The organism is Bradyrhizobium sp. BLXBL-01, from assembly GCF_051853025.1.
Classification (GTDB): domain Bacteria; phylum Pseudomonadota; class Alphaproteobacteria; order Rhizobiales; family Xanthobacteraceae; genus Bradyrhizobium.
In genome coordinates this window covers 678,359-905,022 of sequence record NZ_CP182471.1, presented here as the reverse complement: position 1 = coordinate 905,022, position 226,664 = coordinate 678,359, and the positions used below count along the sequence as shown (strand labels likewise).

208 protein-coding genes, 2 tRNA genes, 1 other RNA gene and 2 pseudogenes (2 of these 213 running past the window's edge) are annotated in these 226,664 nt (G+C 65.1%); 112 read left to right on the top strand and 101 right to left on the bottom strand.

The window, feature by feature from the left end; all coding sequences use genetic code 11:
- A protein-coding gene (locus tag ACNJYA_RS04245) for a winged helix-turn-helix domain-containing protein (protein ID WP_439365522.1) crosses the window boundary here: on the bottom strand, positions 1–255 show its 5' end (the start). Its footprint begins 1,341 nt before the window's first position; 255 of the gene's 1,596 nt are visible here — the first part of the coding sequence; its start codon is at positions 253–255; its stop codon lies beyond the left edge, outside the window.
- Between the two features lie 130 nt (positions 256–385).
- Between ACNJYA_RS04245 and ACNJYA_RS04240 the strand changes: the two genes are divergently transcribed.
- From ACNJYA_RS04240 to ACNJYA_RS04220, 5 genes are all read left to right on the top strand, one after another.
- The gene (locus tag ACNJYA_RS04240; RefSeq protein WP_212259568.1) at positions 386–1,585 is read left to right on the top strand and encodes an ABC transporter substrate-binding protein; all 1,200 of its coding nucleotides are present in this window, start codon (positions 386–388) and stop codon (positions 1,583–1,585) included.
- A complete protein-coding gene (locus tag ACNJYA_RS04235) occupies positions 1,582–2,820 on the top strand; it encodes an FAD-dependent monooxygenase (protein ID WP_439365520.1) in 1,239 nt (412 codons plus the stop codon). Before ACNJYA_RS04240 ends, ACNJYA_RS04235 begins: the two co-directional genes overlap by 4 nt.
- A 170-nt stretch (positions 2,821–2,990) precedes the next feature.
- Positions 2,991–3,947, top strand: a complete 957-nt coding sequence (locus tag ACNJYA_RS04230) for a dienelactone hydrolase family protein (protein WP_439365519.1) — start codon at positions 2,991–2,993, stop codon at positions 3,945–3,947.
- Between the two features lie 235 nt (positions 3,948–4,182).
- Positions 4,183–5,046, top strand: a complete 864-nt coding sequence (locus tag ACNJYA_RS04225; RefSeq protein WP_439365518.1) for a L,D-transpeptidase — start codon at positions 4,183–4,185, stop codon at positions 5,044–5,046.
- Between the two features lie 110 nt (positions 5,047–5,156).
- Positions 5,157–6,179: an LLM class flavin-dependent oxidoreductase gene (locus ACNJYA_RS04220; RefSeq protein ID WP_439402085.1), complete on the top strand. Its 1,023-nt coding sequence runs from the start codon at positions 5,157–5,159 to the stop codon at positions 6,177–6,179.
- A gap of 223 nt (positions 6,180–6,402) precedes the next feature.
- Here the strand turns inward: ACNJYA_RS04220 and ACNJYA_RS04215 are convergent, their stop codons facing one another.
- Positions 6,403–7,722: an aminotransferase class V-fold PLP-dependent enzyme gene (locus tag ACNJYA_RS04215; RefSeq protein WP_439365516.1), complete on the bottom strand. Its 1,320-nt coding sequence runs from the start codon at positions 7,720–7,722 to the stop codon at positions 6,403–6,405.
- Positions 7,723–7,914: 192 nt separating this feature from the next.
- Positions 7,915–9,168, bottom strand: a complete 1,254-nt coding sequence (locus ACNJYA_RS04210) for a diguanylate cyclase (protein WP_439365515.1) — start codon at positions 9,166–9,168, stop codon at positions 7,915–7,917.
- 357 nt (positions 9,169–9,525) lie between these two features.
- On the opposite strand from ACNJYA_RS04210, the gene ACNJYA_RS04205 reads away from it, so the two are divergent.
- Complete coding sequence (locus tag ACNJYA_RS04205; RefSeq protein ID WP_260381859.1) at positions 9,526–10,029, top strand: hypothetical protein; 504 nt, start codon at positions 9,526–9,528, stop codon at positions 10,027–10,029.
- 37 nt (positions 10,030–10,066) lie between these two features.
- Here ACNJYA_RS04205 and ACNJYA_RS04200 read toward each other — a convergent pair whose 3' ends face one another.
- Positions 10,067–10,444 (bottom strand): hypothetical protein, encoded by a 378-nt coding sequence (locus ACNJYA_RS04200; protein WP_439365514.1) that lies wholly within the window; start codon positions 10,442–10,444, stop codon positions 10,067–10,069.
- Positions 10,445–10,470: 26 nt separating this feature from the next.
- Here ACNJYA_RS04200 and ACNJYA_RS04195 point away from each other — a divergent pair, with 26 nt between their 5' ends.
- Entirely contained in the window at positions 10,471–10,899 is a 429-nt protein-coding gene (locus ACNJYA_RS04195) for a hypothetical protein (RefSeq protein WP_212259576.1), read from the top strand.
- Between the two features lie 310 nt (positions 10,900–11,209).
- Here ACNJYA_RS04195 and ACNJYA_RS04190 read toward each other — a convergent pair whose 3' ends face one another.
- The 7 genes from ACNJYA_RS04190 to ACNJYA_RS04160 form a co-directional block, all read right to left on the bottom strand.
- Entirely contained in the window at positions 11,210–11,668 is a 459-nt protein-coding gene (locus ACNJYA_RS04190; protein ID WP_172786733.1) for a hypothetical protein, read from the bottom strand.
- Between the two features lie 10 nt (positions 11,669–11,678).
- On the bottom strand, positions 11,679–11,897 hold the full coding sequence (locus ACNJYA_RS04185; protein WP_439365513.1) for a hypothetical protein: 219 nt from the start codon (positions 11,895–11,897) through the stop codon (positions 11,679–11,681).
- Between the two features lie 113 nt (positions 11,898–12,010).
- Positions 12,011–13,570, bottom strand: coding sequence for a hypothetical protein (locus ACNJYA_RS04180; protein ID WP_439365512.1), 1,560 nt, complete (start codon positions 13,568–13,570; stop codon positions 12,011–12,013).
- A gap of 57 nt (positions 13,571–13,627) precedes the next feature.
- Positions 13,628–14,791, bottom strand: coding sequence for a glycoside hydrolase family 5 protein (locus tag ACNJYA_RS04175; protein WP_439365511.1), 1,164 nt, complete (start codon positions 14,789–14,791; stop codon positions 13,628–13,630).
- A 2-nt stretch (positions 14,792–14,793) separates the two neighbouring features.
- Positions 14,794–16,938, bottom strand: coding sequence for a GumC family protein (locus ACNJYA_RS04170; RefSeq protein ID WP_439365510.1), 2,145 nt, complete (start codon positions 16,936–16,938; stop codon positions 14,794–14,796).
- Between the two features lie 167 nt (positions 16,939–17,105).
- Entirely contained in the window at positions 17,106–18,716 is a 1,611-nt protein-coding gene (locus ACNJYA_RS04165; protein ID WP_439402084.1) for a gamma-glutamyltransferase family protein, read from the bottom strand.
- A gap of 20 nt (positions 18,717–18,736) precedes the next feature.
- Entirely contained in the window at positions 18,737–20,047 is a 1,311-nt protein-coding gene (locus tag ACNJYA_RS04160) for an aspartate aminotransferase family protein (protein ID WP_439365508.1), read from the bottom strand.
- Positions 20,048–20,145: 98 nt separating this feature from the next.
- On the opposite strand from ACNJYA_RS04160, the gene ACNJYA_RS04155 reads away from it, so the two are divergent.
- The gene (locus ACNJYA_RS04155; RefSeq protein WP_212259613.1) at positions 20,146–21,009 is read left to right on the top strand and encodes a LysR family transcriptional regulator; all 864 of its coding nucleotides are present in this window, start codon (positions 20,146–20,148) and stop codon (positions 21,007–21,009) included.
- Between the two features lie 30 nt (positions 21,010–21,039).
- On the opposite strand, the gene ACNJYA_RS04150 is transcribed toward ACNJYA_RS04155, so the two are convergent.
- Positions 21,040–22,083: a zinc-binding dehydrogenase gene (locus ACNJYA_RS04150; RefSeq protein ID WP_172786726.1), complete on the bottom strand. Its 1,044-nt coding sequence runs from the start codon at positions 22,081–22,083 to the stop codon at positions 21,040–21,042.
- Positions 22,084–22,098: 15 nt separating this feature from the next.
- Positions 22,099–22,764: a class I SAM-dependent methyltransferase gene (locus ACNJYA_RS04145; protein WP_212259583.1), complete on the bottom strand. Its 666-nt coding sequence runs from the start codon at positions 22,762–22,764 to the stop codon at positions 22,099–22,101.
- A gap of 276 nt (positions 22,765–23,040) precedes the next feature.
- On the opposite strand from ACNJYA_RS04145, the gene ACNJYA_RS04140 reads away from it, so the two are divergent.
- Positions 23,041–23,367 carry a hypothetical protein gene (locus ACNJYA_RS04140; protein ID WP_172786724.1) on the top strand — a complete coding sequence of 109 codons (327 nt, stop codon included), beginning with the start codon at positions 23,041–23,043 and terminating at the stop codon, positions 23,365–23,367.
- A 33-nt stretch (positions 23,368–23,400) separates the two neighbouring features.
- On the opposite strand, the gene ACNJYA_RS04135 is transcribed toward ACNJYA_RS04140, so the two are convergent.
- Positions 23,401–24,300: a hypothetical protein gene (locus tag ACNJYA_RS04135; RefSeq protein WP_439365507.1), complete on the bottom strand. Its 900-nt coding sequence runs from the start codon at positions 24,298–24,300 to the stop codon at positions 23,401–23,403.
- A gap of 302 nt (positions 24,301–24,602) precedes the next feature.
- Between ACNJYA_RS04135 and ACNJYA_RS04130 the strand changes: the two are divergent.
- The 3 genes and pseudogenes from ACNJYA_RS04130 to ACNJYA_RS04120 all read left to right on the top strand — a co-directional run bounded on the left by ACNJYA_RS04130 (position 24,603) and on the right by ACNJYA_RS04120 (position 30,402).
- A pseudogene (locus tag ACNJYA_RS04130) lies at positions 24,603–29,425 on the top strand (NAD-glutamate dehydrogenase).
- 37 nt (positions 29,426–29,462) lie between these two features.
- Positions 29,463–29,783, top strand: a complete 321-nt coding sequence (locus ACNJYA_RS04125; RefSeq protein WP_172786721.1) for a hypothetical protein — start codon at positions 29,463–29,465, stop codon at positions 29,781–29,783.
- A gap of 283 nt (positions 29,784–30,066) precedes the next feature.
- Positions 30,067–30,402, top strand: coding sequence for a hypothetical protein (locus ACNJYA_RS04120; RefSeq protein WP_172786720.1), 336 nt, complete (start codon positions 30,067–30,069; stop codon positions 30,400–30,402).
- Between the two features lie 36 nt (positions 30,403–30,438).
- Here the strand turns inward: ACNJYA_RS04120 and queD are convergent, their stop codons facing one another.
- The 3 genes from queD to ACNJYA_RS04105 form a co-directional block, all read right to left on the bottom strand.
- Positions 30,439–30,795, bottom strand: coding sequence for a 6-carboxytetrahydropterin synthase QueD (gene queD, locus ACNJYA_RS04115; protein ID WP_211407620.1), 357 nt, complete (start codon positions 30,793–30,795; stop codon positions 30,439–30,441).
- Positions 30,796–30,877: 82 nt separating this feature from the next.
- Positions 30,878–30,954: transfer RNA gene (locus ACNJYA_RS04110), tRNA-Arg, on the bottom strand.
- Positions 30,955–31,222: 268 nt separating this feature from the next.
- On the bottom strand, positions 31,223–32,722 hold the full coding sequence (locus ACNJYA_RS04105) for a sensor histidine kinase (protein ID WP_172786718.1): 1,500 nt from the start codon (positions 32,720–32,722) through the stop codon (positions 31,223–31,225).
- 349 nt (positions 32,723–33,071) lie between these two features.
- Between ACNJYA_RS04105 and rpmH the strand changes: the two genes are divergently transcribed.
- The 11 genes from rpmH (at position 33,072) to dapE (ending at position 42,617) form a co-directional block, all read left to right on the top strand.
- Entirely contained in the window at positions 33,072–33,206 is a 135-nt protein-coding gene (gene rpmH / locus ACNJYA_RS04100; protein WP_008542748.1) for a 50S ribosomal protein L34, read from the top strand.
- A gap of 27 nt (positions 33,207–33,233) precedes the next feature.
- Complete coding sequence (rnpA, locus tag ACNJYA_RS04095) at positions 33,234–33,620, top strand: ribonuclease P protein component (protein ID WP_172786717.1); 387 nt, start codon at positions 33,234–33,236, stop codon at positions 33,618–33,620.
- A 16-nt stretch (positions 33,621–33,636) separates the two neighbouring features.
- Entirely contained in the window at positions 33,637–35,508 is a 1,872-nt protein-coding gene (yidC, locus tag ACNJYA_RS04090) for a membrane protein insertase YidC (protein ID WP_172786716.1), read from the top strand.
- A 140-nt stretch (positions 35,509–35,648) separates the two neighbouring features.
- Complete coding sequence (gene yihA / locus ACNJYA_RS04085; protein WP_212259587.1) at positions 35,649–36,302, top strand: ribosome biogenesis GTP-binding protein YihA/YsxC; 654 nt, start codon at positions 35,649–35,651, stop codon at positions 36,300–36,302.
- Positions 36,302–36,667 carry a DUF423 domain-containing protein gene (locus tag ACNJYA_RS04080; protein ID WP_212259588.1) on the top strand — a complete coding sequence of 122 codons (366 nt, stop codon included), beginning with the start codon at positions 36,302–36,304 and terminating at the stop codon, positions 36,665–36,667. The genes yihA and ACNJYA_RS04080 overlap by 1 nt, the downstream gene beginning before the upstream one ends.
- A 195-nt stretch (positions 36,668–36,862) precedes the next feature.
- The gene (argB, locus tag ACNJYA_RS04075) at positions 36,863–37,750 is read left to right on the top strand and encodes an acetylglutamate kinase (RefSeq protein ID WP_130363552.1); all 888 of its coding nucleotides are present in this window, start codon (positions 36,863–36,865) and stop codon (positions 37,748–37,750) included.
- A gap of 29 nt (positions 37,751–37,779) precedes the next feature.
- The gene (locus ACNJYA_RS04070) at positions 37,780–38,895 is read left to right on the top strand and encodes a DUF1036 domain-containing protein (RefSeq protein WP_433996084.1); all 1,116 of its coding nucleotides are present in this window, start codon (positions 37,780–37,782) and stop codon (positions 38,893–38,895) included.
- 14 nt (positions 38,896–38,909) lie between these two features.
- Positions 38,910–39,602, top strand: a complete 693-nt coding sequence (locus tag ACNJYA_RS04065; protein WP_439365481.1) for a pyrimidine 5'-nucleotidase — start codon at positions 38,910–38,912, stop codon at positions 39,600–39,602.
- 234 nt (positions 39,603–39,836) lie between these two features.
- Positions 39,837–40,682: a 2,3,4,5-tetrahydropyridine-2,6-dicarboxylate N-succinyltransferase gene (dapD, locus tag ACNJYA_RS04060; RefSeq protein ID WP_439402083.1), complete on the top strand. Its 846-nt coding sequence runs from the start codon at positions 39,837–39,839 to the stop codon at positions 40,680–40,682.
- Between the two features lie 145 nt (positions 40,683–40,827).
- Positions 40,828–41,454 carry a DUF805 domain-containing protein gene (locus tag ACNJYA_RS04055; protein ID WP_439402082.1) on the top strand — a complete coding sequence of 209 codons (627 nt, stop codon included), beginning with the start codon at positions 40,828–40,830 and terminating at the stop codon, positions 41,452–41,454.
- Complete coding sequence (gene dapE / locus ACNJYA_RS04050; RefSeq protein ID WP_439402081.1) at positions 41,451–42,617, top strand: succinyl-diaminopimelate desuccinylase; 1,167 nt, start codon at positions 41,451–41,453, stop codon at positions 42,615–42,617. Before ACNJYA_RS04055 ends, dapE begins: the two co-directional genes overlap by 4 nt.
- Positions 42,618–42,776: 159 nt before the next feature.
- On the opposite strand, the gene truA is transcribed toward dapE, so the two are convergent.
- From truA to def, 3 genes are all read right to left on the bottom strand, one after another.
- Positions 42,777–43,514, bottom strand: a complete 738-nt coding sequence (gene truA / locus ACNJYA_RS04045) for a tRNA pseudouridine(38-40) synthase TruA (protein ID WP_439402080.1) — start codon at positions 43,512–43,514, stop codon at positions 42,777–42,779.
- A 119-nt stretch (positions 43,515–43,633) separates the two neighbouring features.
- Positions 43,634–44,557 (bottom strand): methionyl-tRNA formyltransferase, encoded by a 924-nt coding sequence (fmt, locus tag ACNJYA_RS04040; RefSeq protein WP_439402079.1) that lies wholly within the window; start codon positions 44,555–44,557, stop codon positions 43,634–43,636.
- Positions 44,558–44,569: 12 nt separating this feature from the next.
- Positions 44,570–45,097 (bottom strand): peptide deformylase, encoded by a 528-nt coding sequence (def, locus tag ACNJYA_RS04035; RefSeq protein WP_036041776.1) that lies wholly within the window; start codon positions 45,095–45,097, stop codon positions 44,570–44,572.
- A gap of 169 nt (positions 45,098–45,266) precedes the next feature.
- On the opposite strand from def, the gene ACNJYA_RS04030 reads away from it, so the two are divergent.
- From ACNJYA_RS04030 to ACNJYA_RS04020, 3 genes are all read left to right on the top strand, one after another.
- Entirely contained in the window at positions 45,267–46,466 is a 1,200-nt protein-coding gene (locus ACNJYA_RS04030; RefSeq protein ID WP_439402078.1) for a DNA recombination protein RmuC, read from the top strand.
- A 150-nt stretch (positions 46,467–46,616) separates the two neighbouring features.
- Positions 46,617–46,919 (top strand): GIY-YIG nuclease family protein, encoded by a 303-nt coding sequence (locus tag ACNJYA_RS04025; RefSeq protein ID WP_172786706.1) that lies wholly within the window; start codon positions 46,617–46,619, stop codon positions 46,917–46,919.
- A 182-nt stretch (positions 46,920–47,101) separates the two neighbouring features.
- On the top strand, positions 47,102–48,466 hold the full coding sequence (locus ACNJYA_RS04020; RefSeq protein WP_172786705.1) for an AmpG family muropeptide MFS transporter: 1,365 nt from the start codon (positions 47,102–47,104) through the stop codon (positions 48,464–48,466).
- A 124-nt stretch (positions 48,467–48,590) separates the two neighbouring features.
- On the opposite strand, the gene ACNJYA_RS04015 is transcribed toward ACNJYA_RS04020, so the two are convergent.
- The 5 genes from ACNJYA_RS04015 to ffs form a co-directional block, all read right to left on the bottom strand.
- The gene (locus ACNJYA_RS04015) at positions 48,591–49,025 is read right to left on the bottom strand and encodes a hypothetical protein (protein ID WP_172786704.1); all 435 of its coding nucleotides are present in this window, start codon (positions 49,023–49,025) and stop codon (positions 48,591–48,593) included.
- A gap of 29 nt (positions 49,026–49,054) precedes the next feature.
- The gene (recR, locus tag ACNJYA_RS04010; protein ID WP_025032504.1) at positions 49,055–49,657 is read right to left on the bottom strand and encodes a recombination mediator RecR; all 603 of its coding nucleotides are present in this window, start codon (positions 49,655–49,657) and stop codon (positions 49,055–49,057) included.
- 1 nt (position 49,658) lies between these two features.
- Positions 49,659–49,979, bottom strand: coding sequence for a YbaB/EbfC family nucleoid-associated protein (locus tag ACNJYA_RS04005; protein ID WP_172786703.1), 321 nt, complete (start codon positions 49,977–49,979; stop codon positions 49,659–49,661).
- 32 nt (positions 49,980–50,011) lie between these two features.
- Positions 50,012–51,850 (bottom strand): DNA polymerase III subunit gamma/tau, encoded by a 1,839-nt coding sequence (locus ACNJYA_RS04000; RefSeq protein WP_439402077.1) that lies wholly within the window; start codon positions 51,848–51,850, stop codon positions 50,012–50,014.
- A gap of 96 nt (positions 51,851–51,946) precedes the next feature.
- Positions 51,947–52,043, bottom strand: an RNA gene (gene ffs / locus ACNJYA_RS03995) — signal recognition particle sRNA small type.
- Between the two features lie 183 nt (positions 52,044–52,226).
- Between ffs and ACNJYA_RS03990 the strand changes: the two genes are divergently transcribed.
- From ACNJYA_RS03990 to ACNJYA_RS03950, 9 genes are all read left to right on the top strand, one after another.
- Positions 52,227–53,072, top strand: coding sequence for a transporter substrate-binding domain-containing protein (locus ACNJYA_RS03990; protein WP_212259598.1), 846 nt, complete (start codon positions 52,227–52,229; stop codon positions 53,070–53,072).
- Positions 53,073–53,259: 187 nt separating this feature from the next.
- Entirely contained in the window at positions 53,260–53,922 is a 663-nt protein-coding gene (locus tag ACNJYA_RS03985) for an amino acid ABC transporter permease (protein ID WP_212259599.1), read from the top strand.
- Positions 53,919–54,713, top strand: coding sequence for an amino acid ABC transporter ATP-binding protein (locus tag ACNJYA_RS03980; protein ID WP_260381836.1), 795 nt, complete (start codon positions 53,919–53,921; stop codon positions 54,711–54,713). The genes ACNJYA_RS03985 and ACNJYA_RS03980 overlap by 4 nt, the downstream gene beginning before the upstream one ends.
- A complete protein-coding gene (locus ACNJYA_RS03975; RefSeq protein ID WP_439402076.1) occupies positions 54,713–55,468 on the top strand; it encodes an SDR family NAD(P)-dependent oxidoreductase in 756 nt (251 codons plus the stop codon). Before ACNJYA_RS03980 ends, ACNJYA_RS03975 begins: the two co-directional genes overlap by 1 nt.
- Positions 55,465–56,592: a muconate cycloisomerase family protein gene (locus tag ACNJYA_RS03970; protein ID WP_439365470.1), complete on the top strand. Its 1,128-nt coding sequence runs from the start codon at positions 55,465–55,467 to the stop codon at positions 56,590–56,592. Before ACNJYA_RS03975 ends, ACNJYA_RS03970 begins: the two co-directional genes overlap by 4 nt.
- A gap of 256 nt (positions 56,593–56,848) precedes the next feature.
- On the top strand, positions 56,849–57,268 hold the full coding sequence (locus ACNJYA_RS03965) for an HIT domain-containing protein (RefSeq protein ID WP_439402075.1): 420 nt from the start codon (positions 56,849–56,851) through the stop codon (positions 57,266–57,268).
- A gap of 10 nt (positions 57,269–57,278) precedes the next feature.
- Positions 57,279–58,220 carry an NAD(+) diphosphatase gene (gene nudC / locus ACNJYA_RS03960; RefSeq protein WP_439365469.1) on the top strand — a complete coding sequence of 314 codons (942 nt, stop codon included), beginning with the start codon at positions 57,279–57,281 and terminating at the stop codon, positions 58,218–58,220.
- 11 nt (positions 58,221–58,231) lie between these two features.
- Positions 58,232–59,149, top strand: coding sequence for a PfkB family carbohydrate kinase (locus ACNJYA_RS03955; RefSeq protein ID WP_439365468.1), 918 nt, complete (start codon positions 58,232–58,234; stop codon positions 59,147–59,149).
- A 97-nt stretch (positions 59,150–59,246) separates the two neighbouring features.
- Positions 59,247–59,756 carry an Lrp/AsnC family transcriptional regulator gene (locus ACNJYA_RS03950; RefSeq protein ID WP_025032510.1) on the top strand — a complete coding sequence of 170 codons (510 nt, stop codon included), beginning with the start codon at positions 59,247–59,249 and terminating at the stop codon, positions 59,754–59,756.
- Between the two features lie 160 nt (positions 59,757–59,916).
- On the opposite strand, the gene ACNJYA_RS03945 is transcribed toward ACNJYA_RS03950, so the two are convergent.
- The 4 genes from ACNJYA_RS03945 to ACNJYA_RS03930 all read right to left on the bottom strand — a co-directional run bounded on the left by ACNJYA_RS03945 (position 59,917) and on the right by ACNJYA_RS03930 (position 66,171).
- Positions 59,917–61,416, bottom strand: a complete 1,500-nt coding sequence (locus ACNJYA_RS03945; protein WP_439365467.1) for a phosphomannomutase/phosphoglucomutase — start codon at positions 61,414–61,416, stop codon at positions 59,917–59,919.
- A gap of 194 nt (positions 61,417–61,610) precedes the next feature.
- A complete protein-coding gene (locus ACNJYA_RS03940; protein ID WP_439402074.1) occupies positions 61,611–62,123 on the bottom strand; it encodes a TIGR02281 family clan AA aspartic protease in 513 nt (170 codons plus the stop codon).
- A gap of 127 nt (positions 62,124–62,250) precedes the next feature.
- Positions 62,251–64,725: an ATP-dependent helicase HrpB gene (hrpB, locus tag ACNJYA_RS03935; protein WP_439365466.1), complete on the bottom strand. Its 2,475-nt coding sequence runs from the start codon at positions 64,723–64,725 to the stop codon at positions 62,251–62,253.
- A 129-nt stretch (positions 64,726–64,854) separates the two neighbouring features.
- Positions 64,855–66,171 carry a UDP-glucose dehydrogenase family protein gene (locus ACNJYA_RS03930; protein ID WP_439365465.1) on the bottom strand — a complete coding sequence of 439 codons (1,317 nt, stop codon included), beginning with the start codon at positions 66,169–66,171 and terminating at the stop codon, positions 64,855–64,857.
- Between the two features lie 193 nt (positions 66,172–66,364).
- On the opposite strand from ACNJYA_RS03930, the gene ACNJYA_RS03925 reads away from it, so the two are divergent.
- The 3 genes from ACNJYA_RS03925 to ACNJYA_RS03915 all read left to right on the top strand — a co-directional run bounded on the left by ACNJYA_RS03925 (position 66,365) and on the right by ACNJYA_RS03915 (position 71,571).
- Positions 66,365–67,432, top strand: a complete 1,068-nt coding sequence (locus tag ACNJYA_RS03925) for an acyltransferase family protein (RefSeq protein ID WP_439365464.1) — start codon at positions 66,365–66,367, stop codon at positions 67,430–67,432.
- 261 nt (positions 67,433–67,693) lie between these two features.
- Positions 67,694–70,786 carry a DNA polymerase I gene (gene polA, locus ACNJYA_RS03920; RefSeq protein ID WP_439365463.1) on the top strand — a complete coding sequence of 1,031 codons (3,093 nt, stop codon included), beginning with the start codon at positions 67,694–67,696 and terminating at the stop codon, positions 70,784–70,786.
- 149 nt (positions 70,787–70,935) lie between these two features.
- On the top strand, positions 70,936–71,571 hold the full coding sequence (locus tag ACNJYA_RS03915; RefSeq protein WP_439365462.1) for a LysE family translocator: 636 nt from the start codon (positions 70,936–70,938) through the stop codon (positions 71,569–71,571).
- A gap of 126 nt (positions 71,572–71,697) precedes the next feature.
- On the opposite strand, the gene ACNJYA_RS03910 is transcribed toward ACNJYA_RS03915, so the two are convergent.
- Positions 71,698–72,324 (bottom strand): glutathione S-transferase family protein, encoded by a 627-nt coding sequence (locus ACNJYA_RS03910; protein ID WP_439365461.1) that lies wholly within the window; start codon positions 72,322–72,324, stop codon positions 71,698–71,700.
- A 171-nt stretch (positions 72,325–72,495) separates the two neighbouring features.
- Between ACNJYA_RS03910 and pyrE the strand changes: the two genes are divergently transcribed.
- Both pyrE and ACNJYA_RS03900 read left to right on the top strand, forming a co-directional pair.
- A complete protein-coding gene (gene pyrE / locus ACNJYA_RS03905) occupies positions 72,496–73,059 on the top strand; it encodes an orotate phosphoribosyltransferase (protein ID WP_036014130.1) in 564 nt (187 codons plus the stop codon).
- Positions 73,060–73,304: 245 nt separating this feature from the next.
- Positions 73,305–74,081 carry a DUF2865 domain-containing protein gene (locus tag ACNJYA_RS03900; RefSeq protein ID WP_439365460.1) on the top strand — a complete coding sequence of 259 codons (777 nt, stop codon included), beginning with the start codon at positions 73,305–73,307 and terminating at the stop codon, positions 74,079–74,081.
- Positions 74,082–74,199: 118 nt separating this feature from the next.
- Here ACNJYA_RS03900 and ACNJYA_RS03895 read toward each other — a convergent pair whose 3' ends face one another.
- The 7 genes from ACNJYA_RS03895 to ACNJYA_RS03865 form a co-directional block, all read right to left on the bottom strand.
- Entirely contained in the window at positions 74,200–74,631 is a 432-nt protein-coding gene (locus tag ACNJYA_RS03895) for a hypothetical protein (protein WP_036041807.1), read from the bottom strand.
- 268 nt (positions 74,632–74,899) lie between these two features.
- A complete protein-coding gene (gene pdeM, locus ACNJYA_RS03890; RefSeq protein WP_172786682.1) occupies positions 74,900–75,571 on the bottom strand; it encodes a ligase-associated DNA damage response endonuclease PdeM in 672 nt (223 codons plus the stop codon).
- A gap of 42 nt (positions 75,572–75,613) precedes the next feature.
- Positions 75,614–78,199, bottom strand: a complete 2,586-nt coding sequence (locus tag ACNJYA_RS03885) for a ligase-associated DNA damage response DEXH box helicase (RefSeq protein WP_439365458.1) — start codon at positions 78,197–78,199, stop codon at positions 75,614–75,616.
- A 77-nt stretch (positions 78,200–78,276) separates the two neighbouring features.
- Positions 78,277–78,642 (bottom strand): nuclear transport factor 2 family protein, encoded by a 366-nt coding sequence (locus ACNJYA_RS03880; RefSeq protein WP_172786680.1) that lies wholly within the window; start codon positions 78,640–78,642, stop codon positions 78,277–78,279.
- Between the two features lie 113 nt (positions 78,643–78,755).
- Positions 78,756–79,106, bottom strand: coding sequence for a RidA family protein (locus ACNJYA_RS03875; RefSeq protein WP_439365457.1), 351 nt, complete (start codon positions 79,104–79,106; stop codon positions 78,756–78,758).
- Positions 79,107–79,222: 116 nt separating this feature from the next.
- Positions 79,223–80,128 carry an alpha/beta hydrolase family esterase gene (locus ACNJYA_RS03870; protein ID WP_439365456.1) on the bottom strand — a complete coding sequence of 302 codons (906 nt, stop codon included), beginning with the start codon at positions 80,126–80,128 and terminating at the stop codon, positions 79,223–79,225.
- Positions 80,129–80,143: 15 nt separating this feature from the next.
- Complete coding sequence (locus tag ACNJYA_RS03865; protein ID WP_439365455.1) at positions 80,144–81,802, bottom strand: FAD-binding dehydrogenase; 1,659 nt, start codon at positions 81,800–81,802, stop codon at positions 80,144–80,146.
- A gap of 265 nt (positions 81,803–82,067) precedes the next feature.
- Here ACNJYA_RS03865 and ACNJYA_RS03860 point away from each other — a divergent pair, with 265 nt between their 5' ends.
- From ACNJYA_RS03860 to ACNJYA_RS03830, 7 genes are all read left to right on the top strand, one after another.
- A complete protein-coding gene (locus tag ACNJYA_RS03860; protein ID WP_172786677.1) occupies positions 82,068–82,589 on the top strand; it encodes a hypothetical protein in 522 nt (173 codons plus the stop codon).
- A 215-nt stretch (positions 82,590–82,804) separates the two neighbouring features.
- Positions 82,805–82,930, top strand: coding sequence for a hypothetical protein (locus ACNJYA_RS03855; protein WP_257187543.1), 126 nt, complete (start codon positions 82,805–82,807; stop codon positions 82,928–82,930).
- Between the two features lie 24 nt (positions 82,931–82,954).
- Positions 82,955–83,545 carry an SCO family protein gene (locus tag ACNJYA_RS03850; protein ID WP_439365454.1) on the top strand — a complete coding sequence of 197 codons (591 nt, stop codon included), beginning with the start codon at positions 82,955–82,957 and terminating at the stop codon, positions 83,543–83,545.
- 89 nt (positions 83,546–83,634) lie between these two features.
- On the top strand, positions 83,635–84,582 hold the full coding sequence (locus ACNJYA_RS03845) for a transporter substrate-binding domain-containing protein (RefSeq protein WP_439402073.1): 948 nt from the start codon (positions 83,635–83,637) through the stop codon (positions 84,580–84,582).
- Positions 84,583–84,781: 199 nt separating this feature from the next.
- Positions 84,782–85,699, top strand: a complete 918-nt coding sequence (locus ACNJYA_RS03840; protein ID WP_172786673.1) for a sulfite exporter TauE/SafE family protein — start codon at positions 84,782–84,784, stop codon at positions 85,697–85,699.
- Complete coding sequence (locus ACNJYA_RS03835) at positions 85,696–86,466, top strand: TIGR02186 family protein (protein WP_439402072.1); 771 nt, start codon at positions 85,696–85,698, stop codon at positions 86,464–86,466. The genes ACNJYA_RS03840 and ACNJYA_RS03835 overlap by 4 nt, the downstream gene beginning before the upstream one ends.
- 287 nt (positions 86,467–86,753) lie before the next feature.
- Positions 86,754–87,314 (top strand): group I truncated hemoglobin, encoded by a 561-nt coding sequence (locus ACNJYA_RS03830; protein ID WP_260381814.1) that lies wholly within the window; start codon positions 86,754–86,756, stop codon positions 87,312–87,314.
- A gap of 153 nt (positions 87,315–87,467) precedes the next feature.
- Here ACNJYA_RS03830 and ACNJYA_RS03825 read toward each other — a convergent pair whose 3' ends face one another.
- Positions 87,468–88,379: a DMT family transporter gene (locus ACNJYA_RS03825; RefSeq protein ID WP_439402071.1), complete on the bottom strand. Its 912-nt coding sequence runs from the start codon at positions 88,377–88,379 to the stop codon at positions 87,468–87,470.
- 109 nt (positions 88,380–88,488) lie between these two features.
- Here ACNJYA_RS03825 and ACNJYA_RS03820 point away from each other — a divergent pair, with 109 nt between their 5' ends.
- Positions 88,489–89,352 carry a LysR family transcriptional regulator gene (locus ACNJYA_RS03820; protein WP_212259444.1) on the top strand — a complete coding sequence of 288 codons (864 nt, stop codon included), beginning with the start codon at positions 88,489–88,491 and terminating at the stop codon, positions 89,350–89,352.
- 17 nt (positions 89,353–89,369) lie between these two features.
- Here the strand turns inward: ACNJYA_RS03820 and ACNJYA_RS03815 are convergent, their stop codons facing one another.
- The gene (locus ACNJYA_RS03815) at positions 89,370–89,603 is read right to left on the bottom strand and encodes a hypothetical protein (RefSeq protein WP_172786668.1); all 234 of its coding nucleotides are present in this window, start codon (positions 89,601–89,603) and stop codon (positions 89,370–89,372) included.
- Between the two features lie 204 nt (positions 89,604–89,807).
- Here ACNJYA_RS03815 and ACNJYA_RS03810 point away from each other — a divergent pair, with 204 nt between their 5' ends.
- Complete coding sequence (locus tag ACNJYA_RS03810; protein WP_439402070.1) at positions 89,808–92,324, top strand: glycogen/starch/alpha-glucan phosphorylase; 2,517 nt, start codon at positions 89,808–89,810, stop codon at positions 92,322–92,324.
- Between the two features lie 196 nt (positions 92,325–92,520).
- A complete protein-coding gene (locus tag ACNJYA_RS03805; RefSeq protein WP_439402069.1) occupies positions 92,521–93,336 on the top strand; it encodes an acyl-CoA thioesterase in 816 nt (271 codons plus the stop codon).
- 198 nt (positions 93,337–93,534) lie between these two features.
- On the opposite strand, the gene ACNJYA_RS03800 is transcribed toward ACNJYA_RS03805, so the two are convergent.
- From ACNJYA_RS03800 to ACNJYA_RS03785, 4 genes and pseudogenes are all read right to left on the bottom strand, one after another.
- On the bottom strand, positions 93,535–95,151 hold the full coding sequence (locus ACNJYA_RS03800) for a phosphoenolpyruvate carboxykinase (protein WP_439402068.1): 1,617 nt from the start codon (positions 95,149–95,151) through the stop codon (positions 93,535–93,537).
- Positions 95,152–95,436: 285 nt separating this feature from the next.
- On the bottom strand, positions 95,437–96,240 hold the full coding sequence (locus ACNJYA_RS03795; protein ID WP_439403529.1) for a CHAT domain-containing protein: 804 nt from the start codon (positions 96,238–96,240) through the stop codon (positions 95,437–95,439).
- Between the two features lie 98 nt (positions 96,241–96,338).
- A pseudogene (locus ACNJYA_RS03790) lies at positions 96,339–98,030 on the bottom strand (tetratricopeptide repeat protein); the annotation flags it as partial.
- A 64-nt stretch (positions 98,031–98,094) separates the two neighbouring features.
- A complete protein-coding gene (locus ACNJYA_RS03785) occupies positions 98,095–98,844 on the bottom strand; it encodes a HugZ family protein (RefSeq protein ID WP_439402067.1) in 750 nt (249 codons plus the stop codon).
- A 242-nt stretch (positions 98,845–99,086) separates the two neighbouring features.
- Here ACNJYA_RS03785 and ACNJYA_RS03780 point away from each other — a divergent pair, with 242 nt between their 5' ends.
- The 5 genes from ACNJYA_RS03780 (at position 99,087) to ACNJYA_RS03760 (ending at position 103,067) form a co-directional block, all read left to right on the top strand.
- Positions 99,087–99,788 carry a response regulator transcription factor gene (locus ACNJYA_RS03780; RefSeq protein WP_008542552.1) on the top strand — a complete coding sequence of 234 codons (702 nt, stop codon included), beginning with the start codon at positions 99,087–99,089 and terminating at the stop codon, positions 99,786–99,788.
- Positions 99,789–99,900: 112 nt separating this feature from the next.
- A complete protein-coding gene (locus tag ACNJYA_RS03775; RefSeq protein ID WP_439402066.1) occupies positions 99,901–101,697 on the top strand; it encodes a stimulus-sensing domain-containing protein in 1,797 nt (598 codons plus the stop codon).
- Positions 101,694–102,218: an HPr kinase/phosphorylase gene (locus tag ACNJYA_RS03770; RefSeq protein ID WP_439365446.1), complete on the top strand. Its 525-nt coding sequence runs from the start codon at positions 101,694–101,696 to the stop codon at positions 102,216–102,218. Before ACNJYA_RS03775 ends, ACNJYA_RS03770 begins: the two co-directional genes overlap by 4 nt.
- A 133-nt stretch (positions 102,219–102,351) precedes the next feature.
- Positions 102,352–102,753, top strand: coding sequence for a PTS sugar transporter subunit IIA (locus tag ACNJYA_RS03765; RefSeq protein ID WP_007597752.1), 402 nt, complete (start codon positions 102,352–102,354; stop codon positions 102,751–102,753).
- Positions 102,750–103,067 (top strand): HPr family phosphocarrier protein, encoded by a 318-nt coding sequence (locus tag ACNJYA_RS03760; protein WP_036014186.1) that lies wholly within the window; start codon positions 102,750–102,752, stop codon positions 103,065–103,067. Before ACNJYA_RS03765 ends, ACNJYA_RS03760 begins: the two co-directional genes overlap by 4 nt.
- A gap of 124 nt (positions 103,068–103,191) precedes the next feature.
- Here ACNJYA_RS03760 and ACNJYA_RS03755 read toward each other — a convergent pair whose 3' ends face one another.
- Positions 103,192–104,817: a glycosyltransferase family 39 protein gene (locus tag ACNJYA_RS03755; RefSeq protein ID WP_439402065.1), complete on the bottom strand. Its 1,626-nt coding sequence runs from the start codon at positions 104,815–104,817 to the stop codon at positions 103,192–103,194.
- Positions 104,818–104,930: 113 nt separating this feature from the next.
- On the opposite strand from ACNJYA_RS03755, the gene lepA reads away from it, so the two are divergent.
- Positions 104,931–106,742, top strand: coding sequence for a translation elongation factor 4 (gene lepA, locus ACNJYA_RS03750; protein WP_439365444.1), 1,812 nt, complete (start codon positions 104,931–104,933; stop codon positions 106,740–106,742).
- 187 nt (positions 106,743–106,929) lie between these two features.
- A complete protein-coding gene (locus tag ACNJYA_RS03745) occupies positions 106,930–107,988 on the top strand; it encodes an ABC transporter substrate-binding protein (RefSeq protein ID WP_439365443.1) in 1,059 nt (352 codons plus the stop codon).
- Between the two features lie 229 nt (positions 107,989–108,217).
- On the opposite strand, the gene ACNJYA_RS03740 is transcribed toward ACNJYA_RS03745, so the two are convergent.
- From ACNJYA_RS03740 to ACNJYA_RS03730, 3 genes are all read right to left on the bottom strand, one after another.
- The gene (locus ACNJYA_RS03740; protein ID WP_439365442.1) at positions 108,218–108,634 is read right to left on the bottom strand and encodes an SRPBCC family protein; all 417 of its coding nucleotides are present in this window, start codon (positions 108,632–108,634) and stop codon (positions 108,218–108,220) included.
- A gap of 502 nt (positions 108,635–109,136) precedes the next feature.
- Positions 109,137–110,099, bottom strand: coding sequence for a tetratricopeptide repeat protein (locus ACNJYA_RS03735; RefSeq protein WP_439365441.1), 963 nt, complete (start codon positions 110,097–110,099; stop codon positions 109,137–109,139).
- Positions 110,100–110,132: 33 nt separating this feature from the next.
- Entirely contained in the window at positions 110,133–111,086 is a 954-nt protein-coding gene (locus ACNJYA_RS03730) for a tetratricopeptide repeat protein (protein ID WP_439365440.1), read from the bottom strand.
- Between the two features lie 265 nt (positions 111,087–111,351).
- Between ACNJYA_RS03730 and ACNJYA_RS03725 the strand changes: the two genes are divergently transcribed.
- Positions 111,352–112,320 carry an ABC transporter substrate-binding protein gene (locus tag ACNJYA_RS03725; RefSeq protein ID WP_439365439.1) on the top strand — a complete coding sequence of 323 codons (969 nt, stop codon included), beginning with the start codon at positions 111,352–111,354 and terminating at the stop codon, positions 112,318–112,320.
- A 20-nt stretch (positions 112,321–112,340) separates the two neighbouring features.
- Here the strand turns inward: ACNJYA_RS03725 and ACNJYA_RS03720 are convergent, their stop codons facing one another.
- On the bottom strand, positions 112,341–112,469 hold the full coding sequence (locus ACNJYA_RS03720) for a hypothetical protein (RefSeq protein ID WP_439365438.1): 129 nt from the start codon (positions 112,467–112,469) through the stop codon (positions 112,341–112,343).
- Entirely contained in the window at positions 112,466–113,719 is a 1,254-nt protein-coding gene (locus ACNJYA_RS03715) for a serine hydrolase domain-containing protein (RefSeq protein ID WP_439365437.1), read from the bottom strand. Before ACNJYA_RS03715 ends, ACNJYA_RS03720 begins: the two co-directional genes overlap by 4 nt.
- Positions 113,720–113,962: 243 nt before the next feature.
- Between ACNJYA_RS03715 and ACNJYA_RS03710 the strand changes: the two genes are divergently transcribed.
- On the top strand, positions 113,963–115,180 hold the full coding sequence (locus ACNJYA_RS03710) for an MFS transporter (protein ID WP_439365436.1): 1,218 nt from the start codon (positions 113,963–113,965) through the stop codon (positions 115,178–115,180).
- Between the two features lie 32 nt (positions 115,181–115,212).
- Positions 115,213–115,671, top strand: a complete 459-nt coding sequence (locus tag ACNJYA_RS03705) for a GNAT family N-acetyltransferase (RefSeq protein ID WP_439365435.1) — start codon at positions 115,213–115,215, stop codon at positions 115,669–115,671.
- A 151-nt stretch (positions 115,672–115,822) separates the two neighbouring features.
- Here the strand turns inward: ACNJYA_RS03705 and ACNJYA_RS03700 are convergent, their stop codons facing one another.
- Positions 115,823–117,988: an EAL domain-containing protein gene (locus tag ACNJYA_RS03700; protein WP_439402064.1), complete on the bottom strand. Its 2,166-nt coding sequence runs from the start codon at positions 117,986–117,988 to the stop codon at positions 115,823–115,825.
- Between the two features lie 451 nt (positions 117,989–118,439).
- On the opposite strand from ACNJYA_RS03700, the gene mepA reads away from it, so the two are divergent.
- The 4 genes from mepA (at position 118,440) to modC (ending at position 121,919) form a co-directional block, all read left to right on the top strand.
- Positions 118,440–119,384, top strand: coding sequence for a penicillin-insensitive murein endopeptidase (gene mepA, locus ACNJYA_RS03695; protein ID WP_439365432.1), 945 nt, complete (start codon positions 118,440–118,442; stop codon positions 119,382–119,384).
- Positions 119,385–119,731: 347 nt separating this feature from the next.
- Positions 119,732–120,517, top strand: coding sequence for a molybdate ABC transporter substrate-binding protein (modA, locus tag ACNJYA_RS03690; protein WP_439365430.1), 786 nt, complete (start codon positions 119,732–119,734; stop codon positions 120,515–120,517).
- Between the two features lie 41 nt (positions 120,518–120,558).
- Positions 120,559–121,254: a molybdate ABC transporter permease subunit gene (gene modB / locus ACNJYA_RS03685; protein ID WP_172786648.1), complete on the top strand. Its 696-nt coding sequence runs from the start codon at positions 120,559–120,561 to the stop codon at positions 121,252–121,254.
- Between the two features lie 2 nt (positions 121,255–121,256).
- Entirely contained in the window at positions 121,257–121,919 is a 663-nt protein-coding gene (gene modC, locus ACNJYA_RS03680) for a molybdenum ABC transporter ATP-binding protein (RefSeq protein ID WP_439365429.1), read from the top strand.
- Between the two features lie 236 nt (positions 121,920–122,155).
- On the opposite strand, the gene ACNJYA_RS03675 is transcribed toward modC, so the two are convergent.
- Positions 122,156–123,949 (bottom strand): potassium/proton antiporter, encoded by a 1,794-nt coding sequence (locus ACNJYA_RS03675; RefSeq protein WP_212259422.1) that lies wholly within the window; start codon positions 123,947–123,949, stop codon positions 122,156–122,158.
- A gap of 190 nt (positions 123,950–124,139) precedes the next feature.
- On the opposite strand from ACNJYA_RS03675, the gene ACNJYA_RS03670 reads away from it, so the two are divergent.
- Positions 124,140–125,456, top strand: a complete 1,317-nt coding sequence (locus ACNJYA_RS03670; protein ID WP_212259421.1) for a mechanosensitive ion channel family protein — start codon at positions 124,140–124,142, stop codon at positions 125,454–125,456.
- 120 nt (positions 125,457–125,576) lie between these two features.
- A complete protein-coding gene (map, locus tag ACNJYA_RS03665; RefSeq protein ID WP_025032534.1) occupies positions 125,577–126,395 on the top strand; it encodes a type I methionyl aminopeptidase in 819 nt (272 codons plus the stop codon).
- A gap of 616 nt (positions 126,396–127,011) precedes the next feature.
- On the opposite strand, the gene ACNJYA_RS03660 is transcribed toward map, so the two are convergent.
- Positions 127,012–128,199, bottom strand: a complete 1,188-nt coding sequence (locus ACNJYA_RS03660) for a hypothetical protein (protein ID WP_439402063.1) — start codon at positions 128,197–128,199, stop codon at positions 127,012–127,014.
- Between the two features lie 348 nt (positions 128,200–128,547).
- Between ACNJYA_RS03660 and radC the strand changes: the two genes are divergently transcribed.
- Both radC and ACNJYA_RS03650 read left to right on the top strand, forming a co-directional pair.
- A complete protein-coding gene (gene radC, locus ACNJYA_RS03655) occupies positions 128,548–129,261 on the top strand; it encodes a RadC family protein (protein ID WP_439365423.1) in 714 nt (237 codons plus the stop codon).
- Between the two features lie 28 nt (positions 129,262–129,289).
- Positions 129,290–130,078: a DUF4239 domain-containing protein gene (locus ACNJYA_RS03650; RefSeq protein ID WP_439365421.1), complete on the top strand. Its 789-nt coding sequence runs from the start codon at positions 129,290–129,292 to the stop codon at positions 130,076–130,078.
- 206 nt (positions 130,079–130,284) lie between these two features.
- On the opposite strand, the gene ACNJYA_RS03645 is transcribed toward ACNJYA_RS03650, so the two are convergent.
- Positions 130,285–130,989: a tetratricopeptide repeat protein gene (locus ACNJYA_RS03645; RefSeq protein WP_439365420.1), complete on the bottom strand. Its 705-nt coding sequence runs from the start codon at positions 130,987–130,989 to the stop codon at positions 130,285–130,287.
- A 96-nt stretch (positions 130,990–131,085) separates the two neighbouring features.
- The gene (locus ACNJYA_RS03640) at positions 131,086–131,460 is read right to left on the bottom strand and encodes a hypothetical protein (RefSeq protein WP_172786638.1); all 375 of its coding nucleotides are present in this window, start codon (positions 131,458–131,460) and stop codon (positions 131,086–131,088) included.
- A 252-nt stretch (positions 131,461–131,712) separates the two neighbouring features.
- Here ACNJYA_RS03640 and ACNJYA_RS03635 point away from each other — a divergent pair, with 252 nt between their 5' ends.
- Entirely contained in the window at positions 131,713–133,107 is a 1,395-nt protein-coding gene (locus ACNJYA_RS03635) for a peptidoglycan-binding protein (protein WP_439365418.1), read from the top strand.
- A gap of 222 nt (positions 133,108–133,329) precedes the next feature.
- On the opposite strand, the gene ACNJYA_RS03630 is transcribed toward ACNJYA_RS03635, so the two are convergent.
- From ACNJYA_RS03630 to ACNJYA_RS03610, 5 genes are all read right to left on the bottom strand, one after another.
- On the bottom strand, positions 133,330–134,022 hold the full coding sequence (locus ACNJYA_RS03630; RefSeq protein ID WP_439365417.1) for an AprI/Inh family metalloprotease inhibitor: 693 nt from the start codon (positions 134,020–134,022) through the stop codon (positions 133,330–133,332).
- The gene (locus tag ACNJYA_RS03625; RefSeq protein ID WP_439365415.1) at positions 134,022–135,011 is read right to left on the bottom strand and encodes a 2-hydroxyacid dehydrogenase; all 990 of its coding nucleotides are present in this window, start codon (positions 135,009–135,011) and stop codon (positions 134,022–134,024) included. Before ACNJYA_RS03625 ends, ACNJYA_RS03630 begins: the two co-directional genes overlap by 1 nt.
- The gene (locus ACNJYA_RS03620) at positions 135,011–135,829 is read right to left on the bottom strand and encodes an ABC transporter permease (RefSeq protein ID WP_439365414.1); all 819 of its coding nucleotides are present in this window, start codon (positions 135,827–135,829) and stop codon (positions 135,011–135,013) included. Before ACNJYA_RS03620 ends, ACNJYA_RS03625 begins: the two co-directional genes overlap by 1 nt.
- Positions 135,826–136,641 (bottom strand): ABC transporter ATP-binding protein, encoded by an 816-nt coding sequence (locus ACNJYA_RS03615; RefSeq protein WP_439365412.1) that lies wholly within the window; start codon positions 136,639–136,641, stop codon positions 135,826–135,828. The genes ACNJYA_RS03620 and ACNJYA_RS03615 overlap by 4 nt, the downstream gene beginning before the upstream one ends.
- A 206-nt stretch (positions 136,642–136,847) precedes the next feature.
- Entirely contained in the window at positions 136,848–137,870 is a 1,023-nt protein-coding gene (locus tag ACNJYA_RS03610; protein ID WP_439365410.1) for an ABC transporter substrate-binding protein, read from the bottom strand.
- Positions 137,871–138,023: 153 nt separating this feature from the next.
- On the opposite strand from ACNJYA_RS03610, the gene ACNJYA_RS03605 reads away from it, so the two are divergent.
- The 3 genes from ACNJYA_RS03605 to ACNJYA_RS03595 all read left to right on the top strand — a co-directional run bounded on the left by ACNJYA_RS03605 (position 138,024) and on the right by ACNJYA_RS03595 (position 141,603).
- Positions 138,024–138,830, top strand: coding sequence for a creatininase family protein (locus ACNJYA_RS03605; protein WP_439365409.1), 807 nt, complete (start codon positions 138,024–138,026; stop codon positions 138,828–138,830).
- A gap of 139 nt (positions 138,831–138,969) precedes the next feature.
- Positions 138,970–139,233 carry a hypothetical protein gene (locus ACNJYA_RS03600; protein WP_036045494.1) on the top strand — a complete coding sequence of 88 codons (264 nt, stop codon included), beginning with the start codon at positions 138,970–138,972 and terminating at the stop codon, positions 139,231–139,233.
- Between the two features lie 399 nt (positions 139,234–139,632).
- Positions 139,633–141,603 carry a carbohydrate porin gene (locus ACNJYA_RS03595; RefSeq protein ID WP_172786630.1) on the top strand — a complete coding sequence of 657 codons (1,971 nt, stop codon included), beginning with the start codon at positions 139,633–139,635 and terminating at the stop codon, positions 141,601–141,603.
- 8 nt (positions 141,604–141,611) lie between these two features.
- Here ACNJYA_RS03595 and ACNJYA_RS03590 read toward each other — a convergent pair whose 3' ends face one another.
- Together ACNJYA_RS03590 and ACNJYA_RS03585 are read right to left on the bottom strand one after the other, a co-directional pair.
- A complete protein-coding gene (locus tag ACNJYA_RS03590) occupies positions 141,612–142,343 on the bottom strand; it encodes a sulfite exporter TauE/SafE family protein (RefSeq protein ID WP_212259412.1) in 732 nt (243 codons plus the stop codon).
- 116 nt (positions 142,344–142,459) lie between these two features.
- Positions 142,460–144,535, bottom strand: a complete 2,076-nt coding sequence (locus tag ACNJYA_RS03585) for a methyl-accepting chemotaxis protein (protein WP_439365406.1) — start codon at positions 144,533–144,535, stop codon at positions 142,460–142,462.
- A 236-nt stretch (positions 144,536–144,771) separates the two neighbouring features.
- Between ACNJYA_RS03585 and ACNJYA_RS03580 the strand changes: the two genes are divergently transcribed.
- Positions 144,772–146,067 carry a hemolysin family protein gene (locus tag ACNJYA_RS03580; RefSeq protein WP_439365405.1) on the top strand — a complete coding sequence of 432 codons (1,296 nt, stop codon included), beginning with the start codon at positions 144,772–144,774 and terminating at the stop codon, positions 146,065–146,067.
- Positions 146,068–146,246: 179 nt separating this feature from the next.
- Here ACNJYA_RS03580 and ACNJYA_RS03575 read toward each other — a convergent pair whose 3' ends face one another.
- From ACNJYA_RS03575 to ACNJYA_RS03565, 3 genes are all read right to left on the bottom strand, one after another.
- Positions 146,247–146,486, bottom strand: coding sequence for a PilZ domain-containing protein (locus ACNJYA_RS03575; RefSeq protein WP_172786626.1), 240 nt, complete (start codon positions 146,484–146,486; stop codon positions 146,247–146,249).
- A gap of 97 nt (positions 146,487–146,583) precedes the next feature.
- Positions 146,584–148,209: an FMN-binding glutamate synthase family protein gene (locus ACNJYA_RS03570; RefSeq protein ID WP_246571920.1), complete on the bottom strand. Its 1,626-nt coding sequence runs from the start codon at positions 148,207–148,209 to the stop codon at positions 146,584–146,586.
- A gap of 375 nt (positions 148,210–148,584) precedes the next feature.
- A complete protein-coding gene (locus ACNJYA_RS03565; RefSeq protein WP_439365403.1) occupies positions 148,585–149,358 on the bottom strand; it encodes a ferredoxin--NADP reductase in 774 nt (257 codons plus the stop codon).
- Between the two features lie 373 nt (positions 149,359–149,731).
- Here ACNJYA_RS03565 and ACNJYA_RS03560 point away from each other — a divergent pair, with 373 nt between their 5' ends.
- The gene (locus ACNJYA_RS03560; protein ID WP_439365401.1) at positions 149,732–150,532 is read left to right on the top strand and encodes an ATP-grasp domain-containing protein; all 801 of its coding nucleotides are present in this window, start codon (positions 149,732–149,734) and stop codon (positions 150,530–150,532) included.
- A gap of 176 nt (positions 150,533–150,708) precedes the next feature.
- Here ACNJYA_RS03560 and ACNJYA_RS03555 read toward each other — a convergent pair whose 3' ends face one another.
- Entirely contained in the window at positions 150,709–151,650 is a 942-nt protein-coding gene (locus ACNJYA_RS03555; protein WP_212259407.1) for an amino acid ABC transporter substrate-binding protein, read from the bottom strand.
- A 9-nt stretch (positions 151,651–151,659) separates the two neighbouring features.
- Positions 151,660–152,958 (bottom strand): dicarboxylate/amino acid:cation symporter, encoded by a 1,299-nt coding sequence (locus tag ACNJYA_RS03550; protein WP_172786622.1) that lies wholly within the window; start codon positions 152,956–152,958, stop codon positions 151,660–151,662.
- A gap of 212 nt (positions 152,959–153,170) precedes the next feature.
- Here ACNJYA_RS03550 and ACNJYA_RS03545 point away from each other — a divergent pair, with 212 nt between their 5' ends.
- From ACNJYA_RS03545 to ACNJYA_RS03525, 5 genes are all read left to right on the top strand, one after another.
- Entirely contained in the window at positions 153,171–154,178 is a 1,008-nt protein-coding gene (locus ACNJYA_RS03545; RefSeq protein ID WP_212259406.1) for an NADP-dependent oxidoreductase, read from the top strand.
- A 148-nt stretch (positions 154,179–154,326) separates the two neighbouring features.
- Positions 154,327–155,145 carry a hypothetical protein gene (locus ACNJYA_RS03540; RefSeq protein WP_212259405.1) on the top strand — a complete coding sequence of 273 codons (819 nt, stop codon included), beginning with the start codon at positions 154,327–154,329 and terminating at the stop codon, positions 155,143–155,145.
- A gap of 113 nt (positions 155,146–155,258) precedes the next feature.
- Positions 155,259–155,474 (top strand): hypothetical protein, encoded by a 216-nt coding sequence (locus ACNJYA_RS03535; protein ID WP_172786619.1) that lies wholly within the window; start codon positions 155,259–155,261, stop codon positions 155,472–155,474.
- 188 nt (positions 155,475–155,662) lie between these two features.
- Positions 155,663–156,826, top strand: a complete 1,164-nt coding sequence (locus ACNJYA_RS03530; protein WP_212259404.1) for an FAD-dependent monooxygenase — start codon at positions 155,663–155,665, stop codon at positions 156,824–156,826.
- Complete coding sequence (locus ACNJYA_RS03525) at positions 156,823–158,436, top strand: benzoate-CoA ligase family protein (protein ID WP_439365400.1); 1,614 nt, start codon at positions 156,823–156,825, stop codon at positions 158,434–158,436. Before ACNJYA_RS03530 ends, ACNJYA_RS03525 begins: the two co-directional genes overlap by 4 nt.
- A 152-nt stretch (positions 158,437–158,588) precedes the next feature.
- Here the strand turns inward: ACNJYA_RS03525 and ACNJYA_RS03520 are convergent, their stop codons facing one another.
- Together ACNJYA_RS03520 and maiA are read right to left on the bottom strand one after the other, a co-directional pair.
- Positions 158,589–159,101, bottom strand: a complete 513-nt coding sequence (locus ACNJYA_RS03520; RefSeq protein WP_172786616.1) for a MarR family winged helix-turn-helix transcriptional regulator — start codon at positions 159,099–159,101, stop codon at positions 158,589–158,591.
- The gene (maiA, locus tag ACNJYA_RS03515) at positions 159,091–159,723 is read right to left on the bottom strand and encodes a maleylacetoacetate isomerase (RefSeq protein ID WP_439402062.1); all 633 of its coding nucleotides are present in this window, start codon (positions 159,721–159,723) and stop codon (positions 159,091–159,093) included. Before maiA ends, ACNJYA_RS03520 begins: the two co-directional genes overlap by 11 nt.
- Before the next feature lie 203 nt (positions 159,724–159,926).
- Between maiA and gtdA the strand changes: the two genes are divergently transcribed.
- On the top strand, positions 159,927–160,967 hold the full coding sequence (gtdA, locus tag ACNJYA_RS03510) for a gentisate 1,2-dioxygenase (protein WP_260381776.1): 1,041 nt from the start codon (positions 159,927–159,929) through the stop codon (positions 160,965–160,967).
- Positions 160,968–161,207: 240 nt separating this feature from the next.
- Here gtdA and ACNJYA_RS03505 read toward each other — a convergent pair whose 3' ends face one another.
- From ACNJYA_RS03505 to ACNJYA_RS03490, 4 genes are all read right to left on the bottom strand, one after another.
- A complete protein-coding gene (locus ACNJYA_RS03505; RefSeq protein WP_439402061.1) occupies positions 161,208–162,032 on the bottom strand; it encodes an ABC transporter permease in 825 nt (274 codons plus the stop codon).
- On the bottom strand, positions 162,025–162,798 hold the full coding sequence (locus tag ACNJYA_RS03500; RefSeq protein WP_172786612.1) for an ABC transporter ATP-binding protein: 774 nt from the start codon (positions 162,796–162,798) through the stop codon (positions 162,025–162,027). The genes ACNJYA_RS03505 and ACNJYA_RS03500 overlap by 8 nt, the downstream gene beginning before the upstream one ends.
- 286 nt (positions 162,799–163,084) lie before the next feature.
- Positions 163,085–164,089 carry an ABC transporter substrate-binding protein gene (locus ACNJYA_RS03495; RefSeq protein WP_439402060.1) on the bottom strand — a complete coding sequence of 335 codons (1,005 nt, stop codon included), beginning with the start codon at positions 164,087–164,089 and terminating at the stop codon, positions 163,085–163,087.
- A gap of 30 nt (positions 164,090–164,119) precedes the next feature.
- Positions 164,120–165,487 (bottom strand): FAD-dependent oxidoreductase, encoded by a 1,368-nt coding sequence (locus ACNJYA_RS03490; RefSeq protein WP_439402059.1) that lies wholly within the window; start codon positions 165,485–165,487, stop codon positions 164,120–164,122.
- A gap of 112 nt (positions 165,488–165,599) precedes the next feature.
- Here ACNJYA_RS03490 and ACNJYA_RS03485 point away from each other — a divergent pair, with 112 nt between their 5' ends.
- Positions 165,600–165,872 (top strand): hypothetical protein, encoded by a 273-nt coding sequence (locus ACNJYA_RS03485; protein ID WP_439402058.1) that lies wholly within the window; start codon positions 165,600–165,602, stop codon positions 165,870–165,872.
- A 3-nt stretch (positions 165,873–165,875) separates the two neighbouring features.
- Here the strand turns inward: ACNJYA_RS03485 and ACNJYA_RS03480 are convergent, their stop codons facing one another.
- A complete protein-coding gene (locus tag ACNJYA_RS03480; RefSeq protein WP_439402057.1) occupies positions 165,876–166,679 on the bottom strand; it encodes an enoyl-CoA hydratase-related protein in 804 nt (267 codons plus the stop codon).
- Positions 166,680–166,830: 151 nt separating this feature from the next.
- Between ACNJYA_RS03480 and ACNJYA_RS03475 the strand changes: the two genes are divergently transcribed.
- Positions 166,831–167,805: a ketopantoate reductase family protein gene (locus tag ACNJYA_RS03475; RefSeq protein ID WP_260381770.1), complete on the top strand. Its 975-nt coding sequence runs from the start codon at positions 166,831–166,833 to the stop codon at positions 167,803–167,805.
- A 3-nt stretch (positions 167,806–167,808) separates the two neighbouring features.
- Here the strand turns inward: ACNJYA_RS03475 and ACNJYA_RS03470 are convergent, their stop codons facing one another.
- Positions 167,809–168,486: an alpha/beta hydrolase family protein gene (locus ACNJYA_RS03470; protein WP_439402056.1), complete on the bottom strand. Its 678-nt coding sequence runs from the start codon at positions 168,484–168,486 to the stop codon at positions 167,809–167,811.
- Positions 168,487–168,612: 126 nt separating this feature from the next.
- Between ACNJYA_RS03470 and ACNJYA_RS03465 the strand changes: the two genes are divergently transcribed.
- A complete protein-coding gene (locus ACNJYA_RS03465) occupies positions 168,613–169,758 on the top strand; it encodes an acyl-CoA dehydrogenase family protein (RefSeq protein ID WP_260381767.1) in 1,146 nt (381 codons plus the stop codon).
- Between the two features lie 17 nt (positions 169,759–169,775).
- Here ACNJYA_RS03465 and ACNJYA_RS03460 read toward each other — a convergent pair whose 3' ends face one another.
- Positions 169,776–170,756 carry a helix-turn-helix domain-containing protein gene (locus ACNJYA_RS03460; RefSeq protein WP_439402055.1) on the bottom strand — a complete coding sequence of 327 codons (981 nt, stop codon included), beginning with the start codon at positions 170,754–170,756 and terminating at the stop codon, positions 169,776–169,778.
- A 157-nt stretch (positions 170,757–170,913) separates the two neighbouring features.
- Here ACNJYA_RS03460 and ACNJYA_RS03455 point away from each other — a divergent pair, with 157 nt between their 5' ends.
- Positions 170,914–171,639, top strand: coding sequence for an alpha/beta fold hydrolase (locus ACNJYA_RS03455; protein WP_439402054.1), 726 nt, complete (start codon positions 170,914–170,916; stop codon positions 171,637–171,639).
- 20 nt (positions 171,640–171,659) lie between these two features.
- Here ACNJYA_RS03455 and ACNJYA_RS03450 read toward each other — a convergent pair whose 3' ends face one another.
- Positions 171,660–172,544, bottom strand: a complete 885-nt coding sequence (locus ACNJYA_RS03450) for a LysR family transcriptional regulator (RefSeq protein WP_439402053.1) — start codon at positions 172,542–172,544, stop codon at positions 171,660–171,662.
- Between the two features lie 103 nt (positions 172,545–172,647).
- Between ACNJYA_RS03450 and ACNJYA_RS03445 the strand changes: the two genes are divergently transcribed.
- The 3 genes from ACNJYA_RS03445 to ACNJYA_RS03435 are packed head-to-tail and all read left to right on the top strand — an operon-like array spanning position 172,648 to position 174,144.
- A complete protein-coding gene (locus tag ACNJYA_RS03445; protein WP_439402052.1) occupies positions 172,648–173,076 on the top strand; it encodes a DoxX family protein in 429 nt (142 codons plus the stop codon).
- A gap of 20 nt (positions 173,077–173,096) precedes the next feature.
- On the top strand, positions 173,097–173,558 hold the full coding sequence (locus ACNJYA_RS03440) for a DsrE family protein (RefSeq protein ID WP_439402051.1): 462 nt from the start codon (positions 173,097–173,099) through the stop codon (positions 173,556–173,558).
- On the top strand, positions 173,551–174,144 hold the full coding sequence (locus ACNJYA_RS03435; protein ID WP_439402050.1) for a redoxin domain-containing protein: 594 nt from the start codon (positions 173,551–173,553) through the stop codon (positions 174,142–174,144). The genes ACNJYA_RS03440 and ACNJYA_RS03435 overlap by 8 nt, the downstream gene beginning before the upstream one ends.
- 6 nt (positions 174,145–174,150) lie before the next feature.
- Here the strand turns inward: ACNJYA_RS03435 and ACNJYA_RS03430 are convergent, their stop codons facing one another.
- From ACNJYA_RS03430 to ACNJYA_RS03420, 3 genes are all read right to left on the bottom strand, one after another.
- Positions 174,151–175,290, bottom strand: a complete 1,140-nt coding sequence (locus tag ACNJYA_RS03430; RefSeq protein ID WP_172786594.1) for an amidohydrolase/deacetylase family metallohydrolase — start codon at positions 175,288–175,290, stop codon at positions 174,151–174,153.
- Between the two features lie 165 nt (positions 175,291–175,455).
- Positions 175,456–176,538, bottom strand: a complete 1,083-nt coding sequence (locus ACNJYA_RS03425) for a DUF2252 family protein (protein ID WP_439402049.1) — start codon at positions 176,536–176,538, stop codon at positions 175,456–175,458.
- 202 nt (positions 176,539–176,740) lie between these two features.
- Positions 176,741–176,817 (bottom strand) — tRNA-Arg (locus tag ACNJYA_RS03420).
- A 143-nt stretch (positions 176,818–176,960) separates the two neighbouring features.
- On the opposite strand from ACNJYA_RS03420, the gene ACNJYA_RS03415 reads away from it, so the two are divergent.
- Together ACNJYA_RS03415 and ACNJYA_RS03410 are read left to right on the top strand one after the other, a co-directional pair.
- Positions 176,961–177,314: a VOC family protein gene (locus ACNJYA_RS03415; protein WP_439365384.1), complete on the top strand. Its 354-nt coding sequence runs from the start codon at positions 176,961–176,963 to the stop codon at positions 177,312–177,314.
- Between the two features lie 106 nt (positions 177,315–177,420).
- Positions 177,421–177,714 carry a GYD domain-containing protein gene (locus ACNJYA_RS03410; protein ID WP_172786591.1) on the top strand — a complete coding sequence of 98 codons (294 nt, stop codon included), beginning with the start codon at positions 177,421–177,423 and terminating at the stop codon, positions 177,712–177,714.
- A gap of 58 nt (positions 177,715–177,772) precedes the next feature.
- On the opposite strand, the gene ACNJYA_RS03405 is transcribed toward ACNJYA_RS03410, so the two are convergent.
- The 3 genes from ACNJYA_RS03405 to ACNJYA_RS03395 all read right to left on the bottom strand — a co-directional run bounded on the left by ACNJYA_RS03405 (position 177,773) and on the right by ACNJYA_RS03395 (position 179,892).
- Positions 177,773–178,729, bottom strand: a complete 957-nt coding sequence (locus ACNJYA_RS03405) for a tripartite tricarboxylate transporter substrate-binding protein (RefSeq protein WP_212258845.1) — start codon at positions 178,727–178,729, stop codon at positions 177,773–177,775.
- A 124-nt stretch (positions 178,730–178,853) separates the two neighbouring features.
- Positions 178,854–179,225, bottom strand: coding sequence for a cupin domain-containing protein (locus ACNJYA_RS03400; RefSeq protein WP_172786589.1), 372 nt, complete (start codon positions 179,223–179,225; stop codon positions 178,854–178,856).
- 28 nt (positions 179,226–179,253) lie between these two features.
- On the bottom strand, positions 179,254–179,892 hold the full coding sequence (locus tag ACNJYA_RS03395) for an RraA family protein (protein ID WP_172786588.1): 639 nt from the start codon (positions 179,890–179,892) through the stop codon (positions 179,254–179,256).
- Positions 179,893–180,186: 294 nt separating this feature from the next.
- On the opposite strand from ACNJYA_RS03395, the gene ACNJYA_RS03390 reads away from it, so the two are divergent.
- On the top strand, positions 180,187–180,810 hold the full coding sequence (locus tag ACNJYA_RS03390) for a hypothetical protein (protein ID WP_439402048.1): 624 nt from the start codon (positions 180,187–180,189) through the stop codon (positions 180,808–180,810).
- 243 nt (positions 180,811–181,053) lie between these two features.
- Here ACNJYA_RS03390 and ACNJYA_RS03385 read toward each other — a convergent pair whose 3' ends face one another.
- Positions 181,054–181,257, bottom strand: coding sequence for a hypothetical protein (locus ACNJYA_RS03385; RefSeq protein WP_439402047.1), 204 nt, complete (start codon positions 181,255–181,257; stop codon positions 181,054–181,056).
- A 16-nt stretch (positions 181,258–181,273) separates the two neighbouring features.
- Positions 181,274–182,281, bottom strand: a complete 1,008-nt coding sequence (locus ACNJYA_RS03380) for a 2-dehydropantoate 2-reductase (RefSeq protein ID WP_439402046.1) — start codon at positions 182,279–182,281, stop codon at positions 181,274–181,276.
- Between the two features lie 161 nt (positions 182,282–182,442).
- On the opposite strand from ACNJYA_RS03380, the gene ACNJYA_RS03375 reads away from it, so the two are divergent.
- Positions 182,443–183,012, top strand: coding sequence for a YidB family protein (locus tag ACNJYA_RS03375; RefSeq protein ID WP_172786584.1), 570 nt, complete (start codon positions 182,443–182,445; stop codon positions 183,010–183,012).
- A 42-nt stretch (positions 183,013–183,054) separates the two neighbouring features.
- Positions 183,055–183,327: a GlsB/YeaQ/YmgE family stress response membrane protein gene (locus ACNJYA_RS03370; RefSeq protein ID WP_172786583.1), complete on the top strand. Its 273-nt coding sequence runs from the start codon at positions 183,055–183,057 to the stop codon at positions 183,325–183,327.
- 128 nt (positions 183,328–183,455) lie between these two features.
- On the opposite strand, the gene ACNJYA_RS03365 is transcribed toward ACNJYA_RS03370, so the two are convergent.
- The gene (locus ACNJYA_RS03365) at positions 183,456–184,241 is read right to left on the bottom strand and encodes an SDR family NAD(P)-dependent oxidoreductase (protein WP_260381753.1); all 786 of its coding nucleotides are present in this window, start codon (positions 184,239–184,241) and stop codon (positions 183,456–183,458) included.
- 247 nt (positions 184,242–184,488) lie between these two features.
- On the opposite strand from ACNJYA_RS03365, the gene ACNJYA_RS03360 reads away from it, so the two are divergent.
- Genes ACNJYA_RS03360 through ACNJYA_RS03350 form a run of 3 tightly spaced genes read left to right on the top strand, consistent with a single transcriptional unit; the run spans position 184,489 to position 187,559 of the window.
- Positions 184,489–185,553: an acyl-CoA dehydrogenase family protein gene (locus tag ACNJYA_RS03360; protein WP_439402045.1), complete on the top strand. Its 1,065-nt coding sequence runs from the start codon at positions 184,489–184,491 to the stop codon at positions 185,551–185,553.
- 15 nt (positions 185,554–185,568) lie between these two features.
- Positions 185,569–186,729, top strand: coding sequence for an acyl-CoA dehydrogenase family protein (locus ACNJYA_RS03355; RefSeq protein ID WP_212258862.1), 1,161 nt, complete (start codon positions 185,569–185,571; stop codon positions 186,727–186,729).
- A gap of 17 nt (positions 186,730–186,746) precedes the next feature.
- The gene (locus ACNJYA_RS03350; protein WP_212258864.1) at positions 186,747–187,559 is read left to right on the top strand and encodes an enoyl-CoA hydratase/isomerase family protein; all 813 of its coding nucleotides are present in this window, start codon (positions 186,747–186,749) and stop codon (positions 187,557–187,559) included.
- Positions 187,560–187,671: 112 nt separating this feature from the next.
- Here ACNJYA_RS03350 and ACNJYA_RS03345 read toward each other — a convergent pair whose 3' ends face one another.
- The 3 genes from ACNJYA_RS03345 to ACNJYA_RS03335 form a co-directional block, all read right to left on the bottom strand.
- Positions 187,672–188,418, bottom strand: coding sequence for a hypothetical protein (locus ACNJYA_RS03345; RefSeq protein WP_439402044.1), 747 nt, complete (start codon positions 188,416–188,418; stop codon positions 187,672–187,674).
- Positions 188,419–188,420: 2 nt separating this feature from the next.
- On the bottom strand, positions 188,421–189,209 hold the full coding sequence (locus ACNJYA_RS03340) for an enoyl-CoA hydratase (RefSeq protein ID WP_439402043.1): 789 nt from the start codon (positions 189,207–189,209) through the stop codon (positions 188,421–188,423).
- A gap of 150 nt (positions 189,210–189,359) precedes the next feature.
- Complete coding sequence (locus ACNJYA_RS03335) at positions 189,360–190,565, bottom strand: ABC transporter substrate-binding protein (RefSeq protein WP_172786578.1); 1,206 nt, start codon at positions 190,563–190,565, stop codon at positions 189,360–189,362.
- 271 nt (positions 190,566–190,836) lie between these two features.
- Between ACNJYA_RS03335 and ACNJYA_RS03330 the strand changes: the two genes are divergently transcribed.
- A complete protein-coding gene (locus ACNJYA_RS03330; protein WP_439402042.1) occupies positions 190,837–191,688 on the top strand; it encodes a thermonuclease family protein in 852 nt (283 codons plus the stop codon).
- Positions 191,689–191,820: 132 nt separating this feature from the next.
- Positions 191,821–193,212 (top strand): M48 family metalloprotease, encoded by a 1,392-nt coding sequence (locus tag ACNJYA_RS03325; protein ID WP_246571735.1) that lies wholly within the window; start codon positions 191,821–191,823, stop codon positions 193,210–193,212.
- A 7-nt stretch (positions 193,213–193,219) separates the two neighbouring features.
- Here the strand turns inward: ACNJYA_RS03325 and ACNJYA_RS03320 are convergent, their stop codons facing one another.
- Both ACNJYA_RS03320 and ACNJYA_RS03315 read right to left on the bottom strand, forming a co-directional pair.
- A complete protein-coding gene (locus tag ACNJYA_RS03320) occupies positions 193,220–194,467 on the bottom strand; it encodes an MFS transporter (protein WP_439365373.1) in 1,248 nt (415 codons plus the stop codon).
- 142 nt (positions 194,468–194,609) lie between these two features.
- Entirely contained in the window at positions 194,610–195,857 is a 1,248-nt protein-coding gene (locus ACNJYA_RS03315) for an MFS transporter (protein WP_439402041.1), read from the bottom strand.
- Positions 195,858–196,063: 206 nt separating this feature from the next.
- On the opposite strand from ACNJYA_RS03315, the gene ACNJYA_RS03310 reads away from it, so the two are divergent.
- A complete protein-coding gene (locus tag ACNJYA_RS03310; RefSeq protein ID WP_439402040.1) occupies positions 196,064–198,133 on the top strand; it encodes a prolyl oligopeptidase family serine peptidase in 2,070 nt (689 codons plus the stop codon).
- A gap of 181 nt (positions 198,134–198,314) precedes the next feature.
- On the opposite strand, the gene ACNJYA_RS03305 is transcribed toward ACNJYA_RS03310, so the two are convergent.
- A complete protein-coding gene (locus ACNJYA_RS03305; RefSeq protein WP_212258879.1) occupies positions 198,315–198,986 on the bottom strand; it encodes a DUF938 domain-containing protein in 672 nt (223 codons plus the stop codon).
- Between the two features lie 230 nt (positions 198,987–199,216).
- On the opposite strand from ACNJYA_RS03305, the gene soxX reads away from it, so the two are divergent.
- The 10 genes from soxX to ACNJYA_RS03255 all read left to right on the top strand — a co-directional run bounded on the left by soxX (position 199,217) and on the right by ACNJYA_RS03255 (position 207,994).
- Positions 199,217–199,573, top strand: a complete 357-nt coding sequence (gene soxX, locus ACNJYA_RS03300) for a sulfur oxidation c-type cytochrome SoxX (protein WP_172786752.1) — start codon at positions 199,217–199,219, stop codon at positions 199,571–199,573.
- 26 nt (positions 199,574–199,599) lie between these two features.
- Positions 199,600–200,085: a thiosulfate oxidation carrier protein SoxY gene (gene soxY, locus ACNJYA_RS03295; protein ID WP_439402039.1), complete on the top strand. Its 486-nt coding sequence runs from the start codon at positions 199,600–199,602 to the stop codon at positions 200,083–200,085.
- Positions 200,086–200,100: 15 nt separating this feature from the next.
- Positions 200,101–200,412, top strand: coding sequence for a thiosulfate oxidation carrier complex protein SoxZ (gene soxZ / locus ACNJYA_RS03290; RefSeq protein WP_439402038.1), 312 nt, complete (start codon positions 200,101–200,103; stop codon positions 200,410–200,412).
- Positions 200,412–201,275 carry a sulfur oxidation c-type cytochrome SoxA gene (soxA, locus tag ACNJYA_RS03285; protein WP_172786569.1) on the top strand — a complete coding sequence of 288 codons (864 nt, stop codon included), beginning with the start codon at positions 200,412–200,414 and terminating at the stop codon, positions 201,273–201,275. Before soxZ ends, soxA begins: the two co-directional genes overlap by 1 nt.
- The gene (locus ACNJYA_RS03280; RefSeq protein ID WP_212258888.1) at positions 201,272–201,577 is read left to right on the top strand and encodes a hypothetical protein; all 306 of its coding nucleotides are present in this window, start codon (positions 201,272–201,274) and stop codon (positions 201,575–201,577) included. Before soxA ends, ACNJYA_RS03280 begins: the two co-directional genes overlap by 4 nt.
- A gap of 50 nt (positions 201,578–201,627) precedes the next feature.
- Positions 201,628–203,379 carry a thiosulfohydrolase SoxB gene (gene soxB, locus ACNJYA_RS03275; RefSeq protein ID WP_212258890.1) on the top strand — a complete coding sequence of 584 codons (1,752 nt, stop codon included), beginning with the start codon at positions 201,628–201,630 and terminating at the stop codon, positions 203,377–203,379.
- Positions 203,380–203,506: 127 nt separating this feature from the next.
- A complete protein-coding gene (locus ACNJYA_RS03270; RefSeq protein ID WP_439365368.1) occupies positions 203,507–204,544 on the top strand; it encodes an MBL fold metallo-hydrolase in 1,038 nt (345 codons plus the stop codon).
- 85 nt (positions 204,545–204,629) lie between these two features.
- Positions 204,630–204,830, top strand: coding sequence for a hypothetical protein (locus ACNJYA_RS03265; RefSeq protein ID WP_439402037.1), 201 nt, complete (start codon positions 204,630–204,632; stop codon positions 204,828–204,830).
- Between the two features lie 136 nt (positions 204,831–204,966).
- Positions 204,967–206,172 (top strand): MFS transporter, encoded by a 1,206-nt coding sequence (locus ACNJYA_RS03260; RefSeq protein ID WP_439402036.1) that lies wholly within the window; start codon positions 204,967–204,969, stop codon positions 206,170–206,172.
- A 103-nt stretch (positions 206,173–206,275) separates the two neighbouring features.
- Positions 206,276–207,994: an N-acyl-D-amino-acid deacylase family protein gene (locus ACNJYA_RS03255; RefSeq protein ID WP_212258893.1), complete on the top strand. Its 1,719-nt coding sequence runs from the start codon at positions 206,276–206,278 to the stop codon at positions 207,992–207,994.
- Between the two features lie 194 nt (positions 207,995–208,188).
- Here ACNJYA_RS03255 and ACNJYA_RS03250 read toward each other — a convergent pair whose 3' ends face one another.
- Positions 208,189–209,514: an MFS transporter gene (locus ACNJYA_RS03250; RefSeq protein WP_212258895.1), complete on the bottom strand. Its 1,326-nt coding sequence runs from the start codon at positions 209,512–209,514 to the stop codon at positions 208,189–208,191.
- A 161-nt stretch (positions 209,515–209,675) separates the two neighbouring features.
- On the opposite strand from ACNJYA_RS03250, the gene ACNJYA_RS03245 reads away from it, so the two are divergent.
- Genes ACNJYA_RS03245 through ACNJYA_RS03230 form a run of 4 tightly spaced genes read left to right on the top strand, consistent with a single transcriptional unit; the run spans position 209,676 to position 214,279 of the window.
- On the top strand, positions 209,676–210,329 hold the full coding sequence (locus ACNJYA_RS03245; RefSeq protein WP_212258897.1) for an ABC transporter ATP-binding protein: 654 nt from the start codon (positions 209,676–209,678) through the stop codon (positions 210,327–210,329).
- Entirely contained in the window at positions 210,326–212,788 is a 2,463-nt protein-coding gene (locus tag ACNJYA_RS03240; protein WP_439402035.1) for an FtsX-like permease family protein, read from the top strand. The genes ACNJYA_RS03245 and ACNJYA_RS03240 overlap by 4 nt, the downstream gene beginning before the upstream one ends.
- On the top strand, positions 212,778–213,860 hold the full coding sequence (locus ACNJYA_RS03235; RefSeq protein WP_439365362.1) for a lipocalin-like domain-containing protein: 1,083 nt from the start codon (positions 212,778–212,780) through the stop codon (positions 213,858–213,860). The genes ACNJYA_RS03240 and ACNJYA_RS03235 overlap by 11 nt, the downstream gene beginning before the upstream one ends.
- 29 nt (positions 213,861–213,889) lie before the next feature.
- Positions 213,890–214,279: an MAPEG family protein gene (locus ACNJYA_RS03230; protein WP_271505875.1), complete on the top strand. Its 390-nt coding sequence runs from the start codon at positions 213,890–213,892 to the stop codon at positions 214,277–214,279.
- Between the two features lie 62 nt (positions 214,280–214,341).
- Here ACNJYA_RS03230 and ACNJYA_RS03225 read toward each other — a convergent pair whose 3' ends face one another.
- The 9 genes from ACNJYA_RS03225 to cobS all read right to left on the bottom strand — a co-directional run.
- The gene (locus ACNJYA_RS03225; RefSeq protein ID WP_172786557.1) at positions 214,342–215,532 is read right to left on the bottom strand and encodes an ABC transporter substrate-binding protein; all 1,191 of its coding nucleotides are present in this window, start codon (positions 215,530–215,532) and stop codon (positions 214,342–214,344) included.
- A 279-nt stretch (positions 215,533–215,811) separates the two neighbouring features.
- Positions 215,812–218,979, bottom strand: coding sequence for an efflux RND transporter permease subunit (locus ACNJYA_RS03220; protein WP_439365361.1), 3,168 nt, complete (start codon positions 218,977–218,979; stop codon positions 215,812–215,814).
- On the bottom strand, positions 218,976–220,175 hold the full coding sequence (locus ACNJYA_RS03215; RefSeq protein ID WP_439365360.1) for an efflux RND transporter periplasmic adaptor subunit: 1,200 nt from the start codon (positions 220,173–220,175) through the stop codon (positions 218,976–218,978). The genes ACNJYA_RS03220 and ACNJYA_RS03215 overlap by 4 nt, the downstream gene beginning before the upstream one ends.
- Positions 220,176–220,459: 284 nt before the next feature.
- Positions 220,460–220,867 (bottom strand): hypothetical protein, encoded by a 408-nt coding sequence (locus ACNJYA_RS03210; RefSeq protein ID WP_172786554.1) that lies wholly within the window; start codon positions 220,865–220,867, stop codon positions 220,460–220,462.
- A gap of 202 nt (positions 220,868–221,069) precedes the next feature.
- Positions 221,070–222,182, bottom strand: coding sequence for an NADH:flavin oxidoreductase/NADH oxidase (locus tag ACNJYA_RS03205; protein WP_439402034.1), 1,113 nt, complete (start codon positions 222,180–222,182; stop codon positions 221,070–221,072).
- 233 nt (positions 222,183–222,415) lie between these two features.
- The gene (locus ACNJYA_RS03200; protein WP_439402033.1) at positions 222,416–223,489 is read right to left on the bottom strand and encodes an esterase-like activity of phytase family protein; all 1,074 of its coding nucleotides are present in this window, start codon (positions 223,487–223,489) and stop codon (positions 222,416–222,418) included.
- Positions 223,486–225,393, bottom strand: a complete 1,908-nt coding sequence (cobT, locus tag ACNJYA_RS03195; protein ID WP_439402032.1) for a cobaltochelatase subunit CobT — start codon at positions 225,391–225,393, stop codon at positions 223,486–223,488. The genes ACNJYA_RS03200 and cobT overlap by 4 nt, the downstream gene beginning before the upstream one ends.
- The gene (locus tag ACNJYA_RS03190) at positions 225,390–225,800 is read right to left on the bottom strand and encodes a GNAT family N-acetyltransferase (protein WP_212258908.1); all 411 of its coding nucleotides are present in this window, start codon (positions 225,798–225,800) and stop codon (positions 225,390–225,392) included. The genes cobT and ACNJYA_RS03190 overlap by 4 nt, the downstream gene beginning before the upstream one ends.
- Before the next feature lie 4 nt (positions 225,801–225,804).
- Positions 225,805–226,664, bottom strand: partial view of a cobaltochelatase subunit CobS gene (gene cobS / locus ACNJYA_RS03185; RefSeq protein WP_172786549.1) — the 3' portion only. The gene runs 139 nt beyond the window's last position; the window shows 860 of its 999 coding nt (coding positions 140–999); its start codon lies off the right edge, out of view; it ends in the stop codon at positions 225,805–225,807.

The window sequence follows — 226,664 nt, the reverse complement described above, 5'->3', positions numbered from 1 at the left end:
GTCGCCCAGGGCTCGCCGGATGTCGCCGATCGCCTGGATGAGGGAGTCCTCCGTGACCTCGCAATCCGACCAGACCTCATCCATGATCTCGTTCTTGCCGACTAGTTGCCCCGCCCGTGCCGCAAGCAGCCGCAGCACTGCCCAGGCGCGCGGACGCAGGGGGACGATGCCGCCCCACCTATCCCGCAATGTTTCATTCGCCAGGTCCACGACCCGGTCGCCCACGACAATGGAACGGTGCGACGACTTCAACAAGGACTGCTCGTGAAGCTTCTTTCGGAAAATTTCGGCAAAGTTTCGGGACGCAGGGACAATTGTACAGCATCATCTTACAGTCCGGGATAGCAAAACGTTATCGAAGCCGCCAAATCGAGGTGCGCCTCCCATGATCCGGCCCCTGATCCTTGCCACCCTCAGTTTCTCGATCGCCGGTCTTTCACCCATTGCCGGGGCGGACAAGAAATACGGTCCTGGCGTCACCGATACTGAGATCAAACTCGGCCAGACGGTTCCCTATAGCGGACCGATCTCGTCGCTGAGCCGCTTCGGCCGGATTGAAGCAGCCTATCTCAAAATGATCAACGCAACCGGCGGCATCAACGGCCGCAAGGTGACACTCGTTTCGCTCGATGATGCCTTCACGCCGGCCAAAACGGTGCAGCAGACACGCAAGCTGGTCGAGGACGACGACGTGCTTGCGATCGTTGGATCGATCGGCACACCGACCAACCTTGCGGTGGCGAAGTATCTCAACAGCAAGCAGATTCCGCAGATCCTGCTGCTCGCGAGCACGCCCAAGCTCGACGATCCCGAGAACCTGCCGTGGACGACCACATTCATGATGCCGCAGCCGGTCGAAACCAGGATCTACGCCGACTATCTGCTGAAGACCAAGCCTGATGCGAAAGTCGCCGTGATCTATCAGAACGACGATCTCGGGAAGGGAAATTTGGCCGGCCTTAAGGCCGCTCTGGGATCCCGCGCTTCTACGATGGTGGTCGCAGAGGTTGCCTACGACATCATGGAGCCGACAGTCGATTCACATATCGTCGCGCTCAAGGCCTCCGGTGCCGATACGTTGTTTCACGCCTCCAACGCGCGCTTTGCCGCTCAGGCCATCCGCAAGGCGCATGAACTGAACTGGAAGGTCCAGCATGTGCTTCTGTCCGGCGTCAGCAGCATTTCAGCTGTCCTGCGTCCTGCAGGTCTCGCAGCCGCGAAAGGGGCGGTCAGCGCGTTCTGGCTGAAGACATCTGAAGACCCGATGTGGGATGACGATGCCGGCATGCGCGATTTTCGAGCCTTTATGAAGGAGTGGGCGCCGAACGACGATATCGAGGAATCCATCTTCCCCTATGCAACCGCTCAGATCATGGTCGAGGTCCTGAAGAAGTGCGGCCACGACCTATCGCGGGAAAATCTCATCAAGCAGGCCACCGACATCCGGGAGCTCCAGCTGCCGACATTCCTGCCGGGTATAACCATAAACGTTACTCCATCGAGCCGGATCGGCTGGAGAAAGGCCAGGATGGCGCGTTTCGACGGTACCAGGTGGGTGCTGCTCGATGATGTCGCCGGCAATTGACGATTCATCGCTATGCGAAATCGAATGTTCGGCAAAAGTGGATTGAACGAATGGTCGAAAGACTGAACATCGCAATCGTCGGCGCGGGTGTCGGCGGATTATCTGCGGCGGTTGCGCTGAGCGCGCGGGGAATGACCGTGACTGTGTTTGAAGGCGCAGAGACGCCGCGAGAGGCCGGGGCCGGGCTATCCATCCCACCGAATGCACTCATCTTGCTCAGCCGCACGGCGCTTTGCGACGAGCTCGAGAAGATCACCACAAGGAGCCTGGGACTAACGCGACGGACGTCAATGGGGGAGCCTATCTCCCCAGGCTCTCCAACCGTCCTGAGCTACCAGGTTCACCGCGTCGAGTTTCTCGAGATGCTTCTTGGTGTCGTGAAGGGATCAGTTCGGTTCGGACATCGTTGTACGGCCGTCGAAGCTACGAAGAGCGGAGCGCGACTGACCTTTGCCAATGGCGCGGTCTACGATGCGGACGTGGTTATCGGTGCGGATGGCATCCATTCCGTGGTCCAGCGTCAGATCGGGCTGACGGCGCATCCGAAGAGTGAGGGCATCGTGGCCTATCGCGGCTTGGTGCAGTCGCAAAAGCTTTCATGGGGCGTAGAGCTGCGCGGCCTACACATGTGGATGGGCGATGGCCGCAGCTTCATCTGCTTTCCGGTGTCGCAGGGGCGGCTGATCAACATCGTCGCGTTCGTCCCGACCATGCATGACATGGAGGAGACATGGTCCGCGCCGGGAGATCTCAGGGCCCTCGCAGCCGAGTACGAGAGCTGGGATGCACCCGTCCGAGATTTAATTGCCGCGCTCGAAGATACGTTTCGCTGGGGCATCTATGATCGGCCGCCATTGCCGTATTGGTCGCGCGGACATGTGACGTTGCTCGGCGACGCCGCCCATCCGATGGTACCGCATTTTGGGCAGGGCGCCGCGCAAGCCATTGAGGATGCTTTCGCGCTTGCCGTCATCCTGGAGCATGCCAAACGCGACGAGATTCCGGCGCGCCTCGAGGCATATCAGGATCTCAGATGGGAGCGGACCAGCCGGGTGCAGGCCGCTTCACGGTTGGCCGGCCGGTTCTACCGATCTGTCGGCGATCCCGCACAGGCGCAAAGATTGCGGGCCTGGATGTCGGCGGCAGAATGGATCTTTCCGCACGACGCGGAGAAGGCTGCCCTGGCACTTCGAGCGAGAAGTCAGCTCGGAGGGCGATTTGTCGGGGCGTTCTGAACGTCCGCCTTTGGCCTTAGCTGTCTTTGTCGAAGGCCTGCCAATTGTCGGATGCGACCTAAACCGAACCGAACACCAGTGCGAGCCTCTCACGCAATTGCTTCAGTCAGCAAAGGATGTGTTGATAAGACGGTCCACCTTCTAGTTTCAAGACTTCGATGGAGCGCGCGATGAAGACAGGAATTGCTACAGCGTGGATTCTTGCAGCAACGGTCTTAACGGCCAACGCTCAAATGCCCCGAATAGAAGTCTATCCGATCACGTCTGTCACTCTCAAAGACCCAGAGCTTTTGGCTGGTCGAAGAGATGGGCAACCAGTCACTATTGCTGGTGAGTTGCGTATCCCAAGAACCAAAACTGAAAAGTTGCCTGCTGTGGTCCTGCTTCATGGCTCAGCCGGTATTGCGGCATGGATTGAGGATTGGTCGAAGGAGTTACACCAACTCGGCATAGCTTCATTTGTAGTCGACAGCTTCTCGGGACGCGGGATCGTGACGACAGTCAATGATCAAGCACAACTGGGCCGCCTCAACATGGTTGTCGACGCCTATCGGGCTCTCGACCTACTGGCCAAGCACCCGCGAATTGACCCGAGCCGCATCGCTGTTATGGGTTTCTCGCGAGGAGGACAGTCGGCACTCTACTCGGCCATGAATGTGCTGTACGAAACGTTCGGTCCGGCCAACAACTTGCGTTTTTCAGCACACATTGCCTTCTATCCGGACTGCACGACGACATATCTCAAAGACGGCGACCTGAGCGGCAAGCCCATACGCATCCTCATTGGCACGGAGGATAATTACAGTTCCATTGACGCTTGCCGGAGCTACGTGGACCGGCTGGCAAAAGCTGGCAAAGACGCCACGATGATTGAATATCAAGGCGCACAACACAACTTCGATATTCCGGTCTTTAAGACGCCTGTAGTGTCACGGGGCGCGATTACCGTGCGCCGGTGTCGCTTGGTGGAGGATAACGACCATACGATAATTAATCGTGAGACACAGAAGCCTTTCACCTATAGTGATGATTGCGTCGGTAAAGACCCGACCCTCGCTTACGACGAGGCTGCAACCAACCAAGCTCGTGCGTTCATTCGGGAGTTCTTAACGCAAACTCTTCAATGAGGATGGAACCCACGGAGAGAGTAGGTCGGCTCAGCGCCCTTCAGATTCTGACATCTTCACGATGAGAAGTGCGCGGCGTTCACTTTGCCATCTGGCTAAGCCGCGCTCCCGGCCTGTTGCGAACCGAACATTCGCCGTTAACCATCGCCGACGGTTCCAGCCCAAGCCAAATCGTTTCGAAGTTTCTTAAACCTTGCCGGGTACCTCTCCTGGGTATGACGACCTGGGAAGAGACATGAGCAAGCGGGCCAAACGCCGGAAGGTCGAGACGATCGCACTGCCGATGGCCGCGCGCGTTGGAATTGGCGCCATGGCCGTTGCCGCGTTGGGGTACGGCCTGCTGGCTCGCCCCGGAAGCGTGCAACCGGTGCGGAAGCCGTCCGCGCCGCAGGCGATGGCATCGTCAAGTCCGGTCTACGTGGCACCTCCGGCTCCTGCAGCAGCGCCCGCGCCGGCTGCGATTCCTTCTCCGGCGCCGCTGGTCGAGCCGCCCAAGGCCGACGCCGACGTTCCCGGCGCCTTGGTCCGGCAGGTGGTCGACTATTCCAGCCACCAGGCGCCGGGCACGGTGATCATCGATACCAAGAACACGTTCCTCTATCTCGTCCTGAACGACACGCAGGCGATGCGCTATGGCATCGGTGTGGGCCGCGAAGGTTTCGCGTGGTCCGGCGAGCAGACCGTGGCGCGCAAGGCAGAATGGCCGGATTGGCGCCCGCCTGCGGAGATGGTCTCGCGTCAGCCCTATCTGCCGCGGTTCATGGCCGGCGGCCCTGGCAATCCGCTCGGCGCCCGGGCGATGTATCTCGGCGAGACCGAATATCGCATTCACGGCACCAACAAGCCCGATACGATCGGCAAGCGAGTGTCGTCCGGCTGTATCCGGCTGACCAACGAGGACGTCAGCGACCTCTATGAGCGGGTGAAAGTCGGCGCGAAGGTGATCGTGCTTCCGACGAATGCGGCCCGTCGACCATCCCAGGGCGCGCCGCCCGACGCAGCATCCCGACCGCCGGACCCGGCATCGCCATCGAACCGGCCGTCGGCAACCAACGCGCAGATGCCGTCACCTGGACCGAAGATCGCCGAGGTGCAGTAGTTCGCGATCGCCGCGCTCTTGACCGGAGCTGGGTGGCCTGCGCTTGAGGAGTCACGGCTTCGTCAACACGCAGGGCACCCATCCGGCGCTACATGCGCTAGGGTGAAGCCATGAAAAAAATCGGATTCCTCTCCTTCGGGCACTGGACGCCCTCGCCGCAATCGCGGACGCGCTCGGCGGCGGATACGCTGGTGCAATCGATCGAGCTGGCGGTCGCGGCCGAACAGCTCGGGGCCGACGGCGCCTATTTCCGGGTCCACCATTTCGCGCGGCAGCTGGCCTCGCCGTTTCCGCTGCTTGCGGCGGTCGGCGCCAAGACCAGCCAAATCGAGATCGGCACGGCCGTGATCGACATGCGCTACGAGAACCCGCTCTACATGGTGGAGGACGCCGGCAGCGCCGATCTCATCGCCGGCGGGCGGCTGCAGCTCGGCATCAGCCGCGGCTCGCCCGAGCAGGTGATCGACGGCTGGCGCTATTTCGGCTATCGGCCGGCCGAAGGCCAGAGCGATGCCGACATGGGGCGGCGCCATGCCGAGGTCTTCCTCGACCTCCTGCGCGGCGAAGGTTTTGCCGAGCCCAACCCGCAGCCGATGTTTCCCAATCCGCCGGGGCTGCTGCGCCTGGAGCCGCATGCGCAGGGCTTGCGCGAGCGGATCTGGTGGGGCGCCGGCTCGAACGCCACCGCAATGTGGGCGGCGAAGCTCGGCATGAACCTGCAGAGCTCGACGCTGAAGAACGACGAGACCGGCGAGGCCTTTCACGTGCAGCAGGCGGCGCAGATCCGAGCCTACCGCGCGGCGTGGAAGGAAGCCGGCCACAACCGCGAGCCCCGCGTCTCCGTCAGCCGCAGCATCTTCGCGCTGATCGACGATCGCGACCGCGCCTATTTCGGCGGCGAGCGCGGCAGCGAGGACCAGATCGGCTTCATCGACCCGCACACCCGCGCGATCTTCGGCCGCAGTTATGCGGCCGAGCCGGACATGCTGATCGAACAGCTGCGGCAGGACGAGGCGATCACCGAAGCCGATACGCTGCTGCTGACGATCCCGAACCAGCTCGGCGTGGACTATTGCGCGCATGCGATCGAGGCGATTTTGACGCATGTGGCGCCGGCGCTGGGATGGCGGTGACTGCGGTCGGCGAGCCAGGCAGTCGCACATAACATCTTTGAGCGGCCTGAGCGCGCGCCTCGTCCTTCGAGACGACCGCTTTCAGCGGTCTCCTCAGGATGAGGCTAAGCAGCATCGGCGTCCATTGAAACTGTTGCCACGTACTCAGTCCTCATCCTGAGGAGCCCGCATCAGCGGGCGTCTCGAAGGATGGCCGAGAGAGATTGCCAATCGTCCGCCCGCCTCACCCCGTCTTCGTCCCCGTGATGACGGCCAGTGCCTCGACGAGGCGGTCGAGATCGGCCTCGTCGGTGAAGAGCGCCGGCGTCACACGGATGCACTGGCCTTTGGCGACGCCGGCGCGGCGCACCGTCATGATCCGGTAGCTGTCGCGAAGCTTCGCAACGATGGCCTCGTTGTCGGTCTTGCCGGTCTTGCCGGCGAGGCGGAAGGACGTGATCGCGCCATATGAGCCGACTTCATCCGGCGTCAGGATCTCGATGTCCTTGAAGCCACGGACGCGGCTCACCCAATAATCGCGCAAGTGGCGCAGGCGCGCCTGCTTGGCCGCCGGGCCGATCTCTTGATGCAGCGCCAGCGCCGTCGGCACGGTCAGCACCGTGGCGAAATTGACCGTGCCGGTATGCACCCGCGAGCGGATGTCGCTTTCCGGAAAATCCTCGTCACCCATGTCGCGATCGATGGCCGAAAGGCGGTCCTTCCTGATGTAGAGGAAGCCGACGCCGAGCGGCGCGCCGATCCATTTGTGCAGATTGAAGCCGACGAAATCGGTCTCGAGCTCGCTCACCCGGAAATCGAGCTGCCCCCAGGAATGGGCGGCATCGGCGATGGTGTCGATGCCCTTGGCCCTGGCCATGCGGGCGATCTCGGCGACCGGCATGACGAAGCCGGTACGATGGCTGACATGGGTCAGGAGCAGAAGCCGCGTCCTCGGGTTCGCCTCGATGGCGCGGGCATAGGCGTCGAGCACCGCCTGGCGGGTGGCGGGCTCCGGCACGTCGAACTTGACCACGTCGACGCCGCGGCGCGCCTTCAGCGCGTTCATCGCGTATTGCATCGAATCATAGTCGAGGTCGGCATAGAGCACGCCGTCGCCCGGCTTCAACCTGTTGTAGCCGCCGATGAGGAGCTGAAGCGCTTCGGTCGCGCCGCGTGTGAGCGCGATCTCCTCCGGGAGCGCGCCGACCGCCTCCGCCACCTTGGTGCGCACCGCCTCGAAATCCGTGCCCGCACGCAGCCGCGCGTAATAGGTGTTCTGATAATTGACCATGTCGGACTGGCGAATGAACTCGCGCCTGACGGGCTCGGCCATGATGCCCCAATAGCCGTTCTCGAAATTGACGATTTCAGGCGTGACGGCATAGAGCCCCTTCACGGCCGCCCAATAGGACTTGTCGGTTGCGACAGCGGCGGCTGGACCGGTCGGCTGCGGCGGCAGGCCCGCGGCGGCAAAGGCCGGCGCCGCAAGCGGCGCCATTGCCGCGGCCGCAAGGCCCTTGAGCATCGCGCGGCGGTCCGCCGCAATCGTCTTGATCAGTTGCATGTCAGCTCTCCCCAGAGCGTCTTCGGGCGAAGCGTCGGGCTCGCGTCAAGAAAACGCATCAACAACAATCCAGAGCTCGGTCCCGATGTCATCGGAACGGAGCCCTGGCGCGCCGGGAAAAGAGCAACGGACGATGCAGCTAAGATGACCGGAGCATGACAATGCGATGATCGCGCAAAGGAGATTGCAGGATCAGGCTGCCGCCCGCTTTGTTGCGGCTCGCGCGTGCGCCGCGGACGGAATCGGACGGTCTGCAGGCGCGTCGGGCACGAGCGGAACGAGCTCCTCCACCGCGCTCTCGACCCGATTGCGGCCGAGCGACTTCGCCGTGTAGAGCGCCTTGTCGGCGCGCTCGCACAGCGCCTCGATGCCGCCGGGCGCGCTGTCCGCATGTGCGAGGCCGACGCTGACCGTGGCTGCGATCACGACACCGTCGACGACGCGCGCGATCGCCGCGAAGCTCTCGCGGACGCGCTCGGCGGCCGCGATCGCCGCCTTCCTGTCGGGCCCGCTGACGATCGCGGCGAACTCCTCGCCGCCGAGCCGGCCCGCAACGCCGCCTCGCGGCAGATTGGCGGACAGCGTCTGTGCGAACAAGCGCAGCACCCGATCGCCCATCGCATGCCCATGGGTGTCGTTGATCGATTTGAACAAATCGAGATCGAACAGCAGGAACGCGATCGTCCCGTTTGCAGGTGCCTTCAGGCGCCGTTCGCCGAATTCCAGGAAGGCGCGGCGGTTGGCGAGACCGGTCAGCGCGTCCGTCATCGAGGCGCGCTTGTGCGCGAGCTCGCTCCGCTCCTTGGTGAGCGCAAGAAACAGATAGTTGATGGCGATGAAGAAGAGCACGGTGAACGTGCTCACGATCGCGAACCAGAACGATTGCAGCGCCTCGAAGCGCGTGACCGGCACCGCGGCGAGCGGATGCGCCACGTGGAGCGGAATACGCACGAGAAACAGGCCGCCGCCGAGCGCGGTCAGCACGATCAGCGGCCAGCGCGACAGCAGCGGCTCGGCGCGGCCGGTCCACAGCACGTAGGCGCAGCCGAGCGAATAAGAGCCCATGGCGACCGAGACGATGATCAAGCGCGCCGTGGCGGACTCGTACATTGCCGGGATCTGACAGGTCACAATCCACATCGCCGCGCCCGCGAGCAGGAGAAGCGGGCTCGTCCGCCGCCCCTCGAAGCTGCGCGCCCCCTCCAGCATCAGAGCGCAGGCCGTGAACAGGACGGCGTAGGCGAGATCGAGCGAACAGACGTCCGGGATCACGCCGCGCAGGCAGAGCAGGCCGAGCGCGGCTGCCATGACCAGCACGGCGCCGCCCCACCAGGCAAGAGCGCGAACCGCGCGATTTTGCAGCCACGCGAAAAGCGTCAGCGCGCCGAGCAGCACCATGACTGCCAGCAGCAGCACGTAGATCGTGGGGACATGGAGCAGCGGCATGATTCTCACCTGTCACCGGCGCTATACCAAGCCGCCGCTACGATTTGCTTGCGATGATTGGTAAACGTGGTCGTAACGGCCGAGGAATCAGGTCTTCGCGCAGGCCAGGGAGGCGGACGCGCCGAGCATTCCGCAATCCATTGAGTCTGACGCTCGCGGCGAACAGACAGACGACGACGTCCTCTCCAGGCAGATGAACGGCGGATGAATGAACGCGATGGCTTTGCGCGTCGCGGAACTGACTCAAGGCCGCATCAACACGTCAACGTGTCTGGCACAAGGAACGTTTGCGCGATTGCCAATTTATCCCGTGCCTGATTGGCGATTTGATTTTGGAAACCCTGGAGGAAAATGGACATGAGGATCCTGAAGCTCTCTGCGGCTGCGGCCGCGCTGCTGGCCGGCACGGCGCTCGCTGTTGCGCAATCGAGCTCGACGATCGGCACCGGCGGCTCATCGGCCGGCGGCGGCACCAGCTCTTCGACGGTGGGCACCGGTGGCTCTTCGGCTGGCGGCAGCGGGTCGGGCTCTGCATCGACGCTCGGCACCGGCGGCTCGTCCGCGGGCGGCGGCACCAGCTCTTCGACCGTTGGCACCGGTGGTTCGGCGGCCGGCAGTGGCTCGGGCAGCGGCTCGGCCTCGACGCTCGGCACCGGTGGCTCATCGGCCGGCGGCGGCAAGAGCTCGTCCAGCGTCGGCACCGGCGGTTCTGCGGCGGGCAGCGGCTCCACCGTTGGCCAGTCCGGCGCATCGAAATCGCCCGGCATGAGCGACGGCAAGTCCGGCAGCCACGCCAGCGACACGGGCCTCGAGAAGGGCAAGGGCCACAACAAGGACGAATGGAAGAAGGACAAGAACTAGTCCGACCCGGGGAGCGGCACGCGCCGCTCCCTTTCGTCTATGGAGGAGGAGCCGCAATGAACAAGGCAATCGTTGCGATCACGGTGCTCGCCCTGACGGCGAGCGCTGCATCGGCAGAGACCATGGAAAAGACCGGAAAGACGAGCTCTGGCGAGACCTGCAAGGTCAAAGTGGAGAAGCACGCAGACGGCAGCATCACCGCCGCCGGCGCATCGAGCTCGGGCACGACGGGCTCGACCGCATCGAGCGGTTCACTTTCGAGCTCGAGCTCGGCCGGCGGATCGTCGGTCCACGTGCAAGCGGGCGGCGGCCACGTCTCGAGCTCCTCGTCGACGGCGGGAGGACCTGGCTCCACCAGCGCCAGCACCATCACCGTCAACGGCTGCACGATCTCGACCTCGTCGCCTTGAGACAAGTTGCCATCGAACAGAGGATTGAAACATGAGAACACTCGTTACGACCTCGGCGGTCGCGCTTCTGCTTGCCGCCACTTCACCAGTGCTGGCGCAGACCAGCATCACCGGCGGCAGCGGCGGCTCGGCCGCAGCGGGCGGCACCTCCGCCTCCACCGTCGGCACCGGCGGCACGTCCACCTCGGCGACGGGCCGCACCGGCTCCTCGATCGCCGCCGGCGGAAGCGCGGCTGCCGCCAGCGGCAAGACGCAGACCGGCGTCAGCATGAACAAGGGCAACGGCCCGGTGCTCAACTCCAACGCCCGCGCCCAGGCTCATGACGGCGGCACGTTCAGCCGCTCGCACACCCGCACCAAGGTCAAGGCCGGCGAGCAAGTCGGCTCGACCACCAAGACGATGTCGCATACGCCGGGTTCGAAGCCGACCATGTCGACCACATCGACGACCGCGCGCTAGAGCGGAATGGCTTTAGGTCGAATCGATTGCCACTGGCTCGGTGCAACCTCTCCCGCTTGCGGGAGAGGTCGCGCCGGAGGCGCGGGTGAGGGTTTTCTCCTCTAGGGGATTGTCCCATTGCGGAAACACCCTCTCCCCAACCCTCTCCCGCAAGCGGGAGAGGGAGCGCACCTCCGTCTTTGCAGCGATCGAGCCTCACTTCATCGCGCGCTAGACGCAAATACGCGCGGCTCTATTCCTCACGACCTGCTGCCCGGCGTGCCCGGGCAGCTCTTTTTCGTCTTGTGACTCTTCCGTCTTGTGAGCTGGCTCAACCAGCACGCAGGCTGCGGCTGATGCGGGTCACGACGGCATCCCATCGCTGCTTCTGGGCGGCTGGATAATTGATCAGCACGCAGTGCACATAGCCCCGCGAGAAATTGCACCGGTCGTACCAAATCTTGTCGCGCTTGATGCTCGAGACCACGAAGAAGTTCGACGTGATCCGCTTGTAAATGATCCCTGTCGGCGGATTCTTCCGCGCCAGGAATTCGGCCGGCGACAGGCCTTGCTGGTTCTCGACGGCCTGAACGGTGAGGTCCGCACTGCCGTCGTGGCTGCGAAACTGCTGCCCATATCCATCGGGCTTCCCGGCCGGCTCGGTAAAGATCGAGGTGGGAATGTCGACCGAGGTTGCGGATTCCGGGATGCGGTACGCCCTCCAGCCGTTTGCCGAGGCAAATGATGATGTCGCACAAAGCGCGATGATTGCGGCAATCAGTGTCTTCATGTTCGCCTCGTCACTTGCGCGGGGCCAGCTGCAGCTCCATCAGGGCGATCCTTTGCAGGTCGGCAACGTTCCGCTCGCCTGCGCTGGCGGTGCGCAGGATGGATTCGGCGAGCGCGTTGACGTGCGAGGAATGCACGGGGTCCGGCAGGGTCGCAACGGCAGCTTCCAGCGCGGCCGTCATGATCTCGATCACCTCGGGAGAAAATTCGGCGTTGGAAAAATTCTTCATCGCGTGCTTCGGCCGCTTGTGCGGGTCCTGTTCAACGCCGGGAAAAAATGGAAGTTCCTGGATAACCGCGGTCCAGGCACCGGGGCGAGCAGAACCGTTGGCGCGCCGGCAGCCTACGTGACGGGCTGGAAGCCGGTGAGCCGAACGGGCTCGGCATCCTCGTTTGCAACTGTCTGCACCCTCACATGGCTGCCGATGACGAGGCCGGCGAGCGAGAGCATCAGGCCCAGCGCGAGCGGCGCGAACAGGGCCTCTTCCTGAAACAATCCGTTGAGTACAACGACCAGGACGCCGAAACCGGCAAGGCCCTGCGTCAGATATCCGGACGAGGCGTACAGGCGCCAGGCCTTGAGGGCCATCGCGAAATAGAAGGCCAGCGGCACGAAAGCCGCGATTCCCATCTGATACAAGAGAACGCCGATCGCGCTTTCGACCGCGCCGTCGATCGTGCCGGCGGCCTGCGCAGCGCTCCAGTCGATGGAAAAATAGCTCTCCGACAGATTGCCGCCGATGCCGAGGCCACGGCCGTAAGGTCTCTGCACGAATCCGTCGAGACCGCCCATCAAGCCGATGACGTGATAGTCGCCGATCTGCAGCCCGAGGCGAATCGCCAGGATCGCAAAGGCGATCATGCCGGCGAACCCCAGCAACAACGTCGCCACGGCACCGATGAGGCGAGTCCCGATCCAGCCCGCAGCCACGAAGACGACGGTGATGAGCGCTCCCTTCACGCTGCAAAAGACCAGCAGCGGCAGGGCTGCCAGGGCGAGCAGCGGGCGTCCGACCGAGAACAGGAACAGGGCGAGAAAGCCGATCCCGTAGGCGAAGCTGATCGGGTGCATGTTCGGACCGTTGATGCGCAGCATCTTCGACAGGCCGAAGCCTTCGAGCAAAGGCGTGTTCAGGAAGTCGAAGCTGAAACGATCCTTGAGCGTGACCGGCACGTTGCCGGTCTGCCGCATCTGGGCCTCCCAGACGCCGGAATGGGTCGCCTTGAGCTCGTCGAAGCCCCAGAACGTATGGCCGTTGGTGACGGCCAGCCAGACATCGCGCAAGACGAGCTCGACATAGCCGCACAGCATGAGGATGACCGCGAGCGCGACCAGGAACGGCGTGATGCGCACCTCAAAGGTTGCCGCGGTCAGGAGCGACAGCTGAAACAGAAACAGCGGCAGAACGATGTTGCGCAAATAGACCGCCGCCGGCTGTCCATCCTGGACGAACCCAATCGCGAAATAGAGCGAGACGACGGCGAGGGTGAAGACGCCCCAGCGCATGATCTGATTGATTTCCCTCGACTGACCCCTCCGGCCGAGCACGTAAAGCGCGAACGTCGCCAGCCACATCACGGAGCAGACCAGGAAATTGTAGCCCTTGATGAAGTCGAGATCGGACGGAAGCGGGACCAGCGGCGACAGCACGGAGACGAACAGGTTCTGGAAGAACAGGACGAAGATCGCGACGGCCGGCGCGGAGGTCGGGACCGCAACGACGATGGCGATGCCGATCAGGACCTCGACGGCGATGGCCAGAGCCGGATTGGCGAGGTGCAGAACCGGCGCAGAGCCGATCGTCGCGATGGCGACGCAGAAGGTCACGGCCAGCTCGCGCCAGGCCGGAGGCGACGGCGCGGCCTGCACGCTGTGGCCTTGCGGTGAGTACCCGGCGCTCATCAATGGTCCTTTGGCATCGCGCCGGGACACGATAGCCGCGCGAGGGGTAAGGATCCGTTAACGATCACCGCGCGCGGCGGGAGACCTTTCAAGCCGGCCGGGCGCGCCGAGCAGCGCCCGCATCACGTCGGGATCGGGCTTGCCGGTGGTGGCATCGACGAGACCAAAGCCTTGCGCCAGTTCCCAATGCGCCCAGCCCCAGCAATGCGCGCGGGCATAGGCGGTGACCTCCGCCAGCCAGCGCAACCGGCTCTGCCTGGGGGCGCCGGCTTTCAACACGCCGAACTCGTTGACGATGATCGGCCGCGAAAATTGCTGCTGCCATGCGAGCGCGGGCGCGAGCCAGCGATCGGCCCCCGGCTTGTCCTTGGCGGCGGCAATCGCGGTATCGAGCATGGCGAGCGCCTTGACCGCGCCCCTCGCCTGCAAATCCTGCCAAAGCGCCTGAACCTTGGGATCGCCCGCATTGATCGGGTAAGGCAGATCCATGATGTCGTGCAGCGGATCGCGCGCGTCCCAATGGCCCTGATGGGTGAACACCATCGGATCGTAGAAATGGATGGCGTAGACGACGTCAGGGTCGGCCAGCGGACGAAACCGCGGCAGCGAGTCCGCGCGCTGCCAGTTGACCGGACCAACGATGAGCGTGGTGGCGGGCAGCAACCCGCGAACGAAGGCGGCGAGCGCCTCGACCTCCTTTTGCCATCGCTCCGCTTCGATATCGGGCTCGTTGAGCAGCTCGGCGAAGATGCGATCGGCAGGATAGGATCGAATGACCTCTGCAAGCGCGCGCCAGGCCTCCTGCATCTCACCCATCGCCGCATCCGGATCATCCTTGTGCAGGCGATTGAAGCGCTCGCCCGGATGAAGGTCGACCGAGCTGGAATATCCGAGCGAGGTCAGCTGCTTCAACGCGCTGTCGAGCACGCGCAGGGTCGCCGCGCGCTCGTCCGTTGCGGCAAAGCGCGGCATCACGCGCTCCGCCGGCACCGGCAGGCGGACATGGCTCATGCCGGCCTTGCGCAGCTGCTGCAGCAGCGCGCGGCTCGGCGGCGCACCGTTGATCCAGCCGTCGGCGTTGAAGCCGCGCGAGAGCGCGGCAAGCCGCTCAGGCGAGACCGTCGACGGCAGGGGCACGCAATCCTCGGCGAACACCGGCCGGACGAGCGAGATCGACAACAGCATCGCCGCAGCCAGCAGACGGCGGCGCAAGGCTGTCATCGTCAAACCGCAAGGCCCAGAGCGCCACCGTCGGGCTGAGGCGCCATTGAACCGGCGGGCACGTGATTGACGACGAGGCCGGTTGGCACGGCCGCGTATCTCGACAGCGCCCCGGTCACCCTGCGCATCGCGGACGAACCAAGCTCGCCGGCGCGCGCCACCAGGACGATCAGGTCGGCGTGGGCGGCCAGGGCAATGGCGTCGGGCTGCAAGGCGAGATTGCCGGCGTGGACGACGATCAGGTCGAACTCCGAGCGGATATCGTCCTCGGGCCGCGCATCGGGCTTGCGCCCGGCACCGAGCAGCTCGTCGATCGACTGAAGTCCCGCCGTGGTCGAGCCGTCCTGCCATTCGGTCACCGGCGGCTGGGCGCCTGCAAATTCAGCCTGGAGGCGGATCAGCACGCTCATCATGCCCAGGTTCACGGCGGCGCGATTGAGGGAACGCGCCACGGTGTTGCCGCCGGCGCTCTTGCCGACCGACAAGACCAGCGCGACCTTGCAGCCGCGCACCGGAACGCGGTCGATGCGTTCGAGCAACGGCCGTAAGTGGGGGCCGAGATCGAGCTCGGCCGACGCGCTGACCGGTCTCTGCCAGACCGTGTTGATCCCGGCGCCTGGCGCCAGCTCGGGGATGCGCGCCCAGACAGGAAGGCGGGGCATCGCCTCGGCTGGGCGCGCAGCGGCGGCCGAAGGGGTAACTTGCGGGCCGGGCGCCTCCTCCGCTTCACGTGAGGCAGGGGCCTGAACGGATTCGGGCTTGTCGGCGGACAGGCTCGTCGTCACCGCAACGGCGGCGGTCGAGGTCAGCAGCGAGCCGATCGCCAGCGCCGCAAGCAGCAAGGCGAGCGGCGGACGCGTCGAGCGCAACGGCGGAATCGCAACCGAGGCGATCTTGGTTTGCGAGGCCTGCAGCTGACGCTGCTCGTTGGTGGTCTTGAACCGCGACAGGAACTGCTCGTAGATGTTGCGGTTGGCATCGGCGTCGCGCTGCAGCTCCTGCAGCTTCACCAGCGCCTGGCCGTCGACCAGCATCTTGGTCTCGACCGCCTTGAGCTGCTTTTCCAGCGCGTTCTGCTGCTCCAGCTGGGCCTCGTATTCGGACTTGGCCGTGTCGATGTTCTTCTTCCGCTCGATCTCGATCTGCCGGTTGATGTCCGCCAGCTGGCTGTAGGAGATCGCAAGGTCGGGATGGCGGTCGCCATAGACCGCCTTCTTCTGCGCGATCTGGTCGTTCAGGGCGGAGCGCTGCGCGCGCAGCATGCTGAGGAGATCCTGCTTCACCGGCCCTTCGACATTGGCCTTGACGTCGCGTTGCACCTGCTCGTAGCGCGCCTTGGCCTCCTCGGTGCGCGCGCGGGCGGCGGAGACCTGCTGGGTCAGGTCGGTCACCCGCAATTGCTGCGTGGTGGATTCCTTGCCGGCATTGACGATGTTGTGCTCGAGCCGGAAGGCGGCGACGGCGTCTTCCGAGGCGCGCAGGCGCTCGCTCAGCGTCTTCAGCCGGTCCTGGAGCCAGCCGGCCGCCTCGTCCGTCGCCTCGGTGCGGACGCGGCCCTGGCTGGCGACGAAGGCCTCGGCGATGGCATTGGCATAGTAAGCCGCGCGATCCGGCCGGTTCGAGGTGAAGGAAATCGCGATGACGTAGGTCAGCCCGCGCCGAGTGATCTCGAGCCGGTTGCGGAATTTCTCGAGCAGGCGCGTCATGTCGGTATAGCCGCCCGCGACGTCCTCATCGTCCGCGATCTTGAGTTGCTCGATCAAAGGACGGAGGAAGCCGTCGGACTTGGCGATCTCGATCTGGCTCTGCAGCGCCGCGGCATCCTGGCCGATGCCGGGCAGCACGTCCTGATCCGAGGTCACGCGCAGCTCGCGCGGATCGAGCACGACCAGCGCCGTCGCGGCATAGCGGACCGGAAGGATCATCAGAGCGACGACGCCGAGGGCGAACAGCGCCAGGGCCAGCGTCAGAATGCGCCGGCCATTCTCGCGCAGGAAGGACAGCGTGCCGGAGACGGTCAGCGATCCCTTGGTCAGGCCCGGCGCGGCGCCGTCAGGCTTCGCCTTCGCAGCCCGCGGCGCTTCCCACGAAGCCGCTTGCTCCGTCGGGGCGATGCTTCGCGGAGATGGCCGGCTACCGAACGCCATGGGTTGGACTCGAAATCAACTGACAGTCATAGCTCAGAGGCTTGCTACACCGTAAATATCCATGGTTAACCGGCGGTTACGGCTGGGCTGGCCTTGGGCGGTGAACGATTTGTTAACGAGACGCGGCCAGCCACGCGCTGTCTGCGCTCGCCGCGATGTGCGTCCGCTCACAAGCCGATGACATACCCGTCCCGCCTCGGATCGGCGGCACCCGTCATCACGCCGGTCACCGGATCGAGCGCGACGGCCTGCATGCCTCCGCAGAGCATGGTCCATCCGGTGTCCAAAATCGCGATCTCGTGGCCGCGGCGCTTCAGTTCGGCGATGGTCTCCGGCGCGATGCGGTTCTCTGCCTGAATGAAGCGGCCGTCCCACAGCCGTGAACGCGGCGCCTCGATCGCCTGCTGCAGCGGAAGGCCGAACTCGATGTGCTGCACATAAGCCGGGGCCTGGGTTTGCGGGATGCCGTAGCTGCCGGGCGTCCCCAGCGCGAGCACCGGACGGCTGCCGCGCGTCGCAATCGACGGTGCCATCGTCACCGGCAACGCGTCGCCCGGCCTAGCGAGGTTCGGGCTTCCCGGCTGCACGTCGGCCCAATGCAGATGATTGTTGAGGCAAACGCCGGTCCCCGGCACCACGACGCCGCTGCCGAACGGGCTGCCGAGACTTTGCGTCATGCAGACCAGATTGCCTTCGGCGTCGGCGATCGAGAACGAGGTGGTGTGGCCGGGATCGGCACGATCCTGCGGCATCCATTGCTCTGTCGGGCCCGTGATCGGCCGGCCGTCGCTCACACGCTGGCGAAGCCGCGCGATCGTCGCGTCGGACATTGCTCCAGCGGCTTGATCCGGTCCCAGATCGCCGTGGGCGATGCGCTCGCCGGCGGCGAGACGGATCGCGCGATAGACCGTATCGAGATGATCGGCGCCGTCCTTCGGCAGACGCCCGAGGTCAAAGCCTTCAAGGATCTTGAGGGTCAGGGCGAACTGGAAGCCGCCGCATTGCTGCGCCGGGACGTGAAGCTCGAGCCCCCGATAGGACACGGTCAGGGGATCGAACCAATGCGGCTTGACGGCGATGACATCGTCCAGCGTCAGGCTGCCGCGGAGCGTGGCGAGATAGTCCACGATCCGCCGGCCGAGCTTGCCGCCATACAGATACTCGGGCCCCAATTCGGAGATCTCGGCAAGAGTCTGCGCGAGATCAGGCTGCGCGACGATGCTGCCGAGCTTCACCGGCATTCCATCCGGGAGATAGTTCCTGACCAGTGCGGCGTGCAGCTCCGGCCAGGGTTCGAGCAGCGGCACCTGCTCGTTGATCTCATCAACACCGAAGTCCGAGAGCGCGAAGCCGTCGCGCGCCAGCGTGATCGCCGGCGCAAAGACGTCTGGAAGCGATTTGCGTCCATAGCGCGAGAGCAGCTCGCACCAGCCCGCGAGATTGCCGGGCGTCGAGGCCGCCTGCGGACCTCGCTCGAGCTCGAATCTGCTTGTGTATCTGCCGACCGGGAAGCTTGCGGGCACCGGCGGAGCGAAGTCGAGCACGCGAATGCGCTGCTCGATCGCCACCCAGATCGTGGCCAGTCCAAACCCGGCAAGCCCCGACATGAACGGCTCGACCACGTTGAGGGCGGCCGCCGTGGCGACGGCCGCATCGAACGCATTGCCGCCCTGCATCAGGATTCGTGCACCGGCCTGTGCCGCGAGCGGATGCGCGGTGGCGACCATGCCGTGCCGCGAGAACAGCGTCGGACGGCCATATGTCCTGGCGATTTGCATCCGGTCAGGCCTTTCGCCGATCAGTGCGTCGTCGCAGCAGCCTGGATCGCCTCCGACATGATCTCGAGACCGCGATCGATTTCGGCCTCGGACACCGTGAGCGGCGGCGCGATGCGGAATACGCCGCCCATGCTGGGCAACTTGACGATGTTCATGCTGAGACCGCGACGCATGGTCTCCTCCATGATCCGCGCGCCGAGTTCAAACCCCGGCGTCTTAGACTGCCGGTCGACGACGATTTCGAGACCGAGCAGAAGACCGCGGCCCCTGACGTCACCGACGCATTCGAACTTTTGCTGCAGCGACAGCAATCCATCCCGGAGCCTGTTGCCCCTGGCGGTTGCCTGCGCCACCAACCCGTCGCGCGCGACCACGTCGAGCACCGTGACGCCGATCGCGGCGGGCAAGGGATCGGAGACATGCGTGGTGTAGAACAGGAAGCCGCGCTCGAACGCGGTCTGCTCGATGGCCTTTGTCGTCATGACGGCGGCGAGCGGCAGACCGGCGCCGAGCGTCTTCGACAGCGTGAGAATGTCAGGCACCACGCCGTCACGCTCGAAGGCAAACATGTGCCCGGTGCGGCCGATTCCGGTCTGAGCTTCGTCGAGGATCAGCAGCATGCCGCGCTGCTGGCATTTTTGCTTCAAGGCCGCGAGATAGCCGAGCGGCAGTTCCAGAATGCCGCCGCTGGAGAGGATCGGCTCGGCGATGAAGGCCGCCAGATTACCGGTCGACTGGCTGTCGATCAGTGCGAACGCATCGTCCAGCTCGGTCTGCCAGTCGTTGCTGCCGTCGACGTTCCTGAAGCGCGGCCGATAGGCGTTCGGCGCGGGAATGACGAACGATCCGACCGCGGCCGGCCCATAACCGCGCCGGCCCGCGCTGTAGGTCGCCGACGCCGCCGCGCCGGTCATGCCGTGCCAGCTTTGCGCGAAGGCGACGATTTCGTGCCTGCCGGTGACGAGCTTGGCCATCCGGATCGCCGCTTCATTGGCTTCCGCGCCTGTCGTCAGCAGCTGCACGCGGTCGAGACCGGGCGCAAGCGCAGCGAGACGCTCGGCCAGCGTCACCACCGGACGCGAGAGCATGCCGCTGAAGAGATGAGCGACCGCCCCCATTTGCCGTGCGACCGTGGCGACGATGTCGGGATGCGTGTGCCCCAGCACGGCGCTCATCTGACCCGAGGTGAAGTCGAGGATGGCGCGTCCGTCGGCGTCGTAGACGAAACTGCCGGCCGCACGCTCGATGATGACGGGTTCGAAACTCGGCCCATAGCGGGTCAGATGCGTGTTGGCGGACGCCCAGAAATCGGGATCGGCATTCAAGGTCATGACAGCCACCTACGCTTGGGACGTCTGACCTCTAGTCAAGAATTTGAGTTCAGGCTAGTTGATATAATTAAATCTGGATATCAATCTTCCTGATGTCGATGCTGGATCTCACTCTTCTGAGGAATTTCGTCGTCGTGGCCCGCACCGGCTCGATCAGCCTGGCGGCCTTGCAGATTGGCCGGACACAGTCCGCGCTCAGCATGCAGATGCAACGGCTGGAACAGACGATCACGCAGCCGCTGTTTCACCGCAGCGGATCCGGCATGAGGCTGACCGCGGCCGGCGAGAAACTGCTCGCTCACGCCGAGACGCTGCTGGCGCAGCACGACGAGATTCTCGCCGACATGAGCGGCGCGAGTCTCAAGGGGACGCTGAGCCTCGGCTGCCCGGAGGACTATTCGATCGCTTTCCTGCCGGCGCTGCTGAAGGGGTTCTGCGCGCTGCATCCCAATGTCGAGCTGCGCATGGTCTGCGCACCGACCTCCGAGCTGCGCCCGATGCTGGTGCGGCGCCAGATCGACATGGCGCTGGTCTCGCTGTCCGATGCCGGAGCGCGCGAGGTGATCCGCGAGGAGCGCTTCGTCTGGGTCGCGAACGAGGCCGAACCGAAAATACTGACGCAGGATGTGCTGCCGCTGGCGCTGGCGGCGCCGATGAGCCTGGACTACCGGGCCGCCTGCGCCGCGATGGACGCGGTCAATCGGCGCTACAGGGTCGCCTACGCGAGCAACAGCCTCGCCGGCCTGATCGCGATCGCGCGGTCCGGTCATGCGATCAGCGTCCTGACACGAACCGCCGTTCCGTTCGATCTTCACGTCGTCTCGGCCGGACTGCCCCTGCTTCCGACCATCGGCATCGCGCTCGAATTCTCGGAGGCGAAGCCCTCGCTGCTGGCGACGACGCTGGCCGAGCACGTCCGCACCGTGTTGCCCGGACTGAAGACCAAGGCGGAGATCGATTAGTGACCCGCGCGTGCGCGGCGAGCGCAGCGCTCAGCTGATGTTCAGGAGGATCCGTCCCGACGTGCCGCTGCGCATCAGATCCAGGGCGGCATTGATGTCATCGAGCGCGAACTCGTGGGTCACGATGCCGCGGTAGCTCACCTTGCCGGCATCGCTGAGACGCACGAGGCGCGGGATATCGCGCGCAGGCTGGCATTGACCGCCTTCCGAGCCCTTCAGCACCTTCTCGAAGTGCAATGGCAGGGTATAGATCTCGGCCTTCTCGCGCGGCACGCCGACGAGGATGCAGCGGCCTTTCTTGGCGGTGATCTCGTAGGCGAGCTCAATCAGGTTCTTGACGCCGGTGGTCTCGACGACCTTGTCGGGTCCGTCGGCCCCCGTGATGGACCGGACCTCGGCGGCCACATCCTTCACGGTCTCGGAATTGATGAGGTGGGTGGCGCCGAAATCCTTCGCCATGGCCAGCTTGTTGTCGAGGCGGTCGATCGCAATGACCGGCCAGGCGCCGACCATCGCGGCGAATTGCACGATGTTCAAGCCGACCCCGCCGACGCCGAACACGACGACGGCTTCGCCGATCGCGATCTGCGCATCGTTGTTGACGACGCCGAGCGCGGTCGTCACCGCGCAGCCGAGCAGCGGCGCGCTGGTGCGATCGATCGTATCAGGAACGGGGGTGACGCGGTTTTCCGACACCACGGCGTATTCGTTGAAGGTGGTGACCCAGCCGGCGTTGAGGCGCTTGCCGCGCCAGGCATAGACCGGCGTGTTGGACTGGATGCCCTTGCCCGGGCGCCAATGCATGACGACGGTGTCGCCCTGCTGGCAGGAGACGACGCCAGGCCCGGTTTCGACGATGGTCGCCAGCGCCTCGTGCCCCAACAGGTGCGGCAGGAACTTGTCGACGCCTTTGACGGCGTCGATCTCGTTGATCTGTGCGCCGCAAATGCTCGACGTGTGCACATGGGCGAGCACCTGACCGTGCTCGAGCCTGTCAGGCAGATCGAACTCGTCGACGATCAGCGGCTTGCCGGATTCGACGAGGATCGCGGCCTTTGCGGTCTTGATGTCCATGGATCGCGCGCCCGGTCACTCGAAATAGATGAATTCGTAATCGCCGGTGTAGCCGAGCTTGCCGTAAAGCCAGATCCATTCCGAGGTGTGCAGGATGGATTCCGCCGTCAGCGCCCAGCATTCGAGATTGTGCAGCTCGGCGACGTTCCGGTAGCCCTCGACCATGACGTATTTGTTCTTGCCGACCCGCTCGATCTCCTTGAGCGCGGCCTCGAGCTCGTAGAGCCTGAGATTGTGCAGGGTGCCGAGCGAGATGACGAGGTCGAAACTGTCGTCACCATAGGGATAGACGTCCTGGGCGCGATAGTTGAACAGATACGGCTTCACCTGCTCGTGCGCATTGGCAAGACCATGCTTGGAGATATCGAAGCCGGTGACCTTCAGGCCCGGCAGGATCTTCTGCATCTCGTACAGCAGAAATCCCTTGCCGCAGCCGACGTCGAGCACGCTGGACCCGTCCTTCAGGCCGTAGGTCTCGATCAGCGCCTTGGCGACCGGGGCCCAGCGCCCCTCGATGAAGCGGTAGCCGCCATAACCGAAGCGGCGGTCGCCGTCCCAGTAATCGGCCTCGTATTCCCGCGCCTTCAGCGAGCAGCCGATCTTGTCGTCGTTCATGCGGCCCATGTAGTCGCGCTTGGTCGCAGTGTGCAGCGGCGTCACGATATTCAGCAGTCGTCCCATTGAGCCCTCGGATTTGCATCACGCGCGGAGAGTATCTTGACCGGCCTGGGGAGCCTCGCACGCGACCTCGCGACTCGCCCTAGCATTTGTGGCGAAGACCATCATTGTTTCAGATCAATGATGTGGAAATGCTGCGGCGGCGCCGGTCAAGAACCGGCCGCCGATTCGCCAGACCGGCCAGCGCCAGGTTCCAGCTGCGGCCGCCGCTGGCCGTGACATGGAGACGCTGGAACGAGACCACGCCACGCGGCGTTCGGCAGCAAGGAGAGTCATGCCATGCCGACCCAGCCGACCATCGCCCGCATCTGGCGCGGCCGTACCCGCCGCGACATCGCCGACGCCTACCAGGCCTATCTGCAAGCCGAAGGCATCCCGCCGCTGCTCAAGACCGCGCTCGGCGTGCAGCAATTGCGCGAGGACCGCGACGAGGAGACGTGGTTCACGACCATCTCCTACTGGGCCGACATCGCGGCCATGACCGCCTTCACCAAGGGCGAGCCGACCAAGGTCCATCATCTCGCCCGCGACGCGGAGTTCCTGATCGAGCTGCCCGAGCGCATCGAGATCCATCGCATCCTGATCGACGAGCAGGGCCTGCGGTGAAAGCCGGGGCCGCTGGGCGGTCACCCAGCCCCCTTACATTTTCCCATAGACCCGCGTGGCGACCGCCTTGAGGCGCTCGACCGAGCCGGACTCCGGATGCGGCTTGACTGGTGCGAACACGATCGACGCCTGCCGGCCGTTCTTCCAGACATAGATGGTGACGGCGTTGCCGTTGCCCTTGGTGCAGGAATGCTCGCCGAAGGCTTCGCGGCCGAGCTCGGGGATCGCCACATGCGTGCAGGGACCCGCGCGCTTCATCATGCCGACGACGGTGTCGCGCGACATCGCGATCACCGCGACCGTCATGGTGTTGGCCTCGCGATCGAACATCATGCAGCTGCCCGCGCCGGTCCGCTGCACCGTCAGCGTGCCGTTGTCGAGAAAGCCGTCGGCATCGGCGGCCGTGAGCCACTCGCAATTGCCGAACCGCTCGCTGCTCTTGCCCACATTGGCAATGGCAACGCGCGCAGCTTCGGTGATCGGACCGAGCAGCGCATCGTCGGCGCGCCGGCCGATCGGATAGACGCTGATCTGCAGAATGTAGTCGCCGGACAGAACGAGGACCGAGGCCTCCTGGCGCTCGGCGCCGGCGGCGCTCGTTCCGCCCTGGCCTTCGTCGCCGATCCCGACCACAGCGCTCAGCGGCATTCGCTCACTGAGCGTCTTGACGAAGGTCGCGTACAATTCCCTGGCGCGGTCCTTGTCGGGATTGCGGAACACGCTCAGCATCATCGTGTCGCCGCGCCCGGCCTGGTAGATGCAGCCGCGGCCGTCCTGATTCGAGATCAGAGACCATTTCAGCGCCGGCATCGCGGCAGCGAGCTCTTTTGCGCTGATGAACGGGCAGGTCTCAGCCGCGCGCGCGGGAAGCACCGGCGCGGCGACAGCAAGAAACAGAGCGAGGCAGGAGAACAGACGATCGATTGTGCGCATGCGACTCCTTATTATCGCAAATGCGCGCCATTCAGAATGAAATCACGAACTCATACACAATTGAAATTCCTCGTCATTTTGCAGAGCACCAAATGACGCGATGGTCATCGGTCACCGGTTTTCCGCCCCCAAATCGCGCCTCACAACTCCCCGCGCCATGACGGCTGCGGAATGCTAATATCGTCGAGGCCGCAAGACCGAAGATTTCGCCGAAGCGATTGAATCGCGGTCAAGAAGATGCGCTCGAAGAGGCGCACTCCAAGAACGATGCCCGACCGTAATTGCGGCTCGTCGGCTGGGAGATGGAGGACGCTATGGCTTGGCGTGACGACAAGGCCCGGGCAACTCTGATCCACGAGGCAGCAGGAAGCGTGCAGCCGGGCAAGGCCCCCCGGGCCTTTGCCGAGCTTCTGTTCGCCTTCACCAATGTCGAGGACCTCGCCAGTTGCGATGCCTCCTCGCTTGCCTTCCTCGCGGAGCAAGCCTGGGAGCATGTGCAGCGGCGCACGGCGGGGCGTGCCGATATCCGCGTCGTCAATCCGCTGATGCCGGACGGGCGCGAGATCTCCGTGCTCGAAATCCTCAACGACAACATGCCCTTCCTGTTCGATTCCACTATGGCGGAGCTCACCGAGCAGGGCATCGAAGTCACTCTCGTCGCTCACCCCATCATCGCGGTGGAGCGCGATGATGGGGGCAAGCTCCTGCGCTTCTACGGCGAGGCACTGCCGGAAGGGGCAAAGGGCGCGCGAGAGAGCCTGATTCACCTCCACATCACCCGCCTGGACGCCGACGCGGACCGCGAGAGGCTGATTGACGGCCTCACCAGGACGTTGAACGACGTGCGCGCTTGCGTCGCGGACTGGCGCGCCATGCGCGACCGCGTCGAGGACGCGGTCAAGACGTTCTCGTCCAATCCGCCGCCGCTTCCGATCGACGACGTCGCCGAGGCCAACCAGTTCCTGCAATGGCTGTGCGCCGACAATTTCACCTTTCTCGGCGTGCGCGAATATCGCTTCTCGCCCGGCCGCGACGCGTCGGACGACATCACGACCGGCGAGGGCCTCGGCATCCTCCGAGATCCCGATGTGAAGGTCCTGCGCCGCGGCAGCGAAATGGTGGTGATGACGCCGGAGATTCGCGAGTTCATGCGCGAGCCGACCCTGCTCATCGTCATCAAGGCCAACGTGAGCAGCCGCGTCCATCGCCGCATCCGGATGGATTATGTCGGCATCAAGCTCTATACGCCCGACGGCCGGCTCGAGGGTGAATTGCGAGTCGTCGGCCTGTTCACCTCGGGCGCCTACACGCGCTCGGCACGACAGATCCCCTATGTTCGCCACAAGGTATCGCGGGTGCTCCAGCGCGCCGGCTTCGACCCGAATAGCCATTCTGGCAAGGCTCTCCAGCACATTCTCGAAGACTATCCGCGCGACGAACTATTCCAGATCGACATCGATACCCTCTTCGATTTCGTCATGGAGATCCTAATCCTCTATGAGCGCCCCCGCGTCCGGGCGCTGGCGCGGGTCGACAAGTTCGATCGTTTCGTTTCCATCCTCGTTTTCATTCCGCGCGACAAATACGACACTGACGTGCGCATGCGCGTCGGCGCCTTCCTGGCGCGGAGCTACAAGGGGGCACTGTCGGCGTCCTACGTGTCCTTCCCCGAAGGAGCATTGGCGCGCGTCCACTACATCATCGGACGCTATGAAGGTAAGACTCCCGCCGTCGAGCGCGCCACGCTGGAAGCAGGGATCAGCGCCATTGCCGCGACCTGGGCCGACAAGCTGAAGGCCGCGCTGGCTGCGTCGACCGACGGCATGCGGGCGCGCATGCTCGCAAATCGCTACGTCCAGGCCTTTAGCGGCGGCTATACCGAGGCTTCCACGGTAGAACAGGCGGTCGCCGATATCGCCACCATCGAGAAGCTCACACCGGCCCGCCCGGTGACGATTTCGGTTCACCGCTTCGAGGACGATGATCCCAGGCGCTTCGGCCTTAGGGTGTTTTCGGATGCCGCGCCGCTGTCGCTGTCCTACCGCGTGCCGGTGATCGAAAATCACGGCCTGCGCGTGGTCAACGAACGCACCTATCAGATCGTGCCCGGCAACAGGCCCGAGCCGGTCTGGCTGCACGACATGACGATCGAGACCAGCGACGGCCAGCCGATCGAGATCAGCCGGGACTTCAGCCATCGCCTGGAGGCCTCGATCATGGCGGTGGTCACCGATCGCGCCGAATCCGACGGGTACAATGCCTTGATCTTGCGCACGGCCCTGGGCTGGCGGGAAGTCTCGACCATCCGGGCGCTGTCGCGCTATTTGCACCAGATCCGCGCACCGTTCACCCAGGACTATATGTGGGAGACCTTGCGCAAGAACGCCGCGATCACAGCCAACCTCGTCGCGCTGTTCCAGGCCCGCCGCGATCCACGCCTCGTCCTGACCGATCGCGAGCGTTCGGCGCGCGAGATAACTCTCCTTGCCGAGATCGAGGATCAGCTCAAATCCGTCGCCTCGCTCGATGAAGACCGCATCCTGCGCCGTTTCACCAATCTGGTGCAGTCGACCATCCGCACCAATTTGTGGCAGCTCGGCCCGGACGGACATCCGCGTCCGGTAATCTCCTTCAAGTTCGACGCGCGCAAGATCGAGGATCTGCCCCCTCCCCGACCGCTCTACGAGATCTTCGTCTATTCACCGCGTGTCGAAGGCATTCACCTGCGCTTCGGCAAGGTTGCGCGCGGTGGCTTGCGCTGGTCCGATCGGCCACAGGATTTCCGCACCGAGATCCTCGGCCTCGTGAAAGCGCAGCAAGTCAAGAACGCCGTGATCGTGCCGGTCGGCGCCAAGGGCGGCTTCGTGCCCAAGCGCTTGCCGCCGCCTTCCGATCGCGAGGCGTGGCTCGCGGAGGGCACCGAAGCCTATCGCATCTTCGTGCGCTCGCTGCTCGAACTCACCGACAATCTCGACGGCGACATCGTGGTGCCGCCCGACTTGACCGTGCGGAATGACGGCGACGATCCTTATCTAGTCGTCGCCGCCGACAAGGGCACCGCCACCTTCTCCGACGTCGCCAACGCGATCTCGGCCGAGAAGAACCATTGGCTCGGCGACGCCTTCGCCTCCGGCGGCAGCCAGGGCTACGACCACAAGAAGATGGGGATCACGGCGCGCGGCGCCTGGGAGGCGGTCAAGCGCCACTTCCGCGAGCTCGGCACCGACATTCAGACCGTGCCGTTCACCGTGGTCGGCGTCGGCGACATGTCCGGCGACGTCTTCGGCAACGGAATGCTGCTCTCGCCGGCGACGAAGCTCGTTGCGGCGTTCGATCACCGCGACATCTTCATCGATCCCTCCCCCGACCCGGCGATCAGCTTCACTGAGCGCAAGCGCCTGTTCGACCTGCCGCGATCGAGCTGGCAGGATTATGACAAATCGCTGATCTCGCAGGGCGGCGGCGTGTTCTCGCGCTCGCTCAAGGCGATCCCGCTCGCGCCGGAAGTGCGCACCCTGCTCGATCTCGACAAGGAGCAGGCAACGCCGTTCGAGGTGATGACGGCGATCCTGAAGGCGCGCGCGGACCTCCTGTGGTTCGGCGGCATCGGCACCTATGTGCGGTCGTCGGCGGAGAGCGACGATCAAGCCGGCGACCGCGCCAACGATGCGATCCGCATCACCGGTGCCGACGTTCGCGCCAGGGTGATCGGCGAAGGCGCTAATCTCGGCGTAACCCAACGTGGGCGCATCGAAGCGGCGCAGAAGGGCGTCAAGCTCAACACCGACGCGATCGACAATTCGGCCGGTGTGAATACGTCAGACCTCGAGGTCAACATCAAGATCGCATTGGCGCGCCCCGAGCGCGAGGGACGCCTCAGCCCGGCTGACCGCAACACCCTGCTTGCCGCGATGACCGACGAAGTCGGTACGCTGGTGCTGCGCAACAACTATCTGCAGACGCTGGCGCTCTCGCTCGCCGAACGCAAGGGCATGGCCGAGACCGGCTTCCTCACCCGCCTGATGCAGTCGCTCGAGCAACGCAGCCTGCTCAGCCGCGCCGTCGAATTCCTGCCTGACGATGCTGCGATCGCCGAGCGCACACGACGCGGCCAAGCCCTGACACGGCGGAGCTTGCCGTGCTGCTCGCCTATGCCAAGCTGACGCTTTACAGTGACCTGCTCGAAACCGGCGTGCCTGACGATCCATATCTCGCCCGCAGACTGTCCCTGTATTTTCCGCACGAGATTCTCGACAAATTCCCGGCCGCGGTCGAGCACCATCGCCTCCGACGCGAGATCATCGCGACCAGTCTCGTCAATGCCGTGATCAACCGCGGGGGTCCGGCCTGCATCGTACGCCTGACCGACGAGACCGACGCCGATATCTCGACCATCGTCATGGCCCAGGTGGCGGTGGACGCGATCTATGAGCTCAGGCGGCTCAATGACGGGATCGACGCGCTCGACACCCTCATCGACGGACAGTTGCAGCTCGGCCTCTACGCTGCGATCCAGGATCTCCTGCTCTCCCGCATGGTCTGGTATGTGCGCAATGTCGATTTCAAGGACGGTCTCAGTGCAGTGATCGCTCGGTTTGGTCCTGCCGTCCGTGAGGTCGCAGCCTCGCTCGACAGCGCCCTGCCACCGGACTTGCAAGCCGCGCGCAGCAAGCGCCGGCAGGACCTGATCGATGCCGGCGTCCCGACCGGACTCGCCGGCGATCTGGCCGACCTCGACGCCCTGGTCTCGGCGCCTGATATCGTGACGGTCGCCGAGCGCACCGGCCGCAGCATCGGTGATGCGGCCGCGACGTTCTTTGCCGCCGAGGCCAATTTCCGTCTCGACCGCATCACCGCCGCTGCGCGCAACGTGCCGGCCAGCGATCATTTCGAGCGCCTCGCCATCGACCGCGCCGTCGACCTGATCGCAGCTGCCGAAAGACGCCTGGCCGCGGACATGCTGACCATCGGCCAATCAGGTCAGCAGGCCGCGGAGACCTGGCTTGCAGCTCATCCCGAGGCGACGCGCATCCGCCGTACGGTCGAGGAGATTGCCGCCGGCGGCCTGACGCTCGCGAAGCTCATGGTGGCGGCGAACTTGCTGGGAGACCTGGTCAAAGTCTGAGGGCGTGCAAGACATGCAATGCTAGCGGAGGAATCCAATGATCCACGCCACTTGCCATACCGCCGACAATGTCCGCTGCATCGAGTTCGATGCCACGCCGTGGTTCAGCGAGGCTGAGGCTCCGAGCATCATCGATTTGGCCCAACGAGGATGGACCAGCACGGCGATTGCAGAGTCCCTCGAGCATCGACGAGGATACGAAGGCTTGCACGACCTCGTCGAGTATGCGGCGAAGCGACTGCAAGCGGAATCCCTGGAGGACCCGACCTGGGAAACCTTCGAGTGCGTCGTCGATGGACCCGAGGCCGTCGCCTGGCTCAAGCAAAACCGGCCCAACGTCGCGGCAAGGATCCGGTAAGCCACAGGAAGCGCAGCAAAGGCCACCATTAGCATCTCCTGAAGGACGAGCTCGATCGAGCGCGATTGCGGCTTCCTCGCCCTCGAATGGCAGTGTCCGATCTTACAAAGCGCGATCCGCGCGTCATCATACTTTGGTCCTGATCGTACTTTGGTCCTGATGCGGGACCGTAGTGGCCCGTGTACATAGCATTGCGCTTGATCAATTCAGGCGGGTCCCGTCCGGACAAATTACCGGCTCTATTGCATTGGAGACGCGTATGGCTGGAAATGGATTGACGTCGATGGCCGCCCCATGCGCGGCTCATCAGAATGCGGCAGATCGGATCGTCTATCTGATCTTCGACAACATTGCCGGACGGCCCGGCAGAGCCGGCCGGAAAACCGAGGTCGAGCGGACTGACATCGAAACCGTCATCTCGAACCTGATCGCCGGCCGTTTCAACGACCCCGTCCGCATCGTCGCCTTCGATCCGCTAGGTCATTGGTCGAAGGACGTGTCGAGAGAGCTTGCGGAAGAAATCCAGACGCGTTGCGACATCGACACCACGCCCGTGCCGGAGCACATCCGGGACTTCGTCAGGAGCCATTGGGCCGCCCCGGCAGCAGTCGCTTTTTGATCTGGTCGTGCTGAACGGGTCAGCTTGCGGTTGTCGTCACCGCCCTTGATATTCGGCCCAACAGTCCGCCGTTTCGTAAACTCGAATTGCGGAAAGCTGGTGGAGACGCGAGCCCAACCGGTCCCATATCCAGATCGCGATATTCTCAGCGGTTGGGTTCTCGAGTCCTTCGACGTCGTTCAGGCATCTGTGGTCCAGGGCCTCCAGGACGCCGGCAAAGCATTCTTCAATATCGAAGAAGTCCGCGACGAAACCCGTGTGCGGGTCCACGGGTCCCTCCAACTGAACCTCGACCCGATAGGAATGACCGTGCAGCCGGCTGCACCGGTGCGTTTCCGGCACGTTCGGCAGGCGATGTGCCGCCTCGAATTTGAATGCCTGCGATATCTTCATCTGATTTCCAAGGGCGCGCCCCATCCGCGATCTCGGACGAGCGACCGGACACTGCATTGCTTTTGCCGGCATCGGAAGAAGCTGGCGCGCCCGGAACGATTCGAACGTCCGACCCTCAGATTCGTAGTCTGATGCTCTATCCAGCTGAGCTACGGGCGCGTTTTTCGCGACAGTGCGGGCGGGGCCCGCAAGCAGCCCCCGGCGGAGCCGGAGGGGGTGCGAAAGAGCGCTCTGACTAACCGCTCTTGTCCCGATTGGCAAGGTCCGGGATGGGGAGATTTTTGCGCATCTCGACTTCACCGTCGTCATTCCGGGATGGCCCGGAGGGCCAGGCCCGGAATCCATAACCCCAGCTGGTGGTTATGGATTCCGGGCTCGCGACTTCGTCGCGCCCCGGAATGACGGCTTCAGTCGGCCGCCGGCCGACTTAAGCCCTCTGCCGCTCGTTGCGGATGGAGAGCAGTTCCACGGGACGGTCGGGGATGACGATGCGGAAGGTGGCGCCGATGGTGCCTTCGACCAGGTGGATGTCGCCGCCATGGGCGCGGACCAGCTCGGCGGCGATGGCAAGGCCAAGGCCGCTGCCGCCGGGGCGACCAGAGGTCTGGAAGGCCTCGAACAGGCGCTCCCGGGTCTTCGGGGGGACGCCGGGCCCGGTGTCGGAAACCTCGAGAATCGCGACGGCGCCTTCGCGCTTCCCGGTAATCCGGATCTGCTGCACACGCCCCTCGCCCGCCGCATGGCTTTCGAGCGCCTGGGCGGCGTTGCGGACGAGGTTGAGCAAGACGCGGAACAGCTGGTCGGGGTCGGCATCGACCGCGAGCCCGCGCTCGATCGCAGCGACCCAGGCGATCGAGGCCTCGTTGGCGAGCCCCGCGGTCTCCCGCACCTCCATCACCACAGGCTCGATCAGGATCATGCGGCGGTCGGGCGCGGCCTCCTGGGCCCGGCCGTAGGACAATGTCGACTGGCAGAAGGCGATGGCGCGCTCGAGCGAGCGCACGAGCTTGGGCGCAAAGCGCTGCACGCGTGGATCCGGCACGCTGGCGAGCTGGTCCGACAGCAGCTGGGCCGAGGCGAGCAGGTTGCGCAGATCGTGGTTGATCTTGGAGACGGCAAGGCCGAGGGCGGCGAGCCGGCTCTTCTGATGCAGCATCGACATCAGGTCGCGCTGCATGTCCGACAATTCGCGCTCGGCGACCCCGATCTCGTCGCTGCGCTGGCTCGGCACGATGATGCCGGCCGAGCTTTCGGGATTTTCGTGGAAGCCGACCAGGCTCGCGGTCAGCCGCCGCATCGGCCGCACGAAGAGATAATGGAGCGCGAGATAGACGAGGCCCGCGGTCAGCACCGCGATGATCAGCGCGACCACGACGACGTTGCGGGAGAAGCGGTACATCTGCTGCCGCAGCGGCAGCTCGTCGGTGACGATCTCGATGAACTGGGCATTGCCGACGCCGGGGCCGACGATGCGGATGGCCTGGTTGCCGGTCTCCAGCATCATGCGGAACGAGCCGGTGATCGCCTCCCAGGCGGTCACGTCGCGCAGGTCGATGTCATGCTCGATGGCGGCGGGAATGTTGTCGCTCGCGAGCAGCCGGCGCTGCTGGCCCATCTTGATGGCGACCGCACGGGCGTTGATGCTTTTCAGGATCTGGCGCGACAGCGAATCGGGAACCATGCCGAGCGGCGCCGCATCCAGCACCAGCGCCGCGGTGTTGGCGGCCGCAACGCGGTCGTTGAGCCGGTTGACCCAGAAATTGGCGATGGCGGGCACGTAAAGCAGGCTGGCGGCGATCATCACCAGGGGCACGGTGAGCAGCAGCAGCTTGCCGGACAGCCCCAGCCCGCGCGAGCCGCGGGGCCGCATCGCCGGCTGGTCCGGCTGATCCAGATCCTGGATCTGCTGGCGATCTGTGGCTGCCACGAAACTCGCCCCTCTTGACCTTGGCTGATGGAGGATGCGACCCGGCCGATGTCCGGTCAAATTACGGATCGCTAATCTGCCAAGGTGGGATGTAAGCGCTGTTAGCGCGAGTCGCTACCTCAAGGGTTAAAAACCTCGCACAAACAGCGATATTCACCAAAATCGCGCGCTTGTGCGGCGTTGACGAAAACAAGGCGCTCCCTTATAAGCCGCGCGAATTGTCCGCGATGACCCGGTGCGACACTGGGAGCGGCTCTCTTGGGGCCGAAAAGGGCCCGTTTTGGGCCGCATCTTCCGGACTTTACCATCAATTCTACAGGCAAATTGCCCGGTCAGCGGAGAAAAACCCGTGAAGCGGACTTATCAACCCAGCAAACTGGTGCGCAAGCGCCGTCACGGCTTCCGCGCCCGTCTCGCCACTGCCGGCGGCCGCAAGGTTCTCGCCGCCCGCCGCGCCCGCGGCCGCAAGCGTCTGAGCGCCTGAGCCGGACCCCCTTTTTGGGATTTCATCATGGATCGGCTGAGGCAGCGGGCGGATTTCCTCGCCGTTGCCAATGGCGCGCGGGTGAATAGTCCCGCGTTCGTCCTGCAAAGTCGCCGCCGCGATGATTCCGGCCCTGTCAGGATCGGCTTCACCGTCACCAAAAAGAACGGCAACGCCCCCGAGCGCAATCGCATCCGGCGCCGGCTGCGCGAATTGGTGAAGCGGCTCGATCCGACATCGATGCAGCCCCACCACGATTATGTCCTGGTCGGACGAAGAGACGCGCTCTCGCGCGACTTCGCCACCATGCTCGACGATCTGCGCATAGCGTTCACGAAGCCCGCGCGGCATACGGCCAAGGCGCGCGGCCAGAGGCCGGGTCACGCCGCAGCGACCAGCCGCAAACCGGATTGATGACGAGACAAACGAGATGACCGACAATCGCAATACCATCCTCGCCGTCATTCTGTCCGGCCTGGTGCTGATCGCCTGGCAGTATTTCTACAACGTGCCGCAGATGGAGAAACAGCGCGCCCAGCAGCAGGCGCAGACCGAGCTCCAGAAGACGACGCCGCAGCCGACCGCCTCGGCGACGCCAGGCGGCGCGCCGGCGACGCCGGGCTCCGCGCCGCAGCCGGGCGGTACGGCCCAGCCGGCAACGCCGGCCGCGAGCCAGCCCCAAGCGGTCGTTCCGCGCGAGACCGCCATTGCAGCGAGCCCGCGCGTCAAGATCGAGACGCCGCGGATCGCCGGCAGCATCTCATTGAAGGGCGGCCGTATCGACGACATCGCGCTGGTGCAATATCGCGAGACGGTCGATCCGAAATCGCCGCCGATCGTCCTCTATTCGCCGTCGGGCACGGCGGAGCCCTATTACGCCGAGTTCGGCTGGGTTGCGGCGACGGGCGTGACGGCAAAGATGCCGGATGCCCAGACCGTCTGGCAGCAGGAGGGCAGCGGCAGCCTGACGCCGTCGACACCGGTGGTGCTGAAATGGGAGAACGGCGACGGCCTGACCTTCCGCCGCACCATCACCGTCGACGACCATTATCTCTTCACCATCAAGGACGAGGTGAGCAATGTCGGCAACGCCCCCGTCACGCTCTATCCGTTCGCGCTGATCTCGCGCCACGGCGCGCCGCATGTCTCCGGCTACTATATCCTGCATGAGGGCCTGATCGGCTATCTCGGCGAACACAGGCTGCAGGAATATGCCTACAGCAAGATCGACGAAGCCAAGCAGGTGAACTTTAAGGCCACCAATGGCTGGCTCGGCATCACCGACAAATACTGGGCCTCCGCGCTGCTGCCCGACACCAACGCCCAGCTCCAGGCACGTTTCTCGTCGAACCCGGTCGGCAAGGTCCATACCTACCAGACCGACTATCTGCTCGACCCCGTCACCGTCGCGATCGGCGGCACCGCGACGGCCAACGCGCGGCTGTTCGCAGGCGCCAAGGAAGCCGGCGTGGTCGGCATCAACTTCCCGCTCGCCGGCCTCGGCGGCTACAACAAGGCGCTCGGCCTCAACCAGTTCGACCTGCTGATCGACTGGGGCTGGTTTTACTTCCTCACCAAGCCGATGTTCCTCGGCCTCGACTTCTTCTACCGCTTCTTCGGCAATTTCGGCATCTCGATCCTGCTGGTGACGGTGATCGTGAAGCTGTTGTTCTTCCCGCTGGCGAACAAGTCCTACGCCTCGATGGCGAAGATGAAGTCGATCCAGCCGCAGCTGCAGGCGCTCAAGGAGCGCTATCCCGACGACAAGGTGAAGCAGCAGCAGGAGATGATGGAGATCTACCGCAAGGAGAAGATCAATCCGGTCGCCGGCTGTCTTCCCGTGCTGATCCAGATCCCGGTGTTCTTCTCGCTCTACAAGGTGCTGTTCGTCACCATCGAGATGCGGCACGCGCCGTTCTACGGCTGGATCAAGGACCTCTCGGCGCCGGACCCGACCAACCTGTTCAACCTGTTCGGGCTGATCCCGTTCGACCCGACCACGATTCCGGTGTTCGGCTATTACCTCGCGCTCGGCATCTGGCCGATCATCATGGGCATCACGATGTGGTTCCAGATGAAGCTGAATCCGACGCCGCCGGATCCGACGCAGCAGATCATCTTCAACTGGATGCCGCTGATCTTCACCTTCATGCTGGCGGGCTTCCCGGCAGGTCTCGTGATCTACTGGGCCTGGAACAACCTGCTCTCGGTGGTCCAGCAGAGCTACATCATGCGCCGCAACGGCGTGAAGGTGGAGTTATTCGACAATCTCAAGGCGACGTTCGCGAGGAAGGCGACGTAAGCGCCGTCATTGCGGGCGCAAATGCCTCCACACCGTCATGCCCGGGCTCGTCCCGGGCATCCACGTTTAGGAGGGTGCTGGACAGCCAGACGTGGATGGCCGGGACAAGCCCGGCCATGACGAGAGGATAGACCGCTCGCATGAACGACAAGACCGACGAGCGACTGATCGAGGCCGGGCGAAAATTGTTCGCCCGCGACTGGCAGTTCATCTGGGCCTCGCCTTCGATCCAAACGCTGCCGCCGATGGCGGGGCTGGAGATCGCCTTTGCCGGACGCTCCAATGTCGGCAAGTCGAGCCTGATCAACGCGCTCACCGGGCGCAACGCGCTGGCACGCACCTCGCATACGCCGGGCCGCACCCAGGAGCTGATCTTCTTCGAGGTCCCCGGCAAGAACGACCTGCGCCTCGTCGACATGCCCGGCTACGGCTATGCCAAGGCGCCGAAGAGCCAGGTCGCGTCCTGGACCGAGCTGATCCACAAATTCCTGCTGGGCCGCGCCAGCCTCGCCCGCGTCTACGTGCTGATCGACGCGCGGCATGGGATCAAGGACGTCGATCTCGAAGTGCTCAAGACGCTCGATCGCTCCGCCGTCAGCTACCAGATCGTGCTGACCAAGGCCGACCAGGTGAAGGCCGCCGAGCTGCAGGCGCGCATCGCCGAGACCGAGGCCGCACTCGCCAAGCATCCGGCCGCGTTCCCGACCGTGCTCGCGACCTCGTCACGCAGCTCGACCGGCATGGAGAGCTTGCGCGCCGCGATGGCGAAGCTCCTGGAAGAGCGGGCCGCGTGATGCTGGCGTACCGCCTGCTGATCGGGCTTGCCGGCTTGATGGGCGCCGCCGGCGTCGCGCTGGCCGCCGCCGCCGCCCATGGCGCGGACGCTAATCGTCTTGCCTCCGCCAGCACCATGCTGCTGTTTCATGCAACGGCCATACTCGCGACGATCGCCTTGCTCACGCGCGGCCTTCTGCACGGCGGAATTGGGCTCGTGGCGGCGTTCGGCTTCGCGATCGGTGCCGCGCTGTTCGCAGGCGACCTCACCTTGCGGCAATATGCCGGGCACACGTTGTTTCCGATGGCGGCGCCGACGGGCGGAACGGTGATGATTTTGGGCTGGCTGGCGGTGAGCGCGGCGGCGGTGGCGGCAAAAAGGTGATGCTCGTGTCCCGGACGCGGTGCGGCACGCAGTGACGCTCCGCCGAGCCGGGACCCAGAAGCGACATGGGCCCCGGCTCTGCAGCGCACCGCTGAAGAAGCGCTGCGCTGCGTCCGGGGCACGAAGACCACTTTGCGCTGTCCCCGCCAATCGGATAGAACGCGCAGCATTCGACCCGCCAGCGAGACCCGCGACATGACCGACATCTCTCCGCTCGACCAGGCCCGCATCCTGTCCGAAGCGCTGCCGCACATGCAGCAGTATGACGAGGAAACCATCGTCATCAAATATGGCGGCCATGCCATGGGCGACGAGGAGACCGCGAAGAACTTTGCCCGCGACATCGTGCTGCTCGAGCAGACCGCGATCAACCCGGTGGTGGTGCATGGCGGCGGGCCGCAGATCGCGACCATGCTCAAGCGCCTCGGCATCGTCTCGGAATTCGCAGCGGGCCTGCGCATCACCGATGCCGCGACCATCGAGATCGTCGAGATGGTGCTGGCCGGCTCGGTCAACAAGCAGATCGTCGGCTACATCAACGAGGCCGGCGGCAAGGCGGTGGGGCTATCCGGCAAGGACGGCAACATGGTGAAGGCGACCAAGACGACGCGCACCATCGTCGATCCGGACTCGCATATCGAGAAGGCGGTCGACCTCGGCTTCGTCGGCGACCCCGAGAAGGTCGACCTCACTTTGCTCAACCAGCTGATCGGCTACGAGCTGATCCCGGTGCTGGCCCCGCTCGCGACCTCCAAGGAGGGCCAGACGCTCAACATCAACGCCGACACCTTTGCCGGTGCCGTCGCAGGCGCGCTCAAGGCAAAACGCCTGCTGCTGCTCACCGACGTGCCCGGCGTGCTCGACAAGTCGAAGAAGCTGATCCCGCAATTGTCGGTGAAGGACGCGCGAAAACTGATCGCCGACGGCACCATCTCCGGCGGCATGATCCCGAAGGTCGAGACCTGCATCTACGCCCTGGAGCAGGGCGTCGAGGGCGTCGTCATCATCGACGGCAAGATGCAGCACGCGGTGCTGCTCGAGCTCTTCACCAACCAGGGCACGGGCACGCTGATCCACAAGTGATGCAGGAGCGGCGAAGAAAAGAGGGCGTCATGCCCGGGCTTGACCCGGGCATCCACGTTCTTTTTTTGCCGAAGCAAGGCGTGGATGGCCGGGTCAAGCCCGGCCATGACGAACCGACAGAGCGTCGCCCGCCCCGCTCCCCCCTCACCCGCTTCCTGATGACGCTGCCCGCGGCCGTCGTCTCCTTCTTCTTCTCCTCCGCGCCGGCGATCGCCGACCTCAAGATCTGCAACCGCATGTCCTATGTCGTCGAGGCCGCGATCGGCATCGACGACAAGGCCGCCACCGCGACGCGCGGCTGGTTCAGGATCGATCCCGCCGCCTGCCGCGTCGTGGTGCAGGGCACGCTGACCGCCGACCGCATCCTGCTCAACGCCCGCGCGCTCGGCGTCTACGGCGCGTCCCCGATCCCGCAAAGCGGCAACGACATGCTCTGCGTCGCGCAGGACAATTTCGTCATCGCGGCGGCGCGGCAGTGCCGCAGCGGCCAGACGCAGGTTCCCTTCACGCAGGTGACGCCGACGCAAGGTGCGGACGGCAACCTGGTCGCTTATCTCGCCGAGGATTCCGAATATGACGACGAGCAGGCGCGCCTCGCCGGCATCCAGCGGCTCCTGGTGATCGCAGGCTACGACGCCGCGCCGATCGACGGCGTCGACGGGCCGAAGACGCAGAGCGCGCTGGCCGCCTTCCTGAAGAGCCGCGGCTTGTCATCCGACATCGTGGGCTCGCAAAATTTCTTCAAGACCATGGTCGATGCAGTGCAGACGCCGTCGGCGACCGGCCTGACCTGGTGCAACGACACGCCGCACAAGGTGATGGCGGCGATCGCGACCGAGGACGGCAAGGCCGTGACGAGCCGCGGCTGGTATCGCATCGATCCCAAGACCTGCCTGCACCCCGACGTGACCGGCCAGCCGAAGCAGATCTTCAGCTTCGCGGAGGCTGTCGATGCCGACAACCGCGTCGTGAAATTGAAGGACAAGCCGCTGAACTGGGGCGGCGACAGGCAGCTCTGCACACGCGAGACCAAGTTCGAGACCAGCGAGCAGACCGATTGCGGCGCGCGCGGCTTTGCGCCGACCGGCTTCGGTGCCGTGGACATGTCGAGCGGCGGCAAGACGCTGCGCTTTGCCGTGCCGTGAACGAGAGACTTGTGATGAGCCCACCCCGCAGCTTCAGCCATGTCGATACCTGGGTGTTCGACCTCGACAACACGCTCTATCCGCATCACGTCAATCTGTGGCAGCAGGTCGATGCGCGGATCGGGGAGTTCGTCTGCAATTGGCTGAATGTCGGGCCGGAGGAAGCGCGGGCGATCCAGAAAGACTATTACCGGCGCTTCGGCACCACGATGCGCGGCATGATGACTCTGCATGGCGTTCGCGCCGACGACTATCTCGCCTATGTCCACAAGATCGACCACTCGCCGCTGGAGCCGAACCAAGCGCTCGGTACGGCCATCGCAAAGCTGCCGGGGCGAAAACTGATCCTGACCAACGGATCGGTCGACCATGTCGATGCCGTGCTGGCGCGGCTCGGCTTCGCCGGCCATTTCGACGGCGTGTTCGACATCATCGCCGCCGAGTTCGAGCCGAAACCGGCGGAGCAGACCTACCGCAAGTTCCTGAGGGATCATGCGGTCGATCCGACCCGCGCCGCCATGTTCGAGGATCTCGCCCGCAACCTCACCGTCCCCTACCGGCTCGGCATGACCACCGTGCTGGTGGTGCCCGACGGCACCAAAGAGGTGGTGCGCGAGGATTGGGAGCTGGAAGGCCGCGACGCCGCCCATGTCGACCACGTCACGGATGATCTGGCGGGGTTTCTGGCGGGGCTGTCACCACAATAACCGCTGTCGTCCCGGGGCGCGAAGCGAGCCCGGGACCCATAGCCACAGGAGTGATTGTGGCCCGAGATCGATAACTCCGAGTCCTCGCCAAACGAATTCCTGTGGTTATGGGTCCCGGGCTCGCGCTTCGCGCGCCCGGGACGACGGTGGAGTATGCCTTGACTCTGCCCCTTCAAATCCCGAAAAAGCGCTCCAATTCCCCGCGAAACCACGCGCTCCCCAGAGGAAATCACGATGTCCCTTGCAACCCTCGAATCCACCATCAACAGCGCCTTCGAGGCGCGTGACGGCATCTCGACCTCGACCAAGGGCGAGGTGCGCGAGGCCGTGGACCAGGCGCTGGAGACGCTCGACAAGGGCGAGGCCCGCGTCGCCGAGCGCGGCGCTGACGGCAAGTGGAAGGTCAATCAATGGCTGAAGAAGGCGGTGCTGCTGTCGTTCCGCCTCAACGACATGGACGTCATTGGCGGCGGCCCCGGCAAGGCAAGCTGGTGGGACAAGGTGCCCTCGAAGTTCGAAGGCTGGGGCCCGAACCGCTTTCGCGATGCCGGTTTTCGCGCGGTGCCGGGCGCGGTGGTGCGCCGCTCAGCCTTCATCGCCAAGAACGTCGTCTTGATGCCGTCCTTCGTCAATCTCGGCGCCTATGTCGATGAGAGCACGATGGTCGACACCTGGGCCACCGTCGGCTCCTGCGCCCAGATCGGCAAGCGCGTGCACATCTCCGGCGGCGCCGGCATCGGCGGCGTGCTCGAGCCGCTGCAGGCCGAGCCCGTCATCATCGAGGACGATTGCTTCATCGGCGCGCGCTCGGAGGTCGCCGAAGGCGTGATCGTGCGCAAGGGCGCGGTGCTGGCGATGGGTGTGTTCCTGGGTGCCTCGACCAAGATCGTCGACCGCGAGACCGGCGAGGTCTTCATGGGCGAAGTGCCCGAGTACTCCGTGGTGGTGCCCGGCGCATTGCCCGGCAAGCCGATGAAGAACGGCCAGATCGGCCCGAGCACCGCCTGCGCCGTCATCGTCAAGCGCGTCGACGAGCGCACGCGCTCCAAGACCAGCATCAACGAGCTGCTGCGGGATTGATGCAAGGCGAGTAGCGAATGGCCAGTGGCGAATAGGGCGCGCGCCCTACGCGATTGGCTATTCACCATCCGCTGCCAGGATCGAACCCACCCTCCCTCTATCGCGACCAATTTCCGGCGGTCCCGTTCCGCCCGGAGCCGTTCGCATGAACTGGACCTGGTACCTCTTCCGCTTCGACGGCCGCATTGGCCGCGCCGAGTTCTGGTACAGCCTGATCTTTGTCCTGTCCGGCATGATCCTGCTGCTCTTGCTCTGCCTGAGCGTCATGTCCGCGCTCGGCAGCGAGGTCAAATCCTTCAATCTGAATGCTGAGGACGTCTTCAAGATCGTCGATCCCGCGGCCTATCGATGGTCGCTGCTGGACGATTTGCCGCTGCTGCTGCTCAAGCTGGCCGCAACCGGATTGATGCTCTGGATCGATCTCGCGATCATGGTGAAGCGCCTGCATGACCGCAACAAGAGCGCATGGTGGCTACTTGCCTATTTCGTGCTGCCGGGCCTCTACAAGCAGTTCGAGGACCGCCTTCCGGACAGCTATTGGATGCTGCCGCTCGCGTTGGCGAGCGTCATCCTCCCCCTCGCCGCTTTCATCGAGACCGGCTTCCTGCGCGGCACCGTAGGGCCCAATCGGTTCGGTCCTGATCCGGCAGCCGAGGGCGATTCCACATCCGCCGCGCCTCCTGCGAAACGCTGGGACCAGAGCCGCGAGATCGAATTTGTCCCGCCCAGCGCTAGCCCACCCGGCGGCATGCATGTTAAGCGGGGCGCATGACCGATGCTCTCTCCATTGCCCGCGATCTGATCCGTTGCCCCTCAGTCACTCCGGCCGATGCCGGCGCGCTCGGGGTGCTCGAAAAAGCCCTGAACGAAGCCGGCTTCACCTGCCACCGCGTGACCTTCAGCGAGCCCGGCACGCCTGACGTCGACAATCTCTATGCGCGGATCGGCACTGAAGGCCCGCACATCACCTTTGCAGGCCACACCGACGTGGTGCCGCCGGGCGATGAGAGCGCCTGGAGCGTCGGCGCCTTCTCCGGAGAGGTGAAGGACGGCGTGCTGCACGGCCGCGGCGCGGTCGACATGAAGGGCGGCATCGCCTGCTCGGTCGCAGCGGTGCTGGAGCATCTGGCCGCCAACGGCGGCAAGCCGCGCGCGGATGGGACAGGCTCGATCTCGTTCCTGATCACCGGCGACGAGGAAGACGTCTCCATCAACGGCACCATCAAGCTGCTCAATTGGGCCGCCGAGCGCGGCGAAAAATTCGATCATTGCGTGCTCGGCGAGCCTTCCAACGTCGAGACGCTCGGCGACACCATCAAGGTCGGCCGGCGCGGCTCGCAATCCGGCACGCTCGTCGTCGACGGCGTGCAAGGCCATGTCGCCTATCCGCACCGCGCCTCCAATCCGGTGCCGGACATTTCGCGGCTGATCGTGGCGATCTCGGACGAGCCGCTCGACCATGGCAGCGCGCAATTCCAGGCCTCCAATCTCGAATTCGTCTCGGTGGATGTCGGCAACAAGGCCTTCAACGTCATTCCCGGCGAGGCCCGCGCGAAATTCAACATCCGCTACAACGACAACCACACCCAGGCGAGCTTGCGCGAATTGGTCGAGACGCGCCTCGCCAAGGCCTGCGGCAACCGCATCAAGGCGCGCATCGTCTGGGAGCCCTCGAACTCGAACGTGTTCGTGACCAAGCCGGGTCCGTTCACCGATCTCGCAGTGTCCGCAATCGAGGAGGTGACGGGCCGCAAACCCGAGCTGTCGACGTCAGGCGGCACGTCGGATGCGCGGTTCATTTCCAGCTATTGCCCCGTGATCGAGTTCGGCCTGGTCGGGCAGACCATGCACCAGGTCAACGAGCGCGTGCCGGTGGCGGATCTGGAAAAGCTGACGAAGGTGTATCGCGGGATTTTGGCAAGGTATTTTGCTTGAGGCACTGTTGCCTCCATAAACACAAGTGTCATCGCCCGGCTTGACCGGGCGATCCAGTATTCCAGAGACGGCAGTGATTGAGTCGAGAGGCCGCGGCGTACTGGATGCCCCGCCTTCGCGGGGCATGGTGGCGAGAGCCCAAACCACCGACGCGCGCGATCAATAATCCACCTTCATCAGATACAGTCCCTCCGGCGGCGCGACGATGCCGCAGGCGGCGCGGTTGCGGGCTGCGAGTGCGGCGGAGAGATCGTCGGCGGTCCAGCGCCCTTCGCCGACCCAGACCAGCGATCCCACCATCGAGCGCACCTGGCTGTGCAGGAACGAGCGTGCCGAGGTGATGATCGTGATCTCGCGGCCATCGCGCAGCACGTCGAGCTGGTCGAGCGTCTTCTCCGGCGATTTGGCCTGGCACTCGGTGTCGCGGAAGGTGGTGAAATCGTGCTTGCCGAGCAGGCGCTGCGCCGCCGCATGCATCGCGCCAGTATCGAGCTTGCGCGGCACGCGCCAGGCGTGGCCGACATCGAGCGCGAGATTGGCGCGGGTGTTGACGATGCGATAGCGGTAGTGGCGCTTGACCGCCGAGAAGCGTGCTTCGAAGGTGTCAGGCACGATCTCGGCCTCGAGCACCGCGATCGGATGCGGACGCAGATGCGCGTTGAGACCGTCGCGAAAACGGCCCGGCGGAAACTGCTTGTCGACGTCGACATGGGCGACCTGACCGCGCGCATGCACGCCGGCATCGGTGCGGCCGGCGCCGTGCACGCGCAAATCCGCTCCGGTCATCGCCTTAACGGCCGCCTCGAGCGCGCCCTGCACCGACGGCAGCGTGTCCTGCACCTGCCAGCCGAAGAACGGCGCGCCGTCATATTCGATGGTGAGCTTGTAGCGGGGCATCGTGTCCAGTTTCGCCGTCATTGCCCGCGAAGGCGGGCAATCCAGTACTCCGTAGCCTATCCGATTGACCGAGAAGCCTCGGCGTACTGGATACCCCGCCTTCGCGGGGTATGACAGTGTCAGGTGAATTTGGATCCCGACCTCAACGGCACGCCGCGCAGGAAGTCTGCGGCCTGCATGCGGGCCTTGCCCTCGCGCTGCAGCTCGATGATGCGGATGGCGCCGTCGCCGCAGGCGACGGTGAGGCGATCGTCGAGCACCTCGCCAGGGGCGCCGGCGCCTTTCGCCAATTCGCAGCGCAGGATTTTTACGCGCGCATTCTCGAGCTCGGCCCAGGCGCCGGGGAACGGCGACAAACCGTGGATGTGGCGCAGCACCGCGCGCGCGGGCTTGCTCCAGTCGATCCGCGCCTCGGCCTTCTCGATCTTGGCGGCGTAAGTGACGCCGTCCTCGCTCTGTGCCTTGAGCTGGAGGCCACCGCGTTCGAGCGCGGCCATGGCGCGCACCATCAGGTCGGCACCGAGGCGCGAGAGGCGATCGTGCAGGTCGAGCGCGGTCATGCTGTCGGTGATCGCGATGCGCTCGGCCATGGCGACGTCGCCGGTGTCGAGACCGACATCCATCTTCATCACCATCACGCCGCTCTCGGCATCGCCGGCCATGATGGCGCGGTTGATCGGCGCGGCGCCGCGCCAGCGCGGCAGCAGCGAAGCGTGCAGATTGTAGCAGCCGAGCTTTGGCGCATCGAGGATCGCCTGCGGCAGGATCATGCCATAGGCGACGACGACGGCGGCATCGGCCTCGAACGCGCGGAACTCCGCCAGCGCCTCCTCGGTCTTCAGCGTCTTCGGCGTCAGCACGGGAATGCCGAGCTTTCGCGCGGCTTCCTCGACCGGCGTCGGCTGCAATTGCAGGCCCCGCCGGCCGCCCGGCTTCGGCGCGCGGGTGTAGACCGCCGCGATGTCATGACCATGCGCGACCAGCTCGAGCAGCGTCGGCACGGAGAAATCGGGCGTGCCCATGAAGATGAGGCGGAGGGGCATCGACGGAGACCCCTACTCCGCCGCGCGCTTGGCGGCTTTCTCGAACTTCTTCATGACGCGGTCGCGCTTGAGCTTCGATAGATAGTCGACGAACAAGACGCCGTTGAGATGGTCGATCTCGTGCTGGATGCAGGTGGCGTAGAGGCCTTCGGCATCCTCCTCATGCACCTTGCCGTCGAGATCGGTGAAGCGCACGCGCACCTTCGCGGGCCGCTCGACCTCCTCGTAATATTCGGGGATCGAGAGGCAGCCTTCCTCGTACACCGACAGCTCCTCGGACGAGGCGATGATCTCGGGGTTGATGAAGACCCGCGGCAGCGGCTTGGTCTCGCCGTTCTCGTCGCGCTTGGCGAGGTCCATGGTGATGAGACGCAAGGGCTGCGCGACCTGGATCGCCGCCAGGCCAATGCCGGGCGCGTCGTACATGGTCTCGAACATGTCGTCGGCAAGCTTGCGGATCTCGGCCGTGACCTTCTCGATCGGCTTGGAGACCAGACGCAGCTGCTTGTCGGGCAGGATAATGATTTCTCTGAGGGCCATGGCCGCGATTTAAGCCGCGCGCCGGATGCGGTCAATGCGGCCAGGAACCCGTTAACCCCTCGCTAACCATAAAACTTCGCCTTTCGTTAACCATAAAAATTAGGGGGTGGTTAACCCCGATCGTTCCCTCTTCGTTCGCGAATATCGGCGAATCGCGTTAGAAGGGCCCATGAACGAGATCATTTTCATGCTGGGCGACTGGCCGGTGCGCACAATCGATGCGCTGATCGGCTTCGGCGCCCTCGTCCTCATCCTGCTGCTGGTCATCGCGGTGGTGATCGCGCGCTCGGGGCGGCGTGGCGCGGAACTCGCCATGGCGCATGCGATCCGGGCCGACGAGCTCGAGGAGCGCCTCAGCCAGGTGCTGCACGCCCAGAGCGAGGCCTCGGGGCGGGTCGACGCCATGACCCAGGCGCTGGCGGGACGTCAGGCCGAGATGGCGCGGGCGGTCAACGAGCGGCTGGATTCGGTGACGCATCGCGTCGGCCAGTCCATGGAAAATTCGACCCGCAACACCATGGAGAGCCTGCGCGCGCTGCATGAACGGCTCGGCATCATCGACAACGCGCACAAGAATCTCACTGATCTCACGACACAGGTGACGACGTTGCGCGACGTGCTCGCCAACAAGCAGTCGCGCGGCGCGTTCGGCCAGGCGCGGATGGAGGCGATTGTCCAGGACGGTCTCCCCAAGGGATCCTACGAGTTCCAGTTCACGCTCTCGACCGGCAAGCGGCCGGACTGCGTCGTGTTCCTGCCCGACCAGCGCCCGCTCTGCATCGATGCAAAATTCCCGCTGGAGGCGATGACGGCGCTGCACGACGCCCGCACCGACGAGGAGCGGCGCGTGGCCACGCAGCGGCTGCGCAGCGACGTCATGAAGCATGTCAGCGACATCGCCGAAAAATATCTCGTCACCGGCGAGACCCAGGAGATGGCGCTGATGTTCGTGCCGTCGGAATCGGTCTACGCCGAGATCCACGACGGCTTCGACGACGTGATCCAGAAGGCCTATCGCGCCCGCGTCGTGCTGGTGTCGCCGTCGCTGCTGATGCTCGCGATCCAGGTGATGCAGCAGATCATGAAGGACGCGCGCATGCGCGATGCCGCCGACCAGATCCGCACCGAGGTGATCAAGCTCGGCGACGATCTCGGCCGCCTGCGCGACCGCGTCCTCAAGCTGCAGAAGCATTTTGCCGACGTGAACGAGGACGTGCGCCAGGTGCTGATCTCCGCCGACAAGATCGAGAAGCGCGCAGGGCGAATCGAGGAGCTCGATTTCAGCAAGAGCGATGCGGGGGAGGGACCGCGGCTGGTGGCGACGGGGGCGGGCGAGTTGTTCCCGCGGAAGCTCCAGGCGGGGGAGTGAGATTGGGGCACACTGTCATGCCCCGCGAAGGCGGGGCATCCAGTACGCCGCGGCGGTTGTGATGGAACCGAGACGCTGGTGGTTACTGGATCGTCCGCCCCAGTGCGCAATTGCGCACAAGGCGGACGATGACGGTGGTGAGATAGTCACATGGGTGCACGCCATTACTACGTCTACATTCTCGCCAGCCGAATTGGCGGCACGCTCTATATCGGCGTGACGAACGATCTCATCCGCCGAGTGGCGCAGCACAAGTTGAAGCCCATCGAAAGCTTCACGGAGAAGTACGACGTCGCCCGACTTGTCTACTTCGAGCAGTTTGACGATCCCGAGAATGCGATCAAGCGGGAGAAGCGGCTGAAGAAGTGGAACAGGGCGTGGAAGGTTCGGTTGATCGAGCAGCATAACCCAAACTGGGATGATCTCTATCCTGGTATAGCCGGACCACCATAGCGCCGTCATACCCCGCGAAGACGGGGTCTCCAGTCCGCCGCAGCAGTTGTGATTGAACCGAGCCGCTGGTGATTACTGGATCGTCCGCCTTCGCGGACGATGACACCGAGCGTGTTGAAAGCTCTCCCGTCTGACCAGCTACCGCGAGAGTCTTTTCCCCCAGAATCTGCTAACACCTCCCCATGACCGCACCCGACGCGACCTCCTCCGCCGTGACCGCCGCCCCTGCGCCCTCCTGGCGCGAGAGCCTTGCCGTTTACCTGCAGCCGCGGGTGCTGATCGTGCTGTTTCTCGGCTTCTCCTCGGGGCTGCCGCTGGCGCTATCAGGGTCGACGCTGCTGGTGTGGATGCGGGAGGCTGGGGTCGATCTCAAGACCATCGGGCTGTTCGCGCTGGTCGGCACGCCCTATACGCTGAAGTTCCTGTGGGCGCCGCTGGTGGATGCGATGCATGTGCCGCTGTTCACCCGCGCCTTCGGCCGGCGGCGCGGCTGGCTGGTGTTCTCGCAGTTGCTCTTGATCATCGCAATCCTGCTGCTGGCGATGACCGACCCCGCACGCTCGCCGTTCTATGTCGCGCTCGGCGCGCTGCTGGTCGCAACCATGTCCTCGACCCAGGACATCGTGGTCGACGCGTTCCGGGTCGAGAGCCTGCCGGAGAGCGAGCAGGCCGCGGGCATGGCCGCTTACGTCGCGGCCTACCGCATCGGCATGCTGGTCTCGACGGCGGGCGCGCTGTTCATCGTCTCGGGCTTCGAGGGCACCGGCATTCCGCGCCAATCAGCCTGGATGTGGGGCTATGTGGTGATGGCGGCGATGGTGCTCATCGGGACGATCACGGCGCTGCTCGCGACCGAGCCCGAGCAATCGGCGCGGGCCGAGGCCGCGACACAGGCCGATACGGCTTTCGCGCGGGTTCTGCATGCGGCCATCGGCGCCTTCTCGGAGTTCCTGTCGCGCAAGGATGCGCTCGCTGCACTCGCCTTCGTGGTGCTGTTCAAGTTCACCGACGCCTTCTCCGGCACGATGACGGCGCCGTTCGTGATCGACCTCGGCTTCACCCGCAACGACTATGCGGCGATCGTGAAGGGCGTCGGCCTCGCGGCGACGCTGATCGGCGGCTTTGCCGGCGGATTTGTCGCGCGGCGCTATCCGCTGGCGACGAGTCTGTGGATCGGCGGCGTGGTGCAGGCGCTCGCCAACCTCTCCTTCTCCTGGCTGGCCATCGTCGGCACCAACCAATGGGCGCTGGCGCTCGCCATCTGCGCCGAGAATTTCACCAGCGCCATCGGCACCGTGATCTTCGTCGCCTACCTCTCTGCGCTGTGCCAGAACCCGCTGCACACGGCGACCCAATATGCGCTGCTCACCGCGCTCGCGGCGGTGGGGCGGACCTATCTCTCATCAGGTGCAGGCTTCGTGGCGGATACCACGGGCTGGGCGATGTTCTTCGTGATCTGCGTGCTGGTGGCCATCCCGAGCCTGATGCTGCTGGCGTATTTGCAGAAGCGCGGGCATTTCGAGGCGCTGGGGCCGGTGAGGGTTTAAGCTGACGCTCTCACCACCGTCATTGCGAGCGAAGCGAAGCAATCCAGACTGCCCCTGCGGAAACGGTATGGATTGCTTCGTCGCAAGGGCTCCTCGCAATGCCGACCGAGGGAGTGGAGCGCCCCTACTGCTTCTTGATCAAGCTCCACTTCGTGATCACGGCTTCGCTCATCTGGCCGGGATCGCTGGCGCAGGCGACCTCGTCCACCTTCACGGAGATCTCCTTGCCGACGAAGGATTTCAGCTGCGCGGCCTGCGCGTCGCTGGAGGTGACGAGCTGGAACGTCTCGGGGCCGGTTTCGAGATTGCACAGCCCGTTCGGCGGCGGCAGGCGGCGCGGTTCCGACGTGATCTGGTAGGTCGCGACGCGCTTGCCGTTCTTGACGTCGCGCACCTTCATCGCGTTGAGCTCGCCCGAGAGCACGTCGCCATTGTTGATCGGCTTGCCGGGCTTGGACGGCGGCGGCGCCTCGTCGCGTTGCTGCGCGGAGATGGCCGGGGTCACCAGCATCAGCATCGTCGCGACCAAAGCGAAGCGTGTGGCGAAAAGTTTCGTCATGTCGTCCGTTCCGTGGAAAGTCTGGATGGCTAGAACAGGGTGCGCTGCCGCATCGCAGCCGATAGCGTACCTTCGTCGAGATAATCAAGCTCGCCGCCGACGGGAACCCCGTGGGCGAGCCGCGTCACCTTCACATTGGCGTCCTGAAGCAGGTCGGTGATGTAATGCGCCGTGGTCTGGCCGTCCACCGTCGCATTCAGCGCCAGGATGATTTCATGCACCTCGGCTGCGTGGGCACGCGCCACCAGTGCGTCGATGGTGAGGTCCTGCGGGCCGACGCCGTCGAGCGGCGACAATGTCGCGCCGAGCACATGATAGCGACCCTGGGTCGCATTGGCCCGCTCCAGCGCCCAGAGGTCGGCGACGTCGGCGACAACGACGATGATGGAGGGGTCGCGCTTCGGATCGGTACAGACCGTGCAGGGATTTTGCGTGTCGATGTTGCCGCAGGTCTTGCAGACCTGGACCTTGTCCAGCGCCACCTGCAAGGCGCTCGACAGCGGCATCATCAGCGCTTCGCGCTTCTTGATCAGATGCAGCGCCGCGCGCCGCGCCGAGCGCGGACCGAGGCCCGGCAGCCGCGCGAGCAGCTGGACCAGCCGCTCGATCTCAGGACCTGCAACAGCGCCCATCTTATTGGCCGAACAGCCCCGGCGGCAGGCCGAGCCCGCCGGTGAGGGCCTGCATCTTCTCCTGCATGGCGGTCTCGGCCTTGCGGCGCGCATCACTGAGGGCGGTGACGAGCAGGTCTTCCAGCACCTCGCGCTCTTCGGCCTTCATCAGCGAAGGATCGATCCTGACGCCCTTGACGTCCATCTTCGCCGTCATGCGCACGGCGACGAGGCCGCCGCCGGAGATGCCCTCGACCTCGACGTTGGCGAGCTCGTCCTGCATCGCCTGCATCTTGGATTGCAGCTGCGCCGCCTGCTTCATCATGCCGAGAAAATCAGCCATGGGTGCGTGTCCTTGAAAACAAAGAATTGGCGCTAGAGATCGTCGTCGCCGTCGGAACCGTCAGGCGGATCGTCGCTGCCATAGTCGGCATTAATATTGGTCTCCGGCGCCTCGGGGGCAAGCCTGCGGACCTCGACGACCTTGGCGCCGGGGAAACGCGACAGCACCTCCTGCACGCGCGGATCAGCTTCCGCGGTACGGGCATGCTCCTGCTTGGCCGCCTGGTTCACCGAGCGCAGCGTCGGCTGTCCCTGCTCGTTCGAGACGATCACGGTCCAGCGGCGGCCGGTCCACAGCTCGAACTTCTTCGCAAGCTCCGAGATCATGGTCTTGGAGGCGTTGGGCTCGAGCGCGACCTCGAGCCGGCCCTCCTCGAAACGCACGAGACGCATGTCGCCTTCGAGCGCGCCCTTGGTCATGAGGTCGCGCTTCTGCCCGGCGAGCGCAACCAGCTGGGTGAAGCTCGTGATCCGCAGCTGGGGTGCCGCCCCTTGCGGATCCGGCGCGGGCGCCGCCATCTGAGGTCGGGCGCCACCGCCAAACGCAGTCGGAGACGATGTCGGCATCCGCACAGGTGCTGGCGAAATCGGCGCAGCGGAGGCAACCGGCGCGGCGGGGGCGCCGCTGCGCGCGCTACTTCCACCGCTCACGACCGGCGAGCCGCCGCCGTTCTGCTCGAGCATCTTGATCGCTTCGTCGGGCGTCGGCAGGTCGGCGACATAGGCGATGCGCACCAGAACCATTTCCGCCGCGGCCGCGGGGCGCGTTGCGGCCTGCACCTCGGTGATGCCCTTGAGCAGCATCTGCCACATCCGCGACAGCACGCGCATCGAGATCTTCGAGGCGAACTCCTTGGCGCGCACGCGCTCGGTCTCGCCATAGGCGACGTTGTCGGCAGTCGCCGGAATGACCTTCACACGGGTGACGAAATTGACGAACTCTGCGAGGTCCGAGAGCACGACGATCGGGTCGGCGCCGACACCGTACTGGTCACGGAACTCCTTGAAGGCGGCCGCGATGTCGCCGCGCGCCAGCGACTCGAAGAGGTCGATGACGCGGGTGCGGTCGGCGAGGCCCAGCATCTGCCTGACCGCATCGGCCTTCACCTGCCCCGCCGCATGCGCGATCGCCTGGTCGAGCAGCGACAGCGAATCGCGCACGGAGCCTTCCGCGGCCCGCGCGATGATGCCGAGCGCCTCCGGCTCGATCTCGACGTTCTCCTTGGCCGCAATACTGGCGAGGTGCTTCATCAGCACGTCGGCCTCGACGCGGCGCAGGTCGAAGCGCTGGCAGCGCGACAGCACCGTGACCGGAACCTTGCGGATCTCGGTGGTCGCGAACACGAACTTGGCGTGCTCCGGCGGCTCCTCCAGCGTCTTCAGGAAGGCGTTGAACGCCGCCGTCGACAGCATGTGGACTTCGTCGATGATGTAGACCTTGTAGCGGGCGCTGGCGGGGGCATAGCGGACGCTGTCATTGATCTGGCGGACATCGTCGACGCCGGTATGGGAGGCGGCGTCCATCTCCAGCACGTCCATGTGCCGGCTTTCCATGATCGCCTGGCAATGCACGCCCAGCGTCGGCATGTGGATGGTCGGCCCCTTCACCGATCCGTCCGGCATCTCATAGTTGAGGGCACGGGCGAGGATTCGCGCAGTGGTGGTCTTGCCGACGCCGCGGACGCCGGTGAGGATCCAGGCCTGCGGGATGCGCCCGGTCTCGAACGCGTTGGAGACGGTGCGGACCACGGCCTCCTGCCCGATCAGGTCGTCAAATGAGGAGGGGCGGTATTTGCGCGCCAGCACCCGGTAGGGCGCGTTGCCGGCCTGACCGGCGCTGTCGGGTTCGGGAGGGGCGCCAGCGTCGGTCATCGGTCGATCCGCAATGAAATGTCTCTTGGCCGGCTTTTGCGGAAAGGAGCGCGCTGGCGGCTGGTGCCGCCGGCGCTGGTTCGCTCGGAAAAACAGGTAGGAGACTGACGAGCGACCCGATCCGGACCTCGTTAGGGCTGCTTCCTTCCGGACCTGACCCGGTTGGCGAGTGGCTCGTCCACCGCCAATCTCCCGGTCCCTATTTGGGGCCAAAGGGAGCGGAAAGCAAGCGGGTATCGGCTCTTGCCGCTTGATCCTGCCCAGCATCCGGGCAAATTTCGGCCTGCCCAGCCGATAGGCTGTGCTTTCGCTGCCGGGACCACCTTGCTAAGAACGCTGCCGGAACTCCACCCAACCAGAAAAGCGATTGATCCCAATGGTTACACGTCGTGATGTTGCATCGATTGTCGGACTTGGCGCCGTGGCCGCGGCCGCGCTGGCTGCGCCGGCGGTAGCCCAGACCGCCGATCCGAACGAATCGACCTTCGCCCGCATCCGCCGGACCAAGAAGATGCGGATCGGCGCCGTCGGCGGCGGCGCGCCCTATTACATGAAGGATCTGTCCAGCGGCCAATGGAAGGGCTTCTACATCGACATCGCCAAGGGCCTCGCGGACGACATGGAGGCCGAGCTCGAGATCACCGAGACCACCTGGGGCAATTCGGTGCTCGACCTGCAGGCCAACAAGATCGACATCTTCTTCGGCCTCAACCCGACCCCAAAGCGCGCGCTGGTGATCGACTTCTCGGTGCCGGTCTTCAACAACGCCTTCGCCATCCTCTGCAAGAAGGATTTCAAGCCGAAGAGCTGGGCCGAATTGAACTCGCCCGACATCAAGATCGCGGTCGACCAGGGCTCCTCGCATGACCAGGTCGTCAGCCGCCTGACGCCGAAGGCGCAGATCACGCGGCTGAAGACCGCCGACGATGCCACCGCCGCGCTGCAGACCGGCCGCGTCGACGCGCAGTGCCTGATCACCATGCTGTCGCTGACCGTGCTGAAGAAGAACCCCGCGCTCGGCCAGCTCGTGCTGCCGACGCCGATCTTCGCCACCACCTCGAATGCCGGCTTCCGCCGCGAGGCCGACAAAACATGGCGCGACTACGTCAACACCTGGATAGACTTCAACAAGGGCCTCGGCTTCATCCGCAACGCCATCATCACCAATATGGAGCTGGTGGGCGTGACGGAAGCGGACATTCCGCCGGGCGTGTCGCTGTAAGAGTAATGTTCGAGGCCGGCTCGCTCCGCACACTCCACTCCGCCCCCTCCCCCGCTTGCGGGGGAGGGTTGGGGAGAGGGTGCCTCCACGGAGAGACTCCCCCAGAGGAAAGAGCCCTCACCCGCATCGCATCTTCGATGCGATGCGACCTCTCCCGCAAGCGGGAGAGGTGAAGAAGAGAGCACGCATGTATCAGTGGGACTTCGGCATCCTCTGGAGCTATCGCTGGCTCTTTCTCAACGGGCTCGGCGTCACGGTCGGCTTCACGATCGTCATCGTCGTGTGCGGACTGCTGTTCGGCCTGCTCGGGGCGTTCGGCAGCCTGTCGCGGATCAAGGCATTGCGGCTGACCGCGCTCGCCTTCATCGAGGCGTTCCGCTGCACGCCGATCCTGGTGCAGCTGATCTGGTTCTATTACGCGCTGCCGATCCTCGCCGGTGTCGAGATGACCCCGATCACGGCTTCGGCGCTGGCGCTCTCGCTCTATGGCGGCTCGTTCTATTCGGAGATCATCCGCGGCGGCATCGTCTCGATCGACCGCGGCCAGTCCGAGGCCGGCGCCGCGCTCGGCATGACGCCGGGCCAGAGCATGCGCCGCATCGTGCTGCCGCAGGCGATCAAGCGCATGATTCCGGCGCTGATGAACCAGTCGATCATCCAGTTCAAGAACACCTCCCTGGTCTCGGTGCTGGCCGTGCCTGATCTGGTCTATCAGAGCCAGGTCGCCGCCCATGACAGCTACCGGCCGCTGGAGACCTACACCGCGGTCGCGCTCGCCTATGCGGCAATCCTGATTCCGCTCACCATCCTCGTCCGCCGCGGCGAGAAGCAACTGGCGGTGAGCGAATGAGCGAGACGCCGAAAATCGAGATCCGCAGCCTTCGCAAGAGTTTTGGCAGCAACGAGGTCCTCAAGAACATCAATCTCGACGTCACCAAGGGCGGTGTCGTCGCGCTGATCGGGCCATCAGGCTCGGGTAAATCAACGCTGCTCCGCTGCATCAATCTCCTGGTCGTGCCCGACGGCGGCAGCGTCCGCGTCGGCGACACCCGCTTTGCGTTCGGAGACGGCGCCAAATTGCCCGATGTCAAAACGCTGGCGAGATTCCGCGCCACCACCGGCATGGTGTTTCAGCACTTCAACCTGTTCCCGCACATGACGACGCTGCAGAACGTGATGGAGGGGCCTGTCACGGTGCGGCGCATGGCCAAGGCGGAGGCCGAAACGCTCGCGCGTGCGCAGCTCGCCAAGGTGGGACTTGCGGAGAAAGCGGACCAATATCCGGCGACGCTCTCCGGCGGCCAGAAGCAGCGCGTCGCGATCGCGCGGGCGCTCGCGATGGAGCCCGATGTCATGCTGTTCGACGAGGCCACCTCCGCGCTCGATCCCGAATTGGTCGGTGAGGTGCTGAACGTGATCCAGCAACTCGCGTCGGAGGGCATGACCATGGTGATCGTGACGCACGAGATCGCGTTCGCCCGCGAGGTGGCCGAGCGTGTCGTGTTCATGCGCGACGGAATCGTGGTCGAGGAGGGTTCGGCGCGGCAGGTGATCGACAGCCCGCGGGAGGCTGCGACGCGCGCCTTCCTCAGCCATTTCCACCGCACCGGCGCGCTGCCGCCGGCAAATGCGATATCGTGATGTCCGGCATCAATCGCGCCTATCTCGTCACTGGTGCCGCCAGCGGCATCGGCCGCGCCACCGCAACGCTCCTTGCGGCGCCGGGCACTGCGCTGCTGCTCCACACGCGCGCGAACACAGAAGGCCTCGACGCGAGCGCGGCCGAGGCCGAAGCGAAAGGCGCCATCGTCGCAAAGTGTCTCGGCGATCTTGCCGAGAAAGCCGCCATTACTGCTGCCGTCACCGCCGCGAATGCCGCCTTCGGCCGGCTCGACGGACTCGTTCTCGTCGGCGGCCACGCCCGTCGCGGCAGCGCCATTGGCACGCCGGCGGATGAACTCCGCAAGGCGATGGACGAATCGGCGCTGGCGTTCACGCGGCTGGTTGATACCGCGCTGCCGCTGCTGCGCGCCGGGCGCGATGCGCGCATCGTCGCGATGTCGTCCTTCGTCGCGCACGCGATCCGACCCGAATTCGCGCCCTTTGCTGCGACCGCCGCGAGCCGTTCCGCGCTGGAAGCGCTGGTGCGGCTGGCCGCGATCGAGCTCGCGAAGGACGGCATCACCGTCAATGCGGTATCACCCGGCCTGATCGTCAAGGACAGACCGAGCGAGAGTCGGCTGTCGCCCGAACAGATCGCCGCAACCGAAGCGCTGATCCCGATGCGCCGCCGCGGGCGGCCGGAGGAAGTCGCCGAGATCATCGCCTTCCTGGCATCACCGAAGGCGTCCTACGTCACCGGCCAGGTCTGGCACGTCAATGGAGGCCTGACATGACCGAAGCAACCATCGAGCGCATCAGGCTGTTCCTGATCGAAAGCCCGATCAAGATGGCGCGCCTGCAGGGCGTCGGCAACGTCAAGGGCACGGTGAAGCGCGTGCTGATCGAGCTGACGTCGAGCGACGGCGTGATCGGCTGGGGCGAGGCGGCACCGTGGGAAGTGTTCACGGGAACGCCGGAAGCCGCGTTCGCCGCGCTCGATATCTATTTGCGTCCGATCGTGCTCGGCAAATCCGTTCGGCGCATACGCGCGCTGATGGCCGAGCTCGACCGTGCGCTGGTCGGTCACGCCGAAGCCAAAGTCGGCATCGAGATGGCGCTGCTGGACATCGTCGGCAAGTCGTCTGGGCTCTCGGTCGCCGACCTGCTCGGCGGCCGCGTGCGCGACACCATTCCCCTCTCCTTCTCGATCGCCGATCCGGATTTCGCCGCCGATCTCGAGCGCATGCGGAAAATGGTTCCGGACGGCAATGTCATCTACAAGGTCAAGACCGGCGTGAAGCCGCATCGCGAGGACCTCGATCATCTCGAAGCGATCCGCAAGGAATTCGGCGACAAGGTCGATTTGCGCGTCGACTACAACCAGGCGCTGGCGCCGTTCGGCGCCATCAAGATCCTGCGCGACGTCGAGGAATTCGCGCCGACCTTCATCGAGCAGCCGGTGCCGCGCAAATATCTCGACGTGATGGCGCAGCTGACCGCGGCATTGGAAACGCCGGTGCTGGCCGACGAAAGCTGCTTCGACCGCCGCGACATGATGGAGGTGGTGCGGCGTGAAGCGGCCGACGCCGTCTCGATCAAGCTGATGAAGGCCGGCGGCCTGTTCGAGGCCCAGGCGATCATGGCGATCGCCGACATCGCCGGCCTGCCCGGCTATGGCGGCACGCTGTGGGAGGGCGGCATCGGCCTTGCCGCCGGCACGCAGCTGATCGCGGCCACCCCGGGCATCTCGCTCGGCTGCGAATTCTACATGCCGCATCACGTGCTGACCGAGGACGTGCTGGAAGAGCGCGTTGCGAACCGCGCCGGCCATGTCGTGGTGCCCGACGGCCCCGGCCTCGGCATCCGCGTCAGCGAAACATCGGTCCGCGCCAATGCAAGGGTGCTGGCGGAGGCGTAGTTTCTGTCATTCCGGGGCGCGCGCAGCGCGAGCCCGGAATCCATAACCACAGGCAGGGGCTGCCGCACGCGCTGGCAACCAAGAGTCTTCGCCACGCTACTCCCTGTGGCTATGGGTCCCGGATCTGCGCTTCGCTTGTCCGGGACGACGAGCGCGTATGCGGTGACAGCGGGGCGCCATCCTTCCCCTCCGGGAATCCCTATCGTATGGTCGCACCCAACAAGCCCGTTCCCCATCGGGCCATCCGGAAACGCATATGCCCGAACCCGCCTGGTCGCTGCACTCCCGCCTGAAAGAGGACACCATCGATATCGGCGATCTGCCGCTGTCGAAGGTGCTGGTCATCAAGGACGCGCATTATCCCTGGCTGCTGCTGGTGCCGCGGCGGGTGGATGCGATCGAGATCATCGATCTCGACGAGGTGCAGCAGGCGCAGCTGATGACGGAGATCTCCCGCGTCTCGCGCGCGCTGAAGGAGATCACCAAATGCGAAAAGCTCAACATCGCCGCGCTCGGCAACCTCGTGCCGCAGCTGCACGTCCACATCATCGCGCGCCGAACCAACGACGCGGCCTGGCCGCGGCCGGTGTGGGGTGTGATGCCGCCATTGGCGCATGACGCCGCGGAGGTTCAGAATTTCATCAGCGCGCTTCGCCGCAAGATCTGGTTGGGTTGAAAGAACAATAATGTCAGCATTCGACGCATTTCCGCTGGGGCAGCCGGCCTTCGTCACCAACGTCCTCGACCGCGCCGCGCATCTGCGCCGCGACGACGAGAAGCTGTTTGTGCTGGAGCAGAAGCCGTCTTCGCGCGCCTATGTGGTCTATCGCGACTCGCTGCTGGTGAAGCGCGAGGGCGACAAGGTGCGCGCGCTGCTCGGAATCGACGAGGCGCTGAGATGCGGCGCCAATCCCGGCACGGTGTTCCTCGGGCTTCGCGACGCTGCGGCCGTGTTCGGCATGGGCCTGTCGCAGGCGGCCGCCGAGAAGCTGGTCGGCGGCGGCGACTACGCCGTCACCGAGCTGCGCGGCATGGCAATGCAGGGCGCGATCCCGCCCGAGGAGCTCTCGGCCGTGGCGATGGCGAAGTCGATGGTGGGCTGGCACCAGCGCCACGGCTATTGCGCCAATTGCGGCACGCGTACCGCGATGAAGGAAGGCGGCTGGAAGCGCGACTGTCCGAGTTGCAAGGCCGAGCATTTTCCGCGCACCGACCCGGTCGTGATCATGCTGGTCGCCTCCGGCGACAAGTGCCTGCTCGGCCGGCAGAAGCAGTTTCCGGCAGGCATGTATTCCTGCCTCGCCGGCTTCGTCGAGGCCGCCGAGACCATCGAGGACGCGGTGCGCCGCGAGATCCTGGAAGAGTCCGGGATCCGCTGCACCGACGTGCAATATTACATGACCCAGCCCTGGCCCTATCCGTCGTCGCTGATGATCGGCTGCAGCGCGCGGGCCGTGAGCGAGGACATCGTGGTCGATCACGCCGAGCTCGAGGACGCGCGCTGGTTCACGCGCGAGGAGGCGGCCCTGATGCTGACACGGACGCATCCCGACGGGCTCGCCGGCCCGCATCCGTTCGCGATCGCCCATCATCTGCTCGGCCGTTGGATACACGAGAAGAGCAGCTGAGCCGAACGACGATGGCCGGGATCGCGCCGCGCATCCTCTGCATCGGCATGCCGGTGCGCGACCTCATCCTGCGCGTCGAGGCCCTGCCCGAACGTGGCAGCAAGGCGAACGCCAGCCATCTCGCCGAGATCTGCGGCGGCAACGCGCTCAATGCCGCGATCGCGATCGCACGGCTCGGCGGCCGCGTCGCGTTCGCAGGGCCGATGGGCGATGCGCGGGAGACGTCCAGTGGCTTCATTCTCGCGCAGATGGCGCAGGAGGGCATCGATAGCACGCATATCGTGCGCATGCCGGGCCTGAGCACGCCGGTCTCGGCGATCATGATCGAGCCCTCGGGCGAGCGGACGCTCACGATCTATCGCGATCCCGCCTTGTGGACGGTGAAGCTGCCCGAGGCCGACGCGTTGCTCGCTGATTGTCAGGCGGTGCTCGTCGAAAGCCGCTGCGCGGCGTTCGCGACCTCGCTTGGCGCAGAGGCACGCCGGCGCGGCATTCCCGTCATCGTCGGCGTCGACCGCGCGATGGCGTTGCAGGACGGTCTGCTCACGGCCTCCTCGCATCTGCTGTTCGCCAGCGCCGAGCTGCAGGAGACGGCTGGCATCGCTGACGACGGCGCGGCCTTGAGGCGCCTGGCGGAGCTGACGCCCGCCTTCCTGGCGGCCACAAGGGGCCCGCGCGGCACGATCTGGCTAAATGAGGCGGGCGCGCTGGAGGAGACGCCGGCCTTCCCGGTCCAGGCGGTCGATACGCTGGGCGCCGGCGACGTCTTCCATGGCGCGTTCGCGCTCGGCCTCGCCGAGGGTAAGGACGCAAGGGGGGCGATGCGATTCGCCGCGGCCGCCGCGGCGCTGAAATGCACCCGCCATGGCGGCGGCCCGGCTGCCCCGCAACGCGTTGAAGTTGAAGAGCTTTTGCGCAATCGCCGGTAGAGCGATTCCACTGTAACGCCGAGATTATAGGCTTGCCGTGGAATGATTTTCTCTATATCAGGGAAATCTGCCCCTGAAATGGAACAAAGTTCTTCAAATGACTGATGTCGCCGTCCAGATCCCTGAGACCAGCCGCCGCCTCGACGCCATCGACCGCAAGATCCTGATGGTCCTCCAGGAAGACGCCTCCCTCTCCGTCGCCGAGATCGGCGACCGGGTCGGCCTGTCCTCGACCCCCTGCTGGAAGCGCATCCAGCGCCTGGAGGCCGACGGCGTGATCATCAAGCGCGTCGCCCTCGTCGACCAGAACAAGATCGGGCTCGGCATCTCCGTGTTCGTGTCGGTCGAGAGCTCCGACCATTCGGATGCCTGGCTGAAGCGGTTCGCCGAAGCCGTCAGCGCCATGCCGGAAGTGATGGAGTTCTATCGCATGGCCGGCGACGTCGACTACATGCTGCGCGTCGTGGTCGCGGACATGCAGGCCTATGACGTGTTCTACAAGAAGCTGATCAGCGCCGTGCCGCTGAAGAACGTCACCTCGCGCTTCGCGATGGAGAAGATCAAGTCGGTCACCGCGCTGCCGATCCCGGCGGTGGTGGCGGCTTAGGATTCATTACACGAAAACTGTCATCGCCCGGCTTGACCGGGCGATCCAGTACTCCGAGGCGGCTGTGATCGAACCGAGAGGCCGCGGCGTACTGGATGCCCCGGTCAAGCCGGGGCATGACAGCGAGATTGTGGCGCGGGCTGTGTTTCCCTGACGCCCTTCAAATCTTCTGATTGTACTCGCCGACCTCGGGATGCGTGCGCAGCACGCTGTTCACCATCTCGAACATGTCGTGCATGCGCTGCTCGGAGACCGGGCTCTCGACCACGACGACGAGCTCGGGCTTGTTGGAAGAGGCGCGCACCAGGCCCCAGCTGCCGTCCTCGACCGTGACGCGCACGCCGTTGACCGTGACGAGATCGCGGATCGCCTGATCGCCGATCTTGGCGCCCTTGGCCTGCAGGCCCTCGAAGTGCTTCACCACCTTGTCGATGACGCCGTATTTGACCTCGTCGGCGCAGTGCGGCGACATGGTCGGCGACGACCAGGTCTTCGGCAGCGCGTTCTTCAAATCGGCCATCGACTTGCCCGGCGCGCGGTCGAGCATGTCGCAGATCGCGATGGCCGAGACCAGGCCGTCGTCATAGCCGCGGCCGAACGGCTTGTTGAAGAAGAAGTGGCCCGACTTCTCGAAGCCGGCGAGCGCGCCCATCTCGTTGGTGCGGCGCTTCATGTAAGAATGGCCGGTCTTCCAATAGGCGACCTTGGCGCCCTGCTTCTGCAGCACGGGATCGGTGACGAACAGGCCGGTGGACTTCACGTCGACGACGAACTGCGCATCCTTGTGGATCGCCGACATGTCGCGCGCCAGCATCACGCCGACCTTGTCGGCGAAGATCTCCTCGCCGGTGTTGTCGACGACGCCGCAGCGGTCGCCGTCACCATCGAAGCCGAGGCCGACATCGGCCTTGTGATGCAGCACCGCATCGCGGATCGCGTGCAGCATCTCCATGTCTTCCGGATTCGGATTGTATTTCGGGAAGGTGTGGTCGAGCTCGGTGTCGAGCGGGATCACCTCGCAGCCGATCGCCTCCAGCACCTGCGGCGCGAACGCGCCGGCGGTACCGTTGCCGCAGGCCGCGACCACCTTGAGCTTGCGCGTCAGCTTCGGACGGGAGGTGAGATCGGCGATGTAGCGCGCCGGATAATTCTCGTGGAACTGGTAGGAGCCGCCCGCCTTGTTCTTGAACTCGGCATTGAGAACGATCTCCTTCAGCCGCGTCATCTCGTCGGGACCGAAGGTCAGCGGGCGGTTGGCGCCCATCTTCACGCCGGTCCAGCCATTGTCGTTGTGCGAGGCCGTGACCATCGCAACAGCGGGCACGTCGAGATCGAACTGCGCGAAATAGGCCATCGGCGTCACCGCAAGGCCGATGTCGTGCACCTTGCAGCCTGCCGCCATCAGGCCGGAGATCAGCGCGTATTTGATCGAGGCCGAATAGCCGCGGAAATCGTGGCCGGTGACGATCTCCTGGCGGACGCCGAGCTCGGCGATCAGCGCGCCGAGCCCCATGCCGAGCGCCTGCACACCCATCAGGTTGATTTCCTTCTGGAACAACCAGCGCGCGTCGTATTCGCGAAAGCCCGTGGGCTTCACCATCGGCTCGGATTCGAAGGCGTAGGTGTTGGGCAACAATACGGATTTCGGCTTCGGGAACATTGAGTCGGTCTCGTGGAAAGGGGGGGCGGGATTTGCTGCAGCCTTAGCGAATGCCGGACCGCAGCGAAAGGCGGGAATGGAGGCTTATGGCCGATAATTGCGGCAGTTTGGTAACGAAGAAACGTTACCGCGAGGGCGGCCAGAGCAAGGATATCTTCTTGAAATTGACGACCGCGCGATGGCGCGGAGCGCCTCTACTGCTCCAGCACCATCTGCCCGTTCGCGTATTCGAAACGCTTCAGGCGGGACAGGAAGGAGAGGCCGAGCAGGTTCTCCGACAGCGCTTCGTCCGGCAGCACCATGGCATCGACCTCGCGCAGGATGAGGCCGCCGACATCGAGCATGGCAATGCGGGTGCGCGCGGCCTTGATGGTGCCGTTGGCGGTGGAGACGGTGGCGTTGTACTCGCTGCGCGAAGGACGCAGGCCAAAGCGGGCGGCCGAGGTCTCGTTGAGCGCAACGACGGACGCGCCGGTATCGATCATGAAGCCGACGCGCTGGCCGTCGATCCGGCCCTCGGTCTGGAAATGACCGCGGCCATCCCGGGAGATGGCCAGGCTGCGGCCGCCGGCCGGCGCAGTGGCCGCGACTGCGACCGTCGTGCGCGGCACCGACGTGGCGGAAGCCGAGCTCATCTTGTCCGCCATCTGCGCCATGAAGGTGCCGAGGCCGATCATGACGGCCGCGATGATCATAATGTTACGCATCACACCACTTCCGAGCCGAAAGCTCGATTTCACCACGCGACAAGGCCGACCGCGAGCGAAGGCACGCCGGGGCTCCTGTCATTTTGACGAAAAGGATGAGCGGAGGGTTAATGCCGGTTGCGAGTTCTCACGTCCCGCGCGGCTTCGCCCGCCTGGTCGGCACTGCGCTCGCGGGATCGTCGGGCCAGGGGTGACGCGGATAGCGGCCGCGCAGGTCGGAGCGGACGGCGGCGTAGCTGCCGCGCCAGAAGCCTGGCAGATCGCGCGTCACCTGCACCGGGCGCTGGGCCGGGGACAGCAATTCCAACACCAGTGGCACCTTGCCGGCGGCGATCGAGGGATGGGTGTTGAGGCCGAACAATTCCTGCAGCCGCACCGCAATGGTCGGACCCTGCTCGGCCTCGTAGTCGATCGCAAGCACGCTTCCGGTCGGCGCCTCGAAATGGGTCGGCGCCTCGCGGTCGAGCCGCGCGCGCATCTGCCACGGCAATAGCGCCATCAGGGCATCGGAGAGATCGCCCGCGGAGATGTCCTTCAATGCGATCTTGTCGTAGAGCGCCGGCACCAGCCAGTCGTCGCGCCGTGCGATCAGGCCGTCGTCCGAGAGATCGGGCCAGCTGTCGCCTTCGGCCTTGCGCAGGAACATCACGCGATCACGCCACTGCTTGGCGGCCTTCGACCAGGGCAGCCGGTCGAGGCCCGCGGTGATCAGGCCATCTGCAAAGATGCGTGCGGTGTCCTCCGAGGGCGACACGGCAAGCGTCGCTTCGGACAGCGTGATCGCGTGCAGCACGCGCCTGCGCCGCGCCCGCAGCGCCATCGCGCCACGATCGAACGAGATCTCGTCGGTAGTCTCGATGTGCTCGGCGAAATGCCGCTCGATCTCGTCCTCGGTGATTTGCGCGGCGAGCAGGATGCGTCCGCTCGCCGCCGTCCCCGTCATCTCGCCGATCGCGATGTAGGACGCGCGGGCGAGCGAGGAGGTCTGCTCGACAGACGCGCCGCGCCCGTTGGCCAGCACGAAGCTGCCATTGCCGCGATTGCGCGCGACGCGGTCCGGAAATGCGTAAGCGAGCATCAGGCCGGTCGAGAGATCCTCCTGCTGCACCACCTTCTCCGCAGCCGCGACCTGCGAGGCCCAGCGGCGGGCCAGATCGCGCGCGCTTGCCGCGCGCGGCGAGCGGTCCCGGCGGAACTGGTCCCGGCGGTGCTCGAGATCGACGCTGTCGCCGCCAAGGCCGCGCTCGGTGATGACGGCTGCGATTTCGGCGGCGGCCTCGCCGCTGCCGGCGCGATGCGAATCCACGATCATGCGCGCCAGCCGCGGCGGTAGCGCCAGCGCGCGCAGGCTCTTACCTTCCGCGGTGATGCGGCCATCGCCGTCGAGCGCGTTGAGCTCGGTCAGCAGGCTCTTGGCTTCCTTCCAGGCCGGCTGCGGCGGCGGATCGAGGAACGACAATGCGGCGGGATCGCTGACGCCCCATTGCGCGAGATCGAGCACCAGCGAGGACAGATCGGCGCTGAGGATTTCCGGCTGGGTGTAGGGCGCGAGCGAGGCGGTCTGCGGCTCGTCCCAGAGCCGGTAGCAGACGCCGGCCTCGGTGCGGCCGGCGCGGCCGCGGCGCTGGTCCACCGCCGCGCGCGAGGCGCGCACGGTCTCGAGCCGCGTCAGGCCGATATCGGGCTCGTAGCGCGGAACGCGGGCGAGACCGGAGTCGACCACGATGCGCACGCCTTCGATGGTGAGCGACGTCTCGGCGATCGAGGTCGCCAGCACCACCTTGCGCGTGCCCTTGGGGGCCGGCGCGATGGCACGGTCCTGCACGGCGGCATCGAGCGCGCCGAACAGCGGCACGATCTCGACGGAGGCGTCCTGCACGCGCTCGGAGAGGAAATTCTGGGTGCGGCGGATCTCGGCGGCACCCGGCAGGAACGCCAGCACCGAGCCGCTGTCGGCGCGCAGCGCGGACGCGATCGCATCCGCCATCTGCCGTTCGATCGGCGCGTCGGCCTTGCGGCCGAGATAGCGCGTCTCGACCGGAAACGCACGGCCCTCGCTTTCGACGACGGGGGCATCGCCGAGCAGCCTTGCCACCCGCGCACCGTCGAGCGTTGCCGACATCACCAGGATGCGCAGGTCTTCGCGCAAGCCGGTTTGCGCATCACGCGCCAGCGCGAGGCCCATGTCGGCGTCGAGCGAGCGTTCATGGAATTCGTCGAACAGGATCGCGGCAACGCCGGAGAGTTCGGGATCGTCGAGGATCTGGCGGGTGAAGATGCCCTCGGTCACCACCTCGATGCGTGTGGCGCGCGAGATCTTCGAGCCGAAGCGGACACGATAGCCGACGGTTTCGCCGGCGCGCTCGCCGAGCGATTTGGCCATGCGGTCGGCACTGGCGCGCGCGGCGATGCGGCGCGGCTCCAGCACGATGATCTTTTTGCCTTTAGCCCAGGGCGCATCGAGCAAGGCCAGCGGCACGCGTGTGGTCTTGCCGGCGCCCGGCGGCGCCACCAGCACGGCGGCGTTATTGCCCTCCAGCGTGCGCGAGAGGTCGTCGAGCACGGCGTCGATCGGGAGGGGCGTGTCGAAGCTGCGGGGCAAGGAAGCATCCGGTCGTCATGCCCGGCCTTGTGCCGGGCATCCACGTTCTTTCAAGCGAGAGTGAACAAGACGTGGATGGCCGGGACAAGCCCGGCCATGACGGTTTCGTTCAACGAGAATGTGCAGCTATCAGCCCTGCACCGCCGGCCGCCCGACGCTCTCATAGGTGAAGCCGGCGGCTTCCATGTCCTCGGGGCGGTAGATGTTGCGGAGGTCGACGACGACCGGCTGCGCCATGGTCGCCTTCAGCCGGTCGAGATCGAGCGCGCGGAACTGCACCCATTCGGTGACGATGACGAGCGCGTCGGCGCCTTGCGCGCAGACATAGGCGTCCTCGCAATAGGTGATATCGGGCAATTCGCCCTTGGCCTGCTCCATGCCGACGGGATCGAACGCCTTCACCTTCGCGCCCATGTCGATCAGACCGGTCACCAGCGGAATCGACGGTGCATCGCGCATGTCGTCGGTGTCGGGCTTGAAGGTGAGGCCGAGCACGGCGACGGTCTTGCCGCGCAAATTGCCGCCGAGCGCCTGGCTCACCTTGCGCGCCATCGCGCGCTTGCGGTTCTCGTTCACCGCCAGCACCGATTCGACGATGCGCAAGGAGACGTCGTAATCCTGCGCGATCTTGATCAAGGCCTTGGTGTCCTTCGGGAAGCACGAGCCGCCGAAACCGGGACCGGCATGCAGGAATTTTGTGCCGATGCGGTTGTCGAGGCCGATGCCGCGCGCGACCTCCTGCACGTTGGCGCCGGCTTTTTCGGACAGATCGGCGATCTCGTTGATGAAGGTGATCTTGGTCGCCAGGAACGCGTTGGCGGCGTATTTGATCATCTCGGCGGTGCGGCGCTCGGTGAACATCAGCGGCGCCTGGTTCAGCGACAGCGGGCGATAGATGTCGCCCATCACCTTGCGGCCGCGCTCGTCGGAAGTGCCGACCACGATGCGGTCGGGGAATTTGAAATCGCGGATTGCCGCGCCCTCGCGCAGGAACTCGGGATTGGAGGCGACCACCACGTCCGCCGACGGATTGGCCTCGCGGATGATGCGCTCGACCTCGTCGCCGGTGCCGACCGGCACGGTCGATTTCGTCACCACCACGGTGAAGCCTTGCAGCGACTGCGCGATCTCTTTCGCGGCGGCATAGACGTAAGACAGGTCGGCATGACCGTCGCCGCGGCGCGAGGGCGTGCCGACCGCGATGAACACGGCGTCGGCATCGGCAACCGGCTTCTTCAGGTCGGTAGTGAAGTCGAGCCGCTTGGCTTTGACGTTGTTCGCGACCAGCTCGTCGAGGCCAGGCTCGTAGATCGGGATCTCGCCGCGATGCAGGGCCGCGATCTTCCTCTCGTCCTTGTCGACGCAGGTGACGTCGTGGCCGAAATCCGCAAAGCAGGCGCCGGACACCAATCCCACATAGCCCGTGCCGATCATCGCAATTCGCATGAAAAATCCTGTTCCAGCTTGGTTAACGGAAGCCCAATTGGGGGCGGTTTAGCATTTTCCCGAGGTCATGGAACAGTCCGCATGCAAAAACCGGCCCGCGATTTGAACCGGTAAAGAAGTCGGAAACCACTGGGCTCCAAACTGCCCCACGCCCACACAGGGACGGGCGGAACGCGCCTCGAAAAGGGACACCATGGCACGATCAGGCACAATCGCGGCGGCCAGCCCTTCCAAGGCGCCTTCGGCCGCGCGTATCGACTGGGTCGACTATGCCAAGGGCATCTGCATCGTCATGGTCGTGATGATGCATTCGGTGCTGGGGGTCGAGCTTGCCGCCGGGCAGATCGGCTTCATGCATGCCGTCGTGGCCTTCGCAAAGCCGTTCCGGATGCCGGATTTCTTCCTGATTTCGGGCTTGTTCCTGTCTCTGGTGATCGATCGGGACTGGCGAACCTATCTCGACCGCAAGGTGGTGCATTTCGCCTATTTTTATGTCGTCTGGGTGACAATCCAATTCGGCTTCAAGGCGCCGGCCTTCGCGGCCGAGACCGGCTGGCATCAGGTTGGCCTGTTGTATCTCGAATCCTTCGTCGAGCCGTTCGGCACGCTGTGGTTCATCTATCTGCTGCCGATCTTCTTCGTCGTCACGAAACTGACACGCAAGATCCCGCCGCTCGCGCTCTGGCTGGTCGCCGCCGCGCTGGAGACCGCGCGCATCACGACCGGCTGGACCGTCATCGACGAGTTCTGCGCACGCTTCGTCTATTTCTATTCGGGCTATTTGCTCGCGCCTTACGTGTTCGCCCTGTCGAATCGCGCGCGGAAGCATCCGGCGCTGGCGCTTGCAGCGCTCGCCAGCTGGGCGCTGGTCAATGCCGGCCTCGTCGCATCGGGCGCCAGCGAGTGGGCGATCGTCTCGCTCGCGCTCGGCTTCGCCGGCGCCTGCGCCATCATCGTGGCGGGCACGCTGCTCGCGCGGGCGCACTGGCTCAATTTCCTCCGCTTCTGCGGCGAGCATTCGATCGTGATCTATCTCGCCTTCTTCCTGCCGATGGCGTCGACACGGACGCTGCTGCTGCGCACGGGTGTCATTGCCGATATCGGCACGGTGTCGCTGCTCGTCACCGTCGCCGGCGTGCTGGGTGCGCTGGCGATCTGGCAAGGCGCATTGCGGCTTAATGCGCGCTTCCTGTTCGAGCGGCCCGATGCGTTCTGGATCGCGCCGAGGAAAACGGGTGCGGTGTTGCAGGCGGCGGAGTAGCCGCGCCCACGGTGTCGTCGCCCGGCTTGCCGTCTTCGCTAAAGCTTCACCGGCCGAGCACCGCTGTGGGCCCGGCGTAGCCTCGCGGAGACGGGACCGCGCGACCCAGTACGCCGAGACGCCAGTCATTGAACCGAGAAGCCGCGGCGTACTGGATTCCCCGCTTTCGCGGGGAATGACAGCGGGGGATAGTCGCGCTACCAGCGCAAAAATCCCCCTTCCAAGGCTGTCAAAGCCCGCAAAAATTCATACATTGCGGCCATGCCCAAGACATCTCCGAAGACCACCGCCAAAGCTGACACCAAGGCCGCGCCGAAAGCTGCCGAGACCAAGCCCGCTGCTGCCAAGACGATACCCGCGACAGCTGCTGCCAAACCGGTCGCGGCCAAGGCGGCCGGCAAGGGCGACCATGTCTTCTTGGTCGACGGTTCCTCCTACATCTTCCGCGCTTATCACGCGTTGCCGCCGCTGAACCGCAAGTCCGACGGGCTCCAGGTCAACGCCGTGCTCGGCTTCTGCAACATGCTGTGGAAGCTGCTCCGCGAGATGCCCGAGGACAACCGGCCGACGCATCTGGCGATCGTGTTCGACAAGTCGGAGATCACCTTCCGCAACAAGATCTATCCGGACTACAAGGCGCACCGGCCGCCCGCCCCCGACGATCTCATTCCGCAATTCGCGCTGATCCGCGAGGCGGTGCGCGCCTTCGACCTGCCCTGCCTGGAACAGACCGGCTTCGAGGCCGACGATCTCATCGCGACCTATGTGCGACAGGCCTGCGAGCGCGGTGCCAGCGCCACCATCGTGTCCTCCGACAAGGACCTGATGCAGCTCGTCACCGATTGCGTCACCATGTACGACACCATGAAGGACCGCCGCATCGGCATATCAGAGGTGATCGAGAAGTTCGGTGTGCCGCCGAACAAGGTGGTCGAGGTGCAAGCGCTCGCGGGCGATTCCACCGACAACGTGCCCGGCGTGCCCGGCATCGGCATCAAGACTGCGGCGCAGCTGATCACCGAATATGGCGATCTCGACCAATTGCTGTTCCGGGCCGGCGAGATCAAGCAGCCGAAGCGGCGCGAGGCGCTGCTCGAGAACGCCGCGAAGGCCCGCATCTCGCGGCACCTCGTGCTGCTCGACGACAAGGTCGAGCTGGAGGTGCCGCTCGACGACCTCGCCGTTCACGAGCCCGACGCGCGCAAGCTGATCGCCTTCCTCAAGGCGATGGAGTTCACGACGCTGACGCGGCGCGTCGCCGAATATGCGCAGATCGATCCCGCCAATGTCGATGCCGATCCCGGCTATGCCAGCGGCGCCAGCGTGTTCACGACGCTGCCGCCCTCGGACGTCGTGCCCACGCCAGGCACGGGAACCCCGGCGCAGGCCCGACCGAACCAGCCGAACAAGTCGGCAGGCAAGGAGGACAAGGCTGCGAGCCCGAAGGGTGCGCCGATCTCGCTCGCCGCCGCACGCGAAGAGGCGCTGCGCAAGCTTCCGGTCGATCGCGGCAAATACCAGATTATCAAGACCCCTGGGGAGCTCGACGCCTTCATCGCGCGCATCCATGATGCCGGCCATGTCGCGATCGAGACGAGAGCGAATTCGATCGATCCGATGCAGGCCGATCTCTGCGGCATCGCGCTGGCGCTGGCGCCGAACGAAGCCTGCTACGTGCCGCTGGCGCACAAGCAATCCGGCGGTGGCGCCGGCCTGTTCGATGCCGGCCTCGCGCCGGACCAGGTCAAGCATGACGACGCGCTGCAAGCGCTGCGGCCGGTGCTGGAATCGGCGGGCATCCTCAAGATCGGCTTCGACCTCAAGTTCACTGCCGTGATGCTGGCGCAGCACGGCATCACCTTGCGCAACATCGACGATGCGCTCCTGATCTCCTACGTGCTCGATGCCGGCCGCGGCTCGCATGCGCTGGAGCAGCTGTCGGAGCGCTGGTTCGGTCATGCCATGCTGAAGGAAAGCGAGCTGCTCGGCAGTGGCAAGGGCAAGATCACCTTCGACCAGGTGCCGATCGACAAGGCCGCACCGCTATCGGCCGAAGGCGTCGACATCGCCTTGCGGGTCTGGCGCGCGCTGAAGCCGCGTCTCGTTTCCGAGCACATGAGTGCGGTCTACGAGACGCTGGAGCGGCCGCTGGTATCGGTGCTTGCGCGCATGGAGCGGCGCGGCATCTCGATCGACCGCCAGGTGCTGTCGCGTCTGTCCGGCGACTTCGCCCAGACAGCAGCGCGCGTCGAGGCCGAGATCCAGCAGATCGCGGGCGAGCCGGTCAATGTCGGCAGCCCCAAGCAGATCGGCGATATCCTGTTCGGCAAGATGGGATTGCCCGGCGGCACCAAGACCAAGACCGGCGCCTGGTCGACCACCGCGCAGGTGCTGGACGAGCTCGCCGAGCAGGGCCACGACTTCCCGAAGAAGATTCTGGAGTGGCGCCAGGTCTCCAAGCTGAAATCGACCTACACCGACGCGCTGCCGACCTACGTCAACCCGCAGACCCACCGCGTGCACACCACCTACGCGCTGGCTGCGACCACGACCGGGCGCCTGTCATCGAACGAGCCGAACCTGCAGAACATTCCGGTGCGCACCGAGGACGGCCGCAAGATCCGCCGCGCCTTCATCGCCACGCCCGGGCACAAGCTGGTCTCCGCCGACTATTCACAGATCGAGCTGCGACTGCTCGCGGAGATCGCCGACATTCCCGTGCTGAAGCAGGCCTTCCGCGACGGTCTCGACATTCACGCCATGACCGCATCGGAGATGTTCGGCGTGCCGATCAAGGGCATGCCGAGCGAGATCCGCCGCCGCGCGAAAGCGATCAATTTCGGCATCATCTACGGCATCTCCGCGTTCGGCCTCGCCAACCAGCTCGGCATCGCGCGCGAGGAAGCCTCCGCCTACATCAAGAAGTATTTCGAGCGCTTCCCCGGTATCCGCGCCTATATGGACGAGACGCGCGACTTCTGCCGCAATCACGGCTACGTCACCACGCTGTTCGGCCGCAAGTGCCACTACCCTGACATCAAGGCGTCCAACGCCTCGGTGCGCGCGTTCAACGAGCGCGCCGCGATCAACGCGCGGCTTCAGGGCACTGCCGCCGACATCATCCGCCGCGCCATGACGCGCGTCGAGGATGCGCTGGCCGAGAAGAAGCTCTCGGCGCAGATGCTGCTCCAGGTGCACGACGAGTTGATCTTCGAGGTGCCGGACGACGAGGTCGAGGCCACGCTTCCCGTCGTGCAGAAGGTGATGCAGGACGCGCCGTTCCCGGCCGTGCTGCTCTCGGTGCCGCTGCATGTCGACGCACGCGCTGCGAACAATTGGGACGAGGCGCATTGATGGCCTCCTCTTCACCTCTCCCCGTAAGAACGGGGCGAGGGGGCGCACCGAACGCGCAGCGAGCACCTGATTGTCCTCCGTGCAATTGCGCGATGGCTCCACGATCCCGCGCATATTAGAACCTTTGCATCTCCCGCACCGGTTCACCCATGCCCCACACCTCCGCTCTGCTCGGCTTTGCCCTCGTCTGCCTTGGCCTCGTGCTCACGCCGGGGCCGAACATGATCTATCTGATCTCGCGCTCGATCACGCAGGGGCCCGCGGCCGGCATCGTCTCGCTCGGCGGCGTGGCGCTCGGCTTCGTGTTCTACATGCTGTGCGCGGCGTTCGGCATCACGGCGCTGTTGCTCGCCATTCCCTTCGCCTACGACGCGCTGCGCTTTGCCGGCGCCGGCTACTTGCTGTGGCTCGCCTGGCAGGCGGTGAAGCCCGGCGGGCGCTCGCCGTTCCAGGTGAGGAAGCTCGCCATCGACAGCCCGCGCAAATTGTTCGCGATGGGCTTCGTCACCAACCTGCTCAACCCGAAGATCGCGATGCTGTATCTGGCGCTGCTGCCGCAATTCATCGATCCCACAGCGGGCAGCGTGCTGACGCAGTCGGTGGTGCTGGGCGCGATCCAGATCGCGATCAGCGTCAGCGTCAACGCGATGATCGCGCTCGCCGCCGGCTCGATCGCGCTGTTCCTGGCGAACCGGCCGAGCTGGATGCTGGTGCAGCGCTGGCTGATGGGCACCGTGCTGGCCGGGCTTGCGGTGCGGATGGCGGTGGAAGCGAAGAAGGTGTGAGGGCACACTGTCATGCCCCGGCTTGACCGGGGCATCCAGTACGTCGCGGCCTCTCGACTCAATCACCGCCGTCTCTGGAATACTGGGTCGCCCGGTCAAGCCGGGCGACGACAGCAGAGCAACGGCTCAATCCAGCTTCGCCTCCATGCCGCGCTTCACCGCCGGCCGGGCCATCAGGGCCTCGTACCAGCGCTTGACGTTGGGGAAGTCGGCCAGCTCAACCTTGTGGCGAGGATGGCGCCAGGCCCAGCCCAGGATGGCAAAATCGGCAACCGAGAGATCGCCGGCGACGAAGTCGCGCCCCTCCAGGCGACGATCGAGCACGCCATAGAGCCGGCGCGTCTCGGCCATGAAGCGCTTCAAGCCGTAGGCCCGGTCCTGCTCGTTCTCGAGCGCGATGAAATGGTGCACCTGGCCGGGCATCGGCCCGAAGCCGCCCATCTGCCACATCAGCCATTCGTAGACCGGGATGCGCTGGATAAGCGATTTCGGCAGGAATTTGCCGGTCTTTTCACCGAGATAGAGCAGGATCGCACCGGATTCGAAGATGCTGACGGGCTTGCCCTCGGGGCCCTCGGGGTCGACGATCGCGGGGATCTTGTTGTTTGGGGAGAGCTTGAGGAACTCGGGCGCCATCTGCTCGCCCTTGGTGATGTTCACCGGGATCACCTTGTAGGGCAGCCTCATCTCCTCCAGCGCGACCGAAATCTTGCGGCCGTTCGGCGTGTTCCAGGTGTAGAGCTCGATGGTCATTCCGTGTCCTTCCCAAGAGGCGTGCCCCCTGAACTACTCCAGAAGGTTGCACCCTCACAACCGGCGGACCGGGATGGCCGATCCCTGTTGACGGGAGACGCCCCCTCTGGAATGTCGCGCCGGTCGCGGATAAATTCCGCCTCCTCCAAAAACGCTGTTCGAGGGACCGCCGTGTCGAAATCCGCCTCCCGCGCCCGCCTGTTCGAAATCATCCGCCGGCGCTCATTCGGCCGCGGCGAGGTGACGCTCGCGTCGGGCCGCAAGAGCGATTTCTACTTCAACCTCAAGCCGACCATGCTCGACCCCGAGGGAGCGACGCTGCTCGCCGAGCTGACTTACGAGGCGCTGAAGGACGACCAGCTCGATTTCATCGGCGGGCTCGAGATGGGCGCGGTGCCGCTCGCCGGCGCGCTGGCGCAGATCTCCTGGATCAAGGGCCATCCGATCGCGGCCTTCTTCGTGCGCAAGAAGCCGAAGGAGCACGGCGCCAAGCTCGCGATCGAGGGCCTGCCCAAGGGTGAGACGCTGGCCGGCAAGCGCGTCGTGATCGTCGAGGACGTCACCACGACCGGCGGCTCGGCGATGAAGGCGGTGGAATCCGTGCGCGAGGCCGGCGCCAATGTCGTGCTGGTGCTGACTATGGTCGATCGCGAAGAGGGCGCCACCGACACGTTCGGTGCGGCCGGCCTGCCGTTCCGCTCGCTGTACAAGGCGTCGGAATTTTTGAAGGGGTGAAGGCGGAAATTTCTCCGCCGTCATGCCTCAGTGTGCCCCGGAAGCCACCATCCGTCCAAAGCTGGGCCCGGCCTTAAAGAGGCCACCGCCTCGTCTTGAAACCGCCTCCGCTCAACTGCTCATTTACCATCCCGCTTTATGGTGAATCGTGTGCTGAGACCTCTCGGTCCCAGCCGGTTCAGTAGCGTCGGGTGGAGTAAGCATTGCGTACAGTCATGTCCCATGCGCGCCGGCGGCGTCGCGCGATGCTTGTGGCCGCCACGCTGGCAGCGCCGCTGCTCGCAACTCCGGCTCCGGTTTCGGCCGAAGGCCTGTTCGACTTCCTTTTCGGCGGTATGCAGCAGCAGCGGCCGCAGCGCGAGGTGCCGCAGCAGGCGAACTCCTACGTAGATCCCTTCAGCAGCCAGCAGAATGCCTCTCCGCAATATGTCCCGCCGACCCGCTCGGCCGCGGCCGGCGGCTCGGGACCTGCCTTCTGCGTGCGCAGCTGCGACGGCAAATATTTCCCGCTGATGCGCGGCCTCGTCTCGCCGGCGCAGATGTGTCAGGCATTCTGTCCTGCCACCGCGACAAAAGTCTATTTCGGCTCCAGCATCGAGGGCGCTTATTCCCAGACCGGCGAGCGTTACGCCGAAAGCGAGAATGCGTTCGCCTATCGCAAGACGCTGCGCGCCGACTGCACCTGCAACGGCCGTGAGCCGGTCGGCCTCGCTCCGGTCGATCTTGCCCTGGATTCCTCGCTGAAAGCCGGTGACGTGATCGCCACCACCGACGGCCTCGTCGCCTATACGGGCATCCGCGTCGGCAACGACCAGGCTGCGGAATTCACCCCGGTCGCCTCCTACCCCGGCCTCACTGCCCAGGTCCGCGCGCGGCTCGGCGAGATGAAGGTGGCGCCGGTGCGGGCAGAGACGGTGTCGGCGGATGCGCCGGCGTCAAACGAGATCGTGCGCGAGGCACTGCCGGACGTGACGGTGCCGAAGACGACCGCGAAGCCGGCGAAGCGGGCGGGGTTAGAATAAGCCTCACCTGCATCTGAGCCGTCATTGCGAGGAGCCCTTGCGACGAAGCAATCCAGAATCCCTCCGCGGAAAGATTCTGGATTGCTTCGCTACGCTCGCAATGACGGAGTTTGCGGCACTACCTCCCGATGATCACCCCGATCACGTTCGGCGCCGCCAGATATTTCTCCTCGATCGCCGCGCGCGCGGCGGCGCGGTTTTCCGGCGTCAGGAGGCCGCGCTTCTCGGCCAGGATCATCCAGCAGAAACCCCACCAGTCCGTCAGCATGCCCTGATCGCCGACGAGGTCATAGCCCTGCTCGGCCGCGAAGATGCGCGCATGCGCTTCGTCCAGCGTGTCGAGAAACAGATGATCTTCGGGCGAGAACAGATCGTCGCTGACGTCGTCGATGGTGTAGCCCCAGATCGACTGACACACCGCGTTGAACTCGCGATCGAACTGGTCATCGTCGACCCTCTGGCGCCGCGCGGCCTGATGCAGCCGCGACAGCGAGCGCGCGAAATCGGCGATCCGGGTGAGGGCAAACTGGTCGAAGGCAATGGTGGACATGTAGTCCTCGCGGAGTCTGACAAACGCTAGATATTGTGTCGGCTAGATACCGAATCACAATGATATATCAAAGACTTGCTAAAGTGTTCTTAATTTGTTCCAGGTGTATGCGGAATCGAAAGGGGCCGCCCGAGGCGACCCCTTGCCGGTTGCAATCTTGTTCGGGATGAAATCCAGCCCCGGCAAGCGTAACGTTAAAACCGACAACGGGCTTTGCGCGATTCCGGAAAAATACCGATCGTACTGCTGTCCTAATTCGGCGGGCGCCTCAATAGCAACGCGACGCCGCAATGGCGTGGACACGGCGGTCGCCGAGGAGATGGGCGACAAAGCCGTTCTTCGGAAAGATCCTGGCGAAGGCAGCGTCGCGGATGCTGAGGCCGCCGGCATAGGCGCCGAACGCAGGCATGACCGCGCGCAACCCGTCGCTGGCGAAGCAGCGGCGCTCCATCGAGCGACCGCGCGCCGAGACACGCGCCTTCGGATGCAGATGGCCGGCGATCTCGCCGCATGCGCCGGTCGGCTCGTGGCGGAAGGTGATCGGGCCGATCGCCACTTCATCCGCGATGGTGCCGCCGAGATCGCGCGGCAACATGGGATCATGATTGCCCGAGATCCAGATCCAGTCACGGCCGGTCTGGAGTGCGGCCACCGCGTCGCGGTCCTCGGCCGACAAGCGCTCATGCGCGCTGCGGTCGTGAAAACTGTCGCCGAGCGCGATGACTACTCGCGGATCATGGCGGGAGATGACAGCAGCGAGCCGGCCAAGCGTCGCGATGGTATCGTAAGGCGGCAGCAGCACGCCGCGCATCGCGAAGCTCGAGCCTTTCTCCAGATGCAGGTCGGAGACGACGAGCAGGCGCTGCTCGTCCCAGAACAGCGCGCCGGAAAGATCGGCCGCGAAGGTTACATCGCTGATCGTGACTCTGGAAACGCGCATGTCCTCGACATCTCCCGAAACTAGCGCGCCTGCCGTCACGTCTTACCCGCTTCTATCCATCGCCTCTTTGACAAGCTCGTCGGCGGCCTCGGCCAAAAGCTCGTCTGCAGCTTCGCCATAAACTGACTCGCGGCCGATTTCCAGCATCACGGGCACCGCGAGTGGGGAGACGCGATCGAGTTCCCGGTGCGTGATACGGCCCTGGATGCGCATCAGCATGTCGCTGAGGCGGCGCAAATCGAGCAGGCCGGTGGCGGCATCGGCGCGCGCGGCGCGGAGCAGGACGTGATCGGCCTGGTGCTTGCGCAGCACGTCGTAGACGAGATCGGTCGAGAACAGCACCTGGCGGCGGCTCTTCTCTTCGCCGGTGTGGCGACGCGCGATCAGGCCGGAGATGATCGCGCAATTGCGGAAGGTGCGCTTCATCAGCGCGGATTCGGCGAGCCAGGCTTCGAGATCATCGCCGAGCATGTCAGGGTCGAACAGCGCGTTGAGGTCGATCCGGCCCTGACGGATCATGAAAGAGAGATCGCCGAGCCCCCAGATCGCCACGGCATATTCGTTGGCGACGAAGCCGAGCGGCCGCGCACGGACGCGCTCCAGCCGCCGCGTCAGCAGCATGCCGAGGGTCTGATGCGCGAGACGTCCCTCGAAGGGATAACAGACGAGATAATGCTTGTTGGCACGCGGAAAGCTCTCGACCAGCAGCTCGCGGACCGCCGGCACTCTGCTGACATCCTTCTGCAGCGACAGCCAGTCGCGCACCTGCTCCGGCAAGCCGCCCCAGGCGCGGCCGTCGTCGAGAAGGCGGCGCACGCGCTCAGCGAGATAGGTCGAGAGCGGAAACTTGCCGCCCATGTAGGACGGCACCTTGGGGTCCTTGTCGTGCGCGCGCGAGACATAGACCTGGTCCTCGACCAGGGTCTCGTAGCGCACCACCTCGCCCGAGAACACGAAGGTGTCGCCGGGCGAGAGGCCCTCGATGAAGGCCTCCTCGATCTCGCCGAGCAGCCGGCCGCCGCGCGCGATCACGCCCGTGGATCCTGTCCCGCCGCCGCGCGAGCGCACCAGCCGCACCTTCAGCATGTCGTCCTCGACGATGGTGCCGACATTCATGCGGTAGCTCTGCCGCACTTTTGGATTGGCGACGCGCCAGCGTCCCTCCTTGTCCTGCTTGATGCGGGCGAAGCGCTCATAGGTCTTCAGCGCGTAACCGCCGGAGGCAACGAAATCGACGACATCGTCGAAATCCTGCCGCGACAGACTTGCGTAGGGCGCTGCGGTGCGGACCTCGCCATAGAGCTCGTCGCTGAAAAACGGCTCGCCGCAGGCGCAGCCGAGCACATGCTGGGCCAGCACGTCGAGGGCGCCCGTGCGCAAGGGCGGCGTGTCCTGCGCATTCTCGGCGATGGCGTCGATCGCGACGCGGCACTCCAACACTTCGAAACGGTTGGCCGGCACCAGCACGGCGCGCGAAGCTTCGTCGAGGCGATGGTTGGCGCGGCCGATGCGCTGCATCAGGCGCGAGGAGCCTTTTGGCGCGCCGATATTGACGACGAGATCGACGTCGCCCCAGTCGACGCCGAGGTCGAGCGAGGAGGTGCAGACCACGCCGCGCAGCCGGCCCGCCGACATGGCGTCCTCGACCTTGCGGCGCTGGGCGACGTCGAGCGAGCCGTGATGCAGCGCAATGGCAAGACCGTCATCGTTCATGCTCCAGAGATTCTGGAACAGCATCTCGGCCTGGCTGCGCGTGTTGACGAAGACCAGCGTGGTCTTGTTGGCCTTGATCAGCTCGTAGATTTCAGGAAGCGCGTGGCGCGCGCTGTGGCCGGCCCAGGGCAGCCGCTCGCGCGTGTCGAGCATTTCGACCACGGGCGGCGCGGCACCGCCGGCGACGACGATGTCGGCTGTTCGCTCCTTGCCGTCGGGCTGCGGCACCAGGAAGCGCGCCAGCTGCTCCGGCTCGGCCACGGTTGCCGACAGGCCGATCGCGCGCATCTGCGGGGCGAGGCGCCACAATCGCGCGAGCCCGAGCGAGAGCAGATCGCCGCGCTTGGACGTGACCAGCGCGTGCAGCTCATCGAGCACGATGCGCTTCAGGGCAGAAAACAGGAACGGTGCGTCGTCGGAGGAGAGCAGCAACGCGAGCTGCTCGGGCGTCGTCAGCAACACATCAGGCGGATAGCGCCGCTGCCGCTGGCGGCGCGAGACCGGCGTATCGCCGGTGCGGGTCTCGACCTTGATCGGCAGGCCCATCTCGGCGACGGGACGCTCGAGGTTGCGCGCGATGTCGACGGCGAGCGCCTTGAGTGGCGAAATATAAAGGGTATGCAGGCCGCCGCTGCGCTGCACGCTGCGGCCGGTGGAGACGAGGCTCTTCTTCGCGCCCGCGTCTCGCGTCACCGGCTGCGCCGACAGCTCCACCAGCGTCGGCAGAAATCCGGCCAGCGTCTTGCCGGCACCGGTCGGTGCGATCAGCAGGGCCGAGCGGTCCTCGCGCGCCTTCTCCAGCAGTGCCAATTGATGCACGCGCGGCGACCAGCCGCGAGCTGCGAACCAGGCCTGGAAGCGATCCGGCAGCAGCGCGGCCGGCTCGGCCGATGTTTGGAGGATACGGGGCGGCACGGCATGACAGGTAAGCCGTAGGGATGGCTTCGTCGAGGGGGGCCGCCCTCCCCGCCTGCACGAGGAGGGCCCGAGGTCTACGCCCCGGCCGGCACCTGATCGAGAAATCCGGTCACGCTCCTGATCCGGCCGTCCTTGAGCACGGCGAAATCCGTGCCCTTGATCGGGCTGTCGACGCCGTCAGGACCAAGTCCCCACGAGAAGCGGATGTGGTCGCCGTAGCCATTGGGCTCGCCGATCAGCTTGAATTTGAAATCGGGAAAGCGCTGCTGCACGCCTGATATCAGCGCCTCGATGCCGTCCTGGCCGTCGCCCTTCATGAGGGGATCGACATAGCTCGCATCCGTCGTCCAGCTTTCGCTCAGAAGCTCGCGGCGGCGGCCAGCAGTGCGCTCGTTCCAGAGCTCGATGTAGCGGCGGGCGATGGTGACGGGATCGGTCATGATGCTCTCCTTCGATGGCGCCGTGTTGTCCGGCTGACCGTGACTATCGAAGGTTCACGCGCATTGATCGATTACCTCGGAGGTCATCAACGCGCGTGAAGTTTTCGCAAGAATTACTTCGCTGCCGTCACCATGATCTCGACGGTGTATTGCGGGGCCGCCAGCTCGGCTTCGACGGTGGCGCGCGCAGGCGTATTGCCGGGCGAGACCCAGGCGTCCCACACCGCGTTCATCTCGCCGAAGGTCTTCATGTCGGTGATGTAGATCGTGGCCGAGAGCAGCTTCGACTTGTCGGTGCCGGCCTTGGCAAGGTGGCCGTCGATCGTCTTCAGGATGTCCTGGGTCTGCTTGGTCACGCTTTCACCGGCCGCGTTATTGGCGACAACGCCAGCGAGGTAGACGGTGTTGCCGTGCACGACGACCTGGCTCATGCGCGGGCCGGTTTCAAAACGCTGAATGCTCATTGGGGATCTCCTGACTGGAATGGCGGCCCTGTCTAGCCCAGCGATTTGCACTGTGCCACCCCCGGTACGCATGCGTTGCCTGCCACGCATGCGTTGGCCGGCAATGCATGCGCCGTTCACGGAAACCGACTGAAGAAGGTCCAGATCGTTTCGGCACCGTCGATGTCGCCATTTTGCGATCCGAGCAGGCTCCTGGCCACTTTTGGGAAGCGGGCATCCGGAGCGAAGCCTGGCATGCGGTGGCCGCCGTGGTTGATGCGATAGAGGACGACGTCGTGCCCCGCCGGACAGCGCGAGCCGATCCGCGTCACTGTGGACTGGTCTGCCGGCGCCGTGTCGGGCATGTCGGACATCCCGGCGTCGTCGGTCTCGCAGCCATTCAGCCTGCGCCAGAACGCCAGCGTTTCGTCCGTCGACCAGAATCCGTCTGCAGCAAAATAGCTCGATCCGCGCCCGCCTTCATAAGGGACCAGCGGGTCGGCGGTCCCGTTCATGAGCAGCATCGGCAGCGGCCGCGACGGATGACAGGTGACGGCAGCTTCATCGGTGAGATTCATGATCACACTCGCAGCTGCCGCAAACAGATCGGCACGCGCGCAGGCCAAGGTCATCGCCATGGCGCCGCCATTGGAGACGCCGGCGACGAAGACGCGCTTTGCATCGGCCGTGCCGTCGGCCACCAGCTTCTCGACGAGCTTTGCGATGAAGGCGACGTCATCGGTGCCCGCCGGTGGTCCGCGCAGGGCAGGCCCCGCCTTCGTGCGCGCGTCCGCCCATGCGTTGTTGAGCCCGTCCGGAAACACCACGGCCAGGCCCTCGCGCCTGGCAACCTGCGGCCAGGCCGTCCGCGTCACCATGTCGGCACCGCGCTGGGTCTTGCCGTGCAGCACGATCACGAGCGGTGCGGGCCGCTTGGCCGGCAGCTGCGCGGTGTAGGAGCGCTTCACCCCGTTGACGTCGATCGTGTCGGCGGATGCAGCTGAAGCTGCCGCCAATGCAGTGATCAGCGTCCCGATGTGCATCCACCGCCGCACCACCTAGCCCACCGCCTTGGCGGCGGCCCGGCCTGCATTGCGGCCTGAGAACAGGCAGCCGCCCAGGAAAGTCCCCTCCAGCGATCGATAACCATGCACGCCTCCGCCGCCAAAGCCGGCGGCTTCGCCGACGGCGTAGAGACCGGGAATGACGCGGCCCTCGTCGCCGAACACACGGGAGTCGAGATCGGTCTCGAAACCGCCCAACGTCTTGCGGGTGAGGATGTTGAGCTTCACGGCGATCAGCGGCCCATGTGCGGGATCGAGGATGCGGTGCGGGGAAGCGGTGCGGATCAGCTTGTCGCCGATATAGCGGCGCGCATTGTGGATGTTCATGACCTGCGCGTCCTTGACGTAGGGATTGGCGATCTCGCGGTCGCGCGCCTCGATCTGCATCCTGATGTGCTCGAGCTTGAGGAGATCGCTGCGGGCGAGCTTGTTCATGGCCGCAACGAGCTCATCGAGCTTGTCGCGGACAATGAAGTCGACACCATGGCTCTTGAACGCCTCCACCGGCGCCGGCGCTCCCTTGTTGGTGGCGCGGCGAAGTGTCATACGCCAGCTCTTGCCGGTCAGATCGGGGTTCTGCTCCGAGCCCGACAGCGCAAACTCCTTCTTGATGATGCTCTGGGTCAGGATGAACCAGGAATAATCGTAGCCGGTCGACATGATGTATTTGAGCTGGCCGAGCGTGTCGGAGCCCGGGAACAGCGGCGCCGGCAGCCGCGTGCCTGTAGCGTCGAACCACATCGAGGAGGGACCCGGCAGGATGCGGATGCCGTGGCGCGGCCAGATCGGGTTCCAGTTCTGGATGCCCTCGACGTAATGCCACATGCGGTCGCGGTTGATCAGCCGCGCGCCGGCCTTTTCCGTGATACCGATCATGCGGCCGTCGACATGCTCGGGCACGCCGGAGATCATGAATTTCGGGGGCTCGCCGAGCCGCTCCGGCCAGTTCTGCCGCACCAGCTCGTGGTTGCCGCCGATGCCGCCGGAGGCAACGATCACGGCCTGCGCCTTCAGCGCGAAGTCGCCGACCACGTTGCGCGAGGAGCTCTTGCCGCGCTCTGCATTATCAGGCGCAAGAACGACACCGCTGACGCCGTCCACCGTGCCATTGGTGATGGAGAGCGCATCGACGCGATGGCGGAATCTGAAGATCAATCGGCCAGACTTCATCGCCTCGCGCGCGCGGCGCTCGAACGGCTCGACGATCCCTGGGCCGGTGCCCCAGGTGACGTGGAAGCGCGGCACCGAATTGCCGTGTCCCATCGCGTCATAGCCGCCGCGCTCGGCCCAGCCGACCACGGGAAAGAAGCGATGGCCCATCGCACGCAGCCAGCCGCGCTTCTCGCCGGCCGCGAAGGCCACATAGGCTTCAGCCCATTGGCGCGGCCAGAAATCCTCGTCGCGGTCGAAGCCGGCGGTGCCGAGCCAGTCCTGCATGGCAAGTTCGTAGGAATCCTTGATGCCGAGCCGGCGCTGCTCCGGCGAATCCACCAGGAACAATCCGCCGAACGACCAGAACGCCTGGCCGCCGAGCGACTGCTCGCCTTCCTGGTCGACGACCATCACGCGCTTGCCCGCATCGGCGATCTCGGTGGCGGCAACGAGGCCCGACAGTCCCGCGCCGACGACGATGACGTCGGTTTCCTCAGCCATGTGCTTCCCCCTCCATGAGTTCCTCCCTGTAATTGCCCGGATTGAAGCCAGCGGTTGCAACTGAGATCAAGGGTATGGCGCGTAACACCTCGTTAACTTGTTCCACTTTGGGATAGAGACCGGCCGGGTGCAGCGCGGACGCAACACTGGATTTGAATTTGTTTTGGGCCAGCAGGCCTGCCTAGACAAAACCTTGGTTACGACAGACGCTAGCCGTGCATCACCACCGGACACGCAGATTCGAATTCGACTGGGGCGGGGGACAATGAAGTTTCTGACGGGGTTGCTTGCGGCGGTTCTCTTGATCGCGGGCATGGGGGCTTCTCACGCGGTGGTTCGGATCGCGGATGACCGCGGCGGCCGGATTGGAACCTACGTCGACAAATACCAGGACCTCAGGCAATCGGGCGAGACGGTCATCATCGACGGCCTCTGCGCCTCGGCCTGCACGATCGTTCTCGGTGCCATCCCGCACGACCGGATCTGCGTGACCTCGCACGCAACGCTCGGCTTCCACGCCGCCTGGGATTTCGGCGCCAACGGCCGCGCCGTCACCAATCCCGAAGCAACCCAGATGCTCTATGCGATGTATCCCTCGCAGGTGAGGCGCTGGATCGGCCAGCGGGGCGGCCTGACCCCGCGGATGCTGTTCCTGAGGGGCAAGCAGCTCGAGGCCATGTACAAACCCTGCTACCTGGACGCGCAGGCTTCGACGGCCAAGCCGTCGCGCCGGTCGCTTCCGCAGGCGGAGCAACTTGAGTCTGCTCGGGGCCAGCTCCTTCACTGACCTCCGCAGCCTGACGGCCCCCTGTGGCGCTGGCGGCGGCGTCTTGCCTGCTGGCGGCGCCTTGCCTGCTGGCGGCGTCTTGCCCGCAGGGGGCGTAAAGCCTATCTGAAAGCCAGGGAACCGGGGCCTTCGTCCCGATCGTTGTCATGGCTCAACCGCTGCACCCATCACATCGGCTATCGGACAATTCGCCCACTGCCGGGCGGATGCCATCCGTGCTGCTGTGGGCTGGCGCGGCTATCGGCGGTCTCGCCGTGATCGGCGCGCTGGCGCTCTGGTTCCATTATGGCAGCCAGGTGTTCTTCGAAATGATCAGGACCGGCTTCGCCGCCTGCTTCTGACCTGCGACAGGAAGTTTTCCGCCCATGAGCTCCGCCACCCGCCCGCTGGTGATCGCGACCGCCTTCGCCGCAAGCCTCGTCGTCGGGCTCCTGATCATGTTCTGGGCCATGGGCGGGGTCAGCAAGGTGGCGCAGCCGGCCGCGATCGGCGGCCCGTTTCAGCTGACCGACCAGAACGGCAAGGCGGTCACCGACAAGAGCCTGAAGGGCAAGCCGACCCTGATCTTCTTTGGCTACACCCATTGCCCCGACGTCTGCCCGACCTCGCTGTTCGAGATCTCGGAAGTGCTGCGCGCGCTCGGCAAGGACGCCGACAAGGTCAATGCCATCTTCATCTCGGTCGATCCCGAGCGCGACACGCCGGCAACGATGAGGGATTACCTGTCGAGCTTCGATCCGCATCTCCAGGGCCTGTCCGGCGACCCCGCCGAGACCGCCAAGGTGATCACCTCCTACCGGGTCTATGCCAAGAAGGTCCCGACCAAGGACGGCGACTACACCATGGACCACACCGCGCTGATCTACCTGATGGACCGCGACGGCAGGTTCGTCTCGCCGTTCAATTTGAAGCGGACGCCGGAAGAGGCGGCGGTTGATTTGAAGCGCTATCTCTGAGCCTCACCCTGGCCACAATCGGCGCTCGCGTTCCCGGACGGATGGTCTATAAGGCCCTCCGATCCCGACGAAATTCATTCCTTCGGCCGATGGCTCCATCGCAACAGGCGAAATCGTTCAAATCTGTCCGTGGCTTGCTAACAGGGCTGGCGGCCGGCCTTTGTCTGCTCGGCGGCCTCACCGCGGCGAGCGCGCAAGCCCCCGCCAAGCGACCGCCTGCGGCACCTCAGGCCACGCCGCAAACCGCACCCCAAGCCGCACCCCAAGCCGCCCCGCAGGCCGTGCCCGGGTTCTGGGACCCGCGCCGGCGGCCGGAGCGGCCGGACCTGTCGCGCCTGACCGTGATCCGCTTCCTGACCGAGACCGACTATCCGCCGTTCAACTTTACCGGCGCCGACGGCAATCCGGCCGGCTTCAACGTCGACTTTGCCCGCGCGCTCTGCGAGGAGATCAAGGTCACCTGCACGGTGCAGATGCGGCGGTTCGAGACGTTGGTGGACGCGCTCACCTCCAACCGGGGCGATGCCATCATCGCCTCCATGGCGGTGAGCCCGCAGCTGCGCGCGCGCGTCGACTTCACCGATCCCTATTACCGCGTGCCGGCGCGCTTCGTCTCGCGCAAGGATGCGGTGATGCCGGAGATCCGCCCCGAATATCTCGAAGGCAAGAAGGTCGGCGTCATCGCCGGCTCCGCGCACGAGGCGTACCTGAAGGCGATGTTCACCGACGCCGAGCTTCGTGCCTATTCCAGTGACGATGCGATGCGCGCAGCTCTGCGCAAGGGCGAGGTCGACTTCATCTTCGGCGACGCCATCTCGCTGGCGTTTTGGATCAACGGCACGGATTCGGCCGATTGCTGCGCCTTCTCCGGCGGTCCCTTCGTCGAGAGCCGTTTCTTCGGCGAGGGCATCGGCATCGCCGTGCGCAAGGGCAACGACGTGCTGCGCCAGGCCCTGAACTGGGCGATGTTCCGGATCTGGGAAAAAGGCCGCTATACCGATCTCTGGCTGCGCTATTTCTCGGTCAGTCCGTTCTGATCTTTCGCCTCTCCGCGCCTGCGGCATGGAGTGGGGACGATCGCGGATATCCGCACGCGCTTCTCACGCCCGTTCACCACGCCTGAAAATCCCGGTCCCGCCCGCCAGCGAATTCCGCTATTGAGGGACGCGGCAATCGTTCCGTCCTTTCCGCGAGCATTCCGCGTTCGTCGATCCATCTCGCCGGTGCGCAGGTTCAATGCAGCTCTACCTCCCGATCGCCGATCTTCCGGTCAACGTCTTCCTGGTGCTCGCCATGGGCGCGGCGGTCGGCTTCGTTTCCGGCATGTTCGGCATCGGCGGCGGCTTCCTGATGACGCCGCTCCTGATCTTCATCGGCATCACGCCGGCGGTCGCGGTGGCCTCGGTAGCGAGCCACATCGCGGCCTCCTCCTTTTCCGGCGCCCTCTCCTATTGGCGGCGGCGCGCGATCGATCCGGCGCTGGCGAGCGTCTTGTTGTGCGGCGGCGTGACCGGCACGACGCTCGGCGTCTGGACCTTCACCCAGCTGCGCGCGCACGGCCAGCTCGACCTGATGATCGCGCTCTCCTACGTCGTGCTGCTCACCACGGTCGGCAGCCTGATGTTCTCGGAAGGATTGCGCGCCTTGATGCGGACCCGGCGCGGCGCGGTGCCGCCGCGGCGCACGCACAACTGGATCCACGGCTTGCCGCTGAAGATGCGGTTCAAGCGCTCGAAAATCTACCTCTCGGTGATCCCCGTGCTGATCGTCGGCACCATGATCGGTTTCATCGGCGCCATCATGGGTATCGGCGGCGGCTTCATCCTGGTGCCGATCATGATCTATCTTTTGAGGGTGCCGACCTCGACGGTGATCGGGACCTCGATGGTCCTCACCCTCGTCACCATGCTGTTCGCGACCATGCTGCACGCGGCGACCAATCACCTGGTCGATGCCGTGCTGGCGCTGATCCTGATGGTCGGCGGCGTCACAGGCGCGCAGTTCGGCGCCCGTGCCGGTCAGAAGATCCGCGGCGAGCAGCTGCGGCTGCTGCTGGGCTTGCTCATCCTCTCGGTCGGCGTCCGCTTCGCGATCGAGCTGGTGATCCAGCCCTCGGATCTTTTCACCATCCGTGAGCTCGGAGTGAGCGGATGAAGCGCACACTTCTCGCCATCGTCCTTGTCCTGCTGCTCGGCGGCGCTGCGCGGGCCGAGCGGCTGATCGTGTCGGTCTCGAACCACCGCGTCACGGTGACGCCGAACTATTCCGGCGAGGAGCTGGTGCTGTTCGGCTCGGTGGAGAAGGATGCGACGACGCCGGCGGACCGCACGGCCTACGATCTCGTCGTCACCGTGATGGGCCCGCGCGCCGAGATGGTGACGCGGCGGAAGGAGCGCACCTTCGGCATTTGGATCAACACCGACTACCGGCAGTTCCTGCAGGTGCCGAGCTATCTGGCACTGTTCGCCAACCGCCCGTTCGACGCTATCACCTCGCCCGAGATCGCGCGGCGGCAGCAGATCGGGCTCAACAACGTGCTGCTGACCCAGCGGGTCAGCGGTGACTTTGCCGACGTGGTGCCGAACGATGCGTTCCGCTCGGCCTTCATTCGCCTGCGCACCCAGCGCGGGCTTTATCGCGAAGACGGAAGCGCGGTGACGTTCCTGACCCCGACGCTGTTCCGTACCGGCATTCCGCTGCCCGCGGAGGTGCCGATCGGCACCTATGAGGTCGAGATCAAGCTGTTCGCGAACGGTGCGTTCATCGGCAAGACCGAGACCGCGTTCGAGATCGTCAAGGTCGGCTTCGAGCAGTTCGTCGCCACCACCGCACGGCAGAACGGCCTGATCTACGGCCTCGCCACCGTGGCGATGGCGCTGATGACGGGGTGGATGGCCTCGATCGTGTTCAGGAAGGACTAGGCCGTGTGCTCGTAAGAGGAATGTCCCGAGGGCCGAACGGAAATTCTTGAACCGCCAGCGCGTTACTGCTTGTGACCCCGGAGCGGACATTTTCGGAGTCACCTGCCGGCGCATGGGTTTGCATCCCGCGCAAAATTTCTCCGGAACCATTTCCATTCCGAACCATCCGATGGGGAGCACGGCAAATACCGACAAGGCCGCCCGGCACGCAGTGTGCGCACGGCCGCGGTTTCGACGGGACGATGCTGGTGCCGCAATGCCTCACGAAACCCCGTAAGGAGGTACCCATGGCAAGGGCTCGTTCGACTTCCATCAGCAGACGAAGCGTGGTCGCAGGCCTGGCGCTGACAGCCGCCCCCGTGGCCTTGGCTGGAGCCAATCAGGCGCATGCGCAGGCCCAGCAAACCGCTCCGGATCAAAGTCTGTATGAACGACTTGGCGGCGTTTTCGCCATTGCAGCGGTCGTGGATCACTTCAGCGACGCGGTCGTAAAGAACCCCATCGTCGGCCAGAAGTCCAAAAATCCGCAGTTGAGGGAATGGCACACCAAGAATCTGAAACGCTTGCCTGGCCTCAAGTTCATGCGAACACTTTGGGTCTGTGACGTTTCGGGCGGGCCGTTCCAGTTCAAGGCCACCAGGCCGGGGACGACGCCCCTTGGCCTTGAGGAGGCGCACCGGGCCTTGCTGATCTCTCCGGCGGAATTCGACGAGGTCGCAGCTGAACTCGGACGGACACTTGACTTCGCCAAGGTCCCGAAGCGCGAGAAGACCGAAGTACTGGCTGCGTTCGCCAGCCACAAAGATGAGGTCACCGCCGGTTACGTATCGAAAGCCAAGCGCGGTTGAAGCATCGCTATGAGGTCGTGATCAACGGCGTTCATCGGCAAGGCCGAGACGGCGAGCGCAGCGAAGCAATCCAGAGTCCCTCCGCGGAAAGATTCTGGGTTGCTTCGCTGCGCTCGCAACGACGATGTTGAGATAGCGGGGCCTCTATCTCGCTCACGACTTCGCCTTCGCCGGCCGCGTCACCAGGTAGATGCCGAGCGCGACCGGAATGATGCCGAGCAGGTCGCGCGCCTCGATGTGCTCGCCGAGCACGAGGAACGCGAACAGCATGCCGAGCGGCGGCATCAGAAAATGATAGGCGCTGGCGGCGGTGGCGCCACACGTCTTCAGGAGATGAAACCAGAGCCAGGAGGCGAGGATCGAGCCGCCGAGCACGAGGAAGGCGAAGGCGCCGATCAGGCCCGGCGTATAGTCGATGGCGTGGACATCGGCGAAAATCAGCGCGACTGGCGTCAGCGCGATGCTGGCAGCGAGGTTCTGCACGCCGTTGCCGATCCACAACGACCCCTTCGGCGCGAGTAGCTTGAACAGGATGGTCCCGGCGACGATGGAGGCGAGCGAGGCCAGCGTGAAGACGATCCCGTCCAGGCTGTCGGCGCCGACCGACAGGCGATGCCAGACGATTGCCGTCACACCGATGACCCCGAGCAAGAGGCCGCTCGCCTTGCGCCAGGTCATGCCTTCGCCGAGCAGCAGCGCGGCGAGCGCCGCCGTGAACACCGGATTGGCCGACACGATCAGGCCGCCAAGGCCTGCGGAGACCGATTGCAGGCCGGTGTAGCCGAGCCCGAGATAGAGAGCGTTGTTGGCGATGCCCAGCACTGCGAAGACCGCGGCGTCACGCCAGGTCAATGACCAGCCGTCGCCGCGGGCGAGCGTGGCGCCCAGGATCAGGATGCCGGCGAGCGAGAAGCGCGCGGCGAGCAGGATCAGCGGCGGGCAATGGGTGACGCCGATCTTGCCGGCGACGAAGGCGTAGCTCCAGAGCAGGCAGAACAGGCCGATCGCGAGCGGCAATGTGTTGAAGCGGCTGCGCTGGGCGGGAAGCGAGGTGGCGAGCGACATGAGGGCATTCTCGGATGTTTTTCTTCTGCCCTCGATCTAGGGAGGCCGCTTGTCATTTGGAAATTAAATGATTAACTGCAGTCCAGTGGATTTTTCAATGGAGGCGGCGATGCTGGATCTGGAGCTGCTGCGCAGCTTCGTCTCGGTGGTCGAGGCCGGCGGCTTCACCCGCGCTGGCGAGCGCGTCCACCGCACGCAATCGACCGTCAGCCAGCAGATCAAGCGGCTGGAGGAGGACGTCGGTCAGGTGCTGCTGCACCGCGACGGCAAGGACGTGCGCCCGACCGAGGCCGGCGAGCGGCTGCTCTCCTATGCGCGGCGGTTGCTGTCGCTCGCCGAGGAGGCGCGCGACGTATTGCGCCAGCCGGGCGGCGAAGGCGCGATCCGGCTCGGCATCCCCGAGGACTTTGCGGCCTACCGCTTGGCAAAACTGCTGGGCGCGTTCTCGCGATCGCATCCGGGGTTGCGGCTCGACGTGCGCGCCGACCAGAGCAAGCATCTCGCCCGCGATCTCGCGCGCGGTGAGCTCGACCTTGCACTCTACAAGCGCGAGGCCGGGGCAAAGGACGCGATCGCGGTGTGGCCGGAGCGGGTGCACTGGGTCACCAGCAAGAGCCATCCGGTCGATGTCGATGTGCCCTCGGTGCCGCTGATCGGCTTTCCGCTCGGCTGCATCTATCGCGCCGGCGCCATCCACGCGCTGGAAAGCGCGGGCCGCGCCTGGCACACCGCCTACACCTCGTCGAGCCTCGCCGGCATCCAGGCCGCCGTCGCCGCCGGCATGGGCCTAAGCATCCTGTCGGAGATGGCGATCCAGTCCGATCACCGCGTGCTGACCGCAAAAGACGGCTTTGCGCCGATCAACAAGACCGAGGTGGCGCTGATGGCTTCGCCGGATGCGAGCCCGGCAACGCTGCGGCTTGCGGATCGTCTCGCGGAGTTTTGCGATGCGGTGCAGAGCAAGGCGGCTTGAGCTCGCCGGACCTCCGCTCAATTCGCAGCGGACATCAATTTGTCACCGCACGCGCTTGCGTAGAACTTGCCGCCGCATTGGCGCTTGATCGCAGTGCAGCGGGCTGCGGGCGACGCATTCTGCGGCACCGTGAAGCCGCAGCTGAGGCCATCGGCGCTGCGACCGGTTTTGCCGGCGGCAAACGCCGCGCTGGTGGCGCTGATGCAGACGACGAGCAGGGCTGCAGTGGCGATTTCGATCAGCAGTCTCATGGTCGTCTCCTCCACACTGATGGCTGAATCTTTCGTAATCTAGCACCGAATCCGGCTTTCTCCGTGCTCCTCCGGGTTCCCAACTCGGCCCGTTCCTTGCATAATTTTGCGCCAGTGGCGTGCACGACCGCCGGGCGACAGTTCCGGTGCAAGGGGCAGGACGCGTAGATTGGTGAGAGTACTTCGACCTAGGAAGTGACGGCTTTGCAGGATTCATCGTTCCAGCCCAGTTTTCCGGCCCCCGGGCAGCCCATCGACGAACTCGCGCTGGCCGAGATCAAGGGCGCAATCCTGGCAAAGCTGCGCCTTGCCATCGGCAAGGACGCTGGCATGGCGACCAGGCACGATTGGTATCAGGCCGCGGCGCTCGCGCTGCGCGACCGCATCGTGCATCGCTGGCTCACGGCCGAGAAACACAGCTACGACGCGGGCCGCAAGCGCGTCTATTATCTCTCGCTCGAATTTTTGATCGGCCGGCTCTTCACCGACGCGCTCAACAACATGGGCCTCCTGCAGATCTTCGAGGTCGCGCTCGGCGATCTCGGCGTCTCGCTGCCGGAGCTGCGCAAATGCGAGCCGGATGCAGCGCTCGGCAATGGCGGCCTCGGCCGGCTCGCCGCCTGCTTCATGGAGAGCATGGCGACCCTGTCGATCCCCGCGATCGGCTACGGCATCCGCTACGATTACGGCCTGTTCCGCCAGATCATCAATCAGGGCTGGCAGCAGGAATATCCCGACGAATGGCTGAGCTTCGGCAATCCCTGGGAATTGCAGCGGCCCGAGGTGATCTACGACATCAATTTCGGCGGCGGCGTCGAGCATGTCGATGACAAGGGCCGCGACCGCGCGATCTGGCACGCGAGCGAGACCGTGCAGGCGATCGCCTATGACACGCCGATCGTCGGCTGGCGCGGCCAGCACGTCAACGCGCTGCGGCTGTGGTCGGCGCGCTCGCCCGATCCGCTGAAGCTCGATGCCTTCAACAAGGGCGATTACGTCAGCGCCAGCGCCGAGCAGGCGCGCGCGGAGGCGATCTGCAAATTCCTCTATCCGAACGACGAAAGCCCGGCGGGCCGCGAGCTGCGGCTGCGCCAGGAATATTTCTTCGTCTCGGCCTCGCTGCAGGATCTGGTCAAGCGGCATCTGTCGTCCGACGGCCAGCTGCGCAGCCTGTCGAACAAGGTCGCGGTGCAGCTCAACGACACCCATCCGAGCCTTGCCGTCACCGAGCTGATGCGCATCCTCGTCGACCTCCACAATTTCCGCTGGGACGAGGCCTGGAAGATCACCGTCGCCACCCTCTCCTACACCAACCACACGCTGCTGCCGGAGGCGCTGGAGACCTGGCCGGTCGAGCTGTTCGAGCGACTGTTGCCGCGGCATCTGGAAATCATCTACCGCATCAACGTGCAGCATCTGGCGCTTGCGGAAGCGCGCTGCCCCGGCGACATCGACTTCCGTGCCTCGGTCTCGCTGATCGACGAGAAGAGCGGCCGCCGCGTGCGCATGGGCCAGCTCGCCTTCGTCGGCTCGCACCGCATCAACGGCGTCTCGGCGATGCATTCGGACCTGATGCGCGAGACCGTGTTCCACGACCTCAATCATCTCTATCCCGGCCGCATCACCAACAAGACCAACGGCATCACCTTCCGCCGCTGGCTGATGCTGGCGAACCCGAAGCTGACCGATTTGTTGCGCGAGACCTGCGGCGAGGCCGTGCTCGACGATCCGACCCAGCTCTCGCTGATCGAGGCGCGCGCCAGCGATGTCGAGTTCCAGAAGAAATTCCGCAGCGTCAAGCACCACAACAAGGCCCAGCTCGCCCGCCTGATCGGCGAACGGCTCGGCATCAGGGTCGATCCGGGCGCATTGTTCGACGTGCAGATCAAGCGCATCCACGAATACAAGCGCCAGCTGCTCAACGTCATCGAGACGGTCGCGCTGTACCAGGCGATCAAGGACGAGCCCAACGGCAATTGGGTGCCGCGGGTGAAGATCTTCGCCGGCAAGGCGGCGGCGAGCTATCGCTACGCCAAGCTGATCATCAAGCTGATCAACGACGTCGCCGACGTCGTCAACAACGACCCCGCCATCGGCGGCAAGCTCAAGGTCGTGTTCCTGCCCGACTACAATGTCAGCCTCGCCGAGGTGATCATTCCCGCCGCCGATCTGTCCGAGCAGATCTCCACCGCCGGCATGGAAGCCTCCGGCACCGGCAACATGAAGCTGGCGCTGAACGGCGCCATCACCATCGGCACGCTCGACGGCGCCAACATCGAGATCCGCGACCATGTCGGCGCGGAGAACATCGCGATCTTCGGCATGGAGGCAGGCGATGTCATGATCCGGCGCAAGCAGGGGCTGGATGCCTCCGACGTGATCCGCAGGTCACCAAAGCTGCAGCGCGCCATCAACGCGATCGGCGCCGGCGAGTTCTCGCCCGGCGATCCCGGCCGCTTCGAATCCATCGCGCATGCGCTGCGCTATCTCGACCATTACATGGTCAGCGCCGATTTCGATTCCTACTACGAGGCGCAGCGCGCGGTCGATGCGCGCTGGCAGGTGGCGCCGGCCTGGACACGCGCCTCCATCCTCAACGTGGCGCGCATGGCCTGGTTCTCCTCGGACCGGACCATCCGCGAATATGCCGAGGAGATCTGGAACGTGCCGGTCAACCCGACCACGCCGCTGCTGCCGAATTTGCGCGACGCCGCGGGCTGATTTTCCGCGGCGTGGATTTCCATTACCAGCGACGTTATTGAACATGGCGGCGCCGACTGTCATATGATGACCGTCAGCGCACCGCTTGTCATTGCGAGGAGCGCAGCGACGAAGCAATCCAGACTGCATCCATAGAGACAGTCTGGATTGCTTCGCTGCGCTCGCAATGACGGCGGCCAGGCATCGAGGACCACCAATGCACGCGAAGCTCCCGCACCCCTTCGACGAGGCCACGCGCGTCACCGCCGGTGACAGCAGCTGGCAGGGACACACCAGCGATGAGTACTGGGCCTTTGTCGGCCCGTTCGGCGGCGCCACGGCCGCGACCATTTTGCGCGCGCTGATCGACCATCCCGAACGCGCCGGCGATCCGCTCGCCGTCACCGTCAATTATTGCGCGCCGATCGCCAAGGGCCCGTTCGACCTCGACGTGCGGCTGGTCAAAGCCAACCGCTCCAGCCAGCATTGGAGCGTCGAGCTCAGCCAGGGCGGCGGCGAGGTCGCAACGCTCGCCACCGCGGTGTTCGCCGAGCGGCGCCCGTCCTGGGAGCACCGGGTGGCGCAATATCCTGAAACAAAGCCGTTCGAACAGACGCTGCCGTTCCCAAAAATCTCGGCATCCTGGGCCAACCAATACGAATTCCGCTTCGTCGAGGGCGAGATGCGGATGGGCCCCCCGCAGGCCGAGCCCGCCAGCACCTATTCGAAAATCTGGATCAGCGACCGCACGCCGCGCAAGCTCGACATGCTGTCGCTGATGTCGATGTCGGACGCCTTCTTCGGCCGCGTCTTCCACGCCCGGCGCGAGCTGGTGCCGTTCGGCACGGTGTCGCTGACGACGTATTTCCACACCGACGCCGAGGAGCTCGTGGCTGAAGACATCACGCGCGTGCTGGCGACCGCCGATTCCAAGATCATGCACAAGAGCTACGCCGACCAGAACGCCGAGCTGTGGTCGCCGAACGGCCGGCTGCTCGCGACCACGACGCAGATCGCGTATTTCAAGGCGTAGCTGCTTCCACGGACTCGTCATTGCGAGGAGCCCGCGACAAAATTGCGGAGCAATTTTGCGCTGGCGACGAAGCAATCCAGACTGTCTCCGCGGAGGGATTTCTGGATTGCTTCGCTGCGCTCGCAATGACGGTGGAGAGATGTGGCGCAAGCAAAAAGGGCGGCCTCTCGGCCGCCCTTCTGCATTAAGACCGAGCGCTTACTCCGCCGCCAGCTTCACATCCGGCGCGGCGGCGCGGACCTCGGCGTCGACCTGGGCTTCGAACTTGGCAAAATTCTTCTGGAACATGCCGACCAGCGCGCGGGCGGTCTTGTCGAACTCGTCCTTGTCCTTCCAGGTGTTGACCGGGTTGAGGATCTCGGCCGGCACGCCCGGCAGCGCGGTCGGGACCGCGAAGCCGAAATATTTGTCGGTACGAAATTCGACGTTGCGCAGCGAGCCGTCGAGCGCGGCGGTGAGTAGCGCGCGCGTCACCTTGATCGGCATGCGCGAGCCGACACCGTACTTGCCGCCGGTCCACCCCGTGTTGACGAGCCAGCAATCGACATTGTGCTGGGCAATGAGGTCGCGCAGCATGTTGCCATAGACGGATGGGTCGAGCGGCAGGAAGGGCGAGCCGAAGCAGGTCGAGAATTCCGGCTGCGGCTCGTTGCCGAGACCGCGCTCGGTGCCGGCGACCTTGGCGGTGTAGCCGGACAGGAAGTGATACATCGCCTGCGCCGGCGAGAGCTTGGCGATCGGCGGCAGCACGCCGAAAGCGTCGGCAGCCAGCATCACCACGTTCTTCGGCTGCGGCGCGCGGCCGGTGCGCGACGCGTTCGGGATGAAGTCGAGCGGATAGGCCGAACGCGTATTCTCGGTCTTGGAGCCGTCGTCGAAATCGACGACGCGGGTGTCGTCGTCGAGCACGCAATTCTCGAGCACCGCGCCGAAGCGAGTCGAGGCGGCATAGATCTCGGGCTCGGCTTCCTTCGAGAGTTTGATGCACTTGGCGTAGCAGCCGCCTTCGAAATTGAAGACACCGTTCGGGCCCCAGCCGTGCTCGTCGTCGCCGATCAGCGTGCGGTTGGGATCGGCCGACAGCGTCGTCTTGCCGGTGCCCGACAGGCCGAAGAAAATCGCGGTATCGCCCTTGGCGCCGACATTGGCCGAGCAGTGCATCGGCATCACGCCGCGCTCGGGCAGATAATAGTTCAGCGTCGTGAACACCGACTTCTTCATCTCGCCGGCATAATAAGACCCGCCGATCAGGACGATCTTGCGGGTGAAATCGATCGCGACGACGTTCTCCGAGCGGCAGCCGTGGCGTTTGGGATCGGCGCGGAAGCTCGGCATGTCGATGATGGTGAGCTCCGGCACGAAGGTCGACAGCTCGATCGCCTCGGGGCGGATCAGCAGCGTGCGGATGAAGAGCGAGTGCCAGGCAAGCTCGGTGAAGACGCGCGTCTTGATCCGGTAGGCCGGGTCGGCGCCGCCATAGAGGTCCTGCGCGAACAGGCGCTGGCCTTCGGCGTGCTTGAGGAAGTCCTGATAGAGCGTCTCGAACTGCTCTGCGGTGATCGACTGGTTGCCGGCCCACCACATCTTCTTGTCGGTGGCGGCGTCGCGCACCGTGAACTTGTCCTTCGGGCTGCGCCCGGTGAACTCGCCGGTGTCAGCGCAGAGTGCGCCATCGGCGGAGAGCACCGCCTCGCCCGCTGCGAGCGAGTATTGATAGAGTTGCGGCGCACCCAGGTTCCAGTGAACCTGCTTGAGATTCTTTAAGCCGAATTTGTCGGCGCCGAAGGCACCGTTGCGCAGGCCCGTCTCTTGCACGAAAAAATCCTCCTAGAACTCGCGACACTCAGCGCGGCCAAGTCTGGCGCCGTCGCGATCACCGTGAATATGGGCCGTTCGGCCTCGGCTGAACGACGTAATACTGATGAACGCTGGCGTTGCCAAGCTGATCCCGCAGGATTTGGTTTATTCAAGGACCGCGCCAAACGTCGCGCATGTCAGCTCTGAACGGCTGCATCGAGAAAGTGCTGATGATCGCGCAACCAAATGCACGTTTGCGCGTTATGCCCGGTTATTGCGACGCACAATCGCGGCGCCGACGCCCTATCTTACCTCACCCTCGCCGATCAGCGCGAACGGCCCCCACATCGCGGGATAAGCGTTGCGTGGCGACGAGGCATCATCGAGATAGGCTAACATCGCGCGGCGCAAAGCTTCGGCGCGACCGAGCTTCGGTTCTTTCTTGAGCAGCTCGAAGGTCGATGTGGTCAAGCGGGTCGCAGCCTCCGAATCCACGGCCCAATGCGACACCAAGAGCGCGCGGGCGCCTGCGTAGAAGAACGAGCGCGCCAATCCCGACAACGCTTCGGCACCGGGCTTGTCGCCCGCGATGGTGTTGCAGGCGGATAGCACAACCCAATCGGCATTGAGTTTGAGCTGGGCCACTTCGCTCGCGGTGAGAAGACCATCGTCGAGCTCCGTCGGCTGGTCGGGGATGGAGAGCGCAAGCGAGGGCTCCCCCAATCCCTTGACGTCGCCGGCAACGAGGCCGTGGGTGGCAAAGTAGATGATGCCGTATTGGGCAAGCGCTGCACGCTTGAGCGTCGTTTCGCTGGCGTCGCGGCCGAGATGGATATCGGCCTCTGCCGCGCCGACGTCCCTCGCCACCGCGCTCAATTCGTCGGCCGTATCGGGCAGTTGCGGCAGTGCCTGGGCAGCCGCGCACGATCCACGCCGGCGCCGCGCCAGAAGTCGGCATAGGCGATCGTCGCAATGCTGCGTGCGGCGACCTTGCCGCTCGCGGCGCGCCGGTCGGCAGGCCCTTCGGCTGCAGGGTTGAACACGGGATCGCCGAAACCGGTCATCGGCTTGATGCTTTGATCCCTGCGGGCAAAAGCGCGCAGCGATTTCAGGCTGATCACCGACGGCAGCACCGAGACGGCCTGGCGCCGCAGCAGCCAGGCAACACTGCGGTAGCCCTCGAGCCGGTCCGGGATCGCTGCCTGCGGCTTCTCCGTGACCAGCAGATGAAACGGCAATGCGGTCAGTGCCGCCGACGGCACCACCAGCAGGTTGCGCTTGTCCTTGGTCAGCGCCTCGACCGGGCCGAGCAGCGCGACATAGAGCTCGTGGGCGAGGGCGAGGTCGAACAATCCCGATTTGCCGGAGGCATCGCGCGCCTTGCCGACATCGAGCCCCCTGCGAAAGGCGGTGACTTTCTGCGTGATCGCGTCCGCTTCGAGCGGAATCTCCTTCCACTCGACGCTCTCGCGCGTGATCGCGACGACATAGCTCCGCCTGTCGACGACGGAATAGACCACCATCGCCTCGTCGGAGGCCAGCAGCGGCTGGATGTCCTTCACGGTCAGCGGCAGCGGGTTGGAAAGCAAGGAATAGTCGGGAAACTCGACCGCGAGCGTCTTCTGCAATCCGTTGCGCGCGCTCGCGATCGCCGCGATCCGCGCGCGGCTGCGCTGCTCGGCCGCGACGTCACGCTGGGCCGATGGCTTCGACACCGCAGCGATGATCGCCTTGTCGAGCGCTTCGGACTCGGCCGCGAGATCCTGATCCTTGCGCACGAGCTCGGCGAGCCGGTCGCTGCCGGCGGCGAGCCGCACCGCGAGCTTGTTCACGGCGGAAGCAGCAGAGGATTGCGAGCCGCGCTGGATCGCACCGAGGGCGTCGTCGAGCGCCTTCTCGCTCGCGAGCAGCGATTGCTGCCTCGCCGCGAACAGGATCGGCAACACGACACGCAGCTGCGCACGGTTGGCCGCGAGCGTCTTCTGCGCCAACGGCAAGGCGTCCGCCGTCCGTCCCGTCGCCTGCAGGAAATCGGCGAGATTGCTCGTCGAGGTCGCGACGTCGGGGTGATCGGGCCCGAGCGCACGCTCGCGGATCGCCAGCGCGCGGCGATACAGCGGCTCGGCATCGGCATAACGCTGCTGGTGCTGGTAGAGCCCGGCGAGATTGTTGAGCGAGCGCGCGACGTCGGGGTGGTCCGGCCCCAGCACCTTTTCACGGATTGCGAGCGAGCGCTTGATCGGCGCTTCGGCATCGGCGTCGCGGTCGAGGTCGCGCTCGACCTGTCCGATGTTGTTCAGGACCGTGGCGACCGCGGGATGCTCGGGACCTGCGGCCTTCTGATAGATCGCGAGCGCACGCCGGAACAGCGGCTCGGCATCGGCAAAGCGCTCCTGCTTCACATAGAGCGTGGCGAGATTGTTGAGGGCCCGGCCGACATCTGGATGCTCGCGCGACAGGCTCTTTTCGCTGACGGCGAGCGCGCGCTTGAACAGCGGCTCGGCTTCAGTGAAGCGGCCCTGCCGCTGATACAGTGCGGCGAGATTGGTCAGTTCGGGCGAGATCAAGGCGGTGTCGAGGCCGAGCGACTTTTCCATCAGCGCGATCGCGCGCTTGTAGACCGGCTCGGCCAGATCGTCGCGGCCCTGCCCGGCATAGACCTGGCCGAGATTGTTGAGCGCCGCAGAGAGCTCGCGCCCGTCATTGCCCTTCTCCAGGCTCGCGACCATGGCCTGCGCCAGGGGCAGCGCTTCCGCATATTTGCCGGCCTGGTTGAGCGCGTTGATCCGCGCCCCCTGTGCGGCGAGGTCGCCCTTTTGGGCGAGGGCCGGGGTAGCCAGCAGGGTGGTGATGGCGAGCGCCAGACCCGCAGTCCATGCCAAACGTCGACGCGTCATGACCCCTCTCGCTGCGTACCCGACAACCGTCACGGTCATGGGTCGCGGCGATCGGTAGCGGCGTTCAAGCGGTTGCGCCCTGGTCCATCCTCGTGCGCGCCTCGCCAGCGAGGCGGACCAGCATCTTGCGCAGGCCCGTGCCATTCGTCACCCGCTCCGGGAAGTCCAGCCGCAGCGCGGCTTGCCCGTCTTGCATGTCGAGGCCTTCAGGGTCACAGCCAGTACAGCGCCAGTCGCCCTCGGCGGCGCCGAGCAGCTTCGTTGCGTAGAGATTCAGGGCATCGCGATGGTCTGCGTTCATGTGCTCGACGGCGCTCGCCTCCGCCGCCAGCAGGTCCTCGGCGCCGGTAAGGTCGGTCAGGAATTGCTCGGGCTTGAGGTCGACGATCCGGCCGAAGCCGGCGACCAGATGGGTTCCCGTGGGCCGGATCCGGAAGAAGGAGAAATCCTTAAAGGAAACAAAGCCTTCTGCCGAGGGGTGGGCACTGAGATACCGTCGCTGGAGCAGATCCTTGTCGGAATCGGCCTCCTCGGCCCGGCCCGACAGCATGATCCGGGCGCCTTCCAGGGGATCGCCGGCCACGCGCTCGTCCAGCATCAGCGAGACCCTGCAGTCCGCGAGGATGTTCCTGGTATGCACGGCAAGGCGCGAGATCAACAGGATCGGCGAGCCGTCGGGATGACTGGCGAGATTGACCAGGGAACAATAGGGATCGCCGCTGCCGGTCATCAGCGTCGCCAAGGCCCCCTGCCGGGACCGCCTCAGCAGCGATCTGGCGAGCCTTGCGGGGTCGAAATCGGGGGTCGGTTGCATCGGCTTTCTCAGCTCAGGTGGTTGCAAGGTGGGCCTTTTTTCGGGTAAACGGGGGCCCGGTTATGGGTCGAGACGCGGCGAATCTGCCGTGTCTCGTGGAACTTGGTCACACTTCAGCCCAGCTTGCATTGCTCGGTGACAAGGTTCGAACGCCACTTCGGCACCCATGTATGCGGCGCATCACTGGATCGCTCGCCGTTTCAAGCCACGACCCAAACGGAAAGCAGAAAGCAGAGAGGCTCATGCCCACAATCGCTTTGGTCGACGACGACCGCAACATTCTCACATCCGTCTCGATCGCGCTGGAAGCCGAAGGCTACCGTATCATGACCTACACCGACGGTGCCTCCGCACTCGACGGTTTCCGGACCACCCAGCCCGATCTCGCCATCCTCGACATCAAGATGCCGCGCATGGACGGCATGGAGACGCTCCGCCGTCTCAGGCAGAAGTCCGACCTGCCGGTGATCTTCCTCACCTCCAAGGACGAGGAGATCGACGAGCTGTTCGGCCTCAAGATGGGCGCCGACGATTTCATCCGCAAACCGTTTTCGCAGCGTCTGCTGGTCGAGCGCGTCAAGGCGGTGCTGCGCCGCTCGGCGCCGAAGGACCCGACCGTCGCGCCGAAGGAGAACGACGCCAAGGCGCTCGACCGCGGCCTTCTGCGCATGGATCCGGAACGCCATACCTGCACCTGGAAGAACGAGCCGGTGACGCTCACCGTCACCGAATTCCTGATCCTGCAGGCGCTCGCGACCCGGCCCGGCGTGGTGAAGAGCCGCAACGCGCTGATGGACGCCGCCTATGACGACCAGGTCTATGTCGACGACCGCACCATCGACAGCCACATCAAGCGGCTGCGCAAGAAGTTCAAGGTGGTCGACAACGAGTTCGAGATGATCGAGACGCTCTACGGCGTCGGCTACCGTTTCAAGGAAGCCTGAGGCGCACCCTCCAGCGCGATCGAGAGCATCTCCGGTTCTCGTTCCATCGGGACGAGGATCGCTCTAGGATGCGGGGACCTTCGCACGGGCCGTCCTAACGCGGGCGTAAGCATTGCTTGACCGAACGCAGCCTGAGCCTAACCAGAGCGCCGGGGATCTCGCATCCGACGGCGTTCAGGAGCACGTTGCCGACGACAAGCCGCAAGGCTTCCGGCCGCTGAACTGGCTGAAACGCGCCGGGCAGTTCTTCTTCGCGCTGTCCTTCTCGAGCCTCACCCGCCGCATCGTCTCGCTCAACCTCGCCGGCCTCGTCGCGCTGGTGGCGAGCATCCTGTACCTGTCGCAATTCCGTGCCGGCCTGATCGACGCGCGCGCCCAGAGCCTCCTGGTCCAGGCCGAGATCATCGCCGGCGCGATCGCGGCCTCCGCCACGGTGCAGACCAACGCCATCACCATCGATCCCGATCGGCTGCTCGACCTCAAGCCGGGCGAGACCTATGGCGGCTCGGACGAGTATTCGCCGCTGGACTTCCCGATCAATCCGGAGCGCGTCGCGCCGGTGCTGCGCACCCTGATCTCGCCGACCAAGACGCGCGCCCGCATCTACGATCCCAACGGCAGCCTGCTGCTCGACAGCCGCAACCTCGAAAACGTGCTGCGCTTTCCGCTGCCGCCACCGGCCGAGCAACCCGGCATTATCGAGCGCGGCAAGGTCGCGGTGCGCACCTGGCTGAACCGCGGCGACCTGCCGCTCTATCGCGAGCTCGGGCCCGAGAACGGCAATGGCTATGCCGAAGTGGGCGACGCCCTGCAGGGCCAGAAGCGCTCGATGGTGCGGGTCAATGCACGCGGCGAGGTGATCGTCTCGGTCGCGGTCCCCGTGCTGCGCTCGCGCGCGATCCACGGCGCCTTGATGCTGTCGACGCAAGGCGACGACATCGACCAGATGGTCACCGCCGAGCGCCTCGCCATCCTGAAGGTCGGCGGCGTCGCCGCCGCCGTCATGATCATGCTGTCGCTCCTGCTGGCGAGCACGATCGCGGGTCCCGTGCGCCGGCTCGCCGACAGCGCCGAGCGCGTCCGCCGCCGCATCAAGGCCCGCATCGAAATCCCCGATTTCACCCGCCGCCGCGACGAGATCGGCCACCTCTCCGGCGCGCTGCGCGACATGACCAGCGCGCTCTACAGTCGCATCGAGGCGATCGAGATGTTCGCCGCCGACGTTGCCCATGAATTGAAGAACCCGCTGACCTCGCTGCGCTCGGCGGTCGAGACGCTGCCGCTGGCGCGCAACGAGAACAGCCGCGCGCGCCTGCTCGAGGTGATCGAGCACGACGTCAAGCGGCTCGACCGGCTGATCTCGGACATCTCCGACGCCAGCCGCCTCGATGCCGAGCTGCAGCGCCAGGATGCGATCCCGGTCGATTTGCGCCGCCTGCTGACCACGCTGGTGTCCGTCGCCAATGAAACCAAGCTCGGCCACGACGTCGCGGTCGAGACACGCTTCGAGGGCCGCAGCCCGACCGACACCTTTGCCGTGAGCGGCCACGATTCCCGGCTCGGGCAGGTCGTCTCCAACCTGCTCTCCAACGCGCAATCCTTCTCCGAACGCGGCAGCAAGGTGCGCCTCACCTGCCGGCGCGTGCGCTCCGAGATCGAGATCGTGGTCGACGACGACGGCCCCGGCATTCGCGAGGACGCGCTGGAGCGCATCTTCGAGCGCTTCTATACCGACCGTCCGCATCAGGGCTTCGGCCAGAATTCCGGCCTCGGCCTGTCGATCTCCAAGCAGATCGTCGACGCTCATGGCGGACGGATCTGGGCAGAGAACCGCCCTGGCCCGCCGGACGCCGACGGCACTCCGATAATTGCCGGCGCGCGCTTCGTGGTGAGGCTGCCGGCGCTATGAGTGACGGCGGGCCCAGCGTTCACGCCTCCGCCGTCAAGGTCGGGACACTCGCCGTGCTGATCCGCGGGCCCTCGGGGTCCGGCAAGTCGCGGCTTGCCTTCGATCTGATCATGGCCGGACGCTCGGGCGTTGTGGAAAGCGCCGTGCTGGTCGGCGATGACCGTGTCCATCTGGCGACACTCGGCCATGAAATTGAGGTCCGCCCCGCGTCTCGCCTGGCCGGCCTGATCGAGATCCGGGGCCTCGGAATCCGCCGCTGCGACTTCGTGGAGCATGCGACCGTCGGTCTCGTGGTCGATCTGGCCGCCGCGGACGCCGAGCGGCTGCCGCCGGCCGAAGCCCTGAAAACCAGCATTTTTGGTGTCGAAATACCGCGAATCCCCGTTGCCCGCGACTATTCGCCCCTTCCTCTGGTTGTTGCGGCCTTGACCACTACCAAGAGTTCATCTTCCGTTAACCCTTCAGGCGATTGTTTGAAGGGAAATGGTAACCATATGAACCCCACTATCGCGACCGAATAGACCGGCGCAGCTCCCCTCATCCATCCGTATAGATTCAGGGAGATACGCAACATCCCCTCTTGCGCGGGGGCTCTGGATGGTCAAAGTGGCGCGTTCGTGCGGTGCACCAAAAGCGCCCGCGAGGAGTTTTCCGATGATTGGTCTAGTACTTGTGACCCACGGGCGCCTTGCCGACGAATTCAAGGCGGCGCTTGAGCATGTCATGGGCCCACAAAAGCAAATCGAAGCGATCACGATCGGCGCCGAGGATGATTCCGATCTCTGCCGAAGCGACATCATCGAGGCGGTCAATCGCGTCGATTCCGGCGACGGCGTTGCGATCCTCACCGACATGTTCGGCGGCACGCCGTCGAACCTGGCAATATCCTGCATGAGCCGGCCCAAGGTCGAAGTGCTCGCGGGCATCAACCTGCCCATGCTGGTGAAGCTCGCCAAGGTGCGCGAGGAGCGACCGCTGCCCGACGCGATCGCGATGGCGCAGGAAGCCGGCCGCAAATACGTCACCATCGCCAGCCGCGTGCTCGCAGGCAAATGAGCGAGGAGGCGCCACAAGCCGCGACCGGCGTGCCCGCGGGCGCGATCTCCAAGGATCTCCTGATCATCAACAAGCGCGGCCTGCATGCGCGCGCCTCGGCGAAGTTCGTCCAGGCGGTCGAGCGCTTCGACGCGCAGGTGTGGGTGACGCGCGGCGGCGAGACAGTGGGCGGCACCTCGATCATGGGCCTGATGATGCTCGCCGCGGGGCCCGGCACCACGATCACGGTGGCGGCGGCAGGGACCGACGCCGAAGCCGCGCTGGCGGCGATCACGGAGCTCGTGGAGAGCAAGTTCAACGAGGAAGGGGTCTGAGCCACGCGCTCGGCACCGTCGGGTGGGCAATGCGAAGCGTGCCCACCACATCTCATGATCAGTGAAAGTTCGTGGGCACGGCGCTTCGCGCCTTTGCCCACCCTGCGGCACTACGGCAGCCCGGCTATTTCCCCGGCGGCGCGATGTAGACGTTCCAGCTCATCGATGGGCCGGCCTTGCCGCTCGTGAAGCGGCGCGTGCTCATCACCATGCGCTCGGCGTTCGGCGCAACCTCCGACACCCATTTCTCGAATCCAGGCAGGCGGCCATCGGTCGGATCGAACACGCCGATGAAGCCGTATCTCTTGACGTCGTCGAGCGACGTCAGACCCGAGCTCCACGGCTCGTTCGGCGTGAACGCTGCGGGGTGATCCGGGCTGTAGAACACCATCGGCTGGATCGACTCCATGGTGCCGGCAACGACCGCCCAGCGCGAGGCAAAGCGCATGTGCCATTCCTGAGTCAGCTTGCGCGCCAGCTCCGAGCGCGCGCCGTAGGTTGCGGTGTTGCCGGCATTGGCCTCCATCTCGCGCGCGGCGATGAGGGGCGAGGCCGCAAGCGTCGCGGCGCTGAGCACGAGCCAGATCGCCGCGATGTTGAACAGCGCGGCGCTCTGCACGCGCAGCGTCGGGATCGCGACCAGCGCGAGCGGGACCATGAAGAACAGCGAGATGCCCCAATCGGTCTTCATGTAGATGCTGAACACCAGCGCGCCGAGCGGCGGGCCGAACGCGACGATGAGCTGGATGATCCAGACGTTCAGCGCCTGCGAGACATTGACGCCTGCATTGGCGCCGCGCGACCAGGCGCGCGTGACGATCCGCAAGGGCGCTCGCAGCAGCAATTTGACCCAAGGCGGCACCAGCGCCATGGCGAGTGCCGCGAGCGCCACCGGCAAGGCCAGCAGCGCGAAATTGTGCAGCACATAGCCCGCGACGAGCTGATGCACCTGGCTCTTGTCCTGCAGGCTGTAGGTGTCGCCGGCATAGGTCAGCGGCACGAAATGCGCATCCGCCAGCCAGACGATGTGCGGGATCATCGCCGCCACCATCGTGGCGATCGCGACCCACGGCGCGGGCGACGACAGGAAGCGCAACCGGTTGGGATGGATCAGCGCGGCGAGCCCGATCGCGCCGATCATGGTCAGCACCCAATATTTGGTCATCAGCGCCAGCGCGCCGGCAAGCCCGAGCAGGATTCCGGATTGCCAGCTCCGCTTCTCGAATGCGTTGAGATAAGCGAGCACCAGGAGCGGCAGCGTGACGAGCTGGAGCAGGTCCGGGTTGTACTTGAAGCCCTTGAAATTGAAGATCGGGTAGAGCGCGATCATCACCGCGACCAGGAACGCGCGGCGCGCATCGACCACGCGCAAGGCGATCAGCCAGCAGAGCACCATGCCGATGCTCACCGTTGCCATCGCCAGCGCATAGGTCGCCCAATCCGCCGCCGGGAACACCGCGAACCAGAGGCCGGCCACCCAGCCCGACAGCGGCGGGTGCTTGCCATAGCCCCAGAGGAATTTCTGGCCCCAGCCCCAGGCTTCTGCGACGTCCATGTGAACGTCCTGCGCCGCCTTCAGATTGATCAGGATGAAGGTCCACAGCACCGCATGCAGGAGGGCGAATTGGATCACCAGCCACAGGCGCGCCTCGGGGCGGACCGCGCAGGCAACCAGGAAGGCCCGGAAGCGGTCGTAACTCAAGCGGGTCTTTGCCCGCGTTCTGGAGGAGGGAAGAGAGGTCGTGGACATGGGCCGTGCGTAGCGCGTTTTGGCCCCTCATGGAATCAGCTTGGCGTGAACAAAGGCCCTGAAAATACAGCAATATGGTTGCCGCACGGGGATGTGAGTGGTATCCCGCGCCCATGACGACCGTCCCCATTTCCAACATCCGCAATTTCTCCATCGTCGCCCATATCGACCATGGAAAATCGACGCTGGCCGACCGCCTGATCCAGATGACCGGCGGCCTTTCCGACCGCGAAATGGCGGGCAAGGAGCAGGTGCTCGATTCCATGGACATCGAGCGCGAGCGCGGCATCACCATCAAGGCGCAGACGGTGCGCCTCGCCTACCGCGCCAAGGACGGCAAGGATTACATCTTCAACCTGATGGACACGCCCGGCCATGTCGACTTCGCCTACGAGGTCTCGCGGTCGCTGGCGGCCTGCGAAGGTTCCCTGCTCGTGGTCGACGCCAGCCAGGGCGTCGAGGCGCAGACGCTCGCCAACGTCTATCAGGCGCTCGACAACAATCACGAGATCGTCCCGGTCCTGAACAAGGTCGACCTGCCCGCGGCCGAGCCCGAGAAGGTCAAGCAGCAGATCGAGGACGTCATCGGCATCGACGCCTCGGATGCGGTGATGATCTCGGCCAAGACCGGCCTCGGCGTGCCCGACGTGCTGGAAGCCATCGTCACCCGCCTGCCGCCGCCGAAGGGCGACCGCGACGCCACGCTGAAGGCGCTGCTGGTCGACAGCTGGTACGACGTCTATCTCGGCGTCGTCGTGCTGGTGCGGATCGTCGACGGCAGCATGAAGAAGGGCCAGCGCGTGCGCATGATGGGCACCGGCGCCGCCTATGACGTCGAGCGCGTCGGCTTCTTCACGCCGAAGATGCAGCAGGTCGAGGAGCTCGGCCCCGGCGAGATCGGCTTCATCACCGCCGCGATCAAGGAAGTCGCCGACACCCGCGTCGGCGACACCATCACCGACGACAGGAAGCCGGTCGCCGAGATGCTGCCGGGCTTCAAGCCGGCGATCCCCGTGGTGTTCTGCGGCCTGTTCCCGGTCGACGCCGACGACTTCGAGACGCTGCGCGCCGCGATGGGCAAGCTGCGCCTCAACGACGCCAGCTTCTCCTTCGAGATGGAGACGTCAGCTGCGCTCGGCTTCGGCTTCCGCTGCGGCTTCCTGGGGCTTCTTCACCTCGAGATCATCCAGGAGCGGCTGTCGCGCGAGTTCGATCTCAATCTGATCGCGACCGCGCCGAGCGTCATCTACAGGATGAAGCTCAACGACGGCTCCGAGATCGAGATCCACAATCCCGTCGACATGCCCGACGTGGTCAAGATCGCCGAGATCGACGAGCCCTGGATCGAGGCGACGATCCTGACGCCCGACGAATATCTCGGCAGCGTCCTGAAGCTGTGCCAGGACCGCCGCGGCGCGCAGAAGGAGCTCACTTACGTCGGCTCCCGCGCCATGGTGAAATACGACCTGCCGCTGAACGAAGTGGTGTTCGACTTCTACGACCGCCTGAAGTCGGTCTCCAAGGGCTACGCCTCGTTCGACTATCACCTCACCGACTACAAGCCGGCCGACCTCGTCAAGATGCAGATCCTGGTCAATGCCGAGCCGGTCGATGCGCTCTCGATGCTGGTCCACCGCACTCGCGCCGAAGGGCGCGGCCGCGCCATGGTCGAGAAGATGAAGGAGCTGATCCCGCCGCACATGTTCCAGATCCCGATCCAGGCGGCGATCGGCGGCAAGGTGATCGCGCGCGAGACGGTGCGCGCGCTGCGCAAGGACGTCACCGCAAAATGCTACGGCGGCGACATCACGCGTAAACGCAAGCTTCTGGAGAAGCAGAAGGAAGGCAAGAAGAAGATGCGGCAGTTCGGCAAGGTCGACATCCCGCAGGAGGCCTTCATCGCCGCGCTGAAGGTGGACAGCTGAGGCGACGCTCGGGACGGGCCGGCGCGGTCGCCGAGGCCGGCAAACAGGCGGCAAACAAAAAAGCGCGAAAACAACCCCATGCACAGTAGCCGCCCCCTTGGCGGCACTGTGCTTTTTTCGATTTTACGAAGTCGGCTTGCTCCGTCGGGCAAAACAGGGGTATGGTGGCATCATCGCAGCAGGCCGGATGAGCCAGCACGATCGTCCATCTGCATTTTTTAAAGTACCGATCATTTCATCCATGAACGGAGCTGTCATGCAGCGACGCGAGCTTCTCGCACTGATCGGTGCCGCGGCGGCCTGGTCACCCCTTGCTCGCGCGCAACAGCCAAAGAAAGTCCCCCATATTGTCTTCTTGACCACCGGCTCGATCGAGCAAACCCGCACTTCGGTGGCTGCCTTTCAGCAAGGACTACGCGAACGCGGTTATATCGACGGCGAGAATATCATCGTAGAGCTTCGAGCAGCCGATTCAAAGGTCGAACAACTCCCGGCGTTGGCGAGTGACCTCGTCCGTCTGAATCCTGCTCTTATAGTTGCAGCGAATTCGCTTGCTGCGCGGGCCGTGCAGCAAGCCACCAAATCGATTCCTGTTGTTGTGCCAGTTATGGGCGACCCAATCGAAGACGGACTCGTTGCCAGCATCGCCCGACCAGGAGGTAACATCACCGGACTGACCTTCATCGGCCCGCAGCTTGTTCCCAAGCGGCTCGCGCAATTGAAGGAAGCTTTGCCCAAGGCATCTCGGATAGCAGCGATTTGGCACCCGGCTGCATACGGCAAGTCTACAATTCAAGGCATGATCAGCGGTGCGGAGTCAGCATCAAAAACCGTAGGCGTTCATTTGCAACTCATTGCTGTCCAAGATCCTGACGGGCTGGGCGAGGCGTTTTCCGCGCATGCGGGCGCGCGCGCCGATGCATTCTTCCTATTTCCCAGCCCGATGTTCTTCATTGCACGCAAGCGCATCGTCGAGCTCGCCGCAGAACATCGGCTGCCGCTTTTTGCCATTGGCAAGGAATTTGTTCAACTCGGTGCGCTACTGTCCTACGGAGCGGATATCATCGACTTGAACCGGCTATGCACTGATTACGTCGATAAGATCCTCAAGGGCGCCAAGCCCGGGGATCTGCCGGTCGAGCAACCGACCAAGTATGAACTGTTCATCAACCTCAAGTCTGCAAAGACACTCGGGATCGAAGTTCCTGCTACAATGCTGGCCCGCGCGGACGGGGTGATAGAATGATCGACTGATGCAAGTCGATGCATGCAAGCCCGCGGACGGCCGGTCTTTTCGTCCCGTTCCCGACGTGTTGACCAAGGCCGCGCGAGGTCGGTTTCGGCAAGCGCGATCGGTTCGTAGGGTGGGCAAAGCGAAGCGTGCCCACCACCTGTCGGGGATCACGAAGAGATGGTGGGCACGGCGCTCCGCGCCTTTGCCCACCCTACGAAAGCCGTGCTCGCGTAGGCTCACCTCACGGCATCCTCTTCTTCGCCTCGACGTAGCGTGCAAAATTGTCGAGGATTGCCTGCCAGCCGCCCTGCTGCTGTTCGACCGAGTGCGTGGTCTCGGCGTCGAAGACGACGCGGACGACAACGCCTTTCGCGCCCGGCACGAACTCGACCTCGGCCTTGCGATCGCCGAACGCGTATTCGATCCGCTGGTGTTCGACGATTTTCGTGTAGGTGCCGGCGAAGTCAAAACCCATGCTGCCGTCCTTGGCTTCCATCCGCGACGAGAAGGCGCCGCCCTCCCGCAGGTCGACCGTCGCCCTGGTCGTATGCCAGTCGTCGGACGCGGTATTCCAGTTCACGATGTCGGCTGGCGTCGTATAGGCGCGCCAAACCTGATCAATCGGGGCGGCTACGCTGGTTTCGACGGTGATCCTCATTGGCATTGCTCCAGTTGCAATTTGACGGCTCGAATTGACGAAATCACATCACGTGTGCCGGGTCATCTCCGGCACGTCCGAGGCGTGTCCACCCAAGGACGATCGAGGGCGGTCCATGCCGACATGGTGCGGCATCAATGCGCAAAAAAGTCAGGAAAGTCGTATTGCCGCGGGCTCGTTCACCTCGTCCGCTTGCGGGAGAGGCATAGGCCGCCTTTGGCGGCTGTCGTCTCAAAGAACGCCGAGGCAAGGCCTCGGCTAAGGCGCAGCGCCGGGTGAGGGCTTTCTCCACTTGGGGATTGTCCCATTGCGGAAACACCCTCTCCCCAACCCTCTCCCGCAAGCGGGAGAGGGAACGCACCTCCGTTATTGGAACGATCAAGCCTCATTTCATCGCGCTCTCGCGATGCTCGCTAACGATGCGACGAAGTTCGGTGGCTTCGGTTACACCTTCGCTCTTCGGCCGACCGCGAACACCTCGCTTGACCACCCTGCGCGCTCTTCAGATCGGCCTTGTCTTCCCTCGAATGGCCATCGCCCGTTTCAGGGCCTGCTCGGCATCGGCGTGGCGACCTTGATTGTTGTAGAGGCTGGCGAGGTTGTCGAGGACGCCAGCAAGATCCGGATGATCAGGGCCGAAGGTTTTCTCGAAAATGGCCACCGACTGCTTGAACAGCCGCTCGGCCTCGGCGTTGCGTCCCTGACGCCCGTAGAGCGCACCGAGATTGTTCAGCGCTTGCGCGATGTCGGGATGATCAGGGCCGTACGCCTTCTCGGTCACGGCCATCGCCCGCTGCAGCAGCCGCTCGGCATCGGCGTAGCGATGCTGCTGGGTGTAGGTATCGGCCAAATTGTTCATCAGCACCGTGGCTTCGGGATCGTCGGGGCCGAGCGCTTTCTGCAGCACGGCGAGGCCCCGCTCGAACAGCGGCTCGGCCTGATCGTAGCGGCCCTGGCTGCTGTAGACGGCGCCGAGATTGCACAGCGGCAACACGATGGACGGATCGTCGGGTTCGAGCACTTTCTCGTCGATGGCGATCGATCGCTTCAGGAGCGGCTCCGCTTCCGCGTAGCGTCTTTCCGCGCGATAGAGATCGCCGAGATTGTTCAGCACCATTGCGACTTCCGCGTGATCCGGACCGAGCGTCTTCTCGCGGATGGCCAGCGCGCGCTTGTACAGCGGCTCGGCAACGGCGTATTCGCCGAGATTGTGATGGATCGTACCGAGGTCGCTCAGCGGCATCGCGACGCGCGCATCGTCAGGGCCGAACTCCCTTTCGTGAAGGGCCAGAGACTTCTGAGCCAACGGCAAGGCTTCCATGTATTTCCCGGCCCGATAAAGCTCCTTCATCTGCCGCGTCAGCGCGTCCGTCTCGTCCTCTTCGGCATGTGATGGCACGCCGAACGGAAGGATCAAGGCAAGCGCCGTGACTGCAACACGGATCGATGCTTTCAGCGCCTTCATCGCGCCTTCCCTCGTCGCATCCTGCGCTGCTCCTCAGATCGGCCTTGTCTTGCCCCGGATGGCCATCGACCGTTTCAGGACCTGCTGGGCATCGGCATAGCGGCCTTGATACTTGTAGAGACCGGCGAGGTTATCCAGAACGCCGGCGAGATCCGGATGGTTGGGGCCGAGGGTTTTCTCGAAGGTGGCCACCGACCGCTTGAACAGCTGCTCGGCCTCCGCGTTACGGCCCTGACGCCCATAGAGTGCAGCCAGATTGTTCTGCGCCTGCGCGATGTCGGGATGATCGGGGCCGAACGCCTTCTCGGTCACCGCCATCGACCGCTTCAGCAGCCGCTCGGCATCGGCATAGCGATGCCGATTGATATAGGCGTCGGCCAAATTGTTCATCAGCACCGTGGCTTCGGGATCGCCGGGGCCGAGCGCCTTCTGCAGCACGGCGAGGCCTCGCTTGAACAGCGGTATGGCCTGATCGTACCGGCCCTGATGGCTGTAGACCGCGCCGAGATTGCTCAACGCCGGCACGATCGACGGATTATCGCGCTTCTCGCCAATGGCGATCGAGCGCTTGAGTAACGGCTCCGCTTCCGCGTAACGCTCTTCCGCGCGATAGAGATCGCCGAGATTGTTCAGCACCATCGCGACTTCGGCGTGATTCGGACCGAGTGTCTTCTCCCGGATGGCCAGCGCGCGCTTGTACAGCGGTTCGGCAACGGCGTATTGGCCGAGATTGTAATGGATCGTGCCGAGGTCGTTCAGCGGCATCGCGACGTGCGCATCATCAGGGCCGAACTCCTTCTCGCGGAGGGCCAGCGACTTCTGGGCCAGAGGCAGCGCTTCCATGTACTTCCCGGCCCGATAAAGCTCCTTCATCTGCCGGGTCAGCGTGCCCGCCTCGTCCTCGTCGGCATAGGATGGCACGCCGAACGACAGGCTCAAGGCAAGCGCCGTGACTGCAACGCAGATCGATCCTTTCAGAGCCTTCATCACGCGTTCCTTGGTCGCGGTTCTCACCGACATACGCGACGTTGGTGCAGCCGGAAGGCGGAATGGTTCAAAGTCCTCGCCTGGGCGCCCCCGGCCAGGGGGCACAAGACAGATCGGGGTGTTCCCTCCGGCCATGTCTCTGATCCAGGCGTGCTGCCGGCGACGCCTCGCTCGGTATCTGGCCCGTGATCCTGGTGGGACGGCTTACGAGCATTTGGAGCATGCTATAGTCTTGCTATCGCACGGCAGCTTCGAGCGAGGTCACATGCGACGGCGCGGATTCATCGGGCTGATGACGGGAGCAATCGGCTGGCCGCTCATCGCACGCGCCCAGCAGTCTTCCGCAACGCCGCGCGTCGTCCAGTTGGGACCGGTCGAAGTTCCCGCGCAGATCGCAGCAACCAAAAGGCTGCTTGCAGAGCTTGGTTACGTCGAGGGGCGGATTCGACTCGAGTTTCGTCACGCAGCCGGAGATGCCGATGCACTACCGGCGCTCGCGCAGGAGATCGTGCGGGAAGGCCGGGTGGACGTGATCATCGCAATCAGCACTCCTGCCGCTCTCGCGGCCTACAAGGCAACGCGAACCATCCCGATCGTGACCCTTGCTGCCGTCGATCCCGTCGCATCCGGACTGGCCGACAGCCTCGCCCGCCCCGGCCGCAACGTGACCGGCATCGCGGTCTTCTCGGAGGAAACCACTGCAAAGCGGATCGAGCTCATGCGGGAGATCCTGCCCCAGGCCGTGCGCCTCGGAACTGTCACGACAAAGGTGTCGAGCGGTGCACAGAGTCTCACGCCTGTTCTGGAGGCCGGCCGCAAGCTCGGCTTTCAGGTTGAAACCATCAACATCGATGATCCCGCAAGCATCGGGACGATGCTGAGCGCGGACAACCTTGCCCAATTTGACGGTCTTGTTTTCGTTCCGGACGTCGTGCTCAGCGGCCACCAGGCCGAAGTCATCAGGCTGGTGAACCTGAGCGGGAAGCCTGCGATCTTTGCTTCACCCGATTGGGTCGCGAACGGCGCCTTCATGTCGTTCGGCCCCGACTTTGCAGACGCAGGGCGCCGCCTGATTGCGCAGGTTGATCGCGTTCTGCGGGGCGCAAAGCCGGGCGACCTGCCTTTCGAACGACCCACCAAGTTCGACCTCAGGATCAATCTCCGCATCGCCAGGGCGCTGGGTCTCGACCTGCCCGCAACCGTCGTCGCCCGCGCCGACGAAGTGATTGAGTAACCGCAAGATTCTACCCGGGCTCAACCGCCCTGCCCCTCGCCCGGTAAGCCATCATCCCTGCTGCGAAGCATCAACAAGACAAAAAGCACGAAGAAACGCATGAAGGTGATGCAGGCGTGCGTCTGCACGCCCGATCCCTGATCGATCATTGCCCGAGCTGTTGGAGCACAGCAGACCACAACGCGAGCGGCTCCCTGAGCGCTCCGGGTTCGTTCGGCTTTTGGCGAACGGCCGTGTGCACCATGACGAGCTTGGAGGCCGGATCGACCAGGATGACCTGACCGCGAATGCCGAGCAGGGCAAATCGGCGCTGCTCGCCGGGGAGGAGCCACACCTGATAGCCATAGCCGAAATAGCGCGTGGCCACGTGCGGGGCGAGATGGCCGTCGGCCGGCCGCACGGTCGTGGCATCCAGCAGCCACTGCCGGGGGATCAGCTGCCGGCCTTCCCAGGCGCCGTCATGGGCGAGCAACCGGGCGAGGCGCGCATAATCGCGCAAGGTTGCGTTGAAGCAGCAAAAGGCGATCTCCTGCCCGCTGCCGTCGATCACCCAGGAGGCGTCCGCCTCGGTGCCGATGCGGTCCCAGATCCGGTCGTGGAGATAATCGGCAACCGGCGTGCCGGTGGCGGCGCGCAGGACCAGGCCGAGGATCTCGGTTTCAACGCTGGCATAGTGGAATTTGGTGCCTGGCGGTGCAGTTCGGGTGTTGAACTGCGCGACGATGGCGGCGGGATCTTTCGGCGGGCCGGCGAACAGGGCCCGCCCAAGCCGGGCGATGTCGTCGTTCCCGTCGTAGACTTCCGAGAATTCGACGCCCGACGACATGTTCAACAAGGCGCGTATGGACGTGTTGCCAAATTCCGTGCCTGCAAGGCCGGGAACGTAGCTCACGACGACGTCATCGATCGACTTGATCCGTCCCTCCGAGACCGCGATCCCGACCAGCATGGCCACCAGCGTCTTCGCCATGGACTGCGAGACAAAGCGGTGGTGGTCGGTCCGCGCATATTGATAGTGCTCGTACAGGATGGTGTCGTCCCTGGCGATCAGGAGTCCCGTCGCCGGGTTGCGCTTGAGGTAGTCCGCGATGCCGAGCTTTTCGGTACCAAAACTGTAGGTGATCGACGGCTCCGGCGCGCGCTTGAATTGCCAGGCCGTCGTCGCGCGAACGACCCGGCGCGAGGGATAGATCTCGCCGAAATGGCTGTAGCTGCCGACGAGCTTGTCGAGCTCCGGGGCGGCTCCCCGCCTGCCGACCGGATAGCCTTCCGCCGCGCCGTAGAGCTCGGCATCGGGGCCGCTCTCCGAAAAGACCGGCCCCGGCTTGGCGGGCGCGCTTCGGACGTCCTGCGCGCAGGCCGGGGCCGTCCAGACGGCGGAGGCGAAAATGACGGACAAGAAAAGCCTGCGGCACCCGCGTGGCCTGCACAGCGCTCCCCGGATCATTGCACTTGCCTCCTCGCACGTTCGTGTGTGTGTGCGCTTATGAGAACAACATCGCAGGCCAGTGACGCGCGGCATGCTATCACTACGAGCAGACGGTGTCAGCCGGCGGTGGCCACCCGCCTTGCTCTCGCCCCGCAGATAAGTCACCATCCCTCCCGCGCACCATCAACAAGAGCAAAAGCGCTGAGGAAACGCATGAGCAAGCCGTCACGCTTCGACTATGGCTGGGTCGTTGTCGCCGCAGGTGCGCTGATGACCTGCATCGGATTTGGCACGATGCTGTCGCTGGCGGTGTTCTTGCAGCCGATCTCCGAGGCGATGGGCTGGTCGCGCGCCGGCGTGTCGGCGGCCGCGACGTTGGATTTCCTCTGCATGGGATTCGCCGCATTCCTATGGGGCACGCTGTCGGACCGGTTCGGCACCCGCATCGTGGTGCTCTCGGGAAGCGTTCTGCTGGGACTAGGTCTCGTCACCGCGAGCCAGGCCGCAAGCCTGTGGCAATTCCAGCTCTGCTTCGGCGTGCTGATCGGGATCGCCGTGGGCAGCTTCTACGCGCCGATGATGGCGCTCGCGAGCGCCTGGATCGAGAAGAACCGCAGCCTCGCCGTGGCGCTGGTGTCCGCCGGCATGGGCGTGTCGCCCGTGACGGTCGCGCCGGCCGCGAGCTGGCTGATCACGGCCTATGATTGGCGCACCGCGATGCTGATGATCGGCTGTGCTGCCTGGGCGCTGTTGATCCCCGCATGCTTCCTGGTGCGTCCGGCGCCGTCAGCCGCGGGCTCCGCAACGACGGACGCGACGCCGGAGGTCGAGATGAACGCGGCGCAGGCACTGCGCACGCCGCAATTCATCGCGCTCGCAGCGGCGCATTTCGCCTGCTGCGCGGCGCATTCCGGCCCGATCTTCCACATGGTGTCCTATGCGATGGTCTGCGGCATCGCTCCACTCACGGCGGTGACGGTCTATAGCGTCGCCGGCGTCTCAGGCCTCGGGGGACGCCTGCTGCTGGGCGCGCTGGCCGATCGCATCGGCGCGAAACCGGTCCTTGTCGGCGGGCTGTTCGTGCAGGCGATGTGCATCGCGACCTATCTGGCGGTGGCGCAGCTCGGCGAGTTCTACGCGTTGTCAGTCGTGTTCGGCCTCGCCTATGGCGGGGTGATGCCGCTCTATGCGGTGCTGGTCCGCGAATTCTTCGGCGCGCGCATCATGGGCACGGTGTTCGGTGCGGTCTCGGCCTTCGCCAGCCTCGGCATGGCGCTCGGACCCTGGGCCGGCGGGATCGTGTTCGACACGTTCCAGCAATACACCTGGCTGCACGCCGGCTCCTTCGCGATCGGGCTTGCGGCGGTCGCAGTCGCACTGAGCTTCCCGACCCGACGGCCATCGCTCGATCTTGGCCGCGCGACGGCGTGACACCGACCTGTGGCGATTGCCGGATACTGCGTATGACGCTCATATCCCTTGAACAGACCGCTGACACTCTTCCCGCGGATTTTCCCGCGCTGGAGGCCGACGCCAAGGCAGTTGGACACGCGCACATGACCCGTCTGGCTGCGGAGTTCGCAACTGATCGAGCCATGTTTCACGCCATATTCACCTGCCACCTCGATGGCAGATTGGCGGGCATCGGAGCGATCACCAACGAGCCTGCACCGGCGCCGGTGCCGATGTGGCGGATGCGGCGTTTTTACGTGCACCGCGACTACAGAAGACGCAACGTCGCCAGGGCCATCGCGAACGCCTTGCTGCAAGACGCTGCAGGGAAGGTCGCAATCATCACCGTCCACGCAGGAAATGCCGGCGCTGTGCGGTTTTGGGAAGCGATGGGATTCACCGCCGTTGACGGCCAACCCTGGTCTCACCAAGCGCATCTGCCGATCCTTGAGCCTGCCGGCGGCCCGTGAGCGGCTCTGCCAAGCCTTGCCTCGACGAGGAAGCACGACGCGCCGGGCTGGAACCGGTGCGCCTCGAACTGACGAGCGCGTCGCCGACCGCAGTTTCCGAAGAGGCCGACGGAGAGAGCGGTGCGTTCCTACATATCGAGGAAGCGAGTGGTCACGCCACCAGCGCGGCGTCCTCTTCACCGTCGATGCCGCGCTGTGCGGCCAGCAGGCTGATGATCTCCGCATTCGGCCGGGCCTTGCTGAACAGGAAACCCTGGCCCTCATGGCAGCCTTCGGCGCGGAGGCAGCTGAGCTCGGCTTCGGTCTCGACGCCCTCGGCGGTAATGGTGACGCCAAGACCTTTGCCGAGGCTGACGATCGAGCGGATGATCGCCTGGGCCTCGCGGTTGGCGGCGAGATCGCGCACGAAGGACTGGTCGATCTTGATCTTGTCGAACGGGAAGCTGCGCAGATAGCTGAGGCTGGAATAGCCGGTGCCGAAATCGTCCATGGAGATGCGCACGCCGAGCGCGCGCAGCGCATGCAGCGTCGCCAGCACCTGCGCGCTCTTCTCAAGGAGCAGCGTCTCGGTGATCTCGAGCTCGAGCCGCCGCGGCGGCAGGCCGGAATGCTTCAGTGCGTCGGTCACCATCGAGAGCAGATTGCCGCTGCGGAACTGGAGCGGCGACAGGTTGACCGCGACGCGGACGTCGTCGGGCCAGGACGCGGCATCGAGGCAGGCCCGGCGCAGCATCAGCCCGCCGAGCGGATTGATCAGGCCGGTGTCCTCGGCAACCGGAATGAACTCGGCCGGTGACACCATGCCGCGCTCGGCATGCGGCCAGCGCACCAGCGCCTCGAAGCCGGTGATGCGGCCGCTCGTCAGGTCGATCAGCGGCTGGTAGTACGGCCGCAGCACGTCGTTCTGGATCGCGTCGCGCAGCTCGACCTCGATCTTGCGGCGGCTCTGCGCCTTCGCATCGAGCGCGGCCTCGAAGAAGGCGAAGCTGCCGCGCGCGTCCAGCTTGGCGCGCGACAGCGCCATGTCGGCGCTCTTGAGCAGCTTTTCGGAATCCTCGCCGTCGCCCGGCGCCATCGCAATGCCGATCGAGGCGCCGATCACCACGGAATGGCCGTCGAGCAGATAGGGATCGGCAATGGCCGCCAGGAGGCGCTTGGCCAGCATCACCGCGTCCTCGGGACGCGCCAGCCCGCTTTGCACGATCGCGAACTCGTCGGAATTGAGCCGCGCCAGCGCGTCCTCTTCCCGCAAGGTGGAGCGCAGCCGCTTGGCGACGCCGCGCAGGAGCTTGTCGCCGACCGCGTGTCCCAGCGTGTCTTTGACCGCCTTGAAATTGTCGAGCCCCAGCATCAGCAGCGCGACCTTCTCGGCGCTGCGCCGCGTGTGCAGCAGCATCTCGTCGACCTGCTGCCGCAGCAGGCTGCGATTGGGCAGGCCGGTCAGCCCGTCGTGCTGGGCCATGAAGGCGAGCCGCGCCTCAGCACGCTTGCGCTCGGTGATGTCCATCAGCGCGAGCAGCACCGCGGGCCGCTCGGCATAGGTCAGCTCGCGGGAATAGATCGCAAGGTCGATCAGCGCGCCGTCGGCCTTGACATGCTTCCAGGTGCGGCCGGCCTGCTCCTCGCCGGTCTCATCGACGGTCCAGGGCGGCTCGCTGTCGAAGGCCTGCAGGGAGCGGATCTTCAATCGCTCGAACTCGGCCCGGCTATAGCCATAATGCGCGACCGCGGCATCGTTGACGCCGAGGATGCGCTCGTCGTCCAGCGCGCAGACGATCATGGGCACGGGATTGCCGTCGAACAGCAGGCGGAACGAGGCCTCGCGCTGCTTGAGCTCGGTGATGTCGACGCGCAGGCCGACGACGCCACCGTCATCGGTCAAGCGCTCGTCGATCAGGATGACGCGGCCGTCGGACAGCTTCTGCTCGTGGCGCGCGCCGGGCTTGTAGAGCTTTTGCAGGCGCTCGGCGATCCAGGCGTCCTCGTTGCCGACGGCCTCGGGATAGTCGCCGCGTGCGACGCCGATGCGCAGCGTGTCCTCGAGGCGCGCGCCTTCCTCGAACAGATCGGCGGTCTTGCTGTAGATCTCCGCGTACTTCTTGTTCCAGAGGACGTAGCGGCCTTCGGCATCGAGAAACACGATGCCTTGCGGCAGGATATCGATGGCCTGGCGCAGGCGCTCATGGGATTTGCGCGCGTCCGCGATCGCGGCTTCCGCCTCGGCACGGCTGCGCAGGACTTCGTCGCGTTCGGAAAGCGCACGCGAGGCACGCGCGAAACGCGACTTGCGCGCCTTCTGGCCGGCACGGGCAAGCACGCTTTGCTTTCGCTTTCTTGCTTTTCGAGACCCCAAACTCAACTTCACTCGTCCCAGTCGCGCCCAGCGGCCGCAAGCTTTGGGGCAAGTGTCTGAAAAAAAAGTAATCTTGCCCGGACGCGGTCCGCACGCGGCGGCGCTTGCTGCCTGTTTGCGCGGCGTGGCGAGCGGCTGCAGGCGCCATCAGACTGAGTGTGGCGTCGCAATCAATGAGCGATCTGGTGCAAAATTGCGCGCGCGCCTGAATCCGTTCCGAAACCGCGCGCGATTGCATGCCAGCCGCAAGTATTCCCCGCTCAACGCACGAATTTTGGTCAATGCAGGATACGGTTATTGCACCGTTAAGAAGCGGCGGGTCGAGACGCGATTCGGGCGAGCTGCGGTGAGCCGGCGGCGGGCTGAGCGCCTCGTTCTTAACCCTGGTGCAGCATTGGGCTATAAGAGCGTCAGCATGAGTCGCCGCGGCATCACCCTCCTCCTGCTTTCGTTCGTCTGCCTGGGCGCCGGTAGCGCGCTGGCCCAGGACAAGGGCAGCATCACCCCGAAGCCGCTGCCGCCGCTCGCCAATCCAAACGACCCCGATCTCGCCGCGAAGGAACTGTTCGCGCGCAAGCTGCTGCCGTCGAAGGGGCCGACCCATGTCATCGGCTCCTACACCAAGGGCTGCATCGGCGGCGCCGAGCAGATGCCGGTCAACGGCGATCATTGGCAGGTGATGCGGCTGTCGCGGAATCGCAGCTACGGTCATCCCGACATGATCGCGCTGATCAGGCGGCTCGCCGCCAAAGCGCACAAGGACGCGGGCTGGCCCGGCATCCTGGTCGGCGACATCGCGCAGCCGCGCGGCGGGCCGGCGCTGTCGGGCCATGCCAGCCACCAGATCGGTCTCGACGCCGACATCTGGCTGACGCCGATGCCGGACCGCCGGCTCTCGCGCGAGGAGCGCGAGGAAATGTCGGCGGTGATGATGGTTCGCGCGGACCGGCTCGACATCGACCCCAAGGTGTTCACACCAGGCCAGGTGCTGGTGCTGCGCGACGCGGCGCGGGAGCCCGGCGTGCAGCGCATCTTCGTCAACGCCGCAATCAAGAAGGCGCTGTGCCGCGAGGCCAAGGGCGATCGCGCCTGGCTGTCGAAGATCCGCCCCTGGTGGGGCCACGACTACCATTTCCACATTCGCATGCGCTGCCCGGCGGGGGCCGGCGAGTGCGAGGGCCAGCCGTCACAGGCCGAGGACGAAGGCTGCAAGCCCGCCGATCTCGCCTACTGGTTCTCCGACGCGGTGCTGCACCCCAAGCCGCCGCCCGAGCCGCCCAAGCCCAAGCCGCCGATGACGCTCGCGCAGATGCCGGCAGCCTGCAAGGCGGTGCTGCATGCAGGCGACGCGAAGCCATAAGGTAAGCTGCCGCGGAATGCACCGCCGTCGTCCCGGGGCGCGAAGCGAGCCCGGGACCCATAACCACAGGGAGTGGTTGTGGCGCGAAGTGGTCACCCCGAGTCCTCGCCCAACGCAATTCTGTGGTTATGGATCCCGGGCTCGCGCTGCGCGCGCCCCGGGATGACGAACTCAGTTGCCTTTGACGTGGGGCCGCGGCCTGCTATGTTTGCACTGCGATATCCCCGCCGGCCGTAAGCCGTCGCAAGGGACCGTGGAACAGCGCTTCCGCCCGTCGCATCTGCCCGACCCAACGCCAGATTTTGCGCGTGCACCTTGCGCGCGCGAGCTCGCACGGAGCGCATCCCATGTTTCGTCTCTCAGGACTTTTCGCCGCCTTCGTCATTCTCGCCGGCGCGGCCCTCGCGCCCGCCGCGGCCGAGGACAAGACCATCACGGTGTTCGCTGCCGCCTCGATGAAGAACGCGCTGGACGAGATCGACGCCGCCTACACCGCCAGGACCGGCGTCAAGTTCAGCGTCAGCTACGCCGCAAGCTCGGTGCTGGCCAAGCAGATCGAGCAGGGCGCGCCGGCCGACGTGTTCGTCTCGGCCGACACCGACTGGATGGACTACGCGATCTCCAAGAAGACCATCAACGAGCCGACACGCGTCAACCTGCTCGGCAACAGCATCGTGCTGATCGCGCCGAAGGATTCCAAGATCGACAGCGTGACGATCGCGCAAGGCTTCGATCTGGCCAAGCTCGCCGGCGACGGCAGGATCGCGACGGGCGACGTCAGGTCGGTACCGGCAGGGAAATATGCCAAGGCGGCGCTGGAAAAGCTCGGGGCCTGGCAGGCCGTAGAGTCGAAATTCGCCATGGCCGAGAGCGTGCGCGCGGCGCTGACGCTGGTCGCCCGCGGCGAGGCCGTGCTCGGCATCGTCTATTCCACCGACGCCAAGGTCGAGCCGGGCGTGAAGATCGTCGGCACCTTCCCGGCGGATTCGCATCCTGCGATCATTTATTCGGTCGCGGCAACCAGCACCGCCAAGCCGGAGACGAACGACTATCTCGCCTTTCTGCGCTCGACGGCGGCCAAGACCATTTTGGAAAAATACGGCTTCAAGTTCCTGATCAGCCCGACGACCTGATTCTTGCAAACCTGATTTCTGCGACCCGATATGACGACTTGATGTTCGAGATCTCTGCCGCCGAATGGACGGCGATCCTGCTTTCGCTCAGGGTCGCCGTCATCGCCACGCTGGTCGCGACGCCGTTCGGCATCGCGCTGGCGTGGCTGCTCGCGCGACGCGATTTCTGGGGCAAGTCGATACTGGACGCCTTGGTGCACCTGCCGCTGGTGCTGCCGCCTGTGGTCACCGGCTATCTGCTGCTGCTCAGCTTCGGCCGCAAAGGTCTCATTGGCGGCTTTCTTGCCGACCATCTCGGCATCGTCTTCGCGTTCCGCTGGACCGGTGCTGCGCTCGCCTGCGGCGTGATGGCGTTTCCGCTTCTCGTCCGCCCGATGCGGCTGTCGATCGAGGCGATCGACCGCCGGCTCGAGCAGGCCGCGGAGACGCTCGGCGCAGCGCCGTGGAAAGTGTTCTTCACGGTGACGTTGCCGCTGGCGCTGCCGGGCGTGCTCGCCGGCATGGTGCTCGGCTTTGCCAAGGCGATCGGCGAGTTCGGCGCCACCATCACCTTCGTCTCCAACATTCCCGGCGAGACCCAGACGATTTCGTCGGCGATCTATTCGCTGATCCAGACGCCGGACGGCGATGCCGCTGCGGGAAGGCTCGTGATCGTCTCGATCGTGCTCGCGATCGGCGCGCTGATCGCGGCCGAGTGGTTCGCCCGCCGCGCCACGCAGCGGCTGCACGGGAATTGACCATGCTGCGCGTCGACGTCGAAAAACAGCTCGGCGAATTCTCGCTTCACGCATCCTTCAGCAGCGAGGGGCGCGTCATCGGGCTGTTCGGCGCTTCGGGTGCCGGCAAGAGCTCGCTGGTCAACATGATCGCCGGGCTGCTGCGGCCCGATCGCGGCACCATCGCGATCGACGGCGAGATCGTCGACGACACCGCGGCGGGCATTCACGTGCCCACTTACCGCCGCCGCATCGGCTACGTGTTCCAGGATGCGCGGCTGTTTCCGCATCTCAGCGTGGCGCAGAACCTCGACTATGGGCGGCGCATGAACGGACTTGCGCCCGATCCGGCGCAGCACAAGCGCATCATCGAGTTGCTCGACATCGGCGCGCTCAGGGATCGCCGTCCCGGGAAGCTGTCCGGCGGCGAGCGCCAGCGCGTCGCGCTCGGCCGCGCGCTGCTGTCGAAGCCCCGCCTCCTGCTGCTCGACGAGCCGCTCGGCGCGCTGGACGAGGGCCGCAAGCTCGAGATTTTGCCGTATCTGGTGCGGCTGCGCGACGAAGCCAATGTGCCGATGGTCTATGTCAGCCACGACGTCGCCGAGCTGCGCCAGCTCGCGACGCAGATCGTGATGCTGAAGCAGGGGCGGGTCACGTCATTGGGCGGGGTGAAGGTGCTGACGTGAGGGCCCGTGGCCCATCCCTTGCGAGCGTAGCGAAGCAATCCAGAGACTATCCGGGGCGGCAGTCTGGATTGCTTCGTCGCAAGAGCTCCTCGCAATGACGAGTGCTTCGCTGGCTTTGTCCTGCCAACCACCAGACTTCGTAGGGTGGGGAAAAGCGCGCTCTTCGCGCGCCGTGCCCACGTCGTTCCTGCTGGTGGGCACTGCGCAAGGGCGCCTTGGCCCACCCTACGGCAGCGTCAGACTCCCGCCACCGAGGACCACAGCTCGGCGAGCTTCTTCCGCAGCGCCTGGGTGCGTGTCGGCGGCGGCGGCGTCTCGTCATCCTCCGGCAGGCGCAGGCCGACGACGTTGACGCGGCCACCGGAGATGCTGCGGGCGACCAGCACGATCTCGTCCAGCGCGAGCTCGGCGCCCTCCTTCGGCGCGCGATCGAGATGGACGTCGAAGTAATCGGCGAGCGTGAGCTTGCTCTCGTCCTCGCTCACCTTGACGCCGTAGATCTCGGCGAGCTCGGCGAGCGTGTGCTCGCCGGAGACCATGAAGTCGCCGAGCAGATGCGGATCCGGCGCGGTGCTCGGCTGCATGTCGACGAAGAAGCGGTCGAGCGACTCGGCCTTTTCCGGCGGCGCCAGCAGATAGATGTAGTCGCCCGGCGCGATCGGGTCGGCTTCCGTTGGCGTCAGGATGTTCTCGTTGCGGATGACGAGCGTCGGCTTGGACCAGGACGGGATCAGACCGCGGCGGAAATACAGGCTCTTGGGCCGCACCGGATAACCGACCAGCTGCTGCTCGAGCTGGCCGGGCAGATCGAGCTCGACGCGGCGCGGGCCGCGTTCGGCGCGCGGCAGCGCCACGTGCAGCTTGCGGGCAGCCGGCGCCAGCGTCCAGCCTTGCAGCAGGAGCGAGATGATGACGACGACGAAGGCGACGTCGAAATAGAGATAGGCCTTGGACAGGCCGACCAGCATCGGGATCGAGGCCAGGAAGATCGCGACGGCGCCGCGCAGACCAGTCCAGGCGATGAAGATCTTCTCGCGCCAGTTGAAGCGGAACGGCGACAGGCACACGAACACCGCGAGCGGCCGTGCCACCAGCATCAGGACGAGCGCGACGGCGACCGCCGGCAGCACGCTGGCCCCCAGCCGGCTCGGCGAGACCAGAAGGCCGAGCAGCACGAACATCACGATCTGCGCCAGCCAGGTCGCGGCATCGAGGAAGGTCACCACCGAATTATGGGCGCGGGTCGGCCGGTTGCCGATGATGATGCCTGCGAGATAGACGGCGAGGAAGCCGGAAGCGTGCATGATCTGCGAGCCGCCGAAGATCACGAGCGCGCCCGTGGTCACGAAGGGCGCATGTAGTCCCTGCGGCAGGGCGACCTTGTTGAGCGCGATGACGACGAGGCGGCCGCCGAACACGCCGACGACGGCGCCCAGTGCCGCCTCCAGCACGAACTCCATCAGCACGTGGCCGGCCGAGCTCGAGCCGACCGAGATGTATTCCACCAGCATCAAAGTGAGGAAGATCGCGAAGGGATCGTTGGTGCCGGATTCCGCCTCCAGCGTCGCGCCGACGCGCGGGCGCAGACGCAGGCCCTGGGTGTGCACCAGGAGGAACACGGCGGCCGCGTCGGTCGAGGCCACCACGGCGCCCACCAGCAGCGACTCCGCCCAGTTGAGGTCGAGCGTGTATTTGGCGAACGGCGCCGTGACCAGCGCGGTCAGCAGCACGCCGACGGTCGCGAGCACGAGAGACGGGGCGAGCACGGTGCGGATGCTGGCAAAGCGCGTGCGCAGGCCGCCGTCGAACAGGATCAGGGCGAGCGCGACGGAGCCGACCAGATAGGTGGTGCGGACGTCGTCGAATTGGAGCTGACCGGGGCCGGAATCGCCGGCGAGCATGCCGATGACCAGGAAGACGAGCAGCAACGGCGCGCCGAAGCGCAGCGCAAGCAGGCTCGAGAGGATGCCGGCCATGACGAGGACGGCGCCGAGCAATATGGCGAGACTGACGGAGTCGAGGGAAGCCATCCACCTTCCGGGTAAAAAATCGCTGGAATTTCATCCTTATCGTCGGCGGACTCGCGCGCCAACCCATTTTCGCGCTTCGCGGCAATCTGCCCGTATTTTACGGCCTTAACGCGCATCACTTCACGGTGTATCGATGGCCCGGCCGCGCCCTGCCCTCGAATCAATTCCTGCCCGCTTGCCGACGAGACCGATGGACATGGACCTCAAAGACTTCATGGAGTTCGTGCAGACCACCGCACGCAGCGTCGGGGCGGAAATCTCCTCACCCTGGTTCTACCTGCAATTCGGCCTCATCCTGGCAGCGGCCGGCATCGCCTATGCCGCGGAGGCCGGCATTCGCAGCCGTGTCGACCTGACCTCGCTGGCGATGCGCTGGCCGCTGCCGCTGCGACACTTCGTTCGGGTCATGGTCGCCAGCGCCTCGACGGCGGTGTTCACGCTGCTCGTGATCGTCTCGCGCGTGGTGATGTATCACGCGACCTGGCCGAGCCGCTCCTATCTCCTGATGGTCGCAGCCAAGCTGGGTTTCGCCTGGCTGGTGATCCGGCTCGTGACCTCGGTGCTGCGGAACGCCTTCATCGTCAAGCTAGTGTCGATCACGGCCTGGTTCGTCGCCGCGCTCTCGATCGTCGGCCAGCTCGATGCGACGGTCGACCTGCTGGATTCCTTCGCGATCGTACTCGGCGGCCTCAGGCTGACCCCGCTTCTGGTGCTCAAGGCCGGCGCGCTGCTGCTGATCGCGCTCTGGCTCACCAACATCGCCAGCAATTTCGCCGAGAGCCGGATCAACTCGACCACCGACCTGACGCCGTCGGTGCAGGTGCTGCTGGTGAAGATCATCCGCATCGGGCTGCTCACGGTCGCAATCGTGATCGCGCTCGGCGCGGTCGGGATCGACCTGTCGGCACTCGCGGTGTTCTCCGGCGCGGTCGGCGTCGGTATCGGTATCGGCCTGCAGAAGATCGTCGCCAACTTCATCTCGGGGATCATCCTGCTCGCCGACAAATCGGTGAAGCCGGGCGACCTCGTCACCATCGGGGACAATACCGGGCGGATCAGCGCGATGAAGACGCGCTATATTTCCGTCGCCGCCGGCGACGGCCGCGAATTCCTGGTGCCGAACGAGGATCTGGTGACGCAGAAGGTCGTCAACTGGACCTATACCGACAAGAACACGCTGGTGAAGATCGCCTTCGGCACCAATTACGACGCCGACCCGCGCCTGGTCACCAAGCTCGCCGCCGAGACCGCCGCCGCCCATCCGCGCGCCACCAAGGGCAAGGCGCCGAACAGCATTTTGACCGAGTTCGCGGAAGCCGGCATGAAGTTCTCGCTGACCTTCTGGATCGCGGACCCCGACGGCATGGACAACGTCAAGAGCGACGTGATGCTGGCGCTGTGGGACGCCTTCAAGCGCGAGGGCATCCGGGTTCCCTACCCCGTCCGCGAAATCCGCATCCGCGGCGGCGCCCTGCCGGTGGAAACCACCGTAGAAGTCCCGAATTAGGTCACTTTCGCCCCCGAGGCTGGCCCCTCGGCTTGCATGAAGCCTGCCAATCATTAAATTGGGGCCTGAAATCAAGCCTTTCCACCGACATCGAGATCAGCCCGAGAAGACCTGACACGCATGAGCTACGTCGACGCCACCGAGACCTCCCTGCGCAAGACCGGACAGATCAAGCTGCACGGGCCCGCCGCCTTTGCCGGCATGCGCAAGGCGGGCGCGCTGGTGGCCAGGTGCCTGGACGAGCTCACCGACATCGTCGGGCCCGGCGTGCCGACCTCCAGAATCGACGAATTCGTCCGCGACTTCGCCTTCAGCCATGGCGCCTATCCGGCGACGCTGATGTATCGCGGCTACCGCTACTCCACCTGCACCTCGCTCAACCACGTGGTCTGCCACGGCATGCCGGGCGACCGTCCGCTGAAGGAAGGCGACATCGTCAACATCGACGTCACCTTCATCGTCGACGGCTGGTATGGCGATTCCAGCCGGATGTATGCGATCGGCCCGATCGCCCGCAAGGCGGAGCGGCTGATCGAGGTGACCTATGAAGCGATGATGCGCGGCATCGCCGCGGTGAAGCCCGGCGCCACCACCGGCGACATCGGCCATGCCATCCAGAGCTTCGTCGAGCCGCAGGGCATGAGCGTTGTGCGCGATTTCTGCGGCCATGGCCTCGGCCGCATGTTCCACGACGAGCCGAACATCATCCATATCGGCCGGCCCGGCGAGGGCGTGCAGCTCAAGCCCGGCATGTTCTTCACCATCGAGCCGATGATCAATCTCGGCAAGCCGCATGTGAAGATCCTCTCCGACGGCTGGACCGCGGTGACGCGCGACCGCTCGCTGTCTGCGCAATTCGAGCACTCGGTCGGAGTCACCGCGACGGGTGTCGAGATCTTCACGCTGTCGGAGCGGCACGGCGAGAAGCAGATCGGGTGAGCACAACCTCGCTGTATTTCTGCTAAGATCCGAGAACGCGTCGAAGTTCGCAATACTTGGAATTGTCAGGACCATCAAAGGGGAGAAACGTTCTTTCTCCGCCAAAGTAGTGAAGTTTGATTTTCTGTTCACTTCGATCGACAAGAAAACACCCGCCTAGGCCGAAGATAGTCCCGCATACCGACTTTGACTTTAAATCTGACGGAAATGAATTCGATGCCGGCCGGATCGGAATAGAACGCTTGTAGTCTCCTAGGGGAATTGGCAACCATCCCTCGACTGCTTGCACCTTGATGTTCACGATGGCGGTCACACCGTCTTTGATCGTTTGTAAGCCGACATGTCCCTCCCCACTTACCCATCCTGGACATCTAAATCCCCAACGATCGGTCGTAAGGAAGTCTAGCACCTCGTCGTAAGACAGCGGTTTGCCGAAGGCTGCAGACGACGCAAAGAGAACTGCGATGATGCTAGCGAACCCTCGTATCAACATTCTAGCCTCCTTTGGCGAGTTATCGATGAGAGTTTCGGACTCAACATGCGCATAGGAACGATGACCAGCAGTATTGGGTCTCGTGCTGGTCGGTGACGGCCCAATTCCGCAGCCTTGCGCGCGTCATATAACTTGGAAGTAGCCAAGTATCTTTTTCAGAAGTGGCACGATGAAGCTGACTATGGGGGGTATGACGTAAGCCGTAAGAAACTTTCGCATCGTAAGTGCATCGAACGGCCATACAGGCATGTCGTTGATTACAGCGCCAATCTTTCGCAATCGCTCGATCATCTGTTCATCGTCTGCGGTAATGACGCCAGACTGGAAGCGCGAGCGCAGGTCATCTAGTTGGGCCCGCATACGTAACGCTACACCGCTCATGAGTTGAGCCTTACTCTTCATCATAGCATCGCGAAATGGGAGCAGAGGGCCAATGAAAACAAATGGGCCAACAACTGAGTAGGCAATCACAGCTACAACCAGAAATCCCACTCGCGCTTCGTTGGGCGTAAAAAAGTGGCTGACAAGCCAACCTAAGCCGATATTGAGACCGACAAGCGAGATTGCATACTGATTGCGCAGTCCTAACCGACCAATGGGTCGCAAGCCGCCCGCATTGTCCGGATGCAAGGGCAGCATGCGAAGGTCCGAATGGGAAACGACTTCCCATAACAATACTGGTAGAGCGGAACTGCGGATTACGTAGACCGCTGCCACAATAGCGAACAGAAAGTCACAGTACATGCGGATGTAGCCAGCCGCAGAGAGCGGATGGCCGGACTCCCAACTGGTATACGCACCGTCGGCAATCAACCGGTAGACGAAATAGACCGCGATTACTCCGGCAAGCATGCCCACAGCTTGCGCCCCCAGATTGATCCTGCGGAAAATACGATTCCAGCGGGCGACAAGAAACACGGCGCTTCCTTCGGAAGTATTCAGAATGCCGTCCACTTGAACGCGATTGAGTGAACGACAAAGGAGCGCATGGTCAGTTGTTGTTAGTATCAGCAGACAGGGAAACGACACCAGATACATAAAAATCGTGCTGACGTCGTAGAAAAAAGGCAAATTCAGTGTAGCCGATCGCGCCGCCATGGGTACGCCGAAGCAAGCGGCTATCAGCAACGGCAAAAAAGTGAAAGTAACAGCCCCTGCGTACAGCGCCACAGGCGTGAAAGCACCAAGTCCACGGCGATCAAGCCACTCAGCGATGGCGTGCAAACCCGAACCTGCTGTCGTATCCAGAGTCTTTGCAATAAGCGAAACTGAAACGGCAGACTCTGGTGAAACGTTAGAGGCATGGTCCATGTTTGCCCTCAAGCAATTCCAGAGGCCAATATATGTCAACGCGGCTTGCCCGCGAGGAAGGATCGCTACCTCAACGAGAGACTAATTATCCAAAGCTTGGCAACATAATTGCTAGTTGTAGCAATGATTTCATACTACTCAATTTCCGATCTTAAGCAATCCAATTCGTCCTCCATCGCAGCTTGCGACAACGCCCACGATCGGGGCGGCCATTGCGCGCTCATCTCCCAGTCTTAGGTCAACCACGGCTAACGTGCGCCGCCCCCCGCTCGGACGCCGGCCGACACGCGACGCGCCATCTCAATTGACGGTTGCAAAAACGCCGGTCCCCGGCAATGCTGGCGGCCGATGCCCGCCAAGCCTGACCACGACAACAGCAAGCCCGAGGACACGCCGCACTATCTCGGCCATCGCGAGCGGCTGCGCGAGCGCTTCTACAGCGCGGGCGCGGATGCGCTGAGCGATTACGAATTGCTGGAGATGGCGCTGTTTCCGGCGCTGCCGCGGCGCGACACCAAGCCGCTCGCCAAGCTGCTGATCAAGACCTTCGGCTCGTTCGCCGAGGTCGTGCATGCGCCGGTGGCGCGCCTGCGCGAGGTCGAGGGGATCGGCGAGTCCGCGATCAACCAGCTCAAGCTGATTGCCGCGGCGGCGCATCGGGTCGCCAAGGGCGAGGTCAACAGCCGCAACGCGCTGTCATCCTGGAACGAGGTGATCGCCTATTGCCGCACCAGCATGGCGTTTGCCGACAAGGAGCAATTTCGCCTGCTGTTCCTGGACAAGCGCAACCAGCTGATCGCCGACGAGGTGCAGCAGACCGGCACGGTCGATCACACTCCGGTCTATCCGCGCGAGGTGATCAAGCGCGCGCTGGAACTATCGGCGACCGCCTTGATCCTGGTGCACAACCACCCTAGCGGCGATCCCTCGCCCTCGCAGGCCGACATCCAGATGACGAAGGCGATCATCGACATCGCAAAACCGCTGGGGATTGCCGTGCATGATCACATCATCGTCGGCAAGAACGGGCATGCGAGTTTGCGCGGGCTGCGGCTGATCTAGAGTCTCAAAATCAGATGACAAGGGAACGATGAGCGACTGGCTGCACAATCTGCCGGTGCCCGTCATGGCGCTGGTGATCTTCGGATTCACCTATCTTATGGCCGCGGCGATCTTCGCAGGCATCGCGCTTGTCGCAACGGAGGAGCGTGCCAAATCGCTCAAAGTGATCTCGCCGGGCATGCTGCCCGTGCTCGGCATCATCTTTGGCCTGTTCGTCGCCTTCACCGCAGCGCAGGTCTGGGGCGACAGCGATCGCGCCAGTGCCGCGGTGAGCCGCGAGGCCAGCGCGCTGCGCAGCGCCGTGCTGCTGGCCGGCGGCCTGCCGGCGGAGCAGGAGACGAAGCTGCGCGGCCTGGTGCGCGACTATGTCGGGCAGGCTGTCGCGGTGGAATGGCCGATGATGGCGCATCAGGAGGCATCGCTGAAAGTGACGCCGCCGGCGCTCGCCGATGCCCTGCAGCTCGTCATCACGATGACGCCGCAAGGCACGGGGCAGGCGAATGTGCAACGCGAGCTCATCGCCGCGCTGGAGCAGGCGCTGGATGCGCGGCGGCAGAGGATCATCGTCAGCCTCGCCGCAGTCAATCCAGTCAAATGGTGGTGCCTGTACCTCCAAGCCGCCTGCGCATTGCTGGTAATCGGCCTCGTTCATTGCGACAACCGGCTGGGATCGGCGATCGCGATGGGCCTGTTCGCGACGGGGGTGGCCACCTCCGTCCTGCTGATTGCCGCACACGACCGGCCATTCGCCGGTCAGGTCTCGATCAAGCCGGAGCCGCTGCTGCAGATCATGCCGGAGGCAGCAGCGAAGACCTAGACGGAGGCGCACTCCCTCTCCCGCTTGCCGGAGAGGGTCGGGGAGAGGATGTTTCCGCAATGGGATAATCCCCAAGAGGAAAACCTCACCCGGCGCGCGGGACGATGCTTCGCATCGCCCGGACGCGCCGACCTCTCCCGCAAGCGGGAGAGGTGAACCGAGACCGCGGCATTGATCAACCTAAAGCCATTCCGCTTGAGTCCAGATCAGAACACCTGGCTTTTGGCGGCCTTCAAGTGGTCTTCTGCGGCCGTGATGCCGGCGAATGCCTTGAGCGTCAGGGCGGTCGGTTGCGGCTTCCATTCGGCAACCATTTTCTCGGCCTTCTCGAGCTCCGGCTTGGACAACATGGAGGCCATCTCGTTGACATTCCTGGCCGGCGCCACCTTCGAGAGCTTGAAATAGGCATACGACAGGGACACGTCCCTCGGCGTGCCCTTTCCCGCAGAATATGCGCGGGACAGGCTGAAGAGGGCGCTGGGGAGGCCCTGGTCGCCTGCCAGCTTCCACCATTTCAGCGCTTCTTCCGAATTCCCTTGCCGGTCATACATGAGAGCGACATCGTGCTGGGCACGCGCGTAACCGGCCTTGGCGGACACAAGCTTGTACTTCAATGCCTGATCCGGATCCGTTGCGACGACGCCCACGCCCTGCCCGTCATAATAACAGCCGAGCTTATAGGCTCCGAGCGGATCGTTGGCCGCGGCCGATTTTTGAAACCACTCGAATGCCTGGCTGCGATCCTGCGGTGTGCCGATGCCGTTATTGTGCATCATGCCGACATGATATTGCGCCTCCGCATCTCCGCGATTGGCCAACGCGACCATCGCATTGAAGGTGCGGGTGTCATTCGCGCTGGCGGGCACCGCGACAAGCAGAAGGCACGAAAAGGCCAGGGCAACGAATTTCATGTCAAAGCCGATCGAGTTTGAACCATTCCGTCTTGGTCGCTCGAGACGGAGAAAAAGTTCGAAATCAGCGATCCTTGGCCTGCCCGGGCGGTCCCGTCAGGGCTCCACCCAGCGCTGCACCGCCTCGGCGGTGTCGGCAGGCGTGGTGTTGAAGCAGATCGCGGCATCGGGCGCCAGGCGGTGAACGAGGTTGAGCACCTTCTCGAACAAGAGCAGGCGCTCCTTCGGCTCGCGCAGGCCGGCGCCGATGACGATGCAGTCGAAGCGCTCATCGCGCAGCGCCGCCACCACGCCGGCTTCGGCTGTGACATCGAGATCGATCAGGCAGCTCGTGACCTCGAAGCCGAGATCGCGCAGGCGCAACAGCTGCGCCTCGATGTAGTCGCGCACGAGCTCCGGCGTCAGCTGCGGGAATGCGCTGTAGTCGGCATTGCCGGGTTCGATGCCGATCGCGAGGACGCGCTTGGCCATGCAGAACACTCCTTGCCGGACCGTCTCGTCTTGCTAACGGAGGGATCGCCGGCCGGTTCCCGGAGCGGTGGAGGCCTCGCCCTGGTTCTACCGAGATTTCCCGCCCAAGCTGTAAGCCATTTCACATGCGCCGCGCCGGCGACCTGCCAGACTTTCGACAGATCACGCTGGAGCCAGGCACCGATCACGACACCTGGCTCACCTTGGTTTGCACGGCAAGTCGATCATTCAATCAATTTGCGGGAGCGGAAGATGATTTCATTCGAGAGTTTCAAGAACGAATACGAGCGGAATTGGGCCGGTCTCGAAATCCGGCCCGGACGCCTCGCCGAGGCGAATGCCATCGCCCGCAAGGCGCTCAACGGCAAGGCGACCTATCAGCAGATCGAGCGGCTGACCGGCGTGCCCTGGTACTTCACCGCGCTCTGCCATTACCGCGAATCCAACTTCGATTTCGACACCTATCTGGGCAACGGCGAAACGCTTCATCGCCCGACGACGATCGTTCCGAAGGGGCGCGGCCCGTTCGCTACCTTCGTGGACGGCGCCGTGGACGCGTTCAGAATCGAGAACTTCATCGGTGCGCGGGATTGGGGCATCGCGCGGATGCTGTTCCGGCTCGAGGCGTTCAACGGCTTCGGGTATCATTCCAAGGGCGTCAATTCGCCCTATCTCTATGGCGGCTCGACCCTGTACGGCCCGCCGGAAGCAAGAGCCGGAAAATTCGTCCGCGACCATGTGTTCGATCCCGGTCACGTCGATGCCCAGCTCGGCACGGCGGTGATCCTGCATGCGATGATGGCGCTGGATTCGTCGATCGCGCTCGACGACGGCCCGCAATTCGCCGGTCGCACCGAGCCCGAGGATGAGGTGGCTTCGACGGTCATGCTGATGCAGCAGGCGCTGAACAAGCTCGGCGCCAATCCGCCGCTCGTCGAGGACGGCATCAGCGGACCGAAGACCAGGGCCGCCGTCTCGCTGTTTCAGCAGCAGAACGGCCTGAGGGATACCGGATTGCTCGACGCCGCCACGGTCGCCGCCATCACGCGCGGGATGCAGCAGCCAGGCCCGGCCGGGCAGAACGGCGACCTCTCGCAGATCCTGAAGCGGCTGGAAGATCTCACACAAGTGCTGCGACCGCCGTCAAGCGGCGGGACGCTGCCAGCGATCGTGCCGAGCAACACATTGCCTGCCACCAACGATCCCGTCAGCCTGTTCGAACGGCTGTTCTCCCTCATCAACAAGACAGCGCCCATGCCCGGACCCGTCGCCCCGATGAGCCCCGCCCCCGTCGATCAGCTGAAACAGGTCGTCGATTTGCTCAGCACCCTGCTCAACAACGGCGGCGGCAAGCCGATGCTCGGCCAGGTCAATGGCGCACTCGGCGAGACCATCGGCAAGCTGCTCGACGGCAAGAAGACCGCGCTCGGCATCGGCGGCTCGCTGATCACCGCCCTGCTCTCCTCGGTGACGGCAAGCCCGAATGCGGGAGGCCTTGCCGGGCTGCTCGGAACCATCGTGTCGGCCGTGCCCGGCCTTGGCCAGTTCGCAATGCCGATCTCGCTCGCGCTCGCCGTCTGGGGCGTGCTCGGCAAGATGGAGAAATGGGCGCAAGGCACCGCGCCGCCGCCGAAGGTGACCACGTGAGGACCCAGGGAGATCGGACTTGGGATGCTACTCCAGGAGCAGGTGCGCTCCCTCCCCCGCTTGCGGGGGAGGGTTGGGGAGAGGGTGTCTCGACAATCGAGAATCCCCAAGAGGAGAAAGCCCTCACCCGGCGCGCGGGACGATGCTTCGCATCGCCCGGAACGCGCCGACCCCTCCCGCTTGCAAGCGGGAGAGGTTATCGAGCCCGCGGCTTGGCCCCGCCTACTGGCGCAACATGATCAGGGGATCGGCGGTGTCGGGGACACGGCGCCACTGGGCGTTGTCGTCGGCCTCGAACTGCCAGGCGTCGCCTGATTTGGACATCAGGATGATCTGGCCGCGCTCGAGTCGCCATTGCGTCGGGTTGAACTGCGCGATCGTGGCGTCGCATCTCGGCTTGAGGAAGACCTGGAAATTGTCCGGGCCCGCTTCGGTGTTGGTCAGCGTCAGCCCGCAGATCGGCTGGCCGTTGCCGCGCACCATCGACCAGTCGCCGATCATCTGGTCCATCGACTTCGCCATCGAGCGCGCGGCGGCGAGGTCCTGCAGGATGTAGACGCCCTCGCCCTGGCGCAGGCCTTCGAAGATGCCGGCCTCGACCTCGGTGAAATCGATCACGGCTTCGCCGGTCGCATCCTGCAGGCGCACGATGTCGAGGCCCTTCACGCTCCAGGCGACGATGTCCTTGGTGAAGGGCAGCGCGGTCTTGCAGGCCGGCTCCAGCTCCAGCTTGTAGCCCTGGCCTGCGGCGTCACCTCTCAGTGTGACGACGCAGGTCTTGCTGCGCTCGGTGGTCGAGAGCTCCCACTGTCCGGGCATCTGCTTCTTCAGGCTCGTCGCATCCTGCGCACGCGCGATGCCGGTCGCGGCCAGAAAGGCCGCGATGGCAAATGCGAGAAGGCGACGTGCGATCATCAGCGCCCCTTGACCGGCGTTTCCGCAACCGGCGTCAGCGGCGCCTTGCCGGCGAACCAGGACTTGAGATTGTCGACCACGAGCTGGTCCATGGCGTTGCGCGTCACCACCGAGGCCGAGCCGATATGCGGCAGCAGCACGACGTTCTGCATGGTCTTGAGCTCGTCGGGCACGTTCGGCTCGGCCGCGAACACGTCGAGGCCGGCGGCGAGAATGGTGCCGGATTTCAGCGCCTGGATCAGCGCGGGCTCGTCGACCACCGAGCCGCGCGCGACGTTGACCAGCACGCCGCGCGGGCCGAGCGCCTTCAGCACTTCGGCATTGATCATCTTTTCGGTCGAGGCACCGCCCGGCACGATCACAACGAGCGTGTCGACAGCTTTCGCCATCTCGATCAAATCAGGGTAGTGCTTGTAGGCGACCTCCTTGGAGGGGTTGCGCGAGTGGTAGACCACCGGCACCAGCGAGGCGTCGAGCCGGCGCGCGATGGCCTGGCCGATCCGGCCCATGCCGACGATGCCGACCTTGCGGTCGCGCAGCGAGCCGACGCTGAGCGGATAGTTCTGGGTCTGCCACAGCCCGGAGCGGACATAGCGGTCGGCCTTGATGAACTCGCGCAAGGTCGAGATCAGAAGGCCCATCGCGACGTCGGCGACCTCCTCGGTCAAGACGTCGGGCGTGTTGGTGACGACGATGTTGTGCTCGGCGGCATATTTGGCGTCGATGTGGTCGTAGCCGACACCGAAGCTCGCCACCATTTCCAGCTTCGGCAGCTGCGACAGCGAATCCTTGTCCGCGCGCACGGTATGGTAGGTCACCGCGACGCCGCGGATCCTGTCGCGGACCGCCGGCGTCAGCCGCTCGAGATCGCCGCGCGTCTCCGCCTTGTGCACGACGAAATGATCGGAAAAGCCGTTCTCGAGGATCGGCCGCACCGGCCCATAGATCAGAAGGTCGATCTTTTCGGACGAAATCGAACCGGCAGCCATCAGTTTTCCTTTCCAAGCGCGCTTTCATGCCAGCGCCGTAAAACGAGGTGGGAAACTAGCGCCAGCACCCCATAGATGACAATCCCGGCCAGCGACAACAGAAGCAGCGCTGCAAACATGCGGGGTATGTTCAAGCGATAGCCGGATTCGGCGATCCTGTAGGCGAGCCCCGAGCCGGCGCCGGCCGTTCCGGCCGCGATCTCGGCCACGACGGCGCCGATCAGCGACAGGCCGCCGGCGATGCGCAGGCCGCCGAGGATATAGGGCAGCGCCGCCGGCAGCTTGAGGAAGCGCAGGGTTTGCGGCTTCGATGCGCCATAGAGCTGGAACAACCCGGCCAAATTGCGGTCCACCGAGTTCAGCCCGAGCGTGGTGTTCGACAGCACCGGGAAGAAAGCGACGATGAAGGCGCAGACGACCACCGCGGTCTGCTGCTCCAGATAGATCAGCAAGAGCGGCGCGATCGCGATCACAGGCGTCACCTGGAGCACGATGGCATAGGGGAACAGCGAATATTCCACCCATTTCGACTGGTTGAACAGCAGCGCCAGCGCGATGCCGCCGATGCTGGCGGTGACAAAACCTTCGAGCGTGGTTGCAAGCGTGGTCGCCAGCGATTGTGACAGCACCGCCCAGTCCTTGATCAGTGTCAGCACGATGACCGAGGGCGCCGGCAGCACGTAAGGCGGGATCTCCTTGATGCGGACCACGAGTTCCCAGGCAAGGAGGCCGGCCGCGAAGACGATGACCGGCAGCACGAAGCGCATCGCGCGTTGCGCGCCAGAGGATTTTGCCGGCACGGGAGCTTGCGCGCTCATAGCGTCGACTGCTCCGAATAGGACGGCGCCAGCGCGGCGGACACGCGTCGGCAATAGTCGGAATAGGCCGCCGAGGTGCGAAACTCCTCAGCCCTCGGCTCGACCGTCTCGATACGGATGTCGGCCTGGATGCGGCCGGGCCGCGACGTCATGACCACGACGCGCTGCGACAGATAGACGGATTCGAACACCGAATGGGTGACGAAGATGACGGTCTTGCGCAGGGACCGCCACAGCGCCAGCAGATCGTTGTTGAGGCGGAAACGCGTGATCTCGTCGAGCGCGGCGAACGGCTCGTCCATCAGGAGGATATCGGGATCGGTGACGAGCGCGCGCGCCAGCGACACCCGCATCTTCATGCCGCCGGAGAGCTCGCGCGGAAAGGCCTCGGCGAAATCGGCAAGGCCGACACTCGCCAGTGCCGCGTCGGCACGCGCGCGCCCTTCCGCCTTCGGCACGCCGCCGAGCTTCAGCGGCAGCCGCACGTTCTCACGGACGTTGGCCCAGGGCATCAGGGTGGGCTCCTGGAACACGAAGCCGATGCCGTGACCCGGCTGCGGCACGCCCTCGTGCCGTGCCACCCGCACCGTGCCCGACGACGGCGCGCTGAGCTCGGCGATCAGCCGCAACACCGTCGATTTGCCGCAGCCGGACGGGCCCAGCAGCGAGATGAACTCGCCCTTGCGAACAGCAAGATCGAGCGGGCCGAGCGCCATCACGCCGTTGTCGTAAGTTTTGGTCACGCCGCGCAGGCTGACGGCGAGAGCGGTCAGACTGGGCTCGACGGCGGGTGGCGTTGAGCTCGCTACCATCGATCGCTGGTCTTTGTGAGGCTCGGTCGCGCCGCGTCTTTCACCTCTCCCCAACGGGGAGAGGTCGGCGCGCAGCGCCGGGTGAGGGGCCTCAGGTCCCACGAGAGAGCGTAACCCCTCACCCGCACCGCATCTGACGATGCGATGCGACCTCTCCCTTCGGGAGAGGTGGGCCCCAGCCGCACCGTCGTGCCTGATCTCAGCATCTACTGCTTGTTCGGGCGCAGCTCGACGCCGACGCCCTTGTTGACGAAGCGCAGCGTATAGGATTTGCGGAAGTCGAGATCCGCCTTCACGACGCCGGCCTTGACCATCTTGTTGAAGAAGGAGGCATAGCGCTCGTCGCTCATCGCACCGATGCCGTTCTTCAAGCTGTCGCCGGAATCGACGATGCCGTGCTCTTTCATCTTGGCGACGGAATAGGCCAAGAGATCGTCGGTCATCTCCGGGTTGAGCTGCTTGATCAGGGCATTGCCGGCGGAATTGTCGCGGTAGATGTAATTGTACCAGCCGATCATGGAGGCATCGACGAAGCGCTGCACGAAGTCGGGCTTCTTCTCGACGATCTCACGGCGGGTCTCGATCAGGGTCGAATAGGTGTTGAAGCCGTAATCGGCGAGCAGCAGCACGTTGGGCTTGAAGCCGGCGGCCTTCTCGACCGCGAAGGGCTCGGAGGTGACGTAACCCTGCATGGCGCTCTTGGGATTGGCGATGAAGGGCTGCGGATTGAAATTATAGGGCCGGACGTTCTTCTCGCTGAAGCCGTATTCGGACTTCAGCCACTGGAAATAGCTGGTCATGCCTTCCTTGGAGACGAACAGCGTCAGCGGCTTGAGATCCTCGATCTTGGCGACCTTGGCGTCGGGCTGCGTCAGCATCACCTGCGGATCCTTCTGGAACACCGCGGCGATGCTGACGACGGGAACGTTGTTGGCGACCGCGTCGAACGACATCAGCGTGTTCGCGGCCATGAAGAAATCGATCTTGCCGGCAATCAGCAGCATCCGGTTGTTCTCGTTGGGACCGCCGGGGACGATGGTGACGTCGAGACCGTATTTCTTGTAGGTGCCGTCGGCGACCGCCTGGAAGAAGCCGCCATGCTCGGCCTCGGCGACCCAGTTGGTGCCGAAGGTGACCTTGTCGAGCGTTTGGGCGCGCGCCGGCGCAAAGGAGGCGACAGCGGCCAACAAGCCTGCAATTAACGCTCGCCGCAGATGAAAGGGGGGCATGATGGCACTCCGTCGACCCTGGCTGGTCCAATCGTCTCTGGTTCAAGTGAATGCAACGCGATAAAACCGCATGACATCAGGGGATGCGAGCCGGCCGGGCCCGCATCCCCTCATAGCGCAAATTACGTGACAAATTCGGGCAAGGAAACCTCGATGACGCCCTCCCGCGACTGGATCGACATCGACTGGGCTCATGCGAGCCCGGGCGAGGTGTCGCGCTGGATCGCGGTGCTGCCGCTGGCGGCAACCGAGCAGCACGGCCCGCATCTGCCACTGACAACGGACGTGCTGATCGCGGACGCCTATCTGGCACGTGTGCGCGAGCTGTTGTCCGCGAGCGTTGCGGCGAGCTTCCTCCCGGTCGAACGGGTCGGGATTTCCACCGAGCATATCGACTATCCGGGCACGCAGACGCTGCCGACCGAAATGGCGCTGAAGAAATGGACTGGGATCGGCGAGGAGGTTGCACGCCGCGGCGTGAGAAAGCTCGTCATCGTCACCAGCCATGGCGGCAATAGCGCGGCCATGATGCTGGTCGCGCAGGACCTTCGCGCGTATCAAAAGCTCTTCGTGGTGACGACGTCGTGGTCGCGGCTCTCGGGCGCGGACACATTGTTCCCGGCCGATGAAGTGCGCCACGGCATTCACGGCGGCGCGGTCGAGACCTCGATCATGCTGGCGCGCTATCGTGATCAGGTGCGCAAGGATGCGATCGCTGATTTTCCCGCGAGCAGCATCGCGATGGAGCAGCAATATCGCTGGCTGTCGACGCAGCGGCCGGCGCCGTTCGCCTGGCAGGCGCAGGATCTCAACGCCAGCGGCGCAGTCGGCAACGCGACGCTGGCTGAGCCAACGAAGGGCGAGCAGTTGCTCGATCAAGGCGCGCGCGCCTTTTGCGAGCTGCTGGGAGAGGTCGATAACTTCGACGTGAACAGGCTCGCCAAGGGGCCGCTCGGCTAGCCTGCATCCACCTGAAACCATTCGGGAAATGACCGGATTCCGGCAGCGCCAGATGCGCTTTCGAACCGGACACGGCATGCCTCCGTCCAACTGGGCACGCGGGCCACAACGGACCGCCTCAACCCGGATGGAGTTTCACATGTCGATCAAGACCAAGATTGCCGCCGCAGCTCTCGCTGCTCTCGCCGTCACCGGCAGCATCGCGTCCACCACCACCTCGGCCGAAGCCAAGCAGCCCGGCTGGGTCTGGGGTGTCGGTGCCGGCATCGCCACCGCCGCCGTCGTCGGCTCCGCGATCGCCGCCAGCAACGATCCCTATTACCACGGCTATCACCGCTGCGGCTGGGTCGCGCAGTACAACGCCTTCGGCCAGTACGTCGGCCGCGTTCGCACCTGCTACTGATCTGAGTACCTGAGGCCGATCTCCACGTGGATCCTGCGTCCGACACGGGCGCCTCATCCACCCCGTGTCGTGCCCCCGACCCCGCCCGGCGTCCCCCCGGGCGGGGTCATTCGTTTTGAGCCCGGCGAATTTGTTGCAGCCGCGTCACACAGCGGTGCGAACTCTTCTCTGCGGCGATGCGCATCAGTTGCTATTGCGAATTAATCGCAATAAGGTTTGCCGCAGGTTCAGGAACTTGGGACGAAGTCGCGACGAATCGAGATCATCTCGGCCGGTCGCCTCAATCGCCGAGGCTTGGTGACAGAATCGTCGCGACCCGTCAGGGATATTGCGGCGGGTGGAACAGATTCGCGTTTGGGGGCGTGCGTTTTGGCGTTGAGAGGTCACAGACATCGGTGCTTGCGAACGGCCGCGGCGATTGCCACGGGCGTGCTGGCTTTTCCGACTGCCGGCCGCGCGGCCGATCTGCCGCTGAAGGCGCCGGCCTTGAGAGCGGTCTATGACTGGACCGGCCTCTATATCGGCGCGCATGCCGGCTACGGCCGCGGCTCGTCGCATTTTGCACTGAACGACGGCACCGCACTCAGCGACAGCGGCGTCTTCAGCGGCATGATCGGCGGCGTGCAGGCGGGCTACAATTACCGCCTCAACTCCGGCTGGCTGGTCGGCGTCGAAGGCGATTTTACGTTTCCCAACTACATCACGTCGAACTCGATCGTCTCGTTCCTGGCGACGCCCGCCAACACCGTCACGCAGCAATGGGACTACACCGCGAGCCTGCGCGGGCGCGTCGGCTACACCAGCGGTCCGTGGCTCGTCTATGCCACCGGCGGCTTTGCCTGGATGGGCGAGCGCTATTTCGACGCGCCGGCCTCCGGCGCCGAAATCCCGAAGATCCTGAACACACGTCCTGGCTGGGTCGCAGGCGCCGGCGTCGAATACGGTTTCGCGCCGCATTGGAGCGCGCGGCTCGAATATCTCTACAGCCGCTTCGATAGTGCCAACGTCGCCTTCTCCACGGGCGCGCAATACACGTCCTCGTCGCTCGACTTCCAGCAGGTCAGGCTCGGCCTCAACCGCAAGGTCGATTGGCCCGGCATGCCGGGCTATAACCCGAAGAGCTCGCTGATCGACACGGAATCGGATCGCTGGGAGATCCACGGCCAGAGCACCTATCTGCCGCAAGGCTATCCATCGTTCCCCGCGCTCTATACCGGACCGAACTCGCTGTCGCCGTCGCGACAGGCCAAGGCGACGTGGAGCAACAGCCTGTTCCTGAACGCGCGGCTGTGGGACGGCGGCGAGGTCTATTACAATCCCGAGCTGCTGCAGGGATTTGGGCTCAACGACACGGTCGGTGCGGCCGGCTTCCCGAACGGCGAAGCGCAGAAATCGAACTTCCCCTACCCGCACTACAACACCTCGCGCCTGTTCGTGCGCCAAACCTTCGGCTTCGGCGGCGAGCAGGAAGAGCTGGCGAGCAGCCAGCTGCAGCTGGGACAGAAGGTCGACGTGTCGCGCCTCACCTTGCAGGCCGGCAAGTTCCCCGTGGTCGACGTGTTCGACGGCAATGCCTATGCCAAGGACACCCGCAGGGATTTCATGAACTGGTCGCTCTGGGCGCCCGGCGCCTTCGACTATTCCGCCGACAAGGTCGGTCTCACCTACGGCGTCACGGCCGAACTCAACCAGAAGCAATGGGCGCTGCGCGGCGGCTATTTCCTGATGGTGTCGGAATCCAATTCGAATCATTTCGACACCAGGGTCGGCGAGCGCGGCCAGTACGTGCTCGAGCTCGAGACGCGCTTCTCGCTGCTCGGCCAGCCCGGCAAGCTCAGGACCATCGGCTGGCTCGACAGCGCCAATATGGGCAGCTTCCGCGAGACACTGAACAATCCCGCGCTCAATCTCGACATCGCGCAGACCCGGCGCGGACGCCTGAAGTACGGCTATGTGCTCAATCTCGAGCAGGCGATCACCGACGATGTCGGGCTGTTCGGCCGCTGGAGCTGGAACGACGGTCGGTTCGAAACGCTGGCCTTCACCGACATTCATCGCAGCCTGTCCGCGGGCTTGTCGATCAAGGGCACGAGATGGGGCCGGCCGGACGACGTGATCGGCGTCGGCGGCGCGATCAACGCGATCTCGCAGGATTATCGCGACTTCCTTGCCGCCGGCGGCCTCGGTGTCCTCGTCGGCGACGGCGCGCTGAACTACCGCAAGGAACGCATCCTCGAAACCTACTACGCCTATGCGGTGAACAAGAACATCACCCTCACCGCCGACTATCAGCTCATCGTCAACCCGGCCTACAACGCCGACCGCGGACCGGTGTCGGTGTTTTCGGGCCGGCTGCACGGGGAGTTCTGAGCTGCGGCTCAGAACAGGAGTGCAACACCCGAGACGAACAGCAGCGCCAGCACGATCTTGCGGAACGCGGCCTCGTCGATCCGGCCGAACAGTTTCAGCCCGAGCCAGGTGCCGGCGAACAGAAACGGCACGCCGAGCGCGAACAGCTTCGCCGTGTCTGATGTGAGCGATCCGTTGGCACCGAGCCAGAACGCCGCCATGGCGAATACCACGACGGCGACCGGCTGGAACGTGGCACGCTGCGCGTCCTTGGGCAGGCCGCGCAAATTACACCAGATGGTGACGACGATGCCGGCAAGGCCCGTCAGCCCGCCAAGCAGGCCGTTGACGAAGCCGACCGTCATGTCAGCGGCCGGCGGCACGACGACCGCGAGTTTGAGCTGCGGCCGGAAGAATGCATAGAGGCTGTAGGCGATCAGGACAGCTCCGACCGCGATGCGAACACTCTTCGGATCGGCCCAGGTCAGGAGCGACACCCCGGCCGGCACACCGATGACTGCACCGACGATGAAGGGCCACAGCCGGTGCCAGTCGAGCGCGCTGCGCAACTTCCAGACCGAATAGCCCTGCACCAGAAGGCCGAAGCCGACGATCAGGCTGGCACTCTGAAGTGGCGTCAGCACGTAAAGCCACAACGATGCCGCGACCAGGCCGAAGGCGAACCCGGAGAGGCCGGCGACGAACGCGCCGGCGAAGGTGGCCAACAGAAAAAGCGGAAGCTCGATTGCGATCCCGTCCATTGCTCGCTCCATAGATCAGCGAGCAGCGCTTGCGTGGGATCACCACTTCACGGGGAGGCTGCGACATCCCCAGGATGCAAGTTTAGGTGAAGCGGCCTCTTTGCACAATGACCTTGTTATGCCGCGCGGATCGCGTCGAGGAATTTTCCGACCTCGGTCTTGAGCCGGCTGCTTTCGCCCGAGAGCGACCTTGCCGATGCGAGCACGTTGGAGGAGGCCGATCCGGTTTGGCTCGCGCCGCGCTGCACGTCGACGATGCTGGCCGAGACCTGCTGGGTGCCGCGCGCGGCCTGCTGCACGTTGCGTGAGATCTCGCGCGTCGCCGCGCCCTGCTCCTCGACCGCCGCGGCGATGGCGGACGCGATCTCGGACATGCGGGAGATGGTGTCGCCGATCGACTTGATGGCGCCGACGGAGTCTTCGGTGGCGGCCTGGATCCCTGCGATCTGCTGGCTGATGTCGCCGGTGGCCTTGGCGGTCTGCTCGGCCAGCGCCTTGACCTCGGAGGCGACGACGGCAAAGCCGCGACCGGCCTCGCCGGCGCGCGCCGCCTCGATGGTGGCATTGAGCGCCAGAAGATTGGTCTGGCCCGCGATCTGGCTGATGAGCTCGACGACGTCGCCGATCCGGCCTGCGGCCCTGGCGAGCTCGCCGACATGCTCGTTGGTCCGCCCCGCCTGCTGCACGGCCTCGCCGGCGATGCGCGCGGAGTCCTGAACCTGGCGGCTGATCTCGTCGACCGACGAGGCCATCTCCTCGGCCGCGGCGGCAACGGTCTGTACGTTGGTGGAGGCCTGCTCGGAGGCGGCAGCGACGGTCGCCGTGACCTTTTCCGATTGCTCAGCCGAGCTCGTCAGCGTTCCCGCGAAGGCTTCCAGCTCGGAGGATGCCGACGAGACGGTGTTGATGACGTCGCCGATCATGGCTTCGAACTCACGCGCGACCTGATCCATGCGCTGGCTGCGCTTCAGCTTCGCTTCCGCTTCGATCGCGGCCGCCTCGTCGGCGGACTTCTTGGCGAGCAGCGAATCCTTGAAATGCTGGAGCGAGCCGGCAACCTGGCCGATCTCGTCGCTGCGGCCCGTCGCGGGAATCTCGACCTCGTGCTGCCCTACGGCGAGCGCTCCAATCACGTCGGCGATCCGCCCGAGCGGCGTCACCACGCGCCTGCGCAGCATGATGGTCACGCCACCGAGCGTGCCGAGCAGGGCCAGCACGGCGATTCCGGCGAGCGCGAGCATCGCCAGCGCGCCGTCGCGCGCGGCGGAGGCACGCTCGGCGGCTTCCGCCAGCGCAGCGTCGCGCACGCCGTAGAACATCTGGATGGCCGGGACGATGACCTTCGCCAGCTCGTCGGCGGTGATGCCGTACTTGCCGTCGCTCTTCGCCGCAGGCATCTCCTTCTCCACGACCGAGGCTGCTTTTCCAAAATAGGATTCCGTCGCGGCCTTCAGCGTCGTGGCGATCCGGGGCGGATTGCCGAGCTGCTCCATACCGGCTTCGATGCGCTCACGGTCGGCTTCGACGCGTCCCTGCATGCGATCCATCAGCGCGAATTCGGCCGCCGCCAGGGGGCGGCGTGCGGACAGCGCCGGCGACAATGTGGCGGCGCGGCTGCCGGCCGAAACGCGCAGATCCTGCGCCGTTCGCGCCAGGCTCAAGAGCGCGGCGAGCGAGGAATCGGCATTGACGACCTGTCCTTCGAGCCGGTTCATGATGGGCTCGATGTTGCTGATAACCTCGGCAACGGCAGGCAGGAAGCCCTTGACCACAGCGCTGTCGCGCGCCGCAAGGGGAACGCTCATTGCGCGATCGGCCGCCGTGTAAACGTCCTTGAGCCGACGGGCGGCGCGATCCAGGATTTCGATCATCGCGGCGCCGTCATCGACCGCCATGAGCGCGCGCCTTGCGGCCTCGAATCCGGCATCGGCCGCTTTCGCCGCCTTCCCGGCAGCTTCGGTCTGCGCCTGCGTTGCCGCGCCTTCCTGGAAGATGGGGGTGATGTAGGGCGCACGAAGGCCAGCGACGTGCTGGCTCACCGTTAGCATCGCACCGAACGCTTCCACCGTCTTGATCGCGTCGGAGCGGTTCGTGAAGATGCGCGTCTGCGGTATCAGCACCTCGGCGCCGAGAATGACTGCAAACACCGTCACCGTCAGCATCGACAGCGCGAAAAGCTTCCCGATCCGCATCCTCAGGTCCCCGAATATTATTTCTGCAAGCGCGAAAACTAGCCGCCGGCCACTAAGGGCTCGTTAAGCAACGATCCGTAGTTCCGCGGGGTGTCGGGTCGTCGCGGGACCCCTTGGCACGCTGTCCGGTTCCCTTTGCCCGACGAATGCGCAGAATCGCCAGCACTTCCGCACCGAATACCTATATCAATGGCTTGCGCCGGCCCCGGTCACACTTGCTTACCTCCGGAACATCAATGCTTTCGCTCGAACTCGTCATCGTCGTCGTCCTGATCGTCATCAACGGCCTGCTCTCGATGTCCGAGCTGGCCGTGGTCTCGTCCCGTCCGGCACGGCTGTCGCTGCTCGCGGCCAAGGGCGTGCGCGGCGCCGAACGGGCGCTGACGCTGGCGGCCGATCCCGGCAAGTTCCTGTCCACGGTCCAGATCGGCATCACGCTGGTCGGCGTGCTCTCCGGCGCGTTCTCCGGCGCCACGCTCGGGCAGCGGCTGACGCAATGGCTGCTCGAGCTCGGTCTGTCCCCCGGCATTGCCGAGATCGTCGGCGTCGGCATCGTGGTCACGCTCATTACCTACGCCACCCTGATCGTCGGCGAGCTGGTGCCGAAGCAGGTGGCGCTGCGCGACCCCGAAAGCATCGCGGTGCGGGTCGCGCCGGCGATGCACGCGCTTGCGAAAATATCGCTGCCGCTGGTCTTTCTGCTCGACATCTCCGGCAAGCTGATCCTCGCGCTGCTCGGCCGCGGCGGCAAGGCCGAGGAGAAGGTCTCGGAGGACGAGATCCATCACCTCGTCAGCGAGGCCGAGAGCGCCGGCGTGCTCGAGCCCGGCGAGAAGGAGATGATCGCCGGCGTGATGCGGCTCGGCGACCGGCCGGTCGGCGCGGTTATGACGCCGCGCACCGAGGTCGACGAGATCGACCTGAACGACGATCCCGCCGCCGTCCAGGAGATCATCGCCAAGAGCCCGCATTCGCGCTTTCCCGTCTCCGACGGCGACCGCGACAAGCCGATCGGCGTGCTCCAGGCCAAGGACCTGCTGGTCGCCTACATGAACGAACGTAACCCGGACCTGCGCGCGCTCGTGCGCGAGGCGCCCGGCATCCCGGTGTCGGCAGATGCGCGCGACGTGCTGACCATCCTGAAAGCGGCGCCCGTTCACGTCGGGCTCGTCTACGACGAATACGGCGCGTTCGAAGGCATGGTGACGGCCGCCGACATCCTCGAGTCGATCGTCGGCGCCTTTCATTCCGAGGAGGGACCGCCCGAGCCGGCCTTCATCAGGCGCGACGACGATTCGCTGCTGATCTCCGGCTGGATGCCGGTCGACGAGTTCGGCGAGCTGCTCGGCATCGAGCTGCCGCCGCATCGCTACAACACGGTCGCAGGCCTCGTGCTGCAACAGTTCAGCATGCTGCCCAATGTCGGCGACGCCTTCGATTTCGGCGGCTGGCACATCGAGGTGGTCGATCTCGACGGGCGGCGGATCGACAAGATCTTGGCCAGCCGGTTGACCGAGGTCGAGACGGGGTAGCAGGTGACGGCGCGCGCCCTCTTCCTTCTCCCCTTGCGGGAGAAGGTGGCGCGAAGCGCCGGATGAGGGGTTGCTTCAGCGAATTCGAATGGAAGTTGGACTCGGGGAGAGATACCCCTCACCCGTCTCGCCGCTACGCGGCGAGCCACCCTCTCCCACAAGGGGCGAGGGAAACATCCTCACCCGAACCGCACCCCGATCCGCTTTTCCTTGCGCCAGACCACGGTGCAGCGCAGATGCCTGCCGTCGGCCTGAACGAACAGGGTGAAATGATCGGGAATGCCGACGGGGCTGGTGACGTCGAGTGCGGCGCCGGTGTCGGAGAGATTGCGGACGGTGCAGTCGATCGCGCCGCCGCCGAACTCGATCGTTCCGGCCTTCAGCACGCGATGTCGGGCTTTGTCGCGTCGCTCGTCCATGGGACAAATCTATACCCAAAGTTGAACCAGAGGTTAAACCCACCCTCCGCTCTCGGCAATTTGACGCCTCTGACCTGCGGCAGCGGCGGCCGGAATGTCACAGCGCGGGCTGGAACGTCTCGGCGCGCGCCATCTGCCAGGCGTCGCGGAACCGTGGGTCTTCCGTGCCTTCGAGCAGTTCGCCCGGACGCAGCGCCGGATAGAGCTGCGCGAAGGACTTCACCTGGGTCGTCGACGTCCGTTGGCTGAAATGGATCGGCCGCAGCTGCTGCGGATGTTCGAGGCCGGCCGCAGCGATCAATTCGGTCAGCGAGTGCAGCGTGGCGTGGTGATAATTGTGCACGCGATCGATCTTGAGCGGCACGTAGAGCGCGCGCGCCCGCGTCGGGTCCTGCGTCGCCACCCCGGTCGGGCAGCGATCGGTGTGGCAGCTCAACGACTGGATGCAGCCGAGCGAGAACATGAAGCCGCGCGCCGAGTTGCAATAGTCGGCGCCGATCGCCATCGCCCGCGCCATGTCGAAGGCGGTGGCGATCTTGCCGGAGGCGCCGATCTTGATGCGGTCGCGCGCATTGATGCCGACCAGCGCATTGTGGACGAAACTGACGCCCTCGCGCATCGGCATGCCCAGATGATCCATGAACTCCAGCGGCGCCGCGCCAGTGCCGCCCTCATTGCCGTCGACGACGATGAAATCCGGATAGATCCCGGTCTGAAGCATCGCCTTGCAGATCGCCAGGAACTCCCAGGGATGGCCGATGCACAGCTTGAAGCCAGCCGGCTTGCCGCCGGAGAGACGGCGCATCTCGGCGATGAACTGCATCATGCCCACAGGCGTGGAGAAGGCGCGATGCGAGGCCGGCGAGATGCAATCCTCGCCCATCGCGACGCCGCGGATCTTGGAGATCTCCTCGGAGACCTTGGCGGCCGGCAGCACGCCGCCATGACCGGGCTTGGCACCCTGGCTGATCTTGAGCTCGACCATCTTGATCTGGTCGTCGCCGGCGACGCGCGCGAACGCTTCGGGATCGAAGCTGCCGTCGAGATGACGGCAGCCGAAATAGCCGGAGCCGATCTCCCAGATGATGTCGCCGCCCATCTCGCGGTGATAGGGGCTGACGCCGCCCTCGCCGGTGTCGTGCGCGAAGCCGCCCTGCCTGGCACCGGCATTCAATGCCCGCACCGCATTCGGGCTGAGCGCGCCGAAGCTCATCGCCGAGATGTTGAACACCGAGGCCGAATAGGGCCTTGCGCAATCCGGTCCACCGATCACGACACGGAATTTCTCCGTGGCATGCGCCTTCGGCGAGACCGAGTGATGCATCCACTCGTAGCCCTCGCGATAGACGTCCTCCTGGGTGCCGAACGGGCGCTTGTCGAGCTCCATCTTGGCGCGCTGATAGACCACCGCGCGGGTGTCGCGCGAGAACGGCATGCCGTCCTTCTCGCTCTCGAAGAAATATTGCCGCATCTCCGGGCGGATCTCTTCGAGCAGGAAGCGGATATGCGCGGAAATCGGATAATTGCGCAGCACCGCGTGGCTCTTCTGCAGGAGATCGCGGACGCCGAGCAGGGTCAGCGCGCCGAAGATCAGGATCGGGATCAGCAGGATGTCGAAGATCTTGCGGTCGGCGATGCCGATGCCGATCAGGAGCGCGGTGACCACCGCGCAGATCGTCAGCACGATGAAGCGGGGAGAGAAGGGCAGCAGCAGGGTTTCCATGATCCCCTCCTCCGCCAGCGGCAGGCGTTTCGGGGATGCATGCGTCTTGGTGTCGTCGGCCACGATTCCGATCCTCTCGCCAGCAGAAGGCGTCACGATACGCCCGCGCCTGTCATACGGATATGACGCCGCCCTTGTTTCAGGCTAGCGAATTCGGTCGAGACAAATCAATCAGCCGGATGGACGGGTTTTGCAGTGCAGCAGAGGGACGGGTTAGGCGGCAAGCGGCCGCAACCAAGCAGTGTCCCGGGCAAGCGCAAGCGCAGACCCCGGACCCAGAATGCAACGCCAAGCGATGCGGAGAGAGAGGCCCCGGCTCTGCAGCGGACCGCCGAAGGGGCGCTGCGCTGCGTCCGGGGCACGATGGCGTGGCGCTTAGCGCTCGACGAAGGCCTTCTCGATCACGAAATGGCCGGGCTTGTTGCCGCTGCCTTCGACGAAGTCGCGGCTCTCGAACATCGCCTTCAGCTCTTCGAGCATCGCCGGGCTGCCGCACATCATGATGCGGTCGGTTGCGATGTCGAGCGGGCCTTGCCCGATGTCGTTGAAGATCTGCTCGGAGCTGATCAGATCGGTGATGCGACCGCGGTTCCGGAACGGCTCGCGGGTCACGGTCGGGTAGTAGATGAGCTTGTCTGCGAGCAGCTCGCCGAACAGCTCATCCTCGCGCAGGGTCGCAACCAGCTTCTCGCCATAGGCGAGCTCGGAGACCTGGCGGCAGCCATGCACCAGCACGATGGACTCGAACTGGTCGTAGACCTCGGGGTCCTTGATCAGGCTGGCGAAGGGCGCAAGGCCGGTGCCGGTCGAGAGCAGCATCAGCCGCTTGCCGGGAAGCAAATTGTCGGTGATCAGCGTGCCGGTCGCCTTGCGGCCGACCAGGATGGTGTCGCCTTCCTTGATCTTCTGCAGGCGCGAGGTCAGCGGACCGTCCTGCACCTTGATCGAGAAGAACTCGAGCTCTTCCTCGTGGTTGGCGCTCGCCATGCTGTAGGCGCGTAGCAGCGGCCGGCCATCGACCTCGAGGCCGATCATGGCGAACTGGCCGTTCTGGAACCGGAAGCCGGTGTCGCGGGTGGCGCGGAAGCTGAACAGTGTGTCGGTCCAGTGCTGGACGGAAAGAACCTTCTCTCGGTAAAACGCGCTCATGATTTTCGATATTCCGAATAGGTGCGGTTTTAGGGCAAAAGCGTTGCCCGGCCCTGAAACGGGGCGGTCACCATTTGCCATGGCGGAGGATTTCGCGTGTGTGATCTACGCCATTGAGACCAATAATCAACCTCGTTTCGGATGCAATTGATGCCGGTCAAACCGGCATTTGCGGCAGAACTGGTCACATGATTAAGGAATCTGCTGCCTGGCGCGCGTGGAGGATAATTTCTTTTCCCTCGCGGGCTTCATTGCAGCACTTAATTTCCGCCGCGCTCGCGGGAATTTCATTAAGAATAGCTCTGATTTTCACCCGGTTTGGCGCCGATGCCCGCATTTTTGCGGCTTTTGGCGCCAGGGACGACGAAACACCATGGCAAGCGGCGAGCGGATCTTCGTTCAGGCGATCGGGCGCTATTGCGCGGCGCGGGGCATCGCGGTCGATGTCCGCTCCGCCGGCTGGCTCATCGCGATGCGCCGGGGGCCGCGGCGGCACTTCGCCTTCGGCTACGACATCGGCCTCAACAGCGCTATCGCCCATCGCCTCGCCAACGACAAATCAGCCACCGCCGAAGCGCTGACGCTGGCGGAGGTGCCCTGCATTCCGCATCGGCTCTTCCTCAACCCGAAGCTGGGCGTGCATGTCGCCGGCGCCGATTGGCGCGAGGGGATGCTGGCGCTGCTCGCCGAAAATCCGCAGGGCGTTGTGGTGAAGCCGAACGAGGGGACATCGGGGCGATCGGTGTTCAAGGTCACGACCGAGGCGGAGCTCGACCACGCGGCCGGCGAGGTCTTTTCGATGAGCACGGGGCTCGTGATCTCGCCCTATGTCGCGATCGAGGAGGAGGTCCGCGTGGTGCTGCTCGATGATGCGCCCCGCGTCGTCTACAGCAAGCAGCGCGGCTCGGACTGGCGGCACAATCTCGATGCCGGCGCAAAGCCGGTGCTGCTGCAGGACGGCGAGGTCCGCGCGGCCTGCGTGAAGCTCGCGATCGATGCCGCGCGCGCCATCGGCATCGTCTTTGCCTCGATCGACGTGGTTCGTGTCGGCGGCGAATGGAAGGTGCTCGAGATCAATTCCGGCGTGATGATGGAGGCGCTGGCCAAGCTGCATCCGGCTCTGGTGCAGGCGACCTATGACGCGGCGCTGGACCGGGTGTTTGATAAAACTTAGCTGCAAGCACGCTGCACCCTCTCCCCTTGTGGGAGAGGGTGGCTCACCGCGTAGCGGTGAGACGGGTGAGGGGTCTCTTTCCGCGCGCGAGCCTCTTGCAACAGGACTCGCGGATGCAACCCCTCATCCGGCGCTTCGCGCCACCTTCTCCCACAAGGGGAGAAGGGAAGTAAGCGCTAATTATTCGCGCTCGCCGAATCGTCCATGGCCTTGAACGCCTCTTCCAGCTGCAGCGAGATCGGCACGTTCAGGCGCTCGCCTGTGGGCAGCCTTGCGGTGAACCATTTGTTGTAGAGCGGGACGAGGTCGCGGTTGGAGCCGAGCTTGCGGAAGGCGCGCTCGACCACGGCGGCGAGTTGCGGCTCGCCCTTCCTGAACATGATGCCGTAGGGATCGTAGGACAGATAGTCGCCGGTGACGCGGAACTTGTCCTGCGCCTTGTGGCGCGCGATCAGGCCGAACAGCAGGATGTCGTCGGTCGCGAACGCGTCGGCCTTGCCGTCGGCGAGCATCTGGTACGATTGCTCGTGGTCGGGCGAGGTGACGATGTTGAGGCCGAGCGAGAACTTCTTGTCGGCCGCATGCATCGCCTGCTCGTTGGTGGTGCCCTTGGTCACCACCACGGTCTTGCCCTTGAGATCGGTGACCGAAGCGACGGTCGAGGCCTTCGGCACCATCAGCTTGGTGCCGGCGACGAACATCAGCGGGGAGAAGGCGACGCGCTTGCCACGCTCGGCATTGGCCGTGGTCGAGCCGCATTCGAGATCGATCTTGTTCTGGAGCACGGCGTCGATGCGGTCGTCCGAGGTGACCTTGACGTAGTCGATCCTGAGATTGGAATCGTCGACCTCGACGCCGATCTCCTCGACGATGGCTTCGCACAGCTCGAGGCTGTAGCCGATCGGCCGTCCCGACTGGTCGAGGAACGAGAACGGCGGTGAGCTCTCGCGATAGCCGAGCCGCACGGTGTGGGCCGACTTGATGGCCGACAGTGTCGGGCTGAGCCCCTCGCTGGCGGTCTGGGCGTGTGCCGACGTCGCGCACGAGGAGGCCGCGAGCAACGACGCGGCGAGCAAGAGGACGCCTGAGGTCAGCGGCCTCGCCAATATCCGGCCCATGGTTCGCTCCTATCCATGGCCGGCCATCGCGGGCACCTCGCCCGGGACCACGTCGTCCGGCACGACGTCGCCGGGGCCAAGCTCGTGCTCGGGGCCGAGCTCGCCCTCCCATTTGGCCACGACCGAGGTCGCAAGCGTGTTACCGATCACGTTGGTGGCGCTGCGGCCCATGTCGAGGAAGGTGTCGATGCCCATGATCATCAGGAGGCCCGCCTCGGGAATGTTGAACTGCGCCAGTGTCGAGGCGATCACGACCAGAGAGGCGCGCGGCACGCCGGCGACGCCCTTCGAGGTGATCATCAGCGTCGCCAGCATCGCGAGCTGGGTGCCGAGCGGCATGTCGATGTGATAGCTCTGCGCGATGAAGACGGCCGCGAAAGTGCAGTACATCATCGTGCCGTCGAGATTGAAGGAATATCCGAGCGGCAGCACGAAGCTCGAGATCCGCGACGAGGCGCCGAAGCGGTTGAGCGCCTCGAGCGTCTTCGGATAGGCCGCCTCCGAGCTCGCGGTCGAGAACGCGATCATCAACGGCTCGCGGACCAGCTTCAAGAGATGGCTGTAGCGCGGACCGATCACGATGAAGCCGACGATGACCAGGATGGTCCACAGGATCGCCAGCGAGAGATAGAAGCCGCCCATGAACACAATGAGCTTCCACAGCACGGCGAGACCGTTCTTGGCCACCGTTGCGGTGATCGCCGCCCACACTGCGAGCGGCGCGAACAGCATGACGTAGGCCGTCACCTTCAGCATGATGTGGCCGACGTCGTCGATCATGGCGAGGATCGGCTTTGAACGTTCGGGCATGGAGCCCATCGCCACCGAGAAGAACACGGCGAAGATCACGATCTGCAGGATCTCGTTCTGCGCCATCGCATCCGCGATCGAGGTCGGAATCAGATGGGTGAGGAATTTCTCGATGGAGAAGGCCGAGACCGGCAGGCCGGTCGATTGACCCGCCTGCGGCAGCGTGCCGGGGAAGTTGGCGCCGGGCTGCAGCAGATTGACCATGATCAGGCCGAGCAGCAGCGAGACGAAGGATGCGCTGACGAACCAGCCCATCGTCTTGGCGAAGATGCGGCCGAGCTTGGAGCCCGAGCCCATATGGGCGATGCCGCCGACCAGGGTCGCGAACACCAGGGGCGCGATGATCATCTTGATCAGGCGCAGGAACATCATGGCGATCAGGTTGATGGAGGAGGCCCAGTCGGCGCGCGTGTCCGGCAGGAAGTTGTAGATCGCCGAGCCCATGACGATGCCCAGCACCATCGCGGCCAGAATGTATTGCGTGAACCTGTTGGACATCGCTTACCCCCAACGTACACCGGCGCTTCATAGTGTCGCAGATATGACAGCGACGCAACACGCTTTGCGTGCACGCGCCATGGCGCGATGTTCCCGTTGCGCAACGCCAGCGCGCGATCTAGCCTTCGTGCAGCGCACAACACATGCGGCTTGCACGTTTTCCTTGCGGCGGCTGCACCAATAATCGTCAAACAAATGAAGAGGGAAACGCCATGAGCGGCAACATCAATCGCCAGATTCTGCTGGTGGAAAAGCCCAGCGGCAAGCTCGCCCCCGAGCATTTCAAGATGATCGAGGGCGCGATGCCGGAACCGAAGGACGGCGAGGCCTTGCTGCGTGTGCGCTACATCTCGCTCGATGCGGCCAACCGCGCCTGGATGCACGGCGCAACCTATCGTTCCGCGGTCGAGGCCAACAGCGTCATGGCCGGCGGCGCCATCGCCGAGGTGGTCAGCTCGAAGGCGGCGGGACTTGCGCCCGGCGATATCGTGTTCGGCGACACCGGTTGGCAGGAATTTGCCGCCGTGCCGGCGAAGCACCTGACCAAAATGCCGAAGCTCGAGCCGATGACGCATTTGCTCAGCGTGTTCGGCGTCGCCGGCCTCACCGCCTATTTCGGCCTGCTGGAGATCGGCAAGCCCAAAGAAGGGGAAACCGTCGTGGTCTCCGCGGCCGCGGGCTCGGTCGGCTCGATCGTCGGACAGATCGCCAGGATCAAGGGATGCCGCGTCGTCGGCATCGCCGGCGGCGCCGACAAGTGCCATTGGCTGACCTCCGAGCTCGGCTTCGATGCCGCCGTGGATTACAAGGACGGCGCATTGTTCAAGGCGCTGCGCGCAGCGGCGCCGAAAGGCATCGACGTCTATTTCGACAATGTCGGCGGCGACATTCTCGAAGCCTGCCTGCCCCAGATGAACAATTACGGCCGCATCGCCTGCTGTGGCGCGATCTCGCAATATGACGGCGCGCCGTCTGCCCATGGGCCGCGCGGCGTGCCCGGCCTGATCGTGGTGAAGCGGCTGACCATGCAGGGCTTCATCGTGATGGACTACATGAAGGACAGCGAGCGCGCGCTCGCCGATCTCCAGGCCTGGGTGAAATCCGGCAAGCTCAAGGTGCAGGAGGACATTCTCGACGGACTTCAGAACACGCCGAAAGCGCTGATCGGATTACTTGCAGGCGAGAACCGCGGCAAGCGCATGGTGAGACTGACGACCTAGTCGCGTCGCGATTGCGGCGACATTATCCACTTGCGGTAGAGGCCAAAGCGGCCAAAGATGCCGCTCGCGAGCTAACCCTCGCGACGATTGCGCTTGCATATCTTTTCAAAAATAGTCGGCATTCCCGACCGGGCAGGAATTCATGCAAATGTTCAACACGTTGAAACATGCATCGACGCGCACCGCGTTGCTGGCGACGGCACTCTTCGCAAGTGCAACAGGAGCGTTCGCGCAGACCGAGGCCGAGAAGAACGCCATCCGGTCCGCATGCCGCTCCGACTACATGGCGCATTGCTCGAGCGTGACGCCCGGCGGAGTGGAGGCGGTTCAATGCCTCGCCAAGAACATGTCGAGCCTGTCGTCGGGGTGCCAGGCTGCCGTTCGCGCGGTCGAGCAGGCCGCCGCGCCGAAGACCGAAGCGGCGCCCGCCAAATCTGAACCGGCCAAGTCTGAGCCCGCAAAGACGGAAGCGGCGCCCGCCGCCGAGCCCGCAGCCAAGCCGGCAGCGGCAGCCGCGCCGAAGGCAGCAGCAGCAAATCAGCCGAGCCCTGCGCAGGTGTCCGCGATCAAGGGCGCCTGCCGCGGCGATTATCCCAAGGTCTGCGCCAGCGTGCCGCCGGGCGGCGCGCCCGCGGTCGAATGCCTGGAGAAGAACAAGGCGAAGGTGTCGGCGGGGTGCGCCAAGGCCATCAATGCGGCTTTCGGTGGCGGAGCGGCCCCGCCTGCCTCCGGTGCTGCACCGGCCGCAGCGGCAGCGCCTGCCGCGGCACCTGCCGTCATCGTGCTGCGGCCCTTGCTGCCGCGCGAAGAGCTGTTCATCGCGCGGTCGGCCTGCGGCGCCGACATCCGCACCCTCTGCGCCGGCGTGGCGCCCGGCGGCGGCCGGATCATCCAATGCATTTCCACCCGGGCGGCATCGCTCTCGCCGGCCTGCAAGGAGGTGCTCGCGCCATTCGCCGCCAGATAAGGCGGACGCAGCACGAAAGATGAATTGCGGCGTACGCGACCGGATGCGCGCACGCTGACACAGATACTTTCTTCAGACGCAGCTTCGATCACGACAAGCCCCGGGAGAACAACATGCGTTCATTGCTGCTCGTTGCTTCTGCGCTCTTCGCTTTCGCCGCCACCATGACCTTCGAGGCCACTGACGCCAATGCGGTGGTGTGCGCCCGCGGCGTGGTTCGCGCCGGCTGCGCCGGCCCGAATGCGGCCGTGGTCGTGCGCAAACCCGTGCCGGTGGTCCGCTGTACCAGGGTTCTGGTGAACGGGGTCTATGTGAAACGCTGCGTCTGACCCCCGGTGGCCAATCCGCCCCGGGTTGGCTATGATTCGCGCCTGACGGTTTCGGATCCGCAAAACGCGCGTCCGGATAACGGGCTTTGGCGTGCCACGCACTGGCGATAATTCCGCTGGCGCTGGACGCCGGAGCACATTAGTCTACCCCTAGATAGTAAGTATACTGTCAATTAGGGAGGCAGACGTTGCGGATCGCCGTGATTGGCGGGGGGCCCGGTGGGCTCTACTTCGCCTATCTCTGGAAGAAGCGTCACCCCGAGGATCAGGTCGACCTGTTCGAACAGAACCCGGCCGACGCGACCTGGGGCTTTGGCGTCGTGTTCTCCGAACAGGCGCTGGAGTTCCTGCGCACCGACGACCCCGAGACGGTCGATGCGATCGCCCCGCACATGGAGAGCTGGGAGAACATCACGCTGAACCTGCATGGCGACAGCGTCGCCATCGACGGCGTCGGCTTCTCCTCGATCGGCCGGCTGGAGCTGCTCAAGTTCCTGCAGCAGCGCGCGTTCGACGTCGGCGTCACCCCGCGCTTCGACACGCAGATCCAGGCGATCGACCAGCTCAACGGCCACGATCTGATCGTCGCCGCCGACGGGCTGAACTCGCTGGTGCGGCGCGCCTATGAGGGCGATTTCGGCACCTCGCTGTCCTACTCATCCAACAAGTTCGTCTGGTACGGCACCTCGAAACGCTTCGACACGCTGTCGCAGACCTTCGTGAAGACCGAGCGCGGCGTCTTCAACGCCCATCACTACCGCTATTCGCCGACCATGAGCACCTTCCTGGTCGAATGCGATCACGCCACCTGGCAGGCCTATGGTTTCGCCTACAAGGACGTCGAGCAGTCCAAGGGCGTCTGCGAGGAGGTGTTCGCCGATACGCTCGGCGGCCATTGCCTCGTCTCCAACAAATCGGTCTGGCGCAATTTTCCCTGGGTCTGGAACGAGCACTGGTCGTTCAAGAACATGGTGCTGCTCGGCGATGCCCTGCATTCCGCGCATTTCTCGATCGGCTCGGGCACGCGGCTCGCGATCGAGGACGCCATCGCCCTCGTCAAGGCGCTGGAATCGGATGCGCATCTTGCGACCGCGCTGCATCGCTATCAGGCCGCGCGCAAGCCCATCGTGCAGAAGCTCGTCAACGCCGCGCGCACCAGTGCATTCTGGTACGAACATTTCGCCGAGCACATGAAGCTTCCCCTAATGGACTTCGCCTACAGCTATATCACCCGCTCCGGCCGGATCGACGATTCCCGGCTGCGCGCAATGTCGCCGGCCTTCATGACCCGCTACGAGGCGGCCAAGAACGGCGGAGACCGCGGCGGAGACAACGGCGGAGATGCGGCATGAGCCATGACATCCGTGACCAGGTGCCGGCGGACAGCGAGGGGGCGCGCGAGATCGGCTTTGCCGTTCCTGACATTTACAATGCCAGCCGCGTGCTGTTCGACAATCTCGGCAAGGGCCGCGGCGACAAGCTCGCGCTCCTGGGCCCTGCAGGCACGCGCACTTACGCCGAGCTCTGCGCGGAGGCCTGCCGCTGGGGCAACGGTCTCGCCTCGCTTGGCCTTGCGCGCGGCGACCGCGTGCTGTTGTTTCTCGACGACACGCCGGCCTACCCCGCCGCCTTCTTCGGCGCGGTGCGCGCCGGCTTCGTGCCGCTGCTGATCAACACGCTGACGCCGCCGGACCTCCTGCAATTCTATCTCGCCGATTCCGGCGCGACTGTCGCGGTGGTGGATGCCGAGTTCGCGGCGCGCTTCGATGCGGAGGCTTGCAAGGAGACGAAGCTGCATACGCTGATCGTCGCCAATGGCGCGGCCGGCGAGCACGCGGCGCCGCGGGCGCTCGCGGCGGCGAGCTGGCTCGCGCAATTCCCTGCTGAGCTGGCGGAAGCGGCAACGCAGCGCGACGAAATGGCGTTCTGGATGTACTCCTCCGGCTCAACCGGACGGCCCAAGGGCATCGTGCACCTGCAGCACGACATGGCCTATAGCGAAGCCGCCTTTGCGCGGAACGTGCTGAAGCTGACGCCTGATGACATCTGCTTCTCGGTGCCGAAGATCTTCTTCGCCTACGGCTTCGGCAATTCCGTCACCTTCCCGTTCTCGGCCGGCGCCGCAACGCTGCTGCTGCCGGGGCAGCCGAAGCCGACGTCGATCTTCGCGGCGATCGAGCAATACAAGCCCACGGTCTTCTTCGGCCTGCCGACGCTGTACACCGCGCTGACCAAGGCCGAAGGGGCGGACAAGACGGATTTCTCGTCGCTGCGCATGGCGCTCTCCGCCGCCGAGGTGCTCTCGGCCGAGGTCTTCAACGGCTGGAAGACGCTCACGGGGCTCGAAATCGTCGAAGGCCTCGGTTCGACCGAGGTGCTGCACATCTATCTCTCCAACCAGCCCGAGCAGAAGAAGCTCGGCGCCGCGGGCCTGCGCGTACCCGGCTACGAGGTCGCGCTGCGCGACAAGGACGGCCGCGACGTCGGCGACAACGAGGAAGGGATTCTCTGGGTCCGCGGCGATTCCAACACGCCGCTGTACTGGAACCGGCCTGACAAGTCCGCGGAGACCATCCGCGAGGGCGGCTGGATCTACACCGGCGACCGCTTTGTGCGGGATGCCGACGGCTTCCACTTCTTCCGCGGCCGCGCCGACGATCTCATCAAGATCTCCGGCCAGTGGGTCTATCCGCTCGAGGTCGAGCTGTGCCTCGCCGATCACCCCGACATCCGCGAATGCGCCGTGTTCGCCGCCGAGCTGCCGGACCGTCGCATGACGCTGAAGGCGGTGGTGGTGATGAACAACCGCGCGGTGAACCAGAGTGATGCGACGCGCAGGCTGCAGGACTATGTGAAAGGCAAGCTGCTGCCCTACAAATATCCGCGCGAGGTGATTTTCATCGACGAGCTGCCGAAGACGGGTACGGGCAAGATCGATCGGCAGGCGTTGCTGCGGATGTGAGGCGACGGCGTTGCCACACTCACCGCAATCGTAGGGTGGGCAAAGCGGAGCGTGCCCACCATTGCAAAATAGGAGAGAAATCGTGGGCACGGCGCAAGCGCGCCTTTGCCCACCCTACGAGATCGCGCGCTGGGCTGGGCCGGGGCGCCCCCTCACCCCGCCTTCCCAAGATGTTCCAGCGCGTCCTCCGCGCGCAGCGGCACTCGTGATGCTTCGTTGTTGAGATCGACCAGCTGCGCCAGCAGGCTCATCAGCGCCTTGCGGTCGGCGGGCTTGAGAGGCTCCAGCATCCGCTCCTGCGCACGCTCCACGGCGGGAATGATCTCGCGCAGGATCGCAGCGCCCGACTTGGTCAGGTAGAGCAGCTTGATCCGCTTGTCCTCGGGTGCCGGCCTGCGCTCGATATAGGCCTTGGCCTGGAGACGTTCGATCACGCTGCCGAGCGTCGAGCGGTCGAAGGCGATCACCGCCGACAGCCGCGTCGCATCGATGCCGGGATGGGTGTGGATCGCGACCAGCGCCGCATATTGCACCGGAGTGAGGTCGAACGCCTTGCACTCCTCCATGAAGATCGAGACCGCGATCTGCTGCATGCGCCGGAACAGATAGCCCGGCGCGGCATAGACCGCGTCGATCGTGATCGGAGGGGGCGGCTTACTCGGCATCGGGCTGCTTCTCCGGTGCGGCATCGGCAAACGCCGGCAGCGCCTTGGCGGCGGCCTCGGCCTGGAGCAGGCGCGGATAGGCGGAGACGTCGACGCCGAAGCGGCGCGCATTGCCGAGCTGCGGCACGAGGCAGAGATCGGCCAGCGTCGGCGCATCGCCGAAGCAGAACGGACCCGGCTCGGCCTTGATCAGCGTCTCGCAGGCCGACAGGCCCTCGCGATTGACCCAGGCGGCCCAGTCCTGGACCTTCTCCTCGGGCAGGCCGAGCTCGCGCAGCCGCGCCAGCACTTTCAGGTTCTGCACCGGATGGGTGTCGCAGGCGATCGCCAGCGCGAAGGCGCGCACCTTGGCGCGGCGCAGCGGATCCTTCGGCAGCAGTGGCGGATTGGGATGGGTCTCGTCGAGCCATTCGATGATCGCCACCGATTGCGTCAGCACGCCACCCGCATCGTCCTCCAGCGCCGGCACCAGGCCCTGCGGATTGATGGCGAGATAAGAGGGTGCGCATTGCTCGCCCTTGCGCAAATGATGCGGCAGATGCTCGGCGCCGAGCCCCTTGAGGTTCAGCGCGATCCGCACGCGGTAAGCAGCGCTGGAGCGGAAATAGCCGTGCAGCTTCATGGAGAGCCTCCCTCATTTTCTGTCATTCCGGGGCTCGCGCAGCGAGGGCCCGGAATCCATAACCACGATCGGGAGTATGGATTCCGGGCTCGCGCCTTGCGGCGCGCCCCGGAATGACACGATCTTGTGTGTCGTTCGTCAAGTTGACGCTACCTAGATCCTCAGTATACTGTCAATCAACAAAACGATCGGGAGCCGCAACCATGGAAGCCGTGACCAAGACGCCGGAACGCGAGGCGTTCTACAAGAAGATCGACGGCGAAAACCTCACCGCACTGTGGACGGTGATGAGTGACCTGATCACGCCGGAGCCGAAGAGCGCCTGCCGGCCGCACCTCTGGAAGTTCGACGTCATCCGCGACTACATGACTGAGGCCGGCAAGCTCATCACCGCCAAAGAGGCCGAGCGGCGCGTGCTGGTGCTGGAGAACCCGGGACTGCGCGGGCAATCCAAGATCACGACCTCGCTCTATGCCGGCGTGCAGATGGTGGTGCCCGGCGACGTCGCGCCCGCGCATCGCCACAGCCAGTCGGCGCTGCGCTTCGTGCTCGAAGGCAAGGGCGCCCACACCGCGGTCGACGGCGAGCGCACCGCGATGGAGCCGGGCGACTTCATCATCACGCCTTCGATGACCTGGCACGATCATTCCAACGAGACCGATCAGCCGATGTTCTGGCTCGACGGCCTCGACATCCCGCTGGTGCAGTTCTTCGACTGCTCCTTTGCCGAAGGCTCGAAGGAAGATCAGCAGAAAATCACCAAGCCCGCGGGCGACAGCTTTGCCCGCTATGGCCACAACCTCTTGCCCGTCGATGTGAAGCGGAGCTCGAAGACCTCACCCATCTTCAGCTATCCCTATGCCTACACGCGCGAGGCGCTGGAGAAGGCCAGGACGAGCCAGGAATGGGACGCCTGCCACGGCCTCAAGCTGAAATTCAGCAACCCCGAGACCGGCGATTTCGCCATGCCGACCATCGGCACCTTCATCCAGCTGCTGCCGAAGGGTTTTGGCACCGCGCGCTATCGTTCGACGGACGCAACGGTGTTCTGCCCGATCGAGGGCCGCGGCCGCAGCCGCATCGGCGATACCGTGTTCGAATGGGGGCCGCGCGATCTGTTCGTGGTGCCGAGCTGGCACTGGGTCACGCACGAGGCGGATGAGGACGCCGTGCTGTTCAGCTTCTCGGACCGGCCGGTGCAGCAGAAGCTGGATCTGTTTCGGGAAGATCGCGGGAACGCGTGACGGTCGCACTGCCAACCACATCGTCATTGCGAGCGTAGCGAAGCAATCCAGAATCCCTCCGCGGGGACAGTCTGGATTGCTTCGTCGCAAAAGCTCCTCGCAATGACGGTTGGCTACCTCCAGTGCAACAGTCTCGTAGGGTGGGCAAAGGCGCAACGCGCCGTGTCCACGTCTTCGCGACGCGTGAAGGAATCGTGGGCACGCTTCGCTTTGCCCACCCTACTGCAGCGGTGAATGCCGCTACCGCCAGTGCAACAGCCGCGTCTCCAGCCAGCCGATCACCTTGCCCACTGCGAGGCCGAACACCGACAGGATCACGACGCCCGCGAGCAGCTGATCGGTCTGCATCAGGTTGCCGGCCTGCAGCACGAAGGCGCCGATGCCGTATTGGGCGCCGATCATCTCGGCGCTGACGACCAGCAGCAACGCGACGGAGGCGGTGATGCGGAAGCCGGCGAGGATCGCCGGCAGCGCGCCCGGCCAGATCACCTTGCGCACGATGGTGGCGAAGGGAACGTTGAAGCTCTGCGCCATACGGATCAGGTTGCGCGGCACGGCATCGACGCCGCTATAGACCGAGATCGCGGTCGAGAAGAACACCCCGAGTGCAATCGTCGCGATCTTCGGCTCTTCTCCGATGCCGAGCCAGAGAATGAGCAGCGGCAGCAGCGCAATCTTCGGGATCGGAAACAGCGCCGATATGAAGGTGATGCCGACGCTGCGCGCGAGGCGCGACAGGCCGATGGCAAAGCCGACGGCGACGCCGGCCGCCGTTCCCACGAGCCAGCCGACGCCGATCCGCAGCAGCGAGGCCGAAAGATGCTGCCACAGTGCGCCGGAGACCGCGAGCTGATAGATCGCGCGGACAATCGCAGAGGGGGTCGGCAGAAACAGCGCATTGACGAGGCCGGCGCTGCCGGCAGCCTGCCAGATCGCGATGACGAGGCCGAGCGCGATCCAGCCGCCAAACCGGCTCGACGCAGGCACGAAGCCTGCACCACGAAAGCGGACGCGCCGCGTCGGTTCGTTCTTGGCCGTCGTGTCCGTTGCCGCGCGGTCAAGCATGCTGGACCTCGCGCTCGGCATCGATCGCCTCGTTGCGGATCAGCGACCAGATCTGATTCTGCAGCGCCAGCAGTTTTTCGCGCGCCGCCGCTTCGCCGCGCGCCGCGCGCGTCATCGGCACGGTGACGACCTCGCGGATGCGGCCGGGCCGCCGCGACAGCACCACGATGCGGTCGGCGAGCCGCGCCGCCTCTTCGAGATTGTGGGTGACGTAGACCGCGCCCATGCCGCCATCGGCAAGCAGGCGGATGAAATCCTCCATCAAGAGCTCGCGGGTCTGCGAATCCAGCGCCGACAGCGGCTCGTCCATCAAGAGGATCGCGGGCCTCACCGCGAGCGCGCGCGAGATGCCGACGCGCTGGCGCATGCCGCCGGAGAGCTGCTTGGGATAGGTCTGGCGAAAATCGGTGAGGCCGGTGCGGCGCAGCGCATCCTCCACCAGGGCGCGGCGCTGCGCGGCCGAGAGCTGGGTGTGCAGCAGCGGGAATTCGACGTTTTCCTCGACCGTGGCCCAGGGCAGCAGCGCAAAGTCCTGGAACACGAAGGTCAGCGGATTGAGACTATCCGCCGGCGGCGCGCCGCGCAGCTCCGGCGCGCCGGAGGTCGGCTGCAACAGCCCGCCGAGGATCGACAGCAGCGTGCTCTTGCCGCAGCCGGAGGGCCCCACGATCGCCACCACCTCGCCGGCACCGACGGTGAAAGAGACGTCGTCGAGCACGGCGAGATCGCCGAAGCGATGGGTGATGTGGTTGGCGATCAGGTCCATGCGATGAGCCCGGGCTCTTCACCCTCCCCTGGAGGGGGAGGGTCGGTTTGCATGCAGCGAAGCGAAATGCAAGCCGGGGTGGGGTGAAGGTCCATCCGCAAGGATACTGACAGCGCTTGCTCTCGAACTTCCCGCGAAGAGTTTGAGCGAACGACGGACAGACCGCCGCCGTGGCTCACCCCACCCCGCTCGCTCCGGACGATGCTGCGCATCGCCGGCGCGATCGACCCTCCCCCTCCAGGGGAGGGTGGCAGATCGTCCGCCGCGAGAGACTGCACCATCAGCATCAATCCGCCTTCACGAATTCCTTCACAATGATCGCATCCGCATCAAAGCCCTTGTCGGCAAAGCCCTGCTCCTGCAGCCATTTGATCTGGTTGTCGACGTTCTTGACGTCGAGCTTGCCCTCGGGATCGATATAGGCGCAGTTGCCGACCACCTGCTCGACCGGCAGGTTGGTGTACTTGGCGATGATCTCCAGCAGCGGCCTGGTCTTGTCGTTGATCGGGGCGACACCGTCCTTCATCGCGGCGAGGATGACGTCGTGATATTCGCGGTCGGCTTTCGCGAGCACGCCGAGGAATTTCGTCACCAGCGCCTTGTTGGCCAGCGTCTTCGGCGACGCGAATACCGCGCCCAGCTGCCACGGCGTCTCGTCGCCGACCCAGCCCAAAAATTTCGCGCCACCCTCGTCCATCAGCTTTCGCGCGGTCGAGATCGGGAGCAAGGCGGCATCGACGGTCTCGCCCTTGAGCGCGGCGGCGGCATTCGACAGCGATTGCAGCGGCACGATCTTCACGTCCGCCAGCTTGAAGCCATATTTGTCGGCGAGCAGGCCGAGCGAATAGTGGAAGCTCGATCCGACCTGCGTCATCGCCACGCGCTTGCCGGCGAGGTCCTTCGGCGTCTTCAGGCCGCTCGCATAGGCGTTGTTGCTGGCGAAATAGCCGATCAAGGGGTAGCCGGGCTTCTCGCGGCTCATGCCGCCGATCACCTTCAGCACTCCCTTGCCGGCGAGATTGTAGAGCCCGGCGGTGAAGGCGGTGACGCCGAAATCGACGTCGCCCGAGGTGGTGGCGACCGCAATCGGCTGCGCTGCGTCGAAGAACTTCAGCTCGATATCCAGGCCGGCCTCACGGAAATAGCCCTTGTCCAGCGCGATGAAGACCGGCGCCGACGAAGACAGGCGGAGCACGCCGATCTTGGCTTTCAGCGCATCCTCGGCCCGCGCCGTGCCCATTGCCACGATCGCCATCAGGCCCGCTACCGCGAGCCGCGCAATCCCGATCATCCCGTTTCCTCCGCTTTGTCTTGCAGTGCATTACAGGCCTTCGGGCACCGCCTGGTCCCCTCCGATGAAGGCGCCCTGTTGTTTCAACGTTTCCTGCAACTTTTCAATGGGGATTTCGCGTGGAATCCGGTTTCCGGACAGCGCCAGCGCGGCGGCGGAACCGGCGGCTTCACCCATCGCGAAGCAGGCACCGGAGACCCGCGCCGCCGACTGGCCCTCATGGGTCATCGAGGCACAGCGGCCGGCGACCAGGAGATTGTCGACGCCTTCAGGGACCAGCATCCGGTAAGGCAGCTCGTTGTAGCCGCGCGATTCCGGGATCGGCGGGAAGGTGAAGACGACGTCGCCGGGCACATGGGCCTCGATCGGCCAGCCGTTGACGCCGATGCAATCCGCGAACGAGGCACAGCCCAGCACGTCCTCACCGCTGAGCTGGTAGCCACCCTTGATGCGGCGGGTCTCGCGGATGCCGAGCTGTGGCGGCAGGTCGACGATGTAGGACTTCTCAAACCCCGGCACCGCGCTGCGCAGGAATTCGTACGCGGCGAGCGCCTGCTTGCGCCCCTCGATCTCGCCGCGGGTGAGTTCGTCGGGCTCGATTCCGTTGATGGCGTGACCATCCTCGCGCGCCACCTGGGTGAAATTCACCCGCCATTCGATGCCGGATTTCTGCGGCCGCACGATCGCGCTTTTCCGCGGAAATCTGTGCGTGCCGGCGGCGATCGCCTTCTCCATCAATTGCGGAATGGTGCGCCAGGCCTCGCCGGCCTTGGCGGGATCGATGCCGTTGAGACGCAGCATCATCGAGGGATAGAGCGGATGGCCATGCTCGTCGCCGACCTCGAACGGCGCGCCGGCCCACACGGCGAGATCGCCGTCGCCGGAACAGTCGATGAAGATCTCCGCGCGCACCGCCTGCCGGCCGGCCTTGGTCTCGACCAGCATCGCGTCGATGCGGCGCTCGTCCGCCATGACGACGCCGGCGCCGAGCGCGTGGAACAGGATATTGACCTTGTGGCTGGCGAGCAGCTCGTCGGCCGCGATCTTGTAGGCGGCGGTGTCATAGGCCTGGGCATAGACCTTTCCGAGAATCAGATGCGGCGCGTTGAGGCCGTTCAAGCGATCGATCCGCGCCAGCAGCTCCGAGGCCAGGCCCTGCACCAGCCGCCGGTGCTCGCCATGGACATTGCCGTGCAGGCCGCAGAAATTGGTGACGCCGGCCGCGGTGCCCATGCCGCCGAGAAAGCCGTAGCGCTCGATCAGCAACGTTTTCCGTCCCGCGCGCGCCGCTGCGGCTGCCGCCACGATGCCGGCCGGACCGCCGCCGAGCACGACGACTTCATATTCGCCGTAGAGCGGTACTTTGCGCGCTGGTTCATCGATCGTCATGGCCGGCATGGCGCGTTCCTTCCCGGAATCTGGTTCGAACTGGATCACGACTTAGCCGGCGGTCCTCATGCCCGCAAGATCGCGGTTGCTCGCCATCGGTGAACCTGAGACAAGTGCGGCCATGAATTCGATCATCGTCAGGTACTGCTTCGCCGCTTCTATTGCCCTCGCGCTCACGGCCCTTCCCGCCGCAGCCGTGGAGCAAAACTGCCGCTTCATCCCGGCCAAGGCCGATCGCGAAGCCTGCTATAAGAGGCAGGAGGAAGAACTTGCGGCGAAGCGCAAGCCGGCCGCGCCGGCGGCGGAGAGCACGACGCTCGAAACGCTGCGCCAGCTGCGGCAGGAGGACGATGCGGTCTACCGCAGCATCAACAACATTTGCCGTGGCTGCTGACGTCTAACCTTTGCCACCACCCCACTTCGCCGCCCGCTTCTCGGCAAACGAGGCCAGCCCTTCGGCGGCCTCGGCGCTCTGGCGCTTGAGCGAGTGCAATTGCACGAGCCGCGTATACGCCGCATCGTCCACCGCCATGCCGCCGAACGAGCTCTCCAGCGCGAGTCGCTTGGTCTCGGCCATCGCCTCGGGTCCGTTGGCGAGCAGCTGCTCGACCACCTTGACGCCTGCGGCCTCGAGATCGGCGAGCGGCACCACCTCGTGGACGAGGCCGATGCGGCGGGCATCTTCGGCACCGAAGCGTTCGCCGGTCAGCGCGTAGCGACGGACCTGGCGGACGCCGATGGCATCGCAGAGCTGCGGGATGATGATCGCGGCGGTCAGGCCCCAGCGCACCTCGGTGATCGAGAACAGGGCGTTGTCGGCGGCAATCACGACGTCGCAGGCCGCGATGACGCCGGTACCGCCCCCGAAGCAGCCGCCCTGCACCAGCGCGACGGTGGGAATCGGCAACGTGTTGAGCCGCTGCACGGCTTCGAACGTCGCCCGCGAGGCCGCCTCGTTCGCCTCGCTCGATTGCGGCCGCACGCTGTTGATCCATTTGAGGTCGGCGCCGGCCTGGAAGTGCTTGCCGTTGCCCCGGAGCACGACGACGCGCAGATTGGGCTTGCTGCCGAGGTCGTCCATGGCCGCGAGCACGCCTGAGATCAGCGCGCCGTCATAGGCATTGTTGACCTCGGGCCGGTTCAACGTGACGGTCGCAACCCCGCGTTCATCGAGGCTCCACAGGACGGGGCTGGCAGTCATCGGCGGTCCTCCGGTTGTTTGCCCCGCACTATGGCCGAGGGCGCGTGCCCTGATCCATATCTTTCCGGCGTAGGGCGGCCGCGTCCATCGCATGGCGGCTTGTGTCATGCTGGCTGCGGGCGACACCACGGGATGGATACGGGATATCAATATGCGCATCTGCATTTTCGGCGCAGGCGCCGTCGGCAGCCACATTGCGGTACGGCTGGCGCGCGCCGGCCATGAGGTCAGTTGCGTGATGCGGGGGGCGCATCTGGAGGCGGCCCGCGCCAATGGCCTCAAGCTGCGCGTCGGCGATTCCGAGGTCGGCGCCAAGGTGAACGCGTCAGGCGATCCGGCCCAGCTCGGCCCGCAGGACGTCGTGATCTCGACCTTGAAGGCGACCGCGCTTCAGGGGCTGGTTTCCAGCATCAAGCCGCTGCTCCAGGACGACACTGCGATCGTGTTTGCGCAGAACGGCATTCCCTGGTGGTACGGCATCGGCCTGCCGCCGCGGCACCCGGCACCGCCGGACATTTCATTCCTCGATCCCGGCGGGCGCCTGCGCGCCTGCATCCCGAAGGAACGGATCGTCGGCGGCGTGGTCTTCTCATCCAACGAGGTGATCGCGCCCGGCGTGGTGCAGAACCTGACGCCGGACCGCAACCGTCTCCTGATCGGCGAGTGCGACGACCGCAATTGCGAGCGCATCACCAGGCTGCGCGGTGTCTTCAACGACGCGCGGCTGGAATCGCCGCCGGTCGCCGAGATCCGCGAGGCGATCTGGTCAAAGCTGCTGACCAACATGTCGCTGTCGGTGCTGTGCCTGCTCACCGGCCAGACCGCGCGCGGCGTGCGCGACGACCCCGCCTTCACGGAGGTGATTCCGCGCATGCTGAACGAGGCCAACGAGATCGCCCAATACTTCATTCCCGAGGTCAAGCGCGCCAGCCGCAGCGGCCCTGCCCCCAACCACAAACCATCGCTGCTGCAGGATTACGAGCTCGGCCGCGCCATGGAGATCGACGTGCTGGTGAAGGCGCCCCAGGCCTTCGCGCGCACCGCCGGCCTGTCGACGCCGACGCTCGACCTGATCGCCGCACTCGCCATCCAGAAGGCGCGCGACAGGGGGCTCTACTCGGCGTGAGTCTCAGGCGAGCGCGTCGATCCAGGCCGCGAGCGTGTCCAGCACCTCGGTGAGCGCCTCGTCATTGGTACGGCCGGATTTCTTCAGCACCGCGAACGAATGGTCGCCGCCTGCGACCTCATGCAGCGTCGCCTTCGGGCCGAGCTTCTCGACGACAGGCTTGAGGTAGCTCAGATCGGCAAGCTCGTCGCGCGTGCCTTGCAGGAACAGCATGGGGATCGCGATGGCGGCAAGGTGTTCGGCGCGCTCGGATGACGGCTTCTTGGCGGCATGGAGGGGAAAGCCGAGAAAAGCGAGCCCTTTGACATCGGGCAGCGGCGACTTCGACTGCGCCTGCGAGGTCATGCGGCCGCCGAAGGATTTCCCGCCGGCAACGAGCTTCAGCCCGGGGCAGAGCCGCGTCGCCTCCGCGACCGCTGCGCGGATGGCGGCGTGCGCGACCGCCGGCTGGTCGGGACGTCCCTTCTTCTCTTCCATGTAGGGGAAATTGAAGCGGAACGTCGCGATGCCGCGTTCGGCAAGGCCGGCTGCAACCTTCTCCATGAAGGAATGCCGCATGTCTGCGCCGGCGCCGTGCGCCAGGACGTAGCAGGCGCGTGCATGGGTCGGCTGCGTCAGGATCGCCGAGACCGTGCCGATGCGCTCGATGTCGAGCTTGAGCTCCTGGGTTTTGATCGCCACAATCAGACATCCCGATAGACGCTGTTACCGGCGCCTTGGTAGCGTCACCGGCGCAGCCTGAAAACACAATAATTGCCGCGGTTCGCTGGCTTACCAAGCCGGAACGCCGCATCAACCGAGGTAATCATGCCCTACCGCTCCTCCTGGATGACCGAAGAGCTCGACGTCTTCCGCGACCAGTTCCGCAAATATCTCGCCAAGGACCTGGCCCCGCATGCCGAGAAGTGGCGCGAGCAGAAGATGGTCGACCGCTTCGCCTGGCGCGGGCTCGGCGAGATGGGTGCGCTGCTCGCGAGCGTGCCGGAGGAATATGGCGGCCTCGGCGCGACGTTCGCCTATGACGCCGCCGTGCTCGACGATCTCGAGAGCACGGTGCCGGAGCTGACCACCGGCGTCTCCGTGCACAGCGCCATCGTCGCGCATTACATCCTCAATTACGGCTCGGAGGAGCAGAAGAAACGCTGGCTGCCGAAGATGGCGTCCGGCGAGATGGTCGGCGCCATCGCCATGACCGAGCCCGGCACCGGCTCGGATCTGCAAGCCGTCAAGACCACGGCCAAGAAACAGGGCAATTCCTACGTCATCAACGGGCAGAAGACCTTCATCACCAACGGCCAGGCCGCCGACCTCGTCATCGTGGTCGCGCGCACCGGCGAGCAAGGTGCCAAGGGCATCTCGCTGATCGTGGTCGAGACTGCGGGCGCGGACGGCTACAAGCGCGGGCGCAACCTCGACAAGATCGGCCTGCACGCCTCCGACACCTCGGAGCTGTTCTTCGACAACGTGACGGTGCCGCCGGAAAACCTGCTCGGCAAGGAGGAGGGCCAGGGTTTCGTCCAGCTGATGCAGCAATTGCCGCAGGAGCGGCTTGCGCTCGCGGTCGGCGCCGTGGCCTCGATGGAGCGCGCGGTCAAGCTCACCACCGACTACACCAAGGAGCGGAAGGCGTTCGGCAAGCCGCTGATGGATTTCCAGAACACCGCCTTCACGCTGGCCGAGCGCAAGACCGAGGCGATGATCGCGCGCGTCTTCGTCGATTGGTGCATCGAGCGCCTGGTCGCAAAAGACCTCGACACCGTGACGGCCTCGATGGCGAAATATTGGTGCTCGGAGAAGCAGGTCGAGACCGCCGACGAATGCCTGCAGCTGTTCGGCGGCTACGGCTACATGCAGGAATACCCGATCTCGCGCATCTTCATCGATTCCCGCATCCAGAAGATCTATGGCGGCACCAACGAGATCATGAAGCTGCTGATCGCCAGATCCTTATAAGGTCAGGTCGCTGTAGATCACCGCGCGCGCCAGTCGCGCGGCCGGCAGCCGAAGCGCTGCTTGAAGCGGCGGGTGAAGTGGGAGAGGTCCGAGAAGCCCCAGTCGAACGCGATGGCGCCGATCGCCTGGTCCGCCTTCGCAGGATCGCTGAGGTCACGTGCCGCGCCGTCCAACCTACGATCCATGACGTAGTCCGAGAATGTGGTGCCTGCGCGCTCGAACAATTTGTGCACGTAGCGCTCGCTGATGCCGATGGCACGCGCGACGTCCGCAACCGCAAGGCGCTGCTCGGAGAGCCGCTCATGCACGGCGCGGCGGAGCGCGAGCGCGGTCGCGTCGGCAAAGCTGGCGGCCTCGGCCGTCTGCGCACGCGCGCGGCGCGACAGGCTCAGCGCGACAAGATCGAGCAGCACGCCGAACAGCCTGACGGCTTCGCCTTCCGTCATCCGCAGCGCGTCGGCATTCAGCGATCGCGCGGTCTCGACGATGAGATGACCGACGAAGGGATCGTCGGACACACGCTTCACCCTGAAGTCGAAGGATGGCGGCAGCCGATCACGCAGCTCGCGCGAAGGCACCCAGAAAGATGCAACCTGCAGCGTCGGCCCGCGATCATGCAACAAGGTCACTTCCCGGTCGCTGTCGCAGATGCCGACCTGACCGCGCGACAGGCTGACGTCGCAGCCGCCCTGGACCACGCGGCAGCGGCCGGCTAGCTTGAAGTTCAGATAGAAGCAGCTTTCGGTCGACGCAGCGATATCGGCGCGCGAGCGATGCACGGTGTGCTCGGGAAAGACCACGCGGTTGATGGCACCGCTGCCGATCTTGATCGCCTCGACCTTGGCCGGGAAGCGTGAGGTGGTTGCCGATTCCGGCGTCAGGTTCATGAATGCCTGGCAGATCGCTTCGCGATAGTAGGAGAACTGCTCCTCCGGCCGCGTCTCGCCGGTGTCCCAGACCAAACGGCGGGGCCGGCTTTCGGAATTGAGCTGCTCCATCAGTTCGCTCCAGGACCAATCCGGTTCACCGTCGGACAAGCGCGCAACGCGCCAGCGGTTCAGTATGGCGGCAACAACGTCGACCGGCGTTCAGCCGGCAAATCCAGGCAAGGTCATCGCCGCACCGATCTAAGCAGTCTTCCGAGGGAGCCACAACATGTCGACCTACGTTCTCGTCCATGGCGCCTGGCATACCGGTGCCGAGCTCGAGCCGGTCGCCGCGCCGATCCGCGCAGCCGGCCATCAGGTCCATACCCCCACCATCAAGGGCAACCGTCCGGGCGATGCCAAGACGACCGGGCTGAAGGAAGCGATCCAGTCGATCGCCGACTACCTTGCGGAGAATAATCTGCAGGACGTCATCCTGCTCGGCCATTCCTATGGCGGCATGGTCATCACCGGCGTCGCCGACCTCGTGCCGGAGCGCATCCGCCGCCTGGTCTACTGGAACGCTTTCGTGCCCAACGACGGCGAATGCCTCAACGACATGGTGCCGCCGCACTATATCGGTCTGTTCGACGCCATTGCGGCCGAGCGCGGCGACGGCTCGGTGGTGTTGCCCTTCCCGATCTGGCGCGAGGCGTTCATCAACGATGCCGATCTGGAGACGGCGCAGCGCGCCTATGACGTGCTCAATCCGCATCCGCTCGCGACCTTCACCGACAAGATCGCGCTCAAGAGCAATCCGGCCGAGATGCCGCTGGCCAAATCCTACATCAACTGCACCGAGGATACCGCGCTGCCGCACAGCCATGGCTGGCATCCGCGCCTGTCGGAGAAGCTCGGCCTGTTCCGCCTGGTGCAGGTTGCGGGAAGCCACGAGCTGTGCTTCTCCGATCCGGCGCGGCTCGCCAAGGCAATCATCGAGGCGGGACGCGACTGACGAGTGGTCGCACTATCCGGTCACCTCATCCGCTTGTCGGCGGCGACGAAGTCGATGAAGGTCCTCACCTTCGCGGACAGATATTTGCGGCTGGGATAGACCGCGAGCAGGCGACCCTCGAAGATGACTTCGTCGGGCAGGACGTGGACGAGACGTCCGCTGGCGATGTCCTCGGTGACCAGCCATTTCGGCAGGAAGGCGAAGCCCATGCTTTCCAGCGCCGCCATGTGCAGCAGCGTTTCGTTGCCGCTGCGCAGCACCGGGTTGAGCTTGACGGTCTCGACCGTGCCATTCCTGTTCAGGGAGAAGCTCTCGCCCGGATAGAGGGCGTAGTGCAGCAGCGCCTGACCGGAGAGATCGGCGAACGTCTTCGGGCAGCCCGCGCGTTTGAGGAAGGCGGGTGCCGCCACCAGGTAGAACGGCACGCTGGTGATGGGGCGCGCGATCAACGCCTCCTCGGGCGCGGCCGTCGCACGAAGTGCGAGATCGAATCCCTCCTCGACGAGGTTGACCATCCGGCCGCTGAGATCGACGTCGAGGCGCACCTCCGGATAAAGGGCCTGATAGTCCGCCAGCACGCCCGCGAAGATCGTGTTCGCCATCCACACCGGCGCGGTCAGCCGCAGCGTGCCGCGCGGCACGACCGTCGCCTTGCTGACGGCGGCTTCGACCTCGTCGAGCGAGTCCAGCATCTGGCGCGCCTGCTCGAAATAGAGCGCGCCGCTCTCGCTCAGGCTGACGCGCCGGCTGGTCCGGTTGAGCAGTCGCGTGCCGAGCCGCTTCTCGAGCTGCATCACGTGCTTGCTTGCCATGGCAGGCGAGATCCGCAGGCGCTGGGCGGCGGTCGCAAAGCTCTTCAGCTCCGCCACCAGGCAATACACCCTCATACTGACCAAAGTATCCATGAGATCATCAACATTCAGGAAACGAATAATTCCTTTAGCGCAGAATGATCAAAAGCGGTGAAAGTATCAAATGGTGGCAACCTTCACATTCCGGAGAACCAAGATGTCCGCCACCACCTTCGAGACCGCCACCCCCGGCCGCACCCTTCGCATCGGCTTCTGGGCCGCGCAGGTCGTTCTCTCCTTCGTTTTCATCTCCGCGGGGCTCGTGAAACTGACCACGCCCATTCCCCAGCTGGCCGCGATGATGCCGTGGGCCGGTCAGTATTCCGAAACGTTCGTCCGGACGATTGCGCTGGTCGATCTCGCCGGCGGGATCGGCATCCTGCTGCCGGCGCTGACGCGGATCCTGCCGCGGCTGACGGTGCTGGCCGCGCTCGGCTGCGCGGTGCTGCAGGTCATTGCGCTTGTCTTCCACCTCTCGCGCGGCGAAGCCGAGGTAGCGCCGCTCAACATTGTCCTGCTCGCGCTCAGCCTGTTCGTGCTGTGGGGACGCCGCAGCAAGGCGCCGATCACCCCGCGCCAGTTCTGAGCGGCAGGAGTGCCGCGGCTATGATCTCCGCCAATGGATGGTCCCGAAGAGGTCTGCTCGCCGGCACCGCAATCCTCACGGGCGGCGGCGCCGCCGCTGCCAAGGAGGATCGTCTCAGCGAGGGCGTCGCGATCCTGATCGACAGCAACGAGTCCTACGTCATGGGCCACGCGATCAGCTACTCGGCCAACCTCGCCAAGCACTTTGCCGAGAGGGGCGCGAAATTGCTGATCGAGGTCATCGCCAACGGCAAGGGCATCGATGTCTTCAGGGCGGACAAGTCTCCGCTCATCGAGCCGCTCGCGACGATGCGGCAGTCGCTGCCCAATCTCACCTACAGCATGTGCGCCTCGTCCAAGACGATCGCGGAGGCCAAGGAGCAGATCACGATCCCGCTGATACCGGGCGCGAACCTCGTGCCGTTCGGCATCGGGCGCGTCGTCGACCTGCAATTGAAGGGCTGGGCCTATATCCATGCGTGAGGCGGCGCGCAAAGGCATGACGCTCTCGCGTCGGTCGATCCTGATGGCCGCGGCAGCCTCTCTCGCCATCCCGCCCGCCGGCCGCGCGCAAGACAGCTGGCCGCCAATGTTCGAGGCCGGACGCAGCCAGTTCACACTGGTTCGGCCGCGCGCCCCGATGCCACAGCTCAGGCTTCAGGACCTGTACGGCCGGGATGCCATCGTGACGGCGAAGCCCGGCCGCATCACGTTGGTGAATTTCTGGGCGACCTGGTGCGCGGCCTGCAAGCTCGATCTGCCGATGCTCGCAAGCCTTGCCGCCTCGCGGCCCGAGCCGCTCGACGTGGTCGCGATCTGCACGGACACCAAAGACCTGCGCAAGATCCGCGCATTTCTCGGCGGCCTCGCCGTGCAGAACCTCGCGTGTTACGCCGACGCCTACGGCGCGGCAGCTGAAGCTTCCAGGGCGATGTTCCCGCTCGTCGGCATGCCCGTCACCTATCTGGTCGGAGCGAGCAGCCGCGTCGAAGGCTACATCACCGGCGCACCCGACTGGCTCTCGCCGGCGGGCGCGCGGCTGCTGCAATTCTATCGCGAGCGGGGCTAGCGATCGTCAATTCGGATGCCACCAGCGCCCGCCGATGACGACACCCTCCGAGACGATCTTGCGATCACCGATCAGGTGCTCGCCGACGACGTCTTCGTAGTCGAACTGGCCTTGCTTCACCGAAATCAGCGTGGCGTCGCCGACGCTGCCGGGCTTGAGGCTGCCGAGCTCGGGACGCCGCAGCGCCATCGCCGCATTCACCGTCGATGCCGCGATCACATCCGGCAGCTCCATGCCCATGCACAGGAACTTCGACATGGTCGTGACCTGGTCATAGGCCGGGCCGTCGATGCAGAGCTGATGGATGTCGGAGGAGATGGTGTCGGGATAGAAACCATTGGCGAGCATGGCACGCGCGGTCTTGAACGCGAACGAGCCCTTGCCGTGGCCGATATCGAACAGCACGCCGCGCTCGCGCGCCTCCAGCACCGCCTTCTTCACGGTGCCTTGCGCCGTCGCCGGCGTGTTCGGGAAAGGGCGGAACGCATGGGTCAGCACGTCGCCGGGACGCAGCCGCGCCAACACGTCCTCATAGCTCGGCGGCGGATGGTCGATATGCGCCATCAGCGGCATGCCGACCTCGTTCGCGACCTCGAGCGCGATGTCGAGCGGCACCGCACCCGAGGTGCCCGAGGAATGCAGGCCCACGCGCACCTTGATGCCGACGATGAGATCGCGGTTGGCATCGGCCACCTCGGCCGCCTCGACCGGATTCATCAATCGCAGCTCCTCGCTCTCGCCGACCATGATCCGGTGCGAGAAGCCGAAGATGCCGGCATGCGAGACGTGCAAATAAGCGAGGATGCGGACCTGGCTCGGCTCGATCACATGCTTGCGGAAGCCGGCGAAATTGCCGGGTCCGGCGCTGCCGGTATCGACCGCCGTGGTGACGCCGGAGAGGCGGCAGAACTCCTCGGCATCGATGCCGAGCGAGGTGCCGCCCCAATAGACATGGGTGTGCAGATCGATCAGCCCCGGCGACACAATGAATTGCGAGACGTCGCGCACCTCGGTGCCCGGATCCGCCTTGAGGGCGCTGCCGATCGCGGCGACCTTGCCGCCGGCAAAGGCGACATCGGTCACGGCGTCGAGCTTCTGGGACGGGTCGATCACCCGCCCCCCGCGCAGGATCAGGTCGAAAGGCATCAATGGTCTCCGGGATGTGGCTGGGTATGGCAGGATTACAGGCAGGAGACCCGGGCAGGTCCCTGCAATTGTCCCTGTTAGCAATTTTCGCGCCCGCTGAGCAAATCGGCGCGCATGCCGGTTACGCTCCCAGCGCGTGCAAGCCGCCAGCCGGCGCCTCGCACGTCAATCCTGGGTATCAGGTGTCCACGGCAGCCGGACCTTCTGCCATTCCTCGAAGTCCTCCTGGACGTCCGCGGCGGCGACTTTTGCGGCGCTGTGAAGCCAGTCGTCCTTGCGTCCATCGAGATCGTGCTCGATCTTGGATCTGGCGCCGCCCGTTCCCGCATGAATCGCGCCGAGATCGAATCCCTTGGCCCAGAGCAGATCGAGTCTCAGCCGCGGATGACTGCGATTGCTGAGCTCGAGCTTGCGCTGATCGGGAGCAATGCGGCGAATGATGTAGCCGCCTTTCAACTTGAGATGCGGATCGGGCGCCCGAAACTCTCCTCGGGCGACGTCCAGAAAGCGCGGCTTGCCGTTCATGCCGTGCGCCCAATTCCAGGCGGAGGGCACCAGCGCCTTGGCTTCCCTCACGATCTTGCCGCCATCCCAGGTGGCGATCGCAACGTAGCGCGGCCGGCCAAGGCCGCCGCCGCCTTTCCTGCGCGAAGCGAACCGCTCCAGCTCGGCATGGTCGGGCAGGTTCTTCCTGAGCGCCGAAGCAACCTGCGAAGGCGGCTCCGCATCCGGATAGTCCTCCAGCTCGTGCCAGAAGTCGCGCCGTTCCTCGTCGGAGCAGGCCACGAAGGGCCGCATCCAGCTCTCCTCCTCGTCCAGCAGCGACGGGCGCGGGTTCGCGAGCCCCTCGCGATAGCCATCGAGAATGGCCGCCGCCGCATTGCGATTAGAAGTCCGCGCCTTCGGTGCGAGCCGCGCGCTGGTCGCAAGGCGGACGAGATCGAACGGATAGGGAATGACCGCGGCTTCGTCGAAGTCGTTGATGCCCCAGACCAGACGGCCTTCGGCATCGCGCCAGGTCCCGTAATTTTCGATGTGGGTGTCGCCGACCGACAGCACGGCGGGCGCATCCCTCAGCTTGGGACAGAGCTTCTCGATGCGCCGCGCCCAGCGAAAGAACGTCGCGCGCAGGAACGTGAACGCATCCTCCTGCATCCGCTCGTGCTTGTGGGCGAGGTCCGCCTCAACGACGTCGCATTGCTTGCGCAGCCAGTGCTCGAAGGCCGCATTGTCGCGCTGAAAAGTCATCCGCTGCAAACCACAAATATCAGGCGGGCCGGCGCTGATCCGCAGAGCGCCATCAAATCAATCTTCGGCTGCATCGACAATAGACTGATGCTCTGACGCGAAATGCTACAATCAAATGGGCAGCGGCGCAATTGTCGGCATCTGGACTGACATCGCGCAGCCCTCGGCAGGGCGACAGACGAAGCAAAGCCGGACAAGGAAATGGCGATCCCGGGAAGACTCGAACTTCCGACCTACGGTTTAGGAAACCGTCGCTCTATCCGGCTGAGCTACGGGACCGCGGAACCCGTGGCTACGGGTTCGATCCCGTCATAGCAGAGCAAAATGCGGTTCGCCAGCCGTCAGGCGGGCCGGACCATTCGTCAACCTGAACAGGGCGGCTATACAATCGCTTCCCGGCCCCTCTCGGCGGAGCAGCTCACATGATCGAAAGCATCAGCGCCATCACGCTCGGCACGCATGACATGGGGCGCGCCGTGCACTTCTACCGTTCGCTGGGGTTCGAGCTCCTGTATGGCGGCGAAGCCGCTGCATTCACCAGCTTTCGCGCCGGCAGCGGCTATCTCAACCTGACTGCGCAGCCGGACGACAAGCGCTGGTCCTGGTGGGGCCGCGTCATCTTCTATGTCGCCGATGTCGACGCCACCTATGAGCAGGCGCTCGCGGCAGGATGGCAGCCGTCGACCACGCCGCGCGATGCCGAATGGGGCGAGCGCTACTTCCATCTCACCGACCCCGACGGCCATGAGCTCAGTTTCGCACGGCCGTTGTCCTGACCGAATAAGTCGCATCTGCTGACGTTCCAACGCGCAAGTAGCGCTGTCTCAGCCACCGTGGCAAGCTCGGCGCGGTTTCCTCAAGTTCTAACCAGGGAGGACGACCATGGTAGCTTATGTCGTGCTGGGAAACTTCACTGATCAGGGAGTCCGAAACGTCAAGGACTCGCCGAAGCGGGCCGAAGCCTTCAAGGAGATGGCCAAAACGTTCGGCGTGACTGTGAAAGAGATCGTCTGGACGCAGGGACGATATGACGTTGTGACCGTTCTCGAGGCTCCAGATGAGGCTGCCGCGATGTCACTCAGCCTTAGTCTCAGCGCACTCGGCAATGTCCGCACCGAAACGCTGCGCGCGTTTTCGGCGGCAGATATGACGAAGATCGTCGGCAAGATGCTCTGACGCGCAAGCCCGCGCGAGCGCACTGGACCCGGGATGGCATCCCGGGCATGGGCGGATCTCACGCCTTGATATTGTTGTCCTTCACGACCTTGCCCCAATAGGCGACCTGCTTGTCGAAGAAGGTCTTGAAGGTGGCGCCGTCCTGGAGCAGCAGCGTCATGTGCTGGGTGTCCTTGAGCTGGGCGGCGGTCGCGGGCTCGCTCAGGATCTCCTTGGATGCCGTCGCCATGGCCGCGACGACGTCGGCAGGCGTACCTGCGGGGGCGAAGATGCCCCACCATGCCAGCGTCTCGAAATCGGGGAAGCCGGCCTCGATCGCGGTGGGCGTGTCCGGCAGGGCCGGCAGCCGCTCGCGGCCGAGCTGCAGGATCGGGCGCAGCATGTTGGTCCCGAGCTGGGCCGCGACCAGCGCCGCCGATCCCGCGATGAGATCGACATGGCCGCCGAGCACGTCGTTCATGGCCGGCCCGCCGCCGCGATAGGGCACGTGCATGATCTCGACGCCGGCCTTGCTACCGAGCACGGTCATGGCGAGATGGCCGAGCGTGCCGATGCCGACCGAGGCGTATTTCACCGCACCGGGGCTCGCCTTGCAGGCGGCGACCACGTCGGCAAAGCTCTTGTAGGGGCGTCCGGCGCCGGCCGCGATCACGTAGGGCGCGGTGCCGATCAGCAGCACCGGCATCAGCTCGCGCTCGACATCGACCGGCGGCTTGTCGAGGATCGACGGGATCACCGCATGGGAATCGAACGTCACCAGGAAGGTCGAGCCGTCGGCCGGGCTCTTGGCGACCTGCGCCGCGCCCAGCGCACCGGCCGCGCCCGATTTGTTCTCGACCACGACGATGCGACCCAGCTTGGTCTGCAGGTTCGTCTGCAGCAGCCGCGCCATCGCGTCGGTCGATCCGCCAGGCGGAAACGGCACCACCAGCGTTATCTTGCCGGCCTGCGCTGCTGCCGGTGCCATCGCGAGGATGGCCGGTGCGGCCAAGAGCGTGCGTCGTGTGATCGTCATGGTCCCCTCCCTTGTTGTTGCGCCCGGCTTTTTGCTCTGTGGCGCTCGAGCATGATCCGGAAAAGTGTGCAGCGGTGTTCCGAAAAGATCATGCTCAAGAAAATAGGCTAAAGCGCAAGGCGCTTTAGGTCGTGCCGAAGCCTGACCCTGCTTTTCTGTATTCTGGCCGAGGCGGACTGAAGATGTCCAGCACGCGGGCGCCGTCGGGACCGGCACGCATGGTGTGCGGCACGTTCCCTGGCGTGCGCCAGAAATCGCCCTTCTTGACCGGGATTTCCTCGTCGCCCTGGACGCGGATGGCGGAGCCGTCGAGCAGCACGCCCCATTGCTCTTCGGGATGATGATGCAGCGTGCCTTGCGCATGCGGCGCCAGTGTCACCACCGACAGCATCGCTTGCTCGCCGGAGAAGATGCGCGTGGTCACGCCGGCGGCGAGCTCGCGGAAGAGGCCGTCGCTGGCGTCGTCGAGATTGTGGAATTCGTCCTTCTGGCTCACGTCATCCTCCCCTTTACACTCCGCCAGATCAGGCCTTGCCGTAAGCGCCCTGGTAACGACCCTCACGGATCGCCTTCAGCGTCTCCTCCTCGCGCGCGACCTGGACGCGCACTGCTTCCAGCAGCGCGGCCGCACCGGTCGCGGGAAACGACACCACGCCGTCCTCGTCGCCGACGACGATGTCGCCGGGCGCGATCACGCTGCCGCCGATCGTCACCGGCACGTTGATCTCGCCGGGGCCGTTCTTGTACGGACCGCGATGGATCACCGCGCGGGCGTAGCAGGGAAAGTCGTCGGCCGCGAAGGCCGCGACGTCGCGGATCGCGCCGTCGATCACATAGCCTTCGGCTTTGCGCCATTGCGCGATGTTCTTCATGATCTCGCCGATCAGCGCGCGCGTCTCGTCGCCGCCGCCATCGACCACGATGACGTCGCCGGGCCCGACCAGGTCGAGCGCGCGGTGGATGGCGAGATTGTCGCCGGGCCGGGTGCGCACGGTGAAGGCCGTTCCCACCAGCTTGCCGCCGCGATGATACGGCCTCAGCCCGACCGCGCCGGGCAGCCGGCCGAGGTTGTCCGAGATCACCGAGGTCGGCGCGTCCCTGAAACCTTTAATGATATCAGCCGGGGGCTTCGGCACGCTGCTCGCTGCGATGGTGATCGTCATATCAGTCCTTCCGTGTTTGTCTCATTCAGCATGCGCCCGCGCCTTCGAAAGGCCAGATCCGGAAGGCGCGCCACTTCGTCTTCCTGGCGTCGCCAGCCGGGAGTGAGGCGCTCGCAATACGAGTGTAACAGCCTGCCGGCGGGGCGCTGTGACTCCCGCGCCACGTCAAGCACAAAATGTCAGCATCCCAGCCCTGAATTTCCCGGGTTCCATGGGTGACAAGCCGGCCATAAAGAGGCAAAAATCTGGCTCGACTCAGTTCGGGTTGCGTCTTGCAAGGAATACCCTCTTAGAATGTCGGCCGTAGTTACATCGCATCGCGCGGCGCTGCTTCTCGTTGCCGCAGCAGGATTTATTCTGCTGACGCCGGGGCATGCCGAGGCGCAATGGTGGAAACGCGCACCTGTCGATTTCGAGGAATGCGCCGACGCCGCCGAGAAAGCCGCAACCAAGGCTGAGAAGACCGCGGCCCTTGCCGATTGCAACGCCAAGTTTGCCGGCCGCCGCAAGCTGGGCGGCGGCTATTCCTATTACGATTTCCTCCAGGATCGCACCTTCGACATCGCCGGCCCCAACCCGACGCCGGAGGAGCAGAAGAAGATCGACGAAGCCTATACCGCCTATCTCGCCAGGCAGCGCCGCAGCAACGAAGCGGCCCAGGCCACCGCGCGGCAGCAGCGCGAGCAACAAGAGCAACAGGCGCAGCAGCTGCAGCAGGTCGCGCTGCGGACCGAAGTCGAGCGCGTGCCGGTCCCGGTCGAGCGGCCGAAGGTGCAGCAGGCCGCAGGCGCGAAGCCGAAGGCCGCGCCTTGCGCCAAGGGCTCGTTCTCCTGCGAATGGCCGCGTCTGTCGGAAAGCTTGAACGACCTGAAGAAGCTGTTCAACCCGACACCGAGCAAGCCCGCGAAGAAAGGCTGAAGCAGCAGCCGTCATTGCGAGATGGTCGTAGGGTGGGCAAAGGCGCAAGGCGCCGTGCCCACCATTTGTTTATGATCGAGAGAGTCGGTGGGCACGCTTCGCTTTGCCCACCTACGAGAGCTGAGCTCACGACAGGCGTCATTGCGAGCGCAGCGAAGCAATCCAGAGTCTCTGCACAGAAAGATACTGGATTGCTTCGCTGCGCTCGCAATGACGCGTGGATGGAGCTCCGGCTTGCAATCCTCAGTTCGGCTGCTTCTTCTTGCCGCGCTTCGGATGGACCACCGGCGCTGCGACCGTCGGCGAAGCACCCAACTGCGACCGGCTCTCCTGCAAACGCCTGTCATAGCCGGGGGAGTTCAAGACCGTCGGCGGCCTGGCGTAGGCGAGCGTCGACATGCCGCAGAGCGCGGCCAGCGCGAGGCCGATCATCAGACAACGCTTCATCACGCCCTCCTCGTCCTCAAGTCACACCCCGGATCTGCTGCGGCGTCAGCCGCGGCGGACCGTTGCCGGCCGCCTCGGCTTCCTTGATCAGCGCAACAATGCGGCGCATCAGCGGCACGGCGACATGGTTCTGCTCGGCGAGCGCAATGACCGCGCCTTGCAGATAGTCGATCTCGGTCTTGCGGCCCTGCTTCAGATCCTGCCACATCGAGGAGCGCGCCTCGGGATCGATCTTCATGGTCCGCCCGAGGATCGCGCCGAAGATCGCATCGGGCAGCCGCAGCAAGGCCGGAGACCAGCTCGTCGGGATCGGCGTCGACGATACCGGCACGATGCCGGCGGCCTTCAGTGCGGCCAGCCCTTCCGCCATCTGGTCAGCGAACAATCTTCGCCAGTCACGGTTCGCCAATTGCGCGGCGAGCGGCATGTCGGACAGCGCGCTCAGCGCATTGTTGAGGTTGATGATCAGCTTGCCCCATTGCACGCCGGTGATGTCACGGCTCGCGCGCACACTGAGGCCGGAGACCGAGAGCGCCACGGCCGTGTTCACCGAATCGTCTCCGACGTGAATGTCGCCGGAGGTCGAGCGGTGGAAACGGCCATCGCCCATCGCGATCACGTTGAACGGCACCATGCCGGCGAGCACGGACCGGCCGCCGAGCCGCTCGCGCAGCACTGCGACATTGCCGATGCCGTTCTGGAGCGAGACGATGACGGCATCCTCAGGCGCATGCTGCGCGATCTGGTCGGCGACAGCGGCGGTGTCGGCGCTTTTCACCGTGACCAGCACGATGCCGGCGCTGTGCAAGATCGAAGGGTCTTCCAACAGCGCGAGCTGGCCGGCGCCGAGCTTCGTCTCGGAGCCGTCGAAATCGGTCAGAAGCAGGCCGAACCGCTCGATCTCGGTCTTCACCCGCGGCCGCACCAAGAGCGCGACGCGCCGGCCGGCGGCGGCCAGCTTGCCGCCGACGAAACAGCCGATGGCGCCGGCGCCAGCCACCACGATCGATCGATCCGCAACCACTGGGCTTACTCCCTGAATGACCGGCCTTCGATAGCAGAGGCGAGGCCGGCAACCAATCGCGGCGCATCCGACTTGTAACGGTCATGACTGCCCCATATGTTTTCGCCCCGGGGGCAGCCAGCGGCGAGCGCTCGCCGAACGAGACGCCAAAGGAGAGCACCATGGGTCTACTCGACGTCCTCAACGGCATGCAGAACGGCCCGCGCGGCCCCTCTACGCCGAGCTCAGAGAAATCCTCCGGCGGCATGTCGCCGATGACGATGGCGCTGCTCGGCCTGCTCGCCTGGAAGGCGTTCAAGCATTTCACGACCAGCCAGTCAGGCTCGGCGCCGCAACCGTCACCATCGCCAGCACCGCCGCCGGTGAACGCGGGTGCAGGCGGCGGCGGGCTAAGCGACATTCTCAAGGGCGGCCTCGGCGGCCTGCTCGCGGGCGGCGCGGCCGGCACCGTGCTCAGCGGCGGTCTCGGCGATCTCCTCAACCAGCTGCAGCAGGGCGGCCACGGCGATGCCGCGAATTCCTGGGTCGGCAAGGGCGAGAACAAGCCGATCGCGCCGGGCGATCTCGCCAGCGCACTCGGTGCCGACCAGATCGAGAGCCTGTCCGCCCAGAGCGGCCTGTCGCGCGAGGAACTGCTCAACGGCCTCAGCCAGTATCTGCCGCAAGTGGTCGACCATCTGACGCCGGATGGACGGCTACCGACCGAGAACGAGCTCTCGGGCAGAATCTAGTCGGACCTCGATCGATACGCTTTCGGGAAGGGGAGCAAAGTCATGAGCATGGGCGGCCTGTTGTGGATCATCGTCGTCGGCTTCATTGCCGGCCTCATCGCGCGCTGGCTGGCGCCGGGGCCGAACAATCCGAGCGGCTTCATCCTCACCACCATCCTCGGCATCGCCGGCGCGTTTCTAGCGACCTTCGTCGGCCAGGCCATCGGCCATTACAGCCCCGACCAGGGCGCCGGCTTCATCACAGCGACGATCGGCGCGGTGGTGGTGCTGTTCATCTGGCACCGGCTGGTGGCGAGTGGCGTGATCAAGGGGTAGCAACCTCAATCGGGAGGGGCGGCACACCGCCTCCACATCGTCATTGCGAGGAGCGCAGCGACGACGCAATCCAGACTATTTCCGCGGAGGGACTTCTGGATTGCTTCGCTGCGCTCGCAATGACGAGTTCACGTCACCAAATGCATTCCCGCATCCATGCGCACGACTTCGCCGGTCATGTTGCTGGAGGCCGGCATCGCCAGGAAGCAGACGAGCTGGGCGATGTCCTCCGCGGATGATGCGACCTTCAGCGGCACCTTCGCCACGACGCTGTCGCGTACCTGCTTGGCCTGCGCCTCGCCGCGGCCCTTGGTGAACCAGGGCGTGTCGATATAGCCCGGACACACGGTGTTGACGCGGATCAGCGGCGCGAGGGCACGCGACAGCGACAGCGTCATGGTGTTGAGCGCGCCCTTGCTCGCGGCGTACGCAATCGACGAGCCGACGCCGCTGATGCCGGCGACCGACGACACATTCACCACCGCCGAGGGCCGCCCCGAAGCCTTCGCACCGGCCTCGAGCAGGCTGCGCGCTGCGCGCACCATCTGGAACGGGCCGATCGTGTTGACGCCATAGACCCGCTGGAAGTCTTCCGCCGACAAGCCGTCGAGATCGGCATGAGCCACATGCTTGGTGGTGCCTGCATTGTTGACGAGGATATCGAGCCGGCCCCAGCCGCTCGCCGCCGCGACGATCTTGCGGCAATCCTCATCCTTGGAGACGTCGCCCTGTGCGACCAGCACCTCAGCGGCTCCCGCCTTGCGGCAGGTCTCGGCCGTCGCCTCGGCTTCCTTCTGGCTCGACGAATAGTTGATGACGAGCCGCGCCCCGCTGCGGGCGAGAATTTCCGCAGTCGCTGCACCCAGCCCGGATGCGGACCCCGTCACGATTGCGCACAAGCCGTCTTTTGCCATCCGGATTTCCTTCCCCTTGTATCTGGTGTGGCGTCCTGTTTAGCGAGTTTGCCGCGCCCTGCAAATCGAGCAAACTCCGCTAAGCGGAATTAGCATTTCCTGGAGCCTGGCCCCATGCCGGCGCCGCAGATGGACCTGCGATCAACGCTTGTCAGGGCCATGGCTTTTTCCGATCATCGGGCGCAAGAAGAGACTGCGCACTGGCCGATCAGACCGGACGCGCCAATGGCAAAATACGGGGAACGCTGTGGCGGAGAGTGACAATATCGTCGTCGAGACCGCGGAGAAAATCTTCGCCGATCTCGCCGATCCGCAGACCATCAACAACGACAAGACGAATGCGTGGCAGGCGCCGCTGTGGCAGGCGCTGAGCGAAGCCGGCCTGCCGCTGTCCTGGGTGGCTGATGATCTCGGCGGCTCGGGCGCGAGCCTCGCCGACGGCTTTGCGCTGATGGGCGCCGCCGGCCGTTTCGCGGTCGCGGTGCCGCTGGCCGAGACCATGCTGGCGGGATGGCTGCTGGCGCAGGCGAAGATCGCTTCGCCCGAGGGCGAGATGACGGTGCTGCCGGCCACGCCAAAGGACCGCATCAGCCTGGATGCCGACGGCGCGCTCTCCGGCCGTGCCCGCGGCGTGCCCTTTGCCAAGACGGCGAAGCATTTCGCGGTGCTGGCGCACGGCAAGGACGGCGTTTCCATTGCGCTGATCGACGTGGCCAAGGCGCGGATCGAGGCCGGACTCAATGTCGGCTACGACCACAGCGACACCGTCACTCTCGACAAGGCCCAGCCGATCACCATCAAGCCCGCGCCGAAGGGCTTTGCGCAGACCCATCTGATGCTGATGGGCGGCGTCGCGCGCAGCCTGCAAATCGCAGGCGCGCTGGAATCGATGCTCGACATTTCCGTGCGCTATTCCAACGAGCGCGTCGCCTTCGAGAAGAAGATCTCGAAATTCCAGGCGGTGCAGCACAATCTCGCCCGCCTCGCCGGCGAATCCGCCGCGGCCTTGGCGGCGGCGACGTCCGCCGCCGACGCCATCGCCAACGCAAAATCGTTCAACGACGAGATCTATCTCGAAGCCGCCTCCGCAAAAATCCGCTGCGCGGAAGCTGCCGAAAAAGGCGGCGGCATCGCGCATCAGGTCCATGGCGCGATCGGCTTCACCATGGAGCACATCCTGCACCGCTATTCGCTGCGGGCGCTGGCCTGGCGCGACGATTTCGGCTCGGAGAGCTACTGGGCGGTCGAGCTCGGCAAGCTCGTCGCAAACCGCGGCGCCGACGAATTGTGGCCGCTCGTGGCATCGCGCTGATCGGAGAGAGAAGACATGACCGCTGCCCTGCGTTTCGATCCGATCCGCCTGCCCGAGAAATGCGAGCAATTGCGCAAGGAAGTCCGCGCCTTCCTCGCCGAGGAGATCGCCGCCGGCACCTTCGATCCGCACAAGCCCAACCGCGAAGACACCGACGCGCCGGAATTTTCCCGCCGGGTCGGCGCCAAGGGCTGGCTCGGCATGACCTGGCCGAAAAAGTATGGCGGCCAGGAACGCTCCTTCCTCGAGCGCTACGTGGTGACCGAGGAGATGCGCGTTGCCAACGCGCCGACGCGGCGCTTCTTCGTCGCCGACCGCCAGAGCGGGCCGGTGCTTTTGAAATACGCGCCCGAGCATATCAAGATGGAGATCCTGCCACGGATCTGCCGCGGCGAGATCTGCTTTGCCATCGGCATGAGCGAGCCGAATTCGGGCTCCGACCTGTTCGCGGCGAAGACGCGCGCGACCAGGACCGACGGCGGCTATCTGATCAACGGCACCAAGATCTGGACCTCGTCGGCGCATATCGCCGACTACATGATCGCGATCTTCCGGACCTCGCCGCCGACCAAGGAAAACCGCCGTCATGGCCTGACCCAGTTCCTGGTCAAGATGAAGCAGCCGGGCATCAAGGTGAACCCGATCGGCCAGATCACCGGCCAGTACGAGTTCAACGAGGTCGTCTTCACCGATCACTTCATCCCCGACGACCATGTGCTCGGCGAAGTCGACGGCGCCTGGAAGCAGGCGACGAGCGAGCTCGCCTATGAGCGCTCGGGCCCCGAGCGCTTCCTCGAGACCTATTACGTGCTCACCGAGCTCGTGCGTGCGGTCGGCCCCAATCCGGACACGCGCAGCGCTGAGGGCATCGGCCGCCTGGTCGCGCAGCTCCACACCATGCGGCGCATGTCGGTCTCGGTGGCCGGCATGCTCGAAGCCGGCAAGGAGCCGGTGGTGGAGGCGTCCATCGTCAAGGACATCGGCACGGTCTGGGAGCAGCAGCTGCCGCATCGGGTTCGCGATCTCGCCGCCTTCGTCGAGGAGACCGCGACCAATCGCGAGACCCTGGAGCGGCAGCTCGACTTCGCGATCAAGACCGCGCCGAAACTCACCATCCAGGGCGGCACCACCGAGGTGCTGCGCGGCATCATCGCCCGCGGATTGGGTCTGCGCTAATTCAATCGAGGATCATCATGAGCACGTATAAAGATATCGGCGTCGAGAAGGTGGGGCATGTCGGCACTATCGAGATCCGCCGCCCGCCGCTCAACTTCTTCGACATCTCGCTGATCAACCAGATCGCGGACGCGCTCGACGAGTTCGACCGCGACATCGAGATCCGTGCGTCCGTGCTCTCCGCGCAAGGCAAGGCGTTCTGCGCCGGCGCCAATTTCGGCGATCCTGCGCGGCAGGCCCAGGAGGCACGCGAAGCCGAGAAGAAGGGCGATCCCGCCGACAGTCTCGGCCCGATCAACCATCTCTACATCCAGGCCGTGCGCATCTTCCGCGCCAAGAAGCCGATCGTCGCCGCCGTGCAGGGCGCGGCCATCGGTGGCGGACTCGGGCTTGCAGTGTCGGCCGACTTCCGCGTCACCTGTCCCGAGGCGCGCTTCTCCGCCAATTTCACAAAACTCGGCTTCCATCCCGGCTTCGGCCTGACCGTGACGCTGCCGGAGCTGATCGGCAAGAACAACGCCGAGCTGATGTTCTACACCAGCCGCCGCGTCACCGGCGAGGAAGCCTACAGATGGGGCCTCGCCAACGAGCTGGTGCCGCAGGACCAGGTCAAGGCGGCGGCGATGAAGCTCGCCGGCGAGATCGCCGAATGCTCTCCGCTCGGCCTGCTCTCCACCCGCGCCACGATGCGCAATGGCCTCGCCGACCGCGTGATGGCTGCGACCAATCACGAGCTCGCCGAGCAGACAAGATTGCGCGCGACGGAGGACTTCAAGGAAGGCGTGAAGGCGACTGAAGAACGCCGCGCGGCGAATTTCAAGGGGCGGTAAGCCGGAGCAGTAGCGTGGGCAAAGGCGCAAAGCGCCGTGCCCACCATCGCTTCATTTGTGTGGCGGAATTGGTGGGCACGCTTCGCTTTGCCCAACCCTGCGCATGAGTCGCTCAGCTCACGCGAAACGTCACTCCGCCCAGCAAGAACTCATTGCCCGCGACCGCGAGTCCCTTCGCCTTGGCGGTATGCAGCACCTGCGCCACGTCTGTCACCCGAAACTCCAGCGCGCTCATGATCTCGCTGGCGCCCTTGACGAAGCGAAAGGTCGCATTGGGCAGCTTCAGTTCGGTGCCTTCAGGCGCAACGCCGATGATCCTGCCCCAATGCTCGGCCAACCCTTGCGGATCCGGGCTCTGCATCTCCACCACCGTCAGCGCCTCGGTGACATCCTTGCGGATGAACTTTTGCCAGTCCGGTCCGGCCGGCGGATACGGACCGAGGATATCGTCGCTGCCGTCGGTGTGATTGAACTCGATGAAGGCGGCGCGGCAGTCGCGGGGGTGGAGCTGCACGCCGTGATAGGGCGCGTGGTCGATGACGTTGGCGGTGCGCACACCGAGCGCGTTGGCATTGCGGCCGCGCTCGTCCGGATCGTCGCAGCAGAAGATCGCCATGTAGCCGCCGCGGCCGCCGGTCTTCTCGATGAAGCGGCCGGCCGTGGTGCCGTCCTTGAACGGCGCGACCACCTCCAGCAGGATCGTGTCGACCGGGAGCAGCGCGTTCTCCAGGCCGTATTTGGCGACATTGCCGTCGCGATAGCAGACGGCGAGGCCCATGATCCGGCCGATATCCGTGATGACGGGCTCGAGCTGCGGCGCGACCAGGCAGATCTGACGCAGCCGGATATAGGGCGCCATGGTCATGCGCCCCTGAAGCTCGGCTTGCGCTTCTCGACGAAGGCCTTGGCGGCCTCCTTGTGGTCCTCGGTGTCGCCGCAGCGGGTGTGATGGATCGCCTCGCCGTCGAAGCAATCCTCCAGCGCCAGGTGCTCGGCATTGTTGATGTTGCGCTTGATGAAGCCGAGCGCGATCGACGGACCCTGCGCCAGCGACAGTGCGAGCTCGTGCGCGGCGGCGTCGATCTCGGCGTCGGGCACGACTTTCGTCACCATGCCGATCGCGTGCGCTTCCCTCGCCGTGAGCACCGGCGACATCAGATAGAGCTCGCGCGCCCGCGCGCTGCCGAGCAACTGGGTCAGGAAGTAGGTGCCGCCGTAATCGCCGGAGAAGCCGACCTTGGCGAAGGCGGTGGTGATCTTGCAGGATTCGGAGGCGATCCGCAGGTCACAGGACAGCGCCATCGACAGGCCGGCGCCGGCCGCCGCGCCATCGAGCTGCGCCACCACGGGCTTCGGCATCTGATGCAGGATGCGCGAGACCTCCATGCCGCGGCGCAAGTTTGCGAGCTTCTGCTCGAACGGCAGCGGTGCGCGCCCCTGCGCCATCGATTTGACGTCGCCGCCGACGCAGAACGAGCCGCCGGCGCCCTTGAACAGCACCCCCCGCACCTCGGGATCATCCGCCGCGCGCCGTGCCGCCTCGACCAGCCCGGCGACCATCTCGGGGTTGAGCGCATTCTTCCGCTCCGGGCGATTCATGGTGATGGTGAGCAGCCCGCCTTCGAGCTTTTGCAGGACCATGTCGTTCATGCGGACGTCTCCTTGTTATTGTCTAGCCGACCTATCACCACATCGTCATTGCGAGCGAAGCGAAGCAATCCAGGAATGTTTCCGCAGATGCAGTCTGGATTGCTTCGTCGCAAGAGCTCCTCGCAATGACGGCGTGAAGAAGTCACGCCGTCACTTCTTCACCAGCGGGCAGCGCGACTGCTCCAGCGACTGGAATGCCTCGTTGCCGGGGACGGTGGCGAGCAGCTTGTAATCGTCCCAGCGGCCCTTGGACTCCGACGGCTTCTTCACCTCGAACAGGTACATGTCGTGGACCATGCGGCCGTCCTCGCGGATCTTGCCACCCTTGGCGAAGAAGTCGTTGATCGGCGTCTCCTTCATCAGTTTGATCACCGCCGCGGCGTCGGTGGTGCCGGCCGCCTTCACGGCTTTCAGGTAATGCGTGACGGAGGAATAGACGCCGGCCTGCGCCGAGGTCGGCACCCGCTTGGTGCGCTCCATGAAGCGCTTCGAGAAGGCACGCGTGTCGTCGTTGAGATCCCAGTAGAACGCTTCCGCGAGCAGCAGACCCTGCGCGGTCTCAAGCCCGATCGAGTCGATATCGGTGACGAAGGCGAGCAGCGGCGAGACCTTCTGGCCGCCCTTGGTGATGCCGAACTCCGCCGCCTGCTTGATGGCGTTGATGGTGTCGCCGCCGGCATTCGCGAGCCCGATCACCTTGGCCTTGGAGGCCTGGGCCTGGAGCAGGAAGGACGAGAAATCCGACGTGTTGAGCGGATGGCGGACGGCACCGAGCACCTTGCCGCCGGTCTTGGTCACGACGGCGCTGGTGTCCTTCTCCAGATCCTGGCCGAAGGCGTAGTCGGCGGTGAGGAAGAACCAGCTGTCGAGACCCGACTTCACCGCCGCAAGACCGGTCACATTGGCCTGGCCGTAGGTGTCGAACACGTAGTGGATGGTGTAGGGACCGCAGGCCTCGTTGGTGAGACGGATCGAGCCCGGCCCGTTGAACATGACGATCTTGTTGCGCGCTTTCGCGATCTCGCCGGCGGCAAGCGCGGTCGCGGAGGCCGCGACGTCGTAGATCATCTCGACGCCCTGGTTGTCGAGCATGTCGCGGGCGATGTTGGCGGAGAGATCGGCCTTGTTGAGATGATCGGCCGCCAGCACCTGGATCTTGCGTCCCAGCACCTCGCCGCCGAAATCCTCGACCGCCATCTTCGCCGCAGTCTCGCTGCCGGGGCCGGTGATGTCCGCATAAAGGCTCGACATGTCGAGAATGCCGCCGATCTTCAGCGGCGGCTTGTCCTGGGCCTGTGCGGCGCTCGCATTGAGGGCAAACGCGGCGGCAAAAATGCCGGACAAAATACTCTTCATCGAAAACGACCTCCCTTATCGCGCCGTGCTCTGATGGCGGCTTGGTTATTGCTCTTGGCTATTCGCTGTTGCCGCAATCATGCCGCATGCGCAAGAGCGCAGCAAGCGGAGGGGCGGAGCGAATGCGTGATTGCCGCGTGTGTTTTCCGCAAAGCGGAATGGTGAGGTACGACGAAATGTTTCCGCGTCGTCAGTGCGAGCGCAGCGAAGCAATCCAGAAATGCGTCCGCGGAAACAGTCTGGATTGCTTCATCGCGAAGGGCTCCTCGCAATGACGGAGTATGGCGAAACCTCTTCGCACCCAACCACGCTTGAGGTATGGTTGCCGCGCAGCGCAACCTCTCCGGGTCACGTGACGCAACGGCTTCGCCTCATCGTCCTCTTTCTTCTCGTTGCGGCTAACACCGCCTTCGCCGCACCCTGCCAGTTCGAGTCCCAGGGCGAAGGCCGCGTCGCTGGCATCGTCGATGCGCGCAGCATGCGTCTCGACGACGGCCGCGAGATCCGCCTCAGCGGCATCGCGCCGACCGCGACCACGAAGCAGGCGCTGACCTCGCTGCTCGCCGGCCGCGACGTGATGCTGCGGAGCGCTGACGACACGCCCGATCGCTACGGCCGCCAGAGCGCACTGGTCTTCATCGGCGAAAGCGACATCTCGGTGCAGGCCATGCTGCTCGCCCGGGGCGAGGCCGTGGTCTCCGCCGAGATCGTAGACAAAGACTGCGCGGCCGCCCTGATGGCGTCCGAAGCCGCAGCGCGGCGTCAAAAAATGGGCAGCTGGGCTGACCCGTCGGCCATAAAAAACGCGGAAAGTCCGGACGATATTTTGGCGGAGATCGGGCGCTTTGCGGTAATCGAGGGCAAAGTCCTGTCAGTCCGGCAAGCTGGGGCAACGACCTACCTCAACTTCGGACGGAACTGGACACGTGGCTTTGCCGTGACTATTTCAAAGCGCACGCTAGCGGCGTTCGAAAACGCCGGCATGGCCCTTAAGTCCCTGGAAAATCGGCGTATTCGCGTTCGGGGCTGGGTTGAGGGGACGACGGGGCCGCGTATCGATGTGCGTCTCTTGGGACAGGTTGAATTGCTGGGCGCAAACGAGCCTACTGGGGTAAGGCCTTAAACGGCCGGGCACGGGTTAATCGACGTGAATGGGGTGCTAGAACGGCACGGACTGGGTGATTGCCGCCGCCTGCGGGCTGCGCCGGCCGCGCTTTGCCTTGTGCTGGGCGGGCTTCTCGCCGGCTGCGGCGATATGGGCCGGTTCCAGACTGCGGCGACCCCGACGGCCGTCGCGATGCCGAAGCCAAAGCCCGCCGTCGCACAAACCCCGGCCACCGAAAAGGAGCACGAGCGCATCCTGGCGAGCTATGGCGGGACCTATGACGATCCCAAGCTCGAGGCGCTCGTCAGCAAGACCGTCGACCGGCTGGTCGCGGCCTCCGACCGGCCCGACCAGGGCTACAAGGTCACGATCCTCAATTCCGGCGCGGTGAACGCCTTTGCGCTGCCGAACGGCCAGCTCTATGTCACGCGCGGCCTGCTTGCGCTCGCCAGCGACACCTCCGAATTGTCCTCCGTGCTCAGCCACGAGATGGCGCATGTGCTGTCCAAGCACGCCGCAATGCGCGAGGACCAGGCGCGCCAAGCCGCGATCGTCACCCGCGTCGTCACCGACATGAGCAACGATCCCGACCTCACCGCGCTGGCGCTGGCCAAGACCAAGCTCACCATGGCGAGCTTCTCGCGCAAGCAGGAGTTCGAGGCCGACGGCATCGGCGTCGGCATCTCCGCCAAGGCGCATTTCGACCCTTACGGCGCGGCGCGCTTCCTGTCCGCGATGGAGCGCAATGCCGAGCTGAAGGCCGGCAAGAGCTCGCTCGATCCGCGCGCGCAGGATTTCACCTCGTCGCATCCGGCAACGCCGGAACGCGTGCAGAACGCGCAGAACATTGCCCGCCAATACACGGCGCCCGAAGGCGCCGAGCGCGATCGCGAGAGCTATCTCGCCGCGATCGACAACCTCGTCTATGGCGAAGACCCCAGCGAAGGCTTTGTCCGCGGTCGGCGTTTCCTGCATCCGAAGCTCGGCTTCACCTTCCAGGCGCCGGACAATTTCACGCTCGACAACACCGCACAGGCCGTGATCGGCGTGCGCGAGGGCGGCGCGCAGGCGATGCGCTTCGACGTCGTGCGCGTGCCCGGAGAGCAGTCGCTCGGCGACTACCTCAACTCCGGCTGGATGGAAGGCGTCGAGAAGGCCTCGACCGAGGACCTCACCATCAACGGTTTTCCGGCGGCGTCCGCCACCGCCAAGGGCGACCAGTGGCAGTTCAAGGTCTATGCGCTGCGCTTCGGCAGCGACGTCTATCGCTTCATCTTCGCGGCACGGCAGAAATCGACCGAGAGCGAGCGCAACGCGCGCGAGACCGTCAACTCGTTCCGCCGCCTGACGCTGGAGGAAATCCAGGCCGCGCGCCCGCTGCGCATCAAGGTCATCACGGTGCAGCCCGGCGACACCGTGGAATCGCTCTCGCACCGCATGGCCGGCGTCGACCATCCCGCCGAGCGCTTCCGCGTGCTGAACGGCCTCGATCGCACCGCGCAGGTCAAGGTGCGCGATCGCGTCAAGATCGTGGCGGACTAACGCCTCGCTAAGCGCGCGTCGTCCCGGAGAAACGCGGCTTCCCGCGCACTATGATCAGCGCCGCCGCCATCACCTCCAGCGCGATGCAGAGATAGAACGGCAGCGTATAGCCGCCTGAGAGATCGCGCAGGAAACCGACGACGCCGGGGCCGAACGCATAGGTCACCTGGTTGATCGCGGTATTGAGGCTGATCAGCACGCCGAAGGCGGCGGAGTCGAACTCCTGCTGCACGATGAGCGAGGGCAGCGTGATGAGGTTGCCGACCGAAAAGCCGAACACGGCGCAGGCCGCGATCAGTACATAGTCGTTGTGCAGGTTGATGACGGCGAGAAGCGCGGCGGCCTGGCTGAGGAACGACAGCGCGGACGCGAGACGCTGATTGAGGCGGTCGATCACCAGCGAGAACAGCACGCGACCGACCACCGCCATCGCGGTCAGCACCGCGACGGCCACGGCGGCACGCTCGCGCCCGACCACGGGATCGAGGAACGAGATCAGATGCACGATGAAGCCGACCTGGGCGAACAGCACGAGGGCAAAGGCGATCGTCACCGTGAGGAAGCCGACGTCGCGCAGCGCCCAGGCGCGGATCTCCGTCGATGATTGCGGTCTTGCCTTCGCCGTCGCGTGCCAGCCGTGGCGATCGGGCGGGCGGCCGACGAGAAGGAGGATGACCGGCACGAGCAGCACCAGCATGGCGCCGGCGGCGGCGTACATCGCACCGGCAAAGCCGACATGGCCGATCAAGGCCACCAGCAGCGGCACGCCGGCGATGCCGCCGAAGCTGGCGCCGTTGAGTGCGAGACTGATCGCCATGCCGCGCCTCTCGTCGAACCACAGGCTGATCGTGTTGGTGATCATGGCGAGACTGGTGCCGGCCCAGCCGAAGGCGAGCACGGCATCGGCGAGATAGAGCTGCCAGGGCTCGCGCACCGCGCCGATCGCGACTGCGGCCGCCGCCATCGCCAGCGTGCCGGCCAGCAGGCTGAGGCGCGGACCGTATTTCCGCACGGCCTCGCCGACGAAGACGACGAGCAGCGCGCCGAACAGGTAGAAGAACGTGGTGCCGGAGGAGATCAGCGAGGCCGGCCAGCCCCGCGCCCGCTGCAGCTCGGCGACATAGACGCTCTGGCCGTAGAAGCCGAGCCCCCAGCCGAAGGTCGCGAGCAGGAAGCAGACCGCGACGATGCGCCAGCCTTCGTAACGAAGCGAGGATTCGTCGATTGGCGGAATGTGGCGGGGATTGTCGAGCATTTGCGCTGGTCCTTCGTTCCCCCCGCGAGCGCTTGGGCTGAACGCTCGCCTGTTGATGACGAGCATCATGTAACAACGCGGCTCTCGAAAATCACTTCGACCTGGATCGAAGTGTCAACGCTGCTGACAGCCTCTTGCCAAACTAGACCGCGTCGGGGAACTCGCCCATGGCTGCCTCCAGCCGCGCCTGGCGGCGCCTCGCCCAGGAGACCAGCGAGAGCACGGCAAGACCCAGCAGCACCGGCGGGAACACCACGAGGTTCACCGCGGACCAGCCGAAATTGGCGAGCAGCTGGCCCGACGAGAACGAGCCGATCGCCATCATGCCGAACACCAGGAAATCGTTGAAGGCCTGCACCTTGTTGCGCTCCTGCGGACGATGCGTCTCCAGCACCAGCGCGGAGGCGCCGATGAAGGAGAAATTCCAGCCCACGCCGAGCACGATCAGCGTCGCCCAGAAATGCATCGCCGTGAGGCCCGAGAGACCGATGGTGGCGGCGCCCGCCTCCAGCAGCAAGCCGGCGGCGACGATCTTCGGGGCGCCGAAGCGCGCGATCAGCGTGCCCGTGAAGAAGCTCGGCCCGTACATCGCAACGATGTGCCATTGCAGGCCGAAATTAGAATCGGACACCGACAGGCCGCACAGCTTCATCGCGAGCGGCGCCGAGGTCATCACCAGGTTCATCATGGGATAGGCGATGACGCCGCACAGCGCCGCCGCGATGAAGCGCGGTTGCGTCACGATCGTCAGCAGCGGCCGCCCGCCGTGCAGATCGGCAGGCGCGGGCTTCGGCATATCGACGCCGGCGACGATGCCCATCGCGATCAGCGCGACGGCGGCCTGCACCAGGAAGCTGAAGGCGAACAGATAAGGCTGCCAGACGTCCATGGTCCATTGCACGAGCTGCGGACCGAGCACGCCGGCGAACACGCCGCCCGCCATCACCCAGGACACCGCCTTGGGCCGGTAGGCCGCACTGACGCCGTCGGCGGCGGCGAAGCGATAGGATTGCGCCACCGCGCCGTAGAGGCCGCCGAGAAAGGTCGCGACACAAAACAGCGCGAACGAGCCGTGCAGGATCGCGAACGAGCCGAGCAGACCCGTGAGCGCGCCGAGGCCGGTGCCGATGACGAAGGCGGCGCGGCGGCCGAAGCGGCGCGAGATCGCGCCGGTCGGCAGCGTGCCGGCGGCGAGCCCGACCACATACATCGAGATCGGTACGGTCGCGAACGACATGTCCGGCGCGAGCGTGGCGCCGACGATCGCGCCAGTGGCGAAGATCACCGCCGAGTTGGCGCCGGTCAGCGCCTGCGCGGCGGCAAGGCGCACCACATTGGCGCGCACGCGGGCATCGGCGGCGATCTCATTGGCTGCAGTCACGTCCAGCATCGGCACTTCCGCCCCAAGGGCATTTGAGGCTTTCGAGGGCCTTGTTGATTCCCGGCACTATGGAGGGGCGCGGAAGGACGGGCAACCGACGCAAACGGGCGCGGGCCATGCCTCTGACGCAATCAATGGGATGATAGCGGAGTGCGCCCTTGACGGCTTGCGCTCGATCAAATCCTATCCGCCGCGAACTTTACGGAGTTTCGTTCATGTCCGTCGACGACAGGCCCACGCTTCAAGCTCCCGACGACGATCCCTGGCTGTGGCTGGAGGAGATCGAGGGCAAGCAGGCGCTCGATTTCGTCGAGCGACAGAATAGCCTGACGCTGCAGGCCTTCGGCGGAGCGGCGTTCGAACGCGACCGCGATATTCTCGCTGGCATCTACGATCGTCCCGACAACATTCCCTATGTCAGCCGCCGCGGCACTGACCTGCACAATCTCTGGAAGGACGCCAGCAATCCCCGCGGCCTGTGGCGGCGGACCACGTTGGAAGAGTTTCGAAAGCCGCATCCGGCATGGGAAACCATACTTGATATTGATCAGCTTGCGGCGAGCGAAGGCGAGGACTGGCTGCTGAGCCAGATCACCACGATGCCCGGCAGTTCGCGCGCGATCCTCAGCCTGTCGCGCGGCGGCAGCGACGCCGTCACTTTGCGCGAGTTCGATCTCGACACGAGAAGCTTCGTTGCCGGCGGCTTCGCACTGCCGGAAGCCAAGGGCGGCGTCGACTGGCTCGATGCCGACACGCTGCTGCTTTCGAGCGCGCATGGCGAGGGCATGGCGACGACATCGGGCTATGCGCGCACCGTGCGGCTTTGGCGGCGCGGCCAAAGGGTCGAACAGGCTTCGGTGCTGTTCGAGGCCTCGGCGGACGACATGGCGGCATATTGCTACGTCGATCGCATCACGTCGAATCGAACGATATGGTTCGGCCGCATGCTGGATTTCTTCAACTTCAGCGTCTCGATCGGAGATCAGACCGGACCGCTCGCAAGGCTGGATCTGCCGACCGACATAGAATTGCAGGCCCATGGCGACTGGCTCGCGATCAAACCGCGCTCGAACTGGTCTGTGGCCGGACGGACGTACGAGGCCGACGCGGTGCTCGGCATCTCGCTCTCCGCATTCCTCAAAGGCGGCCGCGAGTTCGCCATGCTGTTCGAGCCGGCGCCGCGTCGGGCGATCCAGGGCTTCTTCTGGGTGGCAGGCAGGCTGGTCCTTTCGATCCTCGACGAGTTGAGGCCGCGTTTCGAAATCTGCACGCCTTCCGCTGCGACATGGAGCCGCGAGACGCTTTCCGGCTTGCCGGGAATCGGCGTCGTCGACGTCTGGGCGCTCGATCGCCATGCCTCCGAGAGCAACGGCGCCCTGCTCGCCAATGTGCAGGATCCGCTGACGCCGCCCTCGTTGCTGCTGATCGAACGCGGCGTCGCAAGCCCGATCGTGCTGAAGCAGGCGCCGAAGACGTTCACCGCCGACGGGCTCATGGTGACGCAGCACGAGGCGATCTCCGTTGACGGCGAGCGGATCCCCTATGTGCAGACCGGCCCCGCCGGAGAGACCGGCGATGCGCCGGTCTATATGAGCGCCTATGGCGGCTTCGCGGTTTCGGTGAAGCCGGATTACAACGCGTCGCTCGGCAAGCTGTGGCTGGAGCGCGGCGGCACCACGGTGCAGGCGAATTTGCGCGGCGGCGGCGAGTTCGGCACGCGCTGGCACGATGCCGGACGCCTTGCCGGCAAGAGGCTCTCTCACGACGATTTCGCCGCCGTGGCCGCCGATCTCGTCCGCCGCGGTGTGACGAGCGCAAAGCGTATCGCCGCGCAGGGCGGCTCGAACGGCGGCATCCTCATCACCAACATGCTGGTGCGCTACCCCGAGCGTTTCGGCGCGCTGTTCTGCACCATCCCGCTGATCGACATGCGCCGCTACACAAAGCTGCTCGCGGGCGCGAGCTGGATCGCGGAATATGGCGATCCCGACAAGCCCGACGAATGGGAATGGCTCAAGACCTACTCCGCCTATCACAACGTGAGGGCCGGCCAGGCATATCCGCCGATCCTGATCGCGACGACGCGGCGCGACGACCGCGTCCATCCCGGCCACGCGCGCAAGATGGCGGCCAAGCTGCAGGCCATGGGCTATGAGGCCTGGTTCTACGAGCCGGCCGCAGGCGGCCACGGCTACGGCAAGGACAACAAGGAGCGCGCGGGCTTCGAGGTGCTGGGCTATCGGTTCTTGAAGGAGAAGATCGGGTGGCGGGATGACGAAGACTGAGACGTCTTGACAAGGTGCTGGCCACGGACAGTTCTTGCCTCTCCCGCTTGCGGGAGAGGCCGACGCGCTCGAAGAGCGCGGCGGGTGAGGGCTTTCTCCCCTAGGGGAGTATCCCGTTGCGGAAGCACCCTCTCCCCGACCCTCTCCCGCAAGCGGGAGAGGGAGCGCACCTCCGGCGTAGCTACCGCGCAAACACCAACGTCAGATTGTTCGCGGGCATCTCGATCGTATCGACGAGACCGAGGCCTGCCGCCTTCGCCAGCTTCTCGACGTCGACGACGTCGCGCACGCCCCATTCGGGATTGCCTTCGCGCAAGGAGGTGTCGAACACCGCGTTGCTGAGCGCGGTGTGCTTGCCGTCGCGCTTGAACGGGCCATAGAGGAACAGCTTGCCGTCGCGGCGCAGATAACGGCCGGCGCCGGCGAACAGGCCTTCGGCCACGGCCCAGGGCGCGATGTGAATGACATTGGCGCAGAACACGGCCGCGAGGCTGGTCGGCCCCTGCCCGCTTTTCATTTCCGGGCACCAATCGGCATCGGTGAGGTCGATGCGCAGGGGTGGGCGGATGTTCGGCAGGCCCGCATGCACGCGCCAGGCTTCGATGCTCTTGAGGTGGCGCTGGTTGAGATCGCTCGGCCACCAGACCAGGCCGGGCGTGTGGCGGGCGAAATGCACCACGTGCTGCCCGGTTCCACTGCCGAGTTCCACGACGTTGCCGGTCGCATCCGCGAGGTGCTTTTCCAGGGCGGCCCAGATCGGTTCGTGATTGCGATGAAAGGCCGGCGCATCGAGCCGGCCATCCGGCTCGACCCGTCCGCCATCCCTGCCAAATTCGACGACATATTCAGCCAAGTGACGTCCCCAAAAATGCGTACCAAAAAAGAAGGCCAGAAGGCCGAACGTCCGAGAATAATTTGCTAGTCTGCGCCCATCCGCATGAACGAACTATCTTGTCGGTTGCAATGCGGAGGATATTAACCCCATTTTGCCGCATGCATAGTCTTGATTGTCAGGCGATGTCCTTTGTGCTTTTGAACAATTCCGTAAATGAGATCATCGAGATAACGCTCCGGGACGATGCCTTGACCGCCTTTCCTCGCAAGCCCGCTTTGCTTGTTGCCCTAGCCCTCCTCGCCGGCATGGCCATGGCCCCGGCGGGGGCGCAATCCGCCGTGACGGTGGGCCAGAAGCTCGCCTTCGACCGCGGCAAGGGCAATTGCCTGACTTGCCATGTCATCAAAGGCGGCGACCTGCCGGGGACGATCGGACCGGAATTGAAGGACATCAAGTCAAAATACCCTGATCGCAACGAGCTCACCGCGATCATCTTCGACGAGACCAAGCGCAATCCGCAAACCATGATGCCGCCGTTCGGCCGGAACCGGATTTTGACCGAACAGGAGATCGACGCGATCGTTGATTTCCTGCAGACCCTGTAACCGCCGGCGGCCCCAGGAGACTTGAGATGACCACGACCACGAGGCCCCACCCGACGCGGCGCCTGATCCTTCAGGGCGCAGCCTCCGTGGCGCTGCTCGGCCTCGGCAGTCTGCCGTTCGCGCCCGCGCGCGCCGCGGCGAACGACAAATATCCGGAAGAGGCCTTCAGGCAGAAGAGCGAAGCCGACGCGATCAAGGCGCTCTACGGCAAGACCGCCGAACCGTCGGACAAGGTCAAGCTGGATGCGCCGGAGATCGCCGAGAACGGCGGCGTCGTGCCGATCTCGGTGACGACGACGCTGGAGAAGGTCACCTCGATCTCGTTCTTCGTGGCGGAGAACCCGAGCGCGCTGGCCGCCAGCTACAGGATTCCCGACGGCACCATCCCTGCCGTCGCCAACCGGCTGAAGATGGCCAGGACCACCAAACTGACCGCGATCGTGGAGGCCGACGGCAAGCTCTACAGCGCGACCAAGGAGGTCAAGGTCACCGTCGGCGGTTGCGGCGGCTAAGCGAGGCAGATCGACATGGCATCCAGCATTCGCGTGCGCGCAACATCGAGCGGCGACATCACCGAGGTGCAGGCGCTGATCCAGCACCCCATGGACACCGGCCTCGTCAAGGATTCCAAGGGCGAGGTGGTCCCGGCGCATTTCATTCAGCAGCTGAAGTTCGAATGTAACGGCAAGGACGTGTTCGTCTCCGATTGGGGCACCGCCGTCTCCAAGGACCCCTACGTCAAGTTCAGCTTCAAGGGCGCCAAGAAGGGCGACGAGCTCAAGATCTCATGGACCGACAACAAGGGCGGCTCGGACACGACCACCGCGAAGATCGCGTGATGAAGGCCCGCATCCACCTCCTGCTGGGCTCGCTCGGCGCCGCGCTCGTCGCGCTCGCCCTCGCTTCGCCCCGCGTGATCGCTGCCGACAAGGTGGATCCCGTTGCTGATGCCAAGGCGTTCCAGAACTTCTTCTTCCAGAAGTTTCCGAACGTGAAGCACGAGGATTTCGTCAACGGCCCGTATTCCATGAACGAGGACATGAAGCGGCAGTGGCAGGAGAAGGAGGAATTCCCGCCTTACGAGTTCGCGCTCGATGCCGGCAAGGAGATGTTCTCGACCCCGTTTAAGAACGGCAAGACCTATGCCGACTGCTTCCCGAACGGCGGCATCGCCATCCGCCAGAACTATCCGTACTTCGACAGCAAGGAAGGCAAGGTCATCACGCTGGAGCTCGCGCTCAACCGCTGCCGCGAGGCCAATGGCGAGGCGCCCTATTCCTACGTCAAGGACGAGATGGCCTCGCTCACCGCCTACATGGCCTACACCTCCCGCGGCAAGCTGATGGACATCAAGATTCCCGATGACCCTCGCGCGCTCGCGGCGTACGAGAACGGCAAGCGCTATTTCTACACCCGCCGCGGCCAGATGAACTTCTCCTGCGCGAGCTGCCATGTGCAGAGCCCGGGCGAGCGCATCCGCGCCGAGACCCTTGCCCCGGCGCTCGGCATCGTCAACGCGATGCCGATCTACCGCTCCGAATGGAGCGGCATGGGCACGACCAGCCGCCGCTTCGTCACCTGCAACAGCCAGACCCGCGCGGTTCCGCTGGAGCCGCAGGCGGATGAATATCGCGACGTCGAATATTTCCTGTCCTACGTCGCCAACGGCCTGCCGATCTCAGGGCCAGGAGCACGGCCATGAAGCGGTCACTTGCGCTCGCCATGCTGCTCGCCTTAAGCCTTGCGCCATCCGCGCGCGCGGCGAATGAGGCGGACTACAAGGCGGCCTATGCCGCCGCCGAAGCCGCCTCCAAGGAGGCGGCCGGCATGCGCAACCAGTGGACGGTGACCGTATCTGCGCTGGCGGCTGCGAAGAAGGCTGCCGACGGCGGCGATTTCGACCGTGCGGTGGCCGCGGCCAGGGAGGCCGAAGCGCTGGCGAAGGCGTCGATCTTCCAGGCTAGTTCCGAAAAAGAAGCCTGGAAGGCGATGGAAATCCGCTAGACTGCCGCGCGGTGAACGCAGTCCATACGAGAGGCGCGGAGAATTCCTGGATGGCGATCCGCCGCCGCGATTTCCTGAAAAGTGCAGGCCTTGCCGCTGCAACGATCGCCCTGCCGCGCCTGGCCCGCGGCGCTGAGGCTGCCAGCATCTACGACCTCGAACGGTTCGGCACTGCGCGGATCCTGCACATCACCGACACGCATGCGCAGCTCAATCCGGTCTATTTCCGCGAGCCCAGTGTCAATATCGGCATCGGCGAGATGGCGGGACGGCCGCCGCATCTGGTCGGCCGCGCCTTTCTCGAACGCTTCGGCATCCGGCCCGACAGCGCCGATGCCTATGCCTTCACCTGCTTCGAGTTCGAGAAGTCAGCAGGCCGCTTCGGCAAGCTCGGGGGCTTTGCCCATCTGAAGACGCTGGTCGATCGCTTGCGCGCCGATGTCGGCGAGCGGCGTTCGCTGCTCGTCGACGGCGGCGATCTCTGGCAGGGCACGGGGCTGGCCAACCTGATGCAGGGCCGCGACATGGTCGAGGTCGCCAATCTGCTCGGCATCGAGGCGATGACGGGGCATTGGGAATTCACCTATGGCGAGCAGGCGCTGCGCGACAATCTCGAGCGGTTCAAGGGCGAGTTCCTGGCGCAGAACGTGTTCCTGACCGAGGAGGCCGCGTTCAACGACGCCCCCGCCTTCGACAAGGCCACGGGACGCGTGTTCAAGCCTTCTGTCATCAAGGAGCTCGGCGGGCATCGCGTCGCGATCGTCGGCCAGGCCTTCCCCTACACTCCGATCGCGCATCCCAAGAGGTTCACGCCGGACTGGAGCTTCGGCATCCGCGAGGAGGAGCTGCAGAAGCATGTCGATGCCTTGCGCGGCACCGACAAGGTCGATGCCGTCGTGCTGCTGTCGCACAACGGCATGGACGTGGACCTCAAGCTCGCAAGCCGGGTCACCGGCATCGACGTCATTCTCGGCGGCCACACCCATGATGCCGTACCGCAGCCTATGCCAGTGAAGAACGCAGGTGGCACGACGCTCGTCACCAATGCCGGCTCCAACGGGAAATTTCTGGGTGTGCTCGATCTCGCGCTCGACAGCGGCAAGGTCAGCGATGTCAGGTATCATCTGCTGCCGGTCTATTCGGAGCTGCTGAAGCCCGATCCGGCGATGGCCGAGCTCATCGGCCGGGTCCGTGCACCGCATGTGGCCGACTGGTCGGAGAAGATCGCGACACCCGACCGTCTGCTCTATCGCCGCGGCAATTTCTCCGGGCCCATGGACGAATTGATCTGCACCGCGCTGCGCACCGAGCTCGATGCCGAGATCGCGCTGTCGCCGGGCTTCCGCTGGGGCGTCACCGCACTGTCAGGCCAGGCGATGACCATGGAGGATCTGCTGGCGGAAACCGCGATCACCTATCCCGAAACCTATGTGCAGGAGATGACGGGGGCCCAGATCAAGGACCTGCTCGAGGACGTCTGCGACAACCTCTTCAATGCCGATCCCTACTACCAGCAGGGCGGCGACATGGTGCGCGCCGGCGGGCTCAGCTACACCTGCACGCCGGACGCTGCGATCGGCAGCCGCATCTCGGAGCTGAAGCTCGGTAGCGGCAAGGCGCTCAGCGCCAGCCACCGCTACAAGGTCGCGGGCTGGGCCTCGGTCAACGGCCAGCAGGGCGCGCCGGTATGGGACGTCGTCGGCAAATATCTGCGCTCGGGCCGGATGCTTCAGGAGCGACTGGGCTCCGGCGTGACGCTGAAGGGGGTCGAGGGCAATCCAGGCATTGCCGGATTGGGATGATGCCGTCGCCGCTCTCGCACCCGCAATAAGAATCTTCTAGATTTCGCTGTTCACGCAGTGAATTGCTTCTCTTTTGGACCCATACCGTAGTAGAATCTTGGAAGTCAGTTCCAAGCCGGGTCCTGCTATGATCTTCCGCCAGCTCTTCGACAGCGTTTCGGGCACCTACAGCTACGTCCTCGCCAGCCGCCCCGGCGGCGAGGCGCTGATTCTCGACCCTGTGCTGGAGAAGGTCGACCGCTACTGCCAATTGCTGCGCGAGCTCGACCTCAAGCTGGTCAAGGCGGTCGACACGCATCTGCATGCCGACCACGTCACCGGCCTCGGCGAGCTGCGCGACCGCACCCATTGCATGACCGTGATGGGCGACCAGACCAAGGCCGACGTCGTCGCCATGCGGGTGGCGGACGGCGACAAGGTGACGATCGAGGGCCTGTCGCTCGACGTGATGTACACGCCGGGCCATACCGACGATTCCTATTCCTATTTGATGGGCGACCGCGTCTTCACCGGCGACACGCTGCTGATCCGCGGCACCGGCCGCACCGATTTCCAGAACGGCTCGGCGCGCGCGCAATACGATTCGATCTTCAACCGTCTCTTGAAGCTGCCGGACGAAACGATGGTGTTTCCGGCCCACGACTACAAAGGCGATACCGTCTCCACCATCGGCGAGGAAAAGCGCTACAATCCGCGGCTCCAGGTGCGCTCGGTCGACGAATATGTCGAGCTGATGGCCAACCTGAAGCTGCCAAATCCGAAGATGATGGACGTGGCGATCCCCGCCAACATGCATGTCGGCCTGCATCAGGAGGAGCTCGAGAAAGAGGGCCGCGCGCTCAGCGCGATCGAGGCGATCCGCAGCCTCGGCCGGCCCGACATCCTGCTCGTGGACTTGCGCGAGACCAATGAGCGGATGAAGCACGGCATGCTCGAAGGCGCGCTGCACACGCCCTATCCCTCTGTGGAGGAAAGCCTCAAGCCCGGCGGCATGCTGCGCGAGGTCGCGGCCGCAACGGGGCGCCGCGTCGTGTTCTTCTGCGCCTTCGGCGAACGCTCGGCGATGGCCGTTGCGGCTGCAAAGGAAGCGGGGCTTCTCAACAGCGCACATATCGCCGGCGGCCTCGATGCCTGGAAGAAGGCGGGCGGGCCGGTGGTGCACTGACGACCTCGTCGCCCCTTGAGATAAATCAGGCGCCGCACATATTTGGCGGTACATTCGGATGCAGCATCACCATCCGGGACCCGCCATGACCAAGACCGGGAATAAGACCACCGGGAAGACGACCGACAAGCCGAGCGAGCCACCCAAGATCGCCGAGAACAAGGCCGCGGATAAGAAGGCGAAGAAGCCCTCCTCCCGCCGTGCGAACGATGACGACGATTACGAAGACGGCGACATCGCGACGCCGAAACGCGACCGCTATGGCCCTGACGACGAGCCGTTCTGAGTGGGAACGCCGATTTTGATCGCGCGCTAGCGGGATGGCGCCCTGCCCGCACTACCTGCCATGCGCGTGCGTTCATGGACAAATAACCGCCCTCCCCGATAGTTTGCCGGTCCATCGGGAGTGAAACGGAACTGCAATGGTCGACGTTCTCGCCGCACCGCAGCAAGGCAAGGCGGACAGTGCGCTGCGCACGCTCACCGGCATCTCGATCGCGCATTGGGTCAGCCATTTCCATCTGCTGGTCCTGCCGATGCTGTTCCCGTTCCTGAAGGAGAAGCTCGGCGTCGGCTATGTCGAGCTCGGCTTCTCGCTGACCACGCTTGCCGTCGTCTCCGGCCTGACGCAGGCGCCGACCGGCTATCTCGTCGACCATTTTGGCGCGCGCAAAATCCTGCTTGTAGGGCTGACGCTCGGCGGCTGCGCACTGATCCTGCTCGGCCTGCACCTCAGCTACGCTGCGCTGATCGCCTGCGCCGTGCTGCTCGGGCTCGCCAACAGCGTCTATCATCCTGCCGACTACGCGATCCTGGCCGAGCACATGGACGAGGCGCGGATGGGCCGCGCCTTCTCGGTCCACACCTTTGCCGGCTATCTCGGCGGCGCGGTGACGCCGGCGATCGTGGCGGCACTGGTCACGGTGTGGGGCGGCGTCGGCGCGCTGATCGCCTCCGGCGCGATCGCCATTCTGGTGGCGGTGTTGCTGGTGGCCATGGGCATCCCCGAGGCCGGCGCGCACAAGAAGAAGCCGGGCAGCGAGAGCGCGCCGAAGCAGGCCGTCATCACCCCGGCGCTGATCACGCTGACCGCGCTGTTCATGCTGCTCAGCCTGTCGGTCGCCGGCATCAACAATTTCGGCGTGGTGGCGCTGATGAGCGGCTACGGCACGTCCTATTCGATCGCCAATGTCGCGCTGACTGCGTTCCTTGCCGCCAGCGCCGCGGGCGTGCTCGCCGGCGGCTTCCTCGCGGACCGCACCGCGCGTCACGGCTATGTCGCCGCGGCCTGCTTCGCCGCGAATGCGGTCATCGTGCTGCTGATCGCGCTGGTGACGCTGCCGGGCTGGGCCCTGACGGCGACGATGGCGACCGCAGGCTTCCTCTCCGGCGTGATCGCGCCGTCGCGGGACATGCTGGTGCGCAATGCCGCGCCTGCGGGTGCCGCGGGGCGCGCCTTCGGCATCGTCTCCACCGGCTTCAACCTCGGTGGCATCGTCTCACCGCTGCTGTTCGGCTGGATCATGGACCAGAGCGCGCCGCATTGGGTGTTCGGGGCGTCCGTGATCTTCATGCTGGCGACAGTGGTACTGTCGCCGTTCACGGAGCGGCGGGTGGCGAAGGCGTAGCCAAGGTTCATCTGTCGTCGCGGCGAAGGCCCGGATCGGCCGCGCTGAAAGCGCGCTTGTCCGGGACGACGAAAACAAGCAACAAAAAACGGGAAGAAACACCATGAGCAATCCTGATCTCGTGATCCGCGGCGGCAATGTCGCGGACGGAAGCGGCGGCGAGCTGTTCGAGGCCGACGTCGCCATCACCGGTGGCAGGATCAGCGAAGTCGGGAAGGTCTCCGCGAAAGGCCGCGAAGAGATCGACGCGCGCGGCAAGCTGGTGACGCCGGGCTTCGTCGACGTGCACACCCATTACGACGGGCAGGTCACCTGGAGCCAGGACATCACGCCGTCGTCGCAGAACGGCGTCACCACCGCGATCATGGGCAATTGCGGCGTCGGCTTTGCGCCGTGCAAGCCTGCCGACCACACCCGCCTGATCCAGCTGATGGAGGGCGTCGAGGACATTCCCGAGCCGGTGCTGAGTGCCGGCATTCCCTGGGCCTGGGAGAGCTTTCCGGACTACATGAACTGGCTCGGCAAGCGCGATTTCGACATCGACGTCGGCGCGCAGCTGCCGCATGCCGCGCTGCGCGTCTATGTCATGGGCGAGCGCGGCGCACGCCGCGATCCCTCGACGCCTGAGGACAACGCGGCGATGGCGAAGCTCGCGGGCGAGGCCGTGCGCGCGGGCGCGCTCGGCTTCTCGACCTCGCGCACGCTCAACCACCGCACCTCGACCGGCGATTTCACGCCGACCCTGAAGGCCGGCGAGGACGAGCTCACCGCGATTGCCGGCGCGATGCACCGGCAGGGGCGCAGCGTGCTGCAATTCGTGCTCGACCTCTCCACCATCCACGAAGACCTGCCGATGATGCTGCGGGTGGCGGACAGCACAAAATGCCCGATCTCGTTCTCGATCACGCAGAACGACAAGGCGCCAAACCGCTGGCGCCAGACGCTGGACGAGATCAATGCAGCCGCCAGGCGCGGCCTCTCCATCACCGCGCAGATCGCAGCCCGGCCCGTCGGCCTCCTGCTCGGGCTCGAGCTTTCGCGCAATCCGTTCCAGACCCATCCGAGCTACAAGGCGATCGCGCACCTGCCGTTGAAGGAGCGGCTGATGCAGCTGCGTCAAGCCGACATGCGCAAGGCGATCCTGAGCGAGACGGCGACTGCGACCGACGATCCGCTGTTCTTCCGACCCAACTACGACAAGATGTTTTTGCTCGGCGATCCCCCCGACTACGAGCAGCCGCCGGAGAACGCGCTGGGGCCGCGGGCGCGCCAGCAGGGAAGGCAGCCGGAGGAGCTCGCGTACGAGGCCATGCTGTCGGACGACGGGCGCGGCATGCTCTACGTGCCGTTCCTGAACTATTCCGATGGCAATCTCGATGCGACGCGCGAGATGCTGCTCGATCCGCAATCGGTGCCGGGCCTCTCCGACGGCGGCGCGCATTGCGGCATCATCTGCGATGCCAGCTTTCCGACCTATCTGCTGACGCACTGGACGCGTGACCGCACGCGCGGCGAGAAGCTGTCGATCCCGTTCGTGGTCGCCGCGCAGTCGCGCAAGACCGCGCTCTCGGTCGGCCTCACCGACCGCGGGCTCATTGCTCCCGGCTATAAAGCCGACGTCAACGTGATCGACTACGACCGGCTGCATCTGCATCCGCCGAAGGTGCATTACGACCTGCCGGTCGGCGGTCGCAGGCTGTTGCAGGATGTCGACGGCTATGAGGCGACGATCGTCTCGGGCGTGGTGACGCGGCGGCACGGCGAAGCCACCGGGCGGCGGCCGGGCAAGCTGATTCGTGGCGCGCAGGAGATGGCGAGCTAGCGAGGCGACCGCTCACCCTCCCCTGGAGGGGGAGGGTCGGCTCACATGGAGCGCAGCGACATGTGAGACGGGGTGGGGTGACAGTCTCTCTCCACCGATACGGTGCCCGAGCGGAGAGATCACCCCACCCCGCTCGCGCTTTGCGCGATCGACCCTCCCCCTCCAGGGGAGGGTAAGAAAGAGCGCGCCTCCCCTTACGTCGGCGACACCGCGCCCTTCAGCGCTGTGCCCTGCGGCGCCGCACCACGCGTCAGCCTGGCCTTCTCCGTGTTCGGCCACAGCAGCAGCAGGCCGATGACGCCGGAGCCAATCATGACCGCCGCGTTGATGGTGAAGCCGGTCAGGTAGCCGTCGAGCATGGTGCCGGCGCGCTGGATCACGGTGCCCATCACGCTCGGCGCGATGATCCCTGAGAGCGTGTAAAGCGCGCCGTAGATCGCGATCACCGCGCCGCGCTGCGAGGCCGGGGTGAACTCGCCGAGCATCGGCGGGCAGACCACGTAGATCGCACCGCACAGGCCGGAGCCGACGACGAGCAGCGCGATCTGCAGGCCGGCGCCCTCGACATGCGCCATCGCGGTGAGGATCAGGCCGCCAATGATCAGCGGCACCGAGCCGAGCACGCCGCGCGAGATGCGCGTGGTGTAGCCGCGCGCCATCATCACCTGCGAGATCCAGCCGGTGAGGATGACGATGGTGGCGCCGAACACCCAGGGCAGGATCGAGATGAAGCCGGCCTGGCTCTGCGAGAAGCCGAGCCCCTTGACGATGAAGGGCGTGAACCAGGTGAGGCCGAGCGACAGCGCCCAATAGGCGCCGAAGGTCGCGATCACGCAGCCGAGGAAGGTGCGCGAGGTCAGCAGCTGCACGTACGGAATCTTCGGCTCGGTGGCGGCCAGGACCTCGGTATCCTCCAGCGGGCCTTCCTTGCCGAGCGCGAGCCAGGCCGCGACCCAGATCAGGCCGACGATTCCGAGCGCACCGAAGGCGTAGTGCCAGGAATGGTTGACGATGATCCAGTTCAGCGCCGGCACCGCGAGGATGACGCCGAAGGCCGAGCCCTGCGACAGGATCGCGGTCGGCAGCGTGCGCTTCTCGTCGGGGAACCATTTGTAGATCGCGTGCGCGGCGACCGAGAAGGCCGGGCCTTCGCCGGCCCCCAGCACGATGCGGCAGATCAGAAGCGTGGTGAAGGATACCGTGCCGACCATCGGGAACTGCGCCACCGCCCAGATCACCGCCAGCGTCAACAGCACCCAGCGCGTCGGCACCTTGTTGACGATGAAGCCAACCACGATGGCCGAGATCGAGAACAGGAAGAAGAACGAGGACCCGAGCAGGCCGAACTGCTCGGCGCTGAGCTTCATGTCGGTCATGATCGGCACGCCGGCGAGACCGACGACGATCTTGTCCGCGAAGTTCACCACCATGAAGAGAAAGAGGAGAAATGTAACGGTCCAGGCGCCCTGTGGCGTCTTGGTCGTTCTAGCCGCCACATTCGGCGTTCCCTGAGCGCTCATCATTCTCCCCGCATGTCTTTTTCGGCACTTTTTTGATTTGGCCGTCTTGGAAGCTAACAGCGGCTTCAGGGCCAACGCAACCCCGGCATTTCCGCATCAGGTGTGCTACGCAGCATTCTTACCTCTCCCTATGGGAGAGGTGGAAGAGAAGTGGCAGGCCCGTGCTGAGCATCCGAAACCTCTCAAAGACCTTCTCCTCGGCGGGCGAGCCCGTCCACGTTCTGCGCGGCGTCGACCTTGACCTCGGGGCTGGCGAGCGCGTCGCACTGACCGGTGAATCCGGCAGCGGCAAGAGCACGCTGCTGCACCTGATCGCCGGGCTCGATGCCGCCGACGGCGGCTCGATCCGGCTGGGCGACATCGAGGTCACCAAGCTCTCGGACACAGGACGGGCCAGCTTGCGCCGCGATCGCATCGGCCTGGTTTTTCAGCAATTCAACCTGATCCCGAGCCTCTCCGTCGCGGACAATCTCTCCTTCCAGGCCCGGATTGCCGGCCGGCATGATGCGGCCTGGACCAAGGAGCTTGTCGAGCGGCTCGGACTCGGCAGCCTGCTCAAGCGTTATCCAGAGCAAATATCCGGCGGCCAGCAGCAGCGGGTCGCGATCGGCCGGGCGCTGGCGACAAAGCCCTCGCTGCTGCTGGCGGACGAGCCGACCGGCAATCTCGACGAAGCCACTGCCGAGGAGGTGCTGGCACTGGCGCGCGATCTCGTCTCGCGCACCGGCTGCGGCTTCCTGATGGTGACGCACAGCCTGCATCTCGCCGCCACGCTCGACCGTCATCTCACGTTGCATGCGGGGCGCATCTCATGAGGCGCGCGCTCTGGGTTCTCGCCGTGCTGCTCAGCCATTGGCGGCGCCACAAGATGCAATTCGCGACGCTGCTGATCGGGCTGATTGCGGCGACCGCGCTGTGGAGCGGGGTGCAGGCCATCAATCAGCAGGCCCGCAATGCCTATGACCGCGCCGCAGCGACGTTCGGCGGCGTGCGCACGGCGATGCTGGTCGCTCCCAATGCGGCGACTTTCCCGCAGGAGCTGTTCGTAAAGCTCCGCCGCGCCAGCTGGCCGGTGTCGCCGGTGCTGGAGGGACGTGTCCAGATCAACAGGCGTTCGGTGCGGCTACTCGGTATCGAGCCGGTCACGCTGCCGGTCGACGTCGGCAATGCGCCGCGCCTGGGTGCCGCGGATCTCAGCAGCTTCGTTGCTCCGCCCGGCCAGACATTGGTGGCCCGGGAGACGCTGAGGGACTTGGAGCATGCAGAAGGCGCGGCCCCGGCGATCAGCAGCGGCGCAAAGCTGCCGCCGCTGCGCGTCATGCCGCAACTCGCACCCGGTGTGCTCGTGGTCGATATCGGCGTGGCACAACGGCTGCTGAGCAAGCCCGACCAGGTCTCGCGGCTGCTGATCGGCAAGCCGAAGGGCAAGCCCGCACCGCTCGCGAGCGTCGTCGGCGAGCAGTTGCAGCTGATAGAGCCGAATGCGGAGACGGAGTTGGAGCGTCTCACCGACAGTTTTCATCTCAACCTCACCGCCTTCGGCCTGCTGTCGTTCTTCGTCGGCCTGTTCATCGTCAATTCTGCCGTGGGCCTTGCCTTCGAGCAGCGGCTGCCGATGCTGCGCACCTTGCGCGCCTGTGGCGCCTCGGCGCGACTGGTCAATACGGTGCTGGTGATCGAGCTGGTTGCACTGGCGCTGGCCGCAGGCCTGATCGGGCTCGCTTGCGGCTATTTCATCGCAGCCGCCCTGCTGCCCGATGTCGCGGCCTCGCTGCGCGGGCTCTATGGCGCGCAGATCCCGGGGCAGCTCAGCCTGCGAGGCGAATGGTGGCTCGCCGGCATCGGCATCAGCGTTGCGGGCGCGCTCGTGGCGGCGGCGACGAGCCTGATCAAGGCGATCAGGATGCCGGTGCTGGCGACGGCGCAGCCGGGCGCCTGGCAGCAGCGGCAACGCCGCTGGCTGATCCTGCAGAGCTGTGCGGCCTGCGCCGTGTTCGCCGTCGCGCTGATGCTGCTCCACTACGGGCAATCGCTGATCGCAGGGTTCGGCGTGCTGGCCGCGCTGATGTTCGGTGCGGCACTGATCCTGCCGGCCTTCCTCGACATCATCCTGCTCGTGGGTCAGCGCCTCGCGCGCGGCCCGCTCGCGCTGTGGTTCTGGGCGGACAGCCGGCAGCAGCTTTCCGGATTGTCGCTGGCGCTGATGGCGCTGCTGCTCGCGCTTGCCGTCAATGTCGGGGTCTCCACCATGGTCGAGACCTTCAGCCGCACCTTCATCGGCTGGCTCAACGGGCGGCTCGCCGCCGACGTCTACGTCAGCGCGTCCGACAATGCGCAGGGCGTCGCGATCCGCAACTGGCTGAAGAATCGCGGCGATGTTCAGGCGATCCTCTCGGGCGGACGCGCCGAAGCGCAGGTTCAGGGCCAGCCGGTGGAGCTGCTCGGCCTGCCCGATCACGCGCTCTATCGCGAGCGCTGGCCGCTGCTCGAGACCGCGCCGCGCGCCTGGACTCGGCTGGTGCCGGGCAATGCCGCCTTCATCAGCGAGCAATTGAGCCGCCGGCTGAACGTGCAGATCGGCGACGTCGTCGAGGTGCCGGCGCCGGGCGGGAGCTGGGAGCTCGACATCGTCGGCATCTATGCCGATTACGGCAACCCCAAGGGGCAGCTCACGGTGAACGTCGCCGCACTGCTCCGGCAGTTTCCGCAGACGCCGCAGACGCGGATCGGCCTGATCGTCGCGAGAGAGAATATCCCCGCCCTGATCGCGGCCTTGCAGAAGCAGTTCGGGCTCGACGACCGCAGCGTCGCCGACCAGGCGACGGTGAAGGCGGAATCGATCCGCATCTTCAACCGCACCTTTGCGGTGACGTCGGCGCTGAACGCCTTCACGCTCGGCGTCGCCGGCATCGCCTTGCTCACGAGCCTGCTGACGCTGGCGAACTCCCGACTGCCGCAGCTTGCGCCGCTGTGGGCGATCGGCCTGACGCGGCCGCGGCTTGCCGCGATCGAGCTGACCAAGACGCTCTCGGTCGCGCTGTTCACGGCGCTGCTGGCCGTGCCGCTCGGCCTTCTGGTCGCGTGGTGCCTGATTGCAATCGTGAACGTGAAAGCATTCGGCTGGCGACTGCCGTTCCACGTCTTCCCGTTGCAGCTGGTGGAGCTGGTCGCGGTGGCGCTCTTTGCCTCGCTGCTTGCGGCGCTGCTGCCGATGGTCCGGCTGGCGCGGATGCAGCCGGCGAATCTCGTCAAGGTGTTTGCCAATGAGCGCTGAAGCAATCACGCGACGCGCCTTCGCCGGCGGCATCGCTGCGCTGGCGCTCGCACGCCGCGCGGCCGCGCAGGGCTATGCCGGGCTCGGCGAGACAGCGGACGGCTTTGCGAAGGTGACGCCGGGAAGGACGTTCGACTTTCCGGCCGACCACGGACCGCATCCAGAGTTTCGTATCGAGTGGTGGTATCTCACGGCAAACCTCGTCGACGCGAGCGGTGCTCCTTGCGGCCTGCAATGGACGCTGTTCCGCCAGGCTTCGCAGCCGGGTCCGCAAGGCGAAGGCTGGGCCAATCAGCAGGTGTGGATGGCGCATGCGGCGGTGACGCGCGCCGACACCCACCGCTTCTCTGAGACGTTTTCACGCGGTGGCGTCGGGCAAGCCGGCGTGACGGCAAAACCGTTCGATGCCTGGATCGACGATTGGGAGATGAAGGGTCTCGAGCGCACCGACGATCGCACCTTGGCGCCGCTGAGGCTGAAGGCGTCCAGCACCGATTTCAGCTACGCACTGACGCTCGAGGCCGATCGTCCGGTCGTATTGCAGGGTGATCGCGGCTACAGCCGCAAGTCGGAGCGCGGGCAGGCTTCGTACTACTACAGCCAGCCGTTCTACCGTGCCCGCGGCACGCTCAGCATCGACGACAAGCCGGTCGATGTCTCGGGCCAGGCCTGGATGGACCGGGAATGGAGCAGCCAGCCGCTCGACGGCGACCAGACCGGCTGGGACTGGTTGTCACTGCATCTGTCATCCGGCGACAAGCTGATGCTGTACCGGCTGCGGCAGAAGGACGGTAAGGATTATCCGTTCGGCAATTGGATCAGCGCCAGCGGCGAGACGCAGATGATTGCAGGGAACGACATCCAGATGATGCCGAAGGCGACGGCGGAAGTCGCGGGACGCAAGCTGCCGGTGCAATGGGAGATCGCGATACCGTCGCGATCGTTCGCGATCCTGTGCAAGCCGCTCAATCCCAGAGCCTGGATGGGGACCGGCTTCTCGTACTGGGAAGGGCCAATCAGCTTTGCCGGCACGCATGACGGCGTTGGCTATCTCGAGCTGACCGGCTATTGAAGCGCGGCTTCTCTTCAAGGGGTTTCGCGATGTATCATCTCACCGCGCTCGTCACGCTGCTGGCGATCGCATTTTATTTCTTCACCGCCATCAACGTCTCACGCTCGCGCACCAAGACCGGCGTCAAAGTGCCTGCGATGGCGGGCCATCCGGATTTCGAGCGGGCCTTCCGCATCCAGATGAACACGCTGGAATGGATGCCGATTGTTCTGCCCGCGCTCTGGCTGTTCGCGATCTATGTCAGCGACGCCATCGCGGCGGGGATCGGCGCGATCTGGATCATCGGCCGTATCGTCTATTTCGTCGGCTATTCGCAAGCAGCGGCCAAGCGCGGCACGGGCTTCGCGATCCAGGCGCTCGCCGCCATGGCGCTGTGGGTCGGGGCGCTGGGAGCGGTGGTGTTGCGGTTGGTGAAGTGAAGCCCTGCATCACGCGGGCGCGTGTCCCGGGCACGCTGCAGCACGTCCGGGACACGACAGCGTCACTTCGTCAGCGGACAGCCGCTTTCCTTGGCGGTGAAGAAGGCCTTGTCACCGGGGACGGTGGCGAGCAGCTTGTAATAGTCCCAGGGCTTCTTCGACTCCGAGGGCTTCTTGACCTCGAACAGATACATGTCGTGGACCATGCGGCCGTTCTCGAGCACCTTGCCGCCCTGCGCGAAGTCGTCGTCGACCGGCAGCTCCTTCAGCTTCTTGGCGACGGCATCCGGATCCTTGGTGCCGGCGGCCTTGACGGCTTTCAGGTAGCTCAGCGTCGCCGAATAGGTGCCGGCGTGGATCATGCTCGGCATCCGGCCGGTGCGCTTGAGGAAGCGCTCGCCGAGATGGCGCGTCTTGTCGTTGAGATCCCAGTAATAGCCCTCGGTCAGCACCAGACCTTGCGCGGCCTGAAGGCCGAGGCCGTTGACTTCGGCGAGCGTCATCAGGAGGCCGGCGAGCTTCTGGCCACTGGCGACGATGCCGAATTCCGACGCCTGCTTGATCGAGTTGGTGGTGTCGAGGCCGGCATTGGCAAGGCCGACGATCTTCGCCTTCGAGCTCTGCGCCTGCAGAAGAAACGAGGAGAAGTCCGAGGAGTTGAGCGGCACGCGCACCGAGCCGACCACCTTGCCGCCATTGGCGGTGACGATCTCGCTGGTGTCCTTCTCCAGCGCGTAGCCGAAGGCGTAGTCCGCGGTGAGGAAGAACCAGGTGTCGCCACCGGCCTTGGTCAGCGCACCGCCGGTGCCGACGCCGAGCGCGCGGGTGTCGTAGGCCCAGTGAAAGCCATAGGGCTGGCAGGCATCGCCTGTCAGCCGCGAGGTCGCGGCGCCGACGACGATGTCGATCTTCTTCTTTTCCTTGGAGAGCTCGTGGATCGCGAGCGCGACCGAGGAGGTCGTCAGCTCCGTGATCATGTCGACATTCTCGACGTCGTACCAGCGCCGCGCGATCGAGCTGGCCAGATCCGGCTTGTTCTGGTGGTCGGCAGTGACGAGCTCGATCTTCTGGCCGAGCACCTCGCCGCCGAAATCCTCGATCGCCATCTTGGCCGCTTCGACCGACCATTTGCCGCCGTAATCGGCATAGACGCCGGACTGGTCGTTGAGGATGCCGATCTTGACGCCTTGCGCGGAGGCGGGAACCGCAATCAAGAGGGCCGAGGCCGCTGCGGCCCAAAGTGCTGATTTCATATGTTTATCTCCAGCATTCTTCTGCGAAATCGCGCGGATGATAGTGAAGAACCCCGCGTGCGCCCATCCATTTCATATTCGTCGTTAGTATGGGATTCTGCGCGCTCCGTCGTCCGGGGCGCGCGTAGCGCGAGCCCGGGACCCATAACCACAGGATCGAGTTGGACGAAGACTCGGAGTTACCGCCTCGCCCAACGCTTTCTCCCTGGGGTTATGGGTCCCCGCCTTCGCGGGGACGACGGCGGAGAGTGAGGATAAGCCTGTGGCCACCACTTGCACTTAAGGGGCCACCACCTCCGGCTTCTTGTCGCGCCGCCCTTCCGCGAGGTTCCGCACCACGACGTAGAAGATCGGCGTGAACAGAAGGCCGAACAGGGTGACGCCGATCATGCCAAAGAACACGGCGACGCCGACGGCCTGGCGCATCTCCGAGCCGGAGCCGGTCGAGATCACCAGCGGCAGCACGCCGAGGATGAAGGCGAAGGAGGTCATCAGGATCGGCCGCAAGCGCAAGCGGCAGGCGTCGATGACGGCCTCCAGCCGCGGCTTGCCTTCGTTCTCGATGTCGCGCGCGAACTCGACGATCAGGATCGCGTTCTTTGCCGCCAGTCCCACCAGCACCACGAAGCCGATCTGGGTGAGGATGTTGACGTCCTGGCCCATGATGCGCACCCCGATGGTGGCGGCGAGCAGGCACATCGGCACGATCAGAATCACCGCGAACGGCAGCGTCCAGCTGCCATATTGCGCGGCGAGCACGAGATAGACGAACAGCACGCAAATCGGGAACACGTAGAGCCCGGCATTGCCGCCGGTAATCTGCTGATAGGACAGGTCGGTCCATTCGAAGGTGAAGCCGCTCGGCAAGGTGTCGTTCGCTAGCTGCTTGATGGCGTTGAGCGCGGTGGTCGAGCTGGTGCCCGGCGCCGGCTCGCCCTGGAGCTCGGAGGCTGCGTAGAGATTGTAGCGCGCGACGCGGTCGGGCCCCGAGACGTCCTTGAACTCGACCACGCTGCCGAGCATCACCATGTCGCCGGACGCATTGCGCGTGCGCAGGCGCGCAAGGTCGCTCGGTTCTTTTCGGTACGGGAAGTCGGCCTGCGCGGTGACGTGATAGGTGCGGCCGAACAGGTTGAAGTCGTTGACATAGGTTGATCCGAAATAGGTCTGGATCGTCTCGTTGATGTTGGAGATCGGCACGCCCAGCTTCTGCGCCTTGGTGCGGTCGATGTCGACGAAGAGCTGCGGCGTGTTGGCCGTGAACGGCGAGAACACTGCGGGGCCGAGCAGCAAGGGCGATTTGCGCGCGGCGGCGACAAGCTCGTCGGTGGCCGCAGCGAGCATTTCAGGCCCGCGGCCCTGGCGGTCCTGGATGCGGATGGCAAAGCCGCCGCCGGTGCCGATACCGGGCACGGCCGGCGGCGGAATCACGATGATGAAGGCACCCTGGATCGCGGACAACCGCTTGCGCAGCTCGCCCGTGATGGCGGTGGCGGACAGGCCCTTCTTCAGCCGCACCTCCGGCTCGTCGAACACAGGGAATAGCGCCGCCGCATTGCCGGCCTGCGTGCGGGTGGCGCCGGAGAAACCGGCAAAGGCAGCGACGCGAACGATGCCCGGCGTATCCAGCGAGATCCGCTCGATCTCGCGCACGACCTCGGTGGTGCGCGCCAGCGACGCCGCGCCCGGCAATTGCACCGATATGATGACGTAGCCGCGATCCTGCGCCGGGATGAAGCCCTGCGGCGTGGTCGCGATCAGCCAGCCGGCGCTGCCGATCAGCACGACGTAGAACAGCAGCATCACCACCGAATGCCGGATCACGAAATTGGCGAGGCCGGCATAGCCATGCGAGAGCCGGTCGAACAGACGGTTGAACACGCCTGTGAACGCATTCCAGCCGCGCGCAATGACATTCCAGCTCGCCGGCGGCCGCTTCTCCTCATGCGGCGTGAGGATCTGCGAGGCCAGCGCGGGCGAGAGCGTCAGCGAGCAGAAGCAGGAGATCGCGGTCGCGACCGCGATGGTGACGGCGAACTGCTGGAAGAATTGCCCGGAAATGCCGCCGAGGAACGCGGTCGGCACGAACACCGCGCACAGCACCAGCGCGATCGAGACCAGTGCGCCGCCGACCTCCTCCATCGTCTTCAGCGCGGCATCGCGACGACTGAGGCCGTGCTCGAGATGGCGCTCGACATTCTCGACCACGACGATGGCGTCATCGACCACGATGCCGACGGCGAGGACGAGGCCGAACAGCGTGAGATTGTTGATGGAGAAGCCGAGCGCCGCCATCACCGCGAAGGTGCCGACCAGCGACACCGGGATCGCGATGATCGGAATGATCGCGGGCCGCCAGCCCTGCAGGAACACCAGCACGACCACGACCACGAGCAGCATGGCCTCGTAGATGGTCTTGATCAGCTCGTGGACCGACTGGGCGATGAACTCGGTCGGATTGTATCCGATATTGTAGTCGAGGCCCTTGGGAAAGCTCTCCTTGAGCCTCGTCATGGTGTCGGAGATGTTTTTTGCGGTCGCGAGCGCGTTCGAGCCCGGCCGCTGCGTCACCAGCATGGCCACCGCCGACTTGCGCAGCAGGAAGCTGTTGGTGGAATAGGCCAGCGCCCCGAGCTCGATGCGGGCGACGTCGCGCAAGCGAACAACGCGGCCGTCGGAGCCTGCCTTGATCAGGATGTCCTCGAACTGCTTCTGGTCCTTCAACCGCCCGGTGAAGGTGAGGTTGGGCTGGAAGGCGCGGTCGACGATCGGCGGCTCGGCAATCTGGCCACCGGCGATCTGCACGTTCTGGGCGCGGATCGCCGCCAGCACCTCGGCCGAGGTCAGTCCGAGATTGGCGATCCGGTCAGGGTCGAGCCACAGCCGCATCGAATAGTCGCGCGCGCCGAAAATCTGGATGTCGCCGACGCCGTCGATGCGCAAGAGCTGGTCGCGGACCTGCAGCAGGGCGTAGTTCGAGATGTAGAGCTGGTCGAACGTGTCGTCAGGCGACAGCATGAACACGACCATCAGGATGTCGGGCGAGTTCTTGCGCGTGGTGACGCCGTTGCGCTGGACTTCTTCAGGGAGCCGCGGCTGCGCAATGGCGACGCGGTTCTGCACCAGCACTTGCGCCTTATCGAGATCGGTGCCCAGCTTGAAGGTGACGGTGATGGTGAGCTGGCCGTTCGAGGTGGCCTGGCTGTAGAGGTACAGCATGTCCTCGACGCCGTTGATCTCCTGCTCGATGGGAGCTGCGACCGTGTCGGACACGGTCTGCGCCGAGGCGCCGGGATATTGCGTGGTGACGACGACGGTCGGCGGCACCACTTGCGGATATTCGGAGACCGGCAGCGTCGTGTAGGCGAGCGCGCCGACGATCAGGAGCACGATCGACAGCACCATCGCCAAAATGGGCTGGTTGATGGAGAGACGGCCGAGATTCATGGCTTGCCACCGGCTGGGGCTTGCGCGGTCTGGGGAGCGACCTTGGCGCCGACGCGGGCGCGCTGGATGCCGTTGACGATGACGCGGTCGTCGGCCTTCAGCCCGTCACGGATCACACGCAGGCCGTCGTCGAGCGGTCCGAGCACCACGGGGCGTGCCTCGACCGTGTCGTCAGGCTTGACCACGAAGACGATCTTGCGGGACTGGTCGGTCGCGATCGCAACGTCCGGAATCAGCAGCGCCTCGTAGGGCGCGCTGCCGATCAGGCGGACGCGGCCGAACTGGCCGGGCAGGATCGACAGATCGGTGTTCTTGACCACCGCGCGGCTGCGCAGCGTGCCGGTCGAGACGTCCAGCCGATTGTCGAGGAAATTGACGGTGCCCTCGTGCGACGGCTTGGTCTCGCCGGCGAGAGTCACTTGCACCGGGTTCGCCGTATCGCGCGAGCTTGGCCGCCGTCCCTCGAACCACAGCTTGCTGTATTTGATGAACGTGGCCTCATCCATGTCGAAATAGATGTAGATCGGATCGAGCGCGACGATCGACGTGAGCAGCGTCGAGGTGCCGGTGTCGCTGCCCTGCACGAGATTGCCGGGGCTGACGAGATGGCGGCTGACGCGGCCGGTCAGCGGCGCAGCCACATGCGTGAACTCGATGTTGAGCTTGGCAGCCTTCAGCGCGCCTTCGGCCTGCATCTCGGCGGCGTGCGCGGCCTGCAGGGCCTGGCGGCGCTGGTCGACGACCTGCTCGGAGACTGCGCTGGTCTGCACCAAATTCAGACCACGATCGAGCTCGCGCTTGGCAAGCTCGACTCTTGCCCGTGCGTCGGACAGCTGGCCCTCCGCCTGAGTGGCCACCGCCTCGAACGGGCGCGGATCGATCACGTAGAGCAGATCACCCTGACGCACGATGGCGCCGTCCTGAAACTCGACCGAGTTGACGAAACCGCCGACCCGCGGTCGCACCTGGACCTCCTCCACCGCCTCGAAGCGGCCGGTGAACTCGTCCCAATCGGTGACCGTGCGCTTGACCGGCTGGGCGACCGTCACCGGCGGCGGTGGCGGGGCCGCAGCCTGCGATGCCGGCTTGTCGCAGCCGGACAGGGCGAATGCCGCGGCGAGAAGCCCGGCGATTGCGCTGACCTGAACGAAATCGTGCTTTTTGATCAACTGCCTGCTTCCGTCCGGTCCGCTCATCCCCAGGTCCTCGCATCCAAGCCGCAGGAAATGCAGGGTACGCCTCTACCTGCGGGCGTCACAAGATGGGCAGCAAAGATGAACTCTTCAAGACCGATGCGCGTGCAATGCTTCGAACGATGCCCTGACCGGATGACGGGTTGACAGGGAGAGGGATGATGCCGTGCAAGGCCGTCGAGGCTGGCCAGACCCTGCCGTGAAGGACCGGGCTCTCGGAATTGCGAGCTTTTCCCGAGGCCATCCATCGAGATGCCCGCTTCAGGCGGGCGCGTCATGAGAGAGAGCTACTTCCGCAGCCTGGCCTTGGCGCCGGCGACGATCTGCATGGCGACGCCGGCAATCCAGCCGACCAAGACGAGCCAGGTCCAGGCCATGTGCGGATCGAGCCGGAGCACGATCACGGCGACCGAGGCAAAGGCGGTGAGCGTGGCGCACAGCGTGCCGGCGGCGCTCATGAGCTCGGCGGCATCGATCTGGCTGTGCGCATCGTCGAAAGGCATCTGCGGCGTATCGATGCCGAGATAGAAGCCGATGCCGCCGAGCAGCATCATCAGCAGCAGGAAGCCCTGCGTGGTGAGAGTGGGGATCGCCGAGCCGACATAGGCGCCGACGAACAATCCGCACGCGGCCCCCGCCATGGCAAGACCGACGCGCTCGAACACATGGGCGGTTTTACGAACACGAAAATGCATGGCCAGCCTCCGCGAGGCGTTGAGTGCTGAGAGGTTAGGCCAGTTTTGCGGTGGGTGGAAGGCGAGGAGTTTTACGGATGCGTGACGGGGGTGAGAGCGAGCGCAACACACTCAGCAATCGTCCCGGACAAGCGCGCGGAGCGGAGCGCAGATCCGGGACGACAGCGGAGCTTATAGCGCCGTCATCGCACCACACTCGCCCTCACCGCGCCCCGAACGTGGTCTTGCCGAACAGCGCCTTCTGCGTCGAGGGCTGCGAGCGCCAATATTGCGGCGGCGCCTCGACCATTCCGCCGAGCTCGGCGGCGGCGTGCCAGCCCCAGCGCGGATCGTAGAGCAGGCCGCGGGCAATCGCGACCATGTCGGCCTTGCCCGATGCGACGATCTCCTCCGCGTGCTTCGGCTCGGTGATGAGGCCGACGGCGATGGTGGGCAGGCCGGTCTCGCGCTTGATCGCCTCTGCAAACTGCACCTGATAACCGGGACCGAGCGGGATTTTCTGCAGCGGCGAGACGCCGCCGGAGGACGCATCGATCCAGTCGACGCCGCGCGCCTTCAGCGCATTCGCGAATTCGATGGTTTGCGCCAGATCCCAGCCGCCCTCGACCCAGTCGGTCGAGGACACCCGTATGCCGACCGGCTTGTCAGCAGGGAACGCCGCACGCACCGCGTCGAACACCTCCAGCGGAAAGCGCATGCGGTTCTCGAGGCTGCCGCCATATTCATCGGTGCGCTTGTTGGAGATCGGCGAAAGGAATTGATGAATCAGATAGCCATGCGCGCCATGGACCTCGATAGCGTCGATGCCGAGCCGCGCGGCGCGGTTGGTCGAATCGACGAAGGCCTCGCGGATGCGCTTCAGGCCCGCCGCATCCAGTGCCAGCGGGGCGGCCTCGCCCTCCTTGTGCGGCACCGCCGACGGCGCCACCGTCCGCCAGCCGCCCTGCCCTTCCGGAATCAATTGGCCGCCGTCCCAGGGGCGCGCGCTCGAAGCCTTGCGGCCGGCATGGGCGAGCTGCATCGCGATCGCGGTGGAGGAATGCTTGCGCACCGAATTGAGGATCTGATGCAGCGCGGCCTCGCAGGCATCGCTGTAGAGCCCGAGGCACCCCGGCGTGATGCGGCCGATCGCCTCGACATGCGTCGCCTCGATGCAGAACATCGCCGCGCCCGACAGGCTGAGATTGTTGATGTGGGTGAAGTGCCAGTCCGTGGCGACGCCGTCCTCGGCCGAATATTGACACATCGGCGACACCACGATGCGGTTCTTCAGGGTCAGGCCGCGCAGCTTGATCGGGGAAAACAGGGCGCTCATGCGGGGAGTTCCGGGGGATGGAGGATGATGATGGGAGTGTAGTGAGGGACGCGCGGATTGCTAGTTGCGCGGCGGGAATGGCGGGTACCCACAGCGTGCATTTCCGCAATGCCGGTTTGACGCGAGCCAGACTTCCCATCGTCATTGCGAGCGCAGCGAAGCAATCCAGTCTGCCGCCCCGGAAAGATTCTGGATTGCTTCGCTGCCCTCGCAACGACGGCGGAGAGACTACCCTACTCCACCAGCGTGAATTGCAGCAGCAGGGTTCGCTGCAGCATCGAGAAATTGTCGTCGGAGATCAGGGTCAGCACCGTCTCCCCCTCGGCCGTGACGTGGGCGTCGATGCCTTCCATGTTGTCGATCTCGTGGCCGAGATCGGCGGCGAACAGCGCGGGGCCATCGACCAGCGCACCGGGCGCGATTGCTTTCAGCGGGATCGCGCGGATGCGGATGTTGACGCCGGTGAACCAGGAGAATTTGCGTTCGAGGATGAGCAGTTCGCCGGAGGGCAACAGCACGGCATCGCTGATGTCGTATTTCTCGGTGCGCCGCACGCTGAACTGGCCGGGCGTGGGACCGCCGATCAGGAAGGCGATGAGGTTGCCGTCGGCATCGAGCCCGCGCTCGGAGAAGGCGATCAGGGTGCCGGCGAGCGGCTGCCCTTTGGGCACGACGACCATCGCCTCCAGCCCCTTGTTGGAGGGCAGCTTGCGCAAGGTGGGTGGGACGGCGATCACCTCGCCGCGGGCGCGGGTTCCGCCCTTGGCAAAATCGTAGCGCAGGATCTGGTTGACGCGCTCGAGCCCGACATAGACGAGACTGCCGTCGCGCGCGATCGATTCCGAATCCCACCAGAGGTGCTTTTCCGTGATCGGCCGCCCTTCGGCGCCGAGCAGCGGCGCGGCCTCGACGTCGGCAAGGCCGACCATGTCGCGGCCGGAATAGCGGATGCTGCCGGTGAACCAGCCGCCCTGGTCGGATATCGCGAGGAAACGCTCGCCCTTGCCGTCGAGGAAGCGGAGGCCTGACAGGCCGCCGAAGCCGCGATAGGGCGAGGTCAGCACCAGGCCGCTGCGATAGTCCAGCGAGCCGAAGCGCGTGCGCGTGCGGTCGCGCGGCTCGAAATTGGGAATGCTGCGCGCGTTGACCTCGACGCTGACGGGCGCCGCGACGGCGTGCTCGACGTGAAGCGGGCGCGGTGGCGGCTCGGTCGCGGCTTGCGCCTGCGCGAACCTGGAGACTGCGAATGTGGAGAATCCCGCCGCGGCGTGCCTGAGAAAGCTGCGGCGGGATGCAATCGTGCTCACGAATGCAATTTGCGTCGCGAGCGACCGGCCGCTTGCGTGGGCGCCGTGTTGGTCTCGCTGAAGAGCTCGGCGAGTTTTTCGGTGATCGCGCCGCCGAGCTCCTCGGCGTCCACGATCGTCACGGCGCGGCGATAATAGCGCGTCACGTCATGGCCGATGCCGATCGCGATCAGCTCGACCGGCGAGCGGGTCTCGATCTCCTCGATGATATGGCGCAGATGCCGCTCGAGGTAGTTGCCGGGATTGACCGACAGCGTGGAATCGTCGACCGGCGCGCCGTCCGAGATCATCATCAGGATCTTGCGCTGCTCGGGCCGGCCGAGCAGGCGCTTGTGCGCCCAGTCCAGCGCCTCGCCGTCGATGTTCTCCTTCAGCAGCCCCTCGCGCATCATCAGGCCGAGATTTTTCCGCGCACGGCGCCAGGGAGCGTCCGCCGACTTGTAGATGATGTGACGGAGATCGTTGAGGCGGCCGGGATTGGCCGGCTTGCCGGCGGCAAGCCACGCCTCGCGCGATTGCCCGCCCTTCCAGGCGCGCGTGGTGAAGCCCAAAATCTCGACCTTGACGCCGCAACGCTCCAGCGTGCGCGCCAGGATGTCGGCGCAGGTCGCGGCGACCGTGATCGGGCGGCCGCGCATCGAGCCGGAATTGTCGAGCAGCAGCGTCACCACGGTGTCGCGGAAGGTCGCCTCCTTCTCGTGCATGAAGGACAGCGGATGATAGGGATCGGTGACGACGCGCGACAGGCGCGCAGGGTCGAGGATGCCCTCTTCGAGGTCGAACTCCCAGGCGCGGTTCTGCTGCGCCATCAGGCGGCGCTGCAGCCGGTTGGCGAGACGGGCGACGATGCCCTGCAGATGCGCGAGCTGCTTGTCGAGATAGGCGCGCAGCCGCTCCAGCTCGTCATGGTCGCAGAGATCCTCGGCGGCGATGACCTCGTCGAACTTCGGCGCGTAGGCGTGATATTCCGGCCCGCGCGGCTCGTTCCTGCCGTGCTGGTTCGGGCGCGTCGCCTCGCCCGGCGTCTCGTCGTCGCCGAGCTCGCCGTCGTCGAAGGTGTCGGAGGTCGAGGCCTGCGCGCTTTCCATCGCGCTCTCGCTCATCTCCTCGGATGTTGCCTGCGCCTGGTCGGCGCTCATCTCCTGCGCGGCATCGGAATCGGGCGAGCCCTCGGCGCCGGACTGGTCATTGTCGCCGTCCTGGTTCTCCTCGTTCTCGTCGTTGTCCTCGCTGTCGGCGTTGCGCTCGTCGCCGAGCTCGAGCGCGGACAACAGATCATGCACGGCATCGCCGAACTTGGTCTGATCCTCGAGCACGCCGTCGAGCCGGTCGAGCCGCCTGCCGATCTTGTCTTCGAGGATCGGCCGCCAGAGGTCGACCATCTTCTTGGCCGCCGTCGGCGGCGCCATGCCGGTGAGGCGCTCGCGCACCAGCATCGCCAGCGCGTCCGCCAGCGGCGCGTCGGCGCGGTCGGTGATCTCGTCGAACTTGCCGCGGTGGAAATGGTCGTCGAGCATCGCGGTGAGGTTCTTGGCAACGCCCGCCATGCGGCGCGCGCCGATCGCCTCGACGCGGGCCTGCTCCACCGCCTCGAACACGCCGCGCGCCTGCGGATTGCCGGGCATCAGCTTGCGATGAACCTTGGGATCGTGACAGGCGATCTTGAGCGCGATCGAATCGGCGTGGCCGCGCACGATGGCGGCGTCACGCTTGGTCATCTTGCGCGCCGGCTCCGGCAGCCGCGCCTTGCCGGGCGCCAGGCCCGGCCGCTCGGCGGCGAAGGAGACGTCGAGCTCGGGCGATTTCGCGATCGCCTTGAGACAGGAGGCGACCGAGCGCTTGAACGGCTCGGTCGGCGCTTCCTTGTTGTTGCGGAATTTGGAGTTGGATGATGATGTGCTCATAGCGACTTCGTAAACGAATGGCGCGTGACGCCGCCGGGATAGCCGTCGATGGTGCCGAATTCCTGATACCCGCAAGAACGATAGAAGCCCGGCGCCTGGAAACTCATCGTATCGACATGGGCCCGGATCGCGCCGAGCCGTCTTGCCTCGTCCTCGATCGCCGCGATCAGCTTCGTGCCGTGACCCTTGCCGCGCTGCTTCTGGTCGATCCAGAAATACTGGATGAACAGAACCGTGGACCAGAGGTGCCCGACGATGCCGCCGACGATCTTGCGGCCGTCCTTCAGCGAAACCGCGATGCTCTTGACCTTCTGCTTCCCAAACTTCTCGTCGTTGTAAGCGCCGAGACCGGCGAGCACAGCCTTCTTGGTGGTACCAATGGTGCGCTCGACGGTGATGGTTTGCATGGGGTCAGCTGAGCGCCACGTTGACCGCCGATTCCGGCAGCTCCGCATTGAAGCAGCGCTGATAGAACTCGGCGACCAGGGGACGCTCGAGCTCGTCGCACTTGTTGAGGAAGGTGACGCGGAAGGCGAAGCCGATATCGCCGAAGATGTCGGAATTTTCCGCCCAGGTGATCACCGTGCGCGGGCTCATCACCGTCGACAGATCGCCATTGGCGAAGGCGTTACGGGTGAGATCGGCAAGGCGCACCATCTTGTTGACGATGTCGCGGCCTTCCTGGGTGCGATAATGCTTGGCCTTGGCCAGCACGATCTCGACTTCCTCGTCGTGGCTGAGATAGTTCAGCGTGGTGACGATCGACCAGCGGTCCATCTGGCCCTGGTTGATCTGCTGGGTGCCGTGATAGAGGCCCGAGGTGTCGCCGAGGCCGACCGTGTTGGCGGTCGCGAACAGGCGGAACGCCGGGTGCGGCTTGATCACCTTGTTCTGGTCCAGGAGCGTCAGGCGTCCCGAGACTTCCAGCACGCGCTGGATCACGAACATCACGTCCGGGCGGCCGGCGTCGTATTCGTCGAACACCAGCGCGACGTTGTTCTGCAGCGCCCAGGGTAGGATGCCGTCGCGGAATTCGGTGACCTGCTTGCCGTCGCGGACCACGATGGAGTCCTTGCCGACGAGGTCGATACGGCTGATGTGGCTGTCGAGGTTGACGCGCACGCAAGGCCAGTTCAGGCGTGCCGCGACCTGCTCGATATGGGTGGATTTGCCGGTGCCGTGATAGCCGGTCACCATCACGCGGCGGTTGCGGGCAAAGCCGGCGAGAATGGCGAGCGTGGTGGCGCGGTCGAAGCGATAATCGGAATCGA

Bases quoted from the DNA above. Each gene is read 5' to 3' on its own strand.
- ACNJYA_RS03640 (WP_172786638.1), bottom strand. From the start codon at position 131,460: ATGGCCAAGCGCGTCCTCGCGATCGGCATCGAACCCGGCAATGCCGAC.
- ACNJYA_RS04080 (WP_212259588.1), top strand. From the start codon at position 36,302: ATGCTGGCGTACCGCCTGCTGATCGGGCTTGCCGGCTTGATGGGCGCC.
- ACNJYA_RS03265 (WP_439402037.1), top strand. From the start codon at position 204,630: ATGACCAAGACCGGGAATAAGACCACCGGGAAGACGACCGACAAGCCG.
- ACNJYA_RS03405 (WP_212258845.1), bottom strand. From the start codon at position 178,729: ATGACGATCACACGACGCACGCTCTTGGCCGCACCGGCCATCCTCGCG.
- def (WP_036041776.1), bottom strand. From the start codon at position 45,097: ATGGCCCTCAGAGAAATCATTATCCTGCCCGACAAGCAGCTGCGTCTG.
- ACNJYA_RS04155 (WP_212259613.1), top strand. From the start codon at position 20,146: ATGCTGGATCTCACTCTTCTGAGGAATTTCGTCGTCGTGGCCCGCACC.
- ACNJYA_RS03190 (WP_212258908.1), bottom strand. From the start codon at position 225,800: ATGCAAACCATCACCGTCGAGCGCACCATTGGTACCACCAAGAAGGCT.
- ACNJYA_RS03335 (WP_172786578.1), bottom strand. From the start codon at position 190,565: ATGAAGAGTATTTTGTCCGGCATTTTTGCCGCCGCGTTTGCCCTCAAT.
- ACNJYA_RS03975 (WP_439402076.1), top strand. From the start codon at position 54,713: ATGTCCGGCATCAATCGCGCCTATCTCGTCACTGGTGCCGCCAGCGGC.
- ACNJYA_RS03475 (WP_260381770.1), top strand. From the start codon at position 166,831: ATGCGCATCTGCATTTTCGGCGCAGGCGCCGTCGGCAGCCACATTGCG.
- ACNJYA_RS03835 (WP_439402072.1), top strand. From the start codon at position 85,696: ATGAAGCGCACACTTCTCGCCATCGTCCTTGTCCTGCTGCTCGGCGGC.
- ACNJYA_RS04015 (WP_172786704.1), bottom strand. From the start codon at position 49,025: ATGACGAAACTTTTCGCCACACGCTTCGCTTTGGTCGCGACGATGCTG.
- ACNJYA_RS03910 (WP_439365461.1), bottom strand. From the start codon at position 72,324: ATGACCATCGAGCTCTACACCTGGAACACGCCGAACGGCCGCAAGATT.
- ACNJYA_RS03675 (WP_212259422.1), bottom strand. From the start codon at position 123,949: ATGGCTTCCCTCGACTCCGTCAGTCTCGCCATATTGCTCGGCGCCGTC.
- ACNJYA_RS04210 (WP_439365515.1), bottom strand. From the start codon at position 9,168: ATGCCGCTGCTCCATGTCCCCACGATCTACGTGCTGCTGCTGGCAGTC.
- rnpA (WP_172786717.1), top strand. From the start codon at position 33,234: ATGGATCGGCTGAGGCAGCGGGCGGATTTCCTCGCCGTTGCCAATGGC.
- ACNJYA_RS03385 (WP_439402047.1), bottom strand. From the start codon at position 181,257: ATGAAGCGTTGTCTGATGATCGGCCTCGCGCTGGCCGCGCTCTGCGGC.
- ACNJYA_RS03950 (WP_025032510.1), top strand. From the start codon at position 59,247: ATGACTGATGTCGCCGTCCAGATCCCTGAGACCAGCCGCCGCCTCGAC.
- ACNJYA_RS04000 (WP_439402077.1), bottom strand. From the start codon at position 51,850: ATGACCGACGCTGGCGCCCCTCCCGAACCCGACAGCGCCGGTCAGGCC.
- ACNJYA_RS03545 (WP_212259406.1), top strand. From the start codon at position 153,171: ATGAGCGGCAACATCAATCGCCAGATTCTGCTGGTGGAAAAGCCCAGC.
- ACNJYA_RS03600 (WP_036045494.1), top strand. From the start codon at position 138,970: ATGTCGATCAAGACCAAGATTGCCGCCGCAGCTCTCGCTGCTCTCGCC.
- ACNJYA_RS03635 (WP_439365418.1), top strand. From the start codon at position 131,713: ATGATTTCATTCGAGAGTTTCAAGAACGAATACGAGCGGAATTGGGCC.
- ACNJYA_RS04215 (WP_439365516.1), bottom strand. From the start codon at position 7,722: ATGCAACTGATCAAGACGATTGCGGCGGACCGCCGCGCGATGCTCAAG.
- ACNJYA_RS03495 (WP_439402060.1), bottom strand. From the start codon at position 164,089: ATGATCGGGATTGCGCGGCTCGCGGTAGCGGGCCTGATGGCGATCGTG.
- ACNJYA_RS03630 (WP_439365417.1), bottom strand. From the start codon at position 134,022: ATGATCGCACGTCGCCTTCTCGCATTTGCCATCGCGGCCTTTCTGGCC.
- ACNJYA_RS04005 (WP_172786703.1), bottom strand. From the start codon at position 49,979: ATGGCTGATTTTCTCGGCATGATGAAGCAGGCGGCGCAGCTGCAATCC.
- ACNJYA_RS03375 (WP_172786584.1), top strand. From the start codon at position 182,443: ATGGGTCTACTCGACGTCCTCAACGGCATGCAGAACGGCCCGCGCGGC.
- ACNJYA_RS03565 (WP_439365403.1), bottom strand. From the start codon at position 149,358: ATGAGCGCGTTTTACCGAGAGAAGGTTCTTTCCGTCCAGCACTGGACC.
- ACNJYA_RS03205 (WP_439402034.1), bottom strand. From the start codon at position 222,182: ATGAGCGCCCTGTTTTCCCCGATCAAGCTGCGCGGCCTGACCCTGAAG.
- dapE (WP_439402081.1), top strand. From the start codon at position 41,451: ATGACCGATGCTCTCTCCATTGCCCGCGATCTGATCCGTTGCCCCTCA.
- ACNJYA_RS03575 (WP_172786626.1), bottom strand. From the start codon at position 146,486: ATGGACGAGCGACGCGACAAAGCCCGACATCGCGTGCTGAAGGCCGGA.
- ACNJYA_RS03490 (WP_439402059.1), bottom strand. From the start codon at position 165,487: ATGCCGGCCATGACGATCGATGAACCAGCGCGCAAAGTACCGCTCTAC.
- ACNJYA_RS03365 (WP_260381753.1), bottom strand. From the start codon at position 184,241: ATGGCAAAAGACGGCTTGTGCGCAATCGTGACGGGGTCCGCATCCGGG.
- ACNJYA_RS04170 (WP_439365510.1), bottom strand. From the start codon at position 16,938: ATGGCGTTCGGTAGCCGGCCATCTCCGCGAAGCATCGCCCCGACGGAG.
- ACNJYA_RS04230 (WP_439365519.1), top strand. From the start codon at position 2,991: ATGAAGACAGGAATTGCTACAGCGTGGATTCTTGCAGCAACGGTCTTA.
- dapD (WP_439402083.1), top strand. From the start codon at position 39,837: ATGTCCCTTGCAACCCTCGAATCCACCATCAACAGCGCCTTCGAGGCG.
- ACNJYA_RS03455 (WP_439402054.1), top strand. From the start codon at position 170,914: ATGTCGACCTACGTTCTCGTCCATGGCGCCTGGCATACCGGTGCCGAG.
- ACNJYA_RS03590 (WP_212259412.1), bottom strand. From the start codon at position 142,343: ATGGACGGGATCGCAATCGAGCTTCCGCTTTTTCTGTTGGCCACCTTC.
- ACNJYA_RS03480 (WP_439402057.1), bottom strand. From the start codon at position 166,679: ATGACTGCCAGCCCCGTCCTGTGGAGCCTCGATGAACGCGGGGTTGCG.
- radC (WP_439365423.1), top strand. From the start codon at position 128,548: ATGCCCGCCAAGCCTGACCACGACAACAGCAAGCCCGAGGACACGCCG.
- ACNJYA_RS03945 (WP_439365467.1), bottom strand. From the start codon at position 61,416: ATGTTCCCGAAGCCGAAATCCGTATTGTTGCCCAACACCTACGCCTTC.
- ACNJYA_RS03555 (WP_212259407.1), bottom strand. From the start codon at position 151,650: ATGGGCCGGATATTGGCGAGGCCGCTGACCTCAGGCGTCCTCTTGCTC.
- ACNJYA_RS03840 (WP_172786673.1), top strand. From the start codon at position 84,782: ATGCAGCTCTACCTCCCGATCGCCGATCTTCCGGTCAACGTCTTCCTG.
- ACNJYA_RS04225 (WP_439365518.1), top strand. From the start codon at position 4,183: ATGAGCAAGCGGGCCAAACGCCGGAAGGTCGAGACGATCGCACTGCCG.
- ACNJYA_RS03785 (WP_439402067.1), bottom strand. From the start codon at position 98,844: ATGCAACCGACCCCCGATTTCGACCCCGCAAGGCTCGCCAGATCGCTG.
- ACNJYA_RS04240 (WP_212259568.1), top strand. From the start codon at position 386: ATGATCCGGCCCCTGATCCTTGCCACCCTCAGTTTCTCGATCGCCGGT.
- modA (WP_439365430.1), top strand. From the start codon at position 119,732: ATGTTTCGTCTCTCAGGACTTTTCGCCGCCTTCGTCATTCTCGCCGGC.
- ACNJYA_RS04030 (WP_439402078.1), top strand. From the start codon at position 45,267: ATGAACGAGATCATTTTCATGCTGGGCGACTGGCCGGTGCGCACAATC.
- ACNJYA_RS04165 (WP_439402084.1), bottom strand. From the start codon at position 18,716: ATGCAAATCGCCAGGACATATGGCCGTCCGACGCTGTTCTCGCGGCAC.
- ACNJYA_RS03660 (WP_439402063.1), bottom strand. From the start codon at position 128,199: ATGGACCATGCCTCTAACGTTTCACCAGAGTCTGCCGTTTCAGTTTCG.
- ACNJYA_RS03760 (WP_036014186.1), top strand. From the start codon at position 102,750: ATGAGCGAGGAGGCGCCACAAGCCGCGACCGGCGTGCCCGCGGGCGCG.
- ACNJYA_RS04135 (WP_439365507.1), bottom strand. From the start codon at position 24,300: ATGCGCACAATCGATCGTCTGTTCTCCTGCCTCGCTCTGTTTCTTGCT.
- ACNJYA_RS03370 (WP_172786583.1), top strand. From the start codon at position 183,055: ATGAGCATGGGCGGCCTGTTGTGGATCATCGTCGTCGGCTTCATTGCC.
- ACNJYA_RS03220 (WP_439365361.1), bottom strand. From the start codon at position 218,979: ATGAATCTCGGCCGTCTCTCCATCAACCAGCCCATTTTGGCGATGGTG.
- ACNJYA_RS03610 (WP_439365410.1), bottom strand. From the start codon at position 137,870: ATGCCCCCCTTTCATCTGCGGCGAGCGTTAATTGCAGGCTTGTTGGCC.
- ACNJYA_RS03580 (WP_439365405.1), top strand. From the start codon at position 144,772: ATGCTTTCGCTCGAACTCGTCATCGTCGTCGTCCTGATCGTCATCAAC.
- ACNJYA_RS03895 (WP_036041807.1), bottom strand. From the start codon at position 74,631: ATGTCCACCATTGCCTTCGACCAGTTTGCCCTCACCCGGATCGCCGAT.
- ACNJYA_RS03710 (WP_439365436.1), top strand. From the start codon at position 113,963: ATGAGCAAGCCGTCACGCTTCGACTATGGCTGGGTCGTTGTCGCCGCA.
- ACNJYA_RS03440 (WP_439402051.1), top strand. From the start codon at position 173,097: ATGATCTCCGCCAATGGATGGTCCCGAAGAGGTCTGCTCGCCGGCACC.
- ACNJYA_RS03850 (WP_439365454.1), top strand. From the start codon at position 82,955: ATGAGCTCCGCCACCCGCCCGCTGGTGATCGCGACCGCCTTCGCCGCA.
- ACNJYA_RS03705 (WP_439365435.1), top strand. From the start codon at position 115,213: ATGACGCTCATATCCCTTGAACAGACCGCTGACACTCTTCCCGCGGAT.
- ACNJYA_RS03255 (WP_212258893.1), top strand. From the start codon at position 206,276: ATGAGCAATCCTGATCTCGTGATCCGCGGCGGCAATGTCGCGGACGGA.
- ACNJYA_RS03430 (WP_172786594.1), bottom strand. From the start codon at position 175,290: ATGCCTTTCGACCTGATCCTGCGCGGGGGGCGGGTGATCGACCCGTCC.
- ACNJYA_RS03585 (WP_439365406.1), bottom strand. From the start codon at position 144,535: ATGCGGATCGGGAAGCTTTTCGCGCTGTCGATGCTGACGGTGACGGTG.
- ACNJYA_RS03820 (WP_212259444.1), top strand. From the start codon at position 88,489: ATGCTGGATCTGGAGCTGCTGCGCAGCTTCGTCTCGGTGGTCGAGGCC.
- ACNJYA_RS03450 (WP_439402053.1), bottom strand. From the start codon at position 172,544: ATGGATACTTTGGTCAGTATGAGGGTGTATTGCCTGGTGGCGGAGCTG.
- ACNJYA_RS04195 (WP_212259576.1), top strand. From the start codon at position 10,471: ATGAGAACACTCGTTACGACCTCGGCGGTCGCGCTTCTGCTTGCCGCC.
- ACNJYA_RS03270 (WP_439365368.1), top strand. From the start codon at position 203,507: ATGATCTTCCGCCAGCTCTTCGACAGCGTTTCGGGCACCTACAGCTAC.
- ACNJYA_RS03650 (WP_439365421.1), top strand. From the start codon at position 129,290: ATGAGCGACTGGCTGCACAATCTGCCGGTGCCCGTCATGGCGCTGGTG.
- ACNJYA_RS03865 (WP_439365455.1), bottom strand. From the start codon at position 81,802: ATGGCTGAGGAAACCGACGTCATCGTCGTCGGCGCGGGACTGTCGGGC.
- ACNJYA_RS03670 (WP_212259421.1), top strand. From the start codon at position 124,140: ATGGACATGGACCTCAAAGACTTCATGGAGTTCGTGCAGACCACCGCA.
- ACNJYA_RS03860 (WP_172786677.1), top strand. From the start codon at position 82,068: ATGAAGTTTCTGACGGGGTTGCTTGCGGCGGTTCTCTTGATCGCGGGC.
- ACNJYA_RS04175 (WP_439365511.1), bottom strand. From the start codon at position 14,791: ATGACAGCCTTGCGCCGCCGTCTGCTGGCTGCGGCGATGCTGTTGTCG.
- ACNJYA_RS03485 (WP_439402058.1), top strand. From the start codon at position 165,600: ATGAATTCGATCATCGTCAGGTACTGCTTCGCCGCTTCTATTGCCCTC.
- modC (WP_439365429.1), top strand. From the start codon at position 121,257: ATGCTGCGCGTCGACGTCGAAAAACAGCTCGGCGAATTCTCGCTTCAC.
- ACNJYA_RS03325 (WP_246571735.1), top strand. From the start codon at position 191,821: ATGGGCCGGTTCCAGACTGCGGCGACCCCGACGGCCGTCGCGATGCCG.
- ACNJYA_RS03880 (WP_172786680.1), bottom strand. From the start codon at position 78,642: ATGACCGATCCCGTCACCATCGCCCGCCGCTACATCGAGCTCTGGAAC.
- gtdA (WP_260381776.1), top strand. From the start codon at position 159,927: ATGGAAGCCGTGACCAAGACGCCGGAACGCGAGGCGTTCTACAAGAAG.
- ACNJYA_RS03250 (WP_212258895.1), bottom strand. From the start codon at position 209,514: ATGAGCGCTCAGGGAACGCCGAATGTGGCGGCTAGAACGACCAAGACG.
- maiA (WP_439402062.1), bottom strand. From the start codon at position 159,723: ATGAAGCTGCACGGCTATTTCCGCTCCAGCGCTGCTTACCGCGTGCGG.
- queD (WP_211407620.1), bottom strand. From the start codon at position 30,795: ATGAAGATATCGCAGGCATTCAAATTCGAGGCGGCACATCGCCTGCCG.
- ACNJYA_RS03410 (WP_172786591.1), top strand. From the start codon at position 177,421: ATGGTAGCTTATGTCGTGCTGGGAAACTTCACTGATCAGGGAGTCCGA.
- modB (WP_172786648.1), top strand. From the start codon at position 120,559: ATGTTCGAGATCTCTGCCGCCGAATGGACGGCGATCCTGCTTTCGCTC.
- ACNJYA_RS03755 (WP_439402065.1), bottom strand. From the start codon at position 104,817: ATGTCCACGACCTCTCTTCCCTCCTCCAGAACGCGGGCAAAGACCCGC.
- ACNJYA_RS04150 (WP_172786726.1), bottom strand. From the start codon at position 22,083: ATGGACATCAAGACCGCAAAGGCCGCGATCCTCGTCGAATCCGGCAAG.
- ACNJYA_RS03740 (WP_439365442.1), bottom strand. From the start codon at position 108,634: ATGAGGATCACCGTCGAAACCAGCGTAGCCGCCCCGATTGATCAGGTT.
- ACNJYA_RS03340 (WP_439402043.1), bottom strand. From the start codon at position 189,209: ATGAACGACATGGTCCTGCAAAAGCTCGAAGGCGGGCTGCTCACCATC.
- ACNJYA_RS03940 (WP_439402074.1), bottom strand. From the start codon at position 62,123: ATGCGTAACATTATGATCATCGCGGCCGTCATGATCGGCCTCGGCACC.
- ACNJYA_RS03625 (WP_439365415.1), bottom strand. From the start codon at position 135,011: ATGGCTGCCGGTTCGATTTCGTCCGAAAAGATCGACCTTCTGATCTAT.
- ACNJYA_RS03955 (WP_439365468.1), top strand. From the start codon at position 58,232: ATGGCCGGGATCGCGCCGCGCATCCTCTGCATCGGCATGCCGGTGCGC.
- ACNJYA_RS03965 (WP_439402075.1), top strand. From the start codon at position 56,849: ATGCCCGAACCCGCCTGGTCGCTGCACTCCCGCCTGAAAGAGGACACC.
- ACNJYA_RS03900 (WP_439365460.1), top strand. From the start codon at position 73,305: ATGCTTGTGGCCGCCACGCTGGCAGCGCCGCTGCTCGCAACTCCGGCT.
- ACNJYA_RS04190 (WP_172786733.1), bottom strand. From the start codon at position 11,668: ATGAAGACACTGATTGCCGCAATCATCGCGCTTTGTGCGACATCATCA.
- pdeM (WP_172786682.1), bottom strand. From the start codon at position 75,571: ATGCGCGTTTCCAGAGTCACGATCAGCGATGTAACCTTCGCGGCCGAT.
- ACNJYA_RS04070 (WP_433996084.1), top strand. From the start codon at position 37,780: ATGCCCGGGCTTGACCCGGGCATCCACGTTCTTTTTTTGCCGAAGCAA.
- ACNJYA_RS03525 (WP_439365400.1), top strand. From the start codon at position 156,823: ATGAGCCATGACATCCGTGACCAGGTGCCGGCGGACAGCGAGGGGGCG.
- recR (WP_025032504.1), bottom strand. From the start codon at position 49,657: ATGGGCGCTGTTGCAGGTCCTGAGATCGAGCGGCTGGTCCAGCTGCTC.
- ACNJYA_RS03445 (WP_439402052.1), top strand. From the start codon at position 172,648: ATGTCCGCCACCACCTTCGAGACCGCCACCCCCGGCCGCACCCTTCGC.
- ACNJYA_RS03805 (WP_439402069.1), top strand. From the start codon at position 92,521: ATGCACGCGAAGCTCCCGCACCCCTTCGACGAGGCCACGCGCGTCACC.
- ACNJYA_RS04140 (WP_172786724.1), top strand. From the start codon at position 23,041: ATGCCGACCCAGCCGACCATCGCCCGCATCTGGCGCGGCCGTACCCGC.
- soxA (WP_172786569.1), top strand. From the start codon at position 200,412: ATGAAGGCCCGCATCCACCTCCTGCTGGGCTCGCTCGGCGCCGCGCTC.
- ACNJYA_RS03280 (WP_212258888.1), top strand. From the start codon at position 201,272: ATGAAGCGGTCACTTGCGCTCGCCATGCTGCTCGCCTTAAGCCTTGCG.
- ACNJYA_RS04205 (WP_260381859.1), top strand. From the start codon at position 9,526: ATGAGGATCCTGAAGCTCTCTGCGGCTGCGGCCGCGCTGCTGGCCGGC.
- ACNJYA_RS03330 (WP_439402042.1), top strand. From the start codon at position 190,837: ATGACGGAGTATGGCGAAACCTCTTCGCACCCAACCACGCTTGAGGTA.
- ACNJYA_RS03765 (WP_007597752.1), top strand. From the start codon at position 102,352: ATGATTGGTCTAGTACTTGTGACCCACGGGCGCCTTGCCGACGAATTC.
- ACNJYA_RS03215 (WP_439365360.1), bottom strand. From the start codon at position 220,175: ATGAGCGGACCGGACGGAAGCAGGCAGTTGATCAAAAAGCACGATTTC.
- argB (WP_130363552.1), top strand. From the start codon at position 36,863: ATGACCGACATCTCTCCGCTCGACCAGGCCCGCATCCTGTCCGAAGCG.
- ACNJYA_RS03520 (WP_172786616.1), bottom strand. From the start codon at position 159,101: ATGCCGAGTAAGCCGCCCCCTCCGATCACGATCGACGCGGTCTATGCC.
- ACNJYA_RS03315 (WP_439402041.1), bottom strand. From the start codon at position 195,857: ATGCTGGACGTGACTGCAGCCAATGAGATCGCCGCCGATGCCCGCGTG.
- ACNJYA_RS03570 (WP_246571920.1), bottom strand. From the start codon at position 148,209: ATGGAAACCCTGCTGCTGCCCTTCTCTCCCCGCTTCATCGTGCTGACG.
- ACNJYA_RS03875 (WP_439365457.1), bottom strand. From the start codon at position 79,106: ATGAGCATTCAGCGTTTTGAAACCGGCCCGCGCATGAGCCAGGTCGTC.
- ACNJYA_RS04185 (WP_439365513.1), bottom strand. From the start codon at position 11,897: ATGAAGAATTTTTCCAACGCCGAATTTTCTCCCGAGGTGATCGAGATC.
- ACNJYA_RS03615 (WP_439365412.1), bottom strand. From the start codon at position 136,641: ATGGTAGCGAGCTCAACGCCACCCGCCGTCGAGCCCAGTCTGACCGCT.
- ACNJYA_RS03260 (WP_439402036.1), top strand. From the start codon at position 204,967: ATGGTCGACGTTCTCGCCGCACCGCAGCAAGGCAAGGCGGACAGTGCG.
- ACNJYA_RS03645 (WP_439365420.1), bottom strand. From the start codon at position 130,989: ATGAAATTCGTTGCCCTGGCCTTTTCGTGCCTTCTGCTTGTCGCGGTG.
- ACNJYA_RS03725 (WP_439365439.1), top strand. From the start codon at position 111,352: ATGCGACGGCGCGGATTCATCGGGCTGATGACGGGAGCAATCGGCTGG.
- ACNJYA_RS03535 (WP_172786619.1), top strand. From the start codon at position 155,259: ATGCGTTCATTGCTGCTCGTTGCTTCTGCGCTCTTCGCTTTCGCCGCC.
- ACNJYA_RS03990 (WP_212259598.1), top strand. From the start codon at position 52,227: ATGGTTACACGTCGTGATGTTGCATCGATTGTCGGACTTGGCGCCGTG.
- ACNJYA_RS04145 (WP_212259583.1), bottom strand. From the start codon at position 22,764: ATGGGACGACTGCTGAATATCGTGACGCCGCTGCACACTGCGACCAAG.
- ACNJYA_RS03435 (WP_439402050.1), top strand. From the start codon at position 173,551: ATGCGTGAGGCGGCGCGCAAAGGCATGACGCTCTCGCGTCGGTCGATC.
- ACNJYA_RS03345 (WP_439402044.1), bottom strand. From the start codon at position 188,418: ATGGCGCCCTATATCCGGCTGCGTCAGATCTGCCTGGTCGCGCCGCAG.
- nudC (WP_439365469.1), top strand. From the start codon at position 57,279: ATGTCAGCATTCGACGCATTTCCGCTGGGGCAGCCGGCCTTCGTCACC.
- ACNJYA_RS03550 (WP_172786622.1), bottom strand. From the start codon at position 152,958: ATGTCCAACAGGTTCACGCAATACATTCTGGCCGCGATGGTGCTGGGC.
- ACNJYA_RS03720 (WP_439365438.1), bottom strand. From the start codon at position 112,469: ATGATCGATCAGGGATCGGGCGTGCAGACGCACGCCTGCATCACCTTC.
- ACNJYA_RS03320 (WP_439365373.1), bottom strand. From the start codon at position 194,467: ATGCTCGACAATCCCCGCCACATTCCGCCAATCGACGAATCCTCGCTT.
- ACNJYA_RS03915 (WP_439365462.1), top strand. From the start codon at position 70,936: ATGCCCCACACCTCCGCTCTGCTCGGCTTTGCCCTCGTCTGCCTTGGC.
- ACNJYA_RS03930 (WP_439365465.1), bottom strand. From the start codon at position 66,171: ATGCGAATTGCGATGATCGGCACGGGCTATGTGGGATTGGTGTCCGGC.
- ACNJYA_RS03770 (WP_439365446.1), top strand. From the start codon at position 101,694: ATGAGTGACGGCGGGCCCAGCGTTCACGCCTCCGCCGTCAAGGTCGGG.
- ACNJYA_RS03825 (WP_439402071.1), bottom strand. From the start codon at position 88,379: ATGTCGCTCGCCACCTCGCTTCCCGCCCAGCGCAGCCGCTTCAACACA.
- ACNJYA_RS03870 (WP_439365456.1), bottom strand. From the start codon at position 80,128: ATGCACATCGGGACGCTGATCACTGCATTGGCGGCAGCTTCAGCTGCA.
- ACNJYA_RS03815 (WP_172786668.1), bottom strand. From the start codon at position 89,603: ATGAGACTGCTGATCGAAATCGCCACTGCAGCCCTGCTCGTCGTCTGC.
- truA (WP_439402080.1), bottom strand. From the start codon at position 43,514: ATGCCCCGCTACAAGCTCACCATCGAATATGACGGCGCGCCGTTCTTC.
- ACNJYA_RS04020 (WP_172786705.1), top strand. From the start codon at position 47,102: ATGACCGCACCCGACGCGACCTCCTCCGCCGTGACCGCCGCCCCTGCG.
- soxY (WP_439402039.1), top strand. From the start codon at position 199,600: ATGACCACGACCACGAGGCCCCACCCGACGCGGCGCCTGATCCTTCAG.
- ACNJYA_RS03395 (WP_172786588.1), bottom strand. From the start codon at position 179,892: ATGACGATCACCATCGCAGCGAGCAGCGTGCCGAAGCCCCCGGCTGAT.
- ACNJYA_RS03240 (WP_439402035.1), top strand. From the start codon at position 210,326: ATGAGGCGCGCGCTCTGGGTTCTCGCCGTGCTGCTCAGCCATTGGCGG.
- mepA (WP_439365432.1), top strand. From the start codon at position 118,440: ATGAGTCGCCGCGGCATCACCCTCCTCCTGCTTTCGTTCGTCTGCCTG.
- ACNJYA_RS04120 (WP_172786720.1), top strand. From the start codon at position 30,067: ATGGCCGCCCCATGCGCGGCTCATCAGAATGCGGCAGATCGGATCGTC.
- ACNJYA_RS03540 (WP_212259405.1), top strand. From the start codon at position 154,327: ATGTTCAACACGTTGAAACATGCATCGACGCGCACCGCGTTGCTGGCG.
- ACNJYA_RS03390 (WP_439402048.1), top strand. From the start codon at position 180,187: ATGTCGGCCGTAGTTACATCGCATCGCGCGGCGCTGCTTCTCGTTGCC.
- ACNJYA_RS03425 (WP_439402049.1), bottom strand. From the start codon at position 176,538: ATGACTTTTCAGCGCGACAATGCGGCCTTCGAGCACTGGCTGCGCAAG.
- ACNJYA_RS04055 (WP_439402082.1), top strand. From the start codon at position 40,828: ATGAACTGGACCTGGTACCTCTTCCGCTTCGACGGCCGCATTGGCCGC.
- ACNJYA_RS04180 (WP_439365512.1), bottom strand. From the start codon at position 13,570: ATGAGCGCCGGGTACTCACCGCAAGGCCACAGCGTGCAGGCCGCGCCG.
- ACNJYA_RS03845 (WP_439402073.1), top strand. From the start codon at position 83,635: ATGGCTCCATCGCAACAGGCGAAATCGTTCAAATCTGTCCGTGGCTTG.
- fmt (WP_439402079.1), bottom strand. From the start codon at position 44,557: ATGCCCCTCCGCCTCATCTTCATGGGCACGCCCGATTTCTCCGTGCCG.
- ACNJYA_RS03985 (WP_212259599.1), top strand. From the start codon at position 53,260: ATGTATCAGTGGGACTTCGGCATCCTCTGGAGCTATCGCTGGCTCTTT.
- ACNJYA_RS03230 (WP_271505875.1), top strand. From the start codon at position 213,890: ATGTATCATCTCACCGCGCTCGTCACGCTGCTGGCGATCGCATTTTAT.
- ACNJYA_RS03560 (WP_439365401.1), top strand. From the start codon at position 149,732: ATGGCAAGCGGCGAGCGGATCTTCGTTCAGGCGATCGGGCGCTATTGC.
- ACNJYA_RS03225 (WP_172786557.1), bottom strand. From the start codon at position 215,532: ATGAAATCAGCACTTTGGGCCGCAGCGGCCTCGGCCCTCTTGATTGCG.
- cobT (WP_439402032.1), bottom strand. From the start codon at position 225,393: ATGAGCACATCATCATCCAACTCCAAATTCCGCAACAACAAGGAAGCG.
- ACNJYA_RS04065 (WP_439365481.1), top strand. From the start codon at position 38,910: ATGAGCCCACCCCGCAGCTTCAGCCATGTCGATACCTGGGTGTTCGAC.
- ACNJYA_RS03620 (WP_439365414.1), bottom strand. From the start codon at position 135,829: ATGAGCGCGCAAGCTCCCGTGCCGGCAAAATCCTCTGGCGCGCAACGC.
- ACNJYA_RS03355 (WP_212258862.1), top strand. From the start codon at position 185,569: ATGACCGCTGCCCTGCGTTTCGATCCGATCCGCCTGCCCGAGAAATGC.
- ACNJYA_RS03735 (WP_439365441.1), bottom strand. From the start codon at position 110,099: ATGAAGGCGCTGAAAGCATCGATCCGTGTTGCAGTCACGGCGCTTGCC.
- map (WP_025032534.1), top strand. From the start codon at position 125,577: ATGAGCTACGTCGACGCCACCGAGACCTCCCTGCGCAAGACCGGACAG.
- yihA (WP_212259587.1), top strand. From the start codon at position 35,649: ATGAACGACAAGACCGACGAGCGACTGATCGAGGCCGGGCGAAAATTG.
- ACNJYA_RS04160 (WP_439365508.1), bottom strand. From the start codon at position 20,047: ATGACCTTGAATGCCGATCCCGATTTCTGGGCGTCCGCCAACACGCAT.
- ACNJYA_RS03970 (WP_439365470.1), top strand. From the start codon at position 55,465: ATGACCGAAGCAACCATCGAGCGCATCAGGCTGTTCCTGATCGAAAGC.
- ACNJYA_RS04025 (WP_172786706.1), top strand. From the start codon at position 46,617: ATGGGTGCACGCCATTACTACGTCTACATTCTCGCCAGCCGAATTGGC.
- ACNJYA_RS03925 (WP_439365464.1), top strand. From the start codon at position 66,365: ATGGCACGATCAGGCACAATCGCGGCGGCCAGCCCTTCCAAGGCGCCT.
- soxZ (WP_439402038.1), top strand. From the start codon at position 200,101: ATGGCATCCAGCATTCGCGTGCGCGCAACATCGAGCGGCGACATCACC.
- ACNJYA_RS03780 (WP_008542552.1), top strand. From the start codon at position 99,087: ATGCCCACAATCGCTTTGGTCGACGACGACCGCAACATTCTCACATCC.
- ACNJYA_RS03505 (WP_439402061.1), bottom strand. From the start codon at position 162,032: ATGCTTGACCGCGCGGCAACGGACACGACGGCCAAGAACGAACCGACG.
- lepA (WP_439365444.1), top strand. From the start codon at position 104,931: ATGACGACCGTCCCCATTTCCAACATCCGCAATTTCTCCATCGTCGCC.
- ACNJYA_RS03830 (WP_260381814.1), top strand. From the start codon at position 86,754: ATGGCAAGGGCTCGTTCGACTTCCATCAGCAGACGAAGCGTGGTCGCA.
- ACNJYA_RS04220 (WP_439402085.1), top strand. From the start codon at position 5,157: ATGAAAAAAATCGGATTCCTCTCCTTCGGGCACTGGACGCCCTCGCCG.
- ACNJYA_RS04125 (WP_172786721.1), top strand. From the start codon at position 29,463: ATGATCCACGCCACTTGCCATACCGCCGACAATGTCCGCTGCATCGAG.
- polA (WP_439365463.1), top strand. From the start codon at position 67,694: ATGCCCAAGACATCTCCGAAGACCACCGCCAAAGCTGACACCAAGGCC.
- ACNJYA_RS03745 (WP_439365443.1), top strand. From the start codon at position 106,930: ATGAGCCAGCACGATCGTCCATCTGCATTTTTTAAAGTACCGATCATT.
- ACNJYA_RS03350 (WP_212258864.1), top strand. From the start codon at position 186,747: ATGAGCACGTATAAAGATATCGGCGTCGAGAAGGTGGGGCATGTCGGC.
- soxB (WP_212258890.1), top strand. From the start codon at position 201,628: ATGGCGATCCGCCGCCGCGATTTCCTGAAAAGTGCAGGCCTTGCCGCT.
- ACNJYA_RS03980 (WP_260381836.1), top strand. From the start codon at position 53,919: ATGAGCGAGACGCCGAAAATCGAGATCCGCAGCCTTCGCAAGAGTTTT.
- ACNJYA_RS03605 (WP_439365409.1), top strand. From the start codon at position 138,024: ATGACGCCCTCCCGCGACTGGATCGACATCGACTGGGCTCATGCGAGC.
- ACNJYA_RS03465 (WP_260381767.1), top strand. From the start codon at position 168,613: ATGCCCTACCGCTCCTCCTGGATGACCGAAGAGCTCGACGTCTTCCGC.
- ACNJYA_RS03235 (WP_439365362.1), top strand. From the start codon at position 212,778: ATGAGCGCTGAAGCAATCACGCGACGCGCCTTCGCCGGCGGCATCGCT.
- yidC (WP_172786716.1), top strand. From the start codon at position 33,637: ATGACCGACAATCGCAATACCATCCTCGCCGTCATTCTGTCCGGCCTG.
- ACNJYA_RS03730 (WP_439365440.1), bottom strand. From the start codon at position 111,086: ATGAAGGCTCTGAAAGGATCGATCTGCGTTGCAGTCACGGCGCTTGCC.
- ACNJYA_RS03500 (WP_172786612.1), bottom strand. From the start codon at position 162,798: ATGGACCTGATCGCCAACCACATCACCCATCGCTTCGGCGATCTCGCC.
- ACNJYA_RS03460 (WP_439402055.1), bottom strand. From the start codon at position 170,756: ATGGAGCAGCTCAATTCCGAAAGCCGGCCCCGCCGTTTGGTCTGGGAC.
- ACNJYA_RS03415 (WP_439365384.1), top strand. From the start codon at position 176,961: ATGATCGAAAGCATCAGCGCCATCACGCTCGGCACGCATGACATGGGG.
- ACNJYA_RS03310 (WP_439402040.1), top strand. From the start codon at position 196,064: ATGTCCGTCGACGACAGGCCCACGCTTCAAGCTCCCGACGACGATCCC.
- ACNJYA_RS03210 (WP_172786554.1), bottom strand. From the start codon at position 220,867: ATGCATTTTCGTGTTCGTAAAACCGCCCATGTGTTCGAGCGCGTCGGT.